The following is a 226,623-nucleotide window of genomic DNA, read 5'->3' as shown; positions in this document are numbered from 1 at the left end:
GGTGAACCGTTCGCCCAGCACAAAGCACCGCTCCGCGAAATCGGCGCCCTCCTGGACGCCAAGGCAGTCCACACGAGCCGCACCGCCTACAACCACCTGCTCGCCATGGCAGCGACGCACAGCATCCCCAAGAGCAGGGTCCGCGAAGTCATTGAAATGACCGGACTGGGCGATGTAGCGAAGAAGAAGGTCAAGGGATTCTCGCTCGGAATGGGCCAGCGCCTCGGCATTGCCGCCGCGCTGTTGGGTGATCCGCAAACCATCATCCTGGACGAGCCCGTCAACGGTCTGGACCCTGAAGGCGTGGTGTGGGTCCGCAACCTCGTGAAGTACCTGGCCTCCGAGGGCCGCACAGTCTTCCTTTCGAGCCACCTCATGAGCGAGATGGCGCTGACGGCAGACCACCTGATCGTGATCGGCCGCGGCAGGATCATTGCCGATGCGCCAATCGCCGAGATCATTACCGGTAAAGGCCAGGCGCGGACCCGTGTCCGCACCGACCAGCCGGAACGCCTCATGCAGCTCCTGGCCGGAACCGGCGTTTCCGTGGAAGTCCACGAGCGTGAACTCCTCGAGGTGTCCGGACTGGACCCCCGGGGCATCGCCAGGACCGCCCTTGAAAACCAGGTCATGGTGTACGAGCTCACTCCGCTCCAGGCAAGCCTGGAAGAGGCGTACATGGAACTGACCAAGGACGAGGTGGAATACCACTCGCACATCACCACCGGGGCCTCGGTTCCCGCCCAGGCCGGAGGGAAATAGACATGAGCACCACCACTATGGACCGTAAGTCCATCCGCAACTCCGTCGGTCCGGGACCGGCATTCCACCGCGTGCTGAACTCGGAATTCATCAAGTTCCGCACGCTGATGTCCACCTTGATCCTCCTGGCATCCACAGCCTTGGTGATGGTGGGTTTCGCCGCCCTCTCGGCTTGGGGAACCGGGCAGTTTGCTGAGCAGGTTGCCAACGATCCCGAAGCCGCGGCTGCCATGGCCGCCCAGGGTGGGGACCTGGCCGTCAGCATTCCGACTTCCGGCATCTCGTTCGCCCAGCTCATCCTCGGCTCCTTGGGTGTCCTGCTGATGAGCTCCGAATTCACCACCGGCATGGCACGCTCCACATTTGCCGCCGTCCCCAAGAGGCTCTCACCGTTCCTGGCCAAGCTCATCGTGGTCATGGTCAGCGCCTTCCTGCTGACGGCCGTGTCCATCTACATTGCCGGCCTGGTGTCCCTCCCGATCGTGGACAACTACGACCTCAAGCTGGACCTGGGCAGCTCGCAGTCCGTCAAGCTCCTCTTGGTCAACAGCCTTTACGTGGCAGCAGTAGCAGCCATCGGCATGGCGCTTGGAACCATCGTCCGGAACTCTGCCGGCGGCATCATGAGCCTGGTGGGGCTGCTGTTCGTTGCGCCGATTGCCTTCCAGCTCATCCCCGGTGATTTCTTCAAGGAAGCCAACAAGTACCTCCCTACCAGCACCATCACCCCGATGACCGCCGTCGAGCATGTTCCTGAAACGCTGGAAGCGTGGCAGGCCGCGCTGGTCCTGGGTGCCTGGGTTGTTGTACCGGTTGCGCTGGCCATGCTCCTGCTGAAGAAGCGGGACATCTAGGGCGGGTTGCCGTCTAGGCTCAATCCATGACTGAAGCTCCACAGGTGAAGGACGCGTCCACCGTTACGGTGGACGCGTCCTTCGCTGAAATCACCCAGCGCCGCAGGGGCCGCATCCGGCGCTACTTCTACGAGCGCCCCCGCGCCATGGATGCCGTGGTGGTCCTCTGCTACGTACTCCTGGCCCTGCCCACCATCATCACTTCCATCGCCGAGGGCAAGTGGCTGGTGGTGGCCCTGCTGCTGATGATCGCGGCCGTACTGATGTTCAGGCGCCGGTACCCGCTTCAAGTGGTGGCCGCCGTCGTCCTTCTGGAGGTTGCCGCCGCCATCTTGAACCCGTGGGGTTCCAACGTCTCAGCGGGCCTTTGGTTTGCGCTGTACGCCGTGGCATCCATCAGGAAGCGCAGCCTCGCTTTGGTGGTGTTTGTTGCCGCGAGCCTGCCCCTGAGCCTGCTTTATCTGTTCATGTGGACGATTCCCAGCGGCATGGACACCCTGCAGGAAGTCCCGGAGAACTTCCACCTGATCAACAACATCGCCACCGCGGTGACCATCATGTTGTCCAACCTCCTGGCGACCGGCATTGGTATTTCCGTACGCCAGCGGCGGGAGCATGAGGCCGAGATCGCTGCGTGGGCAGCCCGCACCACCCATCTGGGCAAGGTGACCGAACGGAACAGGATCGCCCGCGAAATGCATGACGTCGTGGCACACTCCCTGACGGTGATGGTCAGCCTGTCGGACGGCGCTGCCGTGGTGGTTAGGAAGAATCCGGAGCGCGCCGCTGAGGTCCTGGGCGAATTGTCCCGGACTGGCAGGACGGCCTTGGCCGACATGCGCCGCGTGCTGGGCGTCCTTCGCGACGACTCGGGGCGGCCGGCACCGCTCACGCCCCTGGAATCCGGGCACAACCTCTCGAAGCTCCTGGATGGTTTCCGGACCGCGGGTCTGCCGCTGCATTATGCGCACACAGGCCCTGGATTACCGGCCGATCCCGCCTTTGAACTCACCGTCTACCGGATTGTGCAGGAGTCGCTGACCAACGTCCTGCGGTACGGCCGCTCACTGAGCCGCGTTGACGTCCAGGTGGCGCGGGACGCCGATCTGGTCACCATTGACGTGCACGACGACGGCCGCGGAACCGTGGAGGGCGGCAGCGAACCCGTGGGCAGCCTGGGCACCGGGCAAGGCATCGCGGGGATGAATGAACGCGCCGGAATTTATGCTGGAATCGTTACTGCCGGGCCCAGTAAAAGGGGAGGCTGGGCAGTTCACGCCGAGCTCCGCTGGGCCGGCGACAAGGGGGAATCATGACAGAAGACATCATCAAAGTGCTGCTCGTGGATGATCAACCACTGCTTCGGATGGGCTTCCGGCTCATTCTGGAAGGCGAGGACGACTTCAACGTAGTTGGTGAGGCGTCCGATGGCATCGAAGCCGTGCGCCAAGTAGAAGCACTCGCGCCGGATGTGATCCTGATGGACGTGCGGATGCCCGCCATGGACGGGATTGAGGCAACGCGTCGAATCTCGGACTCCGGGTCGGAGGCGCGGGTCATCATCCTTACTACCTTCGACCTCGATGAGTATGCCTTCACCGGGTTGCAGGCCGGTGCCTCCGCCTTCCTGCTCAAGGACGTTGCACCCTCGGAATTGGTCCACGCCGTGCGCCTCGTGGCCAGCGGCGATGCTGTGGTTGCTCCGCGAGTGACACAACGGCTCCTGGAAACTTATGTTCGTGGAGGCGCGCTCCCCGGGCAGACTCCAACTCCCCACCGGGACCCGTTGCTCGACGATCTCACGCCACGCGAAACCGAGATTCTCACCACCATTGCCGAGGGCCTGTCCAACGCGGAGATCGCCCATAAGTTCTTCCTCTCCGAGGCAACCGTCAAGACCCACGTCCGCCGGATCCTGAGCAAGCTCCAGTTGCGGGACCGGGTGCAGGTGGTGGTTTACGCCTACGAGACCGGGCTTGTGGTGCCGAGCAACCCTGATTACTGAGCGCGGGCAAACGCCTCAGGGACTTGTGGAAGTATCATTTCCTTCGTGGCCTTTCGGCCGAGGCAGGGGCTGGTGTCCCTGCAGGGTAGGTGGAAAGGGACGCATGGAGCGGGCTGGTCTGGACGGCATCGATCAAAGGATCCTCGCGGAACTGACCAAGAATGCCCGCGTCCCTCACGCCGAACTCGCCGGCAAGGTACTTCTGTCCAGGAATGCGGTGCGGCAGCGGATCGACCGCATGGAACGGCAGGGCTATATCCAGGGCTACACAGTGGTAGCGGGAGTGGATGCAGAATCCTTGGTTTCGGCCTTCCTGATGGTTTACCGCAAGGACAGGATGCGGGGGGCCGACGTCCTGAACGAACTCCGATCGATTCCGGAAGTAGTCCTGTGCGATGTTCTCAGTGGCGACTTTGACCTCATCGTCCGTGTCGAAGCGCGATCCCTCGGCCGCGTCCAGGAGATCTGGGAGCAGATCGCTGCCCTCCCCGGAGTAAGCGACACCGTGACAGCAATGACCTTGTCCAACGTCATCCGACGGGCTTCGCAGTAGGGATCACCTGGTTCCGGCGGGTTTCAAGCGCTGTCTCCTTGGTGGGGCATTCTGACCAGTAAACGGTCACATCGTCATGCCCGTGGTGCAAAGTGTGCGTTATTCGCATTCACAAATGTTTTTAATGACTAAAGTCACACGATCTGTGTTACCTTCGTCACTACAAGCGCCCCCACGGCTCCCCGCCCCGGAAGTCCTCGGCGTACCGTTCGCACCTGTCACTTAACGGAGACAAGACATGGAATCTTCTACACCCCTGAAACTGGATCATCCAGCCGATGCACCCTTGGCTTCGCCGGAACCCGGGTTGCGCCGCTCCATGGGACCACGGCACCTGATCATGATCGCGATGGGAGGTGTGATCGGTTCAGGTCTCTTCCTGAGTTCGGGCTACACCATCTCGCAAGCGGGCCCGCTGGGGGCCGTGATCGCCTACTTGGTGGGCGCCTTCGTGGTCTATTTGGTGATGGCCTGCCTTGGCGAACTCGCCATTGCCTACCCCGTCTCCGGCGCTTTCCACATCTACGCGTCCCGCTCGATCGGCCCGGCAACCGGCTTTGCTACGGCCTGGCTGTACTGGCTTTGCTGGGCCGTGGCCATCGGATCTGAGTTCACAGCCTCAGGCTTGCTCATGCAGCGATGGTTCCCCGATGTTGAGGTCTGGGTGTGGTGCCTCGTCTTCGCTGCCATCCTCTTCGGCTTCAACGCTTTCTCCTCCAAGTTCTTCGGGGAATCCGAGTTCTGGTTCTCCATCGTCAAAGTGGGGGCGATCATCGCGTTGATCGTCTTCGGCGGGGCCGCACTGTTTGGCTTCCAGCCCCTCGCAGAGTCTGGCAACCACCCTTTCCTCTTTGAGAACTTCAATACCTCAGGTGGCCTCTTCCCCAACGGTTTCACCGGGGTCCTGGTCACCGCCCTGGCCGTCTTCTATGCCTTCTCCGGCTCTGAACTGATCGGCGTTGCGGCTGGAGAGACCAAGGACCCTGCAAAAAACATCCCCAAGGCCATGCGCAGCACGGTCATCCGACTCCTGATCTTCTTTGTGGGCGCCATTGCCGTCATCGCTGCGACTGTCCCTTACGAGCAAGTTGGTTTGGATGAAAGCCCGTTCGTCACGGTTTTCTCCTCTGTGGGCATCCCGTTCGCGGCGGACATCATGAACTTTGTCATCATCACCGCGCTGTTGTCAGCGGGGAACAGCGGATTGTTCTCCTGTGCACGAATGCTCTATTCACTGGCCGATGAAGGACATGGCCCCAGGGCACTCAAGAAGCTGACCCGTCGCGGAATACCCCTGGTCGCCCTTTCCGTCAGCATGGTGGGCGGGCTGGCGTCCCTGGTCAGCAGTGTGGCTGCACCGGAGACCGTCTACCTGGCCCTGGTGTCCATTGCCGGATTCGCGGTGGTGGGAGTCTGGATGTCCATCACTGCCTCACATTTCTTCCACCGGAGGGCATTCATCCGGAATGGCGGAAAGGTGGCTGATCTGGCCTACAAAGCCCCCTTCTTCCCGGTCCTGCCCATCCTGGCTTTCACCCTCTGCGTGGTATCCCTGATTGGCATAGCCTTCGACCCCACCCAGATCGCTGCGCTGTATTTTGGGGTTCCGTTCGTTGCGGCGTGCTACCTGTTCTTCCACTTCCGCTACGGCCCGAAGGCCAAGGCGAGGCGTTTGGTCTGATTCGAGGTTGGCCATGCGTCACGGCTGGGCTTCATGCCCGGCCGTGTCGCCATTTCCGGGGGAAACACAATGACCGCGAATGAAGAACTTTCTGCGGCGACGGACAATCTATCCAGTTGGCTTGAGATTGACGGCACCACCTTCGACGCAAATGTCCGGTCCATGCTGGCCATGCTCCAAGGCAAGGCTCTGTTGTGCGCCGTGATCAAATCCGACGCCTACGGGCACGGTGCGGACTTGTTGCTGCCGTTCCTGGTGGCGTCCGGAGTTCCGTACATAGGGATTGGCACCAACGCAGAAGCAGGGCTTGCCCGGGCTCATGGGTTCAACGGGAGGCTGTTACGGATCCGGGCCGCGGCACCGCAGGAGATCAGGGCCGGCCTGGCCCACGGGATCGAGGAACTTGTTGCCGATCCACAGAGTGCGTGGGAAATGAGCAGGATCGCCGCAGCGGAGGAGCGGACGCTGCGTGTGCACTTGGACATCAATTCCTCGGGAATCAGCCGTCACAGCCTCGATGTGTCCTCACCATTGGGACGGGCCTCCGCAGTGGGAATCGTCAGTCATCCGCAGTTGGAGCTCGCTGGCATCATGACGCACTTTCCACAGGACGACGTTGACCATGTGAAGCACGCCCTGAGCCGCTTCAAATCCGAATCGCATGCAATCCTTCACGAGGCGGGGATACCCCGGCGCGATGTCCTGCTGCATGCCGCCAACTCCTTTGCGGCCCTGAACGTCCCCACGGCCTGGTTGGACATGGTGCGCACAGGTGCTGCACTCTACGGTGATTCGGATCCTGGGCACGCCATGTTCCAACGGTGCATGACCTTCAAAGCCAGGATCGGGTCCGTCAACGGCTACCCGGCTGGAAGCGGCGTGGGATACGGGCTCACCCATACTCTTGCCACGGATTCGCGCCTCGCCACAGTCACCGTGGGCTACGGCGATGGGTATCGACGCTCACTTGGCCGGAGGGGAAATGTGCTGGTCCGTGGACAGCGGGTGCCGGTGGTGGACATCATCTCCATGAACTCCATGGTTGTGGACGTCTCCTCGGTGAGGGATGTCCGGCCAGGGGACGAGGTGGTCCTCTTCGGTGGGCAGGACGGCGGAAAAATCACGGTCGGGGAACTTGAAGCGGCGAATGCCGCAATACTCGCTGACCTCTACACTGTGTGGGCCAACAGGGCCCGTGTCCTTGCAGCGGACGCCACCGTGTGAGAATGGCGTGAACGCTTGGTGGAAGGAGCGGATTCGTGGAGGTGTCACCGGAGGCGTCATCCCTGGGCCAGGGTCTTCGCCTTGTCCGTATGGTCACGGACCGCGAAAAGCAGGGACGCCAACTTTTGGGTGTCTCGCAGCTGGCTGCCGGACTGGACATGGAGCAAAGCCGGGTCTCCCGACTGGCCCAGGAATTGTGTGATCTTGGACTGCTGGAACGGGTGGACCGTGGCCCCTTCCGCACAGGACCGCGGTTCTTCAGCCTCGCAGCCTCCCTGAACAGTACGTGGGTTCAGAAGTCACCTGCGGAACTTGAAGAACTGGTGTCCGCGTTCGGACTGCGGTCCCGGCTGTCCGTTCGGGAAGGTGTCCGTGTTCTTTTGCTGCGTTCGTCCACCAACAACTCTGTTCTTGGTGGGTTCGCCAAACCCGGCATGGTCACCCCGGTGTGGTGCACGGGTTCGGGGCGGGCCTTGCTGTGGGACCACTCGCCCAAGGACATCGGTTCCTTACTTAGGGACGTTAACTTCATCGGCGTAGGCGGACCCGCCGCCGCGCACACCGCCCCAGAGGTCGCCGATTTGATGGAGCGCGACAGGCCACGGGGCTTTGTTCTCGCTGCTGAAGAATTTGAACATGGCGTTTGGGAGCTCGCCGTCCCCGTTCGGACTGTGGATGGCCGGATCATCGCGGCCCTCAGCGTGCTGGGAAGCCAGTCCACCGTGGAGTCCGCTGCCCCGGAGATCGCCGCTGTCCTTCACTCCAGCGCCCAACGGCTCAGCGGCAGGCCGGTCCTGGAACCTTAGGCGTCGAACTGGCGTACGCCTCCGCCAACCCTGGACTCGAGCCATGTCCGCCAGGAACCGAGAGCCACGGCGAAGGCTTCCCGCTGGGGCTCCACGCGATGTTTTGGCCCAACGATTTGCAGGGCCGCGGCAACATCTCCCTTGAAGTCGCGGATGGGCGCGGACAATGAGTAGAGGCCGGGTTCGGCTTCTTCATCAACAATCGAGTATCCGCGGACGCGGGCTTTGTTGAGCCGTTCCAGGAAATCATCCACGGAAACCGGAGTGTTGGGGCCATGCCTCACGAACTCTACTGTGCTGAAGATTTTCCGGATTTCCGTGTCCGGGGCATCCCACAGGAGCGCCTGGCCGGCGTCACTGCAGTAGGCAGGGTAGGGGCGGCCCAACCAGGAGCCCACAAGGTTTGCGCTCTCGGGAACTTGCTCGCCAATGGTGACCGTACTGTTTCCGCTCAGTACGCCCAAAAAGCAGGCCTCGTTGGTTTCGGTGGCCAATCCTTCCAAGGCCGTGAGGCCATCGGTCTTCAGCCGTTGTTCTGTGACAAGTTGGGCGTCCGTCAGGATGGACCAATCCAGGCTGTACTCGCGTTGGTCCGAACGTGTCAGGAAGCCTTCCTGCTGCGCACCCTTCAGGCTTCGTGATACCTGGCTGCGGTCTTTGCCGAGGCGGGCTGCGACGTCGGCTACCGTACCGCCGTCGAAACCTTCCGCATGACGCGCCCCCACCGCAAGAAGGGCCATCATGCCGCGGCCCATGCTGGAGGTCTTTGACATGGATCGATTCTAGCTACCGTGGCTTGCGTCGGCATTACAGCCCGGCGTCACAGCCGGCATCACAGGACGGCCGGAGTCAGTGGATGGAGAAGACCCTGGCCGGGAAACCACTGCCCTCGAGCGGCTTTGCCCACGTAGCCACCAAGGCTGCACCGGCCTCCGGAAGGTGGTCCAGAGCGGCAAGAAGCTCTATCTGCCACTTGTCCTGGGCCAGGATGTAAGTTTCCAGGCTGAAATCCTGCCGCGACGTGGCCATGCCGGGGTCGGTGTCTGTCTGTTCATGGCCGATTGCGCTGACGGCTCGTTTTTCGACCAGGTACTCCAAAACTTCCCGCGACCATCCGGGAGTATGGCTGATCCCGGCTTCGTCGACGTTCGCCATGGCTGTACTGTCCGGCCAGCGGCGGCTCCAGCCCGTGCGCAGGGCCACGAACGACCCGGCGGGGATGTCCCCGTTCCTCGCCTCCCAGCCCAGGACGTCCTCCACAGTGGGGGTAGCATCCGGATCGGCCGCGACGCGGTCGCTGATGTCCAGGACAACCAACGGCAGGATCATGTCCTCCACGGGCAGTTGGTCGAGCGTCCGGCCGCCCAGGACAAAATGCGACGGCGGATCAACGTGCGTACCCCACTGGCCCACAATCGAGTATCTGTGGGCTGTAAACCCGTCTCCCTTTTCCAGATCGAAGAGGGTTTCCCTGTCTTCGTCGGGAAAGGCCGGAAAATGCGGCTGGCCGGGATGAAAGGCGTGTGTCAGGTCCGTAAATGTCCTGTTGCGGAGAAGGGGTGCCAGTTCCTGCCAAAGGGGCGAGCTCATGATGCCACCCGCGCTTCGGCGTGGACGGTGGAGCTGCTGGAGACACTGAGCGGACCCGAGACCTCGATGACAGGGACTTCCCACGGGTGGATGTCGACAATCCGTTGCACCAACTCCTGGACAGTCCGGTAGTCGAGGGAATCGTCGAAGTAGGTGGTGAACACAAAAGTAGGCGAGATGGTCCGCTGGCCTACAGCGCCGAGAGTGGGCTTGGCCCCCTCAGCTACGGTGAATCCCTCGAAACCCGCGGAGGACTCGAAGACGTGGTGGTAGTTGCCGAAGCCGCCCAGCTCGGGGGCCGACTGCAGTTCGTTCAGCAGGGAGGCAATGCCTTCATCAGACTCAAGGGCGCCAAGGTCGCCAGCGGCCATTTGCTTCATGGTTTCCACGGGAATGGGCCAGTGAATTCGAAGCTTTCGCACTGGTTTCAATTCAATGTTCATAGCGAGTGACCTTCCGTCATTATGTCCGTTGAGCCATCGTGCCACGATGTGACGGGCATTACAAGCATATAGAAATGTTTATACTGCACACGATGTCGGATTTGCACAGTCCCCCCACAGCCTTCCCATGTACAAGGCACAGGACGCACGCGTTACATGGAGACATGACTACTCCCCATCCCAACCACGATCGCGGACTCGAATTCGACCTCTCCACACTCCTGAGCCGGCGACGCACTTTGGGTGTGCTCTTCGGCGCCGGGACTGCGGCCGCCCTCGCAGCCTGCACGCCCGGTTCGGATGTCAGCGGCACATCGTCGTCGAGCACTTCCAGCGCCCCGGCCGCAGCAACGGCTACGGAAGGTACGACGGCGGCCGCATCGCCAACAGCGTCCGCCACCAGCACGGTGACCCGGGCATTTGCTGAATGCGGCGTCGAGATCCCTGAGGAGACGCTCGGGCCCTACCCGGGAGATGGCTCCAATGGCCCCAACGTACTGGAGGCCTCCGGGGTGGTCCGCCGGGACATCAGGTCCAGTTTCGGAACGTCCACCACTACGGCCGAGGGCGTACCCCTCACGGTGACCCTGACACTCCTGGACAACGCCAATGGCTGCTCACCGCTGGCTGGTGCTGCAGTGTACGTCTGGCATTGCGACCAGAACGGCAAGTACTCCCTCTACGATTCGGGCCTGGAGGACCAGAACTATTTGAGGGGTGTACAGGAGGCTGACGCCAACGGCCAGTTGACCTTCAGCACCATCTACCCAGGCGCGTACAACGGCCGCTGGCCACATATTCACTTTGAGGTATTCGAATCGATGAGCAACACCACTGCTGCCGGGCAGGTGTTGGCTGTCTCGCAGATCGCCCTCACAGAGGCGGCATGCAAAGCGGTCTACGCAACCGCGGGCTACGAGTCCAGCGCCCGAAACTTCCCCAACACCACGCTGACCTCGGACAATGTCTTTGGCGACGATGGGGGTATATACCAACTCGCGACTATATCCGGCTCGGTTGCCGGCGGTTATACGGCCGCCCTGAACGTCACCGTTTAATCCGGGCGGTGTTCAAAGCGCGGCTAGACTCGGGGTCATGCCTTCGAATGCTTCCGCAGCAGTTGACCACATCCAGGATCTCGGCGCCTACGTTTCTGCGTCACCGTCGAGCTTCCATGCAGTCCACGAGGCCGCCCGCAGACTGGATGCCGCAGGCTTCACGGCACTCGATGAACTGAAGCCGTGGGATGGCGGAGCGGGCAAGTTCTACGTGATCCGCGACGGCGCCCTGATTGCGTGGGTAACGCCCGAAAATGCCGGCCCCACCACGGGCTTCAATATCCTCGGTGCACACACCGATTCGCCGTCCTTCAAACTCAAGCCGAAGCCCACTACGGGCAAATTCGGCTGGCTGCAGGCCGGCGTTGAGGTGTACGGCGGACCCCTGTTGAATTCCTGGCTGGACCGGGAACTGCAGTTGGCGGGCCGTTTGGTCATGCGTGACGGCACCCAGCATCTGACAGCCACGGGCCCTCTTCTGCGCTTCCCCCAGTTGGCGATCCACCTGGACCGGGGTGTTAATGACAACGGCCTCCACCTTTCCAAGCAGCAGCATATGAACCCCGTCTTCGGCCAAGGCGACCCCGCGGGTGAGGATCTTTTGGGCTTGCTCGCCGATCGCGTGGAGGGCACCGCTGTTGATGCTGCGGACATCGGCGGGTACGACGTCGTAGTGGCAGACACGCAACCCCCTGCGGTTTTCGGAGCCAACAGTGAGTTCTTCGCGTCAGGCCGCATGGATAACCTTTCTTCCACGCACGCGGGCCTGGTGGCACTGATCAGTCACGCGGCGTCAGCTCGGGTTGGGGGTCCGATCGCCGTCCTGGCCGCATTCGATCACGAGGAGATCGGCTCCAACTCGCGCTCCGGAGCGTGCGGCCCCATCCTCGAAGACATCCTGGTCCGCATCTCGGACGGCCTCGGCGCCTCGGTGAGCCAGCGGCGGCAGGCGCTGGCGGCGTCGTTCTGTGTTTCCGCCGATGCCGGCCATGCTGTACACCCGAACTACGCGGAAAAGCATGATCCCGCCAACAAGCCAGTGCTGAACGGTGGCCCGCTGCTGAAGATCAACGCCAACCAGCGTTACGCCACGGATGCCACAGGTGCTGCGTTCTGGGCCCGGTTGTGCGACGAATCCGGCGTTCCCTACCAGGAATATGTGTCCAACAACGATCTCCCGTGTGGATCCACCATTGGACCCCTGACTGCTACGCGCCTTGGTATCCGGACCGTGGATGTGGGCATTCCCCTGTTGTCCATGCACTCCGCGCGCGAGCTCTGCGGCGTTAAGGATCCACGGTACCTGGCAACTGTTGTTGAGTTGTTCTTCCGCACCTTCGTCTAACGGAAGCCTCAAACACTCATTTCAGGGGCATTACAAAAGTTTTCAATACGAAACATTGGATGCCTCAAGGTGTACATTTTGTGCACACTCCCCTTTTTGGGGGCGTCAAAATGTTCAGCTGCACAGGTAGTGCGATGGTGCAGCAAGCTAGCGTGAGTGAGTCATGTGGCCCGTGGCACACCACTCCGGGCCACCCCGCAAAAACTTAAAGGACGGCGCAGATCCATGCACGCTGACCAACAACTTTCAAAATCCTTGAAGCCCCGGCACCTCTCCATGATCGCCATCGCCGGCGTTATTGGCGCAGGCTTGTTTGTAGGGTCCGGCGCTGCTATCCAGCAAGCCGGTCCCGGCATCCTCGTGGCGTACTTGGCTGCCGGCCTGGTGGTTATCCTGGTCATGCGCATGCTGGGCGAGATGGCTGCTGCCAATCCGGAGACCGGCTCGTTCTCCACCTACGCTGACAAGGCCCTTGGCCGGTGGGCTGGCTTCAGTATCGGCTGGCTCTACGCTTGGTTCTGGATCATCGTCCTCGGCATCGAGGCAACGGCGGGCGCCGCCATCATGCACCGCTGGGTTCCCGGTGTGGACCAGTGGATCTGGGCGCTGATTTTGATGGTGCTCCTGACGCTGACCAACCTGGGTTCCGTCAAGTCCTACGGCGAGTTCGAGTTCTGGTTCGCGTCCATCAAGGTGGCCGCAATTGTCATCTTCCTGCTCGCAGGCATCGCTGCCATCCTGGGCCTCATGCCGGGCGTCTCCGCCCCGGGCGTCGCCAACCTCCTGAATCAGGGCGGTTTCATGCCGAACGGTCCGGGCGCAGTCCTGGCGGGCATCCTCGTGGTGGTCTTCTCGTTCTTCGGCGCCGAAATCGCCACCATCGCGGCCGGCGAATCGGAAAACCCCGTAGACGCCGTCAAGAAGGCCGTGAAGTCCACCGTGTGGCGCATCCTGATCTTCTACATCGGATCCATCGCCATTGTTGTCACGCTTCTGCCGTGGAACGACGCCTCCGTTGCCAAGAGCCCGTACGTTGCCGTGATCGAGCTGTACGGAATCCCGGGCGCAGGCACCATCATGGATATCGTTGTCCTCACCTCGGTGCTGTCCTGCTTGAACTCCGGCCTCTACACCGCCAGCCGCATGCTCTTCTCGCTCTCCCAGCGCGGAGACGCCCCCAAGTCCTGGATGAAGATCTCCAAGCGTGGCGTCCCGGCAGCAGCAGTGCTGGCCTCCACGGTGGTGGGGTTCATTACCGTTGGCCTGAACTACATCGCCCCGGACACGGTGTTCCTGTTCCTCGTGAACACGTCCGGTGCCATCGCGCTCTTTGTGTGGCTGGTCATTGCGGCCTCGCAACTCATCCTGCGCAAACGCATGGGGGCTGCAGCCAAGGACCTCGACCTCAAGATGTGGTTCTTCCCGTACCTCACGTGGATCGCCATCGGCGCCATCGTGGCCCTCATTATTGGGATGGTGATCATCGAATCCACCCGTGAGTCGCTCTTCCTGTCGCTGGCGTTGGCCGCAATCGTGGTGGGCATCGGCATTTGGCGCTACCGCAAGCGTGGCGCCGCTTCACCCGAGGCGACCACCGCGGACGCCGAGCAGGCGACGGTCGGTGGGGGACCGGCGTCGTAAGCGTCCTTCAGCAGCGGGGCAGCCAGCGTCAGCGTTCGACGACGGCTGCCCCGTTTCGCTTTAAGGTCACCGCCGTAGGCCTCGTGGCTACTGGGCCAGGCCGATGACGAGGTTGATGGTGACGGCAAGGATGACTGTTCCAAACAGGTAGGACAGCAGGCTGTGCTTCAGCGCCTCCAGCCGGATCGAGTGGTTGCCGAGATTGGTGTCCGATACCTGGTACGTCATGCCCAGGCTCGTGGCCAGATAAGCGAAGTCCGTGTACTGCGGCGGCCGGTCCTGGTTGAAGCTGATGCCACCCACTGCACCGCCGGCGTGGGCGTCCTGGCTGTAATACAGCTCGGCGTACCGCAGCGTGAAAAGCGTTTGGACCAGCATCCAGGACAGTCCCACACACGCCAGGGCGAGTGCCGCAGAAGATAGGCGGGAGCCGGTTCCCTCAGTGTGCGAATTGACGATCACGGCGGCCACAGCAGCAAGGCTGGCCAGGTTGGCCACGAGTATCAGCAGGTCGGTGACTCCCCGCGACGGGTCCTCGGACGTTGCATGGTGCTGCGTTTCTGCAGGATCGAGCCGTGCGATCACCAGCCAAACCCAGACAACGTAGACCAAGGCGGCCACGGCCCAGCCAACCGCGGGCGCATCCACCCAGCTGCCTGAGATGCCGGAAGCGACGAACGCGGCTGTGCCCGCCAGGACCATGACCACAAAGCGCAGCCGGCTCCGCCTCACCCTGACGTTATCCATGTGCCCACCCTAACCAGTGGGGGAGCTCAAAAGTCGGTTGGGCTTGACGGCTCCGTTTGCTCGCTGCGCTTCTTGTCGGCCTGAAGGATGCCGTCGCGGACGCCTGAGCGGATCACGAAGTACAGGGCGTAGAGTCCGATCCCGGCGAAGACGACAGTCAGGACCAAGGCATTCAGGGGTGTGGCATCCATGGCCACCACCCTAGCGAGGCTCCATCAAGACCTCAGGAATCTGCGGATCGGCCCTGTTCGTGTTACTGTCTTTGTCGCTGTCGAGGAGAAAAACGAAACATTGTTTCTCCTGATCACCTTGCGCGGGTGGCGGAATGGCAGACGCGCTAGCTTGAGGTGCTAGTCCTCGAAAGGGGGTGGGGGTTCAAGTCCCCCTCCGCGCACAAAGAAACCCCCGGAAGGTCGCCTTCCGGGGGTTTTGCAGCGTTCGGCCCGGGGCTCTCGTGTTCGGGCCTACGCTCCCGGGCGGGGTGCGAACATGATGACGCCCACGCCCACTATGCAGATTGCAGCCCCGACTACGTCCCAGCGATCAGGGCGGAAGCCGTCCACCAGCATTCCCCAGGCCAGCGAGCCGGCGATGAAGACGCCCCCGTAGGCGGCCAGGACCCTGCCGAAGTGCGCGTCGGGCTGAAACGCTGCGAAGAAGCCGTAGATGCCCAGTGCGACGACGCCGAGGCCGGCCCACCACCAGGCCTTGCCCTCCCGGACGGCCTGCCAGATCAGCCACGCACCGCCGATCTCTGCAACGGCGGCCAGGACGAAGAGAATGATGGACTTCAGGGCGGTCATTGCTCCAGTATTCCCTGCTGGCTGTCCGGGTTATCCACATACGCCAAGTGACCGGTTCCGGCGACGGATCCGCTCGAATAGCTTTGGGTGCAGGAGATGCACTAAGATATTGAAGTCTGTGTTGCGCCCTCCTTCCGAGTCTTCGGCGGGGGAGCGGGTACACGGCATCGCAAATGAACCTCCTGTTACGGAAATACCGTAACCGCTTAGCCCAAAGGAGGTGGGTTCACATATGCGTCCTTACGAATTGATGGTAATCATCGACCCCGAGGTCGAAGAGCGTACCGTAGAGTCGTCGCTTCAGAAGTTCCTCAATGTCATCACCACCGATGGTGGAACCATCGAAAAGGTTGACATCTGGGGCCGTCGCCGTCTGGCGTACGACATCAAGAAGAAGTCCGAAGGTATCTACGCCGTGGTGAACTTCACCGCAGCACCGGCTACCGCCAAGGAACTTGATCGCCAGCTGTCTCTTAACGAGACGATCATGCGCACCAAGATCATCCGTCCTGAAGACCAGAAGGTCGTTGCTGAGTAATCAGCCCCTTCCAGATCTTTATCCCGCAGGAACGAACAAGGAGGCAGTAGATGGCAGGCGAAACCACTATTACGGTCATCGGTAATCTCACCAATGACCCCGAGCTGCGGTTCACCCCGTCTGGCTCAGCAGTAGCGAACTTCACCATCGCTTCTACTCCCCGGACCTTTGACCGCCAGTCCAATGAGTGGAAGGACGGGGAAACCCTGTTCCTCCGCGCATCTGTATGGCGCGAAGCAGCCGAGAACGTGGCCGAGTCCCTCACAAAGGGCATGCGCGTCATCGTTTCCGGCCGTTTGAAGAGCCGTTCCTACGAAACAAAAGAAGGCGAAAAGCGCACCGTTATCGAGCTTGAGGTCGACGAAATCGGCCCTAGCCTGCGTTACGCAAACGCCAAGGTCAACCGTACCCAGCGCTCCGGCGGCGGGCAGGGCGGCTTCGGTGGCGGTAACGCCGGTAATTCCGGTGGCTTTGGAGGTGGCGCTCCTGGTGGAAACCAGGGCGGCGGCAACTCCGGTGGAACCTGGGGCGGCAACCAGCCCGCACAGCAGCAGGATGATCCTTGGGCTACGCCCGGTGTCAGCAATGCCGGCGGCTGGGGCAACGGCCCGGATTCCGAACCTCCCTTCTAAACAAAACATAAACGTCCGACGCCGGACGCTCACCCGGACTGCCGCGAGGCACCTTGGTGGCAACCGCCGTCGAACACCACCATCCCGTGGATCAATATCCACGGGCTCCATAGAAAAGGAGCTCCACGATGGCTAAGGCTGAACTCCGTAAGCCCAAACCAAAGTCCAACCCCTTGAAGGCCGCTGACATCACTGTCATCGACTACAAGGACGTAGCACTGCTGCGCAAGTTCATCTCCGACCGCGGAAAGATCCGCGCTCGTCGCGTTACTGGCGTTACCGTTCAGGAACAGCGCAAGATCGCCCAGGCAATCAAGAACGCCCGCGAAGTTGCTCTGCTGCCTTACTCCGGCGCTGGCCGCGGCTAAGGGAAGGGATTAACTAACATGGCAAAGCTCATTCTGACCCACGAAGTAACCGGTCTCGGTGCTGCTGGCGACGTTGTGGAGGTCAAGGACGGTTACGCACGTAACTTCCTGCTGCCCCGCGGCTTCGCTCTGACCTGGTCGAAGGGTGGCGAGAAGCAGGTTGAGTCCATCAAGGCTGCCCGCGCCGCTCGTGCGCACGCTTCTGTTGAAGCTGCACAGGCCCAGGCCCAGGCTCTGTCCTCCAAGAAGGTCAAGCTCGAGGTGAAGGCCGGCGAGTCCGGTCGTCTCTTCGGCACCGTCAAGCCTGCTGACGTCGCTGCTGCTGTTGAGGCCGCTGGCCTCGGCGCCATCGACAAGCGCAACGTTGAACTGCCGAACCACATCAAGTCTGTCGGTTCGTACACGGCCAACGTTCGCCTGCACGAGGACGTTTCCGCTGTCATCGACCTCGAGGTCGTTGCAAGCAAGTAACGCAGTGTTACGCAGCGCAAAGTAGTCTTTGACTGCATCCAAGACCCCCACCACCGGATTCCGGTGGTGGGGGTCTTTTTTGCGGGGGAATCAGGGAGTGTGGATCTCCTCCATCACGTGCTTGTACCCGGTACGGATCATCTCAGCCAGGGTGTCCCGGTCCACGTCGTCCAGTTTGTTCACATACAGGCATGCGGCACTGGTCTTGTGCTTTCCGAGTTCCGGAAGCAGCCGGTCTGCGTCGGGACCTTCGGTGAGGCCGTAGAGCACCAGGCTGCTCTTGCGCGGTGAGAATCCGACGGCGGCGGCGTCGCCTTCGCGGCCGCTGTCGTACTTGTAGTGATAGCTGCCGAAGCCAACGATCGACGGCCCCCACATGACGGCTTCCTTGCCGGTGATGTCACGCATCATCTTCAGCAGTTCGAAACCGTCCGCACGCCGGGTCGGGTGCTCCACGGCGGCCAGGAATTCTTCCACGGACACGTCCGTGGGCTGGGTCTTGTTCTCTGCCATAGGGGTAGTTTTGCAGACCCGGGGCACGTGCGTCAGCAAAACCGGCCAGCAACCGGTGATAGCCTGCAGCGGTGACTTCAGAAGCCCTGCGCAGCCGCCCGTTCCACCAGGTGGACGTCTTCTCCGACCAGCCTTACCGAGGCAACCCGCTTGCCGTGGTGGTCGATGCCGAAGGCCTCAGCACAGGCACAATGCAGCACTTCGCCAACTGGACCAACCTTTCCGAGACCACGTTCCTCCTGCCTCCCACGGACCCACTGGCGGATTACAAGGTGCGGATCTTCACAGGCAGCGAGGAGTTCCCCTTCGCAGGGCATCCGACGCTGGGTTCAGCACACACCTGGCTTCAGGCCGGGGGAGTGCCCAAGGCTGACGGCGTCCTGGTCCAGGAGTGCGGCGCCGGTTTGGTGAGGGTGAAGCACGACGCCGGGCGGTTGGCTTTCGCCGCGCCGCCGCTGACGCGCTTTGGCCCGGTTGATGACAGTATCAGGGTCCAGCTCGCTGCCGGCCTGCGTCTTCCGGACGAAGCTCTGTTGGACGCATCATGGCTGGTCAACGGACCCACATGGATCGGTGTGCTCCTCGGTTCCGCGGAACAAGTTTTGGCCATCGAACCGGATTTCGCTGCCATGGGTGACCTCAAGGTCGGTGTGATCGGACCGCATCAACCGGGTACCGGCGTCGACTTTGAAGTCCGTACGTTCATCCCTGGCGACGCCATGGTGGAAGACCCGGTCACGGGCAGTTTCAATGCCGGCGCGGCGCAGTGGTTGATCAGCAGTGGCCGGGCGCCTGAAGAGTACATTGCAGCCCAGGGCACCGTGCTGGGCAGGGCAGGCAGGGTCCATATCACAGCGGAGGACGGCGAGATTTGGGTGGGTGGAGCGTCGGCCACGTGCATCGAAGGAACGGTGCTGCTCTAAAGGCTTCCCAAGGCACTGCCCGCACCGCTGTCACGTGCGCTTGGGCCTCGACATCACCACCACCAAGAAGATCCCTGAACTGAACACGGCCTGCACCATCAGGACGGTCGATGGGACGTACCCCAGATAGAGTGCCACGAGCAGCGGGATGGTCGCCAAAATGGTCACGTCCAGCCCCCGCAGCAGGGAGCCCAGCTGCGCTCGGGGAACAGGACCAAACGGAGTCTCAACCGGCGGGGCGGTCCAGTCCGGTGGCGTTCTGGTGGCCGCGCGGAGAGTTCCCGCGCCCATGCCCACGCCTGCCAGGGCACCGACCAGTATCAACCACGGATCCGCTGCGCCGAGGAGAACCAACAGCCCACTGAGCACCGCCATCCACAGGGACATGGCAAGGCAAGGCATGAGTGCGCGACTGGTCCTGACCAGTGCCGGATGCAGTGGAAGCATGGCGTCGAGCTCAGGAACCAGGGCGGTCTTCCGGGCCACGGTTCCCATCCCGGAAGCCGTGGCACACCCCGCGATCACGATGACCGCCAGCTGCACGAACTCCGGCAGCCCGCCTTCCACCGAAAGCATGGCGATGCAGGCAACAAGCCACAGGAGGGGTGGCATCAGCGGAGGATTGAGTCTGAAGAAGGCAACTGCATCAGCACGGATCAGCGCCCTGAGGGGGCCGTGCGTGTGCCGGGCGTAAAAGCGGGCCGCCCTGCCGCCGTCGACCCTTTGACGGCCGCCGCTCAAGGCGCGCAGCACCTCATTGGCGTCCATCATGAACAGCGAAGCCCCGGCATGACCGGCCACGGCTCCGCCGCGAGCCAGCTCTTCACCCCGCACGCGTCCGGACCGCGGCACAACCAGCGCCAATAATCCGACAGCGGCAAGGCCCACCAGCGCTGTTGGCCACGGAGACCACGACAGCGCGGGAAGGAACGAGCACCCCAAAGTCGCCGCCGCAGTGGTCGCCTTACCCAGCCGGGGTCCCAGTAGACCGAGCTGTTGCACGGCCGCCAGAACCACCGCAATGGCGCCGGCACCGCCAAAAGTGAGTGCAGCGAAAACGTGTTCAACGGGGGCGCGGTCAATGGCGATCACCATGCTGAAGGGAAGGTAGATGATGGCCGAACCGGCTGCGGTAAGCGCGACTTTGCCGAGGAACGGCGGCAGGACCATGGGGCGCCGATCCACCGGTAGAGTCAGCCACCAGGTGCTCTCCGCGCCACTCACTGCCATGGGTCCGAACTTGCGTGCCAGGTTGCTGATGGACAGAAGGACCGCGAAGGTCACGGACGTCCACAACACGGGTTCCGGCAAAACAAGCCATTGCTCGCCAATGACGCTGCCGGTGGTGGAAGCGCGGTCCGCGATTTCGTTGCGCAGCGCGAGAACGAACGAGGCTGCGATGGTCAGGGACACGCCGATGCCGAGGCCCCAACTGTAGGCATCGACGAACCTGTCGCTCCACGAGATCCGACTGCGTTTGTAGCGTCGGGCGGACTTGCGGGTAAACCGGACGATGTCAGCAGCCAGCTCCCTGTTCCGGCCGGACGGTTCAAGCGTGATCATGTCAGGAGCCGGCAATGATCGAGGCCCCCTGTTCCGGATCGAATACCTGGACTTCCTCGTCAATAACCAAACAGGATGAGGCGGTAGCGAGCAAGAGCTGGGGATCATGGGTCACCAGAACCACTGCGCCACCCTCTTTGGCGTGGGCGGCGATGCGCTCACCTAGGGCCACCCGCATCCGCGGATCGAGCCGTTGCTCCGGCTCATCAAGGATCAGGAGCGACGACGGACGGATCAGCCCCGCTGCCAGCAGCAGCCGGCGCCGCTGGCCCGAAGAGAGGGCGTCAGGGATGGCGTGCGACCTGCCCTGGAGCCCGAAGAAATCCAGCTCTTCCTCAACACGCGCTTCGGGGTCCTCCAATGAATGGCCGCGGGCGATGAGGAGGAGGTGCTCCCGAACTGTGAGGGACGGGAAGAAGAGGTCGTCGTCAAACACTGCCGAAACTTGCCGGCGGAAGGGAACGGCGTCAGGGTCGATGAGAAGGCCGTGGACTTTCACGTCGCCGGCCAAGGACGCCTGCCGTCCCGCAAGAGTACGGGCTACCGTGGACTTCCCGGCGCCGTTGACACCCACGATTCCCAAGACTTCACCCGGATCCACGGATGCAGAAACTTCCCCGCACACCGGAGCCCCGGCGTACCCAACCAGCAAGCCTTCGGCTTCCAAAACTGTCCCCATGATGCAACCCTACCGGCGGGATTGGCGCGACCTTGCCGGAGCGTTTAGCGTGAGTCTTATGTCCGCATCCGATGCTTCCGTGAAGGCCAACGGCAACCCTTTGCTTGTCCTGGGCAAGATCACCTCCATCCTGGATGCTTTCTCGTTGTCCAAGCCGGTACTGCAGTTGGCAGACATCCGCGAATCCACCGGCATGCCCACGTCGACGGTGCAGCGACTGGTCACGAACCTCACGTCGCAGGGCTTCCTGGACCGGGAAGGCGATGCGTACCGCATCGGCATGCGGATGGCCTACTGGGCGGCGCCGGCAACCCGCGGTATGGACGTGGTGGACATCCTGGGTCCGCTGCTCAAGTCCCTTCGGGACACCACCGGCGAGACTGCGTGCTTCTTCAAAGCAGAACAGCACTACCGGGTCTGCGTGGCCATGGCAGAAACGCATCACGCACTCCGCCGGGAGATGCACTTGGGAAAGATTGTGCCGCTTCACGCAGGGTCGGCAGGCAGGGTGCTCCTGGCCTGGTCGCCGGAATTGATGGAAGCCGTGCTGCGGGATCCGTTGGAGTCCATCACGGATCACACCATCACCAGTTCCGAGGAGCTCGAAGCGGCGGTGAAGAAGACCCACGCTGACGGGTTCGCCATCACTGTGGGTGAGCGGGAAGACGGCGCATCAGGGCTATCCGCGCCGGTTTTCGATTCGGCCGCCGGCTTGGTGGGCGCCGTCACTATCAGCGGGCCAACCCTTCGGATGCCGCGGGAGACATGCGAGGCTTGGGTGGAGCCCCTGCTGGCTGCCGCTGAGCACATGACCAGGCTGATCGGTGGACGTTTCCCCGGCGAGAGCTGATTAACAACGTAAGGGAGAATGACGATGGCCGGGAAACACTCCACAGTGGACGCCTACATCGCAGCCCAGCCTGAGGCTACCCAGCTGATCCTCAAGGAGATCCGCAGGAGCATTCACGCAGCAGTTCCCGATGCCGGCGAGATGATCAGTTATGACATTCCCACAGTCACCATCGATGGGCACTATGTGGTGTATTTCGCTGCCTGGGCACACCACATTTCGGTGTATCCGGTCCCTCGGGGAGACGAAACGTTGAATAACGAGTTGGAGCAGTATCTGTCCGGGAAAGGAACCTTGAAGTTTCCTTTATCCAAGCCAATCCCGTACCAATTGATCAGCAGGGTTGCTGGCCAGCTCGCGGCGGAAAGACGACGGAAACACTGATGCGTGATTTTGAGACTTTGGTGGCGGAGGCCGGGGAAGCCGACGTGAACGGCTGGGGATTCGCCTGGCTGGACGGGCGGGCAACCGAAGAACGTCCGCCGTGGGGATATGCGAAGTTGCTGGCGGGCCGCCTTGCCGCTGTCCGGAGTGCCTTGGACCTGGACACTGGTGGCGGCGAGGTGCTCTCAGCGGCCACCCAGTTTCCTGAACTGATGGCTGCCACCGAGGGCTGGCCGCCCAACGCCCAACGCGCCCGTGGGTTACTGGGGCCGCGCGGAGTAGACATCCTGGAGACGACAGCCGGTTCCGGCCTGCCTTTCCCTGACAGTTCCTTCGAGCTCGTGACCGCACGCCACCCGGTCAGGCCCGACTGGAAAGAAATTCACCGCGTCCTGATCCCCGGTGGCTGCTATTTCGCCCAGCATGTGGGACCGGCGTCGGCCTTTGAACTGATTGAACACTTTCTGGGGCCTTTACCGGAACAGCGTAAGGGGCGGGACCCCCAGGCCGAGGCAGCGGCTGCCGAAGCCTCCGGCCTCACCATCACGGACCTCCGCACCGCCCGGTGCCGGATGGAGTTCTTCGACGTGGGCGCCGTGGTGTGGATCCTGCGCAAATGTGTGTGGTGGGTTCCCGATTTTTCAGCAGAACGCTATCTGGGCAGACTGAGGGAATTGGATGAGCAGATGAGGTCCGGGCGCCCGTTCGTTGCCCACTCAACACGGCATCTGATAGAGGCCCGGAAAGAGCGTAAGCAGCCGGCCCATGCAGCAATGCCCTAGGGGAATCAGAGCAGTGAACGCGCCTCAAGATCTTCCATGGCCCACGTGAGGATCTTCAGGTCGAAGGGATCCCGCTCTTGGATGCCAAAGAGGTAGGCGTCGAAATCCCACGGCCTGGCGTTTCCGCCGTTGGCCCAATACCAAGCCCATAAATCGTCCAGGGTGATCTCATGCTCCATGACCAGCGACCGGGCCGTCTGGCGTGAGTCTTCCATGAACCTTTCCCGACTCCTGACACGGCACTAACCGCATCAGGCTGATTGACGTGATCTTGCTTCTTAAGGTGCATTTTCATGCTTGCACGTTCAGGGCCCATCCGAAACCCCAGCGGCTTTGGGAATACTATGGGAACTTCCGAGGGAAACTATCGCCTGAAGAGGGACCTCGCAATGAATCAGGAGCACACTGTGGATTCTGCCCGGACCTTTGAGTCGATCGTCATCATTTTTAACCCCAACAGCACGGGGGATGCGCCTGAGTTGGCGCAGCAGTTGCATGACCGGCTGAAGGAGCTCCTCTCCTATCAGCCTGAGATCACCCTCCAGCCCACCGAACACGCCGGACACGCCGTCGATCTGGCGAGGGAAGCGGCCAGCAAGGGCGGCGACGTCCTGGTGGTGTCCGTCAGCGGCGATGGCGGCTACAACGAGGTGGTTAATGGTGTGATGCAGGCCGGGAACCCCAAGGCTGTCTGTGCAGTCAGGGCTGCCGGAAACGCCAACGACCACAGCAGGATCATGTCGACGAAACCATTGGAAGAGGCCATTGCCGAAGGCCATGTTCACCACATTGACCTTCTCCGCATCCACACGGGCCAAAACGAGAATGAGCCCCTCGAATATGCGCATTCCTACATCGGATTCGGCTTGACCCCTGTGGTGGCCACCGAACTCGAAAAGGGCAGTAAAGGTGCCTTGACGGAAATGGTCACCGTGATCCAGACGTTTTCCAAGTTCGAGCCGTTTGGCATTCGCTTGGCTGACGGGAAGCGCCGGAAATTCGACAGCCTCGTCTTCGCCAATATCAATGAAATGGCCAAGTACGCCACGCTCAGTGAAGCCGCAAACCACCCATCCGACGGGAAGTTTGAGGTCATCACTTTCCCGCATATGCCCAAGTGGCGCGTTCTCCTGACTGCGCTCAAGGCCACCACGCAGGGCTTGGGTGACCAACCGAGCATGAGCAAGTATGAATTCACCACGCTCAAGCCCCTGCCGTATCAAATGGATGGCGAGGTGAAGAGTGTTGAAGCGAACGTCAAGGTCACGGTGGAGTGCGCTCCCCGCGCCCTGGCCACTCTCGGCTAGGCACGCTTAGCCCGCAGTGGCGCATGCGACGGTGACGAAGTCGTAGATCCGGCCACGGAGTTCATTGGACGCCGCGATCTTCACCAACCCCTGACGTTCACCCACTGTGACCCTTAATGGCAATAGTGTCCCCACCTTGTCCTCGGCGACGGCATGTGGGTCGCAGCGCGCAGGTCTCATGTGCAAGGCCAAAACGCGTGTGGCGTCACCGGGTGCGATGGTGACGTTCCGCGGCCAGGGATCAGAGGGTGTCTCCGCCAGAAGGGTGGTTCCGTCGATCGATTCAATGGTGAGGCTTTTCGCGGATCCACCCGGCGTGGCCGGCGTCACGACAAGGCGCACGACGGCGGTGCGGCCGTCCGCTGCCACCTCAAGTGCGGGGTCCAGGACCATTGAGGCGACGGCGGCAGCTTCTGCTGCGAGGCACAGTTCGCCGGCGTTTCTGGCGAGGACGTTGAAGGGATCGGAAGCCTCGGTGATCCCGTCCACGGGTTCTTTGCCCGTTGCTGCGTAGGTGATCCTGGCGTTGAGTTCCGGTGACGCTGTGCCGGATGCTTCGCAGGCGGCCCCCGGCAAAGCAGCAGGAAGGCTTTTGGGCTGACGCGGCGGCAGCTCCAAGCTGCCTTCCAATGGTTCCCAGGAAATGTCACCGTCAAAAAGCGTGGATCGCAGCCGGGCGGCGGTCACCGTCAGGGGAGCGTCCGTGGTGTTGGTGAGCTGCAGCATGATGGCCTGCTTGCCGTATTGGTCCCGGGACTGGTTGACCTCAACGTAGATGGGTCCTGGGCTTCCGCTGGAGGGCTCCGAAACGGAGCCGCCGCCACCAGTTCCGCCGGAGTCGCACGCGCCCACAAGCGGCAGTGTCGCGGCGAAGCCCAGACCCGCCGCAAGGGAACGCCACCCTCGGCTCATCATCAGATCAGTGTAGGGGCGCCGCCAAGCAGCGCGGTACCCTCGCAGGAACCGCGGGGTCCTCCGCTGAATTGGTCTGGCTCTGATTCGTGGACGGCGGGTTCTTATGGATCCGGCCGCGCTGGGATTTCGGCACGCCCTGGTGGCGGTACGCTATGGCTCACGCAGACTTCGCAGTAATGTCCCTGAAATCTAGAACGAAAGGCCACGCCGATGTCATTCCAGGCTTATCTCGACGCCATTGAAGACAAGACCGGCCTCACTCCGAGGAAGCTCGTTGAAATCGCCGAATCCAAGGGATTCAGTGACCCTTCGGTGAAGGCCGGGACCATCCTCGAATGGCTCAAGGCTGATTATGATCTTGGCCGCGGCCATGGAATGGCGCTGGTACACGTCATTAAGAAGGGCCCACAGATCGACAGCAAGCATGTGGGTTCGGACGGCACGCACCGGGACGAGTCGGACATGCTCTGGCTGGACGGCAAGGCCAGCAAGCCACAGCCGTGACCGGGAGCGGCCTATGGCGGCCAATCCATAAGCATGCTTAGCTTAGTGTCATTGCCGTGGCCGTATCTGCTGAGAAAGGGTCCACATGTCCACCGTGACGCAGTTGTTCAGATCCCCCGCCGCCGACGTCTGGGACGTCATCGAGGACGGGTGGCTCTATCCCGGCTGGGTGGTGGGTGCTTCACGGATCCGCGCCGTCGACGATCAGTGGCCGCAGGTGGGTTCCAAGCTGCATCATTCCGTTGGGTCTTGGCCCTTCCTCATCGATGACAGCAGCAGGGTCACTGCTGTGGAACCTGGCAGAAAGCTGGAAATCCTCGCGAGAGGATGGCCTCTGGGCGAAGCCAGAATCCTGATCACCTTGGAAGACCTTGGCGGTTCCCAGTGCCGGGTGTCCATTGCAGAAGACGCCGTCCGCGGCCCGGGAAAATTGATACCCAAGGCACTGCGGGACCCCGTGATAGGAGTGCGGAACCGCGAGACGCTCAAGCGTCTGGAACTTATGGCTGCGGGCGGAGCGGGCAAGAAGAGCTAGGCCGGCCTGACCCAGTCAAAAGCCTCAGCCTTGGACCGCGCTCCCTGGGCTGCCTTGGAGCGGTTCGGTTCACCCAACTCGGCCAGGAGTTTCTCCGAAAGCACCACAAGTTCCCCGAAGACGTCCGGACCCAACCACTCAGGGCGGGTCGCAAAGAGAATGTCTTCACTGGACGTATTGCCACTGGCGCCGGGTGCGAAAGGGCAGCCGCCCAGTCCACCAAGGGCGCCGTCCACCATGGCGGCTCCGGCCTGAAGAGCGGCAAGCGTGTTTGCTACACCCAAGCCCCAGGTGTCGTGGCCGTGATAGACGATCCTGCGTGCAGGTGACTCGTCCCGAACCCGGGTGATGAGCCGGGAGACCTGTGCGGGCACGGCTTGCCCCAAGGTGTCGCAGATGACGATGTCCGTGGTGCCTTCAGCCCGCGGATCATTGGCGATGGAGAGAACGCGCTCTTCGGGAACGTAACCCTCGAACGGGCAGGTGAAGGAGGTGGCAATGCACAGTTGGATCTGGCCAGCCACCGCCCGCGCGTACTCAATGGCTTCGGGAAGTGCGGCCAAGCTCTCATCAGTGGTCCGCCCAATATTGGCCTTGTTGTGCGAGTCGGAGGCCGACAAGCAGTACTGGAAGTTCCTTGCTCCGGCGGCTGATGCTTTCGCGACGTGACCGGGGGTGGCCACCCAGATCCAGCACTTCTCCAGTTCCTCGGGGGTGAGGGCCCGGACCACGTCAAGTGTGTTGGCCATGGTGGGGACCAAATCTGCGCGGGCCATGGAACCCAGCTCAATGGCGGGCACTCCCAGCCGCAGCAGTTCCCGCACCGTCTCGATCTTCCGTTCGGTGGGCAGGATCTTCCCGGTAAGCTGGAGCCCGTCGCGCAGCGTGACGTCCCGAAGAATGGCGTTGCCCAGCGTGGTGGCCAGGGGGCTTTCGAAGTTGTTCATGGTCGGAGGGCCTCCTCGCGGCCGGAGGCCGCACTGATCTGCGCGGCATCCATTTTCAGGAGTCCGCCAAGGATTTCCTGTGTGTTTTCGCCCAGGTCCGGGCCGAGGTTTCTGATGGGCAGGGACTGGTCCCCGATCACCGGAACGATGCCCGGGAAGCCCACCCCCGGAAGAATTTCCTCGCCGGTGGACACGTCGAACTTCTGGATCATGTTGCGGGCCGCATACTGGGTGTCCGTGCTGATGTCCGCGGCGGTATAGATCGGTCCGGCCGGAACTCCTGCGGCCTCGAGGGCCGCCAGCGCCTCAGCACCGGAAAGCGCAGCTGCCCACTCGCCGATGGCCTGGTCAAGCTCCTCTCGCTGGGCCCAGCGCCCGGCATTTGTTTGCAGCGAAGGGTCTTCGGCGAGATCAGGGCGACCGATGGTCTGCATATACCGCTGAAAAATGGAGTCACCGTTGCCTGCCACCACAATGCTCGCGCCGTCCTTGCACACGTACGCGTTGGAGGGAGCAATGCCCTCCATCCGGCCGCCCACACGCTGACGGTCCACGCCGTAAGCCTGATAGTCAGGGATCAACGATTCCATCATCGAGAACATTGCCTCATTCAGCGCAACGTCGATGATGCGCTCGGTGAGCGGAACGCCACCGGCCGAGTCCCGGCGTCGTGCTTCACGCTGGTACAGGCTCATCACGGAGCCGAAGGCGGCGTACAGGCCCGCGATCGAGTCGCCGATCGAGACACCAACACGAACGGGAGCGCGGTCCGGGTCGCCCACCAGGTTGCGGAACCCGCCGTACGCTTCGGCGACGGCGGCAAAACCGGGCCGCTCGGACAGCGGCCCCGTCTGCCCGAAGGCAGAAATGCGCGTGACGATCAGCTCTGGGTTGGCCTGGTTGAGGACCTCCGGTCCCAGGCCCCACTTTTCCAAGGTGCCGGGCCGGAAGTTTTCCAGGAGAATGTCGCACTTGGCCACCAGCTCCAGCACGGCCTGCTTGCCCGCGTCGGTGCGGAGATCCAGGACCACGGACTTCTTGTTGCGGTTCAGTGTGCGGTAGAGCATGGACGTGGTGCCCTTGTGCAGGCGCCAGTTACGCAGCTCGTCGCCGGTGCCGGGCCGCTCCACCTTGATGACCTCAGCTCCGAAGTCGGCCAGCAGCCTGCCTGCCGTGGGTGCGGCAATGTAGTTGCCGAGTTCCAGGACCCGGACGCCGTCCAGTGGTGCGATGGTGTGATGTGTCATGGGCTTCCTTAATACAGGGCGTCGGCTATCCCATATTATGGGCTGCAACTCATAATGAAAGTCTTTTGCTCAAATAGACTAAGCCGGTGTACTTCACTATCCGGACAACCCGCCCAGCCGATGTACATGGCATCCTCGCCGCGGACATCGCAGCTGGGCGGACATCTCTCAGTGAGACTGAGCGATTTGCTGATGGCATCCTCGCCGCGGTCGCAGACCCCACCCGTCTCGTCGTGGTGGCCGAAGCGCGTGATGACACCACCGCGGAAGGTGGGTCCGGCGTCGTGGGTTGGGCGAAAACGCATTACTGGGACTACGCGGACGGCCCCGCGCCGGCCGGGCATTACCTGGGGGGCGTCACCGTGCGGCCTGAATTCCGGCGGATGGGCCTGGCGGCGCAGCTGACTGAGGTCCGTCTCCACTGGATGTGGGAGCGGGCGGAGTTCGCCTGGTATGTGGTCAATGCGCGCAATGAGGCGTCTCTGGCGTTGCACCGAAGATGGGGATTTTGGGAGGTCGCGCGGGGCGCCCGTTTTCACACCGTAGCGTTCGACGGCGGCGAAGGAGTGCTGCTGTCGGCGGCACGGCCGCAGGGCTGACGTCGGCAAACGCCGCGGCGGCCTTAGCATGGTCCACAGGTGCACCGACCGGGGGAGTGTGTGATGGGACCGTTGGAATCGATCCAAAGAAGTACAGATGAGAGCCGATCAGCAGGAGCGGGACCACTGTCGCGGCCTCCGCGGGTACGGTCATCGCGGCTGAAGAAGCTGGACGTTGCGATTCTGCTGGTCCTGATCGTCCTTCTGGCACTGTCGGCTACCCCGTGGCCGTCCGCGATGCTGATCCGCAGTGTTTTTGAGCGTGGGGCGCAGGCGACCATTGATGAGATGACCCCTTACGTGCCGGATACGCCTCTGCAATCCCAGGCCGGCGTGGTGTACAAGCCCGGGTCCACTTTTGATGTTTTCAGCCCGGAAGGGACCACCGCGCCGCTGCCCACCGTGGTGTGGATTCATGGGGGTGCCTGGATTTCCGGAGCGCAGCGCGACGTGAATCCGTATCTCCAGATCATCGCCGCCGAGGGTTACACCACCATCGGCATGAGCTATCCGATCGCTCCCGAAGCCACCTATCCCACTGCCGTGCGTGACATCAACGACGCCCTCGCCTACATCAAGGCCCATGCGGCCGAACTGAATGTGGACACCAGCCGCATTGTGCTCGCCGGTGACTCTGCCGGGGCCCAGCTTGCCAGCCAGATGACCACGCTCACCGTAAACCCCGAGTACGCCAATCTGATGGGGATCCAACCTGCCCTCCAGAAGTCGGAGTTGGCCGCCACCATCCTCCATTGCGGTGTGTACGATCTCCGGGCCATGGCTGACCTCAACGGCATCGTTGCCTGGGGGTTCAAGACCTCCCTTTGGGCCTACACAGGCACCAAGGACTGGTCCGCGACCTACGCCGGGGCCACCATGTCCACTATCGACTTTGTCACCGACGACTTCCCGCCTACGTTCATCAGCGGGGGCAACGGTGACGGGCTCACATGGCTCCAGTCCGTGCCCTACAGCAACCGCCTCAAAGATGCCGGCGTTCCGGTGACCGAGCTGTTCTGGCCAGCCACCCATGAGCCGGAGCTGCCGCATGAATACCAGTTCCACCTGAACTTCGATGAGGCGAGGGAGGCGCGGGACAAGACGTTCGCTTTCCTGTCCACCCATGCCCCGCGGCGCTGATCATCCGGTTCCTGGAAAAGTTCAAAGTATCTCCATGATGGAACTATTATTGGAGTATGACCACCTCCCTTAAAGTCCCACCCGCCACCCGCAGGCCGGCGCTCTTTTGGGCCTCTGTCCTGTGTGTTGGCGCCTTGGTTTTGGTGCCCCTGTGGATGTTGCTCGGGAATCCCGCTGTCCTGCGCGGACACCCGTTGCTGCCCGCGCTGTTGGTGACTGCCGTCGTCGTCGGACTTCTTTGGGCTGTTCTGCTGTGGCGCCGCCGCCGCGCGTCCCGCAAGCGTTCGGCACTAAGGGCTGCAGGCGCGTGGGTCGGGCGCGTGGCTGTGCTGGCCTTGGTGGCCATGCTCGTTTGGCTGAATCCCTTCGCCTACCAGCAGGGTGTCGTAGCGACGGGATCGTCTCCCAAGGCCTCGGTGGCTGACGAGCTGACGGCGATTGTCATGAGGCCCGAAGGGGCGCCGGCCACCAAGGGGCTCGTCTTTTACCCCGGCGCCCGCGTAGAGGCTCGGGCGTATGTGGACATCCTCAAGCCGGCAGTGGATGCCGGGGTCCTGGTGGTGATCCTCAAGACGCCCCTCAATCTCAGCTTGTTGGACGGAAACCAGGCCCGTGGCGCCATGGTTGCCCATCCGGAAATCTCCACGTGGACTGTTGGAGGTCATTCGCTGGGCGGGGTCAGCGCGGGTTCATTTGCCCTGTCCAACCAGGACGTGGACGGCCTGCTGCTGTACGCCTCCTACCCGCTGGACTCCATGCGCGACCGCGCGGGGCTGAGGGTCCTGTCCATCTCGGGCTCCGAAGACGGACTCAGTACGCCTGGGAAGATCGACGCCTCCCGCGAGCTGCTGCCCCGTGACGCCGCCTTTGTGGAAGTCCAGGGCGGTAACCATGCGTTCTTCGGGGACTACGGGCCGCAGCCCGGCGACGGCGAACCCGGCGTGGGTCGCGACGTTGCCCAGGGGCAGATTACGGCGGCCACGGTTGCGTTCCTGACGGGGATCGAGGGCGGCTAGGGCCTCCCGGGAATAGTTTCGGGCATGCGCCTGTTCATTGATTTAGATGCAAACGCATGTAAGCTGGATGAACAAGCAACAGGAGAATGCCATGGAAACCCGCCGCATCACCGTCCTTTCCGCCGGACTCGGTGTCCCGTCGTCGAGCCGCCTGCTGGCCGATCAGCTGGCCGCCTCCGCCGAGCGACAGTTGCGGGCTGCAGGGTATGACGTGAAGATCGACACCGTTGAACTGCGTGACCTTGCCGTGGATATCGCCAACAACTTCGTCACCGGCTATGCCGCGCTACGCCTCGCTGAGGTGATTGCCGGCGTCGATGATTCCGACGCCATCATCGCCGTCAGCCCCGTCTTCAGCGCCTCCTACAGTGGTTTGTTCAAGTCGTTCATCGACGTGCTGGACCCGAAGTCGCTGGATGGCAAGGCTGTTCTGCTCGGCGCCACAGGCGGCACCGATCGCCACCAGATGGTCCTCGATTACGCTATGCGCCCACTGTTCACCTACCTGCGCACCAGGATTGCCGCTACGGGCGTGTTCGCGGGACCCCAGGACTGGGGAAACACCGACGACGGCGGCTCGCCCCTTTCGGCGCGCGTGGACCGCGCTGCGGGAGAACTGGTGCAGTTGCTCAGCGGCCCGCAGCCGAACCGCAAGCCCGACGCCCTTGAATCACTGCCGTTCGAACAGCTGTTGGCAGGTATTTCAGCGGGTCGGTAGCCCGCCATCAGGGGAGTAGTGGAAGTACCCGACCTGCCACGCCTGGGTCTTCCGTGCCTGGGGGTTGCTAGTGACGGACCACGGAGGATAGACGCGGAACCCGCGCTTCCCGCCTCTTCCGCTGAGGGAACTGATGCCGTGAGTGACCACGGCGGACCGGGGAAAGACGAAGTGACCGGTGTTTTCCCCTTCCCGGACGGAGATCACCAAAGTGTCGGCGTCGTTGGCATCCGGGTGGTCGGCCGGGAACGGTTCCGTACCTCCGGCAGCTGACCGCCGCCACACCGCAACGAAGAGTCCCACCTTGGTCGGCGTAACCTTGCCCACCCTGAAACGGATCACTGCAGGCCCACAGGTGGACGTTGCGGCGCCGTACTCAGAGTTGTCAGGCTCGGGAACGGGGAGGGAGCACGTCTTCCCCAGGAGGTTCATAAGCCGGTGCGCTTGGAGGACATCGGGATGAACCATCCGATCAGTATGCACGTGGTGCTGGGTGCTTGGTGAATCCCACCCCTTGGTTGGCCCGAACTTTTTCACGCGGCTGATCGTTGGGGCAACCATGAAGTGTCCTGTGGATTCCATTGACCTGGTGATGAGCGAACGAAGCGGCGTGGAGATTGACTACTGCCCGCAATGCAGGGGTGTGTGGTTGGACCGTGGGGAGCTGGACAAGATCATTGATCGCGTCGCAGCAGAAACCATCCCTGCCCCTGCCCGGCCTGCGGCCGCGCCGTCCCAGCCCCCCGTCGCGCCGCCGCCCCTCTACAATCCGTTTGAGTCCCGTCCGCAGCAGCCGCGCTATGACGACAGGGACAGGCGCGACTACGACCGCCGACGGGATGGCGATCGGCGCGAAGGCTACGATCGCGATGGGTACGGCCGTAAGCGCAAGAAAAAAGAAGGCTTCCTTGGAGACCTCTTCGACTTCTAGGTTTTCCTAGTCGTCCAACAGCTCAATAAACTCGCGGGCTTGTTTGATGGTGATGTCTGAGTGGCGCGTCAACGCGATGGCAGCGCCCTCAACATCTCCACTTTTGGCGAGCGTCCGGATTCGTCCGTAGATCTCATCGTTGAGCATGTTGCTGCTCACTTCCCGCGTCACCTCGCCTTTGCTGACGATCGCCCTGTAACGGTAAGGAAAGCGCTCGGGCTCGTCATCGTCCTCAGCCAGCAGGTCCTTGGCGGCCGGCTCCGGCGTGAAAGGCTGCGGGTGGGCCGCCAAGGCGCCTACCGCTTCACGCGAGGCACGCAGGCCTTCGCCAGTGGCCTGTAAGTAGAGCTTGATCGCTGCCATGCCCTGTCCTCGGGCGATCAGGGAGTAGAGCTGGCGGTGCTGCTCCTGGTTGAGCTTGGCGGCAGATTCCCTGGCCAGCTCGACGGGATCCTTCGGGGCGTTCGCGGCTGCGAAATCCGCTGAGGTTTCAGCAGAACGCTTGGTGAAAGAGCGAATGAGCAGGAGCACGCCCGCAATGACCGCAATGAGGATCAGGAGCGGGATGAGGATGGAATCCATGGCGTTGTCAGAGCCGATCTACGTAGTTCTTGGCGGTAAGCAGGTCCGAGTGGGTGGCTTGGCGCAGAACCTTGATGGCCTCGATTTTCTTCCCCCTGCGGACCAGGTTTTGGAGCTCGAGCGCCAGCTGCGGGTTCAGTTGGCCATTGGGAAGGACGGCAGGCTGGTGTCCGGTCTGGCCGGCAGCGTGTGAACGGGCGGCCTGGGCCTGAATAGCGGACCTGGTGTTCTCCGCCTGTTCCCGGTGGCTTGCCTCATTCTGGCTAGGCTTGGTGGTGGCTTCAATCCGGGCGCGCAGGGCCAGCGCCTCCTGCACTTGGGACGCTTGGTGCGCAGCCGAACGGGCTGCCAGTTCACGTTGATACCTCTCCGCGTCCGAGACGCCGGTATCACGCGGTTTGAAGGCCGCCGTGAGTGCCCACAACAGGCCAACGAGGACTAGAAGCGGAAGGGCAAGCGTCAACACGTCACCAAAGTTCATCCCCATGCTTAGAGCTTATGCCAGAACTTGGTTATCCACAGCACATTCCACTTCCGGCATAGGCTTCTGAGACGGTGGTGTCAAATTTAGGGCCGGTTTGTAAGATGCATCACATTTGCGGCATGTTTGGGGTGCTTTCCGCCCTTCATGAGGCTCAGAGTGGCGGAGCGTCTGTGGATGAAATTGCCCCAAATCTTTCTTTAGTCCACAGCTTGTGATGACTGTTTCCGCAGGTCAGACGCTATTTTCCTGTAAAAGAATTTCTCTATCCACAGGGTAACGCACAGTCTGTGCACAACGAGGGGCTGGTATTCCACAGGTTTTCCACAGGGGGTGTCAGGCGCCTGCTGTAACGTGTCTGGAGTGTCCATTTTGGATGCGAATATCCCTTGTTGAGTTCCCCGGACGCTGCTCCAACCACCATTGGCAGCGGGCTTGGGGAATCGGCTGTGGATAACTTGTGGATACGGAATGCTATTTTGTCGGCCCTGCCTGACATCGTCAGAGACACCGGCGGACTTAGTCACCACACACTGCGCTTTACGGGCCGCCGGGGAGTAAATCTCTGCAGCGGTACACAAATGGAGGACGGCTTTGTCAGTTACGCACTTGGACTCAATCGAGGGCACACGCGCTTCGGACTCGAGCCGGAAACCTCCCCAGGACATCCCTGCAGAACAGTCGGTACTTGGCGGCATGATGCTGTCCAAGGATGCGATCGCGGATGTCGTCGAGATCGTCCGTGGGCATGATTTCTACCGTCCGGCCCACGAGACCATCTATGAGTCCATCATTGACCTCTACGGTCGTGGCGAGCCGGCCGACGCCGTCACCGTCTCGGACGAACTGACCAAGCGCGGTGAGATCAACAGGAGTGGCGGCCCCGCCTACCTCCACGAGCTCATCCAGACAGTGCCCACCGCGGCAAACGCTGGCTACTACGCCGAGATTGTTGCCGAGCGTGCTGTCCTTCGCCGCCTTGTTAACGCCGGCACCAAGATCGTCCAGATGGGCTACGGCCAGGACGGCGAAGTGGAAGACCTTGTCAACCAGGCCCAGGCCGAGGTCTACGCTGTGGCGGAAAAGCGCACTGCAGAGGACTACGTGGCGTTGAAGGACGTCATGGAATCCACCGTGGACGAGATCGAAGCCTCCGGTCACCGCGGCGAAGGCATGACGGGTGTTCCCACTGGCTTCTACGAGCTGGACGAACTGACTCACGGGCTCCACCCCGGCCAGATGATCGTCATTGCAGCGCGTCCTGCCGTGGGTAAGTCCACGTTCGCGCTGGACTTCGCCCGTTCTGCCGCCATCAAGAACAACCTGGCTACAGTCATGTTCTCCTTGGAAATGGGCCGGAACGAGATCGCCATGCGTCTTCTGTCCGCAGAGGCCACTATTGGTCTGCAAGACCTCCGTAAGGGCACCATCAAGGACGAGCAATGGTCCAAGATCGCCACCACCATGGGTCGCATGAACGATGCTCCGCTGTTCATCGATGACAGCCCCAACATGTCCCTGATGGAGATCCGGGCCAAGTGCCGCCGCCTGAAGCAGCAGCACGACCTCAAACTGGTGATTCTCGACTACCTCCAGCTCATGAGCTCCGGCAAAAAGGTGGAATCCCGCCAGCAGGAAGTTTCCGAGTTCTCGCGTGCGCTTAAGCTGCTTGCCAAGGAGCTCCAGGTTCCCGTCATCGCCCTGTCACAGCTGAACCGTGGTTCCGAGCAGCGCCAGGACAAGCGCCCCATGGTGTCCGACCTCCGTGAATCCGGCTCCATCGAGCAGGACGCCGACATGGTCATCCTGTTGCACCGTGAAGATGTCTACGACAAAGAATCGCCCCGGGCCGGCGAAGCGGACATCCTCATTGCCAAGCACCGTAACGGTCCCACCAAGGACATCGTTGTTGCTTTCCAGGGCCACTACTCGCGTTTTGCCAATATGGCAGGCGATGCAGGCGCTGGCGGCGGCGGCTTCTAGCCTCCACGGCATGGTCCGGGGCGACCAATGAGGGCCAGTAGTCTAAGTGGAGTCCGTGACTGCGGGCGCATCACTAAGAATTATTGGGGAAACACATGAAGAAAAATTCGCTGCTCGGATTCGGGGCATCGGCACTGGTAATTTTGGCTCTCACGGCGTGTGGTGGTGGTACCACGGCCGCACAGGAATCAACGTCGGCCCCGGCCAGCGAGGCTGCTACTTCGACGCCGACGCCCGTGAAGCAGTACACCAAGGAAGAGCTCATCGGATTGGTCGGGCAGGTCAAACTGGCGGATGGCACCAGCCCCGCCGTACTCTCCGGCGACGAGCTGCTGGCGCAGTATGACTCGATGGTTAAGGGATTCGCAGGAGCCACCATCGAACCCGCCGCCTGTAAGGATCCTTTCTTGCTGGGGGCGCCGCGCACCATCGACGGTTCCACGGCGGCCGGCACGACCCGGACCAAAGCCAACGGTTTCATCAGCAGTGTGTCGTTGACCTCCGGCGTCGATGCTGCCCGTCTCAAAGACGATTTGGAGAAGAGCAAATCCCAGGCGGAAGAGTGTAAAAAGGTGTCCTACTCCGCTGAAGGGCAAACGCTCACCACCTCTACTCAGAAGGTCGAAGGCGTGGGCAACGTGCCCGGAACCGAGGGTTTCAAGACCGTAATGGTGCTCCCTGATGGAAGAAAAGGCGCCATCTTTATTGCGCACGCGATTAAGGATGGTGTCTTGATCTCCGCCTCGGCAACTGCCGAAGATGGTGTGGCCGGTGGGCCGGAAGCAGCGGGCGCCCTCATGGACCAGGCAGCAGCGCTGATCAAGTAATTCTTGAATGTCCGGGCCGCACAGGCGGGAGCTTTCCCCGCCTGTGCGGCTTTTGGTTCCCCTAATGAGCGGCCGGAGCCAGGGCCTCCACCAGGAGGCGGTAGGTCTCCTCGATGTGGCCCCTGCGGCTCGGGATCACCGTGGCAGACGGGCGATCGTCCAAGCCGCTGGTGAGGTCCTGGTACATCGATTCCAACAGTCGCCGACCTCCGCCCTGCTCCACGATGGCGGTGACACTCGCATGCCAGGGATCGTCGCTGTCGTTGCGGGAATAGAACCTTTCAACGGAAGCCTCGCGCGTGTCCATGAGGACAATTTCCCTGAGGCTGGCTCCCACCCCTTCCGCGGCCTCCCGGAACAGCAGGACTTCATCTCCTGCGTCGAGATATTGCGGCATGATCACCGTGTGTCCGGCTGCCAGATGGGTGGTGGCCATGCTGAGCGCGATCGGGCGGACCAAATTTCCGGCGGTTTGGAAGTTTTCCTCCCAGCCTCCGATCAGGCAGCGCACTTGATCGACATCAAGGTTGAGGACGCCGGGATGCTCATTCGCGTACTTTCTGGCGAGCGTCGATTTCCCGATACCGGGCGGGCCGTTCAGGAGGATCAGTTCGTTCATGGAGGACACTGTAGAACATGAACGTCGGGCGCCATGCCTTGGTCATGACGTTGCCGACCGCGAAGGCGCCTTGGCTCGGTATAGGGTAGTGCGGCATGGGACTGCGACTTGTTCAAGTGAACTTCAAAGCCCGGGATGACTCTGCTCTCGGGAAGTTTTGGGCTGACGCCCTCGGATGGGGTACTTCCAGTGAGGGACCCGGTGTGACCAACGTTGAACCCGTGGGTTTCACGTGGCCTGACCCTTCAGCCGTCTGCGTTGACGTCGTGACAGTTCCGGACCCGGAGACGGTGCAATACCGGGTGCATCTCGATCTCGCTACCACCTCTGCTGCCCACCAGGCGGAACTTATTGCGCGGCTCAAGGAGCTCGGCGCGACTCCGGCCGATATAGGGCAGGGAGAGGTGCCATGGACGGTGCTGGCAGATCCCGAGGGCAACCTGTTCTGCGTGTTGGAACCCCGCCCGATCTACCAGGACACCGGACCTATTGCCACTGTGGTGGTCAATTGCGCAGATCCGCGGGCCATGGCCACCTTCTGGAGCCGTGCCATGGACTGGACCCTCCACGAGGTGACGGATGAACACGCTAGGCTGCGTTCGTCCGCGGGGGTCGGGCCATATCTGGAGTTGCTCCGGACGGCGGACCCTGATTCATTGCAGAACCGAATACACCTCGACCTGATGCCCTACTCCGGTGACGATCAAGCGGCAGAAGTGGACCGTTTGCATACCCTGGGTGCCGTTGACGCTGACGTCGGCCAGGGCGACGTGTCATGGCGTTGCCTCGCGGACCCCGAGGGCAACGAGTTCTGTGTACTGCGGCCAGGCTGACGAACAGGCGAGGTGCCTAGCTGCCTTCGGCCAGCGGCAGCGTAAGGAACAAGTTCGTTGAGATCAACTTCTTCGATGAAGGAAGGGACTCCTTGTTTCGGGCCAGATCGATCAGGTCCTCGATGAAGGACTGCATGGCTATCAGTTCATGCTCCAGGGCCCCGGTAATGCGTTCCTTGCTGACCTGGGGAAGTTCGGAGTTCCGGAGCAGTGCTGCGTTGGTCCGCAGCGATGTCAGGGGCGTGCGCAGTTCATGGGAGGCGGCAGCGATGGCATGGCTGCAGCCGGGGCCAACCCGGCCGACGGTGGGCCTTCACCGATGACGGACAGCTCACGCGCGCTTCGATACTCAGGGTGAGCCGGCTCCCTTAGTTGCCCAACGTCAGTGGCCCGAAGCCTTCAACAGGTGATCCGGCAGCCGGTTTCCGGGTGCCCGCCCACGGATTTCCAGCAGTTCGCGGGCATGGGCGTGCAGCTTCTTGTCCTCCTCGGAGACTGGTACCCAGGACGGAATCGGCACGGCAGTGCCCGTTTCATCGCGCGCCACCATCACCGTGAGGCAATACGTGGTCAGGTTCATTTCGCGGGTCTTGGGATCTCCGGAGCGGACGTGGACTGCAATGTGCATGCCCTTGGCGCCGGTGTAGACGAGACGGGCTTCCACCTCTACGACGTGACCGATCAGCAGTGGCCGGTAGAAACGCACACCGCCGGAGAATACGGCCACAGTGTCCTTCCCGGCGTACCGGGAGGCGCACACGTAAGCGGCTTCGTCGATCCATTTCATGACGATGCCGCCGTGGACCTTGCCGCCCCAGTTCACATCTGTGGGGGACGCCATGAACCGCAGGACAACGCGCTCGGCGGTGCCGGCGTCGGTATATTCCTGGGCGTTCATCGCATTGACGATCTCCTCGCGGACCTCGATGCGCGCCAAGGCATGGTCTCGTTGCTCGATCTCTCCAGGCGTAGACGGCTCAAACTGGGGGACGGGAATCGGCTTGCCGTCGGGCCCCACTGCCACAAAGATCACCATGCACTGGCTGTGCATCGTCTCAGGGCCGCCCTTTGGATCACGCGAGCTGACCACGGTGTGGATGTGCATGGAAGAGCGGCCGGTGTAGACGATGGTGGACGTCACCTCTACCATGTCGCCGCTGTTGACCGGATCCGTGAAGTGGATGTTGCCCACATAAGCGGTGACACAATACGACTTCGACCAGCCCACTGCTGCTGCGTAGGCTGCCTTGTCCACCCACTCAAGGACCGTGCCGGCGTCGACTGACCCGCTGTGTCCGATGTCCATGGGAGCCGCGAGGAAACGGAGGGTCACTGAATTGGCGGCGTCTTCGCTCATGCTTGGAATCTTACTGTCGGCAGGTTTCTGTTACGTGAGTAAGTCAGGCCCGGCTGTCCGCGTGGACAGACACCTCAAGTGCACCCGATCGGCGGCTCGAGTTGCACCACAAATGAGAATCAATATCATTTAAGTCATGCCTCATCACCCCACTCCCATGCCCCCTGTCCGCAGTACGCGCAATAGCCGACTTCGCGCACAGCCGATTGCCGCCGTCGGGCTCTCTGCCCTCTTGCTGACAGCGTGCGCCGCCCCTGGCGGCTCAGTCGGCAACGCAGTCAACGCAGCGCCCCAAGCCACCTCCGCACCCAGCGCAAAGGAGGCTGGGGCGCCGACTCCGCGGCTTGTTTACACCCACGACGCCGGCATTTCAGTTCTGGACGCTACCTCGCTTGAGCAGGTGGGAAGTGCGGAAATGTCCGGTTTCAACCGGCTCAACCCGGCCGGCGATGGCCGGCACGTCTTCGTCTCCACGGGCGACTCCTTCCGCCTCTTCGACGCAGGCGCCTGGACGGAGCCGCACGGCGACCACAGCCACCACTATGTGGCCGAGCCCAAGCTGACTGAGTTGGCGTTTGCGGCAGACAAGGCCGGTCACGTGGTGCTGCACGGAGACAAGACCGTGCTCTTCAACGACGGTTCCGGGAAGGTGGAGAGCTTCCAAGCCTCTGCGCTGGCCGCTGCAGTAGAGGATGGGAAGTTGCCCGCGACTGATGTCTACACAACGCCCGAGGCACATCACGGTGTGGCTGTGGAGCTGGAAGACGGCAAGCTCCTGGTGACACTCGGCAACGAGGAGGGGCGCTCGGGCATCGCGGTGCTGTCGGCGGGCAAGGGCCAGGAACGCAAGGAAGTAGTGCGCAACGAAGAATGCCCCGGAGTTCACGGCGAGGCCGTAGCCGCCAACGAAGCTGTAGTGGTTGGCTGCGAAAACGGGATGCTCATCTACAAAGATGGCGCCATTACCAAGGTTGCCAGCCCTGATGCCTACGGCCGGATGGGAAACCAGGCGGGGTCCGAAAAGTCGCCGGTCATTCTCGGTGACTACAAGGTGGACAAGGCCGCCGAGCTCGAGCGGCCCACTCGGATCTCCCTGGTTAATACTGAGACGGCCAGCCTGCAGTTGGTGGATATCGGCACCAGCTACTCCTTCCGTTCGCTCGGCCGCGGGCCCGCCGGTGAGGCGCTGGTACTTGGCACGGATGGCGGCCTGCGTGTGATCGATCCCCTGACCGGTACCGTTACGACGACGATCCCGGTGGTTGGGGCTTGGGAAGAATCCACAACCTGGCAGGACCCGCGGCCAACGCTCTTTGTCCAAGGCTCGACGGCGTTCGTCACCGAGCCGGCGACTCGCACCATCCACGCGGTGGACTTGAAGACCGGCAAGGTGGCGAAGTCGGCGCAGGTGGAGCATGTCCCGAACGAGCTGACCGGCGTTAAGGGCTAGTCCCCTCACATCCCCGATCCTCTCTCACATCCCGGTGCTTAAACGCCAACGGTCTCTCACTTTTCTCAAGAAAGTGAGAGACCGTCGGTGTATAGGGGCTGTTATGTGAGAGAGCGTAGGTGGGTGGTTTATGCCAGGACGCGGAGCTTGGATCCTGAACGGCCGAACAGTGCGGCGTCGGCGGAGATTTTGCCTGCACCGGCCAGTGCGAGGGCCAAGGCGGCTCCGGCGAAGAGCAGCACCAGCTCGTACCCGCCGTTGCCGACGAAGACGCCGGCCGGCGCGTGCACCAGGAAGAGTGCGCCGACCATGTTGACGGCCAGGAGCGCTGCGAACACGCGGGTAAGGAGCCCGATGATCAGCGCGATGCCGCCCACGAGCTCCAGGGTTGCAACAATCGGCGCCACGGCCGAGGCGCCGGGCACGCCCATTTGGGCGAAGGAGGCCTGGGTGCCTGCAATGGTGAATTCGTTGAACTTCTGCCAACCGTGCGCGGCGAAGAGAAATCCTGCAATAACGCGCAGGATGGTCAGGGCTGTGGTGGTCAAGCTGGACTTGTTCATACTTCAACCCTTCAGGAGTTAAGTTGAAGTGTCAACTAATCGTGGCTTTTTATGACCAAACTCCCAGCTACCTGACTTCGCGACGCTCAAGGTAGCGGGCATCCGGTTCTGCAAAACCGAACTGCTGGTACAGCCCATGTGCATCGCTGGTGTGGAGCATCCAGCGGAAGTTTGCCCCCGGCCCGGCGTCGATCATTTCCCGGACAATGGCCTTGCCCAGCGACTGGCCGCGCGCGGATTCGTGGACGTAAACGTCGGCCAGGTAAGCGATGGCGACTCCGTCGGAGAACGCCCGGGCGTAGCCCACCATGGCGCCGGTGCGGGAATCGTAGGCACCCACGATCCGCCAAGCGTTGTCCAGCTGTGCTTCAACATCGGCGCGAGTGCGCCACCTCCCCCAGTAGACGTTGGTGGAGAGTTCATTCCAGAGCCAATCGCGATCAACGCGGTCCTTGTCTGCGGAAAGAACGTAGGTCATCGCGCAGCCCCCTTGGTCCGAACGGGACGGCTGCCGCGGGGCTTCGCCTGAAGCCATGGTTGCAGCAGCCGGGTGGTGATCGGCAGGAAGATGTACGTCATCAACGGCGTGAGGATCACGATGTTCAAGAGAACCGCGAACACCAACGGCCAGTCCTGGGTCAACGGATGCAGCAGGAAGTTGGCCAGCAGACTCAAGGGGAAGAACGGCAGGAAGATGCTGATGGCCTGCTTCCAACGCGGCGGCACCACCGTTTCGGGCACCACCACCGAGACGTCGCCAGGCCGCGAAAACCAGCCCTCAATTCCCGTGTGACGCTCCACGCGGGTGGTCTCCATCATGTCCCTGGCGCTGTCGATCCACCAGCGCCGTTCCTCGGAGTCTTCCCACTCCTGCAGCGACTCGGCGTCAGCAAAGCGATAGAGCATGTGCCATTCGGTGGAGTCCACCCCATTGCGAACCCACCCCGACCCCAGGTATCCCGGCCATTCGCGGGCGAGTTCCTGGCCGGCGTGGGCCCACGCGTTGGCTTGGCGGGTATAGCCCGGCAGGATGGTGCGGGCGACGGAAACGGTGACGGGATGCTCGTGTGACACGGCCCAAATGTACCCGGCCATCGGCGGACTAGGCTTGTTTAGTGCCACAAACCACAATTACCCCCACGCGCTCCAACGCCCGCGAGATCCTCCGCCTGGCCGTCCCCGCGTTCGGCGCGCTCATAGCCGAGCCTCTGTTCCTGCTGGCCGACTCCGCAATCGTTGGGCACCTGGGCGTCGACCAACTGGCCGGTGTAGGCCTCGCGTCCACTATTCTGCATACCGCAGTGGGGCTGATGGTTTTCCTGGCGTATTCGACGACGCCGGCAGTGGCCCGGGCGATCGGCGACGGCAAGTTGGGCAAGGCTTTGGCGGCAGGGCGCGACGGCGTGTGGTTGGCGCTGCTGCTGGGCCTGGTCCTCGCGGTGGTTGGCTTTGTGGCGGCTGAACCGCTGGTTGGCTTCATGGGAGCCACTGGAGACGTGAGGCAGTTCGCCGTCGACTATTTGCGCTGGTCCATGCCTGGCCTGGCCGCGATGCTGCTCATATTCGCCGGTACCGGCGTCCTCCGTGGGCTCCAGGACACCCGGACTCCCTTGCTGGTGGCCACTGCTGGTTTTGCATTGAACATCGCCCTCAACCTGTTCCTGGTCTATGGACTGAACCTCTCGGTAGCTGGCTCGGCGATCGGCACCAGCATTGCGCAGTGGGCCATGGCGGCGGTCTATCTGGTGATGGTGAGCCGGAATGCGCGGCAACACGGCGTGTCCTTGAAGCCCGACTGGCATGGCGTCCGCGCCATGACCAAGGTGGGTTCGTGGCTCATGCTGCGCACCCTGAGTCTCCGCCTTGCCATCCTCGCCACGGTTCTGGTGGTCACCGCCCAAGGTGCCGTGAATCTCGCGGCACACCAGTTGGCCATGACCATTTTCTCGTTCCTCGCGTTCGCCCTGGATGCCCTGGCGATTGCCGCGCAAGCCTTGATCGGCAAGGAACTCGGCGCCAGGAACGCCCAACGCGTCCGTGAGCTGACCCGCACCATGATCCGCTGGGGCCTGGGATTCGGCGTGATCACCGGTGTGCTCCTTGCCATTGCGGCACCCTGGGCCGGCTACCTCTTCACTCCCGACGCCGGTGTCCGCTCCGCCCTCACCGTCGCTCTCTGGGTCCTGGCGGTCGGGCAGCCGCTGGCAGGCTATGTCTTCGTCCTGGACGGAGTCCTCATCGGTGCCGGCGACGCGCGCTATCTGGCGATTGCCGGCGTCGTCAATCTGGTGGTGTACCTGCCGCTGCTGGTGGCCATCCACCAGTTAAGGCCCGACGGCGAGGCGGGGCTCCTCTGGCTGTGGGCCGCGTTTGCGCTGGGCTACATGCTGGCCCGCGGCGTGACTTTGGGGCTTCGCGCACGCACTGATCGATGGATGGTGCTGGGTTCCCACTAAACTGGACGGGTGACTCTCCCAGCGACTCCTGCCCAGACTCCTTCTGCCTCCGCGGCCGGACTCTGGAAACCCGTGCTGATCCGTGCCACGGTGGCACTGCTGTTTGGTGCGGTCACCATCTTCTGGGCCTCCCCGTCTGTGCACGTCCTGGCGTGGGCCGTGGGCCTGTATTTGCTTGCGACTGCCGGGGCCGTGTGGATGTCCCGGGCTTTGCCGGTGGCGGTGCCTGCCGTGATGGCGCTCGGCGGAATTGGCGCCCTGGTCACCCAGTCTGATGCGGGCGTCGCCCTTTCGGCCATGCTGGCGCTGCTGGTGCTGGGCCTCCTGGAGGTGGTGCACGGCATCCGGAAGCGCGATTCCCTGGCGCGCGACTGGCTTGTTTCCGGCGTCATGTCCGTGGGCACGGCTGTTTTGCTGCCGTTCTTCACCTCGCTCGGGGCCCATGCGCTGCTGGGTGTTACCGGCGGCGGGGCCATCATTTCCGGCGTGCTCTGGATTCTGTCCGGGCTGACCTTGCGGCACGACTCCAAGGCAACCTCCGACGGTACGGCCCAGGCCACTGCTCCCGGCGCTTCGCCCGAGGCCGTAAACTAGTAGCTGGACGTTCTACTCGTTGTAGAACTTTTGCAGACCGGCGGACACGAACCGCCATCATTGGAGGAATGACCGTGGCTGACCAGACACCAGGAGAACCGCGCAAGATGCGGACCTCGGTCAAGGGACCCCTCATGTTCTCCGCGTTCTTTGCAGTACTGGCCTTCGTGGCCGTGCTCATCTTCGCTTCGGGCGGCAGTGCAAAGGCCCCGCGGTTCGACCTCGCCTTCACCGGCGCCGGCATCGCGTTCATCGTGAGCCTTGTTGTGGCGGCCATGCTTTCCATGAGCCACAAGGAGAACGCCGATCACCTCGGCAAGGGCTCCGGGGTCAACCTCAGCTCCAAGCGTCCCGGCCACGGCGGCCCGGCTGCTCCGGACAACCAGACTGAAACGCCCGACGCCGGCCGCTAACCTTCCAGCGCTTCCCCACCGTGGTGGGGGAGCGCTTTTTTGCGCGTGCTGTGGCATTCCGCTGGCAGTCCCGAGGTCGATGGTCTCCGGCGATCGTGTGACGTGGCCGGAGAGGGTGGCTCAAGCGAAACGGTCATGCCTCGTCTGAAGGCAATTGCTGCAGCCGCCAATCGATGATCTCCTGAAGGAGCGCGATGGGGAGCGGGACGTTGTGGGGCAGTTGGATGGCGTGCTCGGTGGTTCCGTAGTCGCTCAAAGCCGTTGAGAAGTGCGTGATCGCCTGCGGTGTGGGGTAGAACCCGACGTGGCGCTTTGTTCCGGTGAAGAAGAACAACGGCTCGACGCCGAGTTTGAAAGTGGGCATGCGCCAGCTGATCGATTCCACCGCTTCAGCCGGTACGGCCGACTTGATCATCTGGTACACGGTCAGCAATCGTTGCTGTACATCGCCGTCGTATTGGTCGATGTACTCGCTGATGGAACTCGCTGTCATGGTGGATGTCCTCTATATCGACCGCATGGATAGCGCCATTATGCCCTTTTACTCGCCCTCGGCTGCCTTCCTTGCCCGGTAGGCGGCAACGTGGACTCGGTTGGCGCAATTACCGGTGTCGCAGTAGAGCTTGGACCGGTTGCGGCTGAGGTCCAGCACAACGGCGTCGCAGTCCTCGGCCGCGCACACGCGCATGCGGTCCATTTCCTTGCCGCGGATGACGTCGACGATGGCCATGGCTGCCTCGGTGCCCATCCGGTCTGCCAGGGGAGCATCAGGCGTGGTGGCGTGGAGGTGCCAGTCCCAGTGGTCATGCTTCACCAGTTGGGGGAGCGCCTTGGCATCGATCAGCAGTTTGTTGACGGACTTGGCCGCCGTATCCTCGTCGGCACTCCAGAGCGCTGCGAGTTCGCTGCGGAGACGCTTGATACTGGTCAGTTCCGCAGGGGAGTTAACCCTGGAACCCGTGAACTCTTCGGCGTCCAGAAAGGCGTTGAGGTCCTCCAGCGTTGCGAGCGATTCCTCTCCGTTGGCGGCAGTGTTGATGAGATTTACGACGCTGCGAAGGGCAATTTCGGTGTCAGGCGCAAAAAGCACTTTGACTCCTTACAAGTTCCGGGAGTACTGTCATGACCATAAGCCCACTTTACTCCTGACAGGAGGCTGCTGTGTCAGCTCCAACGACGAAGGCTGATGCACAAGGTTTCCTGGCATCAGGACTCGGCATCGCACTCTTTTCTTCCGCTGTCTTTGGCACGTCCGGCTCGTTCGCCAAATCGATGCTGGAAACCGGGTGGTCACCCGGAGCTGCTGTTGCCGTGCGCCTCACCGGTGCCGCGCTGATTCTGTTGATTCCCGCCGTCGTGGTCCTCCGCGGCCGCTGGCACCAACTCAAGGACAACTGGCTGACCATCCTGTTGTTCGGCTTGATCGGCGTCGCAGGATGCCAACTGTTCTACTTCAACGCCGTCGCGCGGTTGTCCGTGGGTGTCGCCCTGTTGCTGGAATACCTGGCCCCGGTGATGATCGTTTTGTGGCTGTGGATCGCAAGCCGCCGCCGGCCCCGGGCACTTACCTCCGTGGGCGCACTCCTGTCACTGGGTGGCCTGGTCCTGGTGCTCGACCTGACCGGTGCCGTAAAGGTGGACTTCATCGGTGTTCTTTGGGGCATGGCCGCGGCCGTGTGCCTGGTGATCTACTTCTTCATCACCGCCAAGGAGAACGACACCCTGCCTCCGCTGGTGCTCGCGTCCGGTGGGCTTATGGTGGGTGCGCTGGTGATGTGGCTGGTCGGCCTGCTGGGTTTGCTGCCCATGACGTTCAGCACCGCCGATACAACCCTCGGACCTTGGACAACGCCGTGGTGGGTGTCCGCCGTCGGACTCATCATCCTGGCCACTGTCCTTGCCTATGTTTCCGGAATCATGGCCGCGCGGAGCCTGGGTTCCAAAGTGGCATCGTTCGTGTCCCTGACCGAAGTTCTGTTCGCGGTGATCTGGGCATGGTTGCTGCTGGGCGAACTCCCTGGCCCCATCCAGTTGCTGGGCGGACTCTTCATTGTGGGCGGCGTAGTCCTGGTCCGCGTCGATGAGCTCCGGGGAGACCGACGCGCCGCTAAAGGCCAGACCGCTGAGGTTGCGGCCCGGGTCCTGGACCACCCGAACGACGTCGAACCCGTCCCGTCAGGGTCCGTCACCAAAGCGCCCCGCAGCTAAGCCGGCGGACCTTAAAAGCAGAGAACCCGGACGCTTGCGCGTCCGGGTTCTTCCCAACTGTCTTAGTTGGAGGCCTGCTGCTGCTGCTCAGCGTTCTTCTGAGCGCGATCGCCGGCTTCGCGAAGTGCGTCGGCAACCTTCTTCAGGTTCGAAGCGTGCTGGCTGTCCCACTCGCCGCGGAACTTGTCAGCGTCCGGGCCCTTCCAGTCGGTGCCGTCAAGTGCACCCTTGAGCTGTGAACGCTGCTGCTCGATGTTCTCGGCACCTGCCTTCAGCTTGTTACCGAGCTGACGAAGCTGATCAACATCTGCACCCCAAATAGCCATGAGATTCTCCTTCATTTGTTCGGACCCGAGCTCTTCGGCATCCCCAGCGGCCTCCGGCTCATCCGGAAGATCCAATAACTAAAACCTATCCCGGGAATCCAAAAACCGTCGATGGGCACCCCTCCCCATACAGCACTGCCCATAGTTAGCATGGGGTTATGTGCCGCAATATCAGGACCCTGCATAACTTCGAACCGCATGCTACGAACGCCGAAGTGGAGGCCGCAGCGCTGCAATACGTGCGCAAGATCAGTGGATCCACCAAGCCTTCCAAAGCCAACGAGGAAGCCTTCGCCGAGGCGGTCCACGAGATTGCCCACATTACGCAGCATCTCCTGGACTCCCTGGTGAGCCACGCTCCGGCGAAGAACCGGGAAGAGGAAGCAGCAAAAGCAAAGGCCCGGTCGGCCGTCCGTTTCGGGACGGCCTAACCAGGCCCCTGTTCGCTTTCCGGGTCTATTTCCCGAACGACCGCAGCCTCAGCGAGTTCGCTACCACCAGCACTGAGCTCGCTGCCATCGCTGCGCCGGCGATCATCGGGTTCAGGAATCCGAGAGCTGCCACCGGGATGCCGATCGCGTTGTAGAAGAATGCCCAGAACAGGTTGGTCTTGATGGTGGACAGGGTCTTGCGGGACAACTCAATCGCCTGCACCAGCTGACCAAGGTCGCTGCCCATCACCGTGAGGTCTGAGGCTTCGATGGCGACATCCGTGCCCGAGCCCATGGCGATGCCAAGGTCCGACTGTGCCAAGGCTGCAGCGTCGTTGACGCCGTCACCGGCCATGGCCACCGTAGCGCCGGAAGCCTGCAGCTTCCTGACAGCCTCGACCTTGCCCTCCGGCAGAACACCGGCGAATACGTCCTCAGGCGAAATCCCGACGGCGGCAGCCACCTGGGCGGCCACGGCAGCGTTGTCGCCGGTCAACAGGATGGGACGGATGCCCAGGTCCTTCAACTTCTGGATTGCCGCTGCCGAACCGGGCTTGATGGTATCGCTCAGGCTGATAATGCCGGCAGGCTGGCCGTCGACGGCAACCCAGATCGCCGTGGCACCACCGTTTTCCTCCGAGGTAAGTGCTTCACGGTGACTTGAGTCGAGCGTAACGCCGTTCTCCTCGAGCCAGCCGGAGCGCCCGACGACGACAGTCCTGGTCACCCCGTCCAGCGCAATGGTTCCCCGGACGCCGCCGCCCGGAGCGGAACTGAAGCCCTCAACGCGAGGCAGGCTGCCGGCGTCGTGCAGTGCTTCTTGCGCCGAGGCGGCAATCGCGTGGGCGATCGGGTGCTCGGAAGCGGCTTCCACGGCTCCTGCCAATGTCAGGACGGTGGCCGCTGAATGGCCGTTCAGTGCGACAGTGTGGTCGACTGCGAGCTTGCCGCTGGTTACGGTGCCCGTCTTGTCCAGCAGGATGGTGTCCACGTGCCGGGTGTCCTCAAGGACCTGTGGGCCCTTGATGAGAATGCCCAGCTGAGCGCCGCGGCCCGTTCCCGTCAGCAGACCCACAGGAGTGGCCAGGCCCAAGGCGCAGGGGCAAGCGATAACCAGGACAGCGACCGCGGCCGTGAAGGCTGCGTTGAGGTCACCCGAGAAGAACAGCCACAACAGGAACGTGACCAGGGCAATCACCAAAACGATCGGCACAAAGACCGAACTGATCCTGTCCGCGAGCCGGGCAATAGGTGCTTTCCCGGTTTGTGCCTGGCTGACCAGGCGACCCATCTGGGCGAGCGTCGTGTCAGAACCAACACGGGTTGCACGCACCAGCAGGCGGCCGGACGTGTTGATGGTAGCGCCTGTCACCGCGCTCCCGGGTCCAACCTCGACCGGCACCGATTCGCCCGTCACCAGTGAAGCGTCGACGGCGGAAGCACCATCAGTGACCACGCCGTCAGTGGCGATCTTCTCGCCCGGGCGGACCACAATGAGGTCGTCCACCAGGAGTTGATCGGCCGGAATCTTCTGCTCCACACCGTCCACCAGGATCGTGGCATCCTTGGCACCCAGATTCAGCAGGGCCTTGAGTGCATTGCCGGCCTTGGCCTTCGCGTTCGCCTCGAGGTAGCGCCCCAGCAGCAGGAACGTGGTGACCACGGCGGCGACCTCGAAGTACAGCCCGCCGCCGGACATGCTCTCCATGCCGGGGTGTTCAGTCATCCGGGGGTCCGCGAACAACTGCCACGCAGAGTAGAGGTACGCGGCGATCACACCGATGGACACCAGCGTGTCCATGGTGGAGGCGAAGTGGCGGGCGTTGACGGCAGCAGCCCTGTGGAACGGCCAGGCAGCCCAACTCACCACCGGCAGGGCCAACGCCCCGACAACCCAACCCCAGTTTGCGAACTGGAGGGCGGGGATCATCGAGATGGCGAAGACTGGAACGGTCAGGAGGGCGGCGACGATCAGGCGGGGCCGGAGCGTCGATGCGGAGGGGCCGTGCTCCATGTGATTTTCGTGCCCGGCATCATGCTCTGATTCCGGAGCCTCGTTGCCGTGGTGGTGCTCATGGGGACGGGGTTCGCGGGCGTGGGGCGTTGGGGCTTGGCGGACGGTGGCTTTGTAGCCTGTGGCGTTGACCGTGTCGACGATCTGCTGGTCCGTCACGGTTGCCGGGACGGTGACATGGGCTGATTCGAGGGGCAGGTTGACGCTTGCCTCGACGCCTTCAAGTTTGCCCAGTTTCCGTTCCACTCGATTGACGCACGAGGCGCAGGTCATGCCCTCGATGTCCAGTTCAATGACCCTGTGTGCAGGTTGGTTGAAAGTCTCCTGGGTACTCAAGAGGACTCCTAAGCTTCGTTGGCTACCACCAGGTAGCCGGCTTCTGCCACGGCTTCGCCAATTTCAGACGGCGAGAGCTCCTTGGTTGAGGTGATGGTTACGGTGGACAGCCCACCGGGGTTGAGGTCTACGGCAACGTTTTCGACGCCGGTGAGAGACTCAAGTTCTTCGCTCACGCTGGAGACGCAGTGGCCGCAGGTCATGCCGGAAACGTTGACGTTGGTCTGGATGGTCTGGCTCATGGAGCTCTCCTTGGTGGTGAGTTGAATGGTGTGGTGGTTGTTGGCGGAATTACCGCAGCAGGCGCCCGATGGCATCGGTGGCCTCCTTCACTTTGGCGTCGATCTGTTCGGCGCGGGCTTCCGGGTTGGGCTCGGAGGCAGCGCCGACCACACAGTGGCCGATGTGCTCCTCTACGAGTCCAAGGCTGACGGCATGGAGGGCCTTGGTGGCGGCGGCTACTTGGGTCAGGATGTCGATGCAGTACTTGTCGTCCTCCACCATCCGCGCGATTCCGCGGACTTGCCCCTCGATCCGTTTCAATCGTTTGAGGTAGGCATCCTTGTTGCTGGTGTACCCGTGGGGTGCGGCGTGCTCCGGTTCCACGTTGATGGTGGATGCATCAGGTTGGCCAATGCTCAGATCTGGCGTGCTCATGACACAAACTTATACCCCATGGGGGTATAAAGCAAGTACCCCCTAGGGGTATAACTTGACTGTTTCTAGAGCAGGGCGGTCATGCCATTCCAGCCCTGTCCGATCCGGACGGTAGGCAGCCACGCTCCACCGCTGGCGCTCGGGTACAAGAAGAGTGAGCCGCTGCCATCGCGGGCCACAATGTCCGGCCGCCCGTCACCGTTGAAATCTCCTGGGGCGACGATGGACGTCATGCTGTTCCAACCCTCACCGACCTTTTGGCGGTCCCATGCCCAGCCTCCGGTGCCGTTCCCGTTGTAGAGCCAGAGAACACCGGATCCGTCACGGGCAAGGACATCGGGGGTGCCATCGCTGTTGAAGTCACCCGAGCCAACAATTGCCGTCAGCGCGTTCCAGCCGGTCCCTAGGTTGGTCCTGGGCAACCAATCTCCCCGACCGTCGCCGGGGTACAGCCAGAGGGTCCCGGAAGTATCGCGGGCGAGGATGTCGGCGGTGCCGTCCCCATTGAAGTCCCCTGGCGTAACGATGGCCGTGATGGCATTCCAGCCCGACCCGACGTGAACCCGCGCCAGCCAACCACCCGCCCCGTTTCCCGGGTACATCCACAGGTGGCCGGCACCATCGCGGGCAAGAACGTCCGGTTTCTTGTCGCCGTTAAAGTCGCCGGGACTGACGACGGCGGTCATGGAGTTCCACGCCGAACCCACTTGGGTGCGGGGGAGCCATCCGGCGGCCCCGTTTCCCGGGTAGAGCCACAAGACACCCGAAGCGTCGCGGGCCAACAGGTCCGTCTTTCGATCACCGCTGAAGTCGTTTTTCAGGGGTGTGGGGCTGTTCCCGTCAATGATCGTTACGGACCCTTGCCAATTGCTTGCGTAGATTTTGTTGGTGGCCTCATTGACGGCCAGGGTGCCCGTAAAGGGGTGTGACAGTGTGGAGAGAGCAAAGCTTTTACCATCGACCACCGTGGTGCCCCTGTACCCGGCCTCAAAATACACCTTGTTGGTGGTTCCGTTGACGGCAATCGCTCCTGGCGCCGCGCCGGTTCTGATATCGACGCGCCCCGGTCCGCCGTCGTCGAATATCGCCAGCAGCCCGGTCCGCGATGAAATGGTGCCATCCCCCAGCGAACTCCGGCCGAAGTAGACCCGATTGTTCTTTTCATCCACGGAAAGGGACGTGGGGCTGGCGTTGAGATCGGAGAACATCCCGCCTGCTTGGTTTGTGGCTCCATCAACAACTTCCAGCGCTGCATACTGCCGCGCCCGTACGGCGACGTATACCTTGTTGGTCACCTGATTGACGGCCAAGTAACTCGGCATTGCATTGGTGCCCAGGTCAATGCGAGTCACGGCGTTGGTTGAAGTGTCGATGACATTGAGGCCACCTCCACCCAGGGTATACAGCCGATGGGTCACCTGATTGATGGCCAGCGTACTGACCGATCCGGAGTTGATGATGGAGCTGGCGTTGGTGCTTCCGTTAATGACGGAAACGCCGTCAAGGGTGCCCGCGTAGATCTTGTTGGTCTTCTGGTCGATGACCAGCTCTCCGGGAGCGGCGCCCACCGTAACTTTGGCGACGGCATGAGTGGCACCGTTGACAATAGCCACGGATCCCGGCGCGGATGGGTCACTTTTGAGGCTGAGGTAGATCTTGTTGGTCGCAGTGTTAACCGCGACAGCCACCGGGGTTCTCCCCGTTGCTATTTTGACTGTGGCCTGTGTTTTTCCATTAATGACGGTCAGCCCATCGCGGGTAGTGACATACACAGTATTGGTGACGGGGTTGACCGCTACGTCGCTGGCTTCGGGCCCCACGTCGATGATGTCCGCGACGATGTCTGCCGCAGCAGGAGAAGTTGGGATCCCGGAAATCAACAACGACGCCACTCCGGCTGCCGCAACCAAAGTGCCCCAGCGGGACCGCCCCCGGTCAGCAAAGCGGCGCACAGGCGTTCCTGAAACACTGACAACAGTTCCCACTGCAATCCCCCCAAAGTGCCAAGACGCTTCCCCCGCGCCTGGGCCGGAGTCTACCCCGCACTTGGGCCGCGGAATAGCCCTCGACGGCGGGACGCACCAGACGCGCCTCAGGCAGCACCCAGGTGTTCTGGCCTTTGCCGGAGGACCGGCACTACGATGAATTTCTGATCAACCCACCGGCCACACGTGGCTTTGCGGACCCGTTGGTGACGGCACACGGTGAACTGGGACGGGGAGGGGAAATGGCGGTTTTCGTACTGATTCATGGCGGCGGTTCCACGGCATGGGACTGGCACTTGGTCAAGCCCTTGCTCGAATCGGCGGGCCATGAGGTCATCGCGGTCGACCTCCCTATTGAAGACGACGGCGCGATGCTTGAGGACTACACCCGCGCGGCAACCAGGGCGGCGGACGGCGCGCGGCACACCATAGTTGTGGGCCACTCGCTGGGTGGCTTTACGGCACCCTTGGTCAGCAATGAACTCACGTCCGACGGCCTGGTGTATCTCTCGGCCATGATTCCCATGCCTGGCGAGACCTTCGGCGACTGGTGGACCAATACCGGGCATAACCGCGAGACCATCCCCGAAGAGTCGTTCTTCAACCTGGTTCCTGACGATCTTGCACAGCAAGCCCGGGACAAGGAGCGCGATCAGCAAGGTGCCTGGATGTCAGGGCCTTGGCCTGGCCAGCATCCGGACGTGCCCACACTGGCCATTCTGTGCCGGGACGACCTGTTCTTTCCAGCGCCCTTCATGCGGCGCCAAGTACAGGATCGGCTGGGAATCGAACCGGTGGAAATCCCGGGCGGCCATTACGCCACGCTGAGCCACCCGGGCGCTGTGGCGGCGGTGTTGAACCAGTTCGCCCAGCAGTTGCTTAGACAAGCACAGGAGCTGGTCATCCGCGAATCGGCCTGAGCCGGGCACCGCGAGGCACCAGCCCCCAACGCATAGGCTTGGACCATGCTGAACCTGGTCCTTGGACTTCTCTTCGCGGGGCTCTTCCTTGCCTCCTACCAGTCCGATCGGCGCAGGCTCCGCAACGGGGTGCTGCTCCTGGTGGCGGTATGGCTCCTGTTGCAGGCCATACTGGACTTCCTGATCGACCTGAACCCGTGGTTCGAATGGCTGAACCTGGTGGTAGTGGTGGTTCCGGTGGTGAGCATCTTCGTGTTCGCCGGCTTCCTGATCGCCAACGGGATCACCATGGTCCGCAGGGAAGGCCCCGGCATCAGCAGCTTTCTGCCTATTGCGGTGGGGCTGGCGGTGTTCCTCGCCCCGGTGGTCGCGTTCCTCTTTGTCCTGAGCGGGCAGCCCGTCCTGGCAGGCCTCGCTGCGTTGGCCTTCTTCCTCTGCGCTTACCTGGGCTGCGCCTTTGTGGTGTTCCTCGGGTATGCCCTGGTGTATTCAAGGATGCGGTTCAGCGCGAATCCGGCGGCCGTCATTGTCCTGGGTTCCGGTTTGATCGACGGCAAAGTCCCGCCGTTGCTCGCCGCGCGCCTGAACAAGGCTTTGGAAATTTACGACGGCGGCGCACCGGTCAGGCCGGTCCTGGTGCCTTCCGGGGGTCAAGGCCCGGATGAACCCCGGCCCGAGTCCACGGCAATGAAGGAGTATCTGGTGGCAAAGGGCGCTGCCTCCGGCGACGTGCTGGAAGAAAACCAGGCCACCACCACCCGCGAGAACCTGGCCTATTCCGTAGCCCTGTTGGCTGAAAAGGGAATCCAAGGGCCCTTGCTGGTGTGCACCAACAACTACCACGTACTCCGCGCTGCCCTCCTGTCCCGACGCCAGAAGATCAACGCGGAGGTAGTGGGTGCTCCGACCGCCAGGTACTTTGTGCCCAGCGCTTTCCTTCGCGAGTTCGTGGCCGTGATGAGGGACAACCGCCTGACCAACATGGTCCTTTGCCTGCCGATGTTCGGGGTTGCCCTGCTCATCACGGTCGCACTGATGAACTCGTCGGTGGTGTGAGCCTTTTAACCATTCAACCTGGGCCTTACGGCTTGGGCAGCCCCGTGGTGAACGTGTGGCTCCATTCGGTGACGGCGCCGTCGGTAAAGACGTACCCCTTGCCGCGGACGGCAGTGACTGTCACAGTGCCCTCAGGCTTCTTGTACGTTCCGGCCGCGATTTCCTTGCCGTCAACCAGGTAGACCACGCCGTCCACCGCCGGGACCGTGTACGAGTCCTGCCCGCGGCCCGGCTTGTCCGTGAAGGTGACCGTTGCCGGCGTCGCGGTGTCGTAGTGGAGGCCGAAGCCCAAAGGCAACAGGACGCCGTCGCCGTTTGCCTCCGGTATGTTGACCGGAAGCTTGCCGCCGGGGTTCACCGCCCCTGAAATGGCACGGACGGCACCGTGGAAATTGACGTCCTTGACCCCGTAACTGTTGAGCACGGCGTCGGCGCCGGGGAAGACGCTGATGTCGTAGGGGTTGCGTGTGGCCACAACGATGACGGGGGTCCCAGTGGCTGCCAGCTCCGCCACCATCTGCTGCTGCGCAGCGTTGCCGGTTGCGTTGTACGAAGCGAAGACCACGGCATCCACGGTGCCGGCTGCGGCTACCGCACGTGCGCGGTATGCCGAGGACGGGGAAGCCCCATCCTCGTAGTCTTCAGTGACCGTAAATCCCTGCTCCTTGAGCATCGGTCCCGCGAGCTCCGGCCAGGCTGAACCGGCCCCCACCATGAGTACCGAGCTGCCGGATGCGAGAGGAAGGACCTTGTCCTCATTGCGGAGCAGGGTCACTGCCCGGTCCGAGATCAGCTTGGCCGTGGCCAGGTTCTCTGCGCTTCCAACAAGGGTGTCCACAGCGTCGGGGTCTGACATCGGTTGCTCGAAGACACCCCGCTTGACCTTCCACTCGAGGATCCGCCGGACGGACTCATCTAGGCGGCTCTCGGCGAGCTCTCCGGACTCGACGGCGGCACGGACACCTGCGAACGAGGCGTCCACATCGGGGGAGTTAAGCAGGATGTCAGAGCCGGCCTGGATGGCCTTGACGGCTATTTCTTCCTGGGGCCATTCGGCGGCCATAGCGGCCATATCCAAGGCGTCGGTGGTGACCAGGCCCTTGAAGCCCAGCTCATCCCGAAGCAATCCTGTGAGGACCTTGTGGGACAGGGTGCCGGGCATCTCTGCGTCGATGGCCTCCACAATGATGTGCGCTGTCATGACCATGTCCACGCCACCGTCAATGGCGGCTTTGAAGGGTTTCAGGTGCTGGTTCAGGGTCTCCCGGTCGTAGGTGACGGTGGGGAGCCCGTAGTGGGAATCCACCGAGGTATCGCCGTGGCCGGGGAAGTGTTTGGCTGCCGCGCCGACGTTGTGTTCCTGGATGCCGTCGATTTGCGCCACACCGAGCGCGCTGACCAACGCGGGATCTTCGCCCATGGAGCGGATGCCGATCACGGGGTTGTCCGGGTTGGAGTTGAGGTCCAGCACCGGCGCGAAGTCCACGTTGATGCCCATGGCACGCATCTCAGAGCCCAGGATTTCGCCCTGCGCCCTCGCAAGTTCCGCGTCTGCCGTAGCTCCCAACGCCATATTTCCCGGGAGGACGGTGGCCGGCGGTCCGATGCGGGCAACCAGGCCGCCTTCCTGGTCGATGGTGACCGCCAGCGGAATGCCGGTTCCGTCCTGGCCCACCGCGGCTTCCTGCAGGCCGTTGGACAGCCCGGCAACCTGCCGGGGGTTGTTGGTATTCCCGGACCACGCGAAGTAGAGGACGCCGCCAAGGTTGTACTTGGCTACGACTTCCGCCGGAGTATTCACGCCGTAACGTGCTTGGTTGCTTGCCGCCATGGACGTGTCATCGGCCGAGGATCCGTAAACGTGGGTCCAGGTCATTTGGCCGATCTTTTCGTCCAGCGACATGCCGGAGATCATTGCCTCGATGTCCGGTGAGGCGGTGACCGTCGTCGTGCGTGCCGTAGTGGGCGGGGCGGCCGCAGCGACCCCGCCAGTCACCACCCCCGCGCCCGTCATGAGCAGCGCCGTGGCGGCGGCCGTCATCAAGGTACTTCCTTTTCTGAGCATGTGAATTCCCATCCCAATCGTCACAGTATTTCCGGCTGGCCTAGCGTGGCCCGTTGTAGAGGAGGTATTGGCGGGTATCCCGGACGAACTGACCCAGTTCCGCCCGCCAGCTGTCCGTGATGGTGCGGGCGTCAGCACCGGCGTCGAGCTGTTCGGCAAAGCGGGCGGACCCGCTCAACAGCCCCATCCAGCGTCCGGCGTCGCCGCGCCACGCGAAGCCCGGGTACAACCGTTTGGCTTCCACCAGCATGTGGGTGCCGACTTCCAGGGCCTCAACGCGGGCAGGATCGGTGATGTGCACCTGGACTCCGCCGCAGATGACCCCCTGGTTCTTGGAGAGCGTGGGCTGGAAGTAGGCCTCGCGGAAGGTGACGCCGGCGAGGCCCTTGCCGTTGAGCGCCTCGGCCCAGCGGTAATCCACGTAGGGGGCGCCGATCAGTTCGAACGGCCTGGTGGTTCCGCGGCCTTCGGACATATTGGTGGCCTCGAAAAGTGCCGTGCCCGGGTACAAAAGGGCGGTCTCCGGGGTGGGCATATTGGGGCTCGGCAGGATCCACGTTGCCCGGTTATCCGGGCCGGTCATCTCGCGGCGCCACCCCTGTACTTCCACCACGTGGAGGTCTTTAAGGGGAGCGAGGCCCACGGCCGGCAAATGCACCGCGTTGAAGTACTTGGCGAGCTCACCCACGGTCATGCCGTGCTGGAGTGCGATGCCCAGTTTTCCCACCCCGGACTCGAATCCGCGCTGCAGGACCGGCCCCCTTGCCTGTCCGCCGATCGGGTTGGGACGGTCCAGTACGACAAACCTGGCGCCCGTCCGGGAGGCGGCCTGCATGGCACCCCACATGGTCCAGATGTAGGTGTAGAACCGCGCCCCCACGTCTTGGATGTCGAAGCAGATGGTGTCGACGCCGGACTTTTCGTAAAAGCCCACGTAGTGGTCCACATCGGCGCCGTAGGAGTCGTAGACCGTGATGCCGGTGCGGGGATCCACGGAGGTCCCTTCACTGGCGCCGTCTTGGGCCGTGCCCCGGAAGCCGTGTTCGGGACCGAAGACTGCCCTCACGTCGACGCCCTTTTCCGCCATGTCGTCAACGATCGAGTGGAAGTTCGCCAGGACTCCGGTGGGGTTGGTGATGACTCCCACCCGGCGGTCGGCGAAAATGCCCCAGTTGTCGGCGGCGGCAACGTCGGCGCCGGTGGTAACTGTTCCAGGCTTTCCGGGGCGGGTGGCCAGACCGGTGGCTGCACTGGCGCTCGGGGCAAATGGCGACACGACGGCGGCCGCTGCCGCCAGTCCCGACGCGTGGATGAGTTTTCGGCGGTTGAGTGTCATGGGGAGCCTTTCCGGATGAGCAGGGCATGACAACTTTTGTGATGTCGCTTACATCGACCGTATTCGCTGGGATGATCTGCGTCAATCGTTTACCTCCGATGCTGTCCATGGGTAAATTATTTACATGGGCCTGCCGCTACCGTGGATTGGCCGGGTCGGCTGGAAGGAAACACCATGGAAGAGGCACTGAGCGGGCAGTTGTCACGGACCGTCTTAGTGCGGATACGTTCGGCACTGCCGACGTTGCGCCCCTCAGAGCGCGCCATTGCCGAGCTCGTCCTGGCGGATCCTTCCCGCGCGGCCATGATGTCCATCGGGGATCTTGCCGAGCAGGGCGGGACATCCACCACGTCGGTAGTCCGTTTCTACAAGAAGGTGGGCTACACCGGGTACTCGGATCTGCGTCTGGACCTGGCCCGGGAGACCGCGCGCGAGAGCCTTGCCAACAATGTGCCGGCGGGAGTCTATGAGGACATCAACACGTCCGATTCGCTGCGCGACATCGTTTCCAAAATTGCCTTCAACGAGACCAGGTCCATAGCGGACACGGCCCAAGTGCTCGACGTCGACAAACTCGCCCAGGCGGTGGAGGTCATCTCCACCTCGCGGAAGACCGATATCTTCGGCGTTGGGGCGGGTGGCTTGGTGGGCGAGGACCTGCAGCAGAAGCTGCACAGGATTGGCCTGACGTCCTTCAGCTGGGCGGACCCCCATGCGGCGCTGGCATCTGCGGCCCTTCTGGACGGCGACGGCGTTGCTGTCGCCGTCTCCCACTCGGGCACCACCGTGGATACGGTCGACTTCCTGTTGGCGGCGAAGGCGGCAGGAGCAACCACCATCGCGGTCACCAACCATGCCGATTCGGCGCTGGGGCGGACCGCCGACATTGTGCTGAATACCGCCGCGCGGGAGACGCCCTTCAGGTCCGGGGCCATGGGTAGCCGCATCGCCCAGATGATGGTGGTTGACTGTCTCTTTGTTGGAGTGGCCCAGCATTCCTACGATGCGTCCGTCTCAGCGCTGAAGAAGACGCACGCAGCGGTCCAGGGCCGTAAATTGGCTTGACAAGAAGTTCGGATCAGCGGGGCCTAGAGTCGTCACCATGTTTACTCTTACCGCTCCTGACGTGTCCCTCTACGAGTCATTCATCGAGTCGCACCGCGAATGGGACGGCGCCCACCAGGACGGCGCCGGGCTGTTCGCCGGCGATGACGTCAGCACAGCCGAAGGCTTTGCCGCGTGGGTCCGAAAGTTGGCGGACGCTGAGCATGCCCAGGAAGTGAACGGCATCGTCCCCTGCACCTTTCGCTGGATAACAGAGGATTCGCGATACGTGGGCTCGATTGCCTTCCGCCACTACCTCACACCTTCCCTCCTGAACTCCGGCGGCCATATTGGATACGGCGTCCGCCCTTCGGATCGCGGCCGTGGTGTGGCAACCTGGGCCCTGCGGGAGATGTGCTCCAGCCTGGCTGCAGGGGGAGGGCCTGAACGGGTACTACTGACCTGTGATGACAACAATGCGGCTTCTGCGAGGACCATTGAGCGAAGCGGCGGCGTGCTGGAAGATGTGCGCCTGGACGGCGAGGGCAAGGCCTTCCGCCGCTACTGGATCGACCTCACGGGCCTTGAATTAAGCTCATGACAATCGTTCATGTTCCCGTCACCAACGGTTGTTAGGCTGCCGGGCACTACGTGGCTGACCAGGAGGACCGCATGACGGAGGCAAACTCGCTGGCAACATCACTGGACAATTGGTGGGTCAGGCACAACCTGCGCGAGACCAACGATCACCTGGTGGAGTTGGGCTACACCATCAGCGGCGGGCAAGGGGAGGATCCGGACCTGATCGATCCCGGTGGATCCGCCGTTGAAACGTGGAACGAGGACTATCCGTACCTGCAGCGCATGACCCGCGACGAGTACGAGATCGAGAAGTACCGCCTGCAGATCGAACTGCTGAGTTCCAGTACTGGGGCCAGCACCGCGGGCTTAAGCACGTTATCGTCTTCGATGGCAGGGATGCTGCCGACAAGGGCGGCACCATAAAGCGCTTAACAGAGCGTCTGATCCAAGGTCCGCCAGGACGGTTGCGCTGTCCAAACCCTCAGACCGGGAACAGGCCAGTGGTCTTTCCAGCGCTACATCCAGCACCTTCCCACCGCCGGCGAGATCGTCATGTTCGACCGCTCTTGGTACAACCGCGCCAACGTGGGACGCGTCATGGGCTTCTGCACGGACGACGAATACGACACCTTCGTGGGTCAGGCGCCGGTCTTCGAAAAGATGCTGGAGGATGCAGGAATCCATGTGACCAAGTTCTGGTTTTCCCTCACCCGGCAGGAGCAGCGAACCCGCTTCGCGATCCGCCAGATTGATCCGGTCCGTAGGTGGAAACTCTCGCCCATGGACCTGGCATCCTTAGGCCAACTACTTACAGCGCAGGCCGGTCACGCTGCCATAATGGCCGGTCAAGTACAACAAGACCGGCCAGGTAGCTTTTTAGGGATGGGAGGGCAGGGGAGGGGCTGTTGACCTCCGGGAAACCACTTGAGGGTCAGAAGGGATGGTTAGGTCGGTCGGGGTGTCACCATTGAGGACGTTACACAGAACATCGACGGCCGTTCTTCCTAGTTCCACTAGAGGCATTGCAATGGTCGTCAGCGGTGGCTGGAGATAGTCGGCCAACGGAAGGTCGTCATAGGAGATCACGGAGATCTGTTCCGGCACAGAGATGCCTGATTCGTGTAGGGCATGCAAGGCACCTATGGCTTGATTGAGGGTGCTCGTGTAGACAGCAGTGACTCGTGGATGATTGCGGATCAGGCGCAGTGTGGCGTCATAGCCACCTTTTTCACTAAATTCACCTGGCTCGACCTGCGGTTCCGGCAGTCCTGCTTCCCGGGCCGCTCGCAAGAGCCCGATCCGGCGTCCCTGACCTGGGCTAAGGGCCTCCGGTCCGGACACATGGCCGATGTGTCGGTGGCCCAGCTCTTGAAGGTGTGCCACCGCGCAGGTGCTGGCAGCTTCGAGGTTCATAGTGATATTCCGTCCCGAGTCGGCCACGGAGCGGTTGACGAAAAGGTATGGGATGTCTGTTTGCGGCAGCAGGTTCAGCAAGGGGTGGCTCGGTCGCGCCGAGGCGATTAGGAGCCCGTCGACGCGTCCTGAGGCGACGAGGTCCGCAAACTGTTCGTCAACACCCTCTTCCGCCGTATCCTCTGCCAGAAGTAATGCGTAACCGCGGTTTCTGGCCTGGGAATATGCCCCGCGAGTGATCCTTGAATAGACGGGGTTTGTCAGGTCCGGAATCAGCAGCGCAAGGGCCCTGGTCCTTGAGCCGGCCAGGGCTCGAGCCCCGACATGCGGCTGGTACCCAAGCTTTTTGGCCGATTCCAAGACCCGCAGCCGTGTTTCCTCGCGGACGGATAGTGTCGCATCATCGTTCAGCACCCTAGAGGCGACAGATTTAGTTACCCCTGACATTTGGGCAACGTCGATCAGGCGTGATCTTCCGTTGGTCGGCAGTTCCGTGTTCCGGTTTTGCACCCCGCTCCCTTCAACATGTTGAACCACTCTTGTGACGTCGCTCATGCGCACCCTTGACACTTCAGTTTCCCTCATACTAGCTTGTATCCATCAAGAAAACCGGTTTTCTAAGGCCTGTTGGCGTCCCGGTTTGTAAGAATCGTCTCCGAGTTCAAGGAAGAGCCATGGCAAAAATCGAAAAGATACAAACCGATCTATTTAGAATCCCTTTGGCGCACGCGCTGACCGACAGTACCCACGGAGTGATGCTGGACTTTGAGCTGATCACTGTCCGTGTCACAGACAGTGACGGGGCTGTGGGACTCGGCTACACCTACACGGTCAACGATGGTGGCGCGGCGGTGGCCGTCATGGTGGAGCGCTACCTAACGCCTAAACTGCTCGGCCAGGACGCCGACCATACAGAGAAGATCTGGCAGGATCTGTGGTGGACACTGCATTATGCAGGACGGGGCGGTCACGCCACCTCGGCTATCTCGGCGATCGACATCGCCCTATGGGACCTAAAGGGGCGGCGCCTGGGTCAACCTCTGTGGCGGATCTTTGGTGGATACGACCCGAAGGTTCCAGTTTATGCCGGAGGGATCGATCTGGAGCTCGATCTCGGCGATCTTCTCCGGCAGGCCGATCGTTTCCAATCCGAGGGTTTCCGGGCGATCAAAATGAAAGTCGGCCGGGCCAACCTGAGCGAGGATCTGGAGCGAGTCGCCGCTATGCGTTCCCATCTTGGGGAAAACTTCCCGCTCATGGTGGATGCGAACATGAAGTGGAGCGCCGATCAGGCAATCCGAGCCGCACACGCCATGACCGAGTTCAACTTGGTCTGGATCGAAGAGCCCACCATCCCGGACGACGTGGCAGGAAACGCAAGAATTCTGCGCGAAGGCGGCCAGCCCATTGCTGGCGGCGAGAACCTTCACACCCTCTACGAATTCCAGCAGCACATCACTGCAGGCGCACTATCCTTCCCTGAACCGGACGTGAGTAACTGCGGTGGATATACGACCTTCCGGAAAATAGCTTCGCTCGCGGAGGCTCACAACCTGCCTGTCACTTCCCATGGAGTGCACGATCTGACGGTTCAGGCTCTAGCAGCGGCACCTAACCGCAGCTACATGGAAGCTCACGGTTTTGGTTTGGACGCCTACTTGGCCAACCCCATGCGCATTGAGGATGGATTCGCAGTCGCCCCCGAACGCCCTGGTCACGGCGTGGACTTGGACTTCGCAGCACTGGAAGCGGTTCGGGCGTGAGCGAGGCAATCCAAGGCAGCCGGTCTGACCCCAAACCACTGCGCGGAATTCGGTGGCGGGTCCTCGGCGCTAATGCCGGGGTCCTGATGCTGAACTATGGAGATCGCGCAGCATTGGGCGTTGCAGCGCCTCTGATCATCAATGAGTTTGGCCTCAGTACCGGTGCCATGGGCATTATCCTTGGCGCGTTTGCTTTTACCTATGCTCCTGCCTGCTTCGCCGGCGGTGCTTTGGCTGATAAGTACGGTCCACGCAAAACCATGGCGGTAGCTGCGGCATGGTGGTCCCTCTGCACCGCCCTCACTGCGCTGTGCTTCAACTTCACTACATTCTTTATCCAACGACTGCTGTTTGGTGCCGGCGAAGGCCCACAAGGTGCCGTGACGGCACGAACTATGGCCAACTGGTTCCCCAAGCGCGAATATGCGACAGCGATGGGTCTCACTTTTGCCGCAAATCCGCTCGGGGCGGCACTGGGTATACCTGTTGTTACGGGCCTGCTGGTGCTCTCGAACAACAACTGGCGCGTCCCCTTCATCGTGCTGGGCGCCATCGGTCTGGTCATCGCGGCCTGGTGGTACTGGGTGATCCGCGACAAGCCTGCGCAACACCCTCGAATCACGGACGAGGAACTGGCGCTGATCACCGCCGTAGACGCCGAAACGAAGGAACTGACCACCGAGAACGTTCCCCCGCTGCGCTTCTACCTGCGCCAGCCCGCAGTCATCGCCAACGCCATCGCCTTCTTCGGCTTCAGCTGGCTGCTGTTCATGTTCTTATCCTGGTATCCACTGTTCCTGGTCCAGACCCAGAACATCAGCCTCTCCAGCCTGGCCTGGGCGGGCGCGCTGCCCTGGGTGGCGGGCTCCATAGGGACCGCCCTTGGCGGCATCCTCTCGGATCGTCTCGCTCGTCGATCGAACGCGCCGTTCCGGGTTCGGAAGTGGATGACCGGCTTCTTCCTGGCTCTCAGCGGGGCGCTCTGTATTCCTTTGGCAGCTGTGAACTCCCTTGGACTCGCCGTCGGACTATTCTCCCTGGTGCTCCTGCTGCTCTATTTGGCCAACGTGCAGTTCTTCGCGATCGTCCGCGACTTCGTTCACCCCGCGCGGTTGGGCGGTGTCACCGGATTTGTTCACTTCTGCGCCAACCTCGCCGGAATTATCGCCCCAATCGTCACCGGCTTCCTCATCCAGGATCTGGGCTCGTGGACTGCAGCATTCGCACTGGCCGCTGGCTTGGCCATCGCTGGAGCCATCGCCCTGATCCTGGTCAAGCCCCCCGTGGCCGGCGCAAAAGACGAAGCCACAACCCAAACTGACGCTTTCGAATACGAGGTCCAATAATGCAAGCCCCAGTCAAGATAGTCATCACGGACTGCGATCACGATTCCATCGACATCGAGCGGGCGGTCGCCCGGGACGCCGGCGTCGAGCTGGTGTTGGCTCAGTGCCGCACTGAAGACGAGGTCATTGCTGCAGCGGCCGGGGCGGACGCGATCGTTGTCCAGTACGCGCCCATCACCGCCAAGGTTTTGGATGCTTTGCCGGGGTTGAAAGCGATTGGCCGTTACGGCGTCGGGGTTGACACGCTCGACGTCGAAGCCGCCACTGCGCGCGGCGTCGCCATCTGCAACGTCCCCGACTATGGCACCGAGGACGTCAGCGACCACGCGATTGCCTTGGCCGTCAGCCTGGCCCGCGGGATCACGCAGCTGGACCGCGGCGTGCGACGCGGTGATTATTCGCTGGGGCCGGTGCAACCCTTGCACCGGATCAGCGGGCGGGTGTTCGGGGTGGTGGGCCTGGGCTTGATTGGTGCGGCCACGGGCCGGAAAGCGAAAGGTCTGGGCTACGAGGTCATCGGTTCGGATCCGCTGCTGACCGCCGGGACTGTCACCGCGGACGGGATCACCGTGGTCGGCTTCGAGGAGCTTGTTGCCAGCGCTGACGTCATTTCCCTGCATGTCCCCCTCAACCAGTACACGCATCACCTGATCAACAGTGACGTCCTGGACAAGGTGAAGCCCGGCGCCGTGCTGGTCAATACCTGCCGCGGAGGCGTGGTGGACACGGATGCTGTGGCGGCGGCCCTGAAGGACGGGCGCCTTCACGCTGCGGGTTTGGATGTTTTTGAGGTGGAGCCCTTGCCCAGGACCAGCCCGCTGCTGGGAGTGGAGAACGCGGTCCTGACCCCGCACGCGGCCTGGTATTCCGAGGAGTCGTACGCGGAGCTCAAGCGGCGCACGGTGGAGAACGTGGTGGAGGTGTGTGCCGGCCGCGCGCCGCGCAACATCCTCAACAGTGAAGTGCTGAACGGGAGCGTGCCGGCATGAGCGTCGAAACAGCAGCTGAATCCACGTCGCTGACGATGCGCGCCGCGGTCTGGACGGGTCCGGACACCATTGAGTACCGGACCGTGCCGCTTCCCGAGGTACCGGAGGGCTGGGCCTTGGTCCGGTCTGAGCTCACCGGGATTTGCGGCACGGACTTCTCCATCCTGCACGGAAGCCACCCCCGGGCTGAAGCGCCCGTGGTGATGGGCCATGAAATCACCGGCATCGTGGAAATCGCTGCCGCTGGAGGCCCTGCGGCGGGCACCCGCGTGACGGTGGAGCCCTTGATTCATTGCGGGAAGTGCCATCCCTGCCGGGAGGGGGACACTCATGTTTGTCGCAGCCTGAAGCTGTACGGGATCGACGTCGCCGGGTCCTTGGCCGAGTACGTGGCTTTGCCGGCGGAGACCCTCATTCCCGTCAGCTCGGCTGTTCCGCTGCATGAAGCCGCGCTGGCCGAGCCGCTGGCCGTGGCAGTACATGCCGTCTCCCGTTCCGGCCTCAAGGGCGGAGAGCGGGTGGTGGTGTTCGGCGCGGGTCCCATAGGCATCCTCACGGCCCTTGTTGCCCGGGCTGAAGGGGCCGGTAGCGTGCTGATTTCGGAGCCTTCCGAAGAGCGCCGTTTGGTGGCTGAGGAGCTTGGCTTCGACACTGTTGCTTCGGGTGCCGACCCGGTACACACGATCCTGGGGGCAACGGGCGGGGACGGCGCGGACATCGTGTTCGATTCGGCCGCCCACCCCTCCGTGGCGGCACTGCTGCCGAAGGCAGTTCGCGTCCTGGGCACCATCGTGCTGGTGGGTGTCTACAAGAAGCCCGTCGAGGTTGATTTGCAGGCCCTGACTTTTGCGGAAAACACGGTGGTGGGCGTCCGCGTCTACACGCGGGCCGACGTCGAACGGGCAGTCAAGCTCATCGAGGGCGGCGAGCTTGGGCTGGGACGGATCCCTGTGGAGGTCTTCCCACTCGAAGAAACCCGGGCCGCATTCACCAAGGCCATGACCGCTGGAGCGGTCCTCAAAGTATTCGTTGGGCCGGCTACGGCAGCCGTCCCCGGCAAGGGAGAAGCATGACAGACACAGCAGCGGCGCCGCGCGCGCCTTTTGACCTGACAGGGTCGACGGCGGCCATCACCGGAGCTTCCCGCGGCATCGGCCTGGGGATCGCCCTGGGCCTGATCCGGGCGGGCGCGAACCTTGTTGCGCTGCAACGTGGTCCACTCGCTCCGGAACTGGCCCTGGCCGCGGCGGAGGCAGGCGTTACTGCCGAAGCAACGGCCATCGACCTCTCCAGCCAGGACTCGGTGGCGCACGCGATCGAAACGACGCTGGCGAAGCACCGGATCGACATCCTGGTCAACAACGCCGGCACGCAGATCCGCCATGACTCCGTGGAGTTCCCGTTGGAGGACTTCGATGCGGTCATGAACATCAACACCCGGGCAGTGTTCCAGCTCTGCCAGGGCTTCGGTAAGGCCATGGTGGAGCGCGGAAACGGCAAAATCATCAATTTGGCATCCCTGCTGACGTTCCAGGGCGGATTGCGGGTTCCGGCCTACGCGGCGTCCAAGGGTGCAGTGGCCCAGCTGACCAAGGCGCTGTGCAATGAGTGGGCCCCACGAGGCGTCAACGTCAACGCCGTGGCCCCGGGGTACATAGCCACGGACATGAACCAGGCCTTGCTCGCCGACTCCGTCCGGCATGAGCAGATCTCCAGCCGGATCCCGGCCGCCCGATGGGGATCAGGCAACGACCTCGCCGGCGCGGTGGTGTTCCTGGCTTCCCCGGCCGCAGATTACGTGCACGGCGTTGTTCTTCCGGTCGACGGCGGGTGGCTGGCCCGATGAGCACCATCCAACCAGCGGGCAACCCGCAACGGCCGGCTCCTTCCGCGCTCCTGACAGCCAATCCCGTGGTGGCCGTCATGCGGGCACACCACGCCCGCGAGTACGCCCCCGTGATCGAAGCCCTGGTGCGCGGAGGCGTCCGTTCCATCGAGTTGACCCTCAGCACCCAAGGAGTCTTCGAGGAACTGCCCCGGCTCAAGGAACGCTTCGGCCCGGACGCCGAGATCGGCGTCGGAACCATCACCACCGTGGACCAAGCCATGCAGGCCCTCGACGGCGGAGCGGACTACCTTGTTACCCCGGCGATGGTTACCGCAGTGGTGAGTGCCGCCGTCGAGCGTGACATCCCGGTGTTTCCGGGCGGGCTGACGCCTACCGAACTGCTGGCCGGCTGGAACGCGGGAGCCACTGCGGTGAAGCTCTTCCCCGCCTCGGCCGTGGGCATTGGGTACGTCGGCCAACTCCGCGGGCCGTTTCCGGAGATGCGGATTGTGCCCTCCGGAGGCATCGGGATCGACGACGCACCGGCGTGGATTGCGGCCGGCGCCCTGGCCGTCAGCCTCGGCGGGCCTCTGCTGCGCGATGCCTTCTCAGGCGGAAACCTGACCGAACTGACCGCAAGAGCAGAAAAACTCAGCCGGCTCATCAGCGACGCCGCGGAAACGAAAGCAAGCAAATGACCCACACCGACCTGCCCTGCAACGACCTGCCCTTCAGCGATGTCGTCTCGATGGGCGAAACCATGGCCTTGATGAAAGCCGCGACGCCCGGCCCCCTGGCCCACGCAGGCTCCTTGGAATTGGGCATGGGCGGGGCCGAAACCAACGTCGCCATCGCCCTGAAGCGCCTGGGCACCAGCGTGACCTGGCTTGGGAGGGTCGGGCAGGACAGCCTCGGCGACCTCGTACTACGCGAGGTCGCCGCTGAGGGCATCACCACCCTGGGCATCCGCGACGCCGGCGCACCCACCGGGCTGATGATCAAGGAACGCCGCACCCCGGAACACCTTAAAGTCTGGTACTACCGCTCAGCCAGCGCCGGTTCACGCCTGGCTCCCGAAGACGTACCGGTCGATGCCATCCGGAACGCGAAACTGCTGCACCTGACCGGCATCACCCCCGCACTCTCCGAAACAGCGCGTGAAGCCGCGTTGTATGCAGTGTCCGTGGCACGCGAAGCCGGAGTGAGCGTCTCGTTCGACCTGAACTACCGCGCAGCCCTCTGGACAGAAGAGGAAGCCGGGCCGGTCTTCCGCAAATTCATCGAACTGGCCGACATCGTTTTCGCCGGCGACGACGAAGCCGTAATCGCAGTGGGCCGCGGCGTGGATTCCCTCGAACTCGCGCACAGGATCGCTGCCCTGGGCCCGGGGCAAGTCATCATCAAGAACGGCCCCCAGGGTTGCGCAGCTGTCATCGACGGCACCGAGTACCACCAAGAAGCAATACGAATCAACGCCGTGGACACCGTCGGGGCAGGAGACGCGTTCGTGGCCGGCTACATCTCCGACCTCCTCGCCGGAGCCTCTATAAAGGACCGGTTAGTCACCGCCGTCCGAACAGGTGCCTTCGCCTGCCTTGTCCCCGGCGACTGGGAAGGCATGCCACGACGCAACGAACTGGAACTGCTCGACGCCTCGGACCCCGTCGCACGATAGCAAGCCTCCAGGCACCATACATCAGCGCGGCACCACGGCAGCACTGTCGCGACCGCACGCTGCTCAGGATTGCGTTCATGCTGCTGGGATCCGCTCAGGCCGTCAGCAACACGACATCTATCGATCTTCTTGGGCTTAGCTCTTGACAACAGACCCGGCACTTGCGAATGTAGTCTCTACCACATAAGAAAACCGGTTTTCTTCCCAACGATCCGGCGCCACTTGTTCACACATCGCAAGTTGCCCAACCACTTCTAAAGTAGGCGCCGGTCACGACAATCAATGACCGAAGGTGCGAAGAGATTGTTTGCGTTGTTACAACCGGTAGCACATCAAAACGCCATGTAAGGATTCTCCGAATGAAATCACGTATATTCCTGCCCGCAGCTATCGCGATCGGGTCTGTTGCACTTCTGGGTGTCACCAGCTGCGCGGCTCCACTCACTGCGGGTTCCTCAAGTTCTTCGGGCGAAGGCGCTTCGCAGGTCGTTGAGCGTGAGTCCGCCGAGAAGTGCACCAACGCTTCACCTTCAAAGAAGGCGGCTAAGGACATGACGATCGGCTTTGCGCAGTCCGAGAACGAACAGAACCCGTTCCGCGCTGTGGAAACGGCATCCGTAAAAGCTGCAGTTGAGAAGAGCGGAGCCAAGTACGTTTACACCAATGCAGGTGGCGATCAGGCTAAGCAGCTCACTGATGTGCAGTCCATGATCAATCAGGGCGTCGACGCACTGATCGTGGCTCCCATCGGTGCTACCGGGCTGCAGGGTGCGTTTGCGGATGCCCGGGCAAAAGGAATTCCCGTTGTGACCATCGACCGCAAGACGTCAGGAACGCCGTGCACCGACTACTTGTCTTTCATGGGTTCTGATTTCTACGAGCAAGGCGTTCGGGCAGCGAAGGCTGTCGTGGAGGGCTTGGGTGGGTCGGGGTCCATAGCGGAAGTGCAGGGCGCCCCGGGCAGCGACGTTGCTGCCATGCGGACCAAGGGATTCCAGGATGAGATTGCAAAAAACCCGGGACTGAAAATCGTCGCTCAACAAACTGGTAACTGGGAAACCAGCAAGGCTCAGGAAGTTGTTGGTCAAATGATTTCTGCCAATCCTGATGTCAAGGCCATCTACACCCACGCAGATGTCATGGCCGAAGGTGCGATCACCGCGCTACGAAACTTCGGGAAAATTCCCGGCCAGGACGTCAAGATTGTCTCCATCGATGGGCTGAAGTCAGTTGTCGGGGGCGTCGCCACCGGCGAGGTACACGCAGTCGTAGAGACCAACCCCCGGTTCGGTCCCGCCGCGGTTAAAGCGATTCTCGACTGGACCGCGGGAACGGACGTGTCCCAGGAAGTCATCATGAAGGACGCGCTCTATACCAAAGACAATGCCCAAGCAGCAGTCGATTCCGGTGCCGCGTACTAGCGCACACAACCCCTCACCCACATCGAGAGGTGCAAAATGTCTGACCTAAAAAAGCCACTGGCTCTTCAGGCAAAGAACATTAGAAAGTCATTCAACGGTGTAGCTGCCCTTAAAGGAGTTTCTCTCAACCTGTACGCCGGAGAGGTCCATGGCCTCAATGGCGAAAACGGCGCCGGTAAATCTACGCTGATCAAGATCATTACCGGCTTCTATCAGTCCGATGCCGGAGAGTTGCTGCTCGAAGGTTCCCCGGCAACTTTTGCCAAGCCGCTGGATGCACAGCGTTCGGGCATCAGCACGGTGTACCAGGAGATCAATCTGATCCCCGAGCGCACTGTGGCGGAGAACATTTTGCTCGGCAGGGAGCCTCGCCGCGCGGGATTCCTGGATAAGAAGGCCGCAGTTCAGCAGGTACAGGCAATCCTGGAAAGGTATGGCCTGGACATCGACCCGCGCGCGAAGGTCTCCTCCTTGGGCCTTGGAATGCAGCAAATGGTGGCAATTGTTCGCTCGGTTGCTTTCGAAGCCAAAGTTGTCATCCTCGACGAACCAACCTCCGCTCTCAACGGAAAGGAAATCGAGACGCTCTTTGGGGTGATTCGACAACTGCGCTCCGAGGGAGCAGCTGTGCTGTTCGTAAGTCACCGAATGTCCGAGCTTTACGAGCTATGCGACCGGTTCACCGTGCTGCGTGACGGAGAATTCATCACTGAGAGCACGCCGGCCGAGCTCCCTCGCGTCGAACTCGTCAAGGCAATGCTTGGTGGCGTAGAGCTCGGCGAAGCTGACACGGACCTTGGGGCCGCAAAGCGCCGGGTCGAACGCCTGGCAACGGAGGAGATCGGCCTCTCGGTTCGGGACCTTTGCTGGTCTACGCGCGTCCGGAACGTGTCCTTTGACGTCAGAAAAGGCGAAATCGTTGGTTTGCTGGGACTTCTGGGGGCCGGGAGAACGGAGACGTGCAAGGCCCTGTTCGGCGCGGTCAAGGCCGAGTCCGGGGACGTTCTGGTGGACGGCAAGGCGCTCACTCGTGCGACGCCATCACGTGCTCTGCGCGCTGGCCTCGCTTACCTCTCTGAGGACCGCCGAACCGAAGGTATCTTTGCGGGTCTCAGCATCAAAGAGAACCTCACTGCCGCCACTCTGGACAGTCTGGCAACCTTCGGGTTTGTCAGTCTCAAGGCTCAGAACAAGGTCGTCAAGCACTACAGCACCGAACTGAAGATCAAGGCAGCAAACCCGGAGCAATCCATCAGCGAACTTTCGGGCGGCAACCAACAAAAGGTTCTCCTGGCGCGATGGCTATCCCGTGAACCCAAGGCGATCCTTCTGGACGATCCGACAAGAGGCATCGATATCGGTGCCAAGGCAGAAGTACACCGCGTCGTCAGAGCATTGGCAGATAAGGGAATCTCGGTCGTCATGACGTCCAGCGAAACGGAGGAGCTGCTCGCAGTATGTGACCGGCTCATCGTCCTTAGTGAGGGACGAGTTATGGGTGAGGTCTATTCCCATGAAGTGGACTACCAGGATGTCATGCGTCTGCTTTCGGGTCAGGCCGGCAACACTCATGAAAATGTAGGAGAGACGCGATGAGCGCACATGTTCAAACTCGCCCTGCCCATCCCCAAGATCCCCTAGGGGATCGTGGGCGGAACGTCCTCGATTGGGCCAGCAAGAATGCCGTCTACGTCGCCCTCGTTGCTCTTTTTATCTTCAATCTCTTGGCCACCCGAGGGTTTGCCAGCGCCTTCACTCTCCAGAATCTCCTTTTCTCCGCCGCCCCGCTCATTCTGATTGCAGTGGGACAAACGCTGGCCATCGGCACAGGTGGAATCGACCTGTCGGTAGGGTCCGTCATGGCTTTCTCGTCGGCGACAATAGCCCTCTACTTGGGTTACGGAGAAGCTGCGACCCTGCTCATTGCCGTTGCTGCTGCAGCGGCCATTGGCTTGGTCAACGGTTCACTGATCGCCTTCGCCCGAATCAACCCGTTAATCACTGGGCTTGGGCTGCTTGTTGCGGTACGAGGATTAGCGCAGGCTGTATCCGGCGGTTCCCGCTCACCGATCCCGCCAGGGGGCTTGTTCACCTGGATAGGCAATGCATCATTTGTTGGAGTGCCGATCGTCGCATTGTTTGCGTTCGCTACCACAGCTGCATTTATCATCCTCGTTCGTCGGACGACTTTTGGTCGCTATGCGCTTTTCGCTGGCTCAAACCGTTCAGCCGCGTTCCTCGCCGGCACGCCACGAAACTCCACTCTGATCGGGGTTTACATAGCCAGTGCTACCCTCGCGGGAATCGCAGGTGTGATGGTTTCTGCCAGGATCGGCGCCTCGGACCCCAGTTTCATTGGCATCAACTTCGAGCTAACGGCGATCGCAGCTGTCGTGATCGGCGGTACACCCCTCGCCGGTGGGCGCATGTCCATTCTTGGGGCAGCCTCCGCGGCGATCTTTCTACAGCTCATTGACACAACCTTTGTCATGCAGGGCATAAATCCCGCATTCTCCCAGGTTTTGAAGGCCGTTCTCATCATTGTGGCCCTCTACATGCAACGATCAAGAAAGGACGCACGATGAGCTCCGCTGTCTCCGTGGCCTACGGCCGCCCACCGCTACTTGGCCAGAAGAGCTTACTGGAGTTGGCCCAGACCTATGGGGTCATGGGCGTTCTGCTGATCCTGGGCGTCGTCGCGTCACTGTCCTTCCCCTCATTTGCCAGCCCAAGCAATATTTCGTCCATCATTACTGCCGCCTGTTTCCTTGGATTGATCACCATCGGACAGAGCCTGGTTGTCATCTCCGGCGGTATTGATCTCTCTGTTGGTTCCATGGTGGGTCTTGGAACGGTTGCGGCAGCACTCGCCTCTCCCTACGGCTGGTTCTGGGCCCTGTTAGCCCCCGTCGTCGCGGGCACCCTGGTTGGTTTCGTCAATGGTTTACTCATAGGCAAGGCGAAGATGGCGCCTTTCATCGTCACTCTCTGTGGGCTGCTCGGCCTCAAGGGGATCGCACTCTTACTGGCACCAACCAGCATCCTGATCCAGAACAGCGACTTCAGTTCCATCGGCAACGGTGCGTTCCTGGGCTTGAGTAATCTCATCTGGCTTATCGTGATTGCCTTTGTCATTGCAGGGCTGTTATTAAACCGCACATCCTTCGGTTCCAATGTGTTCGCTGTTGGCGGCAACGAGGCTGCCGCTCGAATGATGGGGACCGACGTAGCCAAGATCAAGATTGCCGTATACACCATCAGCGGAGCCCTCTCAGGTCTCGCCGGTGCATTGCTGGCCTCGAGGCTCTCTTCCGGTGTATCTACCCTGGGCACGCAGTACGAACTCAAATCAATCGCTGCGGCCGTCATTGGAGGGGTGCTGCTCACGGGGGGCGTTGGCACTATGCTCGGAGCCCTTTGCGGTGTCCTGCTCATTGGCGTCATTCAGAACATCATTACGCAAATCGGGACGCTCAACGCCTATTACCAGGATCTTGTCACAGGCCTGTTCCTCGTTCTTGCGGTCGTGATCCAGGGGGTTATGTCCAATCGCCGAAGTCCGTAAAGGCCTCCTTAAACAATCCGTACTTACATGAACAACACAGCAAGAAAGGTGCCAAATATCATGGCAACACTGGAAAACAAGATCTCCCTCATCACTGGAGCTGCGTCGGGAATGGGCAAGGCAATGGCCTTGGCCTTCGCTGAAGAAGGTTCGCACGTCGTCATTGCTGACCTGAACCTTGAGGGCGCTAGCGCCGTCGTCGAAGAAATCAAGAAATCGGGTGGTTCTGCCTCAGCAGTGATGCTGAACGTGGCCGATCCAGAGCAATCCAAAGCCCTTATTCAGAAGATCGTCGCAGATCACGGCACCCTGGACATCCTCGTCAACAACGCCGGCATCGGATTGATCAAGTCGATTGAAGACACGACGCCCGACGAATGGGACCGTATCTTCAACGTCAACGTCAAGGGCCTGTTCTTCCTCACCCAAGCCGCGTGCGAACCTATGCGCCAGCAGGGCAGCGGCAAAATCATCAACATGGCCTCTATCGCCGGGCGCAGGGGTGAGGCGTTGGTGGCAGCATACTGCGCGTCGAAAGCTACCGTGATTTCGATTACCCAGTCCGTTGCCTTGGCAATGGCACCATACGGGGTCAACGTCAACGCGTTGGCTCCTGGAATCGTGGACACCCCTTACTGGAAAGAAGTCGATAAGCAGTTTGGCGACATCACCGGCAAGGCCGAGGGCGAGACGTTCAAGGATGCAGCAGCCGGAATTCCGCTCGGACGGACATCCGTCCCGGAGGACATCGTACCGATGGCCGTCTTCCTCGCCGGAGCCGGTTCTAACTACATCACTGCCCAGACGTACAACGTCGAAGGCGGAATCGTCATGAGCTAGCGCTGGCTGAAGAAGAAGAACAAAGTAACGTCAGCAGTTAGGAGCATTAGATGAACGCGTCGCTTTTCACTCAGAATTCCCTTCTAGGGCCCTCACCCGCCATGCTCGTCGGCGGCCAATGGATCACGTCAACCGCCACACGCCCAGTGGACAACCCTGCAACAGGCGAAGTCTTTACGGCGGTCCCCGACGGGCAGCTCGAACATGTTGAACAGGCCCTCACCAAAGCCAAGGCTGCCCAGAAGGAGTGGGGACAGCGTTCCCTCGCCGAACGTGCCCGGGTCCTGGAAGAAGTTGTACGCCAAGTAGACGCCCATGCCGAAGAACTGGCGCAAATTGTCGTCGCCGAGCAGGGCAAGACCATCACCGAAGCCCGAGGCGAAATCGGCGGTGTCAAGGCCTTTTTTGACTACGCCATCAGCCAAAAATACCGCAACGTCGGGGAGCTCGTTGCCCCCTCAGCGCACGGCGAGCAATTGTCGATCAGGGAGGAGCCGGTCGGTATCGTCGCGGCGATCATCCCGTGGAACTTCCCCGCAGCCATTTTCGCCAGGAAGGTTGCCCCGGCATTGATGGCAGGCAACGCAATCGTTGTTAAGCCAAGTGACCTGACCCCGCTTTCCTCGCTTGCCATGGCTAAGATCTGTGAACTGGCGGGAGTTCCGGAAGGTCTCGTCAGCGTCATAACTGGGCCCGGCCGGATATTGGGCGCTGCACTAGTGGAGCACCCCTTGGTCAACATGGTCACGGTAACCGGCTCAACACGGGCCGGGCAGGAAATCCTGGCCAAGGCCTCGGAGAAGGTCATTCCGGTGTCGCTGGAGCTTGGCGGTAAAGCGCCGGTGATAGTTTTTGATGACGCCAACCTCGACCTTGCCGTGCAGAAGGCTTTCGAGGCGAGATTCTGGAATTGCGGGCAGGTTTGCACCTGCAATGAACGCACGTACGTCCAACGAGGCGTCTACGAGGAATTTGTCAGCCGCTTCGTCGCGAAGGTGAAAAGCCTTAGGGTGGGCGACCCCCTGGACGAGGCATCCGAGATGGGCCCCAAAGTTTCACGGGCCGAGCGCGACAAGATTATCGACTTTGTTGATGCGGCTGTTGCCGCCGGGGCGAAGATCGAAATCGGGGGCGGCGCACCGGACGGACTGGAGAACAGTGCTGGCTACTGGGTTGCTCCTACGGTGCTGACCAACGTCACTAACGATATGGACATCGTCCAGCAGGAGGTTTTCGGCCCCGTCCTGCCAATCGTGCCCTTTGACACCTACGATGAGGCGATTGAATGGGCCAACTCCACCGTCTATGGTTTAACTGCCTATGTGTTTACGGAAAACATCCGTACTGCTATGTCTGCGACTGACGACCTTGAATTCGGTGAAGTCTACCTTAACAAAATTGGTCCCGAACAAGTCCAGGGCTTCCACACAGGGTGGAAGCTCTCCGGCCTCGGCGGCGATGATGGACAGCACGGTTTTGAACGGTACAGCCGAAGGAAAACCGTCTATCTGGACTACAGCGCAACCAAATAAGTCAGGCGGCCAGAACTCCTGCCCGTACAAGAAGTCCGGATACCTGTAGATAAGGGTATTTCTGACCGTGCTGTATCCCTGATGCAGCTACATCCAGTTGCTTAAGGCCGAAGCCGGCGAGACAGCGAACGGACCGTTTATCCAGGTCAGTGCGTGAAGTAGACAGGCACTGATCTGGATAAACGCCGTTAGGAGGTGGCAATGGCACGCAGCCATAGCGCAAGAAGCAATAGTTGGAAATGACCAGTTACAATTCTTGGGCTGACTAGAGATGCCGCCGGGCGCGTAAATCCGATGTCCGAACAAAGTGGCTTGTGTCTGAGTGTGGAGCCTGATCAAAGCGACAGCATCTGCGATTCTGGACCCAAACGCAACAGAAAGGGTGGGCTGCTTCGATTCGCCGCGTTGAAGTGGAAAGCGGGGTTGTTGCTTTTCAGTATGTCGGCGCTATCGGGGAGGATGTGTTTCTGCCTGGGCTGTCGCGGAGACTGCTGATACGCACACGGAGGCACCATAAGTCTTTGGGACGAACGACAGTGCCCCGGCTGCTAAGACTTACGGACCATTGCATCGTTTTTTTCGCTGCCCGGGACCACCAACGCTTGTGCGCCGACGGTGACAAGGGGCGTCAATTGTGCTCGATACTGTGAGGGCGTCCATGACTAGGGTTCTTGATCATGTCGTGTGAGAGCTCATAAACGTTGCGGGAATTTCTGGTGGCCAAGTGTATTGGCCAACGATTTGGACCTGCACAGCGTTCGCTAACTAGCTCGCCAGGCGTGCGCCGAGAACTGCATCATCAACGTTGATGTCCAAGACCAAAAACTCACGTCAGTGGCGCGCAGCAGTTCTGTTGTGCGTGCGGGGAAGCCGCAGGCAGTGGTTCCTCACATGTGTGGCCGGCCGGCAGAGACAGGGCCGGTCCTGGTAGCAGCGCTCTATAATCCTATGGCGGCGTGGTCCTGAACGGGCCAGGCCTGAACCGATATGTTGGTCGAGTTCCCGGCTATGCGACGCCGCAAGAGAAGGGCCGTTCCTATGCGCTCCGGGCAAGCCGACCGGGCGTCGATCTTGGCCTCGATTTCTTGGCTGACATGAAAGATGCACATTCCCTGGCTTGTCCAGTCGTTGGAATTTTTCTGCGAGTACCACTTTGAGTAGGTTCTTAGGATCAACGTGCTCCGAAATGGGCCGGATGAGCAGTCAAATAAACGCGAGCACGGGCTGAAGGGGAGGGCCGCCGTGATCGCGGCGGCCCTCCGTCACCTCTAGATTACTCCCGGGTCAGTCGTCCTCGGCTGCGCCTTCCATAACTGCCGTGGGTGCTACGTAACCGTTGGGGTCGATAACCCAGCCAGCGTCGTGGGCCGCGGCTGATACCTCGGGTGCCCATTCAAGGCGAACGCGGTCGTCGCCCGGATTGATTACCAAGAGTTCACCGGTACCTGGTGTCGCTGCCGATTCGCTGCCTTCAAGGCAACGGAACTCCCGCCAGCTGTTGGCGGGAACCGAGAATGAATCGGACGGGCCGAGCTCAAGCGTGGTGCCGGCGTCCCCGCTCAACGTGACGGCCCAGCGTCCGGACTTGACGAGCAGCACCTGCGGCCGGTCATGCCGGTGCCGCAACACGCCTTCGCCCTCCTGCGCCCGCAACCAAGAGAGATTGAAGCTGTGCGGCTCGTGGATCGGCGGAACCTGGCGGCGGTCCTCGGACATGCCGTAGCCGATCACCAGGCTCAGTTCCGCGCCGCCGCCCGGCAGAACGTTGCACAGCAGCGCGTTTCGGCTATAGGTGCGGTCACCAGGCTGGACCACGCGGGAGCGCATCTGCTCGGGAGTATAGCTGGTGAGCTCATCAATGAAATTCTGCTCCATCGGCTTGATGAGCGCGACGCCCTCCGGGAGTTCGTCACCGGCCACGGTGTCGATGAGGCGGTTGTCAGCAGTGAGGTGCAGGCCGTAGGACTCAGCCTCACGGAGCACCGACGGACCCCAGATGATGCCACCGGTATCGTCCCTGCCAAGGACCGTATATAGAAGTCCCTCGTCCGGACCCTCGTTGGTGAAGCCACGGAAAATCCAGGTCGGAACGGAGATGATGTCACCATCCTTGGCTACATATTCTCCCTGCTTGCCGTCCGCGCCCCAGCGGAGACGGAACTCCCCGCCCAGATTGATGAACACCTCGGCGGTGAAGTGAAGATGCAGGTTGTTGCTGATGCCATTGGGCATACCAGCTGCGCCGGTGTTGAAGCCGTGGGGTTCTGTCAGGTTCACGTACTGGTTGGGGTTCTGGGATACTCCAGGGCCGACGAAGGCGTAGTTCTCCTTCTTATCCGACCCTGGCGTGCGGCAATCGATGAACGCCGCGTTGCAAGCGACCCAGTCCGTACGGCGGATGGTGCGCCGCTGGATCTCACTTATGTCGATGTTCTGCTCGGAAGCGATGGTGCTGGTCATGAATATCCCTCCTTTGGGATGTGATGAGTTGAGCGGGATCGAGAGATAGTTTTGCGGTCGGCTTGCGGGCATCGCCGCGGCTGGCCTTGAACTGGGCATGATGGTGGCGTGGGCCCAAAGCTGATCAAACGGCACTTCGGTCGAGACCCGATTTCTCTCTCGCGTGAAATTAGTCGATTCCTAGATGACAGCCAGTGTATGCGTATGCAAAGGTCAGTGGCAAGTCCCGCTATGGCGAAGTTTTTCTTTAGTTGACAGATCCCAAGGTGTCTCGCATAAGCAGGCGGGACGGGAATGAGCACTCTTCAGGCGCTTGGTTCGGCTTCTCTATCCGCCCCACTAGCAGGTCCGCAGCCTTGCGCACCATGGCATCCAAATCGTACGCGATGGTTGTCAGTCGAATGATGGGCCAGGAGGCCGATGGAAGGTCGTCAAAGCCAATGATGGACACATCCCCGGGGACATCGGCACCGGCTACGCGCGCTGCGTTCAGCGCACCGAATGCTACGACGTCGTTGCCGCAAACAATGGCGGTGGGGGGTTCGGGCATCGCCAGGAAGCGCTCTGTCCCCACCTGGCCCGTAGAGGTCTCGAAGGCACCGCGATGAACATAACGCGCAGGGATCGAAATGCCGTAGTGCGCCAGCGCTTCGCGGAGCGCGAGTTCACGGTTGACCGCGGTGCTGGTGTTGGCCGGACCCAGGATGGCGGCTATGCGGCGGTGGCCTAGCTCGAATAGTGCCTTAGCAGCTTCGCTCATGCCTAATGCAGGATCCACGACTGCTGAGTCGGCACTCACGGCCGCGGATGTCCGATTGAAGTACACGAAGGGAAGTCCGCGGTCCCGCAGCCTGTGCGGTACTACCGAGTCGATTGTTGAGGTGGCCAGGAGCACGCCGTCGAGTCCGTTGGAAATGAGCCGCTCAGCGACCACTTCGTTGTCCGCGGCTTCCGTCTGCAGCATGAGCTGATAGCCGCGGGATTCAAGCTGGTGGAACGCGGGCGCGATGATATGCGGGTAGAACTGGTTTTCAAGGTCAGTGAGCAGGAGGCCAATCCGCCTGGTCCGCCCGCTGGACAAGGCCCGCCCGACGTCACTGGGGACGTAGCCCAGCCGCGAGGCGGCTCGCCGAACGCGGTCCTTCGTGGCCTCCGAAACGCGCGGGTCATCGCGCAGGGCGCGGGACACCGTGGGCTGCGAAACGCCCGCTAGCTGCGCGACATCATGGCTCGTAACACTCATCTAGTTCTCCCTAAGGTCTGCGGCATCCTCGACGCCGCAGGGTTCTATCGAATCAGACTCTTGACCAATGTGTCTTCTCCTTCCTATTATAGACATACGTATGTAATAACGAAGGAGTTATTGTGGTCAAGTACCTGAAGCAAGCACCGTCCAAGTCTTTTGCCGACACCAGCCACGCCGATGTGGCGGAGCGTGTAGGCCAGATCATCTCTGAAATCCGAACCGACGGCGACGCCGCCGTCCGAAAGTACGCCGAACTCTTCGACAAGCAGACCGCTGATTCATTCCGGCTTTCGGATGCCCAGATTGAAGAAATCATGGACAGCTTGGACCAGCAGGTCATTGACGACATCATCTTCGTCCAGAACCAGGTCCGCACGTTCGCCCAGGCGCAGCGGGACTCGATGCGGGACGTGGAGATCGAAACCCTTCCGGGGGTCTTCCTCGGCCACCGCCACGTTCCGGTGCAGGCCGCCGGAGCGTACATTCCCGGCGGCAAATACCCACTTACCGCATCCGCCCATATGACGATCATCACCGCCAAAGTCGCCGGGGTCCCGCGGGTGGTCGCCTGCACGCCACCGATCCGGGGTGAGGTACCCGCCGCGACGATCGCCGCAATGAAACTTGCCGGGGCAGACGAGATCTATCTGCTGGGTGGGGTCCAGGCCGTCGCAGCAATGGCACTTGGCACCGAGTCGATCAACCGCGTGGACATGATCGCGGGCCCAGGCAACGCCTATGTCGCCGAGGCCAAGCGGCAGCTCTTCGGCGAGATCGGCATTGACCTCTTTGCCGGCCCGACCGAAGTTCTCATCGTGGCGGATGCCGATGCCGACCCGTTCATTGTCGCCGTCGATCTCCTCTCCCAGGCCGAACACGGACCGGACTCACCCGCGATCCTGGTAACCACCTCCGAAAGGGTGGCCCGAGAGACACTCGGCCACATCGAACGGATCTTGCCGGACATGCCGACCAAGGACTTCGCTGAACCTGCGTGGCGGAACTGGGGCCAGGTCATCGTCGTCGAGGACCTTGACGAGGCGTACAGTGTCGCAGACCGGTTCGCGGCCGAGCACGTCCAGATCTTTACCGCCGACCCCACCGTGGCGCTGACCAAAATGCACAATTACGGGGCGCTCTTCCTCGGTGAGAACACCTGCGTCTCCTACGGTGACAAGGTCATCGGGACCAACCATGTGCTCCCCACTCTCGGTGCCGCGAGGTACACCGGCGGGCTGTGGGTGGGGAAATACCTCAAGACGGTGACTTATCAAGTCATTGAGAATGCCGAGTCGTCCGCAGAACTGGGCAGGGTTCTGGGGCGTGCAGCACGCGTTGAACTTTTCGAAGGACATGCCCGATCGGGCGACGTGCGTGTCTGGCGCCACGGCGGCGAACGGTTCGAATGGATCGACCGTGCCCTATCGGGCACCACCTCCGTCGGCGCGACGCGATGAGATCCCTGACGGGCCGTACTGCCCTCATCACCGGCGGCGGTACGGGCTTGGGCGCGGCCATTGCGCGGGCACTTCACGAGGCCGGTGCCGAGGTTGTTGTCGCCGGCCGGCGCCAACAGCCACTTCAAGAAGTCTCATCGGAGCTGGGGGGTGGCGCAAGCTGGCGCATCGTGGATGTGGCCGATCCGGACTCGGTTGACCAGCTCCGACAGAGTCTGGTCGGGAAGGAGGTGTCCATCCTTGTCAACAATGCCGGGATCGCTGGCCCGGTTGCACCGCTTACCGATATCGCCCCGGTTGAATGGGACGAGGTTTTTGATGTCAATGTCCGTGGGACATTCCTGATGTGCCGGGCCTTCCTGCCTGCTATGGTCAAACGCGGCAGCGGGGACGTCATCAATCTCGCCTCGGTGTCAGGCAAGCGGCCTCTCATACGGCGGACACCATACTGTGCTTCAAAGATGGCCGTGATCGGGCTCAGCTCCACGCTTGCATTCGAGGTCGGGCCGGCAGGCGTCAACGTCAATACCCTTTCGCCGGGGCCGGTGGATGGGCCGCGGATGGACCGGAATTTCCGCCTTGAGGCCGAACGGACCGGCAAGACTTATGACCAGGCGCAGGACGTTTTCGTTTCCCGCGCCGCCCTGGGTCGGATGGTGACCGAGTCCGAGGTTGGAGCAGCCGTGGTTGCAATGCTGGGGATGCCCGGCCTTTGCGGGGCGGACGTGGACCTCTCTGCCGGGATGGTCGCGTGAGGACGCAACGGCGTGCACTGCGCACGCGGGTCCTCGGCGGTGAGCGGGTCTGCGGGGTCCTCCTCCGCATGCCCTCGGAGGAGCTGGTGGAGATGCTCGCTGTGGCGGGCTTCGACTTCATCATAATCGACTGCGAACACGGACCAGCAGATGCCATACCCCTTCGTCAGCACATCGCCGCGGCGGCCATGCATGGTGTCGAAGTCCTCGTCCGGGTGGGGGAGGGCGAGGATGCCCTGATCCTGCGGGCGTTGGACAGCGGCGCGGCTGGAGTGGTTGCGCCGCACGTGGATACTGCGGATCAGGCACGGAACGTTGTCGCGGCCGCCCACTATCCTCCACGCGGGCGCAGGGGCTTCGCAACATACGGGCGGGCGGGTTCGTATGGAACCGTCAGCGGCCCGGACCACAAGGCTCGGCTAGTCGAGGAAACGCTGGTAATCGGTATGATCGAGTCCCCGCTTGCGGTGTCTGCGGTGGACAGGATTTTGGCCACGGAGGGACTCGACGGGCTAATGATCGGGGCCGCCGATCTGGCCGCGTCCAGCGGACCAGAGGACCTTTCAGTCTCCGAATCCCGGGTTCGGGTCAACAGAGCACTAGCCTCCGCCGAGTCGCTGAGGCTGGACCTCGTGGGCGATGCCGAGGCTGCTGCCGCCGCCTATGCCGACGGGGCCCAGATGGTGGCATACAACCTGACCCACGCACTCATGGCGCAATTTGCCACGCTCCTGAACGTCCGTCCGCTCGGGTAGTTTCGGACTGGCCCGCGAAGAGCCGGCCGCCCCTCCTTGGTCATAAGACGGGGCCGGGGTGGGCGGTTCTTTTCGGTCCCTGCGGCAATGATTGTCGCTAGCTTTCGCCGGGACTTGATAAGACGGCCCGAGCCCGGGACAGCGTCCAGGGCTGGGCCCTTTGCCGGGCATTCCTTGGGTGATAGATGGCTGGCCTCGATCGGCACCCGCCGCGCCCCGAAACCTGCCGCTACGATTCCTCCTGAAATTGCGTGGCAGATCGCGTTGGCCGGTCCGAGAACGAGCATTCGCCGCTCCTTCAGCGCGGCGCGAGTCGTCAACCCTGGTGGGTCTGCATTAACAGCTGTGCATCGAGACGTGAAGGTGTCATCTCCCATGCGCAGGGCCCGTTCCACGAGGCCAGGGCAGCGTTCCTGTGCCCGGTCGCTCAGGAGCGTATAGGGGGTCATCCAAGGACGAGAGCTGTCTATTTGTTAAGCCACCCGCCCTCTATCAGGCGCTGACGTAACGCCAGGCGGGTCAGAGGTTCGTTGCCGTCCTGGAACTTCCGGCGGACCGCGGTCAAATGTTCTTTTACCGTGTCGACACTAATCCCGAAGACTTGGCCGGTCTCTGCCATAGTGTGGCCCTCATCTCCCAGGTAGATCGAGACTACTTGGTTGGTGTTCCCGGGCCGTCAGCTTTGGGGCAGTATCGTGGACAGCTAAAGCTGCGGCGACTTCGTCGGAAATGAACATCTGTCCCCGGGCTGCTGCCCCTAGCTCGTCTTCAAGGTCCTTGGCGCCGACGGTCTTGGGAATATAGGCCAGTGCCCGCGTAGGCTTGGCGAATCACGGCCGGGTCTGTCACGGCGCTGCACACCACCACTTGTGGCCCAGCCGAGATAAGGGCACTGATTTTCGCGGGCAAGGGGATGCTGTCTCCGAGCAGGACGTCCAGAATCACGACATCGGAGAGTGCGCCAAGGTTCGGGACGAGCTCTGCCCAGGACGGGTACCGGCCCACAACCTTGATGCCTTCGGTATTTTCCTCCAGCCACACGGAAAGGGATTCGAGAACCACTGCGTGGTCCTCGATGATGTCCACCTCAAGAGTCGGGGGCGGAAATCGAGTACCGACGCCACCGCGCGTTCCAGTACTTGGTTTGGCTCATGAGGGCAGGGTCTTGGAGGGGGCGGTTGTTCGTCCTCGATCCAGGGCAAGGCCGAGGAGGGAAACCGTGACGCCGATTGCGCCAGCTGCGACGAACCCGCTCCAGGGGTCCATGCTGTCGATGAAAAGACCTGTTAACGGTGCTCCTACGGCAACGCCGGCGGTAAGCGCCGAGCCATACCACCCCATTGCCTCGCCTCGTCGGTTTTCGTCCACGAGTTCCGCCACTTTTTCGGACGCTGCTGTCATTACCGGTGCGCAAAGGAGGCCCGACGGGACGGACAGGAACGCCAGCGACCACGCATCCCTTGCGCAGGCCATCGGAATGGTCAGTGCGGCCATGGCGAGCAACAACAGGACGGGCGAAATTGACTGGTGCATGGCACCGTAGGCCAGTCCTCCGATCAGCGAGGCTCCGCACCAGAAAGCGAACACAATTCCGATGTCTGTTTGCTGGCCGCCTCGCTCCACGAGGGCGACGATGCCCACGTCGGTGCCGCTCATTATTATGCCGGCACCGGCAGCTACGGCAAAGATCGCGCCAACCTGGGGCGAAAGCCAAGTGAAGTTCCGCCTAATCCGGCTGCGGAATCCTGACGATTCGCTTGTGCCACGGGGCCCGTACGTAGCTGAGTGGGACCCGTGTTCAGCGGCTTCGGGGTAGTGCCCTGTAGCCGACGTCGCGAATGCGGGCTCGGCCGCACGCAGACCTTCTTCGGCGGCGTGAGTGCTACGAGTTGGTGGGTTGAACCACATGAGCAGAAGACCGGCGAGTGAGGCCGAGATGCCGACGGCCGTCAGGCCCGCGGCCGAGAACCCTGCAGCGGCTACGACGGCGCCCACGGCTGGTCCAATCATGAAAACGAGTTCGCTGCCGATCGAGTCCAGGGCGAAACCCGTCCTTCGCTGGTCCGCCTCCAACAACGCGCCCATCGACTGACGCATTACGGTGAAGATGGGAAGGGTGAGGAGACCAGCGACAAAGACCAGGGGGAGGATCCACTGGTATTCGACGTGCGGCACTATGGCCCAGATCACAATCTCGGCCGTAACGGATGGCATCAGGGCCTTTCGCAGGCCCACCGTGTCCACGCGTCTCCCGCGCCAGGGTGCTCCGAGCGCGATTCCTATTGTCATCACTGCGGCGGCCGCGCCGGCGGCGGCGTAGCCCTCGTCGAGACTCAGGACAATATGTAGTGTCAGCAGCAGGTAGGCTGCTGAATGCGGGATGCGGGAGACCATGCCTACGATCAAAAGGCGCCGAACCGGTTTGACAGCCAGCAGTTCTTTGTAGAGAGCAAAGTTCACGGTTCACATTCTTGCTTTGTCGCGCTAACGCGACGGTGTTCGGTTGCCTGCTCCGACCGCGACTAGCGTTCGTTACGGCGCCATCGTTCGCTCTGCCGGTGAGAATTTCCACGGAAAACAGGTTGACGGGGCGGGCGGCACCCAAGTGCAGACCCAGATGCAGGCCGTCTTGGTTGAGGCCAGCGCATCGCGGCCACGCGTCGGGTTTATGTGTCGTTTGTGTGGCAGAGCGATTCCATGCGGCCGAGGATGTCGAGTCCTTGCATGTTCAGGTAATGCAGGATGTCGATGAAGATCCAGTTCTCGGCCAGCTTGCCGTCTTCGACGCGGTAGATGTCCACGACCCGCATGTCAGCCGGGTGGGGACTAGCTGTCATGCCCATGAATCCCCCGGAATTGGTCAAGGTGAGATTGGGCCAACCGAAGAAGCCGCCGAAGTTGCCTTCAGCGAGCCGGCAAAGATGCCCGTTGAACTGATAGCCCTCCAGTAGCGCGCCCCGGAAAGGTGCTCCGTGTTGTCGCACGTACCTCGGAATGGTGCAGGTCGCGCCGATCCCGGCCGGGCCCCACCAGATCATGTCATCATGCCAGGTACGGGCGAGCTTCTCTGGATAAGGGGTGTCGCTGTCATCACCCATCCCGGTGAGCATGGCGTTGATGGCTCGGAGGCTCTCCTGGCCGGTTGCCGGATCCTGGGCGCCGTACATGAGTCCCTCATGGGTCGCCGGGCCCAGTTGGACAAGGTGAGCGCCCGTTTGGGGTGGGAAAGGGTTCTGCCCGGCCTGCATCATCAGGTGCGGTATGTCCACGAACAGTGCGGTCTCGGTGATCCGGCCATCTTCGACCTTATTGAACTCCGCGTAGCGCAGCATCACGATCTTTCCCGTCGGCCTGATGCCCAGGAAGGGACGATCAAACAGGCCCATGAAATGCCCCATGGAGGTAACCCAAACGGACTGGTTTCCGTCGATTTCGTTTTCCCCGGCCATGAAGATGTCCGGGCGGTGTTGCACCCGGGTCATGGCGGTGAGGAAAGGACCCCAGAACGCAGCTGCGACCGCTTCCGCTCCGGACTGTTCATGGAAGGGGTGCATGCCCCGCCAGTGCCAGCTCGGCGTCGTGCGTCCACCGAGGGCATGGGCCACGGTGCTGGGATTGGCTTTGAAAAGGGCCTCATGGTGGGCGCGCACCACGGCCTTCTCAGCCTGGAAGTTCTTCATCGAAAACTATCTTTCTTGGTTGAATGGCGCACGGAATCCCGACACCCTGAGTCAGGCCGGCGCGAACGCTCCGATCAAACCGAACAGATCTTTGGGGTCTTCAGGCTCTGCCACAAGATCGATTTCTTCGCAGTAGGCGGTGCCCGTGACGGCGTCCCGCACGTAGCGTAGGGCCGAGAAGTCCTCGATTGCGAAACCAACCGAATCAAAGATGGTGATCTGCTGATCGGTGGTTCGTCCGGGAGATGTTTCGCAGAGCACCTCCCAGAATTCGGTAACCGCGAAATCGGACGGTTTTTGTTGGATCTCTCCCTCGATCCTGGTTTGGGGAGCGAATTCGACGAAGATGTCTCCGATGTCCAGGATGCTGGCCTGCAGTTCCGTTTTGCCGGGGCAGTCTCCGCCGATGGCATTGATGTGAACTCCGGGCTCAATAAGTTCCTGCGTCAAAATAGTTGCCTTGGTTTTGTCTGCCGTGCAGGTGGTGATGACGTCGGCCCCCCGGACTGCGTCGGATGCCGAAGCGGCGACGGTCACCTCAAAGCCGAGTGGCGTAATGTTCCGGACGAACTTCTCCATCGCTGCCGCGTCAGTGTCCCAAATACTGAGGGAGGAGATGCCCAGGGCGGTGCGAAAGGCGAGGGCTTGGAATTCCGCCTGGCTCCCTGTTCCGATCATGGCCATGTGTCGGGCGTCGCGGCGGGCCAGTCTCTTGCCGACCATCGCAGAGGTCGCAGCCGTTCGCAGCGCAGTCAGCACTGTCATCTCAGCCAGGAACGTGGGATACCCGTTGTGGACGTCGGCAAGTACCCCGAATGCCGTTACGGTCTGATAACCGCGGCCGGGGTTGGAGGGGTGGCCGTTGACATATTTGAATCCGTATGTTTCGCCGTCGCTGGTGGGCATTAGCTCCAACACGCCGAATGGTGTGTGGCTCGCCACTCTGGCAGTCTTGTCGAATTGTCCCCAGCGTCTAAAGTCGTCCTCGAGGTAGCCAATCAGACCGGCGATGATGTTCTCGGCACCGGTGTCGGCTACCCACTGCACCATGTTGCGGACATCCACAAAACGCGTCATGCGCGCCTTCCTTTCAATGAGTTGATGAATCAAGGTATTGCCAACCCCGTTGAGGCGCTGGCGGCTTGTGCGAAGCTGGGGTCAGCCCAGGCTGACTTTTACGGACGTTCTCGGCCGTCAAGGACTGTCTACTGTTTGGCGCCTGCAGGGAGCCGGCAAATGCAGTGGCTCAAAGTCACGAAGCAATTGGGTAAATCTGCCGGGATCTTCCAGGGGCGCCAAATGTCCGGCACCGGGCAGAGTCATTAGTTTGCCTCGGGGAAGCGCCGTGGCTATTTCGGAATGCATATCGGCCGTGCAGAGCGCGTCGTCTTCAGGGTGAATGACGAGGGCAGGTCCGCCGTACTGACCTAGCGCTGGCCTGAGATCCCATCTCGTCCGCTGAGTAGCCAGTTGGTCGAGAAACGCATCGGGTCCGGTGGCATCGGCCATGGCTACAACCCTGCTCAACAGAGCTGACTCTCCGGTGCGCGATGGATGGACCAGAGCGTTCCACAATCGCACCTGCGTCATGGACGGGAATCGGCCGGCAGCTACGTCATGTTCAAGCTCATCCCAGCCCGTCATCTGCTGCCCGGTTGGAGCACGGCCGTTGGTCGAGATGAGAACCAAGGACGCCACTCGGTCCGGTTGGATGGTGGCAGCGGCCATCGAGATGATTCCGCCCAGGGAGTGGCCCACCAGGTTGAACCGCGGGGGGGCAGATGCAAGGACCGCGCGGGCCGATTGCAGAAGGCCGCGTGCCTGGACCCTGAGGTTCAAGTGCTTGCCCGGCAGCTGGCGTTGTGCCTCCCGCCATAGGTCCATTGTGCACAGCATGCCGGGAAGCCACACGGTTGGGAGGTCAGAGGGACAATCTCGGCATTCGGCAGATGTTTTCGGCCGTACGGGCAACTGCATCATCTTCTCCGCATGTGTAGGTGAAGTGCTGCTGGACTTGTTATTCATGATCGGCAGGAGAACCATTCTCGATGGTCGAGGTTCCCAACCTGTGCCGTTCAATTTCGATCATGATCGCCATCTCGTCGAAAACCCGGAATTCCTCCACGATGCGCCCATCCGAACCCAGCCGGTATTGGCTCGAGCCAAGGATGCGCATGGGCTGGTTGGTGGTGGGCCCATACATGGGCGATCCGCTGTAGGTCCCGTCGAGGACCCACATCGTGGCGGCCCGGCGTCCTTTGACAGGATCGTCGTGAACGCACAGGTCAAGGAGCGAGAGCTGGGCATCAGGAAACGCGGCCAGGAGTGAGATCAGGTCTGTGGAATAGTCCCGCGTCCCGTTTCGCCAACGGCCTCGTGTGGTGTGCAGCACCACATCCTCGTGAACGAATTTTCCCAGCTCGTCAAACCTGCGTTGGTTCCACACGATGTCCGTCAAATCGACCATTAGGTCTGTCACTTCGGAGGACCCGACGCGGACCCCCGACAGGGTCTCGCGTCCGACGTTGCTGGGTAGCTCTCCAAGCTCAAGAGCCGACGGACTCATTGACCCGGCGAGGTTCCGCGCGGTTTCCTCCGGGTTCAAACCGAGGTCCCGCACGAGGCTGTACTCGTCCCTGACCACCCATTCCTCCACGATGCGGCCCTGACGTACCAGACAGTGCGCCAAGGCACGCTTGGCAGTTGGGCGGTTCGTGGGGGGACCATACTGAGTCCAGCCTTCGTTCGTTGCTCTGATGTACACCCGGTGTGAAGAGATAAAGGCGTCTGTTCCCCGACGTTCCCACACCACATCTTCGCCGCCGGCGAGTTCATCGGGATAGGAGGCAATTGACATCACGGTGCCCTCAACGACCCCGCGGACTCCTTTCTCGGTGCCGAGGGCGCCATGTATCAGCACGTCGGGAGCGTAGTAGGTTGACTCGATCAGGCCGACCCCGCGGTCCAGCCATATCCGGTCCGTTGAACCGAGAATGTAGTCTTCGGGGCTATCGTGGGGCTGGAAGGCAGTAGCGTCAAGTTCCTCGACCATGGTCAGCCGATCTGCGCCAGGAGGGCGAGTTCGTTGTATTCGACCCACTCCGCGACCACACGTTGGCCCCTGACATGGATGTGATGGAACCCCATCAGCGATACGGGTCTGGACTGCCCGGCGTCGTTCTGCGCTGTGCCGCTGATCTGGTAACGAACGGCAACTCGTCCAGAGTCCTCGCCGTCGAGGTTCCAATACAGCTCCTCGATCTCCAGCGCGAGATCCGGAAGGAGTTCGAGCCACCGGGATACTTCGTCACGTGCCCCCGCAGGACCGAACCCGAGCCGGGTGGTGCCAAAGGAGTAGGGCGCCCCCGGAGCGTAGGTGCTATCGGTCAGGGACAGATCGCGCTTGTTGTACAGTCCATCGAGAAGATCGGCCACCACCTTGCCGGGGCCATCGATGACATCTGGGATGGCCGGCACTGACACGCCGAACGACGCGGTCAGTTCCCTCGCCTTTTCACCACGGGGGGCCCGGGAGGACCCAGCGTTCTTAATGGCTTCATTCAGCGGCAAGCCAAGCTGGTCGATGAAAGCTTTGCTGTTTCCCCCTGCCCACTCCTCCACATACTGGTCTCCCCGAATGACACAGTGCGAGATGGAGCTGTTGACGACCCGACGCCCGGTGGGCGGCCCGACCGGGCTGTCGCCGTCGTGGGTTCCCCGTGCGATCCACCGCATGGAGGTGCGGTAGCCGGACTCGTCGTCCCCGGTCCAGATGGTGTCGTCGATGATGCCGTAGTAATCGGAGAAGCCCTTTCGACGGGCCCAGGTGTCCCTCGTCACTGCCTCATCACCGATGATGTCTCCCACGTCCGTCCAAATGACTGTCTCCGGCAGGTACCACTTCGGAACCAGGTCGGGCTGCTTGTCGTTCCAGATCTCGTACGTTGTTCTTTCGACGAAATCGATCACATCCGTGTAGGGGTAACCGTTCATCTTGCGCTCAGGGTGGATCATGGTTATTGCCTTTCCTATGGTGCTTATACTCGAGTGTTGCCCACCGCGGCTGTGTGGGGAGCCGGCGGGCGCGGCCATCGTGGCAGCATCGGGTCCACCAAGTACTTGGTGTCCTCAAGGACGTCGTACCCGATCTGCTTCAGGATGTGAAGCACGTCGATCATCACCCAGTTGTCAATGATCAGACTGTGTTCATCCGTGCGGTACCAGTCAGCGACCCTCATTTCGATACGGTGTCCGGTCGGGGGCATGCCCAGCCAGCCGGGCCCGGTGTGGGTGGCGTACAAGGAGGGCCATCCGCCGGTGATGGCGAAACGACCATCACCTATCCGGATGTAGTGTCCTGGGCCCTCCAGCGGCCCCGAATGGTCCCGAACAATGCCTTCGCGGTCCGGGAAGGCCTGGATGAACAGGGCCCCGTGGTAGTCGTCAAAGCCGCGTTGACCGCGGCTGGACCCGATACCGGCAATCCCGTACCAGTTCATGTTCTTGTGCCAGTGCGGGCTGTGTTCAACTGTGGCGGCATGGTCTTGCAAGCTGGCCCCGGAGCCCAAGCCGAGATGCATCTCCCGGACGATGCGTAGAGTTTCTGCACCGAGGTCGGCGTCGTGCTCGTTGACCTTGCCCGCTGCCGAGACTGGGGGGAACGGCCACTGTTCGGCTGTTCCTGGCATCGAGCGAAAGGGGTAGTAACCTGCCTGACGCATGAGGTCGACGATGTCAAACATGATGTATGCCTTGACGATGAAGCCGTCCTCGACCAGGAAGTTCATTCCCGTCCGAAGGTAAGCCAGTCCCTGTGTGGGCGGAATTCCAAGCCAGGGTTGCTCAAATGAGCCCATCACGTAGCCGAGGGTGCTCACCCAGGACCGGCCCTCATATTCCCCTCCGATCAACACGCCCAGCCGGTGTTCGTGGTCAGGAAACGCCCTCTTTAATGAGGCCCAGAGTTCTCTCTCGACTTCCTCAACGCCATGGAGGGTGTTGAACGGATGGAAGACCTCCCAGACGGAGTCCTTTGCACAGTACCGGCGGAGAACTTGTCCCGTTGCCCCATCAGCTTCGGCGAGTTCTCCGAGGAACGCCTCGATCAGCGCCTTATTTTCAGCGTGAACGGTCATGCTCACCTCGTCGAGCCAACGCACGGCCGTTGAATCCAACGCACAAGCGCGCCACTCATCCCTTGACCGATCCAGCAGTCAAACCTGCCACAAGGTACTTTTGTGCCACCAGGGCCAAGGCCATTACTGGCAGTGTCAGCAGCACCACACCCGCCGAAGCTTGCTGCAGCAACGGCAAGGACTGTCCCAGCTGGGTAGACAGGAATACCGGCACCGTCTGCGAATTGACATCTGTGAGCACTACCGGCAGCAGATAGGACTGGAACGCAAGCAGGAAGGTCAACATGGAGGCGGTAACCAACCCCGGTTGCATCACCGGCAGGATGACCCTTCGGAACGCACCCCACCTGGAGCAACCATCCACCATGGCGGCCTCGTCAAGATCCGGGGAGATCGATGCGAAGAAGTTCCGCAGAAGCCAGATGGTGAACGGCAAATTCACAGCCACGAACGCAAGCGTGAGACCGATCTTCGTATCATAAAGGCCTAACGAGGTAGCGATCTCATAGAAGGGCAACATAATGGCGAAGCCCGGCACTGCCTGAATCAGCAATGCGAACGCAAGGATGACTGTGCTGATCTTGCCCCCGTACCGCGATAATGAGTAGGCTGCCGGGGCGGCGAGCAGAAGTGTACCCACGACGGACAGCAGACCGACGATGACCGTGTTCAGCGTGTATTGGTAAAAGTCGGTGGTCTCCCACAGATTGATGAAGGCATCCACAGTAGGTTCGTAAATGAACTGCGGGGGATTCGTAAACGCGACATTGGTTGGCTTGGTCGCAGCCATGAGCGTCCAGATGAAGGGCGACATCATTACGAATGCCACTGCTGCCAGCGTAAGGGTGACCAGCACCGTCGCTCGCTTGGCGCGTCCGGAGAACGTTGACCGGCGTCGTTTCGGAGGTGGTGCTTGTTTGGCTGGTACCGCCAATGTATCCAACATCAGTTCTGGCCTCCCTTTACTTCTCGGTAGATATTTCGGACGAACGGCGAGACCAGAATGAACAAAACCAGCATCATGAGCACGTTGACGGCACTTCCTAGACCGAGGTCCTGCTGGTCCCGTGCAAACGCCTTTTCATAGACGTAGAGGCTCACAGACTGGGACTGGACAGCCTCGGCGCTCGGCGCGAGCGGGATGAGAATGTCGAAGATACCCAACGAGTTCATAATGGCGATGAGGGCCAAGAATCGGAACATTGGTCCGAGCGTAGGGATGATGACGTGCCACTGGCGTTGCCACCAGTTTGCGCCGTCGGCGGTGGCAGCCTCAATTTGTTCGTTGGGGACGCCCTTGAGCGCCCCCAACAGAACAAGCATGAAGAAGGGTACCCCGAGCCAGATGCCGGCAAGCAGTACCAGCCCGCGGTTGGCCCATGTCTCCGTAAACCAGGCGACTTCCTGCCCGGTGGTCTTCTCCAGAATGAAGTTGACCAGACCGCCAAAACTGTTGTCGAACAGCCAGGAAAATGCGGTGGCCGCTATGATGGCGGGAATGACATACGGCACCAGGAGGATCCCGAGGAACAAGGACTTTCCCCGCCGTGCCCGGTGTAGCAGCAGGGCCATGGCATACCCAAGGACCAGCAGCACTGCGGTGCTGGTGAGGGCGTAGCCCACGGTGAACAGGACCGCCGCATGGAAAACGGGGTCCTGAAGCACCCTCGCGTAGTTGTCGAATCCAACCCACTCGCCAGGCCTACCAAATTCCACACTTTGGTAGCTCCACACCACCGAATAGATCAGTGGCACGCCCAGCAATAGGATCATGATGCCAAGGCTGGGACCTACCCCAACCAGAAATTCTCGCCGCTTCATAGCGCCTCCTACGTAAAACTACTTTGAGCCACTCTTTGCAAGGGCCCGGACGGCGGCTTCCTGTGCTGCCGCTAGAGCATCTTGCACCGATTGCTGACCGGTGAGCGCCTGCTTCAGCAGTGAGGCAGTGTCACTTTGCATGGTTCCCAGCCATGTCTCAAGCGGCGGGGTGCCCGCGCCGTTAGCCAAGGCATCCTGGACTGCGGCGGCGTAAGGGACCTTCTCTTCAGTAACAACCTTGTCGCGCGCTGGGTAGGCGAACGGCAGGGCCTGGTTGGATGCTTCTTCCGTAATGGACGCTGCCATCATCCGGAAAAGAAGATCCGGGTCAACGGTGCTGTTGTGGGGGATGGACCACCCATCTACGGAGAGAATCGCGCTGCTTTTTCCGCCCGGTGCAATGGAAGGGGCGGGTGCGAAGGCGAAGTCGTCTGCGTTCTGGCTGAATTTGGGGTTGACGACGTCAGCCATTCGGCCGGAGTACATGATGGCGATTGCCGCAGTGCCGTTGAAGAGTTGCTGCTGTACTCGTGGCTGGTCAAACGAGATAACCTGAGGGTCCATGTACGGGGTCAGGGCCGTGAGTGACTCCAAGCCCTTTTTGGCCTCGGAGGACTGGAACGTCGGCTCTTTAGCGCTCGGATCTACATAGGTTTTTCCTTGAGACGCCAATGTTCCCTCGTAGAGGGTTGATGTGCTGTCGCCAAACGGTAGAGCCACAGGGTACTTAATCTTACCGGCGGCTTGAATCTTCTGCGCATCGGAGAGGACGTCAGCGTAGGTTTCAGGGGCATCCAAACCGAGTTCATCGTAGATGTCCTTGCGGTACACCAGAGTGCCGACGTTCGCCTGAGTGGGAAGCGCGTACAGCTTTCCGTCGTAGGAAAGCCCCTTCACCATCGCTTCGCTGAGCTCGCCCAGCTTGTAGGTGTCCTTGTACTTCTCGAACAAGTCGTTCAAGGGCAGGAGCTTACCGGTCGACGCATACCGTGGGACTGCACCGGAGTACATCTCGATGACGTCGTACGACGCGGTATCCCCGGCCAACGTCGTCGAGGTCTTTTGATATTGGCCGCCGAAGTCAATCGGGGCATGGGCCACGGTCACGTTGTCCTTCGTGCAACTGGCCACCATCATGTTGGAGAAGGGGTCCGTGGCGGAAGAATTGTAGGCAAGAACGTTGACAGTGATTTTTTCATCTTGCCCGGATACGTCGCAGGCTACGGCTTCAACTGACTGCGACCCGGACCGGCTGCCGGCACTGCAGCCAGTGAGCGCGAGCAGTGCCGAAAGTCCGACTGCGGTCACGAGTTTGATCGTGCTTTTATGTACCATCAGAAACCTCCTTGTTTCATGTTGTGCATGCGTATACTTCATCACGAAAGCGACCGTGATGTCAATCATATTTCCTACGCCTTGAAGAAATTTCACGAAAGCGCACCCTATAATTTTGCCCTTGCCCTGGCAACTAATGCACTCGTATGCACAGAGGGTACTCGCGAGGGAAACTTCCGCGGTGTAGCTCGCAGTCTGGGAGGATGGAATTGTGACCCGCTACCTCGTCGCCGCATGCGACCCGGGTACCGTTGACGATGCAGACATGCATTTCGAACTCATGGATCCTTCCGCACACCCTTATCAGGCTTCCGCGCCAAGAGATCCCGGCACAATAGCTCTGGGCAAAGGCGCGCGTCGGTCGAGGGTATCGACATGATCAGGCAGTAGTCCGACACCCCGAAGTGGCACAGCAGCGGGGGCCTTGCCTGGGCAGCTCCTAAGATCGTTCCAGAACGACCTGTGGGCCGAATCCGGGCGTTGCGATGATGAACACGATGGGGGCTGCCCGGTGCGAGGCCTTACTGAGCCGGCCACGCCGAAGGATTTACGGCATCTTTCATCAGAGAAAGGATGGGTTCATGCCTTGGGATGATGGGGCGAAGCGATGCCATGGTGGGCCAAAGCAAGTTCGTCGTAGGCCAGCCACTGTGCCGTGATGCGGCCTTCACCTAGATGGTGGTGGCTGAGGAGGCTGAACTCGACCGGGCCTCGGGGTCCGGTCCCCGTGATCCGCCATTGGGTAGCGACACGGACCGGCATCGCCTCGGACGCGGGCATGGAGTATTGGTCGTCGACTTCTATAGCCAAGGGTCCTAGAGCAGCGCGGAGACCGTCGGCCCAGTCCAACAGCGCAGCTACCCCGTCAATCTGGATGTCCGGTGCGAATGCGGTAGCGCATTCAGAGGCGAAGAGCCCCATCTCAGCCCGACCTTCCAAAGCGGCGGCGAATGCTCGCTGAACCAGATCTCCTTCGGCCGTCCGGGTGAACTCGAAGGACGGCCGCGCTACCCGGGGTGTTGCGGGATAGTCGGTGGCGCGCACGGCATCCGCAGGCGGGTAGCCTAGCTGACGTGCCAACGCCAGTGGATTGACGCCCAGCCACTCCTCCACGATAGTCTCCCCTTTGACGACGCAATTGGCAATGGCCGTGGAGGTCACCGGTCGACCTGTAGCTGGGCCGTAGACGGTTCCACCCGTGTCGGTCCCGGTCCAAGTCCAGCGCATCGAGGTCCGATAACCTTCCTCCTCGGAACCGGTCCAGATGGTGTCGTCGATGACACCATGGAAATCCGGGTAGCTCTGGAGTCGTGCGGTGGTGTTGGCGATGACGATCTCATCGCCAACCAGGTCACCTGCGTCAAGGTGAATTGCCGTGCTGGGGGAGTAGTGCCTGCGGATAAGCTCCAGATCTCGGTTCGGCCTATTCCAGATAAGGTAGGTGATGCGTTCGATGTAGTCGACGGGGCCCTCAAAACCGTATGGTCGAAGGCCAGGATGGGTGGATGTCATAGAGTTTCCTTCAGATCCTGAGGTTTAGGGTGTGGCGTTGGAAGACCCGGTCTAGAGAGCCGTGGGAGGGCCCGCGCGCCAGCACGATGTGAGTTCAGAGTTCGTACGCGACGACGCCGGAAAGGTCCATCCGCTCCGAACTGAAATGCCCGTGCCATTTATACGTATGTATCATCTGTTTGTCAAGGTAAGGGGTTTGTGTCTGGCGCCGGAAGCGCCGCGCTTTCCCGATACCAGCTCGACTTCGGGAGGCGGGCTCGACAGTGGAACCGCCGCCCTAATAAGCCCGCGGCGGGGCAGGGATGCCGCCCCGCCCAGGAACTGACTGCCGCTCCGAGCGCGTCCTCATGGCCTGATATCTGAGGGAAAGCGCACTAGGACGCCCGGTTCACCAAGCTGTGCGCCCCCTACCGACCTGCGGCTACATCAGCAACGCAGTCAAGCACTGTTCGCAAGGCGGGCCAGAAAGAGAAACGAGCCGAGCGGGGAGGCCTACGCTTCAGTCCGCGGATCGAGTTCCAACTTGAGGGAGCGCGAAGCCTCGCATCAATTCACTTAAGGCCTCCTGACGCTGGGCGATGCGCTTGCCAAGACAAACCAGCCCAGACCGTCAACCATCAAGCCCAGTGACATTGCTAATCGGACTTCACCAATAGCCCGAGATTAGTGGCTCGGCTCAACGCTTGGGAACCCCAAGCCGTGCTCAGGGAATTGCGCCGGACCTAAAGGGCCATTCCCGCTTGGATCTCAGGCGGGGAAATGCGGTCCAGCAACGGACGGACAAGTCACTGGTAACCAACGCGGCGCGGGCTTCCACACACGGGGGTGGCCGCTGGCCTGCCAGGGAGTCCCGTTTATGTGTCGTTTGTGTGGCAGAGCGATTCCATGCGGCCGAGGATGTCGAGTCCTTGCATGTTCAGGTAATGCAGGATGTCGATGAAGATCCAGTTCTCGGCCAGCTTGCCGTCTTCGACGCGGTAGATGTCCACGACCCGCATGTCAGCCGGGTGGGGACTAGCTGTCATGCCCATGAATCCCCCGGAATTGGTCAAGGTGAGATTGGGCCAACCGAAGAAGCCGCCGAAGTTGCCTTCAGCGAGCCGGCAAAGATGCCCGTTGAACTGATAGCCCTCGGTTAGTGCTTCGCCAAAGGGCGTCGCATGTTGGCGCATGTACCCAGGAATCGTGTAACTCGCGCCGATCCCGGCCGGGCCCCACCAGATCATGTCGTCATGCCAGGTACGGGCGAGCTTCTCGGGATAAGGAGTGTCGGTGTCGTCGTCAAACCTCACTGTGAGCATGGTGTTGATGGCTCGGAGGCTCTCCTGGCCGGTTGCCGGATCCTGGGCGCCGTACATGAGTCCCTCATGGGTCGCCGGGCCCGGTTGGACAAGGTGAGCGCCCGTTTGGGGTGGGAAAGGGTTCTGCCCGGCCTGCATCATCAGGTGCGGTATGTCCACGAACAGTGCGGTCTCGGTGATCCGGCCATCTTCGACCCTATTGAACTCCGCGTAGCGCAGCATCACGATCTTTCCCGTCGGCCTGATGCCCAGGAAGGGACGATCAAACAGGCCCATGAAATGCCCCATGGAGGTAACCCAAACGGACTGGTTTCCGTCGATATGGTTCTCACCGGCCATGAAGATGTCCGGGCGGTGTTGCACCCGGGTCATGGCGGTGAGGAAAGGACCCCAGAACGCAGCTGCGACCGCTTCCGCTCCGGACTGTTCATGGAAGGGGTGCATCCCCCGCCAATGCCAGTCGGGCGCCGTGCGTTCACTAAGAGCATCGGCAACAGAGTCGGGCCCTGCTTTGAAAAGCGCTTCATGATGAGCGCGCACCACGGCCTTCTCAGCCTGGAAGTTCTTCATCGAAAACTATCTTTCTTGGTTGAATGGCGCACGGAATCCCGACACCCTGAGTCAGGCCGGCGCCAACGCTCCGATCAAACCGAAAGATCTTTGGGGTCTTCAGGCTCTGCCACAAGATCAGTCTCTCACGACTTGTGCATGCGTATACCTACTCACAGTTGCAGCACCAATGTCAATCATCTCTGCAATTTGTGCCCCGGGCGTAGCGCGGTCGCGCCGTGCCAACGGTTCAACGGACAGCCCTGTCGCCCGCGGAAGGAATCAGGTTCTTCGGATGTGCGTTCTTGGCAAAACCGACTCCGGCGGTCGCCTGGACTTCACTGTCAGCCCCAATCCGGCCGATGCGCGAGTGGGCGACTTCTACCGTGTGGAAGACTGCAATCTGGCAGAGAACTGGATCTTCATCGACACCCGTGGAGCGAACGGCCCCAGTAGACCCGGCTCAGAGGTAAACGTCGACGGCCTCGCTGGAGTCCACATACATCCGCGTGTTGACCCCGTCTGCGGCTAACCAGAACCCCGCGTCGTCAGGCATGCCTGCTACGAACGGCTTGATTTCTCCTAGGCTCCGATTGCGACGAGATGAGAAAGATGGAGCTTTCCAGGGACTGCAGGTGGAGCTAGTCCTTCAATGTCAGGAGTTTCTTATTCACGAACTCGTCCATCCCGTAACGACCGAGTTCCCGTCCAATACCGGATCGTTTCACTCCGCCAAATGGCAGCTCCGCCGCAGTACCACCACACTCATTGATACGCACCATGCCGGCGGCCAGTAGTTCTCCGATCCGAGCTGCCCTGTCAGTGTTTCCCGAATGAACCGAAGCGCCAAGCCCGAATGCTGTGTCATTGGCAATCGCTACCGCCTCGGATTCTGTGGCGGCTTTGAAGACCATTGCGACTGGTCCGAAGAACTCCTGCCCGTAAGCGTCCATGTCCCGGGTTACCCTCCCTATAACGGCGGGCCTGAAATAGGCTGAATCGGCCGCTACTTTTCCGCCTGAAAGCAGAAGGGTCGCGCCCTCGGCAACGGCGGCGTCAAGTTGTGCTTGCAGTTGGTCGGCAGCGGCATGGGAGGAAAGAGGCCCAAGATACGTCCCAGGTGCCGTGGGATCCCCGGGAGCGATCGCGGCGAGGGCTTGGCAGAAAGCGCGGACGAAGCCCTCGTAGACCGACTCCATCACCACGAACCTCTTCGCGGCGTTGCAGGCTTGACCGCCGTTGACCATTCTTCCGGCCACGGCGCGCTGAACGACCGTTTCCAGGTCCACGTCCTCGAGGACAATGAAGGGATCCGAACCTCCAAGTTCCAGGACCACCTTTTTTAGATTGCGACCAGCAGCCTCGGCAACGGCCGCTCCTGCCCGCTCCGAACCGGTCAGGGACACGCCATGAACTCTGCTGTCGGCAATGACTTTCTCAATCTGCGGGTTAGTGGCCAGAAGTGTGGCATAGCTACCCGAGGGTGCACCGGCGTCGTCGAAAATTGCCTGCATTGCCAAAGCTGATTCCGGGCATTGCGGCGCGGGTTTGAGGAGAATGGGATTGCCGAGCATCAGGTTTGGCGCGACGAATCTGGCAGCTTGGTAGTAGGGGAAATTCCAGGGCATGATTCCCAGTAATGGACCAATCCCTTCTTTTCGGACCGTGGCCTTTCCGCCGTCGGACATCGCGATGGGTTCATCCTGCAGAAAGTCGGGACCGTTGTCGGCGTAGTAACGGTAGATGGACACGACGATATCCACTTCGGCAAGCGCTTGGGAGATTGGCTTGCCCATCTCCCGAGTGACGATTTCAGCTAAATCCTTGCGCCGGGCTTCATGGAGATCCGCAACGCGGGTTAATAGCTCGGAGCGGGCACCAGGTGACATCCCCCGAAGCACCTCGAATGACCCTTCCGCTGCTGAGAGGGCTTCCTCAATGCGTGCTTTGGTGGCGGTGGGGTAGTAGCCTTCGATGTTGCCTGTGGCAGGGTTGGTAACGGTGTAAAGGTTCATGGGTCTTCTTCTCCAAGGCAGAAATTCGCGGTGACGGCGTTTAATTAGGGGACGCTGATGCTGGGGTCGACAATAACGTGGAGAACGGCCGGCATTCGCTGCTCCTGGACAGCCTTCAAAGCCCTTTCTACCGCGCCTGCCGCCTGATCATTGGACGTAATAGTTTCGCCGTGTCCGCCGAAAGCCCGCGCGTAGGCCGCAAAGTCTGGATTCTGCAGTTGGGTACCGGACACGCGGCCAGGAAAGTGATTCTCCTGGTGGTCACGGATAGTGCCGTACTGGCTGTTGTCCATGATGAGGGTGAGTACAGGGACGCCCTGTTGAGCCGCTGTCGCCAGTTCTTGGCCATTCATTAGAAACTCGCCGTCCCCGCAGACCGCCACAATCAGCCTGTCAGGGGTTTCCAGGCCGGCCGCAACTGCCGCGGGGATGGAGTAGCCCATGGAACCGTTACGGGTGGCCACTTGGGACGGGTAAGTATTGGTCGGGAAGAAGCGCTGGGCCCAGAGGATATGGTTGCCGGCGCCAAGAGTGTAAACGGCGTCCGCCGGAATCCTGTGAATAAGCTCGTCAATCACGGCACTCATGTGCGCGGTGTGCTCCACTGAGTCCGGCAGGGTGGAGAGATCGATGGCGGTTGACTCTATGTGGGCTTGATGGCCACGGGCACGCCAGGATTCCCACTCCGTCGACTTGGTTAGCGCCAGTCCTTGAACGGCCTCGGCGAAAGCCGACGGGGACGCGGCAATGTGACTTGAAACAGCTCCTGATCGTCCGCGCAGCGAGGTGTCTATGCTCACCAGATGGTTAATGGCGTTCGGACGTTGACGGAGGGTGAAGCCGTCGGTGGGAACATCCGTGGGGAGCGCGCCGATGGCGAGCAGGACGTCGGCTTCATTGAACATCTCGGCAGCAGTTTCGCCACGGCCGTATCCGAGGGTCCCGATGTTGACCGGGGACCAGAAGGGAACACGGTCAGAAGCATGCCAGTCCTGGGCCACCGGGAGGCCATTCCTTTCGGCGAACTCTGAGATGGCTTCTGCCGCTTCAGGGGTCCAGCGTTGACCGCCGACAAAAATAAGCGGCTTCTTTGCACCCGCCAGCGCGTCCGTTAGAACTGCGAGTTCGCGTGCGGACACAGCACCCTCCGCAACGGGAATGGGATTCACCATCTGACCTGTGAAATTCGCCCTGATGACGTCTTCCGGCAGCCCGACGACCACCGGTCCCGGACGTCCCGATTTTGCTGCAAAAAACGCTTCGGCCACGATCTCTGAAGCACGCGCCGGTTCATCGAGGACCAGAACCCGCTTGGTCTGAGTGCCGAACCAAGCATTGGGGTCGAACTCCTGGAAAGATTCCCGCATGCGGTCAGCTACAGGGACCAAGCCCACGAACAAAACCATTGGCGAGCCGTCCTGCCAGGCGGTGTGGAGTGCAACATAAGCGTTGGCAGCTCCAGGTCCGCGAGTGACCATTGCGACACCAGGCTCGCCGGTGTATTTCCCGTGGGCTTCCGCCATGTAGGCCGCCCCGCCTTCCTGGCGACAGACGACGGTTTCGATCTCCGATGTGTGCAACCCATCGAGCACGGCGAGATAGGACTCGCCAGGTACTGCGAACACCCGGTTCACCCCGTGAAGGGCGAGGGAGTCGACGATGGCCTGGCCTGTGTGGCGGTGGTTAGGGCTCAAAACTTTTCTCCTGACGAACTGTTTACCTTGACTTCAGTATCAGAAGATGTAGTTATGCCGTCCAATATAAAATATGATGGGTAACTATGCCGTATCGGCATGGAACCCGCTGTCTAGCGTTATCTCGTGTTCGACAAGGAACCGTTGGATCCGGTGGGCGAGCTGCTGGATGCTCGCCTCGGCAAAATGACCTTGCTGCCACACGACATGCAGGGGAAGAGACAGCGGCCGGGGGGGATTGACCGTTTCATCCAGAACATTGATGGCGTGAATGCCGAACAGTGGCCTGTCGGTGCTGAAGCCCACACCGTGTCCGGCCGCCGCGAGGGCCATGATTGTCTGCCCGTCATCACACTCGGTCAGGGGCGATAACGCGACGCCGCTCCTGCTGAGGGCGTCGTCCAGGATGAAGCGGCTGGCGCTGTGGCGTGAGGCTATCAATGCCGGAACTCCGTCGAATGCGGAGATGGGAAGCTCATGGACTCCCGCCCGCGCCCAAGAATGTTCCGGGGCCACGAAGGCTTTCAGAGGTACGCGTCCGAGCAGAAGGTAGTTCAGGTCGCCCTCGGGAGCAGCCGGTGAAATGGCGAAGTCACAACCACGCCGGACTGCTTCGGAAGTATCGAAGTGGCTGAACTCCCTGACAATGATCTTGGGGTCCGCGGGGGTGGTTGTTGCGATGAATGGGGCAAGGAAACCGCGGAGCGAAGCACTTGTTGTGGCAGCAACCAGCCGTTCGACCCGCCCGGTTTGAAGCACATCGGACGCCTCTCGGAATTCGCGTGCTTCTGCCAAGAGCCTCCGCGCTGAAGGTATCAAAGCGCGGCCCGCTGATGTCAGGACAATCCGCGCCCCTTGGGCCTCGAAAAGTCTCAGTCGTAACTCACGCTCAAAGGTCTTGAGTTGGCGACTTAGCGCCGGTTGGGCGACATGCAGTTGCGCCGCGGCCGCGGTGACTGTACCAGCATCGACAACAGCGAGAAAACACTCAATACGCCTCAGGTTCATGCCATCATTATGCAATTTGATTCCTGTTCATGCCGGTTAGGCATGGAAGGCAGTTAAAATTGGTCTTAGACAGGTGAGCCGCCTCACGGGAAAGTGATGGCGTAGTAACTGTCCCCCCCTTCCTCTGGAGACCCCATGTCAATTTCAACTCCCCCTCCCACAGCGGCGTCGGTCCGGGTAGATCAAGCGAAAATGAAGAAGATCGCCTTCGCCAGCGTCATCGGTACCACTGTCGAATGGTACGACCTTTTCCTGTTCGGAACCGCGTCAGCGCTTGTCTTCAACAAGATCTTCTTCCCATCGTTTGACCCTGTGGTCGGCACCCTCCTGGCGTTTGGAACCTTCGCTGCCGCGTATCTGGCGCGGACATTGGGAGCCATCATCTTCGGCCACTTCGGGGACCGCGTCGGGCGGAAGTCGATGCTGCTTGTCTCCCTCATCACTATGGGTGCCGCAACTTTCGCTATCGGTCTGGTTCCTGACTACAACACGATCGGGGTGTGGGCTCCCTTGTTTCTGCTGATCCTACGCGTCATCCAAGGCCTGGCGCTGGGCGGGGAGTGGGGTGGCGCCGTGCTGATGACGGTTGAGCATGCCCCGTCCAACCGCCGTGGGTTCTTCGGTTCACTGGTGCAGATCGGCGTGCCAGCCGGAACCTTGATGGCGAACCTGGCATTTTTGGCCGTCGTCGCCTCCGTAAGTCAGGATGCCTTGATCAGTTGGGGCTGGAGGATTCCGTTCCTGGCCTCGGCCATCCTCGTAGTCGTGGGCATCTACATCCGCCTGAACATTGAGGAAACGCCGTCGTTCCAGGCAGTAAAGGACGCTGGCGCCAAGGCCAAGTTGCCTTTCACCACGCTCATGAGGGAACACTGGAAGCAGGTTCTGCTCGGAGCCTTGGCAACAATGTCGACAGGATCAACGTTTACGCTCATCACTGCCTCGGCTGTTGCCTACGGGAAGAAGGACCTTGGACACAGCGACACCACTATGCTTCTCGCTGTCATGGTCTCCTGCGCTCTTTGCTTTGTGCTTATCCCGATGTTCGGCCGACTCAGCGACTCGTTCGGCCGCAAGCCCATCATCATCGCCGGCGTTGCAGCCGAAGCTCTGCTCGCATTTCCCATGTTCTGGCTGATGGACACGAAATCGGTGGCTCTTCTGTTCATCGCCTACATCGCCATGATGTGTGCCTTTGCAGCCCACTACGGACCGCTGGCGACCTTCCTTGCTGAACTTTTTGGCTCCAAGGTCAGGTACTCCGGCTTGTCCGTGGCCTACATGCTCTCCGGTTTACTGGGTTCGGCCACAACTCCGTTCATTACCACCTGGTTGCTGGGAGTCACCCACCAGAGTTCGTCGGTGGCGTGGTTCGCACTCATCACAGCTTCTATCTCACTGGTGGCCTTGCTGGTCCTGACAGAAACGCGCAAGGGCAACATCGACGTCGTAACAGGCTCGCCGGCCGACGCCAGGGTGTCCGCTGCGGAGGCGTCCTGATGCAGCGCCACGCCGACATCCCTGGCATGGCCGAAGCGGTGGGACCCTTTTCCCAATCCGTGGTAGCAAACGGATTCGTCTTTGTTTCCGGTCAGATACCCACGGGCGTGGGCGGGATCGGCGACCAGCCAGAAGACTTCGAGTCGAAGGTCCGTAGGACCTTGGAGAACCTGCGCAGCGTGCTTGAGGCCGCAGGGACGGACATGGACCACGTAGTCAAGTGCAACGGTTACCTTACCCGGCCTGAACAACTGGACACCTACAACCAAGTCTACGCGGAGTTTTTCGCAGACAGCCGTCCAGCCCGCACAACAGTGGGCGTCAATCTCTGGGGTGTGGATCTCGAGATCGACTGCATGGCGGTCCTCCCCGGGGCAGGCTCATGATGGAGCTATCAACCAACCTACAAGAACGCTTGACTAAGGTCAGCGTCTCCACCTTCGGTCATTTTCTCGAAGATGGCTTCCTTGACCCGGGAATCCGAAGACTGGCTGGCAGCGGAACTGTCGTCGGGCCAGCGCGAACTGTGCGTATAGACGGGCATGACGCGCTGGCAATGAACCGCGCCATTCTCGGCCTGCGGGCCGGAGAATTCTTGGTTGTTTCGATGTCCGGGGACCACCGACATGCTCCACTGGGGGCAATTACCGCAGCAGCACTTGTGGCGCGGGGTGCGGTTGGTGTGGTCGTGGACGGTGTCGTCACTGATATCGCCGACCTACGTTCCGCCGGCTTGAGCGTCTACGCCAGGGGCACTTCATGCCTGACCACCAAGCGCACCAAAGGTAGCAGCTCCGAGTTCGACTCCACCGTGGAATGCGGAGGAGTCGACATCGCCCCGAACGACCTCATCATGGCCAGCGACGACGGGATCGCGGGCCTGAACCCGGTGGCAGCAGAGTCAGTCCTGGGGCTCGTCGAAGCGTCGGACGCGGCCGAACCTACACTACTGCGTCGGATCCGGGCCGGCGAACCGTTAGAGAGCCTGCTGGCCAAGGCTCCGACTCTCTGACTCATCCACCCTTTCCAACCGCGACTGAAAGCACCGAATCACATGACTTTGACCCAAGAACACCGCGAACGCATTCTGGCCGCTGTCGATGCTGCGTTCGACGACCAGATCTCCTTTACCCAGGAGCTCGTGCGCCGTCCTTCAGTGCGGACAGCAGAGAGTTCCTCACAGGATCTTCTGTACCATGCCATGTCCGCCCGCGGCCTGGACATGGACCGATGGGATCTAGACCCCGAAGAACTGGCTACGCACCCCGGGGCGGGCGCGGTGGAGGTTTCGTACGAAAATGTCTCCAACGTCGTCGGAACCTACAACCCCGTGGTAGAAACCGGAAAATCACTCATCCTCAACGGACACGTCGATGTCGTACCCGAAGGACCGGAAGACAAATGGGAAAGGTCCCCGTGGGACGCAGCCGTCCGTGACGGCTGGCTGTACGGCCGGGGCAGCGGCGATATGAAAGCCGGACTAGTGGCCAACATCTTCGCATTCGACGCCGTCCGCAACGCCGGGTTGCTCCCTGCCGGGCGGATCCACATCCAGTCCGTAGCAGAGGAAGAGTGCACTGGAAACGGGTCCTTGTCGGCACTGATGCGCGGCTACAAAGCCGATGCTGTTGTCATTCCCGAACCGGAAGAAGACATGCTGGTCCGGGCTAACGTTGGAGTTATTTGGTTCCGTGTCCGCGTCGCGGGGCGCCCGACGCATCCGAGGGAGATGTCCTCCGGCTTCAACGCCATCGACGCCGCGTACTTTGTCCTTTCCAAACTCCGCGGGCTCGAGCAGCAGTGGAACGACGAGAAGGGCGGCCACCGCTACTTCGAAGACCTTGATCACCCCATCAACCTGAATGTCGGCAAGATCAACGGGGGAGACTGGGGATCCACCGTCCCCGCATGGTGCGACCTCGACCTGCGGATCGCCCTCTACCCGGGAGTCAGTCCCGACGATGCTTGGGATACGATCACCGGGCTCCTCACGGGAATCCGAACAGATGAGTCCGGCAACCCCATCCATGCAGAAGCCACCAAGACCGGCTTCTACGCCGAAGGGTATGTCCTCGAAGAAGGCAGTGAGGCGGAGCAAGCACTGAGGACCAGCCACAAGGAAGTGTTCGGCGAGGAGCTCAAATCGTTCACTACTCCGGGTTACTTGGATGGGCGCGTCTTCATTCAGTACGCAGGGGTGCCGGCCCTGGTGTATGGCCCTGTCTCAGAAGCCATCCACGGCTTTGATGAGCGGGTCAGCATTGATTCCGTGCGGCGTGTGACGAAGACCATTGCCCTCTTCATTGCTGAATGGTGCGGCGTGACTGAGGCTCCTGCAGCCTGATCCGCCAAGTTCGTACCTGACGAGCCTTCATAAAGCCCTCCTGCCCGGGGCGATGCCGAAATGCCGTAAAGGTGTTCCGGCATCGACCTCCGGTTTATCCAAAGGGTAGTCAGGTACAGTGCCCGTCGCCCTTCCCACTCTTTTTAGTACAGATGGCGAGGTCCGACCGACGTGCGTACCTTTACCGAGTTATAGATGCGCGAAGCCGACGGGTTATAACTTCCGACTTTCAGAGTTCGAGCAAGAACACGATCGTATAGCCTCTTCTGGGCCGCCTCCACGACGGTTGCGCCATGGCCATCGGAGGCCGAATAACCCATTAGTCAACTGACTTCGACTCTGAACTTTAGTTTGAAAGTTCGTTCGCGGCCTACCGTTCATAGGGGAGACCATGACAACCACCACACCTTTCACCCTTCAGGATGCCGCATTCGTGCAGGACTTCCGGACCATGAGCGCATTCGGTGCCACCGAAAACGGCGGCGTGGACCGCCAGGCCGCCACCGTTCCCGACGGCGAACAGCGCCGCTGGCTCGCAGGTCTCCTTGAAACGCACGGCTTCACGGTAAAGTACGACCACGCCGGGAACCAGTGGGGCCTCTACGAAGCCGTGCCTAGGGCACCCTTCGTGGTGGTCGGCTCCCACATGGATTCACAGCCTACGGCAGGACGGTACGACGGCGCTTATGGCGTCCTCGCTGCTGCCCACGCCGCGTTCCGCTTGGTGTCCCGGTGGGAGGCCACCGCCACGGCACCCAAGTTCAACCTCGCCGTCGTCAACTGGTTCAACGAGGAAGGCAGCCGATTCAAGCCGTCCATGATGGGCTCGTCCGTCTATACGGGCAAGCTGGACCTCCAGGACGCCCTTAACACCAAGGACGCCGCAGGGGTCACCGTGCGTGAGGCCTTGGATGCGATCGGCTGCCGCGGAACGTTTGAAGGGCCGGAAGCGGCATACTGCGCCGAGATCCACATCGAGCAGGGCCGAAGTATGGAGAGCGAGGGCATCACCATTGGCCTGGTCAGTTCCAACTGGGCGGCAAATAAGTACGAGTTCGTGGTGCATGGCGAGCAGGCACACACCGGCTCAACGGTGATCCCAGACCGCAAGGATGCTCTTCTCGGGGCATCGATGCTTGTGGTTGCGGCACGCGAACTCGCCGATCGTTTCCCGGGCGTACTCCACACGTCGGTAGGCCAACTCAATGTGTATCCGAACTCGCCGGTGGTGGTGCCGTCACGTGTGAATCTGGTCTTGGACCTGCGCAGTTCCGATGAAGCCGTCCTGGCCGAAGCCGACGCCCTGCTGCCTGCCCGCATCACGGAGATCGAAAGGCTTGCCAACGTCACGGTGGAGAAGAACCGCTCACACGCCTGGGCGGTGACTCCGTATCAGCCCGAAGGCGTGGAACTCGCGACAAAGGTCGCGGCCGAGCTCGGACTGTCCCACAAGGAAGTCATGACCCTCGCTGGACACGACTCCACAAACATGAAGGACCTCGTTCCCACGGTCATGCTGTTTGTTCCGAGCGTTGAAGGCATCTCCCACAACGAGCACGAGTACACCACCGACGAGGACATTGTTGCCGGCCTCACCATGCTCACCGAGGTTGTAGGCCGACTATGCGCCGGAGCATTGAAGACACGTTGATCTTCTGTGACTCCGGCTCGGGTGATTTGCAGGAGATAACGACCGCAACTTGAGACGCCCGTTCACCGTTTGCCAAGACGCAGGCTGAGGAGGCCGCTGACCCACGGATTCAATGGGCTGACGAGAACCCCAAAGCTTACGAAACCACGCACTCTACAGGAGGCGCGATTTTCAATTAAGCCTCGCTCAATATGCAACATAGGTTGAAGGTGAGCCGCAATAGTTAGCGTCTTGCTCGCTCGCAACTCGACGGCGCGGGCGAGAGCCGGACGAAGATTTCGTGGCGTCCAGTTCAAACATGCCGAGCGTTTCGTTGGAACATAAGACCGGCACTGCGGACTCACATCTCTTGAGTGCGGGCCGGAACAGACGCCGCTTTAGCGGTTGTCGAGCCGATGCTGAGTTCGAACCGTGGAGCCGCGGGAACGAGCGGTGAGGAGCTGGCATCTGCTATGTAGCTTGCAGCCAGGCCTCCAAGGTCGACCAACGGGAGCGTCATGGTTGTCAGACCAAAGACGGCGCCGCCTCGGGTGCCGCCGATGCCGGCGACAGACACATCATCAGGAGTCCTGTATCCGGAAGTCCACAGGTAAGCGAGGACACCCACTGCTATTTCATCGTTAGCGCACACGATCGCTTCCGGACGCTGCCCTTCTGTGACGAGCCGCTCTATGGCCGCCCGCCCTGACTCCTGGCGCATCCCTGTTCCACCCACGACATGCGGACGGGCTTGAGCTTCAAACATCGCGCGCCGGTAGCCTTCTGTTCTTTGTTCGACCGCGGTGAGACCCGGCATGCCACCTATAAAGGTGATTCTTCGTTGACCAAGCGACAGCATGTAGCGTGTGAGCTCGTACGACGCCTCGACGTTGTCGATGATGATCTTGGTTGAGTCGAATCCTCGCGGTGCCAGTGCTACAACCCGGGTTCCGGCTCGAACGGCAACGTTTACCTCACGGGCCAGTTCAGCCGTACCCGGTGAACCCTCGATGTCACTGCCGCAGAACACGATGCCGGATGCCTGATGTTCCCGGAGAACTTTGAACTTTGTTCGTTCCTGCTCCGGGTCCCGGTTGGCGTTGGCCAAGATTGTGACGTAGCCCGATTTGGCGGCTTCGATCTCAATGCCGCGGGTGAGTTCTGCAAAGTAAGGGTCGAGGATGTCGCTGGCGATGACCCCGATGATCTTGCTGCGTTGTTGCTTCAGCGCCTGAGCGGCCGCGCTCGGCGTGTACCCCAACGTTTGGGCGGCTGTTCGCACGCTTGCGCGTATGTCTGAGGAGACCGGATGCGCTGACCCGTTGAGGACACGGGAAGCTGTGGCAACGGAGACAGCAGCTAGTTCGGCTACTTCGCGCAGTGTCGCCATAATCCGGCTCCTTCGGTGCTTTCTCGTTCAGCCTAACCGGATCTTTTCAGGTAGGGCTTGCGGGGAGTTTGGTTGACAGGGTGGCCCGTCTCACATTAGCTTAATGGTAAACCTTTGCCATTGCCAGTTGATAACTGACGGAAACAGCGGCAAACGTTATCCACACTAGCTAAAAGGAGAGACATGACGGACCTTTCAAAGCCCTTCGATTTGATCGTGGTTGGAGCCGGAGCAGCGGGACTCGCGGCGGCCAATCGCGCCGCCAACCTTGGCGGACGTGTCCTGCTGCTGGAGAAGGGTGACGCTCCGGGGGGATCTGCCGCTCTTTCCGCCGGCATCCTCTGGACGGCCCCAAACTTGGAAGTTCTTCGTCGTATCCAGCCCGATGGCGATCCTGTCCTCGGGCCGCTTGTTGTCGAAGGATACGAGCAGGCCGTGCAGGACGTACGCGACGCTGACGTGAAGGTTTCCGACGAGTGGCTCGATCACTTGGAGTGGGGACGAGCCTGCAAAATTGACATTCATGATCTCATTGCGAAGTGGTCCTCGAAGGTAAATAGCACCGGCGGTGCCATGCTGACAGGAGTCAGTAACGTTGACCTCATCCTCAACGAGGGCCGCGTGTCCGGTGTGACCTTCCTTCACGAGGGTGAAACCAAGAAGGCGTCCGGCACAGCGACGGTCCTGGCCACCGGAGGGTTCCAGGGAGACCCCGAGCTGAAGCAAAAATTCATCGGTAACGGAGCGGACGACATCGCTGTCCGTAGCAATCCAAATTCAGTTGGTGACGGCTTCCGCCTTGGCGCTGCAGCAGGAGGCGCGGCCAGCCGGCACCTCTCGGGGTTCTATGGCCACACGCTGCCGAGCCCACTGCCTGTTTCCCCCGAAGTGTTCCTCCGTCTGACCCTCTACTTCTCGGCCTACGGGATTATGGTGAACCGCCTCGGTCGGCGTTTCACGGATGAATCCCTCGGCGATGAGGTCTCCAACCAGGCTGTCGTTCGCGAGCCGGGTCAGCGAGGAGTCCTGATCTGGGATGACGAAGTCCAGCAGAACCGCGCACTGGCCGTGCCGTACCCCAGCGGCATGGCTCTTAACCGTCACGCTGAAGCAACCAAGCTCGGTGCCCGCACCGCCGAAACCGATACTCTGGAAGAGCTGATCGAGGTCGTGGCAGGCTGGGGCGTTGACCGTGCAGGTCTCACAAGCACGCTGGAGAACTACAAGCGCGCTACTGCGGGCGAATCCGTAAGCCTGGACGCACCCCTGCCGGAACGTCCGAGCCCGCTCAAGACGGGTCCGTTCCGTGCCGTCGAGCTTCAGCCCTGCATCACCATCCCCTTCGGCGGTCTCCGCGTGAACGGGGACGGCCAGGTCCTGAACCGGGACAACCAGCCGGTTCCCGGACTCTTTGCTGCTGGAGCTGATGCCGGCGGTGCCCAGGACCGGCGTTACGTGGGTGGAATCATCTTCGGCCTCGTCTTCGGCCGGCGAGCAGCAGACGCTGCCTTGCGCGGTTTGGGCTCCCGTAATCAGGATGCCCTGGTGCCGGCCCCATGAGGACGGCCCTGACACAAACCCGCGGAGTTTGCTGGACAGGACCGGAACAGCTCTATCTCAGGGGGCGTAAGTCCTCCCGGACAGTCGCACCGAACGAGGTAGTTGTACGCATCGAGAGCGTTGGCGTATGTGGCACTGACGTGACCATCTGGAGGGGCGACTATCCCGGCGTGCCTGCCGGGACCGTTCTTGGACACGAGTTCGGCGGCACCATCGTAGAAGTCGGTGCCACTGTCGCTGACCGCAGCGTCGGACAGTTAGTAGCCGTTGACCCCAACATAGTCTGTGGAAACTGCCCTGAGTGCGCTACAGGCTCCCGTGCACTGTGCAGCGAGCGTCGCCTGATGGGCCTCGACCTCGACGGTGGGTTGCAAACGCAAATTACTGTTGATGCAGTTCAGACCATCCCTGTCCCCGGGAACCCTGACCCGAAGTCCTTGGGCCTCGTTGAGCCTCTGGCCGTCGGTGTCCATGCCTGCTCGCGTGCCGGAGTCACCTCCGGCGCGCGGCTGGGCATCATCGGAGGCGGAGCCATCGGTATGGCGTGTGCCCTGCAGGCAAGGAGTCTTGGTGCCGGCAGCGTGACCGTCGTAGAGCCAGATGCCCTCCGCAGGGCAACGATCGAGGAGTACGGTGTCACTGCCATCGCCCCGGGAGAAACACCGGCGGAACGCTGGAATGTCGCCATCGACACTGTAGGGAACGGCACGACCATCGGCGCCGTTATGGGCCTGATGGAGCGGGGCTCCACAATCTGCGTGGCCGGTCTTGCTGAAGGGGGAACCGTGCCGCCCGCGAAGGACCTCGTCCATCATGAACTGACCCTCACGGGAACCTTCTGCTACACGGCAGAAGACCTCCGCACGGCCGCCGAGCTTCTGGCCATTCACGGCCTCGCTGCTTTGCCCAACGACCTCGTCCATGGTCTGGAGCAAGCACCTGCAGCTATTACCTCGTACGCCGCCGGACATCTTGGGCGCGGGAAAACAATCATCATCCCCTAGTTCACCCCCTCAGGGGCACCTACAACTGAATCTGCAATGAAGGAGACGTCAGTGAACAAATCGCTGCAGCACGCTAATTCCCACCCTCCGGACGCGAAGAAGAACAGTCCTGTGCGCGCCGCCGTTGCCAGCATGGCCGGCGGAACGCTCGAGTACTACGACAACTACATCTACGCCCTGGCCGCTGCTCTCGTATTCGGGAAAATCTTCTTCCCCGAGTCAGGCGGCGTCGCGACCATAGCCGCCCTGGCCACCTTTGCAGTCTCTTACGTTGCCCGGCCGATCGGTGCGATCCTCCTCGGGCACTTCGGGGACCGGATTGGCAGGAAGAAAGTCTTGGTGTTCATCCTCGTTCTCATGGGAACGGCCACCTTCCTGGTGGGCTGCCTGCCCAACTATGCCCAGATCGGCATCTGGGCACCCATCTTGCTAGTCACGCTGCGAATCCTGCAGGGCATTTCCGTCGGCGGCGAGACTGCGGCCGCAACAGTGCTCACCATCGAGGTTTCACCTGAAGGGCGCCGCGCCTTCTTCACAAGCTTCGCGCCCAATGGAATTGTCGCCGGCTTTATTCTGGCCACACTCATCTTCCTGCCGATATCAGCGCTGCCGGAAGACCAGCTGCTGAGCTGGGGATGGCGAATCCCATTCCTGCTGAGTGCCTTAGTCACTTTGGGAGGATTTATCATCCGAGCCAAGCTGGAAGAGCCCGAAGCCTTCGTTGAGGCCCAAAAGGAACACGCACTGGTGAAGGTGCCGATTGTTGAAGTGTTCCGCTCTCATTGGGGCTCCATCATCAGAGTGACATTCTGCTCACTGGCCTTTGCCATTGACACCGTCATCAAGGTTTTCGCGCTCTCCCTGGCCACCGGCGTCTATGGAATTCCGCGCAGCACCATGCTCTGGGTTCTTATCGTCAGCCATGTCTGTGCACTTGTGACGCAGCCCTTGTTGGCAATGCTGTCGGACCGGATCGGACGTAAACCGGTCTTCATTGCAGGCAACGTCGGCTGTGCATTGATGATCTTCGCCTACTTCGGCTCCATCCAAAGCGGAAACGTCCCGTTGCTGTTCCTCACAGGATTCCTCTCGGTAACGTTCGCTTACGCAGCAATCAATGCCACGTACCCGTCGTTCTTCGCGGAAATGTTCAACCTCAAGGTCCGTCAGACAGGTATGGCTCTGGGTCTTCAGCTCGGCCTGATCGCCGCAGGCTTTGCCCCCAGCGTTTACACGGCACTCACTGCAGGTAAGCCTGGTGACTGGTTCCCCGTTGCGGTCATTTCCGCCATCATCTCCATACTCGCGGTCCTTACCGCTCTTACGGCAAAAGAGACATTCAGGACACCCCTGGACGAACTCGGAAAACCAATCTCCACGACAACGCCAGAGCCCGTACCGGCCCTTACCGGAGACCGTTCGTGAGTCAGCCTTCCCGGGTAAAACCCGTCACATCGCCACGGCCGTCTCCCAGTCTGCCCGCATGGGCAGGCAGGTCCACATCAGAGCAGCACACGAGGAGAGAATCATGGAGCTAAGTCTCAACCAGGCCACCACCCGCCCGTACCCGCTGATCGAGACCGCTGAAGCAGCGGCGCGGGCCGGCATCCGCCACATCGGCCTTTGGATCGACCCGGTCGAAGAGGTCGGCATTGCCCGCACTCAGCAGCTGCTCGCCGACACTGGTTTGTCGGTCAGCTCGGTGTGCCGGGCCGGGTTCCTGGCCGACAAAGAAGGCGCAGAACTGCGGGCGGCTGTGGACGGTGTCAAGAGGGCCCTTGACCTGTCCCACGAGGTCGGCAGCCCAATGCTGACCCTGATCGCGGGCGGTCTCCCGGCCAATGACCGCAGCATCGCCCACGCCGAGCAGCGGCTGCGCACCACGCTGGAGGAGCTCGAACCTTTTGCCCGGGACACCGGTGTCCGGTTGGCCTTGGAACCGCTGCACCCCTTGTTTGTGGACAGTCGGAGCATTGTCACCACAATCGGTCAGGCTCTGCGGGTCATTGAGGATCTGCCAGCTGACACGGTCGGAATACTCATCGATGCTTACGCCACATACTGGGACTCCCACTTCCACATCGACGTCGCGAAAGCCGGTCCGAGAATCGCCGGGTACCAAGTCAGTGACTTCGCGCTGCCCCTGCCGGTTCCTGAAAACATGAACGGTCGGCTGTTTCCGGGAGAAGGCAGCATCGATCTGGCATCCTTGACCGCCTCTGTTCGCCGCGCCGGCTACACCAAAGCCGTGGAGGTTGAAATTTTCAACGACGACATCTGGAAATTGCCGCTGGAAACCATCATTGAACGCACTGTAGCCGGCTTCGACCGCTACGTTGCTGAACCCGTGAACGAATTGGAGCGCAAACTCACATGAACAACATCGACCTGCCCGCACTTGACGGGCAGCACCGGACAATAAAACTCTCGGTACCAGCTGACCTGGAAACCAGCAGCACACCGCCGACGTCCCGCATCGTTTACGCCGCGGGTCACGTCGTGGCCGACCCCCTGCTGGCAAGCGCCGCATCTTCAGCCATCGACTGGGACGCGACACTGAAGATCCGCCATGAACTCTGGGGCCTCGGCCTGGGCATCGCCGAAAGCATGGATACCGCTCAACGGGGCATGGGCCTCGGGTCCAAGGAAGCACTCACCCTCGCCCGGCGCACGCTGGCCGAAGCACGTGCCGTTGACGGCCTGGTCGTTGTGGGAATCGCAACCGATCAGCTCGCCCCGGGTCCCCATCCCCTGGGAGACATCGCGGATGCCTACATCGAGCAGCTGGCCGAGATCGAGGACGCGGGAGGCCGCGTTGTCATGATGGCCAGCCGGCACCTGGCCCTCTCCGCCAAGGGTCCAGATGATTACCTTGAGGTTTATGGCAGGGTGCTTGACTCAGCAAAGCATCCAGTCATCCTGCATTGGCTTGGTTCGATGTTTGACCCCGCCCTCGAGGGATACTGGGGCCACAACTCCATCCCGGACGCCTCCGACACAGTTCTTGGGCTCATCGAGTCCAAAAAGGACAAGGTCGCGGGCATCAAGATCTCGCTGCTGGACAAGGACCACGAGGTCAACTTCCGGCGCCGGCTCCCCGCAGGAGTCAGCCTCTTTACCGGCGATGACTTTAACTACGCCGACCTCGTTGTGGGGGATGAACACGGGCACAGCGACGCCCTTCTGGGCGCATTCGCTGCGGTGCCCCGCTTCGCATCCGCGGCGTTCGCTAAACTTGACTGCGGAGACGTCACCGGGTTCCGCCAGATCCTTGAACCGACAGTTCCGCTGAGCCGCCTCATTTTCGAAGCCCCCACGCAGTACTACAAGGTGGGCGTCGTCTGGCTTAGCTACCTGACCGGATGGCAAAGCCACTTCCGCATGCTCGCCGGCTTCGAATCGGGCCGCTCATTGGTCCATCTGGCTGACTTGTTTGAATCGGCGAACAGCATCGGCCTGTTCCCGGACCCGGAAGCGTCCGCTGCCCGGGCTTCGGCATACTTCCGCGCACAGGGGCTGTGATCATGGCGGCCGGCAGCACCATCGGCCTCGCCGGCCAGGAACAGGAGAGCGTTCCCTTCGACACCCACCGGACGGCGCAACTGCGTTGTCTGGTGGTTGGGGCGGCCTCCGGTATTGGCCAGGCCACGGCTGACCGACTCAGCAGAAACGGGAACGCAGTGATCCGTGCTGACCTTCCTTCTGCACAGTGGCCCGGGAAGGAAGGCCGGCACCCCCAGTTATCCGTGGACATCGCAGAGAGCCCATCCGTGCATGCCGCAGTCCAGCAGGCAGCGTCCCTGCTCGGCGGCCTGGACGTTGTTGTCAACACGGCCGGAATCCTCGGCAAGGTCCAGCCCTCTTCAGAGGAAACGATTGAGGAGTTCGAAAGGCTCGTCCGGATCAACCTGACCGGCGCCTTCGCCCTTTCCAAGGCGGTCCTGCCGCTCATGGTCGGAAACGGCTACGGGCGGCTAATCCACTTCTCCTCCACGGCAGGCAAGGAAGGCGTGCCCTCGATGGCCGGATACTCTGCGAGCAAGGCGGGCATCATCGGTCTGGTGAAAGCTCTGGCCAAGGAGTATGCAACAACAGGGGTAACGGTCAACGCGATCGCTCCTGGCAAGATCGATACTCCTTTCATCAGCGGCAAGGCACCAACACCTCAAGACCTCCAGCGAATCCCTATGGGGCGCCTGGGGACACCGGCCGAGGCAGCGGCCTTGGTGGATTACATCGCCTCACCTGAAGCGTCCTATACGACCGGGTTCGTCTTCGACCTCTCCGGAGGCAGGGCCGTCTACTAAAAAGAGGGAGAGCACGCTCTGCGTGAAAACCTGTGACAGGCCGGGCCTAGGAGGACGGGCCTGTCAGTGGTCCTCAGCCCGCCTACCCGCCCTACTCCGTGCACCTGCTGTACGGTGCGAAGGAAGCACATGCGAATAGTCATAGCAACCGACAAATTTAAGGGCTCCCTTTCCGCGTCCGAGGCCGTTCAAAGCCTCGGACGCGGAATCAAGGCAGCCTTACCGGACACTGTCATCGAGGAAATCCCCATAGCCGATGGCGGGGAAGGAACTCTGGATGCCGCCGTTGCGGCCGGCTTCACGAAACACTTCGAGATGGTCTCCGGCCCGACCGGCCTTCCTGTGAGAGCTGCGTATGCAACTCGGGACCACGAGGCCGTGATCGAACTCGCCCAGGCCTCAGGTTTGGCACTGCTTCCCGGGAATACCTTCGATCCTTTGGGATCGACCACCTTTGGAACAGGGCAACTGATCCGGGCAGCGCTGGCCCGCGGCTGTACCCGGGTCATCATCGGTGCCGGAGGAAGCGCCGGCACCGATGGGGGAGCGGGCCTTCTCGTCGCGCTCGGCGCAGAATTTCTGGACGCTGACGGCAAACCCGTCGCAAGGGGCGGTGCGGCTCTTGCACATATCGCCCGCGTCAAGCTGGACGGCTTGGACAAGCACGTCCGGTCGGCACGGTTCGTCCTGGCCAGCGACGTGGACAACCCATTACTGGGGCCGCGCGGCGCAGCATCCGTTTTCGGACCCCAGAAGGGGGCTAACGAGCAGGACGTTCAACAGCTGGATCGGGCCCTGGCTCACTTTGCCCACGTGTTGGGCACGGCAATCGGGCCCAGCGCGTCCCAAGCCATAAGGGCCGCGGGTTCCGGCTCAGCTGGGGGAGTGGGATTCGGCCTGATGGCTGCCCTGGCCGCACACCGCGAATCCGGAGTGGAACTTGTCCATCATTTGACGAACTTCCAGGACCGGCTGGCCGGCGCCGACCTCCTCATCAGCGGGGAGGGCCGGCTGGACCACCAAAGCCTGGGTGGCAAGGCCGCGGTAGGCACTGCGCAAGCTGCCATGGCAAGAGGCATCCCAGTTATTGCCGTATGCGGTAGTACAAACCTCACTGGACAGGAACTCCAGGCCGCAGGGTTTTCCAAGACTTACACTCTCCGCGACCTTGAACCCGACCTGCAGATCTGTCTGGAAAACGCCTCCGCCCTTCTGGAAACCACAGGTCGGATGCTCGCGCAAAACCTGCAACGCTCCTAAACCCTGGAGTCAGGGTCCAATGCCTCACCGCTCTAGGCCGTCCAGGGTCGCCAAGAGGTTCAGCCCGTCCCTAGACAAGATAGCGCTTACTCTCGAATTGACCGAAATCCACAAAACCCTCCTTGACAAGGAGAGCTGCACCAAAGAGCATTGAGTAAGCGCTTACTATCGACCCCCCCCGCCCGTTCAATCAAAGGAGATTCCGTGGCAAATGAAGAGAATTTCGACTATGTGATCGCTGGAGGCGGCACCGCTGGCTCCGTCCTGGCCGGCCGTCTGAGCGAGGATCCGAGCGTGAGAGTGCTTTTGCTCGAAGCAGGCCGATCCGACCGCCACCCATTCATCCAGGTTCCTGCCGGTTTCGCCAAGCTGACCGCAGGCCCTTACCAGTGGGGCTATGTCAGTGTCCCTCAAAAGCACTGCAACGGCCGTGAGATACCGCTGGCGCAGGGCAAAGTACTCGGGGGCGGCGGCTCCATCAACGCCCAGGTCTTCACCCGTGGGGTTTCCGAGGACTATGACAGTTGGGCCAAGGACTACGACTGCACCGGATGGTCAGCCGAGGAAGTGCGCCAGTACTTCATCCGGTCCGAGTCGAATTCCCGGCTCTCAGCACCCTTCCATGGAACGGAGGGGCCGCTGGGTGTATCGGATCTGGCTCACCCTCACGAACTGTCCAGGGCGTTCGTGCGCGCGGGCCAGGAATTCGGTCTGCCCTACAACGGCGACTTCAACGGAGCGGACCAGTACGGCATCGGCTTCTATCAGACAACAACCAGGAACTCGCAGCGATGCAGCGCAGCTACGGCCTACCTTCGTCCTGCCAGGAACCGGAAAAACCTCGTGATCCGCACGTCGATCACGGCCAAGCGCGTCGTGATGACCGGCCTGCGTGCCACAGGGGTTGAAGTCATCGAAAACGGGACGGCACGAACGTACACCGCGAGCCGCGAAGTGATTGTCTCATCGGGTGCCTTTGGTTCCCCCAAGCTCCTGCAACTCTCCGGAATTGGAGACCCGGCGGACCTCAAAGCTGCCGGCGTGGACACGGTGCACGCGCTGCCTGGCGTCGGGAAAAACCTCCAGGATCACTGCGACCTGGACATCATCTATGAACTGAACCTCTACGGCAGCATGGACCGGCTCAATCGAATCAGGACCGCGACCGCCATTGCCGGAGTCCAGTACCTGGCATTTAAGTCCGGCCCCCTGGCCTCCACCATCGTCGAGGCCGGCGGCTTCAGCTACGGAAACAAGAGCGAGAAGACCCCGGATCTGCAGTTCCACTTCCTTCCCGCGGCCGGGGTGGAGGCTGGAATCGCGTCAGTCCAACCAGGCTTCGGCGCCACCTTGAACTCCTACTTCGTTCGTCCACGCAGCCGCGGCACTGTCAGGCTGGCATCCGCTGACCCCTCCGCTTCACCTTTGATCGACCCAAACTTCCTTGCCGACGACTACGATGTCGAGATGGCCATCGAAGGGGTGCGCCAGAGCAGGGCCATCATGGAACAGCCTTCCATGGCGGCGCACATCAAAGCCGAGCATCTTGCCGGCGGAGAAAAGGTCAACACACAGGACGAGTATGTGCGGTTCGTCCGTTCCCACGGGCGGACGTCCTACCACCCGGTGGGAACCTGCGCCATGGGAACCAGCGACGACTCTGTCGTCTCGCCAGAACTGAAGGTGCACGGCATCGAGGCTCTGCGGGTGGTTGACTCATCCATTATGCCCAAGCTCGTCAGCTCCAACACGCAGGCACCGACGGTCATGATCGCCGAGAAGGCGGTCGATATGATCAGGGCATCGAACTAGGAGCTGGTACCTGTGCCGGGGGCACCAAACGAAGAAGGTTCCGAGGTTGCCATTACTGGTAAGGTGACCGCGGTGAAGAAAAGCCTTTCGGCCACGGGTGTGACAACCCCTGGTTCGGCGTACAGCGTCCCGGGCGGGGAAGTTTCCCCTTCTGCACCCGGGGCGGCACCTCCCAAAGGTGCTGGTCATCCTGACACTGCGGCAAGACGTGCCCCTGCCCGCAAGGGCCGAAGGAAAAGGGTAGGTGACGAGAATGTGAAGCAGAACGGACAGCGGGTCACTATTGACCAGGTGGCGAAGGAAGCTGGCGTCTCCACAGCGACAGTATCCCGAGTTCTGGCAGGGATCGGATCGGTGAACGCGACCATGGCAGCCGAGGTCAGACGCGTCGCTTCGACACTTGGGTACCGTCCGTTTGGTGCAGCCCGGGACTTGGCTTCAGGGCACCACCGCAGCATCGGCGTCGTCGTCCCAGACCTGGGAAACCCCTACTTCTACGACATCATCAGTTCCGCCCAGGCCGCTGCCGCCAAAGATGGCTACCGGATGCTCATCGCCGATTCTGGTGGCGATCCTGCAACGGAGCTGAGCATGTGCGAAGATCTGCTTTCCCAGGCCGGAGGCCTCATCGTTCAGTCCTCCCGAATGGATGTGACAGGGCTGAAATCCCTTGTCGCCCACAACAGCCCCGTTGTGCTGATTAACCGGGTCGAATACGGGGTGGACCTTCCAACGGTCGGGGTAGACAATTTCTCCGCCATGCTTGAAATCTGCCATCACCTCACATCATTGGGCCACCGAAAAGCTGTCTATCTCGCCGGCCCAGCCAGTTCCTGGCAGAACCAGGAGCGCTGGCGCGCCATCGAACAGGCCCGGATGATGGGCCTGGAAGCGACGGCGCTGTCAGCCGAACCAACCATCGAGGGCGGATATGACGCAACAGACGCAGTTCTGGCAGAGGGCCCGACCGCCATCATCGCCTTCAATGACCTGGTTGCCAGCGGTGTACTCGCACGTCTACGGGAGCGCGGGCTACGCGTACCCGAGGACATGTCGGTCACCGGATTCGATGACATCGTGTTCGCCAAGTTTACGCACCCTGCGCTGACCACGGCCGTCACCCCCCGCGCTGCGCTCGGTAAACAAGCCTGGAAAATCCTCCGGGCAAGGCTGAACGGATACGCGGTACCGGAGGTACCCCTGGTAAAAGCAGAAGTAGTCATCAGGGACTCCACCGCGCCACCCCCGGCGCATTAGAAACAAACATCCCCACCCTATTGTGTTAGCAAGATCACTGTGCTTGAATTTAGTAAGCGCTTACTTTCAAGCTAAATAAAACCCCCTCCCAATAAACAATCATTGAAACAGGCCCAGAGTAAGCGCTTACTAGGATGGGGCTTCAGACACCGAGGAACCCCTCCGGAGCTGCAGCGGCCCAGGCCGTCCGCAAGCAGCCAAGGACAACCCAGTCGTGTGTCTTACTCCCGCAGCGTGAACCAGTTTTCCTGTTCAACTCCGAACAGCCCAAATTTTAGAGAAGGAACAACCAATGGAGATTTTCCGATTCTCTCGCGTCGCCGGCACCGCCGGGGCTATCGCGGCGATGCTGACGCTCAGCGCCTGCGGCGGTGCAGTCACCTCCGGAGGCCAGGACACGCAGAAGACCGCCGGTAGCTGCAAGCCGGAGGATGTCACTCTCGTTCAGTCGGGCCGTGGCCTCGAAAACGAGTACTACGTTTCCATCGATGCAGCCGCCCGTAAATTCGCTGCATCCAAGGGCCTCGAGTCCAAGTACCAGTGGATTGCCAGCGACGGCGACTCCTCCAAGCAGCTGGGGCAGATCAAGTCCATCCTGGCCAAAGGCGGCAACTGCGTTGTGATCAACCTTGACGCCAACGAGTCCTCAGTAGTCCCCTCCGTGGTCAAGGAAGCCGAAAAGGCCGGCGCTTGGCTGGTCACCCAGTGGAACAAGCCTGACGGCCTGAGCCCCGAGAGCAGCTCGGCTCACTGGGTGGCCCACATGTCCGTGAACGGCGTCCCGCAGGGCTACGACACCGCCAAGGCGTTGTTTGAGAGCATGGGCGGCAAAGGCTCGGTCGTCGCCCTTCAAGGCATCCTGGACAACCCGCCAGCCAAGGAGCGCTTTGCTGGCCTGCAGAAAGCACTGCAGGAGTACCCGGGTATCACCCTGCTGGAGGAACAGACGGCAGAATGGGACCGTACCAAGGGTCAGAACGTGACGCAGACCTTCCTGACCAAATACGGGGATAAAATAGGCGGCGTTTGGACAGCTAATGACGCCATGGCCCTCGGTGCGCTTGAGGCCGTGAAGAACGCAGGCAAGCAGGGCGCCATCAAGGTCAGCGGTATCGACGGTTTGGCCGAGGCGGTCAAGAATGTCGAGAACCCGCAGACGGGCTACGTTGCCACGACACAGTCCACGGCCGCCGCGCAGGCCTCCTACGGCCTGGCCATCGGGTTGGCGGCCGCCACCGGGGAATTCGACCCAGCCAAGGAACCGAAGGAACACCGGTCCTTCTACCTCAAAGCACTGCCCGCGATAACCTCATCCACCACTTCCAGCGTCCCTGATCCGGCTGACATCTCGAAATTCAACCTGTCCGATATCTGGTCCCAGACGGGTGACCCGATCAAGTGACCGAGAAGCTTTCGACAGAGCTACCGGCAAAACCGGACCCGCAACTGACCAAAAGCCCTAAGGGATGGATCGCCGCCCATTCCGATAGGGTGCCATTTGCCGCACTGATCGTCCTGCTCATGATCGTGCTGGTAATGCTGTTCGTGAATCCGGCCTTCCTGTCCGGAAACAACATCCGGGCGGTGGCAGAACAAAGCGCAATCCCGGTCGTCGTCGCTGTCGGCCTGACATTTGTCATCCTGATGGGCGGAATCGACCTATCCGTGGCAGGGGTCATGGCTGCGGCATCACTGAGCAGTGCCCTGCTTCTGGCCAATGACCGCAATACCCTCAGCCTCGGGCTATGGGTCATCCCGGCAGGATGCGCAGTCGGAGCGGCCCTGGGACTTCTGGCCGGCCTTTCGGTCTCCGTCCTCAGGGTGCCTTCATTCATCGTCACGATAGGCACCTGGCAGATAGGACTCGGGATCGGACTGCTCCTCTTCGGCGGGAAGCCTCCACGCGTTCTTGACGACGGGGTCCGCGATCTGGCCAACGGAACCTATGCAGGGGTTGCGGGCGTCGTATGGCTTGCCGTGCTGGTAGTGGCCATCGGATGGTTCCTTCAAACCCGGACCCGATTCGGACGCTATGCCTACGTCATCGGAGGCAGCGAAGAAACAGCCCTGCTCTCAGGCATCCACGTCAAAAAGTACCGAACGTTGTCCTTCGTGATCGCAGGTGCCGCCGCGGGACTCGCCGCTGTGATGGCCACGACCAGGACGGGAGTAGGGGACGTCGGCATCGGCGGCAGTCTGCTCTTCACCACCATCGCTGGAATCGTCATCGGCGGCACTCTCCTGACCGGTGGCAGGGGAGGGGTGATCCACTCCGTGGTTGGGGTCATCGTCATTGTGGCCATAGCCAACGCCATGGTTCTCGGTGGCGTCAGCTCCTATATCCAGCAGGCAGTCCAAGGCGTGGTTGTCCTCGTCGCTGCCACGATCGCCCTCTGGCGTTCCCGACAGAGATTGAGAGTCGTCAAATGAACAGTGCTCCTGCCTTGGAACTGCGCCAAGTCTCCAAGTCCTTCCCCGGCGTTCGCGCCCTGAAGGACGTATCTCTCGAAGTCCGACCTCACGAAGTTGTCGGCCTGATCGGAGAAAACGGCGCCGGAAAATCGACACTATTGAAGATCCTCACCGGAATACAGCGCCCGGACAGCGGGACAATGCTCGCCCAGGACACGGAAGTGGTCCTGCGGGGCGTCACCGAGGCCAACAAGCGCGGCATCGCTATGGTTTTCCAGGAACAATCACTGCTGGAAAATATCACCGTGGGGGAGAACGTTCTGCTCGGGAACGAAGGCGATGCGGTCAAACAGGGCGTTTACCGATGGTCAAAGCTCAACCAACGTGCGCAGGAATACCTGGACATTGTGGGTGGAGGGCTGAAAGCCGAGACACCCACGCACCATCTGTCATTCGCAAAACGACAGATGGTCGAGGTCGCCAAAGCCCTGGCATCGGGCCAGCGGGGTAGCCATGATCCTGTGATCCTTCTCGACGAGCCCACTTCCGTGCTCGAACACGAGGAGATTCAAACGCTTTTCCGGATCGTGCGCGAACTCCGCAAACGAGCCAGTGTCGTCTTTGTGTCCCACAGGCTTGAAGAAGTCCTGGAGATTTGCGATCGCGTATATGTCATGCGCGACGGAGAAGTAGTCGGCGAATGCGTCCCCGGCGAGGTGACGATGGACCAAATGTTCTCCATGATGGTCGGACACGAACACCATGCCGGCTACTACCACGAAAACAAGCAGCTTGAAGCCCGGTCGACGGCACGCCTGGAGGTCAAGAACCTCTCAAGCAGGTCGTTTCACGACGTCTCCTTCACTATTGCCCAAGGTGAAGTTGTCAGCCTTATGGGCGTGCAGGAAAGCGGTCGTGAAGACATTGGCCGGGCTATTTTTGGGGCAATCCCAACCACAGGAGGCACGATCCGGCTCGACGGCGAGCCGCTGGCGCTCCGGGTTCCGGCAGACGCCGTACGCAAGGGAGTCGGCTACATCCCCTCCGAACGTAAGGTGGACGGCGCCGTGCTTGCCATGAGCGTAGCGGAGAACCTGACACTGGCTCACCCCGATCGCGTCAGCTCCGGCCCATTCTTCAATCCCGCTCTGGAAAAGAAAACAGTCCGTGGCTGGATAGAGACCCTGCGCGTCAAAACGCCCTCCCCGGACACCTCCATCCGCAACCTGTCCGGTGGCAACCAGCAAAAAGTAGTCCTGGCCAAATGGCTTTTGGATCCTGACCTCAAACTCCTGATTCTGGACACTCCCACCCGAGGCCTAGACGTGGGGGCAAAAGCAGACGTCTATGCCCTGATTAGGGACCTGGCAGCTAAAGGCTTGGCTGTCCTGCTCATCGCAGACACCCTCGAAGAGGGAATCTCCATGAGCCACCGCGTTCTGACGATGAAAGACGGACGCATCACCGGCGAAATGGCGAGCAGCCCCGGAAACCGGCCTCACCGTACCGACGTACTCGAAAAGATGGTCTGACCATGACTGGACAGCACTCCGTGACCGCAGACAAGACCCCAGCGGCATCCGCGGGTCCGGCCACCAGCAGACTAAAGCAGCTCCACACTCTAGGCATAGCTCCGGTGCTCGTACTGATCGTCCTGGTCATAATCGTCAGCGCTTACGACAGCTCATTCCTTCGGTTCCCCAGCCTGATGTCCCTGCTGGAACAATCCGCGCCCCTGGTGCTGCTGGCAATCGCCCAGGGACTGGTCGTCCTGACCGGACGCATCACACTGGCCAACGCAGGGTTGGCAAGCCTCACCGGCGTCCTGCTGGCCAAGATGCTGGACAGCATGGGCCCCGGGGCCGTGCCAGCAGTCCTGATCGTGTCAACGCTTCTCGGCCTCCTCATCGGCGTCGTCCATGTCAGCACCCAACTCCCGTCATTCATCGTCACCCTGGGGTTCCTCGGTGTCTTCGCCGGCCTCGCTCTCTGGCTCTCCGGCGCAGATTCCATCCTCGTGACCACCGGATACGGCAACGTTGAATGGATCTCCTTCCGCCTGTACGGAGTTCCTATCTCCTTCCTCATCGTCCTGCTGCTCACCGCAGCGCTGATGGCCGTCCTGAAAGTGTTCCCCCTCGGCCGCCGGATCCGAGCCATCGGGTTTAACGAGCGCGCAGCAGCCTTCAGCGGCATCCGCACCACGAGAGTAGTGGTCCTTATCTTCTCGCTGTCCGGTGCGATGTCCGGCCTAGCCGCCGTCTTCCAGGTAGCTCAGCTCCAATCTGCCGGGGCGACAACATCCGACTCGCTGCTGCTGCCAAGCATCGCCGCCGTCATCGTCGGAGGATGCGCGATATCAGGGGGAGTCGGAGGAATCGGCAGGATTCTGCTCGGATCATTGGTCATCGCCCTTTTACGGGTCGGACTTGACCTCGTCGGCGTAGATTCCGCCTACCAGCCCATCCTCTACGGCCTCATCGTCATCCTGGCGATCGCCGCAACAGTCGACCGCAGACGCGGAACCGCAGTCGCCTGAACCCGCATGAGGGTTCCTGCCCGAGCAGCGCCGGAAGAGCACTCTCACCCACCACGACCACCCCATTACCTAGAAGGCGAAGACGCCAAGGAGCAGATGATATGACCAAGAAGCTACGAGTCGGGATTGCCGGCTGCGGCAACATCTCCGATAACCATTTTCAGGCCTACAAGTCACTGGAAGACGCCGAAGTCATTGGTGTCTGCGATGTCGATCTGGGCCGAGCGGAACAGTTTGCATCCGACCGGCAGATCCCACATGCGGTCGACAGCATTGCTAAATTGCTGGACCTGAACGTGGATATCATTAGTGTCTGCACCCCCCATCCGACCCACGAGCAGGTAGTCGTCGAAGCCGCCAGTCGCGGGGTCCACATTCTGTGCGAAAAGCCCATAGCAATATCCTCGGAGTCCGCCAGGCGGATGACGGTGGCGGCGCACGAAGCCGGAGTGAAACTGGGTGTCCTGTTCCAGCGCCGCTTCTGGCCAGCTGCCCGGGCACTTCGGGCAGCTCTCGATGACGGCCGGATCGGCCAGCCCATCCTGGGAAGCTGTTCAATTCTGCTGCACAGGGATTCGGCATACTATTCCTCTGCCGCGTGGCGCGGGACATGGGAAACGGACGGCGGCGGGGTCCTCATGACACAGGGCATTCACTACATCGACCTGCTTCAGTGGTACATGGGCGACGTGGTCGAAGTCAGCGCACAGATCCGCACGCTGGTCTTCACCGGCGAAATCGAAGTCGAAGACGTCGCCGTGGCAACCCTGAATTTCGCATCAGGCGCCGTCGCCACAGTCCACGCGACCACCGCAGCCAACCCCAGCGTCGGGGCGCGAGTACACATCATCGGCCACAACGGAGCATCGGCCAGCGTCAGCGAATTCCCCGAAGGAGCGGCCGGCGTCTGCGATCTCTGGGCCATCCCGGGCGAGGAAGACCACGTGGACCTTTTCGACAAGGGCCTCGGTACCAACATCCCCATCGCCCAGATCAACGCGGAACTCATGCCCTTCCACCGGCTGCAGGTTGCGGACTTTGTATCAGCAGTCCTCAATGACACCGAACCAGCCGTCACCGGTGAGGAGGCTCTGAAATCACTGGAAATCATCGCCGCGATCTACGAGTCAGCCAAGCTCGGAAAGCCGGTCCAACCCCACTATTCAAGCGGTGCTCAGCCGGCAACGGCAGGCCGGCGATCCTAGGACACCCGAAATGCGTGCACAGCGTAAACATCCCCTGGGCAGAAGCCACCTTGAACTTACGGCCATGTCCTTCGGCGCCACGATCATCGGTAATTTCATCCGACCCATCAGCGACGCCTCTGCGGCCGAACTCGTCGATCAGGCGTGGGACCTGGGTATCCGTACTTTTGATACGGCACCGCTGTACGGGCACGGGCTCAGCGAACTGCGGCTGGGCCGTGCCCTACAAAGGCGCACCCGGGCCGATTACGTCCTGTCGACCAAAGCCGGGAGAGTTCTGACTCCCGCAAACCCGTCGACCATCGACTCGGGATTATGGAAGGATCCTGCCCCCTTTGCGGCTGCCTTCGATTACACCTATGACGGAATCATGCGCTCCGTTGAGGACAGCCTGAAAAGACTGCTCGCCGATCACCTCGACATCGTTTACATGCACGACATCGACCGCTATACCCACGGCGGCAATCAACCTGAGATGTTCCGCCAGGCAGTCGATGAGGGTTTTCCCGCCCTGGCCAAGCTCCGGGATGAGGGTGTCGTCACCGCCGTTGGTATCGGCGTAAACGAGGCCGACGTCTGTCTTGCTGCCATCAAGGAAACAGATGCGGACTGCGTACTGCTGGCCGGCCGTTACACGCTCCTGGAACAGGAACCGCTCGATGATCTGCTACCCCTGTGTGAGATCAGAGGCATCGGGGTCGTGCTGGGCGGGGTATACAACAGCGGAGTACTGGCAACCGGTCCAAAGGAGGGGGCAAAATTCAACTACGGTCCCGCCCCTCAGGACGTCATGGACCGTGCGGGCCGCATTGAGGTCATCTGCAACAGCCACGGTGTGCCGCTTCCCGCGGCCGCCCTTCAATTCGCTGCTTCCCACCCTGCCGTGACCAGCATCTGCATCGGCTCGCGCAGCCCAGAGCAACAACAGAACAGCGCTGAGTTCCTGAAACTCAGCATCCCTGACCAACTGTGGCAGGACCTGCGCGACAACGGTCTGCTGAGACCGGACGCGCCAATCCCCTCCGGTTCCGACTAAGTATCGACTCAGCGCCAAGAACCGGCCGCACCCGAGCCCCGCTCACCATCGATAGGAGACTGACGTGAACGTCGATCTGAACGTCCAAACACCAACCACGGAAACCCCGTTCCGCACCTACGGCCACTACATCGGCGGCAGCGTACGTGCCCAGGGTTCCAAGACAGTGGACCGCAACTCTCCGGCAACCGGCCAGCTGGTTGCCCGCTATTCTTCCGGTACAGCAGAAGAAGCCGAAGAAGCAGTCAAGGCAGCCCGCGACGCCTTCGACGAAGGTACCTGGCCTCATCTGTCCGGGCAGGACCGCTCCCGCATCCTGAATCGGTTGGCATCGTTGATGCAACGCGATTTTGAAAAACTGGCCCGCATCGAGGCAGAGGAAACCGGCAAACCGCTGCGCCTTGCACGAGGAGACGTCCAGGGCAGCATCGGCTTGACCGAATACGCTGCCGCTTTGGCACTGACCATGCACGGCGACGTCCACACCAACCTTGGTCCAGGGTTCACCGGACTTGTAACGCGCGAACCAGCCGGTGTCGTAGGAATGATCACGCCCTGGAATTTTCCGTTGTTGCTGCTGATGCAAAAACTCCCCTTCGCGCTGGCCGCGGGCTGCACAGCCGTTGCGAAGCCCGCTGAGGTCACCTCCGGAACAACACTGGAAATAGCGAAACTGGCTACAGAGGCAGGGGTACCCGCGGGCGTATTCAACGTAGTCACCGGCCGCGGTTCAGTGGTGGGCCAGCACTTCGCGGAATCGGAACACATCGATGTTTTGTCGTTCACAGGCAGCACCACGGTAGGCCGGCGGATCATTGAGGCCTCCGGGGTAAACAGCAAACGGCTCTCCATGGAACTGGGCGGCAAGGCCGCAACAATCGTCTTCCCCGATGCAAACATCGACGAAGCAGTTGAAGGCGTCCTGTTCGGCGTCTTCTTCAATCAGGGGGAGTGCTGCGTCTCCGGAGCCCGGCTCCTGATTCATGAGGACATAGCAGAGACATTCTTGGCTGCCCTCGTACAGCGCGCCCAGCGGCTCGCTGTAGGACAACCCTTGGATGAGGAATCCGACATTGGGGCTTTGATCCACGCCGACCACCTGAAAACCGTTCTGGACTATATCAGCGTGGCTCAGGAACGGGGAGCGAAAGTCATCACAGGCGGGACGCAGCTCGACACGGCAGAACTTCGGCAGGGCTACTTCGTCGCACCAACGATTCTCGACCAGGTGGACGCGGCAAATCCCGCCTTCCTCGAAGAGATCTTTGGACCCGTGCTCACCGTGACCCGGTTCGCCAGCACTGATGAAGCCATTTCCCTTGCCAACGCTGTCGAGTTTGGGCTGGCCAACACCATTTGGTCCAAGAACATCGACACAGCTCTATCCGTAGGACGCGCCCTGCGCAGCGGTACGGTATGGATCAACACGACGATCGACGGGGCCCCTCAACTGCCCGGCGGAGGCGTGAAAAACAGCGGGTATGGCAGGGAAATGGGCCAGGCAGGCTTTGACGAGTTCACCGAGATCAAAACCATTCAAATCAGGACTGGGAAGCATGAGCCGTTCTTCCGCGATACGGACAACACGGGAGCGGGATAGACAATGCGAACCCTGCAGGCAGGACCCACAATCCGACAATCACCAAGGGAGCTGGCCCTGAACTATTTGCGGGCTGCCATCCGGAAGTTTTCGGCAGCGTACTCCGAATACGCATGGCACTACGCAGGCATGCCGGGCGAACACCACGAGGCCGGCGGGCCAAACCGTGTGGACGCAAGGCAGCCCTTGTAGAAGAGAAAGGAAGATGACCCTTGGCCCAGCACAGCCTTGGACAGAACTGGTTGCACTTCCACGCCGGGGACCGCGTAACTGTAGCCGAGTCCGGAAATCCCCCCTACAAGGCAACTGTCGTACTCACCAGCGAAATAGGCGTCCTATGGGTCCTCCCCGATTCGGGCTCAGGACGAAGGGTATTTGACTGCAGGGAACACGTCGTCATCCGACACTGCGGCTGGGCATCGGACGACGACACCGCGTAGCTATTGCTTAAATCGCTGCACTCCCGGGCTAGCAAAAGGACGCGCCCCGTTCGCTGGGCGCGTCCTTCGCCGTGGTCTGGCCAGTCCCTTTGAACGCGTCCTTAACCTTCTCGCGGGCCTGCTTCAGATCGCCCTTGGCTTGGTCGGCCTGGCCTTCGGTCCGCAGGCTGTCGTCGCCTGTGGCCGAGCCTGCCGCTTCTTTGCCCTTGCGGCCGTCTCGCCAGCGTTTTCAGTCTGGTCGACCACTCCCATGGTTTCCTCCTCTGGTTGGCAGTCGTTCGCATTCGGCCACGGCTATAAACTGGAATGCACGGGTATTCGTGGGCCGGGAGTAGTCCGTCGGACGGGTCAAGCTGGGGAACCACGGTACCCCCGATATTGATGATCACAGCCTTAGTCGAATCAGGCGACGAACTCGACAGCATGGCTGCCGGTGCAACTCGATCCGGTCCAGCAACATCGCTCGGTCGCTGCTCCCGCCGATTGTCGCAGTACGCTTCCGCCGCCCAACGTCACAGCACACTCAATGCGGGCACCGGCCGACCTAGACATCACTGCCGCCCCGAGACCGGCCATCCCGTCAAGGAAGGCCCTAATGTCCTCAGCGCCAACGATCAAGTCCGCCAGCTGCTCAACATCCTCCGACCAATCCTCCACAGCCGCAGTGTCCAAGCAAACACCAACCTTTACAGACGTACCCATGCGAAGGCCTCCCTGCTGAAGCCGAGGACACCTCGAACAGGTAGCTCCAGCGATTCGATTCCTGGGACAACCGGAGGTTGAGAAGCCAATAAGTTTGCAAGGACATCTAGCAATCTCTAAGAACTGGTTCCCGCCTGGCTTCTGGAAGCGGCGACCCCAGCTGCCTCCGTACCCCCGGGCTCGGGCTGGGAGGGTTCCCTCTCGCTGCGTTCTTGGATAGCGGCCAACTTACAGGATGCCGCCGGCATCCAGCCGGAGTGCACAATTGCTCAGATCGACCTGACGCCTCGGGCACCCGTTCATGCCCGTCACTGGGACAGCATAACCAAACGGCTGTTGGGATCTGGGTGGCGGCCCACTGCAAGACCTGCCACCCAGCACGCCTATGCTTCCGCCCAGACACTCTAAAAATGGGCGAAACCTCTCAAGATTCACTCAGGGATACCTCAAGATTGCCTCAAGATCGGAGGTGCCCCTGATAAGTCGAGACAAAGTGCCCCAGTTTCTTAGAACTGGCCATTACTGCTGGGGCGTTCCCGGCCTATCCGATTCCGGCGGAACAAGAGGGAACATCTTCATCAGCTAGCCCGCGATGGACGATGCGTTCGGCTTTGGGGGGCCGCTGTCCGGTCAGCGACCCGCCGGGGGAAGAAGACCGCGGAAAGATTTTTTGCTTCGGGTGTAATCATCCGTCCCTTGCTGGAAACAACATGTATGAGCAGGCGATCTGCTTTGCAGTCCTATGGGGAAGGAACCCAACCATGAAGTACCGCCGATCCGACTATGCCAAGTACGCGACTCTGACATCGATTGCGCTGGCACTCACTCTCGTCGCCTGCGCACCGGAAGCGCCCGGGGCGAGTACTTCGTTCACACCCGCAGCATCAGCGGAAGTCTCGATGCCCGCGCAGCCGCCTGCCGCGCTTGTGGAGGCTAAGCTCCCCTCCTCTGAAGCCAGCGCTCCCGACCAGGACAGTGAACCGGCCGAGGTCACTGTTCCTGCACCCGCTGTCACGGCCCGGGTCCTTGCCGCTCCTGCAAGGCAGGCACCCGTTTCCGTGCCGGCAGCACCAACCGTTCCTGCCGAACCCACAGTCACCGCCCGCCAGACCACTCCGCCGTCGGCAGCCGTGGTGACACCGATTACCCCCGCAGTCCCCTCAACCCCGCACGTCTCACCCGACTACGGGAACGGCAAGTTTACCTTTCCGGACGGCCACATCTCCTTCGATGTGCCCGCCGGCTGGACTGTACAGGTGGAGCAGGCACCGTACAACGAAGAAGCAAATCATCCCGGCGGGAAAGAGAACTCACTCGCTGCCAATATCTTCGACAATAGCGGTGACAAAGTCGCCCACATCACCAGCGGAGGCACCGGTGGTCTGGTCGGCGGGCCGGTCAACCGCACCATTCTCGACTCACAGGAACTCAGTACGTTCGATAGCCGTGACGGGGCCTCGCACTTCGCCTTCGTAAGGGATGACTATGCCGGCTTTCCTGAATTTCCGGTCCGCTACTACATGGGGGTTGTGGCTGATTACTTCATGACAGAAGGCCCTGACAGCTCCTCGGTGAACAGCTTCATGATCATGCCGAACGGGGCAGCAACCGCTGTAGCCCAGGTCGACGCGTCCATGACGCCTGAAACCGCTGAAGCGTGGATGAAAACTGATCAATACGTCAAGCTTCGGGCACTGCTGACCAGTCTCCGCTACGCTGTCTGACCACCAAGCCCGCCAGATACCCGGCAAGCCCATTAGGAGGCCTGCCGGGTATCTCTATTTAAGTTTTCAGCAGTTATGTAAGAAACAGCCGTCTCCGGGAAACTAAATGTTTAGATCATCAAGCGCTAGCCCGGGGGAAACAAAGAAAGATGTTGGCTACCAGAGAGCAGGAACTGAGTGCTCTTCATGCTGAACACTTCAGCCGCAGCTACCAGTACATCGCGTACCGGATCAACGGCCGGGAACGGGACGAGGAACTCGCCAACGACGGGTTCCGGATCGTCTGGGAAAGCAATCCCCGAGCCGCCTGGCCTTTGATGGATGATAGCTACAGCCCGGAATCTGCTGGGCAACGAATGCAAAGGCCGGCGCCGCGGGAAGAATTCATGGCCCGCATGGCTGAAGAGGCCCGCGCCAGTGGCACTGCCAGCGATGATGGCTAGCAGGCCGAGATCGCCGACATTCTCTCCCGGCTCAAGGACCGGGAAATCCTCATGCTCTCCTACCGGGACGACCTCACCACCGCAAAACTGGCCGAGAGCCTGGGATGTTCGCCGTCGACAGCGGCGATCCGGCCCCACAGGGCCCGTAAAGCCTTCGCGAAAGCCGCACCCTCACGCCTCATGACAGAAAGGGAAGTCTAATCATGGACCGCATCGAACAACTCATGAAAAAATCCAAAACCCCGCATCCCCGAACCTGGCACCACCCCGGGTATCCTGACGGGCCGGTCGCATGTCTTCTCCGACGACCCCAACGTCGCCTCAATCGCCGAGCACAAACGTCGGCGGACGGGGTGGCCGAGCACCGCAGGTGCGGTGCTCGCCCCCGCGGCCGTCGTCGGGGCAGTCGTCGTAGCGGGGAACCTGGTCCCGCAATCGGCACCGGCACCGGCCACTACCAACACCGCCAGCGCTTCGCCGACGCCGACGCCGACGACGACGGCCACGGCATCGCAGTCGCCAACACCAACGCCAACGCCAACGCCAACCCCGACGGCAACCCCGACGGCGGAGGCTACCCAAGCGCCGACGCCCACCATCCCGGCTGGCCACAACAGCGCCGATTGCACCGCCGGTTCCCGCCCCCACCACTGTGCCGCCCACCACGGCAGCTCCTCCCGGCCCCGCTGCAGGTGCCTGCACACCCACCTACATCGACATCCAACGTCAAGACCAGGTCCCGGCCCTCAAACCCCGCCGAATACCAGCAGTACTACACCGTCCTCGGCAGCGCCGAAGGCTGGCTCGCCTACTACATCTCCGGCGAAGGCCCCCAGGCCCAGAGCTTGCACGGCCGCAACGCCTGGTACGGCGTGGCCAGGCTGCAGGACAACGGTCGATACCTGAACGACTACGGACAGCTCTGGTCAGCCGTCTACAACTGGAAGTTCCAGACGGCACGGTCCAGAACGGCCAGCACGCCACCGTGCAGGAAGCCGTGGACAAAGAGTTCACCACAAGGGCATCCCGGTCCGGCTCCGGACGCAGCTGTCGGCGCCGGACCGGCCACGCCGGCCGGGTCCGGCGCCCCGTAACAAACACCACGCGGCGAGGATGCTCTCACAGGTACCCCCAAACGGGTCCGCTACAGCCCCGAACAGCTCTGCCAGCCCCTTTTACGGAGCCAGCCGCAACCTCGCTCAACCTACATCCCGAGAAATGAACCATGGAAGTTTTCGACACACACGCTGTTGTGATCTCTGCCGTCCTGCTGGTTCACATCATCGGGTAGTGGTCCTCGCCTTTCAGCTGCAGTCCTGATGACGCTATCGTTCACCGTCGCCCTCGCCGTGCAGGCAGTCAGAACCACGTGGGCGCTTGCTCGAAATACCCGTGGCTGAAAATCAGGCCCGTCGGGAATTCGGGGAGTCCCGGTTCCTTGGAAGTGGTACGCACTGGGTGACTCCGCCACGAACGGATGCTCGGACGCCCAGCAGGTCATTTACCCGCTACACGGGTAAATGTGTTACATGACGCCATCAGACATTGCCCCCCTCTGAGCCTCGGCTCAAGGGGGCAATTTTCATTAAGCGACTGCCGGTGATGCGTGGAGTATACGAAGGAATTCAAAGAGCGCGACGAGCTGCTTGACCAGCTTGAAGAGCGTGGCCTGGAAATTCCTGACCGAACCGCAGCGCTTAATTTCCTGACCCGTGTCGGCTATTTCCGCTCGGGTGCTTACCGATACGTCTTTCGGCAGTTGCTTGCACCTGAGCTGATGGATGCGCGCCTGCACCAATATCGTTCTGATGACTATCTAGCCGGCGCAAGCATCGAACACATCATGAAGCTTGAAGCGTTCGACTTCAAACTGGCTCGGGTTGCCAAGAGGGCCTGCTGGACTTCGAAGTCCGCTTGAGGGCTGCCCTGGCCCACACGCTTTCGGCAAAGGACGTTGCTGCCCACGCTGACAAACAGTTTCTCAATACGCGCAGCTGCGATTAGCCCAGCGGAGACCAAAGCGGTGGCATATATACGAAGTTTGATGCGTGGACCACGACTTGGAAGGCCGCCATAAAGTCGGGCGCCGAGGATGAAGACTTCATAAAGCACCACTTGTTGAAGTACCCAAATCAGGAGGTACGCATTTGGGCCGTGACCGAGGTTCTGAGCTTCGGAAACCTTCGCTATCTCTTCGAACTCATGCAGACCCCGGACGCCCGGGATGTAGCGCGCATGTTCGGGTTCGCCCACCCCAGCCGGTTTGGGGCGATGCTCCGCATGATGGTCGACTTTCGCAACGCCTGCGCCCACGGATCACGCCTTTTCAACCGGGCGTTCAAACGACAGATCGCGCTCGGGAAGCACGACACCAACGGCGACCTCTTGACTCACGTGGTCGATACCCGATTTCACGAACACGCCCAAACCACGTCAACGGCTCTACATCTACGCCGCCATCCTGGCATTCATGCTCAGGTCACACAGCAGCGGCTCCAACTGGCATCTGACGTTTAAGACACAGATCAAGAAACTCGACGTCAAGCTGCAGGCCCCCGACGGGGCCGAGCTCCTTTCTCCCGATGTGAGCATGGGATTCCCCGGGGACTGGTTGGAACTGGACCTCTGGAAGCAAGCATCCTGACCCTCTTATCCGCTTCGACGTTTGTCGCTCAACGCGACCAACTCAGCTGTCTCTCCCAGTGCCCTCAATCCGCGCAGCTCTGCTGGGTGGAAGGGTTTGCCATGTAAGCGAGCGCCCTGGAGGGGAACGCCCGCGTCACCGAAAACACCTATGGCCCCGTCCCACTTCCTTCCGGAGTTGAATTCGTCGATGACCCGCCCAGCCGGCGTGTGGCGGCGCTTCGTGATGCCGACAAACGCACTACTGCAGTGGTTGGGGTCCGCGCGGGCCGGTGCCTGCTGTTGTCGCGATTTCAGGGGGTCACTGTCGTTTAGGGGAATTGAAGGATGGCACATTAGCCCCAGACGTCGCGACGGAAAAGGTCTTCTTCGGTCTCGCCTCGCACAATGAGCCGTGCTTTGCCGCCAGAGATGGCTACGACGGGAGGCCGGGGCGTGTAGTTGTAGTTGCTGGAAAGCACCCAGCAGTATGCCCCGGTGGCTGGCACCGCCAGTAGGTCTCCTGGCTCTAAATCTGCCGGGAGGTAAACGTCGCGGACCACGATGTCGCCGCTTTCACAGTGACGGCCGACAACTCGGGAAAGTACTGGGTCCGCATCGGATGTTCTTGAGGCCAGTGTCGCAGAGTAATCGGCGCCGTAGAGGACAGGTCGGGGGTTATCGCTCATTCCGCCATCTACAGCGACGTAGCGCCGGGGTACGGTGCTGGTGCCGTGTTCGACGTAGTTGGTTTTGAGGGTTCCGACCTCGTAGAGGGTGAACGTGGAGGTTCCTACTATTGCCCGGCCCGGCTCTATCGAAATTCTGGGCACCTTGATTCCCAGGTTTTCACATGATGCGCCCACAACACGAGCCATTGCGTGTGCAACGTCCTTGGGATCTTGTGGGTGGTCGGCCCCGGTGTATGCGATGCCGTATCCCCCGCCGAGGTCCAGTTCTTCCAAGACCAGCCCGTGGATCTCGCGCATTGCGGCAATGAAGATTAGAAGACGCTGAGCCGCGAGGGCAAAGCCTTCCGGCGAGAAAATTTGCGAGCCTATGTGGCTGTGGACGCCCAGGAGCCGGATACCCTTGTCGTTCAGGGCGGCCGCTATGGCCGTTTCGGCAGCGGAGTTTCGCCCGTGCACGGAGGCCATGGACAATCCGAACTTCTGGTCCTCGTGTGCGGTTGCGATGAATTCGTGGGTTTCTGCGTGGACTCCCGGGGTCAGACGCAGCAGGACGGGTGCGGTAGTTCCTCGTTGCCTGGCCATTTCGCCGACCCGGTGGAGTTCCTGGAGGCTGTCAACGATGATCCGGCCCACTCCCATATCCAGGGCGCGGGCAAGCTCCGCATCGGATTTGTTGTTGCCGTGCAGCCCGAGTTTCCGTCCTTCGATGCCGGCGCGGGCGGCAAGGGAAAGCTCACCGCCGGAGCACGTGTCCAGATACAAGCCTTCTTCGATGGCCCATTTCGCTACTTCGATGCAGAGGAATGATTTTCCGGCGTAGTACACATCGACGCCCCCACACAGCGGCTGGAAGGCTTCGTCAAACGCGGTCAAGAATGTCCTCGCCCGCAGCCTGAAGTCATCTTCTGAGACCACATAGGCGGGGGTCCCGAATTCGAGGGCTATGTCGGCGACGCTGACGCCCCCTACCGTCACCTCCCCTGATGCTGCCCTGGTAACCTCACCGGCCCAGATTTTAGCCGGGAGCTCGTTCAAGTCGGTGGGGACACTCAGCCACGTTGGCGCCAACGGTGATGCAGCTTGGGAGCGCAGTTGTTCGATTGTCATGGTCTGATGTGCCTCGTTCTAGTCTTACGCTGATATTTGAATGATGTCATTCAGAGTCGAAGGGGTGGCAGGTTCGGGGGAAACCCGCCGCTCTGGCTTTTGGCGGCGGTCTGGAAAGCGTCTAGTTTGCGTCGGTCGCGTCCGCAACCCGGACAGGGCACGCGCTGACGCAGCCCAGATGGCAATGAGAGTTCTGGAGATGGCGCACATGGGCGCGGAAGCCCGACTGCACGATCTCGCCCTCCGTCGAGCGCCTGATTCGCCCGGCCTGAGGGACAGGCCCACTCTCAGTGGGTGCCCTGTCGCTTGAGGAGAACCCTGCCCGGACGGGCCCGCGTCGGTTTCTGATCCAACATGACAGGCACTCCGGATACAAGCACGTGATGCACGCCGGAACTTAGCTGCCATGGATCCGCGTAGGTGGAATGGTCGAGGATCGTGCCCGCGTCAAACACTACGATATCGGCCACTCTGCCGATTCCGAGGACTCCCCGGTCTCGCATGTGCAAACGCGCCGCCGGGAGGCTTGTCATCTTCCTTATGGCCTCGGGCAGTTGGAGTCTCTTGGATTCCCGTACGTTGCGCCCCAGCACGCGGGGAAACGTGCCAAAGCTTCGAGGATGCGTCGATCCTTGACCTTGTGCACTCATGACGGCACCGTCGCTGGCCACGGAGACGTGCGGATGACCAAGGGCAGCATCGACATCCGCCGGGCTCATTGAGTGATTGATGATGGGAACGACGCCGCTGTGTGCCTCCAGGATCTGCAGCATCAGTTCTACTCCGTCCAGCTCGTGGACATCTGCTATGTCGGCAACCGAACGTCCCACAAACTCGTTGAACCGGCCGGGGCTCAACTCGCTGATGACGATGCCGGACAAATCGATATCCACACCCACCCGCGCTTGGATTTCCCTGGAAATCCTGGCGCGAAGCAGGGGGTCCCCGAGCCGTTCCAGGAGCGCGTCAATGCCGCCATCTTGGGACCACGTCGGAGTTCGGGAGACCAGCGTCGTTCCCGAAGCGGTGTAGGGGTAGACGTCTGCGGCAACATCGACCCCCCGCGCGCGGGCAGCATCGATCCGTGCCAATGCAGCGGGGAGCATCCCATGATTGGCCGGGCCCATAGCCTTCAGATGTGAGATTTCCAGCCGTCCGCCGCAATCTTCGACGGCTGCAATGGCCTCATCCACGGCATGGAGCAAGGACGATGTTTCATCACGCATATGCGTGGAGTAGAGGAGGTCCGCCGCTGTTGCGGCTGCGACGAGGGCGCGCATTTCCCGCTCCTGCGCGAAGCTTCCGGGGGCGTAGATCAGACCGCTGCTCAGCCCCCAGGCGCCCTGGTCCGCTGCTTCATGGACGAAGTGCACCATATCCCGCAGTTCGGAGTCCGTCGGTTCCCGCTCGCTGCTGCCCATAACGGCCAACCGGACAGTCACATGACCGACCTGAGGCGCAATATTAATGGTGGGCCGGGCGCGATCGACGGCTTGGGCGAAGCCCTGCAGGTCGGTCCAGGACCACGAAAGGTCCGGACCCAGGAAGGTACTCCATCGTTGAAGCTCAGGGAGGTCCTGCACGGGGAACGGAGACCAGCCGCAGTTGCCGGTGACCAATGTGGTCACCCCCTGGTGGATCTGCGTTGTTGCCTCGGGCGCCGATTCGATCGTGTAATCGGCGTGGGAATGGAGGTCAATGAAACCGGGGCACACCACTAAATCCGTGGCATCAATCTCCATTTTCCCGGAGATCGCCCCGGTGCCAAGGGCTGTAATTCGATGCCCGGTGATCCCGAGGTCGGCGTGGAAGGGCGCTTCCCCCGTACCGTCGAGGATGGTGCCGTTACGGATCACCACATCATAGGCGCTCACGGCACAAGCCCTGCAGCGGCCCTGGCAGCAAAAGTCTCGCTCTGGGAGGTGTTTGCCTCGAGGAAGGCGACGTCCACTTCGTATCCCAGGCCAGGAGCGGTCGGTACGCGGACACGGCCGCCGCTCGCCGTGATGGGTTGAGTCACTATGTCCTGGTGGTAGTACTTTTCCGACGCCGAAACGTCCGAAGGCATGACGAACCCCGGAAGTGAGGAGAGTGCCACATTGGCGGCCCGGCCGACTCCAAATTCGTGCATTCCACCGCACCATACGGGTATCCCGTGGGCCATGCACAGGTCGTGGGCAGAGATCGCGGCGCTCAGGCCCCCCATTCGGGAAACTTTGATGTTCAGGACTTGGAGGGCCTCTAACTCAATAGCCGTTTCAAGGTCAAAAATGGTTTCGATTGACTCGTCAAGGCACACCGGCGTGTTGATGGCTGCCTGGAGCCGAGCGTGGGCCAGGAAGTTGGCTGCCGCGAATGGTTGTTCGATCATGGTCAGGGCAAGGCGGTCCAAGCTGTGGAGCGCCTCGAGATCTTCAGAGGATTCGCTGTAGACGCCGTTTGCGTCGACATGGAGCAGAATGTCTCCGAACCGTTCGCGGACAGCCGCTACCGGTTCGATGTCCCATCCCGGTGCGATTTTCAGCTTGATTCTCCGGTAGCCGTAGTCCAGTTGTGTCTGCACTTGCCGCAACAGCTGTTCCACCGTCGGTTCGATCCCCAGCGAGACTCCAGCGACTACCTCTTCGCGGACACCCCCGAGGGCACCGGCCAGGGAGACGCCCTTCGAGCGGGCATACAAGTCCCAGATTGCCATCTCGACGCCGGACTTCGCGAAGTAGTTCCCACGGATCTTGTCCCAGACATTAATTGCCTCCTGCGGGGTGGACCATTCCTTCCCCAGCAAGGCAGGAATGAGCTCGGCGGTGGCAATTTCCCAGCACGTATCAGTGGTCTCAGGGCTGAAATACGGGTGTGACGCTGAGGCGATTTCGCCCCAGCCGACGTTTCCTGCATCGTCGTGCAGGGAGACGATCAGGTGCTCCAAATGGCGTTTGCTATGGGAACTGGTTTGGAATCCGCGAACCAACGGCAGTGAGACGCGTTGAATACGGGCGTAGCTAACGATCACTTTAGTCTCCGACGTAAAGATTAAGTTGGGTACTGAGCCTGTCCCGTTCCAGCAGGCGCCGACCGGCACCCTTGGCACTCGCCGTGGTGAGTGTCGAGAGCAGATGCACCACCAGCACGACTGCAACGGATGAATCGGTGTAGGACGCGCTGCTTGTTTGCACCAGGACGACCTCGTCGGCAATCGAGGCCAGGGGAGCGTCATGGGAATCTGTGATCGCGATGAGTACTCCGCCGGCCTGTTTGAACCGTTGGGCTGCTTCCACCACCTCCCGCCTGTATCGCCGCAGCGAGAAAACAACCAGGACATCTGTGCTGCGAACGTCACTTAGGACGTCCAGAACCGGAATGACCGTGCCGTCAACGAGATAGACGTGGGTCAGGCTCGCGCTCAGGTCGCTGCCCATGAGCGATGCGTAACCGAAGGATTTTCCTGCCCCATAGATGTAGCGGCGGCGTGCCTTGACGATATGGGCAGAGGCGCGCTCTATGGACACGTCGGTGGACAAGGCCTCCACGGCTGTTTCGAGGGTGGATGTCTCAGCCTGCAGCAGCCGGGATTTGAGGACCGCCGAGGACCTCCGCTGGAGTCGCGCGTCGTAGCGTTCATGGGGACTGTTCAGTTTCGAGGCATTCACGCGGGCATCCTCCGGCTGTTGTCGGGCATCGTAGGGCTTTCACCGTGCGCGGCGTTGTTTCGAGGGCCAGAGGTAAAGACGTAGGTTGCTGTTACGTGGTCCGTCAGCTCACAGGAAGTGAGCAGGAGGCCGCGCTCGAAGCCACTTTGGAGTTCCTTGCGGATCACCGAAGACATTCGCTCGGCCATCTCGGGCTGACTGTCCCGGATCCCGGCCAACGCCCGGCTCACCTCCACCCGGAAGGTTTCACCGCCAGGATTGTTGGCGGATGCGGCGCTGGTTGCGCCCGGTGCGGAAAGATCCCATTGGACGATGACCCTGTCGGAACCACCGTTTTGGTAGTAATCCGGAACAAATTTGATGCCGTAGGCGCCAAGGATGTTGACGTTGAAGTGTGCATTGCGGACTTGGACGGGGTCGTAGGCCCATTGCATACGGCTGAGCCCTTGCAGGGTCGCCAGCCGGGCTTGTTCCTGCTTGAGGCGACGTCCCAATTGCTGGCCCTGGAAGGATGCGGAGACGGCGGCCGCTTGCGAATAATGGAAGGTTCCCTGCGCGTCGGTGCCAAGGAAACCGTAGCTGAAGCCCACTACTTCGTTGTTGGAATCCAAGGCCCCAACGACGAGCCCGCCGTTGTCCACCAGACTTCGCAGCAAACGCGGGGAGATCCCGTCTACGGGGTCCGTGTAGCCGAACACTGTGCGGTACAGGAGTGCAGCCTGGGTCAGGTGCTGGCCGCTGGTTAGTGCCTGAACCGTGGCGACCAAATGATGCGTCTTCACCCTGAACTGCCTGCCGTCAGATTTACGTAACGCATAATGTGTTAGTTCCGTTCTAAAATGTCTAAATTCCGGGGATTGCAGGTTTTTAGAATGCGGGATAGGTTACATATTTATGAATCTAACTCAGCTGATGGGGAACCCGCAAGAGCAAACCACAGCAATTCTGGAGCGTCTGAAGCGATATGTAGGTTTTGAAACCCCCACCGGGGATCCTGACGCCTTGGCAGATCTTGCGGCAGTGATCCGAGGCGATTTCGAGGCACTCGGGGCGACTGCCAGCGTTGATGAACATCCCACGGGCGACCACCTAGTCCTCGACTTCCCGGGAATCGGGCGCCGCCGTGACGACAAACCCCTGCTGTTCCTGGCTCATCACGACACAGTGTGGCCGAAAGGCCAGCTGGAACGGATGCCGTTGGTCCTCGAGGGAGATACCCTTCGCGGCCCCGGAAGCTATGACATGAAAGCCGGGCTGGCCATCTTCCACGAGGCCTTGACACTGCTTGGCCGGCATGACCTGGAGCGAGGCCCCATCCGGCTGATCGTGGTGGCCGACGAAGAGATCGGCTCTCCCACGGCGCGGGCCCTCATCGAAGCGCAGGTGGGCCATGTGTCCTGTGCAATTGGTCTGGAGCCACCGCACACGGGCGGCGAACTGAAAACGTCCCGCTGGGGGAGCACCCGTGTGCGGCTGAGCGTGGTGGGCAAGGAAGCGCACGCCGCCCTCGCTCCGGAGACAGGAATTTCTGCCATCGATGAGCTGGTGGACCAGTTGCTCAACATCCGGCTCCTGATGCGCGGCTATCCTTCGGTACTGTGCAATTTCGGAACCGTTTCCGGTGGCGGACGAACCAACGTTGTTGCCGGAACCGCCTTCGCGGAAATCGGCTTGCGCTTCAAGGATGCGGCGACGGAAAAGGTGGTCCTGGCCAGCCTGCTTGCCACCGAACCGATTCGCCCTGGGGCTGTCCTCACCGTTGAACTGCTCTCGAACAGGCCTGCGTGGGCCGCGGGGGAGAGCCACGACGCGCTCTTTGCTGACGCGGTCAAGGCGGCGAAAGCTGTCGGGCAAACCTTGGAAGGCCGCGCCGCCACCGGCGCCGCTGACACCAACCTCACCGGCGGGTCCGGGATACCCAGCCTTGATGGCCTGGGGGCTTCCGGATGTGGTGCCCATGCAGTCGATGAGCAGGTTCACATCCCCTCCCTTGCTCCACGTGCCCAGCTGCTGGCAGCCATCATGCACACCCTGTAGGACTGCCGGCTTCGAATTCAAGGTCCAGGCGCTGGATGAGCGGCCTGGCAAGCGGGTGCATGAGTATCGAACAGCGCAAAAAACCGGAATCGGCCGGTATGAGCCATGTCAGTTGAGCCGGCGTCGCGGCACTGTCGATCCGTATGTCGTCGAAATTCAGTGTGCCCAGGCGTTGTTTGAGGGTATCCAACTCCGAGCGTCGCTGGTTCCACGGTATGTCTGCGGCGACATTGTCGGCGAACCATTCCTGCACAAGCTGTTCATCCCATGCCTGAAGGAGGGAATCCACAGCCGACCGGGCCGCCAGAGTGCGTGGCCATGGCATCGTCTCCCCCGCAGTGGCAGTGGTGGCGCGTTTGGCTGCCAGCGCCAAGGCTTGGGCAGTGGGCGCCTGAACTTTGGCATAGGTGGCGTTTTCTAAGCCCACGGCCACCGCCCCGCTGGAGGGATGCCATCGCATATGGGAACTGAAGCCGGGGTATCCTCCAGAGTGCGAGATGAGCATTCCCAGCTCCGGATCATGATTGACGTACAACCCGAAGCCGTAGCCCAAAGACGTGCAAGGCGCACCGTCCGTCATGGGGATATGACGGTGCATTTGCTGCATCTCCCGCCGAGAGGCACTGCTGAGGATTTTCTCCCCATGGTTCCTGTCGGGGTCAAACGCGGAGCACAGCCAATGCGCCCACAGGGCGAGATCACTCGCAGTGCTATACAAGCCGCCAATAGCCGAAAATGCCCCCGGTGATGGTTGGACCAGGGCAGTCCATCCTCCGGGGCGACGAACAAACCCGGTTGCAGAATCAGTGGCACGAACAGGAACCACAAAGTCGGTGCGGTCCATCCCGAGGGGAGTCAGCAGCCTGTTGCGTACTAAATCCACATAGGATGAGCCGGTTATCTGCTCAGCGATTCGCCCAAGGATTGCGTAACCGAGGTTGGAGTATTCATAGGCGGTTCCTGGTTCGCTGACGAATTGAACACCGCCACTGAGAAGGACTTCGAAATCCTCCACGCTCATGGACTCTTGTCGGTCGGCCCATTCGTTGTCCGTTCCCAAACCGGATGACATCGTCAGGAACATCCGGACCGTTGGGTGTGTGCTGATACTGCAGGGAAGGGCCCACGTCCTCAAGGCGGGTAAGTAGTCGGCTGCTGGCCGATCCAGTTCCACGAGGCCCGCGTCCCGAAGTATCAAGATCAGGGCGGCCGTGAAGCTCTTAGTGCAGGAGGCGATACGGAATGCAGTGTCCGGGCCGGGGCTTGTTCCCCGGCCATCGAGATCCCCGAAGCCTGCGGTAATTCGCCCGCAATCAGGGTCATCGACGATGAACATTGACGCCGGCGCCAAATGAGCGCCATGGCGACGGATGAAAATTTCGTGGACGGTCCCCAAAAAATCTGCGGGGGCAGTAGCAGTGACGCGATTAGACATTGGTCAGGAAGTCCTGCAGGATTTTCTGACCCGAGCGCACTGAAGCGACGGGAATGCGCTCATCTATCCCGTGGACACCTGAGTGGGTGCGGTTCTCCGGGTCAATGCCCAACGGTGCGAAGCCGTAGCAGCGAATGCCCAAGAGGGAAAAGGCTTTGGCATCGGTGCCACCGCCCATGCAGACGGGAACCACAACGGCATCGGGATCGTAACGGTTAAGCGCAGCCGTGATTTGAGCAAACCAGGGTGAATCCAAGGGGGACTGAACGGCTGGCTGATAGGACAGGAACTCCCTGGTAACCCGATCGCCCAGCAACTCGTCGATGGTGGAAAGAACCAGGTCCTCAGTTCCAGGCAGGCACCGCACGTCAACCTCGGCCTCAGCTGCTCCCGGGATGACATTGACCTTGTAGCCGGCCCGAAGCACGGTGGTGGTGGATGAGCATCGAATGGTGGCCCGGGCAACATCGCCTGCCGTTCCCATGACGTCGATCGCCTGTTCCACGCCGGACTCGGTCGACAGGTCGGGTGTGTAGCCAAGGGCGGTCGTCGTACCGTGGATGTAGGACTTGACCGTCTCGGTCAGATGCATGGGCCACCGGTATGAGTTGATGCGGTGGGCGGCCCCCAGCAGGTGGGTGATGGCACTGTCATTTGAAGGACGGGAGCCGTGCCCGGAGGTCCCCGTGGAACGAAGCCTCATATGGAGGGTCCCGCGTTCACCCGTTGCTACGGGATAGATGCGGACCATCGAGCCATCACGTGCCTGGAGCGGAGTGGCGGTCCCTCCTGATTCACCAATCCCGGCTTCGAGCCCCGCGAAAAGTTCCGGGTGCTTGGCAACGAGCCACAGGGCGCCATAGTCGCCTTTGTCTTCTTCGTCAGCAACGAAAGCAACAACAATGTCCCTACGGGGGGTCATGCCGTCGCGTGCCCAGGTCAGGAGGGTGGCCAGGCTCATGGCGACCATGTCTTTCATGTCGCTGGCTCCGCGCCCCCAAATGAAGCCGTCGCGGATTTCGCCGGCGAACGGGTCGAAGGACCACTGTTCAGGCTCGGCAGGGACTACATCGATGTGGGCATGGACCAGCAGCCCCGGAAGGGTTCGATCACGGCCCGGAATACGGAGCACGACCGAAGCGCGCTCCGGTGTGGGCCCGAGGACAAGCGGCTCGTAACCGGCCTGGGTGAGGAGATCTGCGATGAATTCCGCGCATTCCCTTTCGCCGTTACTCTTTCCCTCCCCGTAGTTGGTGGTATCGAACTGGATGAGTTGTGAGCAAAGCTCTGCAGCGTCGATGATGCCCATTGGTTGCTTCCTATTCTCACTTGCCCGGATCACACGGACGGAAATCGCGACACCTTGTCACAATCGTTGTACCCCAAACAGTATATGAGTCTTGCGTCACATATGTTGGTTCTGTAAGTTTTACTCAGTTGCTCTCGAAATTCTTTCAAATCCTTATGTTTACAGGGAAGTTCGGGGAGCGATCCCTCCGGATCACGGAGGTTGGGACCAGGACCGAAAGTGATCTTGGGAAACATAAGAGGAGAGGCGCCCATGAATTTTCAACGCAACGTCAGCCCGGAGCGGGTAGCCAACGCTCCATCGAGCGGGGAGAAACGACAACCGGGATGGCGCCGCGTGGCAGCCGCCGTGGGCATAGGCACCCTGGCAATGGTTCCCGCCGCCGCTCACGCAGCGCCCCCGAGCGCAGCCGCAGAGAAACCAACCATCAAAGTTGCGCTCACAGGGGACATCGATTCGCTGAACCCGTTCCTTTCGGTCCTGGCCACCAGCAGCAACATTCTGACTTTTCAGTACGAGCCCTTGGTGCAGTACGGCGCCGAGAGCAACGAAGCCGTCCCCGGGATGGCGGACAGCTGGACCACCTCTCCTGACGGCAAAGCCTGGACCTTCACACTGCCAGAGGACGCAAAGTGGAGCGACGGCGAAGCTATCACCTCCGAAGACGTCAAATGGACCTACGACGCCGTGAAGACCCAGGATCCCCTGAAGCAGGCTAATGGCGCGCTGCTGGACAACGTCGTTTCGGTGGACGCGCCCAATGAAACGACCGTCGTGATCAACCTTGAGCAAGCCCAGGCACCGAACCCGGGCACCGAACTGCCGATTGTACCGGCGCATGTTTGGAAGGAGCTGCCGGACCCGGCAGCCTTCGAAAATTCCGAAAACACCGTTGGATCCGGTCCGTTCATCATCACCAAGTACGACAAGAACAGTGGCATTCAGCTCAAAACCAACGAGAACTACCGCAACGGCGCAGCAAAGGTCGCCGGCGTCACCTATGTTCCTTACAAGAACAGTGACGCTGCCGTCCAGGCCTTGAAGACCGGCGAGGTGGACGTGGTGTCCGGCCTGACTCCAGCGCAGTACCAGGCCCTGCAATCCGTAGAGGGGATCACCACCAATGCGGGTGAGGGTCGCCGCTATTCCGCTGTAGGGATCAACCCCGGTGCCAAGGATGCCGCCGGCAACCCCATGGGTGATGGCCACCCGGCACTCCATGACAAGACCGTCCGGCAAGCTATCGCGCGTGCCATTGATAGCAAGGTCTTGCTCGAAAAAGTCATTCAGGGCCTGGGAACCCTTGGCACGGGCGAGGTCCCGAAGACCTACCCCCTGTACCACTGGGAGGCCAAGCCCGAGGAACTGACCAATTCCTACGACCCGGCGGCTGCCAATAAGATGCTCGACGACGCCGGCTACGCCAAGGGAGCCGACGGCATCCGTGTCGACAAGGAAGGCCGGGCGCTCAACCTTCGCCTGATGGGGCGCAGCACCAATCCATCGCACCAGCAGATGGCCGACTTCATCAAGCCCTGGCTCAAGGAAATCGGAATCAACGCAACCGTTGAGATGAAGTCCTCGGCACAGGTCAACGACGAGTCGACGCTCGGCAACTACGATCTGTACTTCACCGGCTGGGGCTTGGGTCCGGATCCGGATTTCCAGCTCTCCATCAACCAGTGTTCCTCACGTCCCAACTCCGATGGAACCGGCTCCACCAGCGAATCGAACTGGTGCTCTGAGGAGTTCGATTCCCTTTACAAGGCTCAGCACGTTGCACTGGACCAGAAGAAGCGCTCGGAGCTCGTCACCGAAGCGCAGAAGCTGATCTACGAAGCTGCTCCCAACAAAGTGCTGTTCTACGAAAACGCACTTGAGGCCTACCGTTCGGATCGCTTTACAGGTTTCGTCAAGCAGCCGACCAACGGAGGCGTCATCATGGGTCAGAACGGCCCTTGGGGTCTCCACGGGGCTACGCCTGTAGTCGAAGCCTCCCAGGCTTCCCAGACCAGTGACTCCGGTACCACGACGTGGTGGATCGTCGGAGGACTCGTCGTCGCCGTTGCCATCGCTGCGGTGGTCATCCGCCGTAAGAACGCCACCGCGGACGAACGGGAGTAACAATGTCGGATGCGACGACAGCACAGGTCCTGACGGCCGTGGAAATGGATGAGCCACCGCGCGGAACCTCGTGGTTGCGTTATGCAGGAATGAAGGCCGGTGGGGCGTTCGTTTCGTTATTGATGGTCGTGGTCCTGGGCTTCTTCGCATTCCGGATTATGCCCGGCGATCCCGTCCGCTCCATGGCGGACGGGCGCCGGGTCAGCGCCGAGCAGATGGACATCCTGCGCGTTCAGCTTGGACTCGACCAGCCACTGCTGGTGCAGTTCTGGCGCTACCTTACGGACTTGTTTCAAGGCAATCTTGGTTACTCCTACACCTATAACCAAAGTGTTTTGTCCCTCGTGGCTGAACGCGTGGGCCCGACGGTCCTGCTGACGGGCTCTGCAGCTGCTATCTCCGTAGTCCTGGGACTCTGGCTGGGGCAGAAAGCAGCCTGGCGGCTCAACAGCACCTTCGACCGGACCCAAACCGGGCTGGCACTTATTTTCTGGTCTGTCCCAACGTTTTGGCTCGGACTGCTTGCCCTGTTGGTTTTTGCCGGTGGCCTGCACTGGTTTCCGACCGGCGGAATGGTGACGGCGGGGTCGAACCTCACCGGTGTGGACTACGTCCTGGACGTCGCTCACCACCTGGTCCTTCCTGTGGTAACCATGGCAGCCGTTGTTTATGCCCAGTACCTTTTGGTCATGCGGGCTTCCCTCCTTGAGGAAATGACCAGCGACTACCTAGTCACAGCCCGTGCCAAGGGATTGAGGGAAGACTTGGTCCGCCGGCGACATGCTGTTCCCAATGCACTCCTCCCAGCCGTGACGTTGATCTTCCTGACCCTGGGCGGACTCATCGGGGGCGCCGTGACGGTCGAGACAGTCTTCTCGTGGCCCGGGCTGGGGTACCTCACGTTCCAGGCACTGAGCGCGCCCGATTTTCCTTTGCTTCAGGGAACCTTCGTGATTTTCTCATCGATGGTGATCCTGATGAACTTCATTGCCGACTTGCTCTACCGAGTTCTTGACCCAAGGCTGCGTACATCATGAGTGTGACTACACGAACCAGGCCGAAAGCCGGCAAGACAATAAACGTGGCAGCGGCGCGGCGTCGCCAGCGGGCCAATCAGGTGTGGGATCAGTTCCGGGGCAACACCTCGGGCCTGATCGGGCTCATTATCCTCACCGCCGTCATACTTATGGCCGTCACGGCGCCCCTGATCTTTCCTGCAGCGATGCTCGACGTCACCCAGATAGACAATCCCCAAAACCAGCCGCCATCAGCAGCGAACCCGCTGGGTACCGATCCCTCGGGCCGTTCGGTCCTGGCCATGTTGGTGTGGGGGGCCCGGGTCTCCCTGATAGTTGGATTCGCCGCCACCATGGTCTCGATGATCATCGGCACCGTCGTCGGCATGGCGGCCGGTCACTTTACCGGGGCAACTCAGGCAGTGCTGATGCGGGTCATCGACTTCTTCCTGGTGGTCCCGTCCCTGGTGTTGGCGATCGTCCTCTCCTCGGTCATCGGTCCAGGGGTCATCACCATCATCGTGGCCATCGGCGTTACCTCATGGGCATCCACCGCACGCTTGGTCCGCTCCCAGACGCTGACCATTGAATCACGCCCCTATATTGAACGGGCTTGGGCCTTGGGTGCCAACGACGCACAAGTGATCACCAAACACGTGCTGCCGGCTGTCATGCCGTTGGTCCTGGCGAACACCACCCTCACCGTTGGTTCGGCCATCATCTCTGAATCGACCCTGGCATTCCTTGGACTGGGCGATCCCAGCGTGATTTCCTGGGGCACCATGCTCAAGTCGGCGCTGGACACAGGAGCCGCCACAGGCGGTTACTGGTGGTTCGTCCTCCCGCCGGGTATCGCCATCGTCATTGTCGTCTTGTCTTTCACGCTGGTTGGCCGTGCGCTTGAATCAGTCATCAACCCCACGTTGCGAGGTCGGTAATGCCCAGGCTTGAGTTCAGAGATGTTCGTATTTCCTACACAACCCAGGGCTCCTCAGGCCGGGGAACAATCCACGCAGTCGACGGTGTTGACCTCGTCGTCGAACCCGGTTCGACGCTCGGTTTGGCGGGTGAGTCAGGGTGTGGCAAGTCCACACTTGCCATGTCCGTGCTGCGACTGCTTCCTGCCAACGCCAAAGTCACCGGACAGGTTCTGCTCGGTGAGGAAAACGTGTCGGAGCTCAGCTGGGGCCGGCTGAGGGCTGTCCGTTGGTCCGAGGCCGCCATCGTGTTCCAGGGAGCCATGCATTCGTTGAACCCTGTCCAACGTATTCGGGATCAGATCGGCGAAGCCCTGCTGATTCACGCCACCGGTGATTCAGCGAAATACAAGCAAGAACAAGCCCGCCTCAAGCGGGTTCACGATCTGTTGGCCCTGGTGGACATTCCTCGGTCCAAAGCCGAAAGCTACCCCCATGAACTTTCTGGCGGGCAGAAGCAGCGAATCATGATCGCCATGGCACTGGCTTGCGAACCGGACATCATCATTGCCGATGAGCCAACCACAGCGTTGGATGTGATCGTCCAGGCGCAGGTCCTGGATGTTCTCACCGGGCTGGTACGGGACCGGGGGCTGTCGCTGATCATGATCAGCCATGACCTTTCGGTTCTGGCAGCAACGTGCGAAAGAATCGTCGTGATGCAGCAGGGCCGGATCGTTGAGCAGGGTCCTTCCGCTGAGGTGATGGGCAACCCGCAGCACCCGCACACCCAAGCTCTGGCCGCCGCGTTCCCGACGATCGGTGATTACTCATCGCGACTGCGTCTGCCCAAGTACGCAGCCCTGAATGCGCCGTCGTTGGACGCCGCCGAGCGCCGGGACACCCCCCAGCCGAAGCAACCCATCGAACCGCTGCTTGTCGCGGAAAACATCTCAGTAGTATTTGGTGGAGCAAACAAGGGCCACGTTGCCGTCGACGGAGTCAATCTGGTTTGCGGCCGCGGCGAAATTGTGGCTTTGGTTGGTCAATCAGGATCCGGAAAAACCACGCTAGCCCGCACAGTCCTGGGCCTGCAGCAGCCCACAAGCGGTGCGATTCACTTTGAGGGCAAGCCACTCTCAACGCAGCGAAAGAAACTCAAGGAGTATCGTCGCCAAGTTCAATTCGTATTGCAGGATCCCACCTCTGCGCTGAACCCCAAGCACTCAATCTACGAAGCGGTTGCAGAGGGTCCGCGGCTGCACAAGATGCCAGGGGACGAAACCGAGATTGTTGCGCGCGCGCTGAGCGCAGCGGAACTTTCTCCTGCGGAAAAGTACATGACAGCCATTCCCCAGGAACTCTCAGGGGGCCAGCGCCAGCGCGTCGTCATAGCCGGCGCACTTGCCCTAGACCCTAGTTTCATTGTCGCTGACGAACCCGTAGCCAGCCTGGATGCATCCGTCCGTGCGGAGATTCTGGCGTTGTTGCTCAAACTCAAATGTGAGTTGGGGTTGGGTGCCCTGGTCATTACCCACGACTTGGGCCTCGCCTGGAACATTGCTGACCGGGTTGCCGTCATGTACCAGGGAAGAATCGTGGAGGAAGGCACCGTGGAAGAGGTCCTGTTGTCTCCGAAGCACGAATACACCAAGCGCCTGTTGTCCGTTGTTCCCACCAACGTACTCGCGGAGAATCCCGCGGACACCGAAATCGATGCCGACCAACCAATGCTTGTTTATCGTGATGAGGACGAACAAACGAAAACTTCTCCCAAAGGGTTACGGACGTGATGGAATTTCCGGAGTTGGGTCCTCTGAAAGTGGGCGATCGCGTGGGGCTGGTGGCTCCATCGGGGCCGGCAACCGAGGAACAACTATCCAGCGCCGAAGAGTTGTTACGCAGTTGGGGACTCGTACCTGTTCGCGGCAAGAATGTCCTTGGACGCCACCCTCGGGCCCGTTACCTGGCCGGCACCGACGGGCAGCGGGCAGCAGATCTACAGGATGCCTGGCTGGATGATTCCTTGACCGCGGTCTTCTGCATTCGCGGTGGATACGGAAGCGTCCGATTATTGGACCTGCTGGACGTTGAGGCCCTCCGGTCTGCGCGACCGAAGGCGCTTATTGGCTCCTCGGATGTCACCGGTCTCCACGAATTCTGGGAACAGAACCTTGGGCTGGCCACGTGGTTTGCACCCATGGTAGCTACGAACGCCGTATTGGAAGACGCATCTTCCACCTCGACGCTCCACAAGGCTCTTTTCCGAGGAATCGCAGGCATGGAGATCACCCATCCGGAGGCAGAAGCGATGGTGCCGGGTATTGCCCACGGGCCGCTCACCGGTGGAAATCTGAGTTTGTTGGCCATGACGACGGGATCCCGTTCGTCGGACGCTGCCCGGGCCGCCGGGAAAATTGTGCTGCTTGAGGATGTTACGGAAGAGCCATACCGGCTCGATGGCCTCTTGCATAAGCTCATCCGGTCTGGCTACTTCGAGGGCGCACACGGCATCGCTCTGGGAACGTGGGACCAGTGCGGTGAGCCGGGCGAGGTTAAAGAACTTATAGAGGAAGTTTTGGTTCCGTTGAATATTCCCATGGCCTGGGGCCTGCGGTTTGGGCACGGCGGCGACGTCGCAAGCCTGCCGCTAGGCGTTCCCGCGACCCTACACGCTACTGAAAACACGAGGTTGGTCATTGGATAGCATCATTTCCGATTACAGCGACGGTATCCCTACCGTCAGTTCCTGTTTGATTGACCCGCACGGCAGGATCGTCGCTGAACGGGATGCGGAGAAGGTCTTTTACTCTGCCAGCACCATTAAGCTGGGTGTGCTTATCGCTGCCATGCAACTGGTCGACTCCGGCCAGTTGGACCTGGATCAGCCCATGGTGAGCACCCAGACGTTCGTCAGCGGGATCGAGGGGGCGGGTCCGTATACCTTTGACCCTGAGGAAGTAGATCCCGGGATGGCGCCGTTGGGAGAGACCATGCCCTTGCGGGAGGTCCTTAAACGCATGATCGTGGTCTCCTCGAACGAGGCAACGAATATGGTGGCGCAACTGATCGGGATTGAAACCGTCACGGCAGCCTTCGCGTCGTGTGGCACCCGGAACACCTCCATGGGCCGGCTGTTTGGTGATTATGCCGCGTTGAATGAGGGCTTGACCATCACCACAACAGCATTGGACCTGGCACGGACCATGCATGCAGTGACTAGCGGGCGCGCAGCTGGTCCGGAGAGTACCCGACTAATGATTGAGTTCCTGGAGCAGCAGGACGATCGCGTCATCGGCGCTGTCGTTGCTGAGCTGCAACCCGGGGCACGGTGGGGCAGCAAGTCCGGAAGTGTTACGGGCATTTATCACGATGTCGCATTCATCGTTCGGGGCCGCGACGCAGCGGATGCCCACTCACTGGCGATTTGCACGCGTGCATTCCACGAACCTCAAGGCCGGGAGAGTATCCAAGCCGTTGCTTCGGGAATGTTGCAGGTCACTGACATTTTACGATCAACGGCCCGGAGACCAACGCCCCTGTAGCTTTGCCTCCTCGAAGCTGCAGGACACACCGTGGCATCAAAAAAAGGCCGACAGGGTCCTTTATGCGGCGCTCCGCACGGCTTGAAGTCGATTGAGACCGAAGAACTCTTACTTAGCCTGCTTCAGGTACTTGAACGGCGGAACCCCAAGCTTCAACATCGTCACTCCGTAAACCAGTCGCCTGCATCTGGGACTGCCCCTGCTTCTGTTGATTCGGGGTAGTCCCTGATCTGAGGTGTGATGGTCGAAGTTCCCGGTATCCCGATCCGGTGATAGGCCAGCTCTTCGGAGTATCCATCCACAAGGGACCTATGTCCTGCGGATCCCGACAGCTAATGCGCGCACCAGGGTGGTGGTCCCCTCGCCCGCTTTCCAGAGCTCACCGTCGGCGGACCTCCGGCCCAGCGGCAAGGTCTCGGTACTGCTCACTGGCTGGAACGGATGCACCTTCACTGATCTAACGCACTTGGGACTTAGGAGTGAAAGTGATCCTGACGGCGGAGGCCGGCGTCGGCGAACAGAGGCCTACACCGTAGGGGAGACGCATCAACAGGCTCACACAGCAACCGGAACGGGTGTGGGCCATTGGCTGTCTTACAGCTCGACTTGGTGTTCGTTTTGGGAAGGGCCGTGTGCGCCGAACCTGTGTTCACTCGCCCCTTTGGAGAGCAATCGTCGTTCTGGCGTTCTGTGGCGTCTAAGGAGTCCTAAGTGTTCGGCTGCTTTGATTGCTTCGCGTCGATTGGTGACGCCCAGCTTCCGGTAGATGCCCTTGATGTGTGTTTTTACAGTGTTCGGGGATATTTGTAGGTCATTGGCCAGTTCCTGCGTGGTAGCGAAGGTGGGGAGGAGCGCGAGCATCTGACGTTCCCTTTGTGTCAGCAGCGTGGTTCCTGCCGATGGGGTGGCTGTAGTGGCCCGCTCCAGAGTCCTGATCAGTTCTTCGTGAGCTAAGAAGTGGTGGCGCTCACGGAAAAGGGCCGACCGCACGAGGGGCCCGGCGAAGTGCAGTCCCCGGGAAATACCGTGCCTCGTTCCTAATTCCAACGCAGCCAAAAGATATTCCCTTGCTTTGAACGGTCGTTCCTCTTCAAGTTCAATATGCGCGGCCAGTGCCAGGCCGGTGATCTGCCCGAGGGCGCTTTGGCTTTGAACAAAGCCTTTGTTGACGGGAGCCAACAGTTTCCTGGCTTGCTCCAAGCGGTTCGTGCGTAGGAGTCTCCACGCAGAGATGATGTGCAGTTCTCCGGTGATGCCTTGATGCCTCCGCAAGTCCAAGTTCAACTGATGCAACGCATCGTACCTCTTTAGGGTCAACAACATCTCTGACACCTGGAGCGCGTTGATAGCAACGTCCCAGGGCGGCACCTCTTGGGACATGTCATGCCGTACCCTGTCGAGTAACTCCAATGCTGTCTCATCGCTGGATTGATCCCCTTGGAGCCAGTCAAGAATCAAAGCCAGCTTTGCCGACGACTGTCCAATGGCGGGGGCCACGGTTGGCCCCAACCCGACGAAGGCGTTGTGGTAGGCGGCTTCGGCATCGGATAGCTGCTGGTACGCGCACCACGCGGCCACGAGCCGGGCTGGTCTGCTTCGGGCGTTGTAACGCAGTCCTGCAGATTCCGCTTGGAGGAGTGCTTGGTCGGCGTTTTCCTTCGCCCCACGAAAGAGCTCTTGGGTGCAGTCGATTGCCGCTGTGAGCGAAAGAGCGTCAATCACGACGACCGGGTTGGGATTTCTGATTTCCAGGGCCTTTGCATACTCGGCTTCTGCTCGTGCTTCCTCGTTACGGTTCAGGACAAGTAGAGCTGAGGCACGGATCCGGGTGACGAAGTGGTCCATGTCGGGATCGGGCGCATCGGGTAGCTGTTGGAGGGTGCGGAGGGCTTCTTCAGTCTTGCCTTCCGCCAGTGAGATTTGGGCGCGCAAAACGTGGTGCAGAGCTTCGAAAACCGGATCAAGTTGTGGGATGTCCGCTGCTGCGGCGCATTTCTGGAGCCACGCTTTGGCTGGTTCCATGATGCCGGTCAAGAAAGCCACCTGTGCTTTGAGCAGAGTCAGTTCCGCCGATGTTGCAGGTCCGATCTCATCGATCAAAGCTGTAAGGGTTGTGAATTCGCCTGCCCAGAGCAGAGGGAGTCCGGAGTTCTTTACCGAGGAACGCAGCAACGCTGGGTCCTGGCTTCGACCTGCGTGGCGAAGGGCGTCCTTATGTCGACCTGTCTGCTGATACCACCGGCTCATCCGTGCACGAACGGGCAAAAGCTCAGGGTCGGCGTTGGTGCTCAAATATTGCTGTAGGAGTCGGTGAAGGCGATAAGTTTTGATACCCGCGACAGTCTCTGAGCCCAACAGGCCGCTCTGGGTGCGGACAGTCTCAATAAGTGTTTCCCCATGTGCCCCGACGAAGGCGTGGGTGAGGTCTTCCGCGGTGAACGTTTCCAACACGGACATGACGGTCATGTACCACCGCACATCCCTCGGATAGGAGGTGAAGAGTGGCTCGATGAGTTTTTCCATCAGCGGATCGTTGCCGGCTGCATCCGGGGTGGTATTGCCGACAGCGGCGTGGCGGAGAGCAAGTATGACAGCGGCCGGCCAACCTTCAGTGCTCTTCAACAGGGCATCGATGTTCAACGGAGTAGCTTTTGTAGCCAAGGCTACTTCTTTGCGGCGAAAATCGAGGTCAGCACGGGTGATTTCAACAACGTTCTCTGCTGCGTGAAGTTTATATAGCTCGGGCACCGGTGGCAGCGCCCGTCCAACAAGGAGGAACCTTAGATTCTCCGGTGCGTGATGAATCAAATAGTCAAGATTCTGCAGGGTGCTCGGATTGCGTAGTTGGTGACACCCGTCCAGCACCAGTACCACCGTTCCCGGAACATCGGACAGCTGGATCAGCACTGTGTCTAGGAAGGCGTTATCCCTTACATCCGGGCTCGGCAAGGCGGCGCCTCCGAGGGCAAACCCAAAGGAGCTGGTCAGAAGCGACCAAAAGCGGTCGGGCTCGTCATCACCCGGATCCAGGGACAGCCACGCCGTCACCGTGTGGGCGCCGGCGTGCCGGACCCATTGAGCGGCCGTAACGGTTTTGCCGTACCCTTCGGGACCGATGATGGTCCCCACAGCACGGCCAGCTGTCAGCTTCTGAGAAAGGGTTGAAATGATGCGGGGGCGTGGAAGTTCGTCAACGGCCGCATTCGGCGGCCTCACTTTGTCTCTCAAAACCGTCAAATCGTGTATGTGCATTCCATACCCCTCAGATTTCCCACGGCTACTCATCCCGAGGGAAAAGTCTGCTTTCTTTGGTGAGCCCAGTGTGACCTATCCAGGCCCGGGAGGCCAGCAAGTGTGTCGGACTTGGGGCCTCGTCCACATCCGCAAGGTTGCTACGCCTTGGCTACCGGTCCGGGCTCAGGCGCCTCTATGGACCAGTCTCTTGGATTGGTGATCAGCGCTCTGCCTTCGGTGCTGCAGGTCAGGCGGAGCAACCTCCAAAGCCCGCCTGCCTGCAGGAGCAGCGTGGATGACGGAAGAGTTAGCTAGTTTTCGTCTGAATCGAACATCACCTTAAGGGCTTCTTCATCGACGTGGCTGAGGTTGCTTTCCAACAGCTCTCCCTTGGTCCCGGTGAACGCTTCTCTGACTTTGTCTGTGACCGCTTGGGAGGTCATGACAAAGAGGGCTGATGTACCGGGCTTGATTTTTTCCCGAACCCGGTCGATGAACGTGTCGTCAATTCCGACGTCCCTGAGCGCCCCGCTGAAGGCCCCGGTGGCCGCTCCAACGGCGGCACCGAGGAGAGGGACAAAGAACATCAAACCGAAAAGGAAGCCCCAAAATGAACCACCGAGAGCCCCTGCGCCTACCGTGTTGTTCAACTGGCTCGTCTTTGGCTTTTTCGCCTTTTCCGGCCAGGACACCACCGCTGCGTCGTGCACACGGATCAGTCCCTTTGTTTGCAGGTCCAGCAGGACCCGTTCTGCCTGCTGTGCGGCATCTACTTCATCGAACTTCCATACTGACAGAGTTGCCATGGGCATTCCTTTCTAGACGAATTCCCGCTTCATGAGTACCAGCGCTGACCAGTCAGCTAGCTCTAACGCTGACCTTTCGCCGGGGAACGCGTATCACCCTTCGTGGGTGAGTTCTTCGGGCGTTTGGTTCTGGATGGTTTTTTTTGGTCCTGTGTCCGGGGCGTAGAGGATGGTTGTCCATTTGTTTCTGGGGTCATTTCCTGCCAGGACAGCGATGAACAGCAAGGTCATAGGGACAGCGAGAATGGCTCCGATGGGACCGAGGATCCATGTCCAGAGGACCAGGGATAGGAAGGAAGCGGTGTTGTTCAATCCGACAGCGTTGTTTACGACTTGGGGTTGAATGATTGTCTGGATCAGGACATTGATCACGCAGTAGATCACGACGAGGATGATCATTCGTGCGGGGCCTCCTTCCAGGAGCCCGAGGAGTGCCGGGGGCATGAGGCCGATGAGGAAGCCTACGTTGGGTATGAAGTTGGTGATGAATGCCAGGAGACCCCACAACCAAGGCAGTGGGATATCCAGCAGGTAGAGCAATCCGACGTCCAGTAAGGCTACGACGGCGCCGAAACCAGTGCAGACTGCCAAGTATTTGCGGGTACCCCGGGCAAAAGTCCGCATCGGCTCCACGATACGTGCGTGCTGAGGACCCAAACGGCGGAATCCGTTGCTGAACCCTGGCGTGTCCAGGCTCATGAACAGCAGAAGCGAGATCAGGAACACCAGGTTTGAGAGAATCGCCGCGGCTCCTCCCAGGATCTCCAGGACAAAAGCTGTGATGTGACCGAACTGGACCGATCCGCGGAGCGCTTCCACGGCACCTTCGGTGAGGCCGGCGCTCTCCAAAGCCGCAGTCAGTGACGCCACGAGAGAACTGAACTGCTTCTCATAGCCGGGCAGTATTTCTGTCAATTGCGTTGCCATGAGGAAAAAAGCCCATCCCAACCCCAGGAAAACGAGGACCAGGACGAACAAGGTAGCCGTTGTTGCCAGCCAACCCGGCGCTCCGAGGGATAAGAGCCTGCCACGCAGCGGAGCCAGCGCCAAAGAAATCACCAGCGCCAGGAGCATCGGCGCTGCAATGTCGGCGGCAGCTTTCAAGCCGCCCAGTACGATGACGGCACCGGCCAAGGACAAGAGGATCGCGCCGGCCCGAGGGAGCGTCGATGACCTGGAAGGTACGGATTCCACACTTCAGTGTCTCGGGGTGCATCACTGAAAGAGATCACCCTGCCTGGGTGAGGATGCCGGCGGAGCTCACGGCTGATGATCAAGTGGTAACACCGAGCAGCGGAGGAGGCGACCTTGGTGAAAGTCGGTCCCGTGGAGGTCATTGTCTGCGTCTTCCCGCAGCATGCAATAAGCCAACGGGTGGTGGAAGCACTCCGCGACGCGGTCCAATACGGCGGTGTTGCGCTTATCGACGTCGTTCTGGTTAGCCGCAAAGATCCGGATTCTGTAATGGTCACGGACCTCGATGATGGGCTGGGACCGGAATGGTCCGAACTGATCATCGACCCCCGCCCCATGATCCTTCTCAGCGAGGCTGACTTGAACCTTGTTGTCCAATTCGTCAGGTCCGAGGAGACCGCGCTGGTCGCCGTCATTGAGCATCGATGGGCGCGGATGCTACTTCAGGAAGTGGAGCACGCTAACGGGTTCACCCCGCTGCATGCCAGAATCCCCCACGACGTAACTGTCAGGGCCTTTCAAGCTGATGAAACAGCTGCCAGCTGACAGATGAACTGCTTTAGTCCCGCCTGTCCCCCCGCCCAGGAGTTGAAAATGACTTTCAATCGTGCAGACCGGCCAGGGCTTCTCGGGTCCTTTGCGCCTGTGACAAACCCCTATGAGAGGATTGGTGCCCCGCTTCGCAAGGGAGCACGCCATGTGACCCAGTCCCACCCCAACGCAGCGGATGAAGGGCCGGTTCCAGGCGACAAGCAGACCAAGCTGCTGAACGCTTTACAGCAATTGGCTACCCTTCACAGCAGCGGCGGGTTGAGCGAGGCCGAGTTCACAGCAGCCAAGGCCCGGTTGCTGAGCTGAGATGGCACGACCTTTGGAACAGTCGACCGTCGACACCGCGGGATACCCGAAGAATCAGGCGTGGCAGTTGAAGCTCGGTGCCGGGCTCGTTCGTCTTCCTACGTTCCGCTGGCGGCAAGAAATAACAGCCGGAATTACGCTGACGGCAATCGCTGTACCCCTGAATATCGGGTACGCACAGATCGCCGGGTTGCCCCCAACAGCCGGCCTTTATTCACTGATTTTCCCTGCGATTGTTTTCGCGCTTCTCGCCTCGACCCGGCAACTCGTAGTCTCACCCGATGCGGCGGCTTCATCATTGGTGGCAGCTTCGGTCATCGGCTTCGCGACACTGACCTCGCCGCACTACGTTGAGGTAGCCGCTGCCCAGGCCATCGTCGGAGGGGTGCTGTTCCTGCTGTGTTGGGCACTGAAGCTCGGGGCCATTGTCTCGTTCTTATCAGAACCCATGCTGGCGGGCTTTGTCGGCGGGTTGGCCCTCAATGTCCTGCTCAGCCAAGTCGTCAAGATGCTAGGACTCAAGGGGGTAGAGGAACCCGAGTTCGCGGGGAAACTCTTCGAAGCCATAACCCACATTGGGACCGTGAACCCCGCCGCGGTGCTTCTTTCCCTAGGTTGCCTGCTCGTCCTGCTGGCAGGGGGAAGGATAAGCCGAGCAGTTCCTTGGCCGCTGGTGGTCCTCGTCCTGGCATCGGCGGTCGTTGCGGTATTCGGGCTTCAGCGTGCAGGAATCAGCGTGCTGGGACCAATAGCTGCCGGCCTACCGGTCCCCAACCTGCCGCTCCTTTCCTGGTCCGAATGGATGGGGCTGTTTCCCAGCGCGGCCGCCCTGACCATCGTCGGGATGGCCGAAGCGCTGCTCCTGGCCCGACGCTACGCCGACCGCTACGGATACACTACAAACCCCAACCAGGACCTCTTCGCACTCGGGGCTGCCAACATGGCTTCCGGAACCACCGGCGGCTTCACTATAGGATCCTCTGCCTCCCGCAGCGCCGCGATGGAACAGGGCGGGTCCCGCACCCAATACCCGGCCATCATCGCCGCGGTTCTGACCATTTTGTTGATGATCTTCGGAACAGGCCTGCTGGAACACATCCCCTCCCCTGCAGTCGGGGCCATCGTGGCAGTGGCTGTCATCCGGCTCGTCGGGTTTGCCGATTTCCGCATGCTCTGGCACCGGCATCGCTACGATTTCACTGTCGGTATCGTGTGCTTCGTGGGGGTGCTCCTGATAGGCCCAATACGAGGTATTCTTTTGGCCCTTTTCCTCGCCCTGCTAGGTCTTGCCCGTAACGCGGCCGCAACACCAGTGGAGATCCTCAACACGTCAACGGGATCATGGGATCCTCAACCGGACAATCTGGCTCAAACCTCCCCCGTTCCCCCTTCACAAGGCAGGTCTGCCGTAGTCGGCAGGGTCATCGGGCCACTGTTTTTCGCTAATGCTGCAAGGTTCACCGATTCCGTCAAACGTCTCACCGAGTCCCCTGATCCGGACGGGGAAACATCGTCGTTCCTCTTCGACTGCAGCACCCTAACCGACATCGACACCACTGGCCTGGAAGCCCTCGCGGCGGCCAGAGACCGGTTGGAAGAACACGGCGCCAGCCTGCGCCTCGAAGGAGTCCGGCCAAACCTCCAAGAAATGCTCACGAACGAAGGCTTCGTCCTGGTCCCGCCGTCTCCTGAGGTTCAGAACTGAAGGGGAGGCGTCAGCGGGGGGTCAGGAATGTTTGACGTCACGACGGCATCCACCTGCGCATTGTTCAGGCCAGCACCGACAGCATGAACCACTTGCGAGGTCAGGATCGGTGCGGCCAATGGTGCATGCCAAAATCGAAGTGTCAATGTCAGGACCCCGGGTGCTGAGGTCACGAGGAGCACGCTGGGTTTGGGCTTCTCACTCACCCCTGGAACGGCCGCCGTTTCTTCTTCAATCAGGATGCGCAGGCGATCGAACTCCTCCACGCCGGCCGTGCAGCGGACCTGTATCCCGGTGCGGCGGTACCCGTGTTCGGAGTGGTTGACCAGGGGGCCTTCCAGTAACAACACATTGGGCACATGAATCGTTCTGCCATCGCGTGTAAGGATGACAACCGACCGACCGTTCAGCTCGAGAACCCTGCCGATGTAGTCGCCAACTTCAATTTCATCCCCAACTGACAAGGGCCGACGCGTCTGCAGGACAACCCCCGCGGCGAAGTTCGCTGAAATGCCCCGTAGCGCCAGCACCAAAACGGTGACGACGGTCAATGTGACGGCAATTACCGGTTGAACAGATGCCCCGAGAAATGTCGCGGCAACCCCGATCCCAACCAGCAGAACGGAGTATTGCACAGCTCGGCTCCCCAGCGCTTTAGCTGTTGGTGACAACCCCTGAAGCTGGCCCAGTAAATGGTGGACCGCCCGCCTGGCATAGACAGAAGCGACCAATCCTGCCACCACCGAGGCCAGGGCAAGAAGGATGTCCCATCCGCTCAGCGCCGAGGACGTGAGCAGCTTATTAAGATCAGACGTGGTCAACGGCATGCGATCTAGCTTCCGCCGTGCCGGTGTCCGGCGGCCCCGCGGTCAAGGTTTCTGTCGATGAGCCAGTACCCGAGAGAACTAAAAACCGACACAACCAGTGCCGCCACGATGGTCGCAACCGGCCCCCCAACGCTAAGGAAACGACTCAGCCCGGCAGCCAGGCCCAACAAAAGACCATTCACTACAAGGGCGAAGACACCAAATGTGGCCACCGACAAGGGCAGCGTCAGCAACCTCAACAACGGTCCTATAAGCGCATTTGTGAGTCCAAAAACCGCAGCCGCAGCGACAAGCCCCAAGAGTCCACCAGTGATGCTCACGCTGGGGATGATGAGGGCCGTAAGGACCAGGACTGTTGTCAGGACCAGCCATTGCAGAAGCATCCTCTGAATCCACCGCACGCCCGTCCCCTTCCTCTCCCCTGCCCCACGGTCCATGGCCGGCAGCCGATACCTCCGACTATGGACAGCGGCGACCTTAACGGCATCACCCCCCGCAGGTGAACAAAAGTCTCCCGCCCACTCCGCCGCCTTCCCGTGTGTTTTCCGCTGCGACCCGGGACCCGCTCTGCGAACCCGGGGGTAGGCAGTGACAGATCCGCTTTTACAAACGGCTCGCCAATGCTGCTCGACCGGTGATTCTCACCCCGGGAGGGTGAGTGACTTTACAAAGCCGGGCATCAAACTTGGTTTCAGATGGCTCCCGGACCACCGACCCCAACGAACCGGACGTGGAAAACCCGGCGGTGCTGCAGCAACCTGCGGCAAACGACGGGAAAAATCGCCACACACCGGAGAGCTACTCACAAATCCACCATCCGAATACCAGTAACCAATCACCCTCCCCAGGAACCATCCGCAAAGCGGAAACGAACTGACACGAACCAGAAAGTAGGGACACAATGGCATCGACATCAACCCCCCGATGGCTGCTGGCAACCGCCGCCCTCGGCCTCTCTGCTGCCCTGGCCGGATGCTCCTCACCCTCACCGGACCAGAATGCCCAAGCAGCATGCAGCGCACGGGCGGCCCTCACCCAGTCAGTGAAGGATGCCCAAACAAACCTCACGAGCAGCTCGACGGTGGCCGAGTACAAATCAGCTCGAGAAAACATCAAGAAGAACTACGAAGACCTCAACCGCGCGCTGTCAAATGTTCAAGCCGACCGCAAGAAAGACATGGAGAACGCCTGGAAGACCTTCGATGAGAAGGTCGAAAACCTCAACGACGAAACTTCTTTGACCGTTGCCGCCACAGAGGTAAAGCAGGAACTGACCAAGCTGCAGCAGGCTCAGGACTCCGCAACAGCCGACATCAAATGCAATTGATCGGCCCCGAACGCTGGCCGAAGAAACCCCCTGCCGCACTCATTTAATCAGTCAGAACAGCTGAACGGAGCAACCCCTCATGGGACCCGTCATAGGTGACCTGTTACCCCTGGCCGTCGGAATCGCCGTCAGCCCTGTGCCGATCATCGCGGCGATCCTGATGCTGCTCTCACCCAAGGCCCGCAGCACAAGCGTGGGCTTCCTTCTGGGGTGGCTGACGGGAATCATTGTCCCTGTCACCGTGTTCACGTTTCTATCGGCGTTGCTGCCCGAATCAGGGCCCGACGCGGGCCCTGCGCCCATAGCTGGCATCATCAAGATCCTTTCGGGCGCCCTGTTGCTTCTGCTGGCCGTCAAACAATGGCGAAGCCGGCCAGCTCCTGGCCAACGGGCCGAGCTGCCGAAATGGATGAGCGCCATTGAGTCGATGACTGCCGGAAGGGCAGTTGGCCTGGGACTGTTGCTTTCGGCGGCCAACCCGAAGAACCTCCTTCTCGCCATACCGGCAGGGGCAACTATTGCTAATGCAGGCCTGAACACAGGAGGAACAATCACCGCGATAGGGTTCTTCACCGTGGTCGGGGCCATTACCGTCCTGGTGCCTGTCGTTGCATATCTGCTCGCTGGTTCCCGAATGGCGAACGGGCTGGAAAAGATGCGCACATGGCTCGTGGACAGCAACAGCACGATCATGTCCGTCTTGCTGGTCGTTATTGGGACCGCCGTCATCGGCAAGGGCATATCCAACTTCTGAAAGGGCCCCGGGGAGGCCGCCGAACACAAGCCCTAATGAGAACAATGGCAAATCAATATTCATCGGTCGAACGGCCAGGCCGGTGTGGGAAGCGCAAATTACAGAAGACGGGGTTACAGAGTGACGAACTTTAGTAAGGACCTGGTACGTGAGGCGTTCATTTATGCGCAGCCGCTTGCAGAGGTGTACCGACAATTTTCGCTGCAGAAGGCTTACCAAGGCCCAGCCAACCGTTTGATGGCGTTCCGTGGGCTCGCTGACGCGACCTTCCGTGCAGTGCCCTCCCCGAACACGGACACGGTCTACACAGTGTTCGCTTATGACCTGAGCGCTGGACCTCTAGTTGTGCAAACTCCGGGAATTCCCGAAAATCGGTATTTCGTCTTGCCCTTCTATGATGCGTTCACGAACGTCTTTGCTTCATATGGCACGCGCACAAAGACTTACGGGCCCCTGAACCTCCTTCTTACCCCTCCTGGCTACGACGGTGAAATTCCTCAGGGATTGACGGAACTTCGCTCACCGTCGCTTATCGGTTCAATGCTTGGACGGATCCTGGTCGCTGACGAGGACGACCTGCCCGCTGTGCGGGCTATTCAAGACCAATTCGTGGTCGATCCACTAGAGGACTGGCTTCAGGGCGTCCATACCCCACTGATGGACTTCGCCCATCCGGAGCCCGTGCCGCAATACAACTTCGTCGACAGTCGCAATGACATGGAGGGATTCTGGGTAGGAGCCGGCGAGATACTGGCCGGCGCCCCTGTCCCCGAGAGCCAACGAGACCAGCTGGCTTCCTTTGAGCCTATCGGGCTGACCCAAGCCGGTTTCACGATGCCCCGCGACCCCGCAGACCGGGAACTCTTACTGACAGAAACAGCCGCGTCCTGGAAGTTTCTGGCCGACTTCGCAGCGGACCAGTCACAGGCCGAAACTATGGGAGTTTCATTTTTCAATTCCAACGGATGGGGCTGGTCCGCGGCCGCACGCGACAAGGGAAACACTGGAAGGCTTTTCTACGGCGAGCAATACCTCTTGCGCGCTTGGACCAATTACCTCTATTACGGGGCACTCCCACCAGAAGAGGCCCTGTATCCCACGCTCTACAGGGACCCTCAAGGCGGTCCCTTGAACGGGGATCATTCCTACACCTGGCGGATGCCGGCCGGCATCCGACCGGTACGATCACTGGGATTCACATCTTTGACGTTGTACGACATGGATGGATACTTCTTCGATAACCCTCACAACATCTACAAGATCGGCGATAGGGACAAAAACCTCATCTATGACGCCGACGGCAGCTTGACCATAACCATCAGCGCCACAAAACCCGACCGACCGGCCAACTGGCTGCCCTCTCCTGCAGGAAAAAATTTCTACCTCATGTTCCGCATCTATCTGCCCGTTGACGCAGTCCTTGATGGCACCTACGTCTTCGAACCCGTCGTCCGGGCTACCTGAGCGACACGGCCTTCATGGCGTCGATGGGGCTGGTCCTCCTGCTAGCAGTTGTCTGGATCGGGGGAATAACAGCCCTGTTGACGGCTCTAGACAGGCGTCTGGCAAAAGAACCGCAGCAAACCAGCCCAGGCCTGACAACGCCGGCAGAGCCGGACAGGAAGCCTTGAGCTCGAAGACGGACCATTCCACCGCGACAGGACCATCGACACCTGGTTGACACATTTCCTGCAGCCAAGATGAAGTGCCGCCACGGGCGCCTTGCCGTCAGGCACTTGCCAAGCCTGCAACAGCTTCCCATACCTTCCGTTTGATCTTGGAGGGATCGGCGCTGCCGGCACGGGCGCTGGCCGCATCAGGAATGCGTGAATAGACCAACGTCACGGCCACCGGGCTCTTTACCGTCTGCGCCGGGCTGGATTTACCAGCGCATCGACAGCTGTGCCGTCGGCTAGCGAACCTTCACGATGGGTGGAAGGACGTAAGCACCTGTGAGAACGCTCTTCCCCGGAATATAGACTCGCAACATCGGACGGAAGGCGCCGGCGGGAGCGGGAAGCCAGTTTGCCCGGTTTACGGGATCCACCGGTTCTGTGGCGCTGATGTATATGGTGAGCCCTCCGTCATCGGTCCACCGAAGACCGGGCGTGCGGTCCCCGACGGAGTAACGCTCCTCAGGATTAGCTACGAGGTAATAGTTGGGAACGTCGTACATGGTCAGGGACCAGAATGCCGCGTTGGGTGGAGGTGGGTTCAGCGTGAGCGTGTAGTCATGCTCACCCGATAGTTGCTTACCGTGCTGATCGACGTAGCTCGGGAAATACGCCGCTTCGTATGCGTGGTTGCCCCACAGCCCACCAAGGGCGGCAGATGCTCTTGTGATGAGACGACGGTCCGGATCCTCCAAGCGCCACTCAGCAGTGTTTAGGGTGCCGACTTCAAAGGAATCAAGGTTGTAGTCGAACACATGTATCGGTAGCTGCCACCCATTGACTTCTTTCACATAACTGTTCCGGAGGGTCGCTTCCAGTAATTCCAGCCCGGCGTCATAGCCTGCCCGCAGGATCTCCTGGTCGTCGTCGGGCAGCTTGGTTATTGGTCGATCCCCCGTGAGGCCCAAGGGGGCGAAGCTATTGTGCAGTAGCAAGTCCCGACTTGGAGGAGCGAATGTTTGCGAGTAAACGCGGTACTTTTCCCAGAACGCGAGGGCCTCTTCTAAGGAGCTTGTATCGACCATGGGCAATCCCGCCCCAGCCCGAGAATCGGAGCTGTCCAAGGGAGCTAAGAGGGTTGCAGCCTGGAGCTCCCGCACGACTGCCAGATCGGCGTCGCCGTTGACCGCCCACCGTCCTACGATTGATGCGACAGCCGTGGGGAAACGGATGACGGTGGCGTCCTGGGGCACAGTACCGTTCCATCCTGGAGGAACAAGGAAGAACCGGCCGGGTGCTGTTCCGGTCGCCCGCTTACCGACGTATGCGAAGTTCTCCGTCCACGCGCTCACAAATTGAAGGACATAGTAACGATTCCCGGTGTCAGGCACATCGAGAACCAGTGGGCCCGCCGTCAGATCGATTTGTGCCATCGAGTACACAGTGTCGTTGTTAATGGTGACAAACCGATCTTCTGGCCCGGCGAGTTGCCCAGCATGGCTGAAGGTGTTAAATGGTGCGGCCGGGTTCGCACCTACACCGGTGTGGACGTACCGCCATACCTGCTCCAGATTGAAAACGAGCGGGAAACCGTAAACGAAAGCCTCGGTGGCCAGTTCAACCGGCGACTTCTCTAAACCTGGATCCTTGCTCATAGTGACTCCTGTTCTGTACTTGGAATGTACTGACTAGTGCGATATTGGGGGTGGGGTTCTGAACTCTTTCTCGAGTGCCTGTCGGACTCGAAGTGGCGGCAACCATAGCAAAAACAACTGGATTCTCCTTCCGCCCGCTGACCTCACCTCGGGGAGCGGTTGAGTCCCGTCATCCTGCTCTCGACAGGCGCACTGACCTGCTCAAAAGAGGAAAGGAATGGCTTTTTGCACCTGCATGAAGGCCACCATTGCCAGTAAAACAACAGTGAGAGTCGTGTTGTGGGAAGCGATCCAGCCCCTCACTCCGTTAAGAAAAGGTTCTGCGTCTCGACCCTTTACAGCGACCAAAACTACGGGAATTGCCATGGGCGAAATGCTGATAACGGCGAAAACGATCAACACCCACATAGACGCGCTACTGCCTACTTCCGCGAGCCTCACATCGAGAGAAGCCACGATGGCGCAGGACATATTCACAGGATTGAGCAAGAAGATGCCTGACCCGAGGAGGAACGAGCGGCCCGGAGAGAAATGTTCCACGGCCTGCAGCCAGCCGGGCAGTTGAGGCGCTGCCTCAGCTATTTCCATTGGTGACCTCGCTGAAGCCATCTTCAGAGTTCGTCGATGGGCCCGCCGGTAGGTCCAAACGGCTCCCGCGACGAGGACAGTTGCGAGTACCAGTCGAGCAAAAGGTACCCACAGCGGCGGTTCCCGCTGTGCTTCCAATTCAAAGTATCCAAACACAGCGTACGATGCACTAAGCGCGATCGACACGCCGAGAATCCACCCAAAAAGATACATCGTCCCATTCAACTTGGGCCTCTTGGACAGCAGGACCGCTACCAAAGCAATGATGGCCAGAGGACTGGCAACGATCCCAAAAACGACTGGGACCAGCTCCCAGATAAGCTCAGCCACGACGTCCTCCCTTCTGAAGGCCATTGCAGAGAGGCATTGTGTCAATCAAGAGCGGCTCGATGTCTGTTCTCCTCAAATCGGCCATACCTACCGTTCCTCTCCACCCTGACGCGCCACTGCACTACATAAAGCCGCCCAAGAACACAAACGGTCACGGCTAGCCTCAGTCTTTCGCACACTCCCAGCCAATCGTGTTGGGAGGCCCGTCTGCCGTGTGGGCAGCGAGACGTGACCGCCTCTCGGGCTTCCCATCCCCGTTCGACTGCCAAGTTATCGGCCCGACTGAGTCCGGTATTGTTCGCTCCAGGGTTTTTGTTGTGTTCTGTAATGACCTTATTCTGATGCCCGTGAACGCTCCCTCACTCACCCTCTCGGGGTGAGAACAAGAAAAACTCTCGAAAGCCTGCCTTGACCGATCAAGGATAAAGAACCCTCGCCAGGCGCCGCCTTTTCCAGATGGGTTCCGACATTCGCTGAGTCGACTTCCAAAACGACGCGATCCTGGTCACGCGTGGAGCAGCGAATGCAGGGATCGGGTGGAACCGCGTCACTGCTTAGGTCGGAGAGTTTGAGCGTAGTCGACCAATTGCAGGGCGGTGCACGCGTTCAGGACGCTGCCGGTTGCTCCCTATAACCGTGGGAGTTGCACGACGGCTTGTCGACCGCCTTGTCGGTGACGGCCTGGTGGAGCGGCCGCCTCATCCCAGTGACCTTCGCAGCCACTTCTTGCATGTGACCGCCCTTCTCGACGAAGTTGACTCCAGCCTTGCTCAGAAAGATCCCCCTTCTGCACTGGTCACATCTCTGACGACGCAACCAGGCGCTCGGGGGCAACTTCTTGACGCAGGTGGCGACCCTGGATGCCATCCAGCGCCCGTCGTTGCCCGCACGGCATGCGCATCCAAAAGCCCCGGGCATTAACGGCCAGTGCTTACCCCATGCCCGTATCATGGGGATGGTAATGCACCACCCGCTAAACCCTGCGTTCCTCCTCGATACGACGCTGTATCAAGGTTTGCCGCCACACGTCGTAGATGCTTCTTCGCCCACACACCAAACACCCCGAAAGACATAACCGTCCAGCAGGCAGGCGTACTGGCCTTGACACCGTACCTGCTCCGACTGCTGTTGCTGCTGAGAGGAGGCACAGCAATACGACCACGGACGGCACGACATTGCTCCGTAGCAGGGAGCTAGCGAAGGTGTACATAGCGGCGGAGTTTCGCTAAGGGCGTGGGCGAATGGCCGCCGCATCTATTTGGTTGCGCCCGAAGGAAGAAGTAATCGTGATCCAAGTCAGCACAAGTGATCGGGACGAAGCTATTACAGCAGTAAGCCGGGTTTACTGCCCCCATCAGCTGCGCCTGGATAAACGTACCGCTGCCGCAACGACTCGGCTTCGGGCCGACGTGAGCCATGGTTTTGCTCACGTCGGCCTCGAATACGGCGCAACGGCTGACGTCGATGCAAGTGATCTAAAGGACCTCATTCTGGTTATGCACGCAGTCAGGGGCACAGCCTCGGTGCGCCAACCTGGCCGGGAAAGACGATGGATAGCAGGTCAAACTGTAGCCGTCACCGGCGATCAGCCAACCCGGTTCTCTTTTGATGCCATCTTCATGCAGACGTCTCTACGACTGGACCCTGCAGACGTCCGAGCTCACTGCGAGAAGCTGCTGGGAACTAGTTTGGATGCCAATGTTCGCTTTGATCTGCAAAGCTTTTCTCCGGACCTCGAAGTGTCTTGGTCGCAAATCATGACCATGTCTTCAAATCGCAGGGCTCTATCCTCCTCCGGGCTGGGATATCTCCAGCAACTAGCCATGGATCTGCTCCTGCATAGGCATCCGCATAATTATTCCCACCTGCTCGGCTTCAGGGACCGGCCTGTGGCCGGTCTCGCTGCCGAGGCAGTCGCTCTCATCGATTCTCTCCCCGAATACGAACTCTTGCACGTTGCCGACGTAGCAGCCAGGCTGCAGGTCAGCGCGCGCAGCCTAGAGCGAGCATTTCGGGAGGCATTTGATGTCAGCCCCGCGCAGTACCTCAGGAGCAAAAGACTCAACCGCGTTCGGCGAATGCTCGAAGAGGCTGACCGAGGTACTTCCGTAACTGACATCGCGTCTGCTCACGGTTTTTACCATCCTGGCAGGTTTGCCCGCTACTACCGCCAGAGGTTCGGGGAGTCGCCCTCGGCCACCCTCGCCCGGAACTAGTCTCAGTCGTTTTTCGGCCCTTCGTGTCGGATTGCGGATAGCACTCGACTGTGAGGCGTGTCACCGTTGTGGTATTCCCTATCGCAAGGAGGCACCATGCCGCTGACTACCCGGTCCGCAGTCGTTTTGGAGAAGGACGCGCCGTTCGAAATTCGTGACTTGGAGCTGCGGGAGCCCAGGCCCAATGAAGTCATCGTGGAAGTCAGCGCCGTGGGCGTCTGCCACACAGATATCATCATGCAACAGCAATTCTTTCCCGTATCTTTCCCCGCCGTTTTTGGCCACGAAGGGGCCGGCATAGTGCGCCAAATCGGCAGTGACGTTACGAAAGTGCGCGTAGGAGATCACGTTGTTCTTGGTTTCGCGTCCTGCGCGAAGTGCCGCAACTGCCTTCGAGGCCTTCCCTCGTATTGCCTGTACTACTACGACTGGAACTTCAAGGGTCGGCTTCTTGATGACACAACCGCGCTAACCGATAATGGCCAGGACGTGGCTGCGCACTTCTTCGGGCAAAGTTCATTCTCCCGCTACGCCTTATGCGCTGAACGCAATGTTGTCCTGGTCGACCCCGAGGTGGACTTGGCAATCCTTGGACCGCTCGGATGCGGTATCCAAACGGGTGCAGGAGCCGTGTTGAATTCACTCAAGGTCGAGGCAGGATCAAGTATTGCAGTCTTCGGTGCCGGGGGTGTAGGGCTCAGCGCCGTTATGGCCGCTGTCGTCGCCGGAGCAACGACCATCGCGGCGGTGGATGTGGACCCCGCCCGGCTTCGGCTGGCCAAGGAACTGGGCGCCACTCACGTGATCGACGCCCGTTCAACGGACCTCATGGCTGACCTCGGGCTGGTTGCACCCGAGGGGTTCATGTACACCATCGAATCTACCGGGCGGCCCGACGTCCTTGTGCAGGCGGTCGACATCCTTATGGTGACCGGCGTTTGCGGAACAATTGGCGCCTCTCCAATGGGCACCACAGCAGCAATCAACATGAACAACCTCATCTTTGGCCGCACGATTCGAGGCATTTGTGAAGGCGACAGCGTCCCGGAAATCTTCATCCCTCAACTCATCGAGCTTTACAAGCAAGGCCGGTTCCCCTTCGACAAGTTGATCAGCCGCTACGCCTTCGAAGACATTAACCTTGCCTGCGATGACGCCAAGGCCCTCAAAGCCGTCAAACCTGTCCTGGTCTTCTGACCCAACCGATAGGTCCCGAACCCCTTATAGTGCCCAAACTGAAACCAACTCTCAAAAGGAATCCCCTATGAGTATTGATACCCAGGACGCCACGGCGGCCGCTTCAACCGGAATCAGCGCTTTTTATGGCGCGTTCATCAACAACGAATTCACCGCTGCAAGCGGGCCCTCATTTCCTGCCTTCGACGCAGGAACCGGGGCACATCTGGCCGATATCGCTCGCTGTGGATCGGCGGAGATCGAGGAAGCCGTTCGTGCTGCACGGGTTGCTTTCCCCGCTTGGAAAGCTTTAGCCGCCGAGGAACGCGCGGCTCTCTTGCTGAAACTAGCGGACGCAGTCGAAGCGAACCTTCCTCGATTGGCTCTCATCGACGCGCAGGATATCGGCAGGAAAGTAGGCGAAACCGCACTGGACCACCAGTTCGCCATCAACCAATATCGCTACTTCGCAGCTGCAACGATCACTCATGAGGGCTGGGGTCGCCCCATTCCGAATGGCTACCTAGTTGCAAAGAGGGAGCCCTACGGCGTCTGCGGGCAGATCATCCCTTGGAACGTCCCGGCCATCATGGCCGCCTTCAAGATTGCCCCGGCAGTCGCGGCCGGGAACACTGTGGTACTCAAGCCCGACGAGAACGCCTCACTGTCCACACTTGAACTTGGCAAACTCATCGCCGAAATCTTCCCTCCCGGCGTAATCAACATCGTCCCTGGAATGGGTGAGGAAGCTGGAGCTGCGCTCACCGCGCATCCCGGCGTAGATAAACTTGCATTCACCGGCAGCAGCGAAGTCGGGCGCTTGATCTCCGTAGCCGGCGGCAAACGCCTCGTTCCAGTGTCACTTGAACTCGGCGGCAAGAGCCCCAACATTGTCTTTCCCGACACAGACAAACTTGACTCGGTCGTTGACAATGCATCGTTCGCTGCGCTCTACTGCAACGGTCAGAGCTGCCTGGCAGGGACCCGACTCTTCGTGCACGACGACATTTACGATGAGTTTATGGCCAAGATGGTAGCCGCCTTCAAGCGCATCAAAGTTGGACCAGCCCACGACACGTCGTCATCGCTCTCCGGTCTCATTTCCGAAGAGCAAGGACTCCGAGTCCTTGGATACATCGAAAAAGGCCTGGCCGAGGGAGCCAAACTACTCACAGGTGGCAAGCGTGTCGCCGTACCGGGCTACGAACACGGCTACTTCATCGAACCCACGATTTTCGAAGCAACCAACGACATGGTGATTGCCCAAGAGGAAATTTTCGGGCCCGTTCTGACCGTGATCCGGTGGAATGACTTCGACCAGATGATACATGAAGCCAACAATGTCCGTTATGGCCTCGCTGCCGGGGTTTACACGTCAAATCTTAAAAATGCGATGGCAACGGCAGACCGCCTGGAGGCTGGTTCCGTTTGGATCAACTCGTACTTCAACCTCGCCTCCGGGTCACCATTCGGCGGATTCAAAGAGAGCGGGATAGGGAGCGAGTACTGCCACGAGACGCTCAACATGTATACCCACCTCAAATCGATCACTCTACAGAACGAACCCAGTGACGCTTGGTTCGTACCCTCGCCATAAATAGTGATCGTGTTGGCGCCGGGCCTTCCACGGTCCTACACGGTTACCGTGAGGGCGAATCACCTCCCACAGTTCGCTTCCTTGGAACCTGGACGGCCCCAGCCTGCTGTCGCCAGGAAGGCCTCGGACCGTCACTGAGTCCTTCCTGGCAGGCATGGCGACACTACTTCCTTCATATGTGGGCGCGGAAGAGCGTATCGGCGATGTCCATGATGTTTTCTTTCAAATTGTCGGCCCGCCGTGGTCGGCTCCTTTGAGCTGGTAGAAGCCACCGACCGTAGCTCTTCCCTACGGCGTCATGTAGTACGAGGCTCCACGTGAAGGGGTCGAGTCGGTCTTTGTTGCCGCGGACGATGGGAATCGGCGGACACCTCCTTGCCCGTGGTATTCGACGGCGTTAATGGTCTGGCGATTCAGACCGCCATACGGCCGGGAACTGAGGCTGAGTCTCTAACCGGTGGAAGCGGCAGTAATGAACAAGCCGGATACGTCGGCCTCGGGTCGATGTGCCATTTCGTGTACGGGGGTCTTGGGGACCGCGCGGCGGCCACGCAGCCTGATATCGCGCTCAAGACGGGCTCGTCTGAGGTCCCGCCGGGGCCCACCATGGCGGATGTCCGGGGGCCGGTCTTCGAGGCCGATGTCGCCACCGGCGGCTGTCTCCAAAGACAAAAACTCAAACCAACATATGGACGCACTCAATACGGGAAAACTCGGCCTCAATAACGGGGGGTGTTTTGCTGATGTCACCGCGGACGGCGGGCCGAGTGGACTCACCTTCCCCGCGAGGACAACTGTCACCGAGACCGGCGTTGTTTTTCCCGATGGCACACCCCTGAACATTGGCGAGGAGTTCGCGTTTGGAGGTGGCTATTCCGGGGACCTGGTGCTGGGGGAGTGCGGCCGCCCTGGCGAGGCTTTGCTGGTTCAAAGTTGGGGCTTCCAGCCCTGATCTCTGGCCGGCAGCAACGCCAAACCGCGACGTCGGCACTCACCGTGAGTGCCGACGTCGTGCTTTCCGTGTCTTTTCCCAGGGCTCGTTACACTTTTCCGATTGCCGGACATTAACGGGGTATGAGCTTGCAAACGGAGCAGGGGGATCGCGTGGAGTTGGCCAGGCAGAAGCATTTTCTGGCGGCCCACGCCGCGTGCCATGACAAGGTATACCGCTATTTCCGGCGCCGAACGGAGGGTGCGTCCACGGCCGAGGACCTCACCGCAGACGTTTTCCGGATTGCGTGGGAAAAGTCCCGACAGGACCAGGAACTCTCTGTGCTTGTGGTGTTTGGCATTGCCCGCAACGTCCTCCGGAATCATTACCGTTCGACCGTCCGCTCGCAGAACCTCACGCAGCAGTTGGAGCGGCAGCGGACGGCTGAGTTGGGATCCGACGACGGACTGGTGAGGGAAGCGCTGGACCGGCTCAAGCCCGAGGAACGCGAGGTCCTTCTCCTGACGTACTGGGACGGATTCAGTTCCGCCGAGGTCTCAAGCCTGCTCGATGTCACCGCTACGGCCGTCAGGATGCGTCTGCACCGGGCACGGAAGGAACTCGGCAGCCTGCTTCGTACAGACCACATCACGGAGGATCCCAGAAATGCCTAACAACGACATGTCCACCCTGGATCGCCTGACCGCGGCCGATCCCGCCCTTGCGGTGACGGAAGATGAACTGGCCCGCAGCCGGGAAATGAGTTTGGCGGTGATGGCTACCGACGCCGAGCAGCTTGCCGTGGGTGGGTCCATCGGAGATTCCCATCAACGGCCCACCGGGAGCCGGCGGCGGGTGATGGCCGGATTCGGGTTGTTGGCGGTGGCCGCTGCAGTTGTTGTAGGCGTCTTCGTCACATTCTCCGCGCCGACCGAGGTGGTTCTGCAGGGGGCTCCGGCGGCCACACAGAGTGGCAGTGCACCGCAAAATGACGCGTTGAACCCGCCTGACCTTTCGCCCCTGCCGGAGATTACGGGGCTCAAAGATGCAACGGGGAACGCCAGGATCATTACCGGTGGCAACGGCAATAAGGCGGCTGTTTCCACGGATGAAGACGTGGACGTCTTCATGGAAGCGCTCGCCACGGGAACCCTGGGTCTGAACAGCGGCGGGTGTATTGCGCGCATCGGAGCGGACGGCATCGCCGATGGATTGGTGTTCCCCTTCGGAACGACCCTTACTGAGTCGGGGGTACTTCTCCCCGACGGAACGCCCTTCAATATCGGCGACGACCTTGCGTTCGGCGGCGGACTCACCCCAGGCCAAGTGGACCTCGGGGAGTGCGGCCGCCCTGGTGAGGCTTTCCTGGTTCAAAGTTGGGGCTTCCAGCCCTGATCTCTGGCCGGCAGCAACGCCAAGCCCGACGTCGGCACTCACCGTGAGCGCCGACGTCGTGCCTTCCTATTCGGCGGACTCTTCCTCAACAACCGGGTCCTTCAACAGCAGGGCCGTGCCCTGGAAGGCCGGCAGCTCGAGATAGAAGCTGTGGAGGTCGTCCACCTGGCCGACGTCCTCGCCGCTGAACAAGTCATGCACGGTAGCTCCGGGCACGAGGTGTGAGGACTGGATGCTGCCTGCAATGTCCTGGTCCGAGAAGTTCAGGACCGTTACCTGCAGTGCTCCGTCGGCCAGCTGGTTGACCATCACCAGCAGTCCCCGGTTGGAAACGTCCGGCACGTCCAGCAAGGTGCTGGTGGCAATGCCCGACTCCTCCCGCACTGTGAGGATCTGCTGGAGGCGGCGAGCGTAGGAGCGTGAATCCTTGAGCTGCTCGGGCAGGGAACCGTAGAGGCTGCGGGCCCGGGCCATGCCGGCCAGCGAGGTCTTCGCGTCCGGGCTGGTGCCCATGAGGTCGTGGGCTCCACGGTTGATCCAGCGTGTGTCACCCTGCGACGTGAGTTCCTTGACGGTTTCGCGGTCCAGGGCCGTGATGCCGGTGAGGTCCCAGCCCGAGAGTGCGAAGACGCCCGGCTGCAGCGCGTTGTACATGGACAACAGCACGTGGGCGTCCAGTACCTGGGCTTCCTGCTCAGGGGTGATGGCGTCCTGGTCCTTGATACCCAGCGCGGCCATGATGAAGCTGACCGTGGTGCAAGCGATGCCGTTGGTGGTGAACAGTGCGTTGTAGGGCCCATTCTCGCCCGTGAGCCGTTCCCGCAGGGTCTCCTGCACCTTCTCCGCAACTTCGGCTCCGGTCAGTTCTTCACCGCCAAGCTCGAAAACGTCGTCCCTGTGCCCGGCGGCAAAGTGCAGCAACTCATAGGTCAGTTCGTCGTGGTTCTGGAGGGCGTGGACCAAAGAAGCCTGGTCCACCCCGATCTCCATGGAGAGGCGCAGGGTCAGGCGCAGGAATTCGGTATCGCCTGTGACGAATGCGTAGTGGTATGCGGGCCGGGTAATGAAGTCGTATGAGAGGTCGGGACCCGATTCTGACTGGGCCTTGATGTCGTCGATAGTGAGGTTGAGTTCCTGGAAGGAGAACCCGCCCACCTTGCGGATCATGGAGCCGATCAGCTGGTTTGCCGCCTCGGACAACGGGTGGCCCTCCGACCATCCCGGCTCCTCTTCCGCGCTCTTTTCGACGCCCAGGAAGCCGTTGGCATCAAGCCGCAACGCACCGGTGCCGAGGTCCAACAGTGAATGCAGTGCGTCACCTACCACCAGGCGCATGCCGGCGAACGTTGGGTCCAGCCAGTTGATGGACGGCTGGCCGGACTTGAAGTAGTGGAGGTACACCCAGCGTCGGGTCTTGCCCGTGGTGTCGATAATGGGCTTGGTGGCGCTCCAATTGGTTTCCTTGACACCGGGTTCGTAGAAAATGACCCGCTGCAGCCGCCCAATGATGTAGCCCGCCTTTTGCAGGGCTTCCTCAGCGGCCGGGCTGATGTTCACCGAGTCTTCGCCCTCGGGAACGTCCGGCAAAAGGTGCCAGTCCTCCTCGGGGATGTCCACCATGTGATAGATGCCGGGGTAGTCCCGGAAGTTCATCTCAGCCAGCCGGAAGTCCGCGCCCTTGCCTGTGTGCCCGGGGACGATGTCGTCAATGATGGTGCCGCCGTGCTCGTTGGCGACCTCGCACATCTGACGGAACTCTTCTTCCGTCCCGAACGCCGGATCGATCGCCATGGAAATGCGGTCAAAATGGCCGTCCACGCTGGGTGTCTGCGACCAGCCACGGATGCCGCCAGCCAGCTTCACAGGGCCAGTGTGCAACCCACGGATGCCAATCTTGCTGAACGCATCCCAGAGCTCGGGATCACCCAGCGCCGAAAGGAAGGACTGGCCATCCTTGGTGATGAAGGACAGCGGGTAGGCGGTGAACCAGACAGGTGAACGCTCAACGGCTGCGCGCGGGTTGGGCCTGGCGTACGAGTTCTGCCACATGCTGGCCTGCCCGGACAACTGGCGGGCCATGGTGTTGGCATCACCCAGCATGGATTGGTTCCTGAGCCAGTCCACATAGGTTGAGTTCAGGCCGTCGAATTCCAAGGAGGGCCGGGCGGCAAAGAACTGGCGCCTTCGGGCGATCGGCCGGAGCGCCTTGGGCCGGGCCGGGTAGAACTGCTCGTCAAAGGTGATTTCCGCCGGTTCGCTTGCGATTTCATCGGGCGTTTCCTGTGGCGTCTCCTCCGGATTTTCTTCTGGAGTTTCGCTGATTTCTGACACGCTCGTGTTGACTGCAGGCTCCCGCACAGTTGTCTCCTTACGTGGTCGCCGCGTCAACGCCGACCGTCCGAGGGGGGTCGTTCAAGAGGTCACGTACCCGGGCTTGCCCGGACTATTCATGCTAGTCGGGGGAGCCTGCCGTTTGTCTAACCCTGGAACAAGTAAGTCTCGTGATGAGGTGCCGGTTTGACGCGCCGCCCTGGCGCCGACGTATGAAGTTCCGGTTCCCGGACAGGGCTCACGCCTGGGTTTGGTGCGTGGGTTCCGTGAGGCGTGCGGAGAGGCCGGCAAGGAGGATGGTGATGCCTTCATCGAGCTCGTCTTCACCGTCATAGTCGGCCAGGAGCGGGGCGATCGCGCGGAGGCGCGGGAATTCCTTGGCGGGCAGGCGGTGAAGGCCGAGGCGCAGGAGAGCTTCGTCCTCGTCAGGGTCGACGATGAATTCCTGCAGTTCGTTCAGGATGTGGCCGTAGAGGAAACCGTAGTAGGCGCGGTAGACGTGCAGGGCGTCCGAGGGGGCGAACCCGGCCTCAATGAGTAAGTCCAGGATCTGTTCGAGGGGGCGCAGGGTGCCGACCGGGCGAAGTCCCATGGGGGTGGATAGGGGGCGCGTGACCAGGAGGGGGACGACATTGGGGTGTCGGAGTGCTATCAGGCGCAGGTCGTGGGCGATCCGGCGGAGTTGGCCCTGCCAGTCCGGGTCGTCCGGAAAGATGGTCCGTTCGTTCAAGACCAGTTCGGTGACTCCGTCCAGCAGTTCTGTCCGGCTCTTGGCGTAGCGGTACAGGCCCATGGGGTCCCGGCCGAGTTCCTGCCCGAGCCGTCGCATGGTGAGAGCGTCGAGTCCTTCAGCGTCCACCAAGGCCAGTGCGGTGGATAAAACCAACTCCCGGCTGAGCGCCTGCTTCCTGCCCGATGCCGCCTCGGCCAGGGGTTTCGTTGCCGGAGCCATGGTTTTCCTCCTGTTGGATGCTCTGATACGGGACCTCCTTGAGGAGGGAAGCAGCGGCTATCAGCCACTACAGAAACAGTCTACATTGTAGTGAATATGCATTGTCTATTCAGTAGTCTACGTGTAGTGTCTACAATGTAGTCAGATGATGTAGACGGTTCAGTATGAGGCCCCAGAGCCCAGGGGAACCGGCCATGATGTTTCCTTCCGGATTCGCGAGAGCGCCCTTCCGGCCCCCTCCAGATCCCCTGTGCAAGGTCTGGAGGCCCAGCCGCCGTTGCCCTACGGCGGAACCAAGGTCACTTGAGCGGAAAGAGCCGCGCATGGCACGTTCCGGGCAACACCAGTTCTACGACGAATCCCCACCCATGGCAGCGGCACCTGGCGCTTACCGCACCAGAGAGAGCCGCAGCAGTGACTGCCCCCGGGTAGCTGCCCGGCCTGTGGACTCCTTGAGCAAAACTCTTACACCGCCCCAATATCCAGGAACGAGGCCAATCGTGGCGCAACAAACCCTTCTGCCCGCGAGTTACGTCGTTGACCGCATGCAAGATCTTGTCCTGAAGACACAGGATGTGAAGGAAATGCTGGATGAACTTGCCGATTTCTCAGCGGTCACTTTGACCGACCCTGCGCTCGCCTTCTGCAGCATCACACTCATGCGTCGGAAGAAGCCCGTGACAGTAGCAAGTAGTGAAGAACGGGCAATGCGCCTCGACCAAACGCAATACACGATAGGTGCTGGGCCTTGCCTTTCGGCGATCAGGGAACAGGTCGTCGTGCATGTGCCTGACTTGGCAAACGATGACCGCTGGCCCTCCTTCTCGTCGGCCGCGGTCCAGGTGGGGGTGGGATCCAGCCTGTCCGTTCCCCTGGCCCTTGAGGGGGAGGCCGAAGCCGGCCTGAATCTGTACTCCACCAAGGCCCGCGGATTCACCGAGGTGGACATTGATGTGGTCCAGGCGTACACGTATCACGCGTCCAAGGCACTTCGCGTGGCGGTTCGTCTCAGCCAGTTGGCCGAAACAAAGAAGCATCTCCTCGCCACCTTGGAATCCCGGACCACCATTGACCTGGCAACCGGCGCCATCATGGCCCAAAACCGTTGCAGCCAGGAAGCGGCAATGAAGATCCTGCAGGTCGCTTCCAGCACACGCAACGTCAAACTCCGGGACCTTGCCTCCTCGGTAGTCTCCTCCCTGACCAAGGACCCGAAGGTCCGGACCCACTTCGACGCTTAGGAGATTTGACCGGAGACGTGGAAGCCGCCCGCGGTCCCCGGAACCCGTGCGGACCTACCGATCACTCCCACAAGCCAGTACCGTGACTCGTGGAGATCGGAGAACCCATGAAAATCGTAGTGATCGGTGGCAGCGGCCATATTGGGTCCTTCCTTGTCCCCAGGCTTGTGCGCGCCGGACACGAGGTTGTCAACATCAGCCGCGGAAGCCGCCTGCCCTATGCCGATTTCCCCGAGTGGGAGCAGGTCCGCCAGGTCACCGCGGACCGTGAGCTCGAGGACCGCGAGGGTATCTTTGGTGACCGTATAGCTCAACTGGGCGCCGACGTCGTGGTTGACCTCATGTGCTTCACCGTTGAGTCGGCCACTGCGCTGGTGGATCGCTTGCGCGGCGAAACAGGCCATCTGCTGCACTGTGGCTCCATCTGGCGATACGGCGTCAGCCTGAAGTTGCCCCTTGCCGAAGGAGCGGACTTCGCCGAAGAGCCGGTGGATGAGTACGGGATCCAGAAGCGTGACATCGCGCGCATGCTCAAGGAGGAGACTGCTTCCGGAGGGTTGGCCACAACATCGGTTCATCCTGGGCACATCGTGGGTCCTGGATGGCAGCCGATCGGGCCCTTGGGCAACCTCGATCCTGGAGTGTGGCAGACGATTGCCTCAGGGCAGCCACTCCGGATTCCCGGACTCGGTAATGAACTGATGCACCATGTGCATGCCGACGACGTCGCGCAGGCCTTCGAGAAAGCCATCCTGAATCGGGACGCTGCGGCCGGGGAGGACTTCAATATTGTTGCTCCGAGCGCACTGACGGTGCGCGGTTACGTGAGCGTCGCTGCTTCCTGGTTTGGGCAGGTGCCCCGCATGGAAACCGTGGGCTGGGAGGAGTTCCGGCGGACCACCACCAAGGAATCTGCCGATATCAGCTGGGCCCACCTCTCCCGCAATCACTGCGTGAGTATCCACAAGGCAACCTCGCTGATCGGGTATACGCCGCGCTACGAACCCGAGCAGGCAGTGCTGGAATCTGTGCAGTGGCTCATCGGCAACGGACAACTCGAAGTCCCGAAACTGCTGACATAAACCTGTACAACTGCCCACCCGAGGCCCGAAGCTTAAGGGGCCACAGGGGGAGTTTCATGGATAAAGTGCCGAACAACGGCGTCACGGACAGCCGGCTCGATCACGGGTTCTTCGTCCTGGGTGGAGTTGCCGCGGTGTGGCTGGCCTTCCTGCTGGTGGGGGAGAGCTTCCACCTGGGGTGGGGCCAGCTGTGGTTCTCCTTTGTCTTCTGGGCCTTCCTCGCCTACCTGCTTTTGCCGCGGCTGCACCGGATCCTGACCACCATTTACGTTCCGGGCTATTTCATAGGCCGCGCACGCACCAGCGATGGGCTGCTGGGCGATCCCGTCAATGTTGCGTTACTGGGAGCCGAATCCCAGGTCCATGCGATCATGAGGTCCGCAGGATGGACCATGGCCGACGACGTCACTTTCGCCAGCAGCCGCCGCATCATAAGCTCCACCATTTTCCGGCAGAGCTACACCGAAGCGCCGGTCAGCCCCTTGTATCTCTTCGACCGGCAACAGGATTTCGCTTACCAACAAGAGGTCAACAACACCCCAGGAGAACGCCACCACGTCCGCTTCTGGCGTTGCCCTGAGGGGTGGCTCCTCCCCGGTGGGCACAAAGTGGATTGGCTCGCGGCAGGCACGTACGACCGCAGCGTCGGCTTCTCGCTCTTCACCCTGCAGATCACGCACAAAATCGAGCAGAACACGGACGTGGAGCGGGACCACATCGTTTCCACCGTTTGCGCTGCCGAGCCTGCCGTCACGGTGCAGGTGATCGAGGACTTCTCCACCGGATATCACACCCGCAACGGCGGCGGTGACTCCATCTCCACCGACGGCGACCTTCCCATCATCGACGCCAGCCGTGTCCAGGTCCCCGCCGACCAGCCGCCCAGCCGGACCGACAGCCGTGACCGGCGCCCGGCACCTATCGTGACCGGCGCTGTCCTGGTTGGTATCCGGGCGATTGCCGCTTTTACCTTGGCGATGACACTGCTGGGCTCCGGTAGCGACATCGGACTCGAAGACGTCGCCCTGGACCCGGAAACCACGACGACGGCGATTGTCACCATGGCGGTCATCGTCCTGCTCTTCGGGCTCGGTGAGGTGTTCCTGGCATGGCGGATTTTCCTTGGCAGCAACGGCGCCCGGGTAATCGCAATGGCCCTGAGCTCCATCTCGATCCTGGTGCAGGCCGTCGACTACTCCACCGGGACCGCGAATCTCACTCTCGAAGCGGGTCTCTCCGGACTTGCCTCGGACATCCTGGTCCTGCTGGCGTTGTCCAGCCAACGGGCAAGGGTCTACGCCAAACGGCAGCGCATCCCGGCCGTTCCGGCATCCGTGGTGGGGCGGCGTGTGTCCTCCTGACCTTCTTTGAGCGCGGGCTCTGTCCGACACGCCGTCGTTTGTGGCGTGTCGGGGTGGTTTCAGATTCAAAGTGGGTGGCGAAGGCACGGGGCAGGCCGGGCGTGCGGAGGTCATGAAGATCCACTGAATAGACTGGCTGGGCCTGGCGCATGCACCATGCTCAGGCTAGATCCGAAAACCGAATTGGGGACCCACGTTTTGAGTGTCAAGAATCCGAAAATCGCTGTTGTAGTGCCTACCTACAATGAGCGGGAAAACTTGCCCGTTCTTGTTTCCCAGCTCGTTGCACTTGGGATTGCCAATCTCAACGTTCTGGTTGTCGATGACAACTCTCCCGATGGAACCGGGGCTGTGGCTGATCGACTGGCAGCGGAATCCAGCGGAACAGTGTCAGTCCTCCATCGGAAAGAAAAAGATGGGTTGGGCAGAGCGTACGTGGCAGGAATGACCCGTGCTCTGGCCGATGGCTCCGGGATCGTCATCCAGATGGACGCAGATCTGTCCCATCCCGTGCTGGCAATTCCCACCATGCTTGATCGGATTCAAACCTCCGGCGCGGCGCTGGTTATCGGCTCACGGTATGTCTCCGGAGGTTCCACGGCTGCTGAATGGCCTTGGCATCGCAAGGTCCTCTCCGCTTGGGCGAATTTCTATGTGAGTGTGGTCCTGGGCTTGAAAGTCAAAGATGCAACGGCGGGTTTCAAGGCTTGGACCGCCTCTGCACTGAACGAGATTGATGTCCAGGCGGTTCGAAGTGACGGCTACTCATTCCAGGTTGAGATGAACTACCGGGCGGCAAGGCGAGGATTGGCAATCGCCGAAATTCCCATCCACTTTGAAGAACGCGTGGAAGGTGCCTCGAAGATGAATCTCCGCGAGCAGTTGGAGTCGGCGCTTACGCCGTGGAAGCTCCGCTTTCACAAGTAGGCCGTCCCGCAACCACCGACTTTGAATCCGCTGACGGCTGGAGACGCCGGTGAATGCGGCGTGTTGCACTGCCCGGAGATTCAAAGTGGGTGGTGAAGGTACGGGGCATGAAGCCAGCCACACAGTGAAGGCTGCCCCTAAGGTCCGACGGCGGCACTCACCTGGGCGCCGCCGTCGTGGGGCCGAAGGGCGCGGGGGTGGGAGAGCGTTCCAGGGTTAAACAAAAGAGCTCCGGAGTGCGTTATTGGGGGATACGCACTCCGGAGCGGTCTTTGAGCAGGCGCTTTCGCTGACCTGCAGTAATCACTCTACGTTGCGCGCAACCCCTTCGCCACCACCTCGAATAAGTACTTTCGCTTTAGTTTCTATGGGCAGCTTCCGGCCGTTTTTTCTGGGGGACAATCAGCACCGGCCGGCGTTGGTGATGGCTCAGCCACGCGGCCACTGAGCCGTTGAGTGCCTCGGAAATCCTGTGCCCCAAACCGGGCTCGGGCGTTCCCACAATGATCATGGACGCGTTGATGTCCGCGGCGAGCCTGCCCAAGGCCCGCGCCGGGTCACCTGCCAGCAGGCGCAAGGTCCAATCTGCCGTGCCGCCGTCCATCGCCTCCCCGATCACCCTGCCGAGGTCGCCGCGCACGGCCTCGACGTCGGCATCTTCCTTCTCCGGGTGGAGCGACATCCGGTGTGTCTCCCGGGACGGGTCCCACTCGACGAGGTAGCTCGCCTCGTCCACATATGCGCACACCAGCGGGACGCCGAGCCGCTCTGCCAAGGTCCGGGCAGTTTGGAGTACTTCCACATGCTGGTCCGGGAGAACCCCCACCACCAAGGGAATCGGTCCGCTGATATTTTCCGCAGCCATACCCTTATTGTTGCGCCGGGGCGATCCAAAAAACAGGCTGTTGAAGGGGCCGGCGTCAGGTTTCCGCCGGCTTGTTCCACGTGAGGCGCACCTTGAAATTGGACGCCGTGCTTGCCGACGCGATGAAAGCGCCCGCCTCGGCATGAAGGTCAATGCCGAACTCCACGCTCACCTCATCCGGCCGGTTCTCCAGGCTCAGGAGCTCATCGATCACCCCCTGCACCGCTGGACGCACATGCGCAAGGGCCCGCTCGAACGTCTGCTGCGCCCGCGCGAATACCCCCGAATGGTCCCCCGCGTGATCACCGCCCCGGGTTACCAGGCTCCCCGCTGCGTTCGCGACCTCCACAACAACCGTTCCGCCGTCGTCGGTGGTGAATTCAACCAACCTGCTCATGTTCCTGTCCCTTCTCCGACGCCCGCAGTCGGCGGGCCGCCACCACGAAACCGATCCCGGCTGCGCACACAACCAGCAGCTGAATCAGCACAAAGTAGGCGTGCGTCCGGTACCAGGACTCAAGGAAGACACCCTTGTCCTGGACCCAGACCAGCGGAACCGTCACCGTGGGCCACAGCAGCAGCCACCCGTACGGCTCGGAAGTGCGGGAGCGCAGGGCAAGGATCCCCGCCCACAAACCGAAGCCCGCATGCACAAAACCGGCGACCACCGCAGTTGGATCCACCGTTTCGGTGAGCCCGGAGAGCCCAAAAAGAGCCCCCGAAACAACAACCCCCGTCATGACCACCCGGGCCATGGTGGTGCGGGCAGGTAGGCCCGCGACCGCCAACAGCAGGTACCCAAGAGGTGCCACCAGGCCGTAAACGATGCGGAGGGAGCCGTCGCCGCCGCTCTCGTACCAATAGTTGTCGTCTAACCACAGGAAGTAGACCGCGAAGCACGCCCCGAGTCCGCCCGCCAAGATCAGTGCGACGCCGCCCCACAGCAGGGGCGTCCGCAGGGGTGGAGCCAACCCGCCAACGGAGATGGGTGCTGGGACGCCGGGTGCTGGCCCCCGGAGGCCAGCGGTCGACGGCGGGACCCCAGCGGGTGCCTCGGCTTTGGTGACGGAAGGGGCTGGGTTCAGTGCTGAACGCGGTTGGGAGCCGGGGCCGGGGGCGGTGTATGGGCCGGGGTTGGCGCGGGTCGGGTCTTTCGTCCGTGCTGGCCGCTCCGGTAGATCCGCCGCCGTGTACGAACCGTGGGGCCTCTGATCGCCAGGCGTCGGAGGCACCTCAGCCGCTTCAGCGGGAGGTGGCTCTTTCGGCTTGGCCTTTTCGATCTCTGCCCGGGCCGCGGTTGCGAGCCGATCGGGATCTGCGGCATTGGGGTCCACGGTGGCCAACTCTGCCGACACGTCCAGCACTGCTTCCCAGGATCCCAGGGAGGAATGGTATCGAAGCTCCCCTTGCAGGTCCGATATCCGTTGCCGGCGCTCGCAGTCCTGGCGTCGGGCGGCGGCGTCAGGGAACCCGGGGTCCTCCTGCACCGCGGCGAAGCCATCAGCCGCGGCCAGCCAGTCTTCGGCTTCCTCTGCTTTGAGCGCTTCACGGTAGGTGCGGTCCAGCTCCAGCCGGTGCCGGGCGTTGTCTCTGAGCGCCGTCGCGTCCCGGTATCCAGGCTCCAGCGTGAGGAGGTCTTCGAACAGTTCCACTGCCTGTTCCAAGCGCCGGGCCCGCAACTCAGCGGACGCCTGGACATACAGGGCCCGCAACTGCGCCCGTTTCATGGCCTGCCCGGCGTTGGCCTGCGGTTCTGTGGCCGGCACCGGCGCCGCCTCGGCCGGCGTGGATTGGCCCTGACCCGTTCCGGGCGGTGAGGCCGGCGCAGATGCGTGGGCTGGTTCCGAAGCTTGACCGCCCGAGGCCCTTGCCGCCGTCGAACTTTCAACCGAAGCCGGCGCGCGCGGTGTTCCTGTGAGTGTGAACAGCTGGGTGGTGCCGCCGCGGACGTAGAGGGCCGGGGTGACCCATTCGAGCGTTCCGTCCGGGCTGGCCATGACAGAGATTCTGCCCACCCGCGCTGCCTCGTCCACGGTGCGACCGTTGGCGATTGCTGCGTAGAAGCCGTGGGCGAAGGCGATGGCGGCGGAGTCGCTGATGGCGAACTGCATGGCGGCCACGGCGCCGATCCCACTCCGGACCAGAGCGGACGCGGTGCCGGAGAAGAGGTCCGACTGCCCCATTTCCCCGGAGGAACACGAGTTCAGCACCACCAGCCGTGGGCGGGGAGCAGCGACGCTGAGCAGGGCCATGAGGCGGACGGCCCGGACCATGGCTGCCCTTCCGTCAGGTCCCACCAGCGCGATCCTGCCTTCGTCGGTGCGGGAGTCGTAGTCGCCGTGGCCTACAAAGTGGACCACATGCCAAGGCCCGGCCAGCAGCATGGATTGCACGTCATCCCAGGTTCCGCTTTTCGCCCAGACCAGCTCCACCCGGCCTTCGGACACCGGCCCGGCCAGGGCCCGGCTCAGATGGTCCTTCTCGGCGGTGACGTCCAAGCTGGGCAGGTCCCGCGGCGAGGCGACGATCCCCAGAATGCGCAGGGGAGGAGCCACATCCAGGGGATTCAGGTTGTAGTCAGGCGCTGGGACATGGCGGAGGAGGGGCTCAGTCTGGCAGAGGTAGGTTTCGGTTTCGGGATCAAACAGGGTCTCCCACGGCATGGTTGCCAGTTCAGGGGCGGACAACCTCAGGACCACCCTGAGCTGCTGGCCTGCATGCTGCGCCGCGCCGAGGCTCGCCCGGTAGGTGCCGTAAACCTCGCGGGTGAACAAGGCCTGGAACAACTGCTGGCCCACTTCACGGACGGCCATCTCAGCCACGGGCATGGTCCTGCGGGCGGCCACGGCGGACGCCAGGACGGTGGCTTCAAGCTGGGGGAGCCGTCCAAGGATGCCCTCCACGTCCAGGGTGAACATGCCCGAGGCATGGCCTCCCGCCGGTGCACGGACCACGCGCACCGTATATTCGCCGCGTGCAGAGCCGGCATCAATCTCCAGCTCGATGTCACAGTCCATCGCGGATCCCTTGTGTGACGGGCGGGCCGGCCGACCATCGAGTGGGCCGGGAGCACCCTTAGGAATAGATTGGCCCTAAGCCCGGCCCGCCACAAGAGCCGGACCCTTGTAGACGCTCCTGACCCGGCCTACGGTTAATCCGGGCCCACGGCGCATCAGAACCCATGGCTCATCTGACGGAAGGCGGTCCGCGATGGAAATTTTCATGTGGTGGCTCGATCTGCACCTCGACAGCAAGGAATGGCTGCGTGAGAACCTGCGCGCCGACGAACTTCCGCTGCCCGTGCTGCAGCATATTGCTGAGGCCGGCGGGCCCCATCCGGACAAGGTCAGCGGCGTGCTGACAGATGCGGATTGGGACTTCATCGAGACACAATCCGAGTTCGTGGACTGACGGCTGGCCGGCCTGACGGGACTGACTGGCTGGCCTGACTGACGGCGGCTTAGCCGGCGGGCTTCCAGCCCAATGCCGGCCCCAGTTTGACTGCAATGTCGGTGAGGATCTGTACGTAGTCCTCATGGTCAAAGCTGAAGGGCAGCGCGAAGGCCACTTCGTCCACTTCCTGGAATCCTCGGTGGGCGTAGAGCTGCTCGGCGATGTCATCGCTGGTGCCGATGATGTCCTGTGCGAACATCATGCCCTTCGGCCCTTGGGGCGCGCGGGTGCGTGGCGTACGTTCGTCGACGTAGCGTTGGTACTTCTTCCGCTGGGCAGCTGAGGCCGAGTCTGTGGGAATCACTACCAGGCCTTGCGAGGCCCGGGCGGTGTTCCCCGACTGGGCTGCGGCTTCACGGTAGGCGCGGATCTGTGACTGCTGGACTCCGGCGAAGTCCGGTTCTTGGTCCTTGTCCGGGAAGATCACACTGCTGGAGAGAAGATTGAAGCCGTTCTCCCCTGCCCACACCGCCGATTTCATACTCGCCGCCCCATACCAAAGCCGCGAACGCAGCCCGGCGGAGTGTGGTTCCACGCGGTTGGAGAATTCTTCCACCACGCCCTGCTTACCGGAGAAGTCCCGCACTTTCTCCCCGGCGATCAGGCGGGCAAGCCGGTTCACGCGGGCGTAGCTGAAGTCCTCCACGCCGGCAGTGTCCGGGTAGAGCTCATGTTTTACGGTGTCGTAATTCATGGGTTCGCCGACGCTCAGCCCCGGATTGATCCGACCGCCGGAGAGGAGGTCCACGGTGGCCAGGTCTTCCGCAAGGCGCAAAGGGTTTTCCCAGCCCAACGGAGTCACCGCGGTGCCCAGCTCAATCCTGGAGGTGCGCTGGCTTGCCGCAGCCATGACCGCTACCGGCGAGGAGATCCCGAACTGCAGGTGGCGGTGCCGGAGCCACGCACTGTCGAAGCCAAGCCTCTCCCCGAGCTCGATGATCTCCAACGTGGACTGGTGCCCGGCAGCGGGATCCGTGGGATCGAACAGGCCAATAGTGAGGAAACCAAGCTTGCGCAGGGGATGTTCGGGGGTGGGCATGGGCTTCCTTCACGGTAGGGCGGCGGCTACTTGCCCAGAATAGGCTCCGGTCCCGCTGACGACGGCGGGACGTTACCTTTTGTGATGCCCGGACCGTTCACAGCGGAAGGACTGCTCGTGGCGGCGGGGCCACGCGCGGCGTGCGGTCGGGCTAGGCGCAGGTGGCGACTGGGCGGGCGGCGGCGACGATCACCTGGGCGGCAGTGTCGGGGGCAAGAGAGTGGATCTCGTGAGCATGGGGCGTCACGTGCTCAGCCTGCATGGGCTGCACAGGACGCTGCGCGGGGCCCTCCTTGGCCCGCATCCGGAGAAGCGCCACAGCGGAGATCAGGAACCACGCCACGTTGGTCACCACGGAGGGCCAGGCCCCATGAAGGGTGCCGTTGACGATGAAGGCGCACGAACCAAAGAGGTTCACGGTCTGGAAGGTGGTGCCCGCCTGCAACCAGCCCATGGACACTGCCATGTAGCCGCCGAGCATTGCCACTGCGCCGGCCCAGCCGGTGATTTCGAACAGCAGTTCCATGGGAGTCCTTTCAAGATTTTGGGCACCCCGGTGACGCCGGCGGGCGGCGTGTGGTCCGGAGTGGAGGCTTGATTCGCTAGACGTGTTGCGTTGCTGAATCGTGCTTTTGAGTCAATATTGAGTGACGATGACCTTTAGATCAATTGCAATATTCTGAAGACCGTGTTTAGGAGTGCTTAACATGGATGTGGACCCACGCCGGCTGCTGGTTCTCCTTGCTGTCGCCCGCACTGGAGGCGTTCTGGCGGCGGCTGACGAACTGCGGATTACGCCGTCTGCGGTGTCGCAGCAGCTCAGCAAACTCGAGACTGAGGCAGGTCAGGCGTTACTCCTGCGCACCCCCAAAGGATCAATGCTCACACCCGCCGGCTTGGCCATGGCAGAGGCAGGGGAAGAGATAGAACGGGCACTCAACGTCGCCCGCGCCCGGATGCAAAGCGAGGTCAACATCGCAGGAGTTGTGCGGGTGGGCGGATTCACCAGTTTCATGCGCACAGTGGTGATCCCGCGACTTCCCGAGTGGCGCAGCCAATACCCTCAGCTGCAGATACAGATCGTTGAGGACAGCTTCCCGGCGGTGATGCGGCTGCTTCGCCAGCGACAGTTGGATGCTGTGGTCATCGAACAGGATTCGACGGCGGCAGAGCAGCATCCGATGGCGGCCGGAATGGTCCAGGAGCCCCTGCTGGATGAGCCGTGGAAGCTCGTGGTGCCCGCAGGAAGCCTGCTTGGTACGGACAACATCGACCTAAGCCGCTTGCACTTGCCATGGCTGGGGGTGGAGCCGTCAGCAGCCAATACTGCAGTGCTCGGACGCCTCCGCCACTCGACGGGAGCACGGATTGAGACTGTCCATCAGTACCACGACACCCTCACCGCGCTGGCGCTCGTCGCTGCCGGCGAGGGGGTGGCCATTGTGCCCACCCTGGCGCTGACCGGCGTTGTCCACGACCATGTAGACATCCTGGACGTTCCTGGGCTGGGCACCCGCCATATCGCCCTGCGACGCTTCGATCGGCGACGGGCAGCGAGTCTTCCTGTGGACACGGTGGCCCGGCTGCTGAGGGAATCCGCGGCGGCGTTCGATACCCGATCGGCCTCCTGACCTGTCCCGCCTTCGAGGACGGGACAGGTACAGGCAGGCACACGCAGGCGGCGCTAGTTCAGCGCCGGAGTGTCGGCAGGGATGACACCGGAGCCGTACAGGTCCGAGGCCAGATCCTGAAGCGCACGCAGGGCCACCCGCTGGGTGAACGGACCGTAGGACACGCGTGCCACGCCAAGTTCCTGAAGCTATGCGGCCGGCAGCGCTCCCGGCGCGCCGATCACGGAGAGCTTCCCGTGCCCGAGGCCTTCCACCAAGGGCTCGATGACCTCACGGGTCATGGCACCTGGCACGAAGACCAGCGAAGCTCCGGCGTCCAGGAAGGCGCGACCCCGCGCGATGGCGTCCTGGATGCTCTCCTCAATCGGCCGGTCTCCACCCCGGGCAATCGCGTCGGTGCGCGCATTCAGCTGGAACGGGATGCCTTCCCCGGCGGCAGCCGAGATGATGGCCTGTACGCGGGCAACGGCCTCGTCGAAGGGCCGCAAGCGGTCTTCAACGTTTGCGCCCACCACGCCAATTCCAATCGCCCGGCGGATGGTTTCGGCAGGGTTGTCGTAGCCATCGTCCAGGTCTGCGGTGACCGGGTGATCCACGGCGTCGACAATTCGCTTCACACCGTCCAGCGCCACGTCCAGGGGCATGGTTCCGTCGGCATATCCGAAGGCTGCCGCAATGGAATGCCCCGCAGTGGCGATGGCCTTCGTTTCAGGAAGTCCTGCAATCGTGCGGGCACTGATGGCGTCCCACACATTGACCACACTCAGGATTTCAGGGGCTTCGTGCAGGGCTTTCAGCTGTTGTGCACGTGCATTGATGTTTACTTCAGTCATCGTCGCTCTCCGTAACTGTTGTTCTTCGTGCTCCACGGGTGGGACCAATCCCACTTGCCTCCCACAGCCTAGGCATAACGTCACGCAACGCGATACCAAGCGCCCGCGGGCAGTGAACGGCCTACCCTTGACTCATGGCCTTCTCCAGGCTTGGCACCGCAGCCGCAGAGCCGTTGGCGTTGGTGCGCTCACCGATGGCCAGATAGGCGGACTACTGAATTACGACGGCGGGTGGCTGGCTTCAGCCGCGGCTTCCGCGTCCGCGGGGTCCGCACCTACAACCCTGTTCCGTCCCTGGGCCTTGGCACTGTAGAGGGCGGCATCTGCCACATTGATCAGGAAGGCCAGGTCCTGGACGTCCGCGCCGGTGGACGTCACGCCGTAGCTCACTGTCGGGAATGGCAGGCCATCCGGACCCTTCATGGCCGCCAGCCGACCACTGATGTCGGATGCGATGGCTTCAGCCCGCTGTTGTGTCGCTCCCGGCAGCAGCAGGACGAATTCTTCCCCGCCATACCGCGCCACGAGGTCTGACGACCTGACCGAAGAAGTGCAGGCCGCAGCAAAAGCCCGGAGCGCGGAGTCGCCGGCTGCGTGACCATGCTCATCGTTGACGGCTTTGAAGTTGTCCAAATCCGCAAGGATCAGCGCTGCACCTCGTGGGGACGACTCCGCAAGAGACCGGGCGGCCAGCTCCAGGAAAGCACCCCTGTTAAGCAGGCCCGTCAGGTGGTCACGATCGGCACGTTCCCGGAGGCGTTTGATCAACTGCTTGTTGCTGAGTGTGTTCATGGTGGAGGACACTGCCACCAGCAGGATCAAATGCATCAGAGCGGCCGGAGCATACCCAAAAAATGTTCGGAAGACCTGGCTGGTGGGCCCGTCCAGGACAAAGCTGACGGTCCGGAACAGGTAATACAAGGCTGTCAGCCCGGCAATGATCGACAGAAACCTGGTAATCCTGGACCGGACTGGTTTGGCGAACCACAGTTCCAGCCCCGCCAACGTGATACCCAACGTTGTCAGGCCCAGGTACACCAAACCGCCGGACCATACGCTGTTCCCCGGGTCATCCAGTGCAGATGCGATACCGCTGGGAATGGACGCAGCCGCCAGGAACCAGGGATGCACTCGGTGGTCGCGCAGTGTGCGCGCTCCCGCCCAGATGCAGAAGCTTCCGGCAACAACCAGGACCTTGCCCACGGGGTTGGCCCACAGCTGGAAGTCAGTACCGTTCAGCAGGAAAGCGGCATTGCCCACCAAAAAGAGGCATAAAGCTACGCGCCACCACTCGGCGTAGGGCGAGCGTCTCCGCTGGGACGAGACACAGGAAATGACGATCAGGGTCAGAACGACCAAGCCGAGGACCATCCTGACGGAGAAGGGGTCCAGAACAATCGTTCCCTCTTGCAGCGAAACTGCTATCACGACGCGGCCCCGCTACCGGGCTACAACCGCGGAGTTCCCTCGTGATGGCCTCATGGCTCTTTGACCTCGCAAAACATCTGATCCCCCAGCAAGTTGTTTCGGTCTCATGACCGCAAAACCACAGTCAAGCACGTTTTCTCCAGTGCCGGTGGAGGTTGGTCGCTTTAACTCCCTAAAAGTTTTCTCGATTTTTGCGTCACGATCTGGAGTTTGACCACACTGTAACCGTAGGGGTTGTTCTTGCCCTGCAAAGGGGACTATCCACATAGGCCCAAAAACCGTTGCCACCCACCCGCCCTGGTGGTTCGATGGGACGCATGGCAACCGCAGATACCGCAGAGAGTTATGTCATTGCGATCGGGACCAAGAAAGGCCTGTGGCTGGCAACCAGCCCCGACCGGAAAGAATGGTCCCTCTCCGGCCCGCACTTCCTGATGAGCGAGATTCCCAGCATCGGGATAGATACGCGGGACGGCAAAACCCGGATTATGGTGGGCGTGAGATCAGAGCATTGGGGACCCACCGTGGCCCACTCTGATGACCTTGGTGACACCTGGACCGAGCCCGAGCAAGGTGCCATCAAATTCCCGGACGGCACTGATGCCGCCTTGGAACGCGTTTGGCAGATCTACCCCGACGCCGACTCCCGCCCTGGCGTTGTCTGGGCCGGGTGCGAGCCGATTTCAGTATGGAAGTCCACCGACGGGGGCGAACACTTCGAGTTGAACCGCGGACTGTGGGACCACCCGCACCGCAGCGAGTGGGGTGCCGGCTATGGCGGCGCGGCGGCGCACTCGATTGTGGTTGATCCTTCCGGCGAGAAGGTCCACATCGCCATGAGCACGGGCGGCGTTTACAGATCGCTCGACGGCGGGACCTCCTGGGAGCCCCGAAACAAAGGCATCTCGGCCTACTTCATGCCCGATCCCAACCCGGAGTTCGGTCAGTGCGTCCACAAGATTGCAGCGGACGCGGCCGTCGAAGGCCGTTTGTACGCGCAGAACCATCACGGCGTGTACCGCACGGATGACAACGGGGAGAACTGGGATTCCATCGCGGACGGACTGCCTGCGGACTTCGGCTTTGTCATGCTGACGCACCCGCGGCGTGAAGGAACAGCGTGGGTGATTCCGCTGAAGGCCGATGGAGAACGCATCCCGCCGGACAGCAGGCTCAGTGTTCACCGCACCAACGACGCCGGCAACACCTGGACAGAACTTCATACCGGACTGCCGGACCACGAATACAACGCCGTACTGCGCGACGCCGCGTCCGTGGACACCGCCGAGCCCGTCGGCGTGTATTTCGGCACGCGTGGAGGTGCCGTATATGCCAGCGCCGACGAGGGCGGGACCTTTACTGAAGTGGCCTCGCACTTGCCGGACGTCCTGTGCGTGAGGGCCGCCGTCGTGGTGGGAAGCCCCAGGGGCGCCGCACGTGCAGGGCAAGCCAGCGCCCCGGTACCTGGTTAGGCCCGTTGTGGCTGACTTTACGGTCCTGTTGCCTGGTGTCCTGCAGCCACTCGTCGGCGGACAGTCCTATCTGACTGCGTCCGCCGACGGGGCTGTGACCGTTGGACAGTTGCTTGATTCGGTGACCGGAGATTACCCGGTGCTGGCCAGGCGCTTGCGTGATGAAACCGGGTCGCTGCGTCGTTTCGTGAATATTTACGTGAACGGTGATGAGGTCCGGCGTCTGAAGGGTCTTGATACGGAGGTTGCAGCCGGCCAGGAGGTCCTGATAGTCCAGTCCGTGGCCGGTGGCTGAGCGGGGTTTGGGGTCAGGCCGGTTCAGGCGACGCGCCAAACACTGCATTCGTCGGTATTGATGGCTTTCCTCATACCGGAGGCGTGATCCATGATCCAGACAACGCCGATACCCGGCGCGGTTTCCTGGACCTGTCCGCGGCGGATGACCACGTCATCATAGGCGGGTCCCACGGACAGTCGGGCTTCGATCTCGTCTCCACGGTGGAGCTGGCTGATCGCGCGTACTCGTGTTGTGTGTGTTGTGACTTCCTTCAACATGGTGGCCTCCTGGGCTGGAGCTGGTGCCTGCACTTGCCGGCCCTTCCAGTGTGGCGTGGCAATGTTGCCACGGTATTTCGGGGTGGTTAGGGTCCGGTTAGCATTCCGGGTTGGTTGCATTTCCGGTGACGCAGCCCCGCCTTCCCGGCGCATCGCGGGTGCGGCTGTAGCCTGATCTCGGTTCTTGAGACTCACAGGAACCACAGGCTCCGTCCCCGGGAGATTTAATGGGTGTTTTGCGGCGATCCATCGCGTTGTCCACAGGCTTGGTGGTGTTTGCCACCGGCCTGTTTTTTGTTCAGGCCCCCGCCACGGCCGTTCCAGTGCCGGGTCCGGATAATCCGAACGTCCAGTTCGTCGAGGGCACCCCGCATTCTGATCACACGTTCGAGACGCCGCCGGCTGACGATGCACCCAAGGGACAGTCCGACGTCGACTCCCTCCTCCGTGACGGTGCGGCAGCGATTGGCCCCGCCGGGGACATCCGTGTCCGGCTGGTGACGGCAAAGCTGGCGGACAACGCCAACACTGTCTCCATGGCCGACGCCGAAAAGACGGTGGAGGCCGCCAGCAAGTACTGGCAGGCGATGTCGGCCAACAAACTGTCCATGACGGTGAACAGCAAGGTTGCCGGGCACCAGTCCAGGGCGAAGTCGACCGACAGCTACAGCTCCATCATCTCCACCATCACCAGCGAGCTGAACTGGTCCGCGAGCCCGTACACGGCGCTTGTGATCTACATTCCCACCACCACCCTGTCCGGGAACGCTCTCGGCGCCGGCTACAGCAGCGGCAGTTACAGTGGCCGCGTCTTGATGCCGCAGATCAGCAACTTCTCCAATAACGTGATGAGCCATGAGTTCGGGCACGTCATTGGCATGATGCACGCTGATGCCCTGCAGTGCCGCAGCGGGGCATCCGACGTCGGCGTCAACAGCAATGGCCAGTTCACGGACCCGTCCTGCTACATCCGCGAATACGGCGACACCACAGACATCATGGGCGCTGCGCAGTGGAACTCGCCGGTCATCAGCTCCACGTTTTGGGACTACGGAGGCCTCGGTCGAGGCGACGAAATCCGCGATACCGGCGTGGCCACGGGAGTCAAGAGTTACACCCTGAAGCCCTGGGGCGGCACAGAGGCCCAGCGCGCCATCAAGTTCACGGATCCTGTCAGCCGGGAGGTCTACTACCTGGAACTCCGGCAGCCTGTGGGTGCTTACGACAGCTACCTCTCTGGCGGCAACAAGGGCGTCAAAATCGTCCAGCGCGGCGGTGCCACCATCGCCTCGTCACTGATTCTTATGCCGGACACCACCCCTTTTAATGGTTGGTACAGCCAGAACCATGCCTGGCAGGCAGGCAGCACTTTCACCACCTATACGGGCACCAGGGTGACCATCAACTCGGTCAGCGCCACGTCGGCCACGGTGACCATCAACGCTGACACCAAACTGAAGACGCGGATGAGCTTTTCCGCCGGCGATTTCGACGGCGACAAGCTTGCCGACGTCCTTTCCCGCGAAGCGGACGGTTCGCTTCTGCTCTATGCAGGGCTGCCCGGAAACCGTCTTGAAGAGCCCGTGCGAATTGGCAGTGGCTGGGATATTTTCAACGCTGTACTGGGCACCTCCGATTTCAACGGTGACGGCTTCGCTGACATTCTGGCGCGCAGCAGCGACGGCGCTCTGTGGCTCTACCCGGGCAACGGCAAGGGCGGGTTCCTGCCACGCCTGCAGGTAGGTATTGGCTGGCAGGGCTTCACCCAGTTGGTGGCTCCTGGTGACTTCAACGGCGATGGCCGGGCAGACCTGGTGGCAAGCGGAACCGATGGCCGGCTGTGGCTCTATCCCGGAAACGGCTCCGGAGGCTTCCTGGCCCAGCGGCAGATCGGCCAGGGCTGGGATGCGTTCACCAGTCTTTCGGCGGCGGGAACGTTCGGGGGCGGTATAGCAGGACTCCTGGCCCGTTCGTCGGACGGCACCCTCTACGTCTACCCCGGCGACGGCAAGGGCAGCCTCCTGCCGCGTACCGCCGTCGGGACTGGATGGAACCTGGCGGGCGACATCGTCGGCGGGCAGGAATTTACCGGAGACGGCAAAGCCGACGTCCTCGGCGTCGGTTCACGCATGACCCTTTATCCCGGTGACGGGACCGGCTTCGCGGACCGCTTGGCGATTGGAACCGGTTGGAACCAGTTCAGCCAGGTGTGGGAGGCGGGGGATTTCGACGGCGATGCTGTCGCTGACATTTTGGCCCGCGGCACCAATGGCATCCTGTGGCTCTACCCTGGCAACGGTTCGGGTGGTTTCTTGCCGCGCGTGCAGGTGGGGACGGGCTGGAACGTCTTCACGTCAGTTTTGAGTGTGGGCGATTTTGATGGTGACAAGCACCCGGATCTTGTGGCCAGGGCCTCCGATGGGACGCTGTGGCTGTACCCGACCGACGGGAAGGGCCAGTTCCTTGCCCGCAAACAGATCGGCACTGGCTGGCAGGGCTTCACGCAGATGCTGGCGCCGGGCGACTTCTCCGGTGATGGAAAGGCTGACATCCTGGCGCGCGCCGCGGATGGAACCTTATGGCTTTACCCCGGAAATGGGGCCGGGGGATTCCAGCCATGGAAGCAGGTCGGTACCGGGTGGAATATCTTCAATGCGGTGATGCAGGGCAGCGACTTCAACGGTGACGGTCGGGAAGATGTCCTTGCCCGGGGGACGGACGGGGCGCTGTGGCTTTACCCGGGCAACGGCAGCGGAGGGTTCCTCGCACGGCAGTACCTGGGCTCTGGATGGAACATGTTCACCTCCTTCGCTGCCCTCGGCAACGCTTTCACGGGCACAGGCGATCCGACCCTGGTTGGTGTAGCCGGCGACGGAACGCTGCTGCTTTACTCCGGGACGGGCACGGGAAAGTTCAAGCCGGTGGCGGTGGACCCGCGGTAGCATCGGCGAGGTCTGGCGGCTCCTTCCCCGTTGCCATAAGCCCTCAGGTTTAGGGCAAGCAAAAACCCGGAATGTCTCGTGACAGTCCGGGTTTTCGCTGCCTTGGTCCCAGCTCACTGGGAAGAAGCGTCGGGCTTAGGCGTGCTGGGCTTGCTTGGGCAGGCCGAGCTCCGCAGTTGGGGTCTTGGCTGATTCGCGGGCCGTCATGGCTGAGACGGCTGCGATCACGCAGATCACGGCGGTGAAGATGGAGATCTGCACCCACCCGCCGGGCTTGGTTCCGCCCAGTGCAGTCACGATTGCCGGGGCGAACCCTGCCATGAGGAAGCCCAGCTGGGTGCCGATAGCCAGGCCGGAGAAGCGGACCTTGGTGCTGAACATTTCACCGTAGAAGGACGGCCATACTGCGTTGGCAGCGGCGTACCCGAAGGAGAAGAACACCACGGACACCAGGAACATCAGCGGCACATTGCCCGATTCCAGGGTGAGCAGGAAGACCGGGGTCATGACGGCGCTGGCAAGGGCGCCGTAGATGAAGACGGGCTTGCGGCCGATCCTGTCCGAAAGCATGCCGAACAGGGGCTGTGTTCCGAGGGCCACGATGTTGGCTACAACTACGAGCCACAGGGTGATGGTGCTGTTGACCCCGGCGACGTCCTGGGCGTACTTGATGGCGAGCGTTCCGAACACGGTGCTCACTGCGGCGATGAAGGCGCAGCAGACGACGCGCAGGGCATCGCGCCAGTGCAGGCGGAGCAGGTCGGCAACAGGGAGCTTGGAGATTTCGTTGTTCTTCTTGGCTTCTGCGAATGCCGGGGGCTCGTGCAGCGTGCGGCGGATAAAGAACGCCACCAGAACCACGACAGCGCTCAACCAGAACGGAATACGCCAGCCGATGCCGTACTTGATGTCGTCCGGCAGGGCCACCACAGGAATGAAGACCAGCGCTGCCAGGATCTGGCCGCCCTGGGTGCCGGTGAGGGTCCACGAGGTGAAGAACGAGCGGCGGTTGTCCGGAGCGTGCTCCAGCGTCATGGACGAGGCGCCAGCCTGCTCGCCGGCAGCCGAGAGGCCCTGGCAAAGACGGGCCAGAACCAGCAGGACGGGCGCCCACCAGCCGATGGTCTTGAAGTCGGGGAGACAGCCGATCACAAAGGTAGCTGCACCCATCAGGACCAAGGTGAACATGAGCACCTTCTGCCGGCCGATCCTGTCACCGAAGTGGCCCAGGATCACCGCGCCCACGGGGCGGGCAACATAAGCGAAGCCAAACGTCGCGAAGGACATGATGGCCGCGTTGGCATCGGCGGACGGGAAGAACACGTGGGGGAAGATCAGGGCCGCGGCCGAGCCGAAGATGAAGAAGTCGTAGTACTCGACGGCGCTGCCCAGGAAGCTGGCAAGCGCGGCTTTCTTGGGGGTTCCGGCGGCGGTTTCAGTGCCTGGCGTCGCTGACGGCATTGTTTGGCTCATGGGTGGTTCCTTCTGTGACGACGATGTCGCGGATCTGGCTTTCGTGGGGAGACCCAAGCGAGGTGCGGCCGGTCAATCCCAGACAAGTAACCACATGGTGAGAGTTACTTGTGCAATACAGCAATAGTGGCTGTGAGTGGGGTCACTTGTCAAGAGAAGTCACCACCATCTAGAAATAGCTCTCACTATGTGAGAGCATCGAGCTATGAGTGTGAAAGAGGACACAAAGACAGACATGGTCGGCAAGGCACTGAGCTTGTTGGTACTACTGGGCGATGAGCCGCGCGGCGCCAGTGCGGCGGATCTTGCGAGGAGTGCCGGGCTGCCGTTCAGCACCACATACCGCCTGCTGGGCTCGCTGACGCGCGATGGCTTTGTGGATTACGAGCCCGACGGGCGCCGGTATCACTTGGGCTTGCGCGTCTTCCAGCTCGGTCAGCGGGTATCGAACCACCATGGGTTCGCCGCAACTGCGCTGCCCGTCCTGCAGCGGGTTACTGATCGCACGCATGAGGCCACCATCCTCTCCGTCCGCGATGGCAACCACCATCTGACGGTCAACAAGGTGGACGGCCCCAAGACCTTCCGCGTCACCAGTGACCCTGGCCATCTCGGGGCGCTCCATACAACTTCGGTGGGCAAGGCGATCGTGGCGTTCGAGGATGAGATTGAGCGCAAGCGGCTCTTGGAGGAGCTCCCCCTGGATCCGCTCACCCAGCATTCCATCACCGATCGCGACACGTTTCGTGAGGAGATCGAGCAAGTCCGGCGGCAGGGCTACGCCGTGATGGACGAAGAGAATGAGATCGGCATGCGCGCCGTCGCTGTTCCCGTCCTCAATTCGCAGGGTCACGCCTTCGCCTCTGTGGCCGTCGCCGTGCCGGTGTTTCGCATGACCATGGAGGAGCTGATCGCCCACGTGCCCACCCTGCAGGAGGCTGCGGCTGAACTCGCGGCCCGCCTGCCCCAGCGCTAATCCCAACCAGGTGACAGCAACTGTCGCTATGAGCCCCCAGTGGAGCGTTATCTGTTACCTGGTTGGGAGTGCCCTTCGCAGATGTTCGCGATAAGAACATGCGTGCGGAATATGAACACTTGTAGTAATCTAAGAACACCCGGTCAGGCGGCGCCCCCAAAAGGCGTCGAATCCCGCGGTGCTGAAGTCAAAGGAGCTTTAGGATGAGCAACCGAGCCGAGTCCGTTCTGGTGGGCCTCATAGGCGAAGGCGTTATGCCCTCGCTCACGCCGCCCATGCACGAACGCGAAGCCGATGTGCAGGGCCTTCGCTTGCTGTACCGCCCTATCGACCTGCTGGAACTCGAGTTGCCGGCCACCGCCGTCGGGGATCTCCTGACTGCCGCCCAGCGCATGGGCTTCAACGGCCTCAACATCACGCACCCGTGCAAGCAGCTGGTGCTACAGCACCTTGATGAAATTTCCGACGACGCCCGTCGCCTGGGTGCCGTCAATACAGTCTTGATTCAGGACGGTCGGCTTATTGGCCACAACACCGACTTCTCCGGCTTCGGCTCGGCGCTCGCCGACGGGCTGCCCGGGGCGACGCTGGACCGCGTGGTCCAGCTGGGCGCAGGCGGCGCCGGCTCGGCCGTGGCCTACGCGCTCCTCACAGCCGGCGTCGGCACGCTGGACCTCGTGGACATGGATCCTGCGCGTGCTGCGGAACGTGCCGCAGAGCTCGGCGGGCTCTTCCCCGAAGCCACCGTCACGCCGCGGAGCACCGACGAACTCCCGCAGATCATGCCCCTTGCCGACGGCCTGGTGCACTGCACGCCGGTCGGAATGGCCGCCCACCCCGGCCTGCCGCTGGACATCGATCTCCTGGAACCGCGCCACTGGGTGGCGGACATCGTCTACCGCCCCATCGAAACCCAGCTGGTCCGCGAAGCGCGCGCCAAGGGCTGCGACGTCCTCGACGGCGGCCGGATGGCGGTCGGCCAGGCGGCCGACGCCTTCAGGCTCATCACCGGACGGGATGCCGACCGCGACCGCATGCGCGCACACTTTCTGGAGCTGATCGCCGCCGAGGATGCAGCAGCCCCGGCACTCGCGAAGGCAGGCCGCTGATGCGCACAGGAATCGCCACCGTCTGCCTGTCCGGCACTTTGAAAGAGAAGATGCAGGCCTGCGCCATTGCTGGCTTCGACGGAATCGAGATCTTCGAGCAGGACCTTGTGACCTCGCCGCACAGTCCGGAAGAAGTCCGGAAAATGGCGGCGGATCTCGGGTTGGGCTTGGATTTGTACCAGCCGTTCCGGGATTTCGACGGCGTCACTCCGGACTTGCTGAAGGCCAACCTTAAGCGCGCCGAGGCCAAGTTCAACCTGATGGAACGCCTGGGCATGGACACCATCCTGGTCTGCTCCAACGTCGCCACGGCAACCATCGACGATGACGCGCTGAGGGCCGGGCAGCTGGCCGAACTCGCCGAACTTGCGGGGGCCCACGGCGTCAACGTTGCTTACGAAGCGCTGGCCTGGGGCAAGTATGTCAACGACTACGAGCACGCCTACCGCCTGGTGGAGATGGTGAACCACCCCAACCTGGGCACCTGCCTGGACTCCTTCCACATCCTCTCCCGTGACTGGGACACCGCGCCCATCGAGGACATCAACGCGGAGAAGATCTTCTTCGTCCAGGTTGCCGATGCCCCCAAGCTCTCCATGGACGTCCTCTCCTGGAGCCGCCACTACCGCGTGTTCCCGGGCGAAGGGCAGTTCGAGCTCGCAAAGTTCATGGGCCACGTCGTCCGGGCCGGCTACACGGGGCCGGTCTCCTTGGAAGTCTTTAATGACGTCTTCCGGCAGTCCGACACGGATCGCACCGCCGTTGACGCCATGCGTTCGTTGATCTGGCTGGAGGAGCAGAGCGCCCAGTGGCTGGCAAGCAGCCCCGCGGGAACCGAAGCCGCCGGCAACGAAAGCGCGTCCCGCCGTCGTTATCCCATGGAACTTGCCACGCTGCCCAAGGTGAACGAACCCGCCGGCTTCAACTTCGCCGAGGTCAAGGCTGACGACACCGCGCAGCTGGAGAAGCTCCTGGGCCAGCTCGGCTTCGGGTTCGAAGGCCGCCACCGCACCAAGGACGTCCAACTATGGACCATGGGACAGGCGCGCGTGATCATCAACGAACAGGCGGCACAAAACGCTGAACCGGCCATTGCCGCTTTGGGATTCGACGTCGACTCTCCAGTGATTGCCTCCGCTCGCGCCCAGCAGCTCAAGGCTCCCGTGGTGGCCCGCAAGGTCCAGGCGGACGAGGAGGTCTTCCAAGGCATCTCCGCACCGGACTCCACCGAGATCTTCCTCTGCCAGGGCAGCCCGGATGGGACCGCGGCGTGGACGCACGAGTTCGGCGAAGGCCAGGAGCACGCCTCCAGCGCACAGAACGCAGTGATTGACCACGTCAACCTGGCCCAGCCGTGGCAACACTTTGACGAGGCTGTGCTCTTCTACACCAGCGCGTTGGCTTTGGAACCACAGCCGTTCGCTGAGGTTCCCAGCCCCAATGGCCTGGTGCGCTCGCAGGTCATGGAGACCAGCAACGGTGCGATCAGGCTGGTCCTGAACCTGGCGCCCGCGCAGCAGGCCCAAACAGCCCGTAAAACGTACCAGGAACACATCGCCTTCGCCGTGGACGACCTCGTGGCGGCTGCCCGCTCCGCCCAAGGAAGAGGCCTTGAGTTCCTGCAAATTCCGGCCAACTATTACGAGGACCTGGACGCCCGGTTCGATCTTGAACCCGGTTTCCTGGCCACCCTCAAGGAGCTCAACCTCCTGTATGACCGGGACGCCAACGGCGAATTCCTCCACTTCTACACCGCCACCGTGGGCAGTGTGTTCTTCGAAATGGTGGAGCGCCGCGGCAATTACGACGGCTACGGGGCGCCCAACGCCCCGGTGCGCCACGCCGTCCAATACGACTCGCTCCACCGGGTGTAAACCCGCCCCGCCCCGCAAACCCAAGAGAACCCACCAACCGAAAGGAGCCGGCCGTGCCGCAAGAACAGATAGCACAGGCGCTCGAATCCGAGGAACTCGTGCCGCCCGCTGAGCCACACGCCGCAAATGCCGCCCATCCAGCCAAGAAGGTGGAAACCCAAGCGGATCTCAGTGCTGAGATCAAGGGCATCGGGGACCGCTACGCCGAGGCGTTGAAGAACGGCAAGGGACCGGAGACCATGCCGCGGCTGGATTACGCGCCGTACCGCAGCAGCATCCTGCGCCATCCCACCAAGAGCCTGCACCACGCGGACCCGGAGACCATTGAGCTTTACTCGCCGGCATTCGGACACCAGGACGTGCACGCCCTGGAATCCGACCTGACCATCCAGCACAACGGCGAACCGCAGGGTGAGCGCATCATCGTATCCGGCCGCGTACTCGATGGTGATGGCCGTCCGGTGGCGGGCCAGCTGGTGGAGATCTGGCAGGCCAACGCATCAGGCCGCTACATCCACAAGCGCGACCAGCACCCCGCACCGCTGGACCCGAACTTCACCGGCGTCGGCCGGTGCATCACCGGTGACGACGGCTCGTACAGCTTCACCACCATCAAGCCCGGCGCCTACCCGTGGAAGAACCACCTGAACGCCTGGCGCCCGGCGCACATCCACTTCTCCATGTTCGGCTCGGAGTTCACCCAGCGGATCGTCACCCAGATGTACTTCCCGGGCGACCAGCTCTTCCCGCTGGATCCCATCTACCAGTCCATCGTGGACCAGGATGCCCGCGACCGCCTGGTGGCCCAATACGACCATGAGCTCACCAGCCCCGAGTGGGCCCTCGGCTACAAGTGGGACATCATCCTGACCGGTTCCAAGCGCACCTGGACCGAAAACGAAGCATACGGCGACGCCGGGGACGAGGAGTAAGCGCATGAGCAAGCTGGCACCCACACCGGGCCAGACCGTAGGACCCTTCTACGGCTACGCCCTCCCCTTTAACAAGGACAACGAACTCCTGGCTCCCGGCAGCCCCGGCAGCATCCGCCTCCAAGGCACCGTGTACGACGGCGCCGGTGATGCCATTCCGGACGCCATCCTGGAAATCTGGCAGCCGGATTCCGACGGCAACATCGTCCAGCGCACCGGTTCCCTGGTCCGCGACGGCTACACCTTCACCGGGTGGGGCCGTGGCTCCGTGGGCAACTCCGGCGTCTACACGTTCACCACCGTCAACCCCGGCCCCACGGCACCCGGCGCAGCACCGTTCATCTCCGTGGCCGTGTTTGCCCGTGGCCTCATGAACCGCCTCTTCACCCGCGTCTACCTGCCGGAGAACGAGGAAGCCCTGGCCAACGATCCTTTGCTGAGCTCCCTGGACCCCGAGCGCCGCAAGACGCTCATCGCCCGCCGCGATCCTGACGGCGGCCTCACCTGGGACATCCGCCTGCAGGGTGGCGACGAGACCGTCTTCCTGGATTTCCAGCAGGACGGCTCGCTGGATCTGGCGACGGACCAGGCATGACCAACGGCGACTTCGGCCTCCTCAGCCCCGTCTCGGCCTCGCCCACTGTGGCGGCGCTGACGGGCGACCGTGCCGTGATCACGGCAATCCTCGACGTCGAAGCCTCCTGGGCTGCCGTCCTTGAGGAGGCGGGACTGGCTCCCGCAGGATCCGCCGCCGTGGTGGCCGAAGCCGCCGATGCCGGTTCTTACGACGTTCTTTCGGTAGCGGAACGCGCCCAGGGTGGCGGAAACCCGGTCATCCCCCTGCTCGGTGATCTGCGGGCCCGGGTCCGGGAGTTGGATACCGCCGGCGTTGGCGCGAATTCCGCTGTCCACACCTCGCTGACCAGCCAGGACGTCCTCGACTCCGCGCTCATGCTGCTCGCCAGCCGCACCGTTACGGCGTTGCTGGCAGAGGCCAAGGGCACGACGACGGCGCTGGCTACCTTGGCGGAGCAACATGCGGACACGCTGTGCGTGGGCAGGAGCCTGACGCAGCATGCGCTTCCGTACACGTTCGGGCTCAAGGCGGCCCAGTGGTTCCAGGGCGTGGCCGCTGCTGCTGAGCGGTTGGAGTCCCTGGAGTTGCCGGTGCAGTTTGGTGGGGCTGGGGGAACGCTGGCCTCGGGTACCAAGCTGACTGCAGGATCGGCCGCGACGCCGTTCACACTGGCCGATGCGCTGGCCGCCGCACTGGGCCTCGCACCCGCTGCCGCTCCGTGGCACACCAACCGCCTCGCGATCACTGCCCTCGGCGACGGGCTCGCTGCACTGATCGATTCCTTCGGCAAGATTGCTGCCGACCTGCTGTTCCTGAGCCGCCCGGAAGTCGGCGAACTTGGCGAACCGTTGGCGGCCGGACGAGGAGTTTCCTCGGCCATGCCGCAGAAGCAGAACCCTGTCTTGTCGGTGCTGATCCGCAGTGCGGCGTTGCAGGCTCCCGGGCTGGCATCGCAACTCCATCTCGCGGCTGCAACTTTCAACGACGAGCGGCCGGACGGCGCCTGGCATAGTGAATGGCCGGCCCTCCGCCAGTTGCTCGCCCTGGCCATGGGCGCTGCGGGACACCTCCGCGAACTCGCAGAAGGCCTCCGGGTCTTCCCCGACGCAATGCGCCGGAACCTCGACATCTCGGGGCCGTTGCTCCTCAGCGAAGGGGTGGTGGCCGCCGTCGCACCGCTCCTGGGTGAGGAAGGAAAGCAGAAGCTGCAGGCCGTCGTCGACGAAACCTTGAAGGCGGCCGCCGCCGAACAGACCCGCATTTACACCAAACTGCTGCGCGAAACCGTTCCGGCGGACCAGCTCTCGGACGCCGGACTTGAGGCGCTGCTGGATCCGGCGAGCTACCTTGGCGAAGCGCGTGAGATCAGCCGCCGTATCCTCGCCGCGTACCCGCACTTTGCAGCGCCCACTAAAGGGATCGAAGCCTCATCGAAGGGAGCCACTCGTGGCTAAGCCAACTGTCAAGGCCGTGCTGCTCTCCCCGCAGCGCGAACTGGGAGCGAAGCCGCTCCTGGTGGTGGGCCCGTCGCTGGGCACCTCCACTGTGCTGTGGACGGAAACCGCTGCCCTCCTGGGCGACGAGTACGACGTCATCGGCTGGGACCTCCCCGGCCACGGCATCTCGCCGACCACCACCGAAGGTTTCGAAGTTGCGGAACTGGCGGACGCCGTCGTCGATCTTGTCGACTCTGTTTCGCCGGGCGGAAAGTTCCACTACGCCGGTGTCTCCCTGGGCGGGGCCACCGGCCTGCAGCTCGGGATCAAGCACGGCGACCGCCTCCGCAGCCTGTCTGTCCAGTGCACCGGTGCCAAGCTCGGCACCCCGGAAGGCTGGCTGGAACGCGCGGAGACCGTCCGCAAACTGGGCACGCCCGTGATGATCCAAGGCTCCGCGGAGCGTTGGTTTGCGCCCGGATTCATGGACCGCCAGCCGGACATCAGCAGTCGCCTCCTGCACGCCCTGCGCGACGCCGACCGCTTCGGCTACTCGTTCTGCTGCGAAGCCCTGGCGTCGTTCGACGTCCGCGAGCAGCTCGGCAGCATCACCGTCCCCACGCTGGCGATCGCCGGCGTCGAAGATTCTGTTGCTCCGCCGTCGTTCGCCGAGGCTGTTGCCGCCGGTATTACCGCAGGCGGCGGTACCGCCCGGGCTGTAGCGCTCGACGGCGTCGCCCACCTCGCCCCCGCCGAGGCGCCCGCCGCCGTGGCGGAATTGATGCGCACCTTCATGAAGGAGAACGGACTGTGACTACTTCCGACCACAACGGCGCCGTACAGCCCGGCGCTACCGCCCAGGACATTTACGACGCCGGCATGGTGGTCCGCCGGGAAGTGCTGGGCGATGCGCACGTGGACCGGGCCAACGCCACCAAGGATTCCTTTACCGAGGACTACCAGGACATGATCACCAGGATCGCCTGGGGTGGCATCTGGACGCGACCCGGCCTCAGCCGGCAAATGCGATCCGCGGTCACCCTCACAGCACTGGTGGCCCACGGTCACTGGGAGGAGCTCGCCATGCACGTCCGGGCGGCCCTCAACAACGGCCTCAGCAGGGACGAGATCAAGGAAATCCTGCTGCAGACCGCCATTTATTGCAGTGTTCCGTCGGCCAATTCGGCCTTCAAGACGGCCCAGAAAGTATTCGCTGACCTGGACGCCAACGAACCCAACTAAGTCCCCCACCCAGGTGGGAAGAACGAAAGAGAAACCCATGAACCAGGCTTTTGTGTACGACGCCGTGCGCACGCCCTTTGGCAAGTTCGGCTCCGGCCTTGCCGCTGTCCGTCCCGATGACCTTGCCGCGCATGTGGTCCGTGAGTCTGTTCGCCGGGCGCCGGGGCTGGATGTTGAGCGGATCGACGAGGTGGTGTTCGGCAACGCCAACGGTGCAGGCGAGGAAAACCGCAACGTGGCCCGCATGGCTACCCTGTTGGCTGGCTTGCCGGTCTCCATCCCGGGCACCACGGTCAACCGGCTGTGCGGCTCGTCCCTGGACGCGGCGATCATCGCTTCGCGGCAGATCAACGCCGGCGACGCCGACCTCATGCTGGTAGGCGGTGCCGAATCCATGAGCCGTGCGCCGTGGGTGTTGCCAAAGACCTCCAAGCCCTACCCGGCCGGGGATATGACCCTCGCTTCCACCACGCTGGGTTGGCGTTTGGTGAACCCTGCGATGAACAAGGACTGGACCATCTCCCTGGGTGAGGCCACAGAGCGGCTGCGCGAGAAGTACGGGATCACCCGGGAGCGGCAGGATGCTTTTGCGGCTGATTCGCACAATCTGGCCGACGCTGCGTGGAACGAAGGCTTCTACGATTCTTTGGTGTCGCAGGTTCCGGGCACTGATCTGGTCCGTGATGAGGGCATCCGTGCCGGATCATCGGCGGAGAAGCTGGCCGGGTTGAAGACGGTGTTCCGGCCTGAGTCGTCGGGGCCCGACGGCGGTACGGTCACCGCCGGGAATGCCTCGCCGTTGTCTGATGGTGCTTCGGCGGCATGGATCGGTTCGGAAGCGGCTGCTGGGATGCTGGGCCTGGAGCCCCTCGCCCGCATTGCCGGCCGCGGCGCGCATGGCAATGATCCCCAGTTCTTCGGATTCGCCCCGGTTGAAGCGGCGAACAAGGCCCTCGCTAAGGCGGGCATCGGCTGGGACCAGGTTGGCGCCGTCGAACTTAATGAAGCGTTCGCCGCGCAGTCGCTGGCGTGCGTTGACGCATGGGGGATCGACCCCGGGATCGTGAACCGCCACGGCGGTGCGATCGCGATGGGCCACCCGCTGGGTGCCTCCGGTACCCGCATCCTTGGCACGCTGGCCCGTTCCTTGCAGGCTTCCGGGCAGCGCTGGGGCGTTGCAGCGATCTGCATCGGCGTGGGCCAAGGACTGGCCGTGGTGCTCGAAAACGTCACTGCCGGCGCTTCGGCATAGAAAGGGCTGGTCATGTTGAATTTTATTGACACTGTGGGCGAGGCTGTCGCCGGCATCAAGGACGGCTCCACGGTGATGATCGGTGGCTTCGGCAACGCCGGGCAGCCGTTCGAACTCATCGACGCCCTGATGGATTGCGGTGCCAAGGACCTGACCGTGGTCAACAACAACGCCGGCCAGGGCGACCAAGGCTTGGCGTTGCTGATCAAGGAAGGCCGGGTCCGGAAGATGATCTGTTCCTTCCCTCGGCAGTCCGATTCCTGGCACTTCGACGCCAAGTTCCACGCCGGCGAGATCGAGTTGGAACTTGTCCCGCAGGGCAACCTTGCCGAACGCATCCGCGCCGCCGGCGCCGGAATTGGTGGGTTCTTCACGCCCACCGGCTACGGCACCACCCTGGCCGAGGGCAAGGAAACCCGGTTGTTGGATGGAAAGTGGCAGGTGTTTGAGACGCCGATCCACGCCGATGTCGCCCTCATCAAGGCACTCAAGGCCGACGGCAAGGGCAACCTCGTGTACCGCAAGACCGCCCGGAACTTCGGGCCCATCATGGCCGCCGCGGCCAAGCACACGATTGTGCAGGTCTCGGAGATCGTGCCCACCGGTTCCCTGGATCCGGAGAACGTGGTGACCCCGGGGATTTACGTCAACAGTGTGGTCCGCGTCGATTCTGCCGGAACAAAAGAAGAGGTGGCCTGAGCATGAGCACCCAGACAAGCATCCAGACGTCCGAGAAGCCGCTGGGCCGCGACGAACTCGCCCAGCTGGTGGCCCGCGACATCGTTCCCGGGTCGTTCGTGAACCTGGGCATCGGCCAGCCGACGCTCGTGTCCAACTACCTCACCGAGGAACAAAACATCACCCTCCACACGGAGAACGGGATGCTCGGCATGGGCCCGGCAGCTGAGGGCGGTGACGTCGATGGTGACTTAATCAATGCCGGGAAGATCCCCGTCACCGAGCTGCCCGGTGCCTCATACTTCCACCACGCAGACTCGTTCGCGATCATGCGCGGCGGGCACCTGGACATCTGTGTCCTCGGCGCGTTCCAGGTTTCCGCCACCGGTGATCTCGCCAACTGGCACACCGGCGCCCCGGACGCCATTCCCGCCGTAGGTGGCGCAATGGACCTGGCAACGGGAGCCAAGGACGTCTTCGTGATGATGACTTTGTTGACGCGCGAGGGCGTATCCAAGCTCGTGGAGCAGTGCACCTACCCGCTGACCGGCGTCGGCTGCGTGACCCGCGTGTACACAGACAAAGCCGTCTTCCTGACAGGCCCCGACGGCGTCACCGTCCGCGAGACGTTCGGCTGCACTTTCGAAGAAATCCAGGAGCTCGTACCGCTGCCGTTGAAAAAGCCGGCCTAACAAAGGCAGAGCAGGCCCCGCAAATTCGGGCTCCTCGTTGCGAGGCCCGCTGTGCAGGGTTTCCGGGGTGCTAACCCTGCAGAGTAGGCCCCGCAAGTTCGGCCCTCTCGTTGCGAGGCCCGCAACGCACCCTAGGATTGGTAACCATGACCGACTCCGCAGTTACCCCGCAGGCCAGCGACCAGTACGTCCAGTCGTTGGCCCGGGGTCTCGCAGTGATCCGGGCGTTCGATGCGAACAACCCGGTGATGACCCTCAGCGAAGTCGCCGCCCGTACTGACCTGACGCGCGCCACGGCCCGGAGGTTCCTGCACACCCTGGTGGAGCTCGGCTACGTCCGCACCGACGGCAAGACCTTCGCCCTCACGGCCAAGGTGCTGCAGCTTGGCTACTCCTACCTGTCGGCGCTGTCCCTGCCGCAGTTGGCCCAGCCGCACTTGGAGCAGCTGAGCCTGAAACTGGGGGAGTCCACGTCCGCCGCGGTCCTGGACGGACCGGACATCTTCTACGTGGCCCGTGTCGCCACCCGCAGGATTATGAATGTCGGCATCACGGTCGGCACCCGCTTCCCCGCTTACGCCACCTCCATGGGCCGGGTGCTGCTCGCCGGCCTGCCGCAGGCCAAGCTGGAGGCTTACCTCACGACGGCGGAACTCACCCCGCTCACGCCGCGAACCGTCGCCAGCGTCCCCGACCTGAGGGCCGCCGTCGAACGCGTCCGTACGCAAGGCTGGTGCCTGCTGGACCAGGAGCTGGAGATCGGGCTGATGTCCATCGCCGCGCCCGTGTGGAACCACAACAACGGCGATAATGTGGCTGCGATCAACGTGTCCCTTCAGGCCCAGGCGGTAGCAGCCCAGCCGGATCCGGAGAAGTACCTCGATGCAGTGCGGCAGGAAGTGGTGGCCACGGCCAACGCCATCTCGCAGGACGTCTCGGCGAAGCACTAGGCCGTCACGACCTACTTCCGGATCGAAGCCAGCCGCGTCTCCAGGATCCGCCGCACCAGCGAGTCCGGGACGGGGTTGTCCGCCGAAAACCGCAGCGTCCCCGGCGACCATGAGTAGCCCCCCAGCTCTTCCGACATCTCGGGCAGGATCTGCCCACTGAACGGATACAGTGCCAGGTGCTTTTTGGTTTCCTGCACGCTCAGGAAGCCCTTGCCATCAACCAGCAGCGCGGGCATCCCGTAGCTGACGCCTTCCTCGGCCTCCGGTGCGAGCTCGCGGGCGATCCCCACAATCCGTTCAAGAATGACGCGATTGCCCGCAGCGACGCTCTCCAAGTATTCGGTGACAGTTCCCATAGGGACATGGTTCACCACAGGCGCCCGGTACGGCCAGAGGCTCAGCGCTCGGGAATGACCGCGATGCCTTGGATTTCGATCAGGGCCTCCTTCTGCCACAGCCGTGTGACACCGATACCAGCCATTGCCGGATACTGCGATCCCGCCATCTCCCGCCAGATGCGTCCGATTTCGCGACCGTTGGCCATGTAGTCGTCCACGTCCGTGAGGTAAATGGTCACGTTGACCAAATCCTCGGGTTCTCCACCGGCTTCACGCAGCGTGGTGATCACGTTGGAGAAGGCCTGAGTGAACTGCTCCACGATGCCGCCGGGAACAATGTTCATGTTCTTGTCCAGGGCCGTCTGTCCACCCAGGAAAACTGTGTTGCCGGCAAGAATGCCGTGCGCGAAGCCTGATGGCTTGGGCAGCGATTCCGGGTTGATCGTCTGGTGGCTCATGCTGTTCCTCCTCGTTGTGGCAACTGCAAAAACTTTTGGAAAGCCTCTGTGCAGATCATTTCCGCCGTGCTACGTTGAGCATATGTGACGATCGTAAAAAAGTCGACACATCGTAAAACTCGAAGGGAACCTGCAATGAAACTCGCCACCTTGCGCACGGCCAACGGAGGTACGACGGCGGCACTCGCCACGGGCGCCGACTCTTACCTCGCGCTGCCCGCCACAGACGTTGGGGCGCTCCTGGCCCAACCGGAGTGGCGTGCTGTGGTGGAAGAGGCCGCAGCATCCACGAACCAGACCGTGATAGCAGCAGCTGACGCGGACCTCGCCCCACTTCTTCCCCGGGCCGGCAAGGTCATCTGCTGCGGCCTGAACTACGGGGACCACATCCAGGAAATGGGCCGCGACCTTCCGGAGTACCCCACGCTGTTCGCCAAGTACGCGGACACCCTGGTGGGCGCAAACGACGCTGTGGAAGTCCACGGCAGCGGCCGCGTCGACTGGGAAGCCGAGCTCGCCGTCGTCGTGGGTTCTGAACTGTTCCGCGCCGATGAAGACCGGGCCCGTGAGGCCATCGCCGGGTACACCGTGGCCAACGATGTCTCCATGCGCGACTGGCAGAGCCGGACGCTGCAGTGGTTCCAAGGTAAAGCCTGGGACGGCACCACTCCGGTAGGGCCGGTCATGGTCACTGCGGATGAATCCGGCCCCCATGACGTCGAGGGCTTCAACGTCCGTGGGTACGTCAACGGAGAGCTCGTCCAGCACGGAAACACCAGCACCTTGGTGTTCGGCCCGGCGCAGCTCTTGTCCTACATTTCGCAGTTCACCATCCTGCGTCCTGGCGACCTTGTCCTCACGGGCACGCCCGGGGGAGTGGGTATGGGGATGACCCCGCCCCGCTTCCTCAAGGACGGAGACGTCCTCGCCACCGAGATCGACGGGATCGGCCGGCTGGAAAACACGTTCCGGATCCACGCGCCTGTCGCAGTCCCCGCCTAAGAAACGTCACACCACACCAAAGGAGACAAACCCATGAGCCAGACCACCACCGAATACCGCCTCGAAGGCGACAACTCCATCTATGCCCAGGCTGACGGCAAGGTTGTCCCCGTTGTCACCCGCGCCGGCGCCGAAGACACCAATACCGCCCAGTCCGGTGACTGCATCCGCGTCTCCGGTGTGAGCATCCAGCACACTCCGGCAACCAAGATCTGGTTCGGCCAGGTATCCAACACCCCCGGATACCGCTCACTGCCGCACCACCACGGTGAGGCCGAAACCGGCGGTTACGTACTCCGGGGCCACGGCCGCATCTACTTCGGCGAGGACTACTCGGAGTTCATCGACATGAAGGCCGGCGACTGGGTGTTCGTGCCGCCCTTCATGCCCCACGTAGAAGCCAACATGTCCGTCACGGAAGAACTGGTCTGGCTCACCGCGCGTACGCCGGAGAACCTCGTGGTCAACCTCGAAGACGTTGCCGACGAAACCCTCGCCGACTACCGCCGGGCCTAAGCCATGATCACTGGAACCCTAACGTCGGAGACCTTCCTGAAGGCCATCGAGCTCACGCCGGCAACGGCCGAAGTATTCGATGAAGCGTATGAAGCAACCACCCAGTACGTGCCGTGGCCAAAAGCCTACGGTGGAGACATGGTGGCACAGGCAGCGGCCGCAATGATGCGGTCCGTTGATGCTGACAGGACTCTGCATTCGATGCACAGCTACTTCATGCGTCCGGTGGATATCGGTTCCAGTGTCCGGTACGAAGTGGAGCGCCTGAGGGACGGCCGCGGGTACTCCACCCGCACCGTTCGCGGCTTCCAGAACGGCAAGCCCGTGTATGCCGCGATGGGTTCCTTCCAGGTTCCCGAGGACGGGCCGGACTTCCAGCCTGAGGCGCCTGCCGCCGTCGAGCCTGAATCGCTGCGGACGGCAGCGGAAGCGCTGGACGGGACCGAGGGAGCGGCCGCAGACTATTGGTCCACGGGTCGTAGCTTCGATATGCGGCATATTCCCGGCCCGGTATACATCGAGCTTGAAGGCGGTGCGGTGCCTCAGCAAGCCATCTGGGTCAAAGCCTTTGACGCCCTGCCCGACGACGCCGACCTCCACCGCGCGGCCCTCGCCTACGTCTGCGATTACACGATTTTGGAGCCGCTGCTCCGGGTCAACGGACTGAACTGGTCCAGCCCCGGGCTCGCCACCGCCAGCCTTGACCACTCCATGTGGTTCCACCGGGACGGGCGTGCGGACGAATGGGTCTTATATGCCCAGGAAGCCATCTCCGGCCAGAGCAACCGGGGCCTTGCCATGGGCCGCTTCTTCGACCTGCAAGGAAGGCTCCTCGCCACCGTGGCCCAGGAGGGCATGATCCGCGCCGGCGCCTAAAGAGTTTTCTACCTCCCCAACCATCAGCTTCAACGACGCACCACTGAAAGGAACGGCCATGAGCATGTTGCCATCGGCCCACGTGGACACGTTCACCCGCGACCACCTGCCGCCCGCCGATACCTGGCCTGCGCTTGAATTCACCCTCCCCGAACTCCACTACCCGGAACGGCTCAACGCTGCCGCTGTGCTGATCGACGACGCTGTCGACCAGTACGGCGCGGACCGCCCGGCCCTGTGGACCCCCGACGGCACGGTCTGGACCTACGGTCAGCTCCAGAAGCGATCCAACCAGGTGGCCCAGGTCCTCACCGAGGACCTCGGTGTTGTTCCCGGAAACCGCGTGCTCCTGCGCGGCCCCAACAATCCGTGGATCGTCGCTGCCTGGCTGGGCGTTCTGAAGGCCGGCGGCGTAGTGGTCACCACCATGCCCATGCTGCGCTCCACCGAGGTGGCCACGCTCATCCAACTTACAAAGCCGACGGTCGCCATTTCGGACCACCGGTTTGTGGACGAGCTCGCCATTGCTGCCGGGGACGACCTCACCGTCCTGACGTACGGCGCCGGTAACGGATTCGACGACGACGGCGACCTCGCCTCCCGCTGCGAGCACAAGAGCGGCAAGTTCACAGCAGTGGACACAGCCTCCGACGACGTTGCCTTGCTGGGTCCGACGTCGGGCACCACCGGGGTGCCCAAGGTGACCATGCACTTCCACCGGGACATCCTGGCCAACGCAGATACCTTTGCCCGCTACATCCTGCAGCCCACCGCGGAGGACGTCTTCGCCGGTTCGCCACCCTTGGCCTTCACCTTTGGGCTGGGCGGTTTGGTGGTCTTCCCCCTCCGGTTTGGGGCGTCGTCGCTCTTGACCGAAAAGGCAGGACCTGTGGAACTGGCGGAGCACGCCTCGCAAGCCGGGGCCACCATCTTGTTCACCGCCCCCACTGCGTACCGCGCCATCCTGAAGGAGCAGCGCGGTGACCTCCTCCGTGGCCTGCGCATGGCCGTTTCCGCCGGAGAGCACCTTTCAAAAGAAACGTGGGAGGCCGTGCACCAGGCCACCGGGCTGCGGTTGGTCAACGGGATCGGTGCCACGGAAATGCTGCACGTGTTCATATCCGCTGCCGGCGACGACATCCGTCCGGGAACCACGGGCCGCGCTGTGCCGGGATACCGGGCCACCATCCTGGACGACGACGGCAACGAACTCGGCCCGGACACCATCGGCCGCCTCGCCGTGATTGGCCCTACCGGCTGCCGCTACCTGGACGACGCCCGCCAAGCGAATTACGTGGTCCGCGGGTGGAACGTCACGGGAGACACGTTCTCCATGGACGCTGACGGCTACTTCACCTACCAGGCCCGCTCGGACAACATGATCGTCTCCTCCGGTTACAACATCGGCGCTCCAGAGGTTGAAACGGCCATTGACCAGCACCCTGACGTCGTGGAAAACGCCGTGATCGGAGTTCCGGACGAGGAGCGCGGCAGCATCGTCTGCGCGTTCATTGTCCTGCGTGAAGGCGTCACCGGCGACGCCGCGAAGCGCAAGGAAATCCAGGACTTCGTAAAGCAAACCATCGCCCCGTACAAGTACCCACGGGACGTCCGCTTCGTCACCGAACTTCCGCGCAATCCCAGCGGTAAGCTCCAGCACTTCAAGCTCCGCGACAAGGTCCTCGCTGAGGATGCCACCACGAACGCGAGCCAGACCGAACAACTTACCCCCGCCGGCCAGAGCCAGGCCTGAGAAGGAGCAACATCCATGAAAATCGCAATTGTCGGAGGCGGCCCCGGCGGTCTCTACTTCGCAGCACTGATGAAGCAGCTGGATCCGTCCCACAACATCACTCTCTGGGAACGCAACGCTGCCAGCGACACCTTTGGCTTCGGCGTCGTCTTTTCCGATGAGACCCTGGGCGGCATCGGCAACGCCGATCCCGTGGTGGCCGAGTACATGAGCCGCCGTTTCGCCCGCTGGTCCGATATCGACATCCACTTCCGTGACCAGATGATCACGGTGGGCGGACAGGGCTTCGCTGCCATGAGCCGCAAGGAATTGCTGGAACTGCTGCAGCGCCGCTGCATCGAACTGAACGTGGACGTGCGCTTCAGCACCTTGGCTCCTGCTGTTGAGGAACTCGAAGCCAACTATGACCTTGTTCTTGCCGCGGACGGCATCAACTCGCAGATTCGCGCCAAGTACGCTGACTCGTTCAAGCCAAACCTGGACATGCGGACCAACAAGTTCATGTGGCTTGGTACGGACCAGGTATTCGAGGCCTTCAAGTTCTTCGTGAAGGAAACCGAGTGGGGCGTCATGCAGATCCACGGTTACCCCTACTCGGATGAGGGCTCCACGTTCATTGTGGAAATGCACCAGGACGTGTGGCACGCCGCGGGCTTCGACGAGACCGCCAGCGAGGTCTTCCCTCCCGGTGTCTCGGATGAGAAGGCCATCGCCAAGATCCGCGAGATCTTTGCCGAGGAACTCAACGGCTACGAGGTCCTGACCAATAACTCCAAGTGGATCAACTTCACCACGGTCCGCAACGAGAACTGGCGCCACAACAACGTAGTGCTGCTGGGCGACGCGGCCCACACTGCCCACTTCTCCATCGGGTCCGGCACCAAGCTGGCCATGGAGGACTCGTTGGCGCTGGCCGCTTGCCTGCATGAGCACCCGGATGTTGAATCCGCACTGGCGGCATACGAAGCCGAAAGGCGGCCTGTGGTCGCATCCACCCAGCGTGCCGCGCAGGCATCCCTTGAATGGTTCGAGCGCATCGGGCAGTACAAGGACCAGGACCCCACCCAGTTCGCCTTCAACCTGCTGACCCGCAGCCGCCGCATCACGCAGGAAAACCTGCGCCTGCGTGACCCGGAGTTCGCTGACGCCGTGGACCGCGACTTCGCAGAATCCCAGGGACTCACAGAGGTGGCTCCGGCTATGTTCCAGCCGTTCCGTGTGGGCGGGCTGGAGCTGAAGAACCGCATTGTGGTCTCCCCCATGGACATGTACTCAGCCACGGACGGCATCCCGGGCGACTTCCACAAGGTCCACCTCGGCTCCAAAGCTCTGGGCGGTGCCGGCCTGGTCATGACCGAAATGGTCTGCGTCTCCGCAGCAGGCCGGATCACCCCCGGCTGCAGCGGCTTGTACACGGACGAACAGCGTGACAGCTGGAAGGAAATCGTGGACTTCGTCCACAGCCGTTCCACCGCCAAGATCGGTGCCCAGTTGGGTCATTCAGGCCGCAAGGGTTCCACCAAGCTCATGTGGGAAGGCATCGACCAGCCGCTCGAGTCCGGCAACTGGACCACCGTTGGGCCCTCAGCCCTGCCGTACAGCACGGAGAACCAGACTCCCGTGGAGTTGGATCGCGCCGGCATGGACGCCATCAAGGCGGAGTTCGTCGCTTCCACGGTCCGCGCCGACGAGGCAGGCTTCGACCTCCTCGAAATCCACGCTGCCCACGGCTACCTGCTGTCCTCCTTCCTTTCGCCGGTGTCCAACAAGCGGACCGACGAATACGGCGGCAGCCTGGAGAACCGGCTGCGGTTCCCGCTGGAAGTGTTCGACGCCGTTCGCGCGGCGTGGCCCGCCGGCAAGCCGGTGACGGTGCGCATCTCCGCGACTGACTGGATCGAGGGTGGCAACACTTCCGACGATTCCGTGGCAATCGCCCGCGCCTTCGTGGCACACGGCGCTGCCGGCTTGGACGTCTCCACCGGTCAGGTCGCCAAAGAAGAGAAGCCCGCCTTCGGCCGCAGCTACCAGACCCCGTTCGCGGACCGCATCCGTCAGGAAGTGGCCGTACCAGCAGGCGTGGCGGTAATCGCCGTCGGCGCCATCTCCACCTACGACGACGTGAACTCCATCCTCCTCGCAGGCCGCGCGGACCTTATCGCGTTGGGCCGCACGCACCTTTACGATCCCCAGTGGACCCTCCACGCCGCCGCCGAGCAGGAGTACCAAGGGCCCGGCGCTGACTGGATCCCGCAGTTCCGTGCCGGTCGCCGGAAACCACCCAGCTCCCGCACTGACGCCGTTCGTCCGCGTCTGTCCTTGCTGAAGGAAGCGGACATCGAAGAGGCCAATACCCACCTCCGCTGGACCCCCGAGTCCGCCGCCGCATCGGTTTTGGTGAAGTAGCCATGGCCACCGCACCCGTCAACAACTGGAACGTGCCCAAGAAGACCACCGGCCTGGTGTTGTTCTGCTGCTGGCTCGCGATCCTCGCCGAGGGTTACGACGTCGGCGTCCTCGGAGCCATCCTTCCGGCACTTGCCGAGTACAAGGAATGGAATCTCAGCCCGCTGGCCTTGGGCGGCCTGGGCTCATATGCCTTGATTGGCATGCTTATTGGTGCCCTTTTCATCGGTACGCTCAGCGACCTCGTGGGACGCAAGAAGATGCTCCTGGCCTCCATGGCCATCTTCACGCTCACCCAGGCCGGTGCTGCCTGGGCTCCGACACCGGAGCTCTTCGGACTGTTCCGGCTCATCGGTGGTTTGGGCATGGGCGGTGTCATCCCGGTGGCAGCGGCCCTCACCATTGAATACTCGGCGCCTAACAAGCGCTCCTACAACTACGGCCTCATGTACTCCGGCTACTCACTGGGCATCGTCGCAGCTGCGCTGGCCGCCCTGTTCGTCCTCCCCATGGGTGGCTGGCGTGCCGTCGTCGCCATCGGCGCAGCACCAGTGGTGCTGATTCCGATCATCTGGAAGTTCCTCCCCGAGTCATTGGAATTCCTGGAATCCAAGGGCCGCAAGACCGAGGCCAAGGCACTGGCCACCAAGCTGAACATCTCCAACTACACGCCTGTTGTTGCCGTGGCTCCCAAAGCAGGTGTACAGGCGGATCCTTGGTGGAAAACCATCACCACCATGTTCTCGCGAAAGTACCTGCGCTCCACGGTGTTCTTCTGGATCTCGCTCTTCTGCGGCCTGGTCCTCGTCTATGGCCTGAACACCTGGCTGCCAAGCATCATGAAGAAGGCCGGTTATGACCTCGGATCTTCCTTGACCTTCCTCTTGGTCTTCAGCCTTGCTTCCGCGATCGGTGGCCTGCTCCTGGGCCGTGCCGCAGACAAGTACGGCAAGAAGCTCATCCTGGTGGTGTTCTACATTCTGGGCGGCTTGGGCATCATGCTGCTCGTCTTCCCGAACACCATGGTGGTCAACCTGCTGTTCGTCGCCTTCGCCGGTGTCGGTTCCATCTCCACGTCACTGGTGCTCACCGGGTACATCGCCGACTACTACCCGGCCAAGGTCCGTGGCACGGCAACGGGCTGGGCCCTGAGCTTCGCCCGTCTGGGTGCCATCTCCGGGCCGTTGATCGGCGGCTGGATCGCAGGCTCCAAGTTGCCTTTCGAGGCCAACTTTGCGATCTTCGCCGGCATCGCAGTACTGGCAGCCGGTGCTGTGGCGATGATTCCCAAACCACAGCCTGAGGTGCCCGTCGGCGTCGTCGACGTTGATCCCGACGACGCCACCGTCAGCGCCCGCTAGGAGCCAGCATGGAAACGTTTCCGGAGGCGTGCGTCGAGCGGACGGTGGAATGGGTGGACACCGACGCCTCCGGACACCAGCACAACTCGGCCATCCTGCGCTGGGTTGAGGCTGCGGAGGCCGAGCTCTTCCGTTCGCTGGAGTTGCCGGACTATTTCCCCAGCGCTCCCCGCGTCCAGCAGGTGGTTAATTACAAGGCCAAGCTGTGGTTCGGCCAGCGCATCACCGCCACCGTGAAGGTCAGTGCGCTTGGCCGAACCTCGCTGACGCTGGCTTTCGAGGTAACGTCCGACGCCGGTGATGTCGCGGCGTACGGGACGGTCACCACCGCGTATGTCCCCCAAGGCGCGACGTCGGCGCAACCTTGGCCGGAACATCTGGTCCGCGCCGTCAAGGCGGAACGTGCCGGGCGAATTACCGAATAGCCCCGCCGAAATGGCAGTAGGTGACAAGGCCGGATTCTGGGACTGTCACCTACTGCCGTCCCAGCGAGGGGCTGGGGGTTTTCGCGGGGTGGGGTGCGCGGGGCGGTTGGCTAGCGCAGGCCCTTCAGAATGTTCTTGGGCCGCTGCATCTCGCCGTGCTTGGCACCAAGGATGATCACCCAGGCAGCGAATGCAGGAATGGCCCACTGGAGCGCCTTCAGCTGCGTCTGGGCGGCCTTCAACTCGTCAGACGCGCCGGCGCGGGGTTCGGTGGCACCCTCAGCGCCCTCGCCCGAGAGCTCATCAACCTTCTTGCCAACAACACCTGCGTACAAGGTGACGGCAGCTCCCGCCAAAGTCACCACAGTCTTATAGACAGTGTTTGCGGCCACGTTGTCCTGCTTGGCGATCCGGCCTTTGTTCTCCCAAGCGATGGCCAGATCCGAGGCCAGGTGTCCGGCGAACGCTGCTGTCTGAACGGGAGCCCATTTACCCCAGCCTTTGCTTGAGAGGCGGGTGCGCTCGGTGGGATCCTTGGCTTCTGCTGCGGCACCGTTCAGTCCGATGGCCCCCATCAGCGAGCCGCCGAACCATGCCGCGGCGGTGAGGTCGTGAAGGGAACGGGCTACGAGATTTCCTGCCATGATGTGCTTCCTGTCGTTGATACGGAAAGAACCTTGTGAGGCGTGGGGCCTCGAACAGCGTCCATCTATAGTAAGCATGCTTACAAAGATGCGGCCAGTCGCAATGGATTTTTCGTTCCGCGTTCATGTCAGGTTCGCGGACGGTGCGGCGCCGGGCGGTTACGCTTAGCCGGTGGAGCAGCTCTACGCGATTCTCGCGTGCATAATCCTTGGTTGTTTGGCCGTTTTCCAAGTGGCTTTGGTTGCTGGCGCGCCTATTGGACGATTCGCTTGGGGCGGACAGCATGACGTCCTGCCGCGGAAACTGAGGATCGGAAGCATCGTCTCCATCCTGCTGTACGCCCTCTTCGGCTATACGGCTTTGGCGCAGGCCGGCCTCGTGCCGGTGCTGGTCAACCAATCCTTTACCGGGGTTTTCATGTGGGTCCTCACCGGCTACTTCACCTTGGGCGTCGTCATGAATGCGATCTCACGCAGCAAGCCCGAGCGTTTCGTCATGACTCCTGTGGCGCTGGTACTCGCAATCCTCTTCCTTCTTCTTTCGCTGGGCTGATCCGGAACATCGGCGGGGACCATCACCGCACCTATGATGAACTGGACTGGCGCCTGATTGGGGGCGCGGAAATGAGGATCCTTCGATGTTCGCCGTCCCGGCACCCCCGGTGCGCCACCAGCAGTTGCTCGTTACGATCTTCGGCCTCTATGGCCGGAACGCGGGCGATGCTTTGCCGGTTTCTGCGCTGATCTCCATGCTGGGTTCGCTCGGTTATGACGCTCCGGGTGTAAGGTCGTCGGTCTCCAGGCTCAAGGCCAAGGGCGTGCTGAAGAGTGTCCGCGAGGGTGGAATCGCCAAGTACAAGATCTCCGAGTCCATCAGCGATGTGTTCCGTGAGGGTGACCGGCGGATCTTCGCACCGGAACCGCCCGCCCCGGTGGACACGTGGGTCCTTGCTGTTTTCTCAGTGCCGGAATCCATGCGCAACCGCCGTCACCAGCTCCGTTCCGCGCTGCTGGCCTTGGGGTTCGGTTCGGTGGCCAACGGGGTGTGGATCGCGCCGGCCCACAAGCTGGAGCAAGCCCGGGAGCGGCTTACCGCCGGGGGGCTCATTGAGTTCGTGGACCTGTTCCGGAGCGACTACGTTTTTGACGGCCCCATGAGACCCAAGATCTCGGAATGGTGGGACCTCAAGGAGCTCGATGAGCAATTCACCGAGTTCCTTGGGCTGTACGAAGGTGCGGAGCAGCAATGGACGGAGAAGGTAGGCGACGATCCCGAGAGGGCTCTGGCTGATTCCACCGAAGAGCTGCGCCGTGACGCCTTCCGCTATTACATTCCCATGCTCACCATGTGGCGTAAGTTCCCGTACCGCGACCCAAACCTCCCCACCGACTACCTTCCGCCGGAATGGCACGGTCCGGCGGTGCGGAGGACGTTCCAGGCAGTTCATCGTCTGGCGGCACCCTTGGCCGCGGCCCACGCCCACGAGGTCATCGCGGAAGCCCTGGACCCCGCAGCAGCCTGATTAGTCGCTGGTCCGCGGTGCGTCGATGACGCCGAACACTTCACCCTGCGGCGCCCGGACCACCACCATCCGGCCCAGGGTGGTTTCCGCCACGGGGCCCAGCAGGGTTGCGCCCAACTCGACGGCCCGGGTTGCCGTCCCCGCCACGTAATCGCTGGCGAACCAGGTCATCCAGTGGGTGGGCGCGTTTTCTGGAAGTGCGGTGTCGTGCTGCATCCCGCCCACTTCCCGGCCGTCCGAAGGGCGGCGGAATGTGGAGTAGACCAGGCCCTCTTCGGTGACATCCTGGTAGCTGACGTCGAAGACCTCCGAGTAGAAGGAGCGGGCCGCGGAATAGTTGCGGGTGTGAAGTTCATTCCAGCACAGGGAGCCGTGCTCATTGACGCGTTCAGCGCCGATGTGGGTGCCGGCCTGCCAGACGCCGAACGCCGCACCGACACTGTCGGTGGCCAGGGCCATGCGGCCCGACTCCATGACATCAAAGGGCGGGGCCAGGAGTTGCCCTCCGGCCGTGTCGATCTTTTTCGCCGTGAGGTCAACATCGTCAGAGGCCAGGAAGGTGGTCCAGGCTGTGGGCATGCCGGGATTTTGTTTGGGGCCCAGTCCGGCCACGGCGCGGCCCCTCAGATGAGCCAGGACGTAGTCGCCGGATTCCATGCCACCTGACACGAACTCCCAACCAAAAAGGTCTCCATAGAAAGTCTTCGCGGCATTAAGGTCGTCAACACCCAGGTCCACCCACATGGGGGTTGCGGCGGGCCAGCTCGAAATCTTGGTGGACATGGGACTCCTCGGGTCGGGGCGCTGGGGGCAACTGCTTCCCCAGGTGCCTGATGCGCCAAGCGCCTGAGGAAGCAGCCACCCATAAAGTGCGCCACGGACCCGGTTTATGACACCGTTTCCATCCCCTTTTTCAGGGGAACAGCCCAGAACAAGGCGGCGGGCAAGCGCCAGCCGCTTGCCCGCCGTCGTGCGTTGTTGGTTTAGACCGTACGGGTCGCCTTGGCGAGGTTGTCCTGGAGCTCGACGGCGGTCTGCCGGATGACGTACGCTGGGCGGTCGCGTTCGACGCGCCAGCTGTCCTCCAGCGGGCCGATGTTGACGGTGTCGAAGCCGAATTCGTCGTACAGCTTGGTGACCAGCTCGGCGGCTTCCGGGAAGTCGCTTGAGGTGGCCAGCGCGCGGCGGTTGGGCGTGCCGGCCGGGGTGCCGTCGGTGGTGATGTCCTTGGCGAAGATGTGATTGAAGCCCTTGGCCACTTTGGACGTGGGGAGGTGCTTCTGGAGCAGGCCGGACGTGGTGGCTTCGCCGTTGTCCAGCTCGGGGATGCGGCCGTCGCGTTCCCAGTAGTAGTTATTGGTGTCGATGACGATCTTGCCCTCGAGCGGCTCTGCCGGGATGCTCTGATAGTTCTTGAGGGGCACGGTCACGACGGCGAAATCGCCCGCCGCTGCTGCCTCGGCTGCCGTGGCGGCACGGGCGCGCGGTCCCAGTTCCGCAACGAGTTCGCCGAGTGTTTCGGGTCCCCGTGAATTGCTGATCACGACGTCATAGCCCAATTCCACGGCCTTGCGTGCAACCTGGCTGCCAATGTGTCCTGCACCGATGATTCCGATTGTTGTCATGTCCTTGCCAACAAGAAGTTGCAGGCGCCTAATTCCCGCGTGACGAAATATGTCGATCAGCCCTATACTAAGTAGTCTTACTATGGGGTGGGTTGTTGAGGCAAGGAGGTCGGTATGGCCGGTCATTTGGAACTGGTAGAGACCCCCGACGGAGGATTTCGCATTCTGGTGTTGGACGGCAGCGACGAATTGATGGGGCTTTCAAAACGTTTTTCCTCGCTGGACGAGGCCGTTGATGGAGTCGCTGCCATGAGGGAAGTGGCCGGGACGGGCCTGTTGCGAACGGGATCCCCCGAGCGGTATGCCGTCCTCATGATCGAGGAACCAGTCACCGACCCTGCCCTTGCGGCGCAGGGCATCCAGACCAAACCGAAGGTGGTTGGCAATGACATCTGATTCAGCATCACCAAAGACGCGCGGGGTCCTCTTCGATGTGGACGGCACGCTGATTGATTCCAGCTACTTCCACGCCATGGCGTGGTGGCAGGCGTTCCGGCGTGAAGGCTTGGACATGGAGATGTCCGCCATCCATCGGCGGGTGGGTATGGGAGGCGACCGCCTGATCCAGAGCCTCGTACCTGACTGCACCGAAGACCTGCAGGAAGAACTGAAATCAGCCCACAGCGCAGTGTTCTCAACGTTCTGGCCTACGCTGCGGCCCTTCGACTCCGTCCGCGACCTCCTCTCAGCGTGTTCTGAGTCAGGGCTGGCAGTGGGTTTGGCGTCGTCAGCACAACAGCGGGACCTTGAGGTCAGCAGGCATATCCTCGACGCCGGATCCTCCATCGATGCGTGGACCAGCTCCAACGACGCCAAGGAGAGCAAGCCCGCGCCGGACATCCTGATCGCCTGCCTGGAGAAGCTTGACGTCAGCCCGGAGGATGCAGTTTTTGTTGGCGACGCAGTCTGGGACGTCATGGCCGGTGCGGCCATTGGTGTTCCCGTGATTGCTTTGACCTGCGGCGGAATCAGTGAGGCGGAGCTGCGTGACGCAGGTGCCGCAGAGGTCTATGACAATCCGCGGCACCTGCTGGAGCACCTGGAAAGCAGCATCATCGGCCGGTTGGCGGCGGGCGCTCCCAAGGCGTAGCCCGTCGCCTAGCGCGGCTCGTCGCTGATCCCCTTGTCCCGCCCGCGCCGATTGCGCGCGGTCCAGATAATCAAGGCGATGATGATGACTGCGGCTACTCCGGCCAGCACCCATGGCGTGGCGTCGGTGCGGGTCTGCTCTTGGGGGCCCGATTCTCCCGTCCCCGGATTGGCGGGCCCACTACCTGCCGGATTCGGCGAGCTGGGAGCCCCGGATGATGGCGCCGGGTTGGTTGGTGTTTGCGTCGAGGGGCCGGAGGGGTTGGTGGAATCCGCTGTGGGTGTCGGTGTCGTGGCGGCTACATTGCCTTGGACCGCGCTGCCTTGGACCGCGCTGCCCTGGACGGCTGGCGCCGCGTTGGCTGCGACCGTTGCAGGGAGCATGGACCCTGCGAAAAGGGCCACGGCCAAGGTAGTGGTGGCTAATCTTCGAAACATCGATACCTCCAAGGTTTAGGGGCGTGAATCCTCGTACTCGTAAGGATACTGACTAAACCGTGGTGGTGGGTGATTTGCCGGTGCAGCCACCGGGGGGACGTAACCCGCACCCACCGGCCTCTACCGCGTGAGCTTGGCGGAATCCGGTTCCTGGTCCCCGATGTGGCCCGGGGCGTTGGCTGCGAGGACACGCTGCACGAACGCGCTGTATTCCTCCATGTAATGCCGCAACAAGGCCGCGGTTCCCTCGTCCTTAACTGACCCGTCGTCGTCGTACGCGTCTGCGACGAAGCGGATGTAAGCCTCAGGTGCGTTCAGCTGCGGCGCGTCCAGGAAGCTCAACACGCTGCGCATCGACGACTGCATCACCGCCGTTCCAATGCCGCCTGGCGATGCGCCGATGATTCCCGTGGGCTTCCTGGCGAATGAGTTGGTGCCCCATGGGCGCGAACCCCAGTCGATGGCGTTCTTCAATGCGCCCGGAATGGAGCGGTTGTACTCAGGGGAGATAAACAGGATGCCGTCCGATGCGGCGATGGCATCCTTCAGTTCCCGGCCCGCCGGCGGGAAATCGGCGTCGTAATCCGAGCTGTAAAGAGGCAGGTCCTTGATGGCGATCTCATGGAACTCGAGCTCCGCAGGCGCGACGCTGATGAGCGCCTTGGAGAGGACCCGGTTGATGGAATTGCTCGCCAGGCTTCCGACGAAGTAACCGATTTTGAAAGTGTCCATTGCGGCGTTCCTTTCCGACGGCACG

219 protein-coding genes, 1 tRNA gene and 3 pseudogenes (1 of these 223 cut by a window edge) are annotated in these 226,623 nt (G+C 61.6%); 138 read left to right on the top strand and 85 right to left on the bottom strand.

Annotated elements, in window-relative coordinates:
• The 8 genes from ABQM86_RS21945 to ABQM86_RS21910 form a co-directional block, all read left to right on the top strand.
• Window positions 1-762, top strand: partial view of an ABC transporter ATP-binding protein gene (locus ABQM86_RS21945; RefSeq protein WP_280625159.1) — the 3' portion only. Its footprint begins 183 nt before the window's first position; the window shows 762 of its 945 coding nt (coding positions 184-945); its start codon lies off the left edge, out of view; it ends in the stop codon at window positions 760-762.
• Window positions 763-764: 2 nt separating this feature from the next.
• Entirely contained in the window at window positions 765-1,616 is an 852-nt protein-coding gene (locus ABQM86_RS21940) for an ABC transporter permease (protein WP_369745579.1), read from the top strand.
• Between the two features lie 26 nt (window positions 1,617-1,642).
• Window positions 1,643-2,932, top strand: a complete 1,290-nt coding sequence (locus ABQM86_RS21935) for a sensor histidine kinase (protein ID WP_280625157.1) — start codon at window positions 1,643-1,645, stop codon at window positions 2,930-2,932.
• The gene (locus ABQM86_RS21930; RefSeq protein WP_207595559.1) at window positions 2,929-3,621 is read left to right on the top strand and encodes a response regulator transcription factor; all 693 of its coding nucleotides are present in this window, start codon (window positions 2,929-2,931) and stop codon (window positions 3,619-3,621) included. The genes ABQM86_RS21935 and ABQM86_RS21930 overlap by 4 nt, the downstream gene beginning before the upstream one ends.
• 103 nt (window positions 3,622-3,724) lie before the next feature.
• Window positions 3,725-4,174, top strand: coding sequence for an Lrp/AsnC family transcriptional regulator (locus ABQM86_RS21925; protein WP_207595558.1), 450 nt, complete (start codon window positions 3,725-3,727; stop codon window positions 4,172-4,174).
• 238 nt (window positions 4,175-4,412) lie between these two features.
• Window positions 4,413-5,855: an amino acid permease gene (locus ABQM86_RS21920; RefSeq protein ID WP_369745578.1), complete on the top strand. Its 1,443-nt coding sequence runs from the start codon at window positions 4,413-4,415 to the stop codon at window positions 5,853-5,855.
• 69 nt (window positions 5,856-5,924) lie between these two features.
• Window positions 5,925-7,079, top strand: coding sequence for an alanine racemase (gene alr, locus ABQM86_RS21915; protein WP_369745577.1), 1,155 nt, complete (start codon window positions 5,925-5,927; stop codon window positions 7,077-7,079).
• 35 nt (window positions 7,080-7,114) lie between these two features.
• Window positions 7,115-7,885: an IclR family transcriptional regulator gene (locus tag ABQM86_RS21910; protein WP_369745576.1), complete on the top strand. Its 771-nt coding sequence runs from the start codon at window positions 7,115-7,117 to the stop codon at window positions 7,883-7,885.
• Here ABQM86_RS21910 and ABQM86_RS21905 read toward each other — a convergent pair.
• From ABQM86_RS21905 to ABQM86_RS21895, 3 genes are all read right to left on the bottom strand, one after another.
• Window positions 7,882-8,658: an IclR family transcriptional regulator gene (locus ABQM86_RS21905; RefSeq protein WP_280625145.1), complete on the bottom strand. Its 777-nt coding sequence runs from the start codon at window positions 8,656-8,658 to the stop codon at window positions 7,882-7,884. The genes ABQM86_RS21910 and ABQM86_RS21905 overlap by 4 nt on opposite strands.
• 76 nt (window positions 8,659-8,734) lie before the next feature.
• Window positions 8,735-9,475 (bottom strand): cyclase family protein, encoded by a 741-nt coding sequence (locus ABQM86_RS21900; RefSeq protein ID WP_369745575.1) that lies wholly within the window; start codon window positions 9,473-9,475, stop codon window positions 8,735-8,737.
• Window positions 9,472-9,918, bottom strand: coding sequence for a hypothetical protein (locus tag ABQM86_RS21895; protein WP_369745574.1), 447 nt, complete (start codon window positions 9,916-9,918; stop codon window positions 9,472-9,474). The genes ABQM86_RS21900 and ABQM86_RS21895 overlap by 4 nt, the downstream gene beginning before the upstream one ends.
• 164 nt (window positions 9,919-10,082) lie before the next feature.
• Here ABQM86_RS21895 and ABQM86_RS21890 point away from each other — a divergent pair, with 164 nt between their 5' ends.
• The 3 genes from ABQM86_RS21890 to ABQM86_RS21880 all read left to right on the top strand — a co-directional run bounded on the left by ABQM86_RS21890 (window position 10,083) and on the right by ABQM86_RS21880 (window position 13,962).
• The gene (locus tag ABQM86_RS21890) at window positions 10,083-10,976 is read left to right on the top strand and encodes an intradiol ring-cleavage dioxygenase (protein ID WP_369745573.1); all 894 of its coding nucleotides are present in this window, start codon (window positions 10,083-10,085) and stop codon (window positions 10,974-10,976) included.
• 37 nt (window positions 10,977-11,013) lie between these two features.
• On the top strand, window positions 11,014-12,321 hold the full coding sequence (locus ABQM86_RS21885) for a M18 family aminopeptidase (protein WP_369745572.1): 1,308 nt from the start codon (window positions 11,014-11,016) through the stop codon (window positions 12,319-12,321).
• 225 nt (window positions 12,322-12,546) lie between these two features.
• Window positions 12,547-13,962 carry an amino acid permease gene (locus ABQM86_RS21880; RefSeq protein WP_369745571.1) on the top strand — a complete coding sequence of 472 codons (1,416 nt, stop codon included), beginning with the start codon at window positions 12,547-12,549 and terminating at the stop codon, window positions 13,960-13,962.
• A gap of 87 nt (window positions 13,963-14,049) precedes the next feature.
• Here ABQM86_RS21880 and ABQM86_RS21875 read toward each other — a convergent pair whose 3' ends face one another.
• Window positions 14,050-14,709 (bottom strand): DUF1345 domain-containing protein, encoded by a 660-nt coding sequence (locus ABQM86_RS21875; protein ID WP_242703455.1) that lies wholly within the window; start codon window positions 14,707-14,709, stop codon window positions 14,050-14,052.
• 26 nt (window positions 14,710-14,735) lie between these two features.
• Entirely contained in the window at window positions 14,736-14,900 is a 165-nt protein-coding gene (locus ABQM86_RS21870) for a hypothetical protein (RefSeq protein ID WP_207595548.1), read from the bottom strand.
• 120 nt (window positions 14,901-15,020) lie between these two features.
• On the opposite strand from ABQM86_RS21870, the gene ABQM86_RS21865 reads away from it, so the two are divergent.
• Window positions 15,021-15,103, top strand: a tRNA-Leu gene (locus tag ABQM86_RS21865).
• A 70-nt stretch (window positions 15,104-15,173) separates the two neighbouring features.
• Here the strand turns inward: ABQM86_RS21865 and ABQM86_RS21860 are convergent.
• Window positions 15,174-15,512: a YnfA family protein gene (locus ABQM86_RS21860; protein ID WP_207595547.1), complete on the bottom strand. Its 339-nt coding sequence runs from the start codon at window positions 15,510-15,512 to the stop codon at window positions 15,174-15,176.
• Window positions 15,513-15,744: 232 nt separating this feature from the next.
• On the opposite strand from ABQM86_RS21860, the gene rpsF reads away from it, so the two are divergent.
• The 4 genes from rpsF (at window position 15,745) to rplI (ending at window position 17,521) form a co-directional block, all read left to right on the top strand.
• The gene (rpsF, locus tag ABQM86_RS21855) at window positions 15,745-16,050 is read left to right on the top strand and encodes a 30S ribosomal protein S6 (RefSeq protein WP_011776755.1); all 306 of its coding nucleotides are present in this window, start codon (window positions 15,745-15,747) and stop codon (window positions 16,048-16,050) included.
• Between the two features lie 50 nt (window positions 16,051-16,100).
• A complete protein-coding gene (locus tag ABQM86_RS21850) occupies window positions 16,101-16,682 on the top strand; it encodes a single-stranded DNA-binding protein (protein ID WP_011776754.1) in 582 nt (193 codons plus the stop codon).
• Window positions 16,683-16,810: 128 nt separating this feature from the next.
• Window positions 16,811-17,050 (top strand): 30S ribosomal protein S18, encoded by a 240-nt coding sequence (gene rpsR, locus ABQM86_RS21845; protein WP_003800144.1) that lies wholly within the window; start codon window positions 16,811-16,813, stop codon window positions 17,048-17,050.
• A gap of 18 nt (window positions 17,051-17,068) precedes the next feature.
• Window positions 17,069-17,521 (top strand): 50S ribosomal protein L9, encoded by a 453-nt coding sequence (gene rplI, locus ABQM86_RS21840; RefSeq protein ID WP_024818808.1) that lies wholly within the window; start codon window positions 17,069-17,071, stop codon window positions 17,519-17,521.
• A gap of 90 nt (window positions 17,522-17,611) precedes the next feature.
• Here rplI and ABQM86_RS21835 read toward each other — a convergent pair whose 3' ends face one another.
• Window positions 17,612-18,034 (bottom strand): DUF1801 domain-containing protein, encoded by a 423-nt coding sequence (locus ABQM86_RS21835; RefSeq protein ID WP_369745570.1) that lies wholly within the window; start codon window positions 18,032-18,034, stop codon window positions 17,612-17,614.
• A 71-nt stretch (window positions 18,035-18,105) separates the two neighbouring features.
• Between ABQM86_RS21835 and ABQM86_RS21830 the strand changes: the two genes are divergently transcribed.
• A complete protein-coding gene (locus ABQM86_RS21830) occupies window positions 18,106-18,957 on the top strand; it encodes a PhzF family phenazine biosynthesis protein (RefSeq protein WP_369745569.1) in 852 nt (283 codons plus the stop codon).
• 30 nt (window positions 18,958-18,987) lie between these two features.
• On the opposite strand, the gene ABQM86_RS21825 is transcribed toward ABQM86_RS21830, so the two are convergent.
• Window positions 18,988-20,520, bottom strand: coding sequence for a DUF6297 family protein (locus tag ABQM86_RS21825; RefSeq protein ID WP_369745568.1), 1,533 nt, complete (start codon window positions 20,518-20,520; stop codon window positions 18,988-18,990).
• 1 nt (window position 20,521) lies between these two features.
• Window positions 20,522-21,199 (bottom strand): ABC transporter ATP-binding protein, encoded by a 678-nt coding sequence (locus tag ABQM86_RS21820; protein WP_207595543.1) that lies wholly within the window; start codon window positions 21,197-21,199, stop codon window positions 20,522-20,524.
• A gap of 58 nt (window positions 21,200-21,257) precedes the next feature.
• Here ABQM86_RS21820 and ABQM86_RS21815 point away from each other — a divergent pair, with 58 nt between their 5' ends.
• The 3 genes from ABQM86_RS21815 to ABQM86_RS21805 are packed head-to-tail and all read left to right on the top strand — an operon-like array spanning window position 21,258 to window position 23,215.
• Window positions 21,258-22,049: an IclR family transcriptional regulator gene (locus ABQM86_RS21815; RefSeq protein WP_369745567.1), complete on the top strand. Its 792-nt coding sequence runs from the start codon at window positions 21,258-21,260 to the stop codon at window positions 22,047-22,049.
• 24 nt (window positions 22,050-22,073) lie between these two features.
• The gene (locus ABQM86_RS21810; RefSeq protein WP_207595542.1) at window positions 22,074-22,433 is read left to right on the top strand and encodes an iron chaperone; all 360 of its coding nucleotides are present in this window, start codon (window positions 22,074-22,076) and stop codon (window positions 22,431-22,433) included.
• Complete coding sequence (locus ABQM86_RS21805; protein ID WP_369745566.1) at window positions 22,433-23,215, top strand: methyltransferase domain-containing protein; 783 nt, start codon at window positions 22,433-22,435, stop codon at window positions 23,213-23,215. The genes ABQM86_RS21810 and ABQM86_RS21805 overlap by 1 nt, the downstream gene beginning before the upstream one ends.
• Window positions 23,216-23,220: 5 nt before the next feature.
• Here ABQM86_RS21805 and ABQM86_RS21800 read toward each other — a convergent pair whose 3' ends face one another.
• Window positions 23,221-23,430 (bottom strand): hypothetical protein, encoded by a 210-nt coding sequence (locus ABQM86_RS21800; RefSeq protein ID WP_089597024.1) that lies wholly within the window; start codon window positions 23,428-23,430, stop codon window positions 23,221-23,223.
• 174 nt (window positions 23,431-23,604) lie between these two features.
• Here ABQM86_RS21800 and ABQM86_RS21795 point away from each other — a divergent pair, with 174 nt between their 5' ends.
• The gene (locus tag ABQM86_RS21795) at window positions 23,605-24,522 is read left to right on the top strand and encodes a diacylglycerol kinase family protein (RefSeq protein WP_242703453.1); all 918 of its coding nucleotides are present in this window, start codon (window positions 23,605-23,607) and stop codon (window positions 24,520-24,522) included.
• A gap of 6 nt (window positions 24,523-24,528) precedes the next feature.
• On the opposite strand, the gene ABQM86_RS21790 is transcribed toward ABQM86_RS21795, so the two are convergent.
• A complete protein-coding gene (locus ABQM86_RS21790) occupies window positions 24,529-25,437 on the bottom strand; it encodes a hypothetical protein (protein ID WP_369745565.1) in 909 nt (302 codons plus the stop codon).
• 210 nt (window positions 25,438-25,647) lie between these two features.
• Here ABQM86_RS21790 and ABQM86_RS21785 point away from each other — a divergent pair, with 210 nt between their 5' ends.
• A complete protein-coding gene (locus ABQM86_RS21785) occupies window positions 25,648-25,941 on the top strand; it encodes a DUF4287 domain-containing protein (protein ID WP_207595540.1) in 294 nt (97 codons plus the stop codon).
• A gap of 85 nt (window positions 25,942-26,026) precedes the next feature.
• Window positions 26,027-26,476, top strand: coding sequence for an SRPBCC family protein (locus ABQM86_RS21780; protein WP_207595539.1), 450 nt, complete (start codon window positions 26,027-26,029; stop codon window positions 26,474-26,476).
• On the opposite strand, the gene ABQM86_RS21775 is transcribed toward ABQM86_RS21780, so the two are convergent.
• Both ABQM86_RS21775 and ABQM86_RS21770 read right to left on the bottom strand, forming a co-directional pair.
• On the bottom strand, window positions 26,473-27,423 hold the full coding sequence (locus ABQM86_RS21775; protein ID WP_280625057.1) for a hydroxymethylglutaryl-CoA lyase: 951 nt from the start codon (window positions 27,421-27,423) through the stop codon (window positions 26,473-26,475). The two genes, ABQM86_RS21780 and ABQM86_RS21775, sit on opposite strands and share 4 nt — an antisense overlap.
• On the bottom strand, window positions 27,420-28,670 hold the full coding sequence (locus ABQM86_RS21770) for a CaiB/BaiF CoA-transferase family protein (RefSeq protein WP_280625055.1): 1,251 nt from the start codon (window positions 28,668-28,670) through the stop codon (window positions 27,420-27,422). The genes ABQM86_RS21775 and ABQM86_RS21770 overlap by 4 nt, the downstream gene beginning before the upstream one ends.
• An 86-nt stretch (window positions 28,671-28,756) precedes the next feature.
• Here ABQM86_RS21770 and ABQM86_RS21765 point away from each other — a divergent pair, with 86 nt between their 5' ends.
• The 4 genes from ABQM86_RS21765 to ABQM86_RS21750 all read left to right on the top strand — a co-directional run bounded on the left by ABQM86_RS21765 (window position 28,757) and on the right by ABQM86_RS21750 (window position 32,143).
• Window positions 28,757-29,269: an N-acetyltransferase family protein gene (locus tag ABQM86_RS21765; protein WP_369745564.1), complete on the top strand. Its 513-nt coding sequence runs from the start codon at window positions 28,757-28,759 to the stop codon at window positions 29,267-29,269.
• Between the two features lie 63 nt (window positions 29,270-29,332).
• The gene (locus ABQM86_RS21760; RefSeq protein ID WP_280625047.1) at window positions 29,333-30,409 is read left to right on the top strand and encodes an alpha/beta hydrolase; all 1,077 of its coding nucleotides are present in this window, start codon (window positions 29,333-29,335) and stop codon (window positions 30,407-30,409) included.
• 56 nt (window positions 30,410-30,465) lie between these two features.
• Window positions 30,466-31,425 (top strand): alpha/beta hydrolase, encoded by a 960-nt coding sequence (locus ABQM86_RS21755; protein WP_369745563.1) that lies wholly within the window; start codon window positions 30,466-30,468, stop codon window positions 31,423-31,425.
• Between the two features lie 91 nt (window positions 31,426-31,516).
• A complete protein-coding gene (locus ABQM86_RS21750) occupies window positions 31,517-32,143 on the top strand; it encodes an FMN reductase (protein ID WP_369746702.1) in 627 nt (208 codons plus the stop codon).
• On the opposite strand, the gene ABQM86_RS21745 is transcribed toward ABQM86_RS21750, so the two are convergent.
• Entirely contained in the window at window positions 32,129-32,611 is a 483-nt protein-coding gene (locus ABQM86_RS21745; RefSeq protein WP_369745562.1) for a MepB family protein, read from the bottom strand. The genes ABQM86_RS21750 and ABQM86_RS21745 overlap by 15 nt on opposite strands.
• 103 nt (window positions 32,612-32,714) lie before the next feature.
• On the opposite strand from ABQM86_RS21745, the gene ABQM86_RS21740 reads away from it, so the two are divergent.
• Entirely contained in the window at window positions 32,715-33,074 is a 360-nt protein-coding gene (locus tag ABQM86_RS21740) for a zf-TFIIB domain-containing protein (RefSeq protein WP_369745561.1), read from the top strand.
• A 6-nt stretch (window positions 33,075-33,080) separates the two neighbouring features.
• Here the strand turns inward: ABQM86_RS21740 and ABQM86_RS21735 are convergent, their stop codons facing one another.
• Complete coding sequence (locus ABQM86_RS21735) at window positions 33,081-33,656, bottom strand: hypothetical protein (RefSeq protein ID WP_369745560.1); 576 nt, start codon at window positions 33,654-33,656, stop codon at window positions 33,081-33,083.
• A gap of 7 nt (window positions 33,657-33,663) precedes the next feature.
• Window positions 33,664-34,137 (bottom strand): hypothetical protein, encoded by a 474-nt coding sequence (locus tag ABQM86_RS21730; RefSeq protein ID WP_369746701.1) that lies wholly within the window; start codon window positions 34,135-34,137, stop codon window positions 33,664-33,666.
• 594 nt (window positions 34,138-34,731) lie between these two features.
• Between ABQM86_RS21730 and dnaB the strand changes: the two genes are divergently transcribed.
• Together dnaB and ABQM86_RS21720 are read left to right on the top strand one after the other, a co-directional pair.
• A complete protein-coding gene (dnaB, locus tag ABQM86_RS21725) occupies window positions 34,732-36,120 on the top strand; it encodes a replicative DNA helicase (RefSeq protein ID WP_369745559.1) in 1,389 nt (462 codons plus the stop codon).
• A gap of 95 nt (window positions 36,121-36,215) precedes the next feature.
• On the top strand, window positions 36,216-36,947 hold the full coding sequence (locus ABQM86_RS21720; RefSeq protein WP_280625041.1) for a hypothetical protein: 732 nt from the start codon (window positions 36,216-36,218) through the stop codon (window positions 36,945-36,947).
• A gap of 61 nt (window positions 36,948-37,008) precedes the next feature.
• On the opposite strand, the gene ABQM86_RS21715 is transcribed toward ABQM86_RS21720, so the two are convergent.
• Window positions 37,009-37,566, bottom strand: a complete 558-nt coding sequence (locus ABQM86_RS21715) for an AAA family ATPase (RefSeq protein WP_280625039.1) — start codon at window positions 37,564-37,566, stop codon at window positions 37,009-37,011.
• A gap of 95 nt (window positions 37,567-37,661) precedes the next feature.
• Here ABQM86_RS21715 and ABQM86_RS21710 point away from each other — a divergent pair, with 95 nt between their 5' ends.
• Window positions 37,662-38,399, top strand: coding sequence for a VOC family protein (locus ABQM86_RS21710; protein ID WP_369745558.1), 738 nt, complete (start codon window positions 37,662-37,664; stop codon window positions 38,397-38,399).
• A gap of 16 nt (window positions 38,400-38,415) precedes the next feature.
• On the opposite strand, the gene ABQM86_RS21705 is transcribed toward ABQM86_RS21710, so the two are convergent.
• Window positions 38,416-38,670 (bottom strand): histidine kinase dimerization/phospho-acceptor domain-containing protein, encoded by a 255-nt coding sequence (locus tag ABQM86_RS21705; RefSeq protein ID WP_280628059.1) that lies wholly within the window; start codon window positions 38,668-38,670, stop codon window positions 38,416-38,418.
• Window positions 38,671-38,781: 111 nt separating this feature from the next.
• Window positions 38,782-39,756, bottom strand: coding sequence for an acyl-CoA thioesterase (locus ABQM86_RS21700; RefSeq protein ID WP_207595521.1), 975 nt, complete (start codon window positions 39,754-39,756; stop codon window positions 38,782-38,784).
• A 136-nt stretch (window positions 39,757-39,892) separates the two neighbouring features.
• On the opposite strand from ABQM86_RS21700, the gene aztD reads away from it, so the two are divergent.
• On the top strand, window positions 39,893-41,206 hold the full coding sequence (aztD, locus tag ABQM86_RS21695; protein ID WP_369745557.1) for a zinc metallochaperone AztD: 1,314 nt from the start codon (window positions 39,893-39,895) through the stop codon (window positions 41,204-41,206).
• A 128-nt stretch (window positions 41,207-41,334) separates the two neighbouring features.
• Here the strand turns inward: aztD and ABQM86_RS21690 are convergent, their stop codons facing one another.
• The 3 genes from ABQM86_RS21690 to ABQM86_RS21680 form a co-directional block, all read right to left on the bottom strand.
• Window positions 41,335-41,769: a DoxX family protein gene (locus ABQM86_RS21690; RefSeq protein WP_369745556.1), complete on the bottom strand. Its 435-nt coding sequence runs from the start codon at window positions 41,767-41,769 to the stop codon at window positions 41,335-41,337.
• A gap of 67 nt (window positions 41,770-41,836) precedes the next feature.
• A complete protein-coding gene (locus ABQM86_RS21685; RefSeq protein WP_089597002.1) occupies window positions 41,837-42,247 on the bottom strand; it encodes a GNAT family N-acetyltransferase in 411 nt (136 codons plus the stop codon).
• On the bottom strand, window positions 42,244-42,843 hold the full coding sequence (locus ABQM86_RS21680) for an antibiotic biosynthesis monooxygenase (protein ID WP_089597001.1): 600 nt from the start codon (window positions 42,841-42,843) through the stop codon (window positions 42,244-42,246). Before ABQM86_RS21680 ends, ABQM86_RS21685 begins: the two co-directional genes overlap by 4 nt.
• A 41-nt stretch (window positions 42,844-42,884) precedes the next feature.
• Between ABQM86_RS21680 and ABQM86_RS21675 the strand changes: the two genes are divergently transcribed.
• The 3 genes from ABQM86_RS21675 (at window position 42,885) to ABQM86_RS21665 (ending at window position 45,232) form a co-directional block, all read left to right on the top strand.
• Complete coding sequence (locus tag ABQM86_RS21675) at window positions 42,885-44,225, top strand: MATE family efflux transporter (protein WP_207595518.1); 1,341 nt, start codon at window positions 42,885-42,887, stop codon at window positions 44,223-44,225.
• Between the two features lie 9 nt (window positions 44,226-44,234).
• A complete protein-coding gene (locus ABQM86_RS21670) occupies window positions 44,235-44,819 on the top strand; it encodes a DUF308 domain-containing protein (RefSeq protein WP_369745555.1) in 585 nt (194 codons plus the stop codon).
• A gap of 68 nt (window positions 44,820-44,887) precedes the next feature.
• Window positions 44,888-45,232: a hypothetical protein gene (locus ABQM86_RS21665; protein WP_207595517.1), complete on the top strand. Its 345-nt coding sequence runs from the start codon at window positions 44,888-44,890 to the stop codon at window positions 45,230-45,232.
• A gap of 133 nt (window positions 45,233-45,365) precedes the next feature.
• On the opposite strand, the gene ABQM86_RS21660 is transcribed toward ABQM86_RS21665, so the two are convergent.
• Entirely contained in the window at window positions 45,366-45,725 is a 360-nt protein-coding gene (locus tag ABQM86_RS21660) for a DUF1801 domain-containing protein (protein WP_337340084.1), read from the bottom strand.
• A gap of 48 nt (window positions 45,726-45,773) precedes the next feature.
• Window positions 45,774-46,322 carry a CGNR zinc finger domain-containing protein gene (locus tag ABQM86_RS21655; RefSeq protein WP_207595515.1) on the bottom strand — a complete coding sequence of 183 codons (549 nt, stop codon included), beginning with the start codon at window positions 46,320-46,322 and terminating at the stop codon, window positions 45,774-45,776.
• A gap of 71 nt (window positions 46,323-46,393) precedes the next feature.
• Here ABQM86_RS21655 and ABQM86_RS21650 point away from each other — a divergent pair, with 71 nt between their 5' ends.
• Window positions 46,394-47,440 carry a DMT family transporter gene (locus ABQM86_RS21650; protein ID WP_369745554.1) on the top strand — a complete coding sequence of 349 codons (1,047 nt, stop codon included), beginning with the start codon at window positions 46,394-46,396 and terminating at the stop codon, window positions 47,438-47,440.
• A gap of 62 nt (window positions 47,441-47,502) precedes the next feature.
• On the opposite strand, the gene ABQM86_RS21645 is transcribed toward ABQM86_RS21650, so the two are convergent.
• On the bottom strand, window positions 47,503-47,766 hold the full coding sequence (locus ABQM86_RS21645; protein WP_011776688.1) for a WXG100 family type VII secretion target: 264 nt from the start codon (window positions 47,764-47,766) through the stop codon (window positions 47,503-47,505).
• 158 nt (window positions 47,767-47,924) lie between these two features.
• Here ABQM86_RS21645 and ABQM86_RS21640 point away from each other — a divergent pair, with 158 nt between their 5' ends.
• Window positions 47,925-48,197 carry a DUF2277 domain-containing protein gene (locus tag ABQM86_RS21640; protein ID WP_089596993.1) on the top strand — a complete coding sequence of 91 codons (273 nt, stop codon included), beginning with the start codon at window positions 47,925-47,927 and terminating at the stop codon, window positions 48,195-48,197.
• A gap of 25 nt (window positions 48,198-48,222) precedes the next feature.
• Here ABQM86_RS21640 and ABQM86_RS21635 read toward each other — a convergent pair whose 3' ends face one another.
• The 4 genes from ABQM86_RS21635 to ABQM86_RS21620 form a co-directional block, all read right to left on the bottom strand.
• Window positions 48,223-50,547: a heavy metal translocating P-type ATPase gene (locus ABQM86_RS21635; RefSeq protein WP_369745553.1), complete on the bottom strand. Its 2,325-nt coding sequence runs from the start codon at window positions 50,545-50,547 to the stop codon at window positions 48,223-48,225.
• An 8-nt stretch (window positions 50,548-50,555) separates the two neighbouring features.
• Window positions 50,556-50,789: a heavy-metal-associated domain-containing protein gene (locus ABQM86_RS21630; protein WP_232481475.1), complete on the bottom strand. Its 234-nt coding sequence runs from the start codon at window positions 50,787-50,789 to the stop codon at window positions 50,556-50,558.
• Window positions 50,790-50,838: 49 nt separating this feature from the next.
• Entirely contained in the window at window positions 50,839-51,204 is a 366-nt protein-coding gene (locus tag ABQM86_RS21625; RefSeq protein WP_337340080.1) for a metal-sensitive transcriptional regulator, read from the bottom strand.
• A gap of 65 nt (window positions 51,205-51,269) precedes the next feature.
• Entirely contained in the window at window positions 51,270-53,156 is a 1,887-nt protein-coding gene (locus tag ABQM86_RS21620; protein WP_369745552.1) for an FG-GAP-like repeat-containing protein, read from the bottom strand.
• A 275-nt stretch (window positions 53,157-53,431) separates the two neighbouring features.
• Between ABQM86_RS21620 and ABQM86_RS21615 the strand changes: the two genes are divergently transcribed.
• Window positions 53,432-54,109, top strand: coding sequence for an alpha/beta hydrolase (locus ABQM86_RS21615; RefSeq protein WP_280625005.1), 678 nt, complete (start codon window positions 53,432-53,434; stop codon window positions 54,107-54,109).
• Window positions 54,110-54,154: 45 nt separating this feature from the next.
• A complete protein-coding gene (locus ABQM86_RS21610; RefSeq protein ID WP_089596971.1) occupies window positions 54,155-55,165 on the top strand; it encodes a YdcF family protein in 1,011 nt (336 codons plus the stop codon).
• A gap of 25 nt (window positions 55,166-55,190) precedes the next feature.
• Here the strand turns inward: ABQM86_RS21610 and ABQM86_RS21605 are convergent, their stop codons facing one another.
• Together ABQM86_RS21605 and ABQM86_RS21600 are read right to left on the bottom strand one after the other, a co-directional pair.
• Entirely contained in the window at window positions 55,191-57,206 is a 2,016-nt protein-coding gene (locus ABQM86_RS21605) for a glycoside hydrolase family 3 protein (RefSeq protein ID WP_369745551.1), read from the bottom strand.
• Between the two features lie 64 nt (window positions 57,207-57,270).
• Window positions 57,271-58,566, bottom strand: a complete 1,296-nt coding sequence (locus ABQM86_RS21600; protein WP_369745550.1) for an exo-beta-N-acetylmuramidase NamZ domain-containing protein — start codon at window positions 58,564-58,566, stop codon at window positions 57,271-57,273.
• 174 nt (window positions 58,567-58,740) lie between these two features.
• On the opposite strand from ABQM86_RS21600, the gene ABQM86_RS21595 reads away from it, so the two are divergent.
• From ABQM86_RS21595 to ABQM86_RS21585, 3 genes and pseudogenes are all read left to right on the top strand, one after another.
• Entirely contained in the window at window positions 58,741-59,631 is an 891-nt protein-coding gene (locus tag ABQM86_RS21595; RefSeq protein WP_369745549.1) for a MurR/RpiR family transcriptional regulator, read from the top strand.
• Window positions 59,632-59,668: 37 nt separating this feature from the next.
• Window positions 59,669-60,211 carry a GNAT family N-acetyltransferase gene (locus tag ABQM86_RS21590; protein ID WP_369745548.1) on the top strand — a complete coding sequence of 181 codons (543 nt, stop codon included), beginning with the start codon at window positions 59,669-59,671 and terminating at the stop codon, window positions 60,209-60,211.
• A 71-nt stretch (window positions 60,212-60,282) separates the two neighbouring features.
• A pseudogene (locus ABQM86_RS21585) lies at window positions 60,283-60,990 on the top strand (polyphosphate kinase 2); the annotation flags it as partial.
• A 78-nt stretch (window positions 60,991-61,068) separates the two neighbouring features.
• On the opposite strand, the gene ABQM86_RS21580 reads toward ABQM86_RS21585, so the two are convergent.
• Window positions 61,069-62,160 (bottom strand): LacI family DNA-binding transcriptional regulator, encoded by a 1,092-nt coding sequence (locus ABQM86_RS21580; RefSeq protein ID WP_280625000.1) that lies wholly within the window; start codon window positions 62,158-62,160, stop codon window positions 61,069-61,071.
• Between the two features lie 119 nt (window positions 62,161-62,279).
• Between ABQM86_RS21580 and ABQM86_RS21575 the strand changes: the two genes are divergently transcribed.
• From ABQM86_RS21575 to ABQM86_RS21515, 13 genes are all read left to right on the top strand, one after another.
• Complete coding sequence (locus ABQM86_RS21575) at window positions 62,280-63,368, top strand: mandelate racemase/muconate lactonizing enzyme family protein (RefSeq protein WP_280624999.1); 1,089 nt, start codon at window positions 62,280-62,282, stop codon at window positions 63,366-63,368.
• The gene (locus ABQM86_RS21570) at window positions 63,365-64,714 is read left to right on the top strand and encodes an MFS transporter (RefSeq protein WP_280624998.1); all 1,350 of its coding nucleotides are present in this window, start codon (window positions 63,365-63,367) and stop codon (window positions 64,712-64,714) included. Before ABQM86_RS21575 ends, ABQM86_RS21570 begins: the two co-directional genes overlap by 4 nt.
• Window positions 64,714-65,703: a C-terminal binding protein gene (locus ABQM86_RS21565; RefSeq protein ID WP_369745547.1), complete on the top strand. Its 990-nt coding sequence runs from the start codon at window positions 64,714-64,716 to the stop codon at window positions 65,701-65,703. Before ABQM86_RS21570 ends, ABQM86_RS21565 begins: the two co-directional genes overlap by 1 nt.
• On the top strand, window positions 65,700-66,776 hold the full coding sequence (locus ABQM86_RS21560) for a zinc-binding dehydrogenase (RefSeq protein ID WP_280624675.1): 1,077 nt from the start codon (window positions 65,700-65,702) through the stop codon (window positions 66,774-66,776). The genes ABQM86_RS21565 and ABQM86_RS21560 overlap by 4 nt, the downstream gene beginning before the upstream one ends.
• A complete protein-coding gene (locus ABQM86_RS21555; protein ID WP_369745464.1) occupies window positions 66,773-67,549 on the top strand; it encodes an SDR family oxidoreductase in 777 nt (258 codons plus the stop codon). The genes ABQM86_RS21560 and ABQM86_RS21555 overlap by 4 nt, the downstream gene beginning before the upstream one ends.
• Window positions 67,546-68,229 carry a bifunctional 4-hydroxy-2-oxoglutarate aldolase/2-dehydro-3-deoxy-phosphogluconate aldolase gene (locus ABQM86_RS21550; protein ID WP_369745546.1) on the top strand — a complete coding sequence of 228 codons (684 nt, stop codon included), beginning with the start codon at window positions 67,546-67,548 and terminating at the stop codon, window positions 68,227-68,229. Before ABQM86_RS21555 ends, ABQM86_RS21550 begins: the two co-directional genes overlap by 4 nt.
• A complete protein-coding gene (locus ABQM86_RS21545; RefSeq protein WP_280624994.1) occupies window positions 68,226-69,206 on the top strand; it encodes a sugar kinase in 981 nt (326 codons plus the stop codon). The genes ABQM86_RS21550 and ABQM86_RS21545 overlap by 4 nt, the downstream gene beginning before the upstream one ends.
• A 359-nt stretch (window positions 69,207-69,565) precedes the next feature.
• The gene (locus tag ABQM86_RS21540) at window positions 69,566-70,627 is read left to right on the top strand and encodes an ABC transporter substrate-binding protein (RefSeq protein ID WP_280624993.1); all 1,062 of its coding nucleotides are present in this window, start codon (window positions 69,566-69,568) and stop codon (window positions 70,625-70,627) included.
• A gap of 36 nt (window positions 70,628-70,663) precedes the next feature.
• Window positions 70,664-72,223, top strand: coding sequence for a sugar ABC transporter ATP-binding protein (locus tag ABQM86_RS21535; RefSeq protein ID WP_280624992.1), 1,560 nt, complete (start codon window positions 70,664-70,666; stop codon window positions 72,221-72,223).
• On the top strand, window positions 72,220-73,212 hold the full coding sequence (locus ABQM86_RS21530; protein WP_369745545.1) for an ABC transporter permease: 993 nt from the start codon (window positions 72,220-72,222) through the stop codon (window positions 73,210-73,212). Before ABQM86_RS21535 ends, ABQM86_RS21530 begins: the two co-directional genes overlap by 4 nt.
• The gene (locus tag ABQM86_RS21525; protein WP_280624990.1) at window positions 73,209-74,192 is read left to right on the top strand and encodes an ABC transporter permease; all 984 of its coding nucleotides are present in this window, start codon (window positions 73,209-73,211) and stop codon (window positions 74,190-74,192) included. Before ABQM86_RS21530 ends, ABQM86_RS21525 begins: the two co-directional genes overlap by 4 nt.
• Window positions 74,193-74,252: 60 nt before the next feature.
• Entirely contained in the window at window positions 74,253-75,032 is a 780-nt protein-coding gene (locus ABQM86_RS21520; protein WP_280624989.1) for a glucose 1-dehydrogenase, read from the top strand.
• A gap of 50 nt (window positions 75,033-75,082) precedes the next feature.
• On the top strand, window positions 75,083-76,564 hold the full coding sequence (locus tag ABQM86_RS21515; protein WP_280624988.1) for an aldehyde dehydrogenase family protein: 1,482 nt from the start codon (window positions 75,083-75,085) through the stop codon (window positions 76,562-76,564).
• 1,284 nt (window positions 76,565-77,848) lie between these two features.
• Here the strand turns inward: ABQM86_RS21515 and ABQM86_RS21510 are convergent.
• Together ABQM86_RS21510 and ABQM86_RS21505 are read right to left on the bottom strand one after the other, a co-directional pair.
• Window positions 77,849-79,024, bottom strand: a complete 1,176-nt coding sequence (locus tag ABQM86_RS21510; RefSeq protein ID WP_280624987.1) for a cupin domain-containing protein — start codon at window positions 79,022-79,024, stop codon at window positions 77,849-77,851.
• Between the two features lie 247 nt (window positions 79,025-79,271).
• Complete coding sequence (locus ABQM86_RS21505) at window positions 79,272-80,267, bottom strand: LacI family DNA-binding transcriptional regulator (protein WP_280624986.1); 996 nt, start codon at window positions 80,265-80,267, stop codon at window positions 79,272-79,274.
• Window positions 80,268-80,389: 122 nt separating this feature from the next.
• Here ABQM86_RS21505 and hisD point away from each other — a divergent pair, with 122 nt between their 5' ends.
• From hisD to ABQM86_RS21490, 3 genes are read left to right on the top strand one after another with little or no spacing between them, the layout of a single operon-like run.
• A complete protein-coding gene (gene hisD / locus ABQM86_RS21500) occupies window positions 80,390-81,727 on the top strand; it encodes a histidinol dehydrogenase (RefSeq protein ID WP_280624985.1) in 1,338 nt (445 codons plus the stop codon).
• Window positions 81,724-82,482, top strand: coding sequence for an SDR family oxidoreductase (locus ABQM86_RS21495; protein WP_280624984.1), 759 nt, complete (start codon window positions 81,724-81,726; stop codon window positions 82,480-82,482). The genes hisD and ABQM86_RS21495 overlap by 4 nt, the downstream gene beginning before the upstream one ends.
• Window positions 82,479-83,237, top strand: a complete 759-nt coding sequence (locus tag ABQM86_RS21490) for an HpcH/HpaI aldolase/citrate lyase family protein (protein ID WP_280624983.1) — start codon at window positions 82,479-82,481, stop codon at window positions 83,235-83,237. The genes ABQM86_RS21495 and ABQM86_RS21490 overlap by 4 nt, the downstream gene beginning before the upstream one ends.
• Before the next feature lie 768 nt (window positions 83,238-84,005).
• Here ABQM86_RS21490 and ABQM86_RS21485 read toward each other — a convergent pair.
• From ABQM86_RS21485 to ABQM86_RS21425, 13 genes are all read right to left on the bottom strand, one after another.
• Entirely contained in the window at window positions 84,006-84,323 is a 318-nt protein-coding gene (locus ABQM86_RS21485; protein WP_280624982.1) for a hypothetical protein, read from the bottom strand.
• A gap of 63 nt (window positions 84,324-84,386) precedes the next feature.
• Complete coding sequence (locus ABQM86_RS21480) at window positions 84,387-85,697, bottom strand: MFS transporter (protein WP_369745544.1); 1,311 nt, start codon at window positions 85,695-85,697, stop codon at window positions 84,387-84,389.
• A 206-nt stretch (window positions 85,698-85,903) separates the two neighbouring features.
• On the bottom strand, window positions 85,904-86,917 hold the full coding sequence (locus tag ABQM86_RS21475) for an ester cyclase (protein ID WP_369745543.1): 1,014 nt from the start codon (window positions 86,915-86,917) through the stop codon (window positions 85,904-85,906).
• 51 nt (window positions 86,918-86,968) lie between these two features.
• Window positions 86,969-87,994 (bottom strand): ornithine cyclodeaminase, encoded by a 1,026-nt coding sequence (locus ABQM86_RS21470; protein WP_280624979.1) that lies wholly within the window; start codon window positions 87,992-87,994, stop codon window positions 86,969-86,971.
• Window positions 87,995-88,111: 117 nt separating this feature from the next.
• Window positions 88,112-88,801, bottom strand: a complete 690-nt coding sequence (locus ABQM86_RS21465; protein WP_369745542.1) for an alpha/beta fold hydrolase — start codon at window positions 88,799-88,801, stop codon at window positions 88,112-88,114.
• A 133-nt stretch (window positions 88,802-88,934) separates the two neighbouring features.
• The gene (locus ABQM86_RS21460; RefSeq protein WP_280624978.1) at window positions 88,935-89,969 is read right to left on the bottom strand and encodes an ester cyclase; all 1,035 of its coding nucleotides are present in this window, start codon (window positions 89,967-89,969) and stop codon (window positions 88,935-88,937) included.
• A gap of 2 nt (window positions 89,970-89,971) precedes the next feature.
• The gene (locus ABQM86_RS21455) at window positions 89,972-90,931 is read right to left on the bottom strand and encodes an ester cyclase (RefSeq protein WP_280624977.1); all 960 of its coding nucleotides are present in this window, start codon (window positions 90,929-90,931) and stop codon (window positions 89,972-89,974) included.
• 23 nt (window positions 90,932-90,954) lie between these two features.
• On the bottom strand, window positions 90,955-92,052 hold the full coding sequence (locus ABQM86_RS21450) for a hypothetical protein (RefSeq protein ID WP_280624976.1): 1,098 nt from the start codon (window positions 92,050-92,052) through the stop codon (window positions 90,955-90,957).
• A gap of 55 nt (window positions 92,053-92,107) precedes the next feature.
• Window positions 92,108-92,908: a carbohydrate ABC transporter permease gene (locus ABQM86_RS21445; protein ID WP_280624974.1), complete on the bottom strand. Its 801-nt coding sequence runs from the start codon at window positions 92,906-92,908 to the stop codon at window positions 92,108-92,110.
• An 89-nt stretch (window positions 92,909-92,997) separates the two neighbouring features.
• A complete protein-coding gene (locus ABQM86_RS21440) occupies window positions 92,998-93,873 on the bottom strand; it encodes a sugar ABC transporter permease (protein ID WP_280624972.1) in 876 nt (291 codons plus the stop codon).
• Window positions 93,874-93,891: 18 nt separating this feature from the next.
• Window positions 93,892-95,208 carry an ABC transporter substrate-binding protein gene (locus ABQM86_RS21435; protein ID WP_280624970.1) on the bottom strand — a complete coding sequence of 439 codons (1,317 nt, stop codon included), beginning with the start codon at window positions 95,206-95,208 and terminating at the stop codon, window positions 93,892-93,894.
• A 579-nt stretch (window positions 95,209-95,787) separates the two neighbouring features.
• The gene (locus ABQM86_RS21430; RefSeq protein ID WP_369745541.1) at window positions 95,788-96,720 is read right to left on the bottom strand and encodes an ester cyclase; all 933 of its coding nucleotides are present in this window, start codon (window positions 96,718-96,720) and stop codon (window positions 95,788-95,790) included.
• An 854-nt stretch (window positions 96,721-97,574) separates the two neighbouring features.
• Entirely contained in the window at window positions 97,575-98,591 is a 1,017-nt protein-coding gene (locus ABQM86_RS21425; RefSeq protein ID WP_369745540.1) for an ester cyclase, read from the bottom strand.
• 169 nt (window positions 98,592-98,760) lie between these two features.
• Between ABQM86_RS21425 and ABQM86_RS21420 the strand changes: the two genes are divergently transcribed.
• Window positions 98,761-99,102 carry a hypothetical protein gene (locus tag ABQM86_RS21420; protein ID WP_369745539.1) on the top strand — a complete coding sequence of 114 codons (342 nt, stop codon included), beginning with the start codon at window positions 98,761-98,763 and terminating at the stop codon, window positions 99,100-99,102.
• 109 nt (window positions 99,103-99,211) lie between these two features.
• On the opposite strand, the gene ABQM86_RS21415 is transcribed toward ABQM86_RS21420, so the two are convergent.
• From ABQM86_RS21415 to ABQM86_RS21405, 3 genes are all read right to left on the bottom strand, one after another.
• A complete protein-coding gene (locus ABQM86_RS21415; RefSeq protein WP_369745538.1) occupies window positions 99,212-100,585 on the bottom strand; it encodes an NAD-dependent succinate-semialdehyde dehydrogenase in 1,374 nt (457 codons plus the stop codon).
• 44 nt (window positions 100,586-100,629) lie between these two features.
• Window positions 100,630-102,279 carry a thiamine pyrophosphate-dependent enzyme gene (locus ABQM86_RS21410; protein WP_369745537.1) on the bottom strand — a complete coding sequence of 550 codons (1,650 nt, stop codon included), beginning with the start codon at window positions 102,277-102,279 and terminating at the stop codon, window positions 100,630-100,632.
• An 84-nt stretch (window positions 102,280-102,363) separates the two neighbouring features.
• The gene (locus ABQM86_RS21405) at window positions 102,364-103,287 is read right to left on the bottom strand and encodes a LysR family transcriptional regulator (protein WP_369745536.1); all 924 of its coding nucleotides are present in this window, start codon (window positions 103,285-103,287) and stop codon (window positions 102,364-102,366) included.
• 135 nt (window positions 103,288-103,422) lie between these two features.
• Here ABQM86_RS21405 and ABQM86_RS21400 point away from each other — a divergent pair, with 135 nt between their 5' ends.
• The 5 genes from ABQM86_RS21400 (at window position 103,423) to ABQM86_RS21380 (ending at window position 108,782) form a co-directional block, all read left to right on the top strand.
• Window positions 103,423-104,787, top strand: a complete 1,365-nt coding sequence (locus tag ABQM86_RS21400; protein WP_369745535.1) for an MFS transporter — start codon at window positions 103,423-103,425, stop codon at window positions 104,785-104,787.
• Window positions 104,787-105,173 carry a RidA family protein gene (locus tag ABQM86_RS21395; RefSeq protein WP_369745534.1) on the top strand — a complete coding sequence of 129 codons (387 nt, stop codon included), beginning with the start codon at window positions 104,787-104,789 and terminating at the stop codon, window positions 105,171-105,173. The genes ABQM86_RS21400 and ABQM86_RS21395 overlap by 1 nt, the downstream gene beginning before the upstream one ends.
• Window positions 105,170-105,799: an RraA family protein gene (locus ABQM86_RS21390; protein WP_369745533.1), complete on the top strand. Its 630-nt coding sequence runs from the start codon at window positions 105,170-105,172 to the stop codon at window positions 105,797-105,799. Before ABQM86_RS21395 ends, ABQM86_RS21390 begins: the two co-directional genes overlap by 4 nt.
• A gap of 42 nt (window positions 105,800-105,841) precedes the next feature.
• Window positions 105,842-107,131 (top strand): ArgE/DapE family deacylase, encoded by a 1,290-nt coding sequence (locus tag ABQM86_RS21385; protein WP_369745532.1) that lies wholly within the window; start codon window positions 105,842-105,844, stop codon window positions 107,129-107,131.
• Window positions 107,132-107,522: 391 nt separating this feature from the next.
• On the top strand, window positions 107,523-108,782 hold the full coding sequence (locus tag ABQM86_RS21380; protein ID WP_369745531.1) for a M20 family metallo-hydrolase: 1,260 nt from the start codon (window positions 107,523-107,525) through the stop codon (window positions 108,780-108,782).
• Between the two features lie 340 nt (window positions 108,783-109,122).
• Here ABQM86_RS21380 and ABQM86_RS21375 read toward each other — a convergent pair whose 3' ends face one another.
• Entirely contained in the window at window positions 109,123-110,151 is a 1,029-nt protein-coding gene (locus ABQM86_RS21375; RefSeq protein ID WP_369745530.1) for a LacI family DNA-binding transcriptional regulator, read from the bottom strand.
• Between the two features lie 183 nt (window positions 110,152-110,334).
• Here ABQM86_RS21375 and ABQM86_RS21370 point away from each other — a divergent pair, with 183 nt between their 5' ends.
• The 16 genes from ABQM86_RS21370 to ABQM86_RS21295 all read left to right on the top strand — a co-directional run bounded on the left by ABQM86_RS21370 (window position 110,335) and on the right by ABQM86_RS21295 (window position 130,143).
• Window positions 110,335-111,711, top strand: a complete 1,377-nt coding sequence (locus tag ABQM86_RS21370; protein ID WP_369745529.1) for an FAD-dependent oxidoreductase — start codon at window positions 110,335-110,337, stop codon at window positions 111,709-111,711.
• Window positions 111,708-112,715: a zinc-binding dehydrogenase gene (locus ABQM86_RS21365; protein ID WP_369745528.1), complete on the top strand. Its 1,008-nt coding sequence runs from the start codon at window positions 111,708-111,710 to the stop codon at window positions 112,713-112,715. The genes ABQM86_RS21370 and ABQM86_RS21365 overlap by 4 nt, the downstream gene beginning before the upstream one ends.
• A gap of 51 nt (window positions 112,716-112,766) precedes the next feature.
• Window positions 112,767-114,140 carry an MFS transporter gene (locus tag ABQM86_RS21360; protein ID WP_369745527.1) on the top strand — a complete coding sequence of 458 codons (1,374 nt, stop codon included), beginning with the start codon at window positions 112,767-112,769 and terminating at the stop codon, window positions 114,138-114,140.
• A gap of 103 nt (window positions 114,141-114,243) precedes the next feature.
• Entirely contained in the window at window positions 114,244-115,092 is an 849-nt protein-coding gene (locus ABQM86_RS21355; RefSeq protein WP_369745526.1) for a sugar phosphate isomerase/epimerase family protein, read from the top strand.
• Window positions 115,089-116,237: a dihydrodipicolinate synthase family protein gene (locus tag ABQM86_RS21350; RefSeq protein WP_369745525.1), complete on the top strand. Its 1,149-nt coding sequence runs from the start codon at window positions 115,089-115,091 to the stop codon at window positions 116,235-116,237. The genes ABQM86_RS21355 and ABQM86_RS21350 overlap by 4 nt, the downstream gene beginning before the upstream one ends.
• A gap of 2 nt (window positions 116,238-116,239) precedes the next feature.
• On the top strand, window positions 116,240-117,022 hold the full coding sequence (locus ABQM86_RS21345) for an SDR family NAD(P)-dependent oxidoreductase (RefSeq protein WP_280624950.1): 783 nt from the start codon (window positions 116,240-116,242) through the stop codon (window positions 117,020-117,022).
• A gap of 129 nt (window positions 117,023-117,151) precedes the next feature.
• Entirely contained in the window at window positions 117,152-118,282 is a 1,131-nt protein-coding gene (locus ABQM86_RS21340) for a glycerate kinase (protein ID WP_369745524.1), read from the top strand.
• Window positions 118,283-118,486: 204 nt separating this feature from the next.
• The gene (locus ABQM86_RS21335) at window positions 118,487-120,094 is read left to right on the top strand and encodes a GMC family oxidoreductase (protein WP_280624947.1); all 1,608 of its coding nucleotides are present in this window, start codon (window positions 118,487-118,489) and stop codon (window positions 120,092-120,094) included.
• 255 nt (window positions 120,095-120,349) lie between these two features.
• The gene (locus tag ABQM86_RS21330; protein WP_280624945.1) at window positions 120,350-121,351 is read left to right on the top strand and encodes a LacI family DNA-binding transcriptional regulator; all 1,002 of its coding nucleotides are present in this window, start codon (window positions 120,350-120,352) and stop codon (window positions 121,349-121,351) included.
• Between the two features lie 292 nt (window positions 121,352-121,643).
• Window positions 121,644-122,753 carry a sugar ABC transporter substrate-binding protein gene (locus tag ABQM86_RS21325; protein WP_369745523.1) on the top strand — a complete coding sequence of 370 codons (1,110 nt, stop codon included), beginning with the start codon at window positions 121,644-121,646 and terminating at the stop codon, window positions 122,751-122,753.
• An 89-nt stretch (window positions 122,754-122,842) separates the two neighbouring features.
• Entirely contained in the window at window positions 122,843-123,781 is a 939-nt protein-coding gene (locus tag ABQM86_RS21320; RefSeq protein WP_280624941.1) for an ABC transporter permease, read from the top strand.
• Entirely contained in the window at window positions 123,778-125,295 is a 1,518-nt protein-coding gene (locus ABQM86_RS21315; RefSeq protein WP_369745522.1) for a sugar ABC transporter ATP-binding protein, read from the top strand. The genes ABQM86_RS21320 and ABQM86_RS21315 overlap by 4 nt, the downstream gene beginning before the upstream one ends.
• A 2-nt stretch (window positions 125,296-125,297) precedes the next feature.
• A complete protein-coding gene (locus ABQM86_RS21310; protein WP_369745521.1) occupies window positions 125,298-126,302 on the top strand; it encodes an ABC transporter permease in 1,005 nt (334 codons plus the stop codon).
• Between the two features lie 101 nt (window positions 126,303-126,403).
• A complete protein-coding gene (locus ABQM86_RS21305; RefSeq protein ID WP_280624935.1) occupies window positions 126,404-127,507 on the top strand; it encodes a Gfo/Idh/MocA family oxidoreductase in 1,104 nt (367 codons plus the stop codon).
• Between the two features lie 10 nt (window positions 127,508-127,517).
• On the top strand, window positions 127,518-128,543 hold the full coding sequence (locus ABQM86_RS21300) for an aldo/keto reductase (protein ID WP_280624933.1): 1,026 nt from the start codon (window positions 127,518-127,520) through the stop codon (window positions 128,541-128,543).
• A 64-nt stretch (window positions 128,544-128,607) separates the two neighbouring features.
• Window positions 128,608-130,143 carry an aldehyde dehydrogenase family protein gene (locus ABQM86_RS21295; RefSeq protein WP_280624931.1) on the top strand — a complete coding sequence of 512 codons (1,536 nt, stop codon included), beginning with the start codon at window positions 128,608-128,610 and terminating at the stop codon, window positions 130,141-130,143.
• 522 nt (window positions 130,144-130,665) lie between these two features.
• Here ABQM86_RS21295 and ABQM86_RS21290 read toward each other — a convergent pair.
• Window positions 130,666-130,835: pseudogene (locus ABQM86_RS21290) on the bottom strand (CsbD family protein); the annotation flags it as partial.
• 1,211 nt (window positions 130,836-132,046) lie between these two features.
• On the opposite strand from ABQM86_RS21290, the gene ABQM86_RS21285 reads away from it, so the two are divergent.
• The 7 genes from ABQM86_RS21285 to ABQM86_RS21255 all read left to right on the top strand — a co-directional run bounded on the left by ABQM86_RS21285 (window position 132,047) and on the right by ABQM86_RS21255 (window position 136,096).
• Window positions 132,047-133,009: a hypothetical protein gene (locus ABQM86_RS21285; RefSeq protein ID WP_369745520.1), complete on the top strand. Its 963-nt coding sequence runs from the start codon at window positions 132,047-132,049 to the stop codon at window positions 133,007-133,009.
• Window positions 133,010-133,158: 149 nt separating this feature from the next.
• Complete coding sequence (locus ABQM86_RS21280) at window positions 133,159-133,452, top strand: hypothetical protein (protein ID WP_280624927.1); 294 nt, start codon at window positions 133,159-133,161, stop codon at window positions 133,450-133,452.
• A 9-nt stretch (window positions 133,453-133,461) separates the two neighbouring features.
• Entirely contained in the window at window positions 133,462-133,653 is a 192-nt protein-coding gene (locus ABQM86_RS21275) for a sigma factor-like helix-turn-helix DNA-binding protein (RefSeq protein WP_369746700.1), read from the top strand.
• A 2-nt stretch (window positions 133,654-133,655) separates the two neighbouring features.
• Window positions 133,656-134,546, top strand: coding sequence for a hypothetical protein (locus ABQM86_RS21270; protein WP_280624923.1), 891 nt, complete (start codon window positions 133,656-133,658; stop codon window positions 134,544-134,546).
• A 512-nt stretch (window positions 134,547-135,058) separates the two neighbouring features.
• Complete coding sequence (locus ABQM86_RS21265; RefSeq protein ID WP_280624921.1) at window positions 135,059-135,370, top strand: Abi family protein; 312 nt, start codon at window positions 135,059-135,061, stop codon at window positions 135,368-135,370.
• A gap of 110 nt (window positions 135,371-135,480) precedes the next feature.
• A complete protein-coding gene (locus tag ABQM86_RS21260) occupies window positions 135,481-135,969 on the top strand; it encodes an Abi family protein (RefSeq protein WP_369746699.1) in 489 nt (162 codons plus the stop codon).
• Window positions 135,923-136,096: a hypothetical protein gene (locus ABQM86_RS21255; RefSeq protein WP_280624919.1), complete on the top strand. Its 174-nt coding sequence runs from the start codon at window positions 135,923-135,925 to the stop codon at window positions 136,094-136,096. The genes ABQM86_RS21260 and ABQM86_RS21255 overlap by 47 nt, the downstream gene beginning before the upstream one ends.
• Before the next feature lie 334 nt (window positions 136,097-136,430).
• Here ABQM86_RS21255 and lysA read toward each other — a convergent pair whose 3' ends face one another.
• From lysA to ABQM86_RS21230, 5 genes are all read right to left on the bottom strand, one after another.
• Window positions 136,431-137,873 (bottom strand): diaminopimelate decarboxylase, encoded by a 1,443-nt coding sequence (gene lysA / locus ABQM86_RS21250; protein WP_280624917.1) that lies wholly within the window; start codon window positions 137,871-137,873, stop codon window positions 136,431-136,433.
• 287 nt (window positions 137,874-138,160) lie between these two features.
• Window positions 138,161-139,747: an amidohydrolase family protein gene (locus tag ABQM86_RS21245; RefSeq protein ID WP_369745519.1), complete on the bottom strand. Its 1,587-nt coding sequence runs from the start codon at window positions 139,745-139,747 to the stop codon at window positions 138,161-138,163.
• Window positions 139,744-140,883, bottom strand: a complete 1,140-nt coding sequence (gene menC, locus ABQM86_RS21240) for an o-succinylbenzoate synthase (protein WP_280624914.1) — start codon at window positions 140,881-140,883, stop codon at window positions 139,744-139,746. Before menC ends, ABQM86_RS21245 begins: the two co-directional genes overlap by 4 nt.
• A 1-nt stretch (window position 140,884) precedes the next feature.
• Window positions 140,885-141,520, bottom strand: a complete 636-nt coding sequence (locus tag ABQM86_RS21235) for a MurR/RpiR family transcriptional regulator (protein ID WP_280624912.1) — start codon at window positions 141,518-141,520, stop codon at window positions 140,885-140,887.
• Complete coding sequence (locus tag ABQM86_RS21230) at window positions 141,517-142,302, bottom strand: GNAT family N-acetyltransferase (RefSeq protein WP_280624910.1); 786 nt, start codon at window positions 142,300-142,302, stop codon at window positions 141,517-141,519. Before ABQM86_RS21230 ends, ABQM86_RS21235 begins: the two co-directional genes overlap by 4 nt.
• 130 nt (window positions 142,303-142,432) lie before the next feature.
• Here ABQM86_RS21230 and ABQM86_RS21225 point away from each other — a divergent pair, with 130 nt between their 5' ends.
• Window positions 142,433-143,557, top strand: coding sequence for a M20/M25/M40 family metallo-hydrolase (locus tag ABQM86_RS21225; RefSeq protein WP_369745518.1), 1,125 nt, complete (start codon window positions 142,433-142,435; stop codon window positions 143,555-143,557).
• Here ABQM86_RS21225 and ABQM86_RS21220 read toward each other — a convergent pair.
• Both ABQM86_RS21220 and ABQM86_RS21215 read right to left on the bottom strand, forming a co-directional pair.
• Entirely contained in the window at window positions 143,541-144,893 is a 1,353-nt protein-coding gene (locus tag ABQM86_RS21220) for a serine hydrolase domain-containing protein (RefSeq protein ID WP_369746698.1), read from the bottom strand. The genes ABQM86_RS21225 and ABQM86_RS21220 overlap by 17 nt on opposite strands.
• A 91-nt stretch (window positions 144,894-144,984) precedes the next feature.
• The gene (locus tag ABQM86_RS21215) at window positions 144,985-146,301 is read right to left on the bottom strand and encodes a M20/M25/M40 family metallo-hydrolase (protein ID WP_280624904.1); all 1,317 of its coding nucleotides are present in this window, start codon (window positions 146,299-146,301) and stop codon (window positions 144,985-144,987) included.
• Window positions 146,302-146,553: 252 nt separating this feature from the next.
• Here ABQM86_RS21215 and ABQM86_RS21210 point away from each other — a divergent pair, with 252 nt between their 5' ends.
• From ABQM86_RS21210 to ABQM86_RS21185, 6 genes are read left to right on the top strand one after another with little or no spacing between them, the layout of a single operon-like run.
• On the top strand, window positions 146,554-148,425 hold the full coding sequence (locus ABQM86_RS21210) for an ABC transporter substrate-binding protein (RefSeq protein ID WP_280624901.1): 1,872 nt from the start codon (window positions 146,554-146,556) through the stop codon (window positions 148,423-148,425).
• A 2-nt stretch (window positions 148,426-148,427) separates the two neighbouring features.
• A complete protein-coding gene (locus tag ABQM86_RS21205) occupies window positions 148,428-149,462 on the top strand; it encodes an ABC transporter permease (RefSeq protein WP_280624899.1) in 1,035 nt (344 codons plus the stop codon).
• Window positions 149,459-150,379 (top strand): ABC transporter permease, encoded by a 921-nt coding sequence (locus ABQM86_RS21200; RefSeq protein ID WP_280624897.1) that lies wholly within the window; start codon window positions 149,459-149,461, stop codon window positions 150,377-150,379. Before ABQM86_RS21205 ends, ABQM86_RS21200 begins: the two co-directional genes overlap by 4 nt.
• A complete protein-coding gene (gene nikE, locus ABQM86_RS21195) occupies window positions 150,379-152,151 on the top strand; it encodes an ABC transporter ATP-binding protein (RefSeq protein ID WP_280624895.1) in 1,773 nt (590 codons plus the stop codon). Before ABQM86_RS21200 ends, nikE begins: the two co-directional genes overlap by 1 nt.
• Window positions 152,151-153,065, top strand: a complete 915-nt coding sequence (locus tag ABQM86_RS21190) for an LD-carboxypeptidase (RefSeq protein ID WP_280628058.1) — start codon at window positions 152,151-152,153, stop codon at window positions 153,063-153,065. The genes nikE and ABQM86_RS21190 overlap by 1 nt, the downstream gene beginning before the upstream one ends.
• Window positions 153,058-153,903, top strand: coding sequence for a serine hydrolase (locus ABQM86_RS21185; RefSeq protein ID WP_369745517.1), 846 nt, complete (start codon window positions 153,058-153,060; stop codon window positions 153,901-153,903). Before ABQM86_RS21190 ends, ABQM86_RS21185 begins: the two co-directional genes overlap by 8 nt.
• A 594-nt stretch (window positions 153,904-154,497) precedes the next feature.
• Here ABQM86_RS21185 and ABQM86_RS21180 read toward each other — a convergent pair.
• From ABQM86_RS21180 to ABQM86_RS21170, 3 genes are all read right to left on the bottom strand, one after another.
• A complete protein-coding gene (locus tag ABQM86_RS21180) occupies window positions 154,498-157,119 on the bottom strand; it encodes a LuxR C-terminal-related transcriptional regulator (RefSeq protein ID WP_369745516.1) in 2,622 nt (873 codons plus the stop codon).
• Window positions 157,120-157,448: 329 nt separating this feature from the next.
• Window positions 157,449-157,943, bottom strand: a complete 495-nt coding sequence (locus tag ABQM86_RS21175) for a DUF1269 domain-containing protein (RefSeq protein WP_280624888.1) — start codon at window positions 157,941-157,943, stop codon at window positions 157,449-157,451.
• Between the two features lie 93 nt (window positions 157,944-158,036).
• Window positions 158,037-159,137, bottom strand: coding sequence for an AI-2E family transporter (locus ABQM86_RS21170; RefSeq protein ID WP_369745515.1), 1,101 nt, complete (start codon window positions 159,135-159,137; stop codon window positions 158,037-158,039).
• A gap of 117 nt (window positions 159,138-159,254) precedes the next feature.
• On the opposite strand from ABQM86_RS21170, the gene ABQM86_RS21165 reads away from it, so the two are divergent.
• Genes ABQM86_RS21165 through ABQM86_RS21155 form a run of 3 tightly spaced genes read left to right on the top strand, consistent with a single transcriptional unit; the run spans window position 159,255 to window position 161,700 of the window.
• The gene (locus ABQM86_RS21165; RefSeq protein WP_369745514.1) at window positions 159,255-159,683 is read left to right on the top strand and encodes a hypothetical protein; all 429 of its coding nucleotides are present in this window, start codon (window positions 159,255-159,257) and stop codon (window positions 159,681-159,683) included.
• Window positions 159,684-159,731: 48 nt separating this feature from the next.
• A complete protein-coding gene (locus tag ABQM86_RS21160) occupies window positions 159,732-159,995 on the top strand; it encodes an SHOCT domain-containing protein (protein WP_280624879.1) in 264 nt (87 codons plus the stop codon).
• Window positions 159,996-160,008: 13 nt separating this feature from the next.
• Window positions 160,009-161,700: a SulP family inorganic anion transporter gene (locus tag ABQM86_RS21155; RefSeq protein ID WP_369745513.1), complete on the top strand. Its 1,692-nt coding sequence runs from the start codon at window positions 160,009-160,011 to the stop codon at window positions 161,698-161,700.
• Here ABQM86_RS21155 and ABQM86_RS21150 read toward each other — a convergent pair.
• Together ABQM86_RS21150 and ABQM86_RS21145 are read right to left on the bottom strand one after the other, a co-directional pair.
• Window positions 161,691-162,527, bottom strand: a complete 837-nt coding sequence (locus ABQM86_RS21150; protein WP_280624871.1) for a mechanosensitive ion channel family protein — start codon at window positions 162,525-162,527, stop codon at window positions 161,691-161,693. The two genes, ABQM86_RS21155 and ABQM86_RS21150, sit on opposite strands and share 10 nt — an antisense overlap.
• Before the next feature lie 5 nt (window positions 162,528-162,532).
• Window positions 162,533-162,910 (bottom strand): phage holin family protein, encoded by a 378-nt coding sequence (locus ABQM86_RS21145; protein WP_280624868.1) that lies wholly within the window; start codon window positions 162,908-162,910, stop codon window positions 162,533-162,535.
• A gap of 518 nt (window positions 162,911-163,428) precedes the next feature.
• Between ABQM86_RS21145 and ABQM86_RS21140 the strand changes: the two genes are divergently transcribed.
• The 3 genes from ABQM86_RS21140 (at window position 163,429) to ABQM86_RS21130 (ending at window position 166,072) form a co-directional block, all read left to right on the top strand.
• Window positions 163,429-163,854, top strand: a complete 426-nt coding sequence (locus ABQM86_RS21140; RefSeq protein WP_280624864.1) for a hypothetical protein — start codon at window positions 163,429-163,431, stop codon at window positions 163,852-163,854.
• 79 nt (window positions 163,855-163,933) lie between these two features.
• Complete coding sequence (locus ABQM86_RS21135; RefSeq protein ID WP_369745512.1) at window positions 163,934-164,608, top strand: GAP family protein; 675 nt, start codon at window positions 163,934-163,936, stop codon at window positions 164,606-164,608.
• A gap of 237 nt (window positions 164,609-164,845) precedes the next feature.
• Window positions 164,846-166,072 (top strand): DUF1254 domain-containing protein, encoded by a 1,227-nt coding sequence (locus ABQM86_RS21130; RefSeq protein WP_369746697.1) that lies wholly within the window; start codon window positions 164,846-164,848, stop codon window positions 166,070-166,072.
• Between the two features lie 448 nt (window positions 166,073-166,520).
• On the opposite strand, the gene ABQM86_RS21125 is transcribed toward ABQM86_RS21130, so the two are convergent.
• Both ABQM86_RS21125 and ABQM86_RS21120 read right to left on the bottom strand, forming a co-directional pair.
• Entirely contained in the window at window positions 166,521-167,876 is a 1,356-nt protein-coding gene (locus ABQM86_RS21125; protein ID WP_280624855.1) for a DUF1254 domain-containing protein, read from the bottom strand.
• A 201-nt stretch (window positions 167,877-168,077) separates the two neighbouring features.
• Window positions 168,078-168,794, bottom strand: coding sequence for a GAP family protein (locus ABQM86_RS21120; RefSeq protein ID WP_280624852.1), 717 nt, complete (start codon window positions 168,792-168,794; stop codon window positions 168,078-168,080).
• 1,241 nt (window positions 168,795-170,035) lie between these two features.
• Here ABQM86_RS21120 and ABQM86_RS21115 point away from each other — a divergent pair.
• From ABQM86_RS21115 to ABQM86_RS21105, 3 genes are all read left to right on the top strand, one after another.
• Window positions 170,036-171,010 carry an AraC family transcriptional regulator gene (locus tag ABQM86_RS21115; protein ID WP_280624849.1) on the top strand — a complete coding sequence of 325 codons (975 nt, stop codon included), beginning with the start codon at window positions 170,036-170,038 and terminating at the stop codon, window positions 171,008-171,010.
• Between the two features lie 96 nt (window positions 171,011-171,106).
• Entirely contained in the window at window positions 171,107-172,207 is a 1,101-nt protein-coding gene (locus tag ABQM86_RS21110) for an NAD(P)-dependent alcohol dehydrogenase (protein WP_280624846.1), read from the top strand.
• A 67-nt stretch (window positions 172,208-172,274) separates the two neighbouring features.
• A complete protein-coding gene (locus ABQM86_RS21105; RefSeq protein WP_369745511.1) occupies window positions 172,275-173,783 on the top strand; it encodes an aldehyde dehydrogenase in 1,509 nt (502 codons plus the stop codon).
• Between the two features lie 450 nt (window positions 173,784-174,233).
• Here the strand turns inward: ABQM86_RS21105 and ABQM86_RS21100 are convergent, their stop codons facing one another.
• Window positions 174,234-174,455: a hypothetical protein gene (locus tag ABQM86_RS21100; protein WP_280624841.1), complete on the bottom strand. Its 222-nt coding sequence runs from the start codon at window positions 174,453-174,455 to the stop codon at window positions 174,234-174,236.
• A 16-nt stretch (window positions 174,456-174,471) separates the two neighbouring features.
• Here ABQM86_RS21100 and ABQM86_RS21095 point away from each other — a divergent pair, with 16 nt between their 5' ends.
• The 3 genes from ABQM86_RS21095 (at window position 174,472) to ABQM86_RS21085 (ending at window position 176,109) form a co-directional block, all read left to right on the top strand.
• Window positions 174,472-174,735 carry a hypothetical protein gene (locus ABQM86_RS21095; protein ID WP_369745510.1) on the top strand — a complete coding sequence of 88 codons (264 nt, stop codon included), beginning with the start codon at window positions 174,472-174,474 and terminating at the stop codon, window positions 174,733-174,735.
• 122 nt (window positions 174,736-174,857) lie between these two features.
• On the top strand, window positions 174,858-175,388 hold the full coding sequence (locus tag ABQM86_RS21090) for an RNA polymerase sigma factor (RefSeq protein ID WP_369745509.1): 531 nt from the start codon (window positions 174,858-174,860) through the stop codon (window positions 175,386-175,388).
• Window positions 175,381-176,109 carry a hypothetical protein gene (locus ABQM86_RS21085; protein WP_369745508.1) on the top strand — a complete coding sequence of 243 codons (729 nt, stop codon included), beginning with the start codon at window positions 175,381-175,383 and terminating at the stop codon, window positions 176,107-176,109. Before ABQM86_RS21090 ends, ABQM86_RS21085 begins: the two co-directional genes overlap by 8 nt.
• 66 nt (window positions 176,110-176,175) lie before the next feature.
• On the opposite strand, the gene treS is transcribed toward ABQM86_RS21085, so the two are convergent.
• Both treS and ABQM86_RS21075 read right to left on the bottom strand, forming a co-directional pair.
• The gene (treS, locus tag ABQM86_RS21080; protein WP_369745507.1) at window positions 176,176-178,467 is read right to left on the bottom strand and encodes a maltose alpha-D-glucosyltransferase; all 2,292 of its coding nucleotides are present in this window, start codon (window positions 178,465-178,467) and stop codon (window positions 176,176-176,178) included.
• Between the two features lie 211 nt (window positions 178,468-178,678).
• Entirely contained in the window at window positions 178,679-179,392 is a 714-nt protein-coding gene (locus ABQM86_RS21075) for a TetR/AcrR family transcriptional regulator C-terminal domain-containing protein (protein WP_369745506.1), read from the bottom strand.
• 500 nt (window positions 179,393-179,892) lie between these two features.
• Between ABQM86_RS21075 and ABQM86_RS21070 the strand changes: the two genes are divergently transcribed.
• The 4 genes from ABQM86_RS21070 (at window position 179,893) to ABQM86_RS21055 (ending at window position 184,003) form a co-directional block, all read left to right on the top strand.
• The gene (locus ABQM86_RS21070; RefSeq protein ID WP_242703446.1) at window positions 179,893-180,633 is read left to right on the top strand and encodes a GAF and ANTAR domain-containing protein; all 741 of its coding nucleotides are present in this window, start codon (window positions 179,893-179,895) and stop codon (window positions 180,631-180,633) included.
• Window positions 180,634-180,740: 107 nt separating this feature from the next.
• Complete coding sequence (locus tag ABQM86_RS21065) at window positions 180,741-181,715, top strand: NAD-dependent epimerase/dehydratase family protein (protein WP_369745505.1); 975 nt, start codon at window positions 180,741-180,743, stop codon at window positions 181,713-181,715.
• A gap of 56 nt (window positions 181,716-181,771) precedes the next feature.
• Complete coding sequence (locus ABQM86_RS21060; protein ID WP_369745504.1) at window positions 181,772-183,076, top strand: LssY C-terminal domain-containing protein; 1,305 nt, start codon at window positions 181,772-181,774, stop codon at window positions 183,074-183,076.
• Window positions 183,077-183,232: 156 nt separating this feature from the next.
• Window positions 183,233-184,003, top strand: a complete 771-nt coding sequence (locus ABQM86_RS21055) for a polyprenol monophosphomannose synthase (protein WP_242703654.1) — start codon at window positions 183,233-183,235, stop codon at window positions 184,001-184,003.
• A gap of 358 nt (window positions 184,004-184,361) precedes the next feature.
• Here ABQM86_RS21055 and ABQM86_RS21050 read toward each other — a convergent pair whose 3' ends face one another.
• Genes ABQM86_RS21050 through ABQM86_RS21040 form a run of 3 tightly spaced genes read right to left on the bottom strand, consistent with a single transcriptional unit; the run spans window position 184,362 to window position 187,885 of the window.
• On the bottom strand, window positions 184,362-184,868 hold the full coding sequence (locus tag ABQM86_RS21050) for a universal stress protein (RefSeq protein WP_369745503.1): 507 nt from the start codon (window positions 184,866-184,868) through the stop codon (window positions 184,362-184,364).
• Window positions 184,869-184,923: 55 nt separating this feature from the next.
• The gene (locus tag ABQM86_RS21045) at window positions 184,924-185,265 is read right to left on the bottom strand and encodes a CU044_2847 family protein (protein WP_207595488.1); all 342 of its coding nucleotides are present in this window, start codon (window positions 185,263-185,265) and stop codon (window positions 184,924-184,926) included.
• Window positions 185,249-187,885, bottom strand: coding sequence for a CHAT domain-containing protein (locus ABQM86_RS21040; RefSeq protein ID WP_369745502.1), 2,637 nt, complete (start codon window positions 187,883-187,885; stop codon window positions 185,249-185,251). The genes ABQM86_RS21045 and ABQM86_RS21040 overlap by 17 nt, the downstream gene beginning before the upstream one ends.
• A 193-nt stretch (window positions 187,886-188,078) precedes the next feature.
• Between ABQM86_RS21040 and ABQM86_RS21035 the strand changes: the two genes are divergently transcribed.
• Window positions 188,079-188,279: a hypothetical protein gene (locus ABQM86_RS21035; RefSeq protein WP_207595485.1), complete on the top strand. Its 201-nt coding sequence runs from the start codon at window positions 188,079-188,081 to the stop codon at window positions 188,277-188,279.
• A gap of 49 nt (window positions 188,280-188,328) precedes the next feature.
• Here ABQM86_RS21035 and ABQM86_RS21030 read toward each other — a convergent pair whose 3' ends face one another.
• Together ABQM86_RS21030 and ABQM86_RS21025 are read right to left on the bottom strand one after the other, a co-directional pair.
• Entirely contained in the window at window positions 188,329-189,360 is a 1,032-nt protein-coding gene (locus ABQM86_RS21030) for an LLM class flavin-dependent oxidoreductase (RefSeq protein ID WP_207595484.1), read from the bottom strand.
• Window positions 189,361-189,511: 151 nt separating this feature from the next.
• The gene (locus ABQM86_RS21025; RefSeq protein WP_207595483.1) at window positions 189,512-189,886 is read right to left on the bottom strand and encodes a YgjV family protein; all 375 of its coding nucleotides are present in this window, start codon (window positions 189,884-189,886) and stop codon (window positions 189,512-189,514) included.
• Between the two features lie 181 nt (window positions 189,887-190,067).
• Between ABQM86_RS21025 and ABQM86_RS21020 the strand changes: the two genes are divergently transcribed.
• A complete protein-coding gene (locus tag ABQM86_RS21020; RefSeq protein WP_089596932.1) occupies window positions 190,068-190,991 on the top strand; it encodes a LysR family transcriptional regulator in 924 nt (307 codons plus the stop codon).
• Between the two features lie 53 nt (window positions 190,992-191,044).
• Here ABQM86_RS21020 and ABQM86_RS21015 read toward each other — a convergent pair.
• Together ABQM86_RS21015 and ABQM86_RS21010 are read right to left on the bottom strand one after the other, a co-directional pair.
• Window positions 191,045-191,824 (bottom strand): annotated as a pseudogene (locus ABQM86_RS21015) (isocitrate lyase/phosphoenolpyruvate mutase family protein).
• Window positions 191,825-192,043: 219 nt separating this feature from the next.
• On the bottom strand, window positions 192,044-193,252 hold the full coding sequence (locus ABQM86_RS21010; protein ID WP_369745501.1) for a GGDEF domain-containing protein: 1,209 nt from the start codon (window positions 193,250-193,252) through the stop codon (window positions 192,044-192,046).
• A gap of 308 nt (window positions 193,253-193,560) precedes the next feature.
• Here ABQM86_RS21010 and ABQM86_RS21005 point away from each other — a divergent pair, with 308 nt between their 5' ends.
• Window positions 193,561-194,724 (top strand): WD40/YVTN/BNR-like repeat-containing protein, encoded by a 1,164-nt coding sequence (locus ABQM86_RS21005; protein ID WP_369745500.1) that lies wholly within the window; start codon window positions 193,561-193,563, stop codon window positions 194,722-194,724.
• A 7-nt stretch (window positions 194,725-194,731) separates the two neighbouring features.
• Window positions 194,732-195,019 carry a MoaD/ThiS family protein gene (locus tag ABQM86_RS21000; protein WP_369745499.1) on the top strand — a complete coding sequence of 96 codons (288 nt, stop codon included), beginning with the start codon at window positions 194,732-194,734 and terminating at the stop codon, window positions 195,017-195,019.
• A 23-nt stretch (window positions 195,020-195,042) separates the two neighbouring features.
• On the opposite strand, the gene ABQM86_RS20995 is transcribed toward ABQM86_RS21000, so the two are convergent.
• The gene (locus tag ABQM86_RS20995; protein WP_280624807.1) at window positions 195,043-195,279 is read right to left on the bottom strand and encodes a hypothetical protein; all 237 of its coding nucleotides are present in this window, start codon (window positions 195,277-195,279) and stop codon (window positions 195,043-195,045) included.
• A 227-nt stretch (window positions 195,280-195,506) separates the two neighbouring features.
• On the opposite strand from ABQM86_RS20995, the gene ABQM86_RS20990 reads away from it, so the two are divergent.
• Window positions 195,507-198,221, top strand: a complete 2,715-nt coding sequence (locus tag ABQM86_RS20990; RefSeq protein ID WP_280624805.1) for an FG-GAP-like repeat-containing protein — start codon at window positions 195,507-195,509, stop codon at window positions 198,219-198,221.
• Window positions 198,222-198,356: 135 nt separating this feature from the next.
• On the opposite strand, the gene ABQM86_RS20985 is transcribed toward ABQM86_RS20990, so the two are convergent.
• Entirely contained in the window at window positions 198,357-199,694 is a 1,338-nt protein-coding gene (locus ABQM86_RS20985) for an MFS transporter (RefSeq protein WP_369745498.1), read from the bottom strand.
• 205 nt (window positions 199,695-199,899) lie between these two features.
• On the opposite strand from ABQM86_RS20985, the gene ABQM86_RS20980 reads away from it, so the two are divergent.
• From ABQM86_RS20980 to ABQM86_RS20925, 12 genes are all read left to right on the top strand, one after another.
• Window positions 199,900-200,670, top strand: coding sequence for an IclR family transcriptional regulator (locus ABQM86_RS20980; protein WP_207595477.1), 771 nt, complete (start codon window positions 199,900-199,902; stop codon window positions 200,668-200,670).
• 203 nt (window positions 200,671-200,873) lie between these two features.
• Entirely contained in the window at window positions 200,874-201,779 is a 906-nt protein-coding gene (locus ABQM86_RS20975; RefSeq protein ID WP_369745497.1) for a shikimate dehydrogenase, read from the top strand.
• The gene (locus ABQM86_RS20970) at window positions 201,779-203,653 is read left to right on the top strand and encodes a bifunctional sugar phosphate isomerase/epimerase/4-hydroxyphenylpyruvate dioxygenase family protein (protein ID WP_280624801.1); all 1,875 of its coding nucleotides are present in this window, start codon (window positions 201,779-201,781) and stop codon (window positions 203,651-203,653) included. Before ABQM86_RS20975 ends, ABQM86_RS20970 begins: the two co-directional genes overlap by 1 nt.
• Before the next feature lie 53 nt (window positions 203,654-203,706).
• Window positions 203,707-204,585: a protocatechuate 3,4-dioxygenase subunit beta gene (gene pcaH, locus ABQM86_RS20965; protein WP_369745496.1), complete on the top strand. Its 879-nt coding sequence runs from the start codon at window positions 203,707-203,709 to the stop codon at window positions 204,583-204,585.
• Window positions 204,586-204,589: 4 nt separating this feature from the next.
• Entirely contained in the window at window positions 204,590-205,180 is a 591-nt protein-coding gene (gene pcaG, locus ABQM86_RS20960) for a protocatechuate 3,4-dioxygenase subunit alpha (RefSeq protein ID WP_207595473.1), read from the top strand.
• Entirely contained in the window at window positions 205,177-206,616 is a 1,440-nt protein-coding gene (locus ABQM86_RS20955) for a lyase family protein (RefSeq protein ID WP_337340056.1), read from the top strand. Before pcaG ends, ABQM86_RS20955 begins: the two co-directional genes overlap by 4 nt.
• Window positions 206,609-207,412 carry an alpha/beta fold hydrolase gene (locus ABQM86_RS20950; protein ID WP_280624797.1) on the top strand — a complete coding sequence of 268 codons (804 nt, stop codon included), beginning with the start codon at window positions 206,609-206,611 and terminating at the stop codon, window positions 207,410-207,412. The genes ABQM86_RS20955 and ABQM86_RS20950 overlap by 8 nt, the downstream gene beginning before the upstream one ends.
• Window positions 207,409-207,840 (top strand): 4-carboxymuconolactone decarboxylase, encoded by a 432-nt coding sequence (pcaC, locus tag ABQM86_RS20945; protein WP_280624795.1) that lies wholly within the window; start codon window positions 207,409-207,411, stop codon window positions 207,838-207,840. The genes ABQM86_RS20950 and pcaC overlap by 4 nt, the downstream gene beginning before the upstream one ends.
• A gap of 37 nt (window positions 207,841-207,877) precedes the next feature.
• A complete protein-coding gene (locus ABQM86_RS20940) occupies window positions 207,878-209,092 on the top strand; it encodes a thiolase family protein (protein ID WP_280624793.1) in 1,215 nt (404 codons plus the stop codon).
• Window positions 209,093-209,104: 12 nt separating this feature from the next.
• On the top strand, window positions 209,105-209,791 hold the full coding sequence (locus ABQM86_RS20935; protein WP_369745495.1) for a 3-oxoacid CoA-transferase subunit A: 687 nt from the start codon (window positions 209,105-209,107) through the stop codon (window positions 209,789-209,791).
• Between the two features lie 2 nt (window positions 209,792-209,793).
• Window positions 209,794-210,462: a 3-oxoacid CoA-transferase subunit B gene (locus ABQM86_RS20930; RefSeq protein WP_369745494.1), complete on the top strand. Its 669-nt coding sequence runs from the start codon at window positions 209,794-209,796 to the stop codon at window positions 210,460-210,462.
• 146 nt (window positions 210,463-210,608) lie between these two features.
• Window positions 210,609-211,412: an IclR family transcriptional regulator C-terminal domain-containing protein gene (locus ABQM86_RS20925; RefSeq protein ID WP_207595466.1), complete on the top strand. Its 804-nt coding sequence runs from the start codon at window positions 210,609-210,611 to the stop codon at window positions 211,410-211,412.
• An 11-nt stretch (window positions 211,413-211,423) separates the two neighbouring features.
• On the opposite strand, the gene ABQM86_RS20920 is transcribed toward ABQM86_RS20925, so the two are convergent.
• Both ABQM86_RS20920 and ABQM86_RS20915 read right to left on the bottom strand, forming a co-directional pair.
• Window positions 211,424-211,768 carry an iron chaperone gene (locus ABQM86_RS20920; RefSeq protein ID WP_207595465.1) on the bottom strand — a complete coding sequence of 115 codons (345 nt, stop codon included), beginning with the start codon at window positions 211,766-211,768 and terminating at the stop codon, window positions 211,424-211,426.
• A 41-nt stretch (window positions 211,769-211,809) separates the two neighbouring features.
• Window positions 211,810-212,208 (bottom strand): RidA family protein, encoded by a 399-nt coding sequence (locus tag ABQM86_RS20915; protein ID WP_091463971.1) that lies wholly within the window; start codon window positions 212,206-212,208, stop codon window positions 211,810-211,812.
• Window positions 212,209-212,343: 135 nt separating this feature from the next.
• Here ABQM86_RS20915 and ABQM86_RS20910 point away from each other — a divergent pair, with 135 nt between their 5' ends.
• Genes ABQM86_RS20910 through ABQM86_RS20880 form a run of 7 tightly spaced genes read left to right on the top strand, consistent with a single transcriptional unit; the run spans window position 212,344 to window position 220,547 of the window.
• Entirely contained in the window at window positions 212,344-213,210 is an 867-nt protein-coding gene (locus tag ABQM86_RS20910) for a fumarylacetoacetate hydrolase family protein (protein ID WP_369745493.1), read from the top strand.
• A 33-nt stretch (window positions 213,211-213,243) separates the two neighbouring features.
• A complete protein-coding gene (locus ABQM86_RS20905; protein WP_207595462.1) occupies window positions 213,244-213,726 on the top strand; it encodes a cupin domain-containing protein in 483 nt (160 codons plus the stop codon).
• Between the two features lie 3 nt (window positions 213,727-213,729).
• A complete protein-coding gene (locus ABQM86_RS20900; RefSeq protein WP_280624778.1) occupies window positions 213,730-214,602 on the top strand; it encodes an acyl-CoA thioesterase II in 873 nt (290 codons plus the stop codon).
• Between the two features lie 58 nt (window positions 214,603-214,660).
• Window positions 214,661-216,355 carry an AMP-binding protein gene (locus ABQM86_RS20895; protein ID WP_280624776.1) on the top strand — a complete coding sequence of 565 codons (1,695 nt, stop codon included), beginning with the start codon at window positions 214,661-214,663 and terminating at the stop codon, window positions 216,353-216,355.
• A gap of 15 nt (window positions 216,356-216,370) precedes the next feature.
• On the top strand, window positions 216,371-218,761 hold the full coding sequence (locus ABQM86_RS20890; RefSeq protein WP_369745492.1) for a bifunctional salicylyl-CoA 5-hydroxylase/oxidoreductase: 2,391 nt from the start codon (window positions 216,371-216,373) through the stop codon (window positions 218,759-218,761).
• A gap of 2 nt (window positions 218,762-218,763) precedes the next feature.
• Window positions 218,764-220,122, top strand: coding sequence for an aromatic acid/H+ symport family MFS transporter (locus tag ABQM86_RS20885; protein ID WP_207595458.1), 1,359 nt, complete (start codon window positions 218,764-218,766; stop codon window positions 220,120-220,122).
• A gap of 8 nt (window positions 220,123-220,130) precedes the next feature.
• The gene (locus tag ABQM86_RS20880; protein ID WP_369745491.1) at window positions 220,131-220,547 is read left to right on the top strand and encodes an acyl-CoA thioesterase; all 417 of its coding nucleotides are present in this window, start codon (window positions 220,131-220,133) and stop codon (window positions 220,545-220,547) included.
• 110 nt (window positions 220,548-220,657) lie between these two features.
• Here ABQM86_RS20880 and ABQM86_RS20875 read toward each other — a convergent pair whose 3' ends face one another.
• The gene (locus ABQM86_RS20875) at window positions 220,658-221,191 is read right to left on the bottom strand and encodes a hypothetical protein (protein ID WP_089596882.1); all 534 of its coding nucleotides are present in this window, start codon (window positions 221,189-221,191) and stop codon (window positions 220,658-220,660) included.
• A gap of 172 nt (window positions 221,192-221,363) precedes the next feature.
• Here ABQM86_RS20875 and ABQM86_RS20870 point away from each other — a divergent pair, with 172 nt between their 5' ends.
• Together ABQM86_RS20870 and ABQM86_RS20865 are read left to right on the top strand one after the other, a co-directional pair.
• Complete coding sequence (locus ABQM86_RS20870; protein WP_280624766.1) at window positions 221,364-221,744, top strand: hypothetical protein; 381 nt, start codon at window positions 221,364-221,366, stop codon at window positions 221,742-221,744.
• 85 nt (window positions 221,745-221,829) lie between these two features.
• Complete coding sequence (locus ABQM86_RS20865; protein WP_207595455.1) at window positions 221,830-222,714, top strand: PaaX family transcriptional regulator C-terminal domain-containing protein; 885 nt, start codon at window positions 221,830-221,832, stop codon at window positions 222,712-222,714.
• On the opposite strand, the gene ABQM86_RS20860 is transcribed toward ABQM86_RS20865, so the two are convergent.
• Window positions 222,715-223,497, bottom strand: a complete 783-nt coding sequence (locus ABQM86_RS20860) for a VOC family protein (RefSeq protein WP_369745490.1) — start codon at window positions 223,495-223,497, stop codon at window positions 222,715-222,717.
• 200 nt (window positions 223,498-223,697) lie between these two features.
• On the bottom strand, window positions 223,698-224,339 hold the full coding sequence (locus ABQM86_RS20855) for an NADPH-dependent F420 reductase (protein ID WP_207595453.1): 642 nt from the start codon (window positions 224,337-224,339) through the stop codon (window positions 223,698-223,700).
• A 114-nt stretch (window positions 224,340-224,453) separates the two neighbouring features.
• Here ABQM86_RS20855 and ABQM86_RS20850 point away from each other — a divergent pair, with 114 nt between their 5' ends.
• Window positions 224,454-224,735, top strand: coding sequence for a hypothetical protein (locus ABQM86_RS20850; protein WP_369745489.1), 282 nt, complete (start codon window positions 224,454-224,456; stop codon window positions 224,733-224,735).
• Window positions 224,725-225,429 (top strand): HAD family hydrolase, encoded by a 705-nt coding sequence (locus ABQM86_RS20845; protein ID WP_369745488.1) that lies wholly within the window; start codon window positions 224,725-224,727, stop codon window positions 225,427-225,429. The genes ABQM86_RS20850 and ABQM86_RS20845 overlap by 11 nt, the downstream gene beginning before the upstream one ends.
• Before the next feature lie 8 nt (window positions 225,430-225,437).
• Here ABQM86_RS20845 and ABQM86_RS20840 read toward each other — a convergent pair whose 3' ends face one another.
• Together ABQM86_RS20840 and ABQM86_RS20835 are read right to left on the bottom strand one after the other, a co-directional pair.
• Window positions 225,438-225,866, bottom strand: a complete 429-nt coding sequence (locus ABQM86_RS20840; protein WP_207595451.1) for a hypothetical protein — start codon at window positions 225,864-225,866, stop codon at window positions 225,438-225,440.
• A 120-nt stretch (window positions 225,867-225,986) separates the two neighbouring features.
• Entirely contained in the window at window positions 225,987-226,598 is a 612-nt protein-coding gene (locus tag ABQM86_RS20835) for an NADPH-dependent FMN reductase (protein WP_369745487.1), read from the bottom strand.
• Window positions 226,599-226,623 lie beyond the last annotated feature (25 nt).

Origin of the sequence: Paenarthrobacter sp. AMU7 (assembly GCF_041200195.1) — a bacterium.
Classification (GTDB): Bacteria; Actinomycetota; Actinomycetes; order Actinomycetales; family Micrococcaceae; genus Arthrobacter.
The sequence above is the reverse complement of the archived record's forward strand: the minus strand, read 5'-3'. Positions and strand labels throughout refer to the sequence as shown.

Excerpts from the sequence above, each read along its gene's own strand:
- ABQM86_RS21940 (WP_369745579.1), top strand. The coding sequence starts at position 765 with ATGAGCACCACCACTATGGACCGTAAGTCCATCCGCAACTCCGTCGGT.
- ABQM86_RS21935 (WP_280625157.1), top strand. The coding sequence starts at position 1,643 with ATGACTGAAGCTCCACAGGTGAAGGACGCGTCCACCGTTACGGTGGAC.
- ABQM86_RS21930 (WP_207595559.1), top strand. The coding sequence starts at position 2,929 with ATGACAGAAGACATCATCAAAGTGCTGCTCGTGGATGATCAACCACTG.
- ABQM86_RS21925 (WP_207595558.1), top strand. The coding sequence starts at position 3,725 with ATGGAGCGGGCTGGTCTGGACGGCATCGATCAAAGGATCCTCGCGGAA.
- ABQM86_RS21920 (WP_369745578.1), top strand. The coding sequence starts at position 4,413 with ATGGAATCTTCTACACCCCTGAAACTGGATCATCCAGCCGATGCACCC.
- alr (WP_369745577.1), top strand. The coding sequence starts at position 5,925 with ATGACCGCGAATGAAGAACTTTCTGCGGCGACGGACAATCTATCCAGT.
- ABQM86_RS21905 (WP_280625145.1), bottom strand. The coding sequence starts at position 8,658 with ATGTCAAAGACCTCCAGCATGGGCCGCGGCATGATGGCCCTTCTTGCG.
- ABQM86_RS21900 (WP_369745575.1), bottom strand. The coding sequence starts at position 9,475 with ATGAGCTCGCCCCTTTGGCAGGAACTGGCACCCCTTCTCCGCAACAGG.
- ABQM86_RS21895 (WP_369745574.1), bottom strand. The coding sequence starts at position 9,918 with ATGAACATTGAATTGAAACCAGTGCGAAAGCTTCGAATTCACTGGCCC.
- ABQM86_RS21890 (WP_369745573.1), top strand. The coding sequence starts at position 10,083 with ATGACTACTCCCCATCCCAACCACGATCGCGGACTCGAATTCGACCTC.
- ABQM86_RS21885 (WP_369745572.1), top strand. The coding sequence starts at position 11,014 with ATGCCTTCGAATGCTTCCGCAGCAGTTGACCACATCCAGGATCTCGGC.
- ABQM86_RS21880 (WP_369745571.1), top strand. The coding sequence starts at position 12,547 with ATGCACGCTGACCAACAACTTTCAAAATCCTTGAAGCCCCGGCACCTC.
- ABQM86_RS21875 (WP_242703455.1), bottom strand. The coding sequence starts at position 14,709 with ATGGATAACGTCAGGGTGAGGCGGAGCCGGCTGCGCTTTGTGGTCATG.
- ABQM86_RS21870 (WP_207595548.1), bottom strand. The coding sequence starts at position 14,900 with ATGGATGCCACACCCCTGAATGCCTTGGTCCTGACTGTCGTCTTCGCC.
- ABQM86_RS21860 (WP_207595547.1), bottom strand. The coding sequence starts at position 15,512 with ATGACCGCCCTGAAGTCCATCATTCTCTTCGTCCTGGCCGCCGTTGCA.
- rpsF (WP_011776755.1), top strand. The coding sequence starts at position 15,745 with ATGCGTCCTTACGAATTGATGGTAATCATCGACCCCGAGGTCGAAGAG.
- ABQM86_RS21850 (WP_011776754.1), top strand. The coding sequence starts at position 16,101 with ATGGCAGGCGAAACCACTATTACGGTCATCGGTAATCTCACCAATGAC.
- rpsR (WP_003800144.1), top strand. The coding sequence starts at position 16,811 with ATGGCTAAGGCTGAACTCCGTAAGCCCAAACCAAAGTCCAACCCCTTG.
- rplI (WP_024818808.1), top strand. The coding sequence starts at position 17,069 with ATGGCAAAGCTCATTCTGACCCACGAAGTAACCGGTCTCGGTGCTGCT.
- ABQM86_RS21835 (WP_369745570.1), bottom strand. The coding sequence starts at position 18,034 with ATGGCAGAGAACAAGACCCAGCCCACGGACGTGTCCGTGGAAGAATTC.
- ABQM86_RS21825 (WP_369745568.1), bottom strand. The coding sequence starts at position 20,520 with ATGATCACGCTTGAACCGTCCGGCCGGAACAGGGAGCTGGCTGCTGAC.
- ABQM86_RS21820 (WP_207595543.1), bottom strand. The coding sequence starts at position 21,199 with ATGGGGACAGTTTTGGAAGCCGAAGGCTTGCTGGTTGGGTACGCCGGG.
- ABQM86_RS21815 (WP_369745567.1), top strand. The coding sequence starts at position 21,258 with ATGTCCGCATCCGATGCTTCCGTGAAGGCCAACGGCAACCCTTTGCTT.
- ABQM86_RS21810 (WP_207595542.1), top strand. The coding sequence starts at position 22,074 with ATGGCCGGGAAACACTCCACAGTGGACGCCTACATCGCAGCCCAGCCT.
- ABQM86_RS21805 (WP_369745566.1), top strand. The coding sequence starts at position 22,433 with ATGCGTGATTTTGAGACTTTGGTGGCGGAGGCCGGGGAAGCCGACGTG.
- ABQM86_RS21800 (WP_089597024.1), bottom strand. The coding sequence starts at position 23,430 with ATGGAAGACTCACGCCAGACGGCCCGGTCGCTGGTCATGGAGCATGAG.
- ABQM86_RS21795 (WP_242703453.1), top strand. The coding sequence starts at position 23,605 with ATGAATCAGGAGCACACTGTGGATTCTGCCCGGACCTTTGAGTCGATC.
- ABQM86_RS21790 (WP_369745565.1), bottom strand. The coding sequence starts at position 25,437 with ATGATGAGCCGAGGGTGGCGTTCCCTTGCGGCGGGTCTGGGCTTCGCC.
- ABQM86_RS21785 (WP_207595540.1), top strand. The coding sequence starts at position 25,648 with ATGTCATTCCAGGCTTATCTCGACGCCATTGAAGACAAGACCGGCCTC.
- ABQM86_RS21780 (WP_207595539.1), top strand. The coding sequence starts at position 26,027 with ATGTCCACCGTGACGCAGTTGTTCAGATCCCCCGCCGCCGACGTCTGG.
- ABQM86_RS21775 (WP_280625057.1), bottom strand. The coding sequence starts at position 27,423 with ATGAACAACTTCGAAAGCCCCCTGGCCACCACGCTGGGCAACGCCATT.
- ABQM86_RS21770 (WP_280625055.1), bottom strand. The coding sequence starts at position 28,670 with ATGACACATCACACCATCGCACCACTGGACGGCGTCCGGGTCCTGGAA.
- ABQM86_RS21760 (WP_280625047.1), top strand. The coding sequence starts at position 29,333 with ATGGGACCGTTGGAATCGATCCAAAGAAGTACAGATGAGAGCCGATCA.
- ABQM86_RS21755 (WP_369745563.1), top strand. The coding sequence starts at position 30,466 with ATGACCACCTCCCTTAAAGTCCCACCCGCCACCCGCAGGCCGGCGCTC.
- ABQM86_RS21750 (WP_369746702.1), top strand. The coding sequence starts at position 31,517 with ATGGAAACCCGCCGCATCACCGTCCTTTCCGCCGGACTCGGTGTCCCG.
- ABQM86_RS21745 (WP_369745562.1), bottom strand. The coding sequence starts at position 32,611 with ATGGTTCATCCCGATGTCCTCCAAGCGCACCGGCTTATGAACCTCCTG.
- ABQM86_RS21735 (WP_369745560.1), bottom strand. The coding sequence starts at position 33,656 with ATGGATTCCATCCTCATCCCGCTCCTGATCCTCATTGCGGTCATTGCG.
- ABQM86_RS21730 (WP_369746701.1), bottom strand. The coding sequence starts at position 34,137 with ATGAACTTTGGTGACGTGTTGACGCTTGCCCTTCCGCTTCTAGTCCTC.
- ABQM86_RS21720 (WP_280625041.1), top strand. The coding sequence starts at position 36,216 with ATGAAGAAAAATTCGCTGCTCGGATTCGGGGCATCGGCACTGGTAATT.
- ABQM86_RS21715 (WP_280625039.1), bottom strand. The coding sequence starts at position 37,566 with ATGAACGAACTGATCCTCCTGAACGGCCCGCCCGGTATCGGGAAATCG.
- ABQM86_RS21710 (WP_369745558.1), top strand. The coding sequence starts at position 37,662 with ATGGGACTGCGACTTGTTCAAGTGAACTTCAAAGCCCGGGATGACTCT.
- ABQM86_RS21700 (WP_207595521.1), bottom strand. The coding sequence starts at position 39,756 with ATGAGCGAAGACGCCGCCAATTCAGTGACCCTCCGTTTCCTCGCGGCT.
- aztD (WP_369745557.1), top strand. The coding sequence starts at position 39,893 with ATGCCTCATCACCCCACTCCCATGCCCCCTGTCCGCAGTACGCGCAAT.
- ABQM86_RS21690 (WP_369745556.1), bottom strand. The coding sequence starts at position 41,769 with ATGAACAAGTCCAGCTTGACCACCACAGCCCTGACCATCCTGCGCGTT.
- ABQM86_RS21685 (WP_089597002.1), bottom strand. The coding sequence starts at position 42,247 with ATGACCTACGTTCTTTCCGCAGACAAGGACCGCGTTGATCGCGATTGG.
- ABQM86_RS21665 (WP_207595517.1), top strand. The coding sequence starts at position 44,888 with ATGACCGTGGCTGACCAGACACCAGGAGAACCGCGCAAGATGCGGACC.
- ABQM86_RS21660 (WP_337340084.1), bottom strand. The coding sequence starts at position 45,725 with ATGACAGCGAGTTCCATCAGCGAGTACATCGACCAATACGACGGCGAT.
- ABQM86_RS21645 (WP_011776688.1), bottom strand. The coding sequence starts at position 47,766 with ATGGCTATTTGGGGTGCAGATGTTGATCAGCTTCGTCAGCTCGGTAAC.
- ABQM86_RS21640 (WP_089596993.1), top strand. The coding sequence starts at position 47,925 with ATGTGCCGCAATATCAGGACCCTGCATAACTTCGAACCGCATGCTACG.
- ABQM86_RS21630 (WP_232481475.1), bottom strand. The coding sequence starts at position 50,789 with ATGAGCCAGACCATCCAGACCAACGTCAACGTTTCCGGCATGACCTGC.
- ABQM86_RS21625 (WP_337340080.1), bottom strand. The coding sequence starts at position 51,204 with ATGAGCACGCCAGATCTGAGCATTGGCCAACCTGATGCATCCACCATC.
- ABQM86_RS21615 (WP_280625005.1), top strand. The coding sequence starts at position 53,432 with ATGGCGGTTTTCGTACTGATTCATGGCGGCGGTTCCACGGCATGGGAC.
- ABQM86_RS21610 (WP_089596971.1), top strand. The coding sequence starts at position 54,155 with ATGCTGAACCTGGTCCTTGGACTTCTCTTCGCGGGGCTCTTCCTTGCC.
- ABQM86_RS21605 (WP_369745551.1), bottom strand. The coding sequence starts at position 57,206 with ATGACGGCCGCCGCCACGGCGCTGCTCATGACGGGCGCGGGGGTGGTG.
- ABQM86_RS21600 (WP_369745550.1), bottom strand. The coding sequence starts at position 58,566 with ATGACACTCAACCGCCGAAAACTCATCCACGCGTCGGGACTGGCGGCA.
- ABQM86_RS21595 (WP_369745549.1), top strand. The coding sequence starts at position 58,741 with ATGGAAGAGGCACTGAGCGGGCAGTTGTCACGGACCGTCTTAGTGCGG.
- ABQM86_RS21590 (WP_369745548.1), top strand. The coding sequence starts at position 59,669 with ATGTTTACTCTTACCGCTCCTGACGTGTCCCTCTACGAGTCATTCATC.
- ABQM86_RS21580 (WP_280625000.1), bottom strand. The coding sequence starts at position 62,160 with ATGAGCGACGTCACAAGAGTGGTTCAACATGTTGAAGGGAGCGGGGTG.
- ABQM86_RS21575 (WP_280624999.1), top strand. The coding sequence starts at position 62,280 with ATGGCAAAAATCGAAAAGATACAAACCGATCTATTTAGAATCCCTTTG.
- ABQM86_RS21565 (WP_369745547.1), top strand. The coding sequence starts at position 64,714 with ATGCAAGCCCCAGTCAAGATAGTCATCACGGACTGCGATCACGATTCC.
- ABQM86_RS21560 (WP_280624675.1), top strand. The coding sequence starts at position 65,700 with ATGAGCGTCGAAACAGCAGCTGAATCCACGTCGCTGACGATGCGCGCC.
- ABQM86_RS21555 (WP_369745464.1), top strand. The coding sequence starts at position 66,773 with ATGACAGACACAGCAGCGGCGCCGCGCGCGCCTTTTGACCTGACAGGG.
- ABQM86_RS21550 (WP_369745546.1), top strand. The coding sequence starts at position 67,546 with ATGAGCACCATCCAACCAGCGGGCAACCCGCAACGGCCGGCTCCTTCC.
- ABQM86_RS21545 (WP_280624994.1), top strand. The coding sequence starts at position 68,226 with ATGACCCACACCGACCTGCCCTGCAACGACCTGCCCTTCAGCGATGTC.
- ABQM86_RS21540 (WP_280624993.1), top strand. The coding sequence starts at position 69,566 with ATGAAATCACGTATATTCCTGCCCGCAGCTATCGCGATCGGGTCTGTT.
- ABQM86_RS21535 (WP_280624992.1), top strand. The coding sequence starts at position 70,664 with ATGTCTGACCTAAAAAAGCCACTGGCTCTTCAGGCAAAGAACATTAGA.
- ABQM86_RS21530 (WP_369745545.1), top strand. The coding sequence starts at position 72,220 with ATGAGCGCACATGTTCAAACTCGCCCTGCCCATCCCCAAGATCCCCTA.
- ABQM86_RS21525 (WP_280624990.1), top strand. The coding sequence starts at position 73,209 with ATGAGCTCCGCTGTCTCCGTGGCCTACGGCCGCCCACCGCTACTTGGC.
- ABQM86_RS21520 (WP_280624989.1), top strand. The coding sequence starts at position 74,253 with ATGGCAACACTGGAAAACAAGATCTCCCTCATCACTGGAGCTGCGTCG.
- ABQM86_RS21515 (WP_280624988.1), top strand. The coding sequence starts at position 75,083 with ATGAACGCGTCGCTTTTCACTCAGAATTCCCTTCTAGGGCCCTCACCC.
- ABQM86_RS21510 (WP_280624987.1), bottom strand. The coding sequence starts at position 79,024 with ATGACCAGCACCATCGCTTCCGAGCAGAACATCGACATAAGTGAGATC.
- ABQM86_RS21505 (WP_280624986.1), bottom strand. The coding sequence starts at position 80,267 with ATGAGTGTTACGAGCCATGATGTCGCGCAGCTAGCGGGCGTTTCGCAG.
- ABQM86_RS21495 (WP_280624984.1), top strand. The coding sequence starts at position 81,724 with ATGAGATCCCTGACGGGCCGTACTGCCCTCATCACCGGCGGCGGTACG.
- ABQM86_RS21475 (WP_369745543.1), bottom strand. The coding sequence starts at position 86,917 with ATGAAGAACTTCCAGGCTGAGAAGGCCGTGGTGCGCGCCCACCATGAG.
- ABQM86_RS21470 (WP_280624979.1), bottom strand. The coding sequence starts at position 87,994 with ATGACGCGTTTTGTGGATGTCCGCAACATGGTGCAGTGGGTAGCCGAC.
- ABQM86_RS21465 (WP_369745542.1), bottom strand. The coding sequence starts at position 88,801 with ATGGACCTATGGCGGGAGGCACAACGCCAGCTGCCGGGCAAGCACTTG.
- ABQM86_RS21460 (WP_280624978.1), bottom strand. The coding sequence starts at position 89,969 with ATGGTCGAGGAACTTGACGCTACTGCCTTCCAGCCCCACGATAGCCCC.
- ABQM86_RS21455 (WP_280624977.1), bottom strand. The coding sequence starts at position 90,931 with ATGATCCACCCTGAGCGCAAGATGAACGGTTACCCCTACACGGATGTG.
- ABQM86_RS21450 (WP_280624976.1), bottom strand. The coding sequence starts at position 92,052 with ATGACCGTTCACGCTGAAAATAAGGCGCTGATCGAGGCGTTCCTCGGA.
- ABQM86_RS21440 (WP_280624972.1), bottom strand. The coding sequence starts at position 93,873 with ATGAAGCGGCGAGAATTTCTGGTTGGGGTAGGTCCCAGCCTTGGCATC.
- ABQM86_RS21435 (WP_280624970.1), bottom strand. The coding sequence starts at position 95,208 with ATGGTACATAAAAGCACGATCAAACTCGTGACCGCAGTCGGACTTTCG.
- ABQM86_RS21430 (WP_369745541.1), bottom strand. The coding sequence starts at position 96,720 with ATGACATCCACCCATCCTGGCCTTCGACCATACGGTTTTGAGGGCCCC.
- ABQM86_RS21425 (WP_369745540.1), bottom strand. The coding sequence starts at position 98,591 with ATGAAGAACTTCCAGGCTGAGAAGGCCGTGGTGCGCGCTCATCATGAA.
- ABQM86_RS21420 (WP_369745539.1), top strand. The coding sequence starts at position 98,761 with ATGTCAATCATCTCTGCAATTTGTGCCCCGGGCGTAGCGCGGTCGCGC.
- ABQM86_RS21415 (WP_369745538.1), bottom strand. The coding sequence starts at position 100,585 with ATGAACCTTTACACCGTTACCAACCCTGCCACAGGCAACATCGAAGGC.
- ABQM86_RS21405 (WP_369745536.1), bottom strand. The coding sequence starts at position 103,287 with ATGAACCTGAGGCGTATTGAGTGTTTTCTCGCTGTTGTCGATGCTGGT.
- ABQM86_RS21400 (WP_369745535.1), top strand. The coding sequence starts at position 103,423 with ATGTCAATTTCAACTCCCCCTCCCACAGCGGCGTCGGTCCGGGTAGAT.
- ABQM86_RS21395 (WP_369745534.1), top strand. The coding sequence starts at position 104,787 with ATGCAGCGCCACGCCGACATCCCTGGCATGGCCGAAGCGGTGGGACCC.
- ABQM86_RS21390 (WP_369745533.1), top strand. The coding sequence starts at position 105,170 with ATGATGGAGCTATCAACCAACCTACAAGAACGCTTGACTAAGGTCAGC.
- ABQM86_RS21385 (WP_369745532.1), top strand. The coding sequence starts at position 105,842 with ATGACTTTGACCCAAGAACACCGCGAACGCATTCTGGCCGCTGTCGAT.
- ABQM86_RS21380 (WP_369745531.1), top strand. The coding sequence starts at position 107,523 with ATGACAACCACCACACCTTTCACCCTTCAGGATGCCGCATTCGTGCAG.
- ABQM86_RS21375 (WP_369745530.1), bottom strand. The coding sequence starts at position 110,151 with ATGGCGACACTGCGCGAAGTAGCCGAACTAGCTGCTGTCTCCGTTGCC.
- ABQM86_RS21370 (WP_369745529.1), top strand. The coding sequence starts at position 110,335 with ATGACGGACCTTTCAAAGCCCTTCGATTTGATCGTGGTTGGAGCCGGA.
- ABQM86_RS21365 (WP_369745528.1), top strand. The coding sequence starts at position 111,708 with ATGAGGACGGCCCTGACACAAACCCGCGGAGTTTGCTGGACAGGACCG.
- ABQM86_RS21355 (WP_369745526.1), top strand. The coding sequence starts at position 114,244 with ATGGAGCTAAGTCTCAACCAGGCCACCACCCGCCCGTACCCGCTGATC.
- ABQM86_RS21350 (WP_369745525.1), top strand. The coding sequence starts at position 115,089 with ATGAACAACATCGACCTGCCCGCACTTGACGGGCAGCACCGGACAATA.
- ABQM86_RS21345 (WP_280624950.1), top strand. The coding sequence starts at position 116,240 with ATGGCGGCCGGCAGCACCATCGGCCTCGCCGGCCAGGAACAGGAGAGC.
- ABQM86_RS21340 (WP_369745524.1), top strand. The coding sequence starts at position 117,152 with ATGCGAATAGTCATAGCAACCGACAAATTTAAGGGCTCCCTTTCCGCG.
- ABQM86_RS21325 (WP_369745523.1), top strand. The coding sequence starts at position 121,644 with ATGGAGATTTTCCGATTCTCTCGCGTCGCCGGCACCGCCGGGGCTATC.
- ABQM86_RS21315 (WP_369745522.1), top strand. The coding sequence starts at position 123,778 with ATGAACAGTGCTCCTGCCTTGGAACTGCGCCAAGTCTCCAAGTCCTTC.
- ABQM86_RS21310 (WP_369745521.1), top strand. The coding sequence starts at position 125,298 with ATGACTGGACAGCACTCCGTGACCGCAGACAAGACCCCAGCGGCATCC.
- ABQM86_RS21305 (WP_280624935.1), top strand. The coding sequence starts at position 126,404 with ATGACCAAGAAGCTACGAGTCGGGATTGCCGGCTGCGGCAACATCTCC.
- ABQM86_RS21300 (WP_280624933.1), top strand. The coding sequence starts at position 127,518 with ATGCGTGCACAGCGTAAACATCCCCTGGGCAGAAGCCACCTTGAACTT.
- ABQM86_RS21285 (WP_369745520.1), top strand. The coding sequence starts at position 132,047 with ATGAAGTACCGCCGATCCGACTATGCCAAGTACGCGACTCTGACATCG.
- ABQM86_RS21280 (WP_280624927.1), top strand. The coding sequence starts at position 133,159 with ATGTTGGCTACCAGAGAGCAGGAACTGAGTGCTCTTCATGCTGAACAC.
- ABQM86_RS21270 (WP_280624923.1), top strand. The coding sequence starts at position 133,656 with ATGGACCGCATCGAACAACTCATGAAAAAATCCAAAACCCCGCATCCC.
- ABQM86_RS21255 (WP_280624919.1), top strand. The coding sequence starts at position 135,923 with ATGCTCAGGTCACACAGCAGCGGCTCCAACTGGCATCTGACGTTTAAG.
- lysA (WP_280624917.1), bottom strand. The coding sequence starts at position 137,873 with ATGACAATCGAACAACTGCGCTCCCAAGCTGCATCACCGTTGGCGCCA.
- ABQM86_RS21225 (WP_369745518.1), top strand. The coding sequence starts at position 142,433 with ATGGGGAACCCGCAAGAGCAAACCACAGCAATTCTGGAGCGTCTGAAG.
- ABQM86_RS21220 (WP_369746698.1), bottom strand. The coding sequence starts at position 144,893 with ATGTTCATCGTCGATGACCCTGATTGCGGGCGAATTACCGCAGGCTTC.
- ABQM86_RS21215 (WP_280624904.1), bottom strand. The coding sequence starts at position 146,301 with ATGGGCATCATCGACGCTGCAGAGCTTTGCTCACAACTCATCCAGTTC.
- ABQM86_RS21210 (WP_280624901.1), top strand. The coding sequence starts at position 146,554 with ATGAATTTTCAACGCAACGTCAGCCCGGAGCGGGTAGCCAACGCTCCA.
- ABQM86_RS21205 (WP_280624899.1), top strand. The coding sequence starts at position 148,428 with ATGTCGGATGCGACGACAGCACAGGTCCTGACGGCCGTGGAAATGGAT.
- ABQM86_RS21200 (WP_280624897.1), top strand. The coding sequence starts at position 149,459 with ATGAGTGTGACTACACGAACCAGGCCGAAAGCCGGCAAGACAATAAAC.
- nikE (WP_280624895.1), top strand. The coding sequence starts at position 150,379 with ATGCCCAGGCTTGAGTTCAGAGATGTTCGTATTTCCTACACAACCCAG.
- ABQM86_RS21190 (WP_280628058.1), top strand. The coding sequence starts at position 152,151 with ATGGAATTTCCGGAGTTGGGTCCTCTGAAAGTGGGCGATCGCGTGGGG.
- ABQM86_RS21175 (WP_280624888.1), bottom strand. The coding sequence starts at position 157,943 with ATGGCAACTCTGTCAGTATGGAAGTTCGATGAAGTAGATGCCGCACAG.
- ABQM86_RS21160 (WP_280624879.1), top strand. The coding sequence starts at position 159,732 with ATGACTTTCAATCGTGCAGACCGGCCAGGGCTTCTCGGGTCCTTTGCG.
- ABQM86_RS21150 (WP_280624871.1), bottom strand. The coding sequence starts at position 162,527 with ATGCCGTTGACCACGTCTGATCTTAATAAGCTGCTCACGTCCTCGGCG.
- ABQM86_RS21145 (WP_280624868.1), bottom strand. The coding sequence starts at position 162,910 with ATGCTTCTGCAATGGCTGGTCCTGACAACAGTCCTGGTCCTTACGGCC.
- ABQM86_RS21140 (WP_280624864.1), top strand. The coding sequence starts at position 163,429 with ATGGCATCGACATCAACCCCCCGATGGCTGCTGGCAACCGCCGCCCTC.
- ABQM86_RS21135 (WP_369745512.1), top strand. The coding sequence starts at position 163,934 with ATGGGACCCGTCATAGGTGACCTGTTACCCCTGGCCGTCGGAATCGCC.
- ABQM86_RS21130 (WP_369746697.1), top strand. The coding sequence starts at position 164,846 with ATGGCGTTCCGTGGGCTCGCTGACGCGACCTTCCGTGCAGTGCCCTCC.
- ABQM86_RS21125 (WP_280624855.1), bottom strand. The coding sequence starts at position 167,876 with ATGAGCAAGGATCCAGGTTTAGAGAAGTCGCCGGTTGAACTGGCCACC.
- ABQM86_RS21115 (WP_280624849.1), top strand. The coding sequence starts at position 170,036 with ATGGCCGCCGCATCTATTTGGTTGCGCCCGAAGGAAGAAGTAATCGTG.
- ABQM86_RS21110 (WP_280624846.1), top strand. The coding sequence starts at position 171,107 with ATGCCGCTGACTACCCGGTCCGCAGTCGTTTTGGAGAAGGACGCGCCG.
- ABQM86_RS21105 (WP_369745511.1), top strand. The coding sequence starts at position 172,275 with ATGAGTATTGATACCCAGGACGCCACGGCGGCCGCTTCAACCGGAATC.
- ABQM86_RS21095 (WP_369745510.1), top strand. The coding sequence starts at position 174,472 with ATGGACGCACTCAATACGGGAAAACTCGGCCTCAATAACGGGGGGTGT.
- ABQM86_RS21090 (WP_369745509.1), top strand. The coding sequence starts at position 174,858 with ATGAGCTTGCAAACGGAGCAGGGGGATCGCGTGGAGTTGGCCAGGCAG.
- ABQM86_RS21085 (WP_369745508.1), top strand. The coding sequence starts at position 175,381 with ATGCCTAACAACGACATGTCCACCCTGGATCGCCTGACCGCGGCCGAT.
- ABQM86_RS21075 (WP_369745506.1), bottom strand. The coding sequence starts at position 179,392 with ATGGCTCCGGCAACGAAACCCCTGGCCGAGGCGGCATCGGGCAGGAAG.
- ABQM86_RS21065 (WP_369745505.1), top strand. The coding sequence starts at position 180,741 with ATGAAAATCGTAGTGATCGGTGGCAGCGGCCATATTGGGTCCTTCCTT.
- ABQM86_RS21060 (WP_369745504.1), top strand. The coding sequence starts at position 181,772 with ATGGATAAAGTGCCGAACAACGGCGTCACGGACAGCCGGCTCGATCAC.
- ABQM86_RS21055 (WP_242703654.1), top strand. The coding sequence starts at position 183,233 with ATGCTCAGGCTAGATCCGAAAACCGAATTGGGGACCCACGTTTTGAGT.
- ABQM86_RS21050 (WP_369745503.1), bottom strand. The coding sequence starts at position 184,868 with ATGGCTGCGGAAAATATCAGCGGACCGATTCCCTTGGTGGTGGGGGTT.
- ABQM86_RS21045 (WP_207595488.1), bottom strand. The coding sequence starts at position 185,265 with ATGAGCAGGTTGGTTGAATTCACCACCGACGACGGCGGAACGGTTGTT.
- ABQM86_RS21040 (WP_369745502.1), bottom strand. The coding sequence starts at position 187,885 with ATGGACTGTGACATCGAGCTGGAGATTGATGCCGGCTCTGCACGCGGC.
- ABQM86_RS21035 (WP_207595485.1), top strand. The coding sequence starts at position 188,079 with ATGGAAATTTTCATGTGGTGGCTCGATCTGCACCTCGACAGCAAGGAA.
- ABQM86_RS21030 (WP_207595484.1), bottom strand. The coding sequence starts at position 189,360 with ATGCCCACCCCCGAACATCCCCTGCGCAAGCTTGGTTTCCTCACTATT.
- ABQM86_RS21025 (WP_207595483.1), bottom strand. The coding sequence starts at position 189,886 with ATGGAACTGCTGTTCGAAATCACCGGCTGGGCCGGCGCAGTGGCAATG.
- ABQM86_RS21020 (WP_089596932.1), top strand. The coding sequence starts at position 190,068 with ATGGATGTGGACCCACGCCGGCTGCTGGTTCTCCTTGCTGTCGCCCGC.
- ABQM86_RS21005 (WP_369745500.1), top strand. The coding sequence starts at position 193,561 with ATGGGACGCATGGCAACCGCAGATACCGCAGAGAGTTATGTCATTGCG.
- ABQM86_RS20995 (WP_280624807.1), bottom strand. The coding sequence starts at position 195,279 with ATGTTGAAGGAAGTCACAACACACACAACACGAGTACGCGCGATCAGC.
- ABQM86_RS20990 (WP_280624805.1), top strand. The coding sequence starts at position 195,507 with ATGGGTGTTTTGCGGCGATCCATCGCGTTGTCCACAGGCTTGGTGGTG.
- ABQM86_RS20985 (WP_369745498.1), bottom strand. The coding sequence starts at position 199,694 with ATGAGCCAAACAATGCCGTCAGCGACGCCAGGCACTGAAACCGCCGCC.
- ABQM86_RS20980 (WP_207595477.1), top strand. The coding sequence starts at position 199,900 with ATGAGTGTGAAAGAGGACACAAAGACAGACATGGTCGGCAAGGCACTG.
- ABQM86_RS20975 (WP_369745497.1), top strand. The coding sequence starts at position 200,874 with ATGAGCAACCGAGCCGAGTCCGTTCTGGTGGGCCTCATAGGCGAAGGC.
- ABQM86_RS20970 (WP_280624801.1), top strand. The coding sequence starts at position 201,779 with ATGCGCACAGGAATCGCCACCGTCTGCCTGTCCGGCACTTTGAAAGAG.
- pcaG (WP_207595473.1), top strand. The coding sequence starts at position 204,590 with ATGAGCAAGCTGGCACCCACACCGGGCCAGACCGTAGGACCCTTCTAC.
- ABQM86_RS20955 (WP_337340056.1), top strand. The coding sequence starts at position 205,177 with ATGACCAACGGCGACTTCGGCCTCCTCAGCCCCGTCTCGGCCTCGCCC.
- ABQM86_RS20940 (WP_280624793.1), top strand. The coding sequence starts at position 207,878 with ATGAACCAGGCTTTTGTGTACGACGCCGTGCGCACGCCCTTTGGCAAG.
- ABQM86_RS20935 (WP_369745495.1), top strand. The coding sequence starts at position 209,105 with ATGTTGAATTTTATTGACACTGTGGGCGAGGCTGTCGCCGGCATCAAG.
- ABQM86_RS20930 (WP_369745494.1), top strand. The coding sequence starts at position 209,794 with ATGAGCACCCAGACAAGCATCCAGACGTCCGAGAAGCCGCTGGGCCGC.
- ABQM86_RS20925 (WP_207595466.1), top strand. The coding sequence starts at position 210,609 with ATGACCGACTCCGCAGTTACCCCGCAGGCCAGCGACCAGTACGTCCAG.
- ABQM86_RS20920 (WP_207595465.1), bottom strand. The coding sequence starts at position 211,768 with ATGGGAACTGTCACCGAATACTTGGAGAGCGTCGCTGCGGGCAATCGC.
- ABQM86_RS20915 (WP_091463971.1), bottom strand. The coding sequence starts at position 212,208 with ATGAGCCACCAGACGATCAACCCGGAATCGCTGCCCAAGCCATCAGGC.
- ABQM86_RS20910 (WP_369745493.1), top strand. The coding sequence starts at position 212,344 with ATGAAACTCGCCACCTTGCGCACGGCCAACGGAGGTACGACGGCGGCA.
- ABQM86_RS20905 (WP_207595462.1), top strand. The coding sequence starts at position 213,244 with ATGAGCCAGACCACCACCGAATACCGCCTCGAAGGCGACAACTCCATC.
- ABQM86_RS20900 (WP_280624778.1), top strand. The coding sequence starts at position 213,730 with ATGATCACTGGAACCCTAACGTCGGAGACCTTCCTGAAGGCCATCGAG.
- ABQM86_RS20895 (WP_280624776.1), top strand. The coding sequence starts at position 214,661 with ATGAGCATGTTGCCATCGGCCCACGTGGACACGTTCACCCGCGACCAC.
- ABQM86_RS20890 (WP_369745492.1), top strand. The coding sequence starts at position 216,371 with ATGAAAATCGCAATTGTCGGAGGCGGCCCCGGCGGTCTCTACTTCGCA.
- ABQM86_RS20885 (WP_207595458.1), top strand. The coding sequence starts at position 218,764 with ATGGCCACCGCACCCGTCAACAACTGGAACGTGCCCAAGAAGACCACC.
- ABQM86_RS20880 (WP_369745491.1), top strand. The coding sequence starts at position 220,131 with ATGGAAACGTTTCCGGAGGCGTGCGTCGAGCGGACGGTGGAATGGGTG.
- ABQM86_RS20875 (WP_089596882.1), bottom strand. The coding sequence starts at position 221,191 with ATGGCAGGAAATCTCGTAGCCCGTTCCCTTCACGACCTCACCGCCGCG.
- ABQM86_RS20865 (WP_207595455.1), top strand. The coding sequence starts at position 221,830 with ATGTTCGCCGTCCCGGCACCCCCGGTGCGCCACCAGCAGTTGCTCGTT.
- ABQM86_RS20860 (WP_369745490.1), bottom strand. The coding sequence starts at position 223,497 with ATGTCCACCAAGATTTCGAGCTGGCCCGCCGCAACCCCCATGTGGGTG.
- ABQM86_RS20855 (WP_207595453.1), bottom strand. The coding sequence starts at position 224,339 with ATGACAACAATCGGAATCATCGGTGCAGGACACATTGGCAGCCAGGTT.
- ABQM86_RS20850 (WP_369745489.1), top strand. The coding sequence starts at position 224,454 with ATGGCCGGTCATTTGGAACTGGTAGAGACCCCCGACGGAGGATTTCGC.
- ABQM86_RS20845 (WP_369745488.1), top strand. The coding sequence starts at position 224,725 with ATGACATCTGATTCAGCATCACCAAAGACGCGCGGGGTCCTCTTCGAT.
- ABQM86_RS20840 (WP_207595451.1), bottom strand. The coding sequence starts at position 225,866 with ATGTTTCGAAGATTAGCCACCACTACCTTGGCCGTGGCCCTTTTCGCA.
- ABQM86_RS20835 (WP_369745487.1), bottom strand. The coding sequence starts at position 226,598 with ATGGACACTTTCAAAATCGGTTACTTCGTCGGAAGCCTGGCGAGCAAT.